The sequence below is a fragment of the Novosphingobium sp. genome (genome assembly GCF_965214355.1).
Lineage (GTDB): Bacteria > Pseudomonadota > Alphaproteobacteria > Sphingomonadales > Sphingomonadaceae > Novosphingobium.
On sequence record NZ_CBDCBI010000002.1, the window covers coordinates 1,071,197 to 1,301,882 of the forward strand.

The 230,686-nt window shown below is 62.3% G+C and carries 173 protein-coding genes, 1 tRNA gene and 2 pseudogenes (2 of these 176 cut by a window edge); 104 read left to right on the plus strand and 72 right to left on the minus strand.

The genetic code is table 11. The features are described from left to right. The 4 genes in view from ACOOE2_RS05695 to ACOOE2_RS05710 are tightly spaced (at most 40 nt apart) and all read left to right on the plus strand, a layout consistent with a single transcriptional unit that may run on beyond the window. Positions 1-200, plus strand: the 3' portion of a protein-coding gene (locus ACOOE2_RS05695; RefSeq protein ID WP_420382052.1) for an efflux transporter outer membrane subunit. 1,240 nt of this gene lie to the left of the window's left edge; 200 of the gene's 1,440 nt are visible here — the last part of the coding sequence; the start codon falls outside the window, past its left edge; the stop codon is at positions 198-200. Positions 201-240: 40 nt separating this feature from the next. Further along, positions 241-1,389, plus strand: coding sequence for an efflux RND transporter periplasmic adaptor subunit (locus ACOOE2_RS05700; protein ID WP_420382053.1), 1,149 nt, complete (start codon positions 241-243; stop codon positions 1,387-1,389). 15 nt (positions 1,390-1,404) lie between these two features. After that, complete coding sequence (locus ACOOE2_RS05705) at positions 1,405-2,913, plus strand: DHA2 family efflux MFS transporter permease subunit (RefSeq protein ID WP_420382054.1); 1,509 nt, start codon at positions 1,405-1,407, stop codon at positions 2,911-2,913. Continuing rightward, positions 2,914-3,405: a DNA-deoxyinosine glycosylase gene (locus ACOOE2_RS05710; RefSeq protein ID WP_420382055.1), complete on the plus strand. Its 492-nt coding sequence runs from the start codon at positions 2,914-2,916 to the stop codon at positions 3,403-3,405. It begins immediately after the preceding gene. Here the strand turns inward: ACOOE2_RS05710 and ACOOE2_RS05715 are convergent. Next, complete coding sequence (locus ACOOE2_RS05715; RefSeq protein WP_420382056.1) at positions 3,402-3,773, minus strand: hypothetical protein; 372 nt, start codon at positions 3,771-3,773, stop codon at positions 3,402-3,404. The genes ACOOE2_RS05710 and ACOOE2_RS05715 overlap by 4 nt on opposite strands. Before the next feature lie 182 nt (positions 3,774-3,955). On the opposite strand from ACOOE2_RS05715, the gene ACOOE2_RS05720 reads away from it, so the two are divergent. Further along, positions 3,956-4,348 carry a PRC-barrel domain-containing protein gene (locus ACOOE2_RS05720; RefSeq protein WP_420382057.1) on the plus strand — a complete coding sequence of 131 codons (393 nt, stop codon included), beginning with the start codon at positions 3,956-3,958 and terminating at the stop codon, positions 4,346-4,348. Positions 4,349-4,383: 35 nt separating this feature from the next. Here ACOOE2_RS05720 and ACOOE2_RS05725 read toward each other — a convergent pair whose 3' ends face one another. Together ACOOE2_RS05725 and ACOOE2_RS05730 are read right to left on the minus strand one after the other, a co-directional pair. After that, positions 4,384-4,803 carry a response regulator gene (locus ACOOE2_RS05725; RefSeq protein ID WP_420382058.1) on the minus strand — a complete coding sequence of 140 codons (420 nt, stop codon included), beginning with the start codon at positions 4,801-4,803 and terminating at the stop codon, positions 4,384-4,386. A gap of 297 nt (positions 4,804-5,100) precedes the next feature. After that, positions 5,101-5,565, minus strand: a complete 465-nt coding sequence (locus ACOOE2_RS05730) for a pyridoxamine 5'-phosphate oxidase family protein (protein WP_420382059.1) — start codon at positions 5,563-5,565, stop codon at positions 5,101-5,103. Between the two features lie 270 nt (positions 5,566-5,835). Between ACOOE2_RS05730 and ACOOE2_RS05735 the strand changes: the two genes are divergently transcribed. The 6 genes from ACOOE2_RS05735 to ACOOE2_RS05760 all read left to right on the plus strand — a co-directional run bounded on the left by ACOOE2_RS05735 (position 5,836) and on the right by ACOOE2_RS05760 (position 9,893). Further along, complete coding sequence (locus ACOOE2_RS05735; protein ID WP_420382060.1) at positions 5,836-6,384, plus strand: ferritin-like domain-containing protein; 549 nt, start codon at positions 5,836-5,838, stop codon at positions 6,382-6,384. A 110-nt stretch (positions 6,385-6,494) separates the two neighbouring features. Beyond that, positions 6,495-6,671, plus strand: a complete 177-nt coding sequence (locus ACOOE2_RS05740; RefSeq protein WP_420382061.1) for a CsbD family protein — start codon at positions 6,495-6,497, stop codon at positions 6,669-6,671. A gap of 93 nt (positions 6,672-6,764) precedes the next feature. Continuing rightward, positions 6,765-8,798, plus strand: coding sequence for an AsmA family protein (locus ACOOE2_RS05745; protein WP_420382062.1), 2,034 nt, complete (start codon positions 6,765-6,767; stop codon positions 8,796-8,798). 129 nt (positions 8,799-8,927) lie between these two features. Further along, on the plus strand, positions 8,928-9,221 hold the full coding sequence (locus ACOOE2_RS05750) for a hypothetical protein (protein ID WP_420382063.1): 294 nt from the start codon (positions 8,928-8,930) through the stop codon (positions 9,219-9,221). 29 nt (positions 9,222-9,250) lie between these two features. Next, positions 9,251-9,496 (plus strand): hypothetical protein, encoded by a 246-nt coding sequence (locus tag ACOOE2_RS05755; protein WP_420382064.1) that lies wholly within the window; start codon positions 9,251-9,253, stop codon positions 9,494-9,496. 16 nt (positions 9,497-9,512) lie between these two features. Continuing rightward, on the plus strand, positions 9,513-9,893 hold the full coding sequence (locus ACOOE2_RS05760) for a response regulator (protein WP_420382065.1): 381 nt from the start codon (positions 9,513-9,515) through the stop codon (positions 9,891-9,893). A 39-nt stretch (positions 9,894-9,932) separates the two neighbouring features. On the opposite strand, the gene ACOOE2_RS05765 is transcribed toward ACOOE2_RS05760, so the two are convergent. The 4 genes from ACOOE2_RS05765 to ACOOE2_RS05780 all read right to left on the minus strand — a co-directional run bounded on the left by ACOOE2_RS05765 (position 9,933) and on the right by ACOOE2_RS05780 (position 15,034). Further along, on the minus strand, positions 9,933-11,114 hold the full coding sequence (locus tag ACOOE2_RS05765) for a glycoside hydrolase family 130 protein (RefSeq protein WP_420382066.1): 1,182 nt from the start codon (positions 11,112-11,114) through the stop codon (positions 9,933-9,935). A 61-nt stretch (positions 11,115-11,175) separates the two neighbouring features. After that, entirely contained in the window at positions 11,176-13,587 is a 2,412-nt protein-coding gene (locus ACOOE2_RS05770; protein ID WP_420382067.1) for a glycosyltransferase family 4 protein, read from the minus strand. Between the two features lie 292 nt (positions 13,588-13,879). After that, complete coding sequence (locus ACOOE2_RS05775) at positions 13,880-14,059, minus strand: NepR family anti-sigma factor (protein WP_420382068.1); 180 nt, start codon at positions 14,057-14,059, stop codon at positions 13,880-13,882. Positions 14,060-14,215: 156 nt separating this feature from the next. Further along, entirely contained in the window at positions 14,216-15,034 is an 819-nt protein-coding gene (locus tag ACOOE2_RS05780) for a response regulator (RefSeq protein ID WP_420382069.1), read from the minus strand. 306 nt (positions 15,035-15,340) lie between these two features. Here ACOOE2_RS05780 and ACOOE2_RS05785 point away from each other — a divergent pair, with 306 nt between their 5' ends. Next, positions 15,341-15,991, plus strand: coding sequence for a sigma-70 family RNA polymerase sigma factor (locus ACOOE2_RS05785; RefSeq protein ID WP_420382070.1), 651 nt, complete (start codon positions 15,341-15,343; stop codon positions 15,989-15,991). 96 nt (positions 15,992-16,087) lie between these two features. Here ACOOE2_RS05785 and ACOOE2_RS05790 read toward each other — a convergent pair whose 3' ends face one another. From ACOOE2_RS05790 to ACOOE2_RS05815, 6 genes are all read right to left on the minus strand, one after another. Then, a complete protein-coding gene (locus ACOOE2_RS05790) occupies positions 16,088-17,587 on the minus strand; it encodes a sensor histidine kinase (protein WP_420382071.1) in 1,500 nt (499 codons plus the stop codon). 196 nt (positions 17,588-17,783) lie between these two features. Further along, positions 17,784-18,887, minus strand: coding sequence for an OmpA family protein (locus ACOOE2_RS05795; protein WP_420382072.1), 1,104 nt, complete (start codon positions 18,885-18,887; stop codon positions 17,784-17,786). A gap of 223 nt (positions 18,888-19,110) precedes the next feature. Then, positions 19,111-20,190 carry a sensor histidine kinase gene (locus ACOOE2_RS05800; RefSeq protein WP_420382073.1) on the minus strand — a complete coding sequence of 360 codons (1,080 nt, stop codon included), beginning with the start codon at positions 20,188-20,190 and terminating at the stop codon, positions 19,111-19,113. Further along, positions 20,190-20,627: a response regulator gene (locus ACOOE2_RS05805; protein ID WP_420382074.1), complete on the minus strand. Its 438-nt coding sequence runs from the start codon at positions 20,625-20,627 to the stop codon at positions 20,190-20,192. Before ACOOE2_RS05805 ends, ACOOE2_RS05800 begins: the two co-directional genes overlap by 1 nt. Continuing rightward, positions 20,624-22,129, minus strand: coding sequence for a sensor histidine kinase (locus tag ACOOE2_RS05810; RefSeq protein WP_420382075.1), 1,506 nt, complete (start codon positions 22,127-22,129; stop codon positions 20,624-20,626). Before ACOOE2_RS05810 ends, ACOOE2_RS05805 begins: the two co-directional genes overlap by 4 nt. 3 nt (positions 22,130-22,132) lie before the next feature. Next, positions 22,133-22,447, minus strand: coding sequence for a hypothetical protein (locus ACOOE2_RS05815; protein ID WP_420382076.1), 315 nt, complete (start codon positions 22,445-22,447; stop codon positions 22,133-22,135). A gap of 110 nt (positions 22,448-22,557) precedes the next feature. Here ACOOE2_RS05815 and ACOOE2_RS05820 point away from each other — a divergent pair, with 110 nt between their 5' ends. Beyond that, positions 22,558-22,809, plus strand: a complete 252-nt coding sequence (locus tag ACOOE2_RS05820; RefSeq protein WP_420382077.1) for a GlsB/YeaQ/YmgE family stress response membrane protein — start codon at positions 22,558-22,560, stop codon at positions 22,807-22,809. 179 nt (positions 22,810-22,988) lie between these two features. Here ACOOE2_RS05820 and ACOOE2_RS05825 read toward each other — a convergent pair whose 3' ends face one another. The 4 genes from ACOOE2_RS05825 to rpiA all read right to left on the minus strand — a co-directional run bounded on the left by ACOOE2_RS05825 (position 22,989) and on the right by rpiA (position 25,189). Next, entirely contained in the window at positions 22,989-23,894 is a 906-nt protein-coding gene (locus ACOOE2_RS05825) for an alpha/beta fold hydrolase (RefSeq protein WP_420382078.1), read from the minus strand. A 102-nt stretch (positions 23,895-23,996) separates the two neighbouring features. Then, the gene (locus tag ACOOE2_RS05830) at positions 23,997-24,188 is read right to left on the minus strand and encodes a Thivi_2564 family membrane protein (RefSeq protein ID WP_420382079.1); all 192 of its coding nucleotides are present in this window, start codon (positions 24,186-24,188) and stop codon (positions 23,997-23,999) included. Between the two features lie 28 nt (positions 24,189-24,216). Then, positions 24,217-24,381 carry a DUF3309 family protein gene (locus ACOOE2_RS05835; protein ID WP_420382080.1) on the minus strand — a complete coding sequence of 55 codons (165 nt, stop codon included), beginning with the start codon at positions 24,379-24,381 and terminating at the stop codon, positions 24,217-24,219. Positions 24,382-24,514: 133 nt separating this feature from the next. Continuing rightward, complete coding sequence (gene rpiA / locus ACOOE2_RS05840; protein WP_420382081.1) at positions 24,515-25,189, minus strand: ribose-5-phosphate isomerase RpiA; 675 nt, start codon at positions 25,187-25,189, stop codon at positions 24,515-24,517. Positions 25,190-25,529: 340 nt separating this feature from the next. Between rpiA and tkt the strand changes: the two genes are divergently transcribed. The 22 genes from tkt (at position 25,530) to ACOOE2_RS05950 (ending at position 51,586) form a co-directional block, all read left to right on the plus strand. Next, entirely contained in the window at positions 25,530-27,647 is a 2,118-nt protein-coding gene (tkt, locus tag ACOOE2_RS05845; RefSeq protein WP_420382082.1) for a transketolase, read from the plus strand. Next, on the plus strand, positions 27,644-30,493 hold the full coding sequence (locus ACOOE2_RS05850) for a bifunctional transaldolase/phosoglucose isomerase (protein WP_420382083.1): 2,850 nt from the start codon (positions 27,644-27,646) through the stop codon (positions 30,491-30,493). The genes tkt and ACOOE2_RS05850 overlap by 4 nt, the downstream gene beginning before the upstream one ends. A 29-nt stretch (positions 30,494-30,522) precedes the next feature. Further along, positions 30,523-31,521 (plus strand): phosphogluconate dehydrogenase (NAD(+)-dependent, decarboxylating), encoded by a 999-nt coding sequence (gene gnd, locus ACOOE2_RS05855; protein ID WP_420382084.1) that lies wholly within the window; start codon positions 30,523-30,525, stop codon positions 31,519-31,521. Between the two features lies 1 nt (position 31,522). Then, the gene (zwf, locus tag ACOOE2_RS05860) at positions 31,523-33,103 is read left to right on the plus strand and encodes a glucose-6-phosphate dehydrogenase (protein ID WP_420382085.1); all 1,581 of its coding nucleotides are present in this window, start codon (positions 31,523-31,525) and stop codon (positions 33,101-33,103) included. Then, the gene (locus ACOOE2_RS05865) at positions 33,100-33,960 is read left to right on the plus strand and encodes a Cof-type HAD-IIB family hydrolase (RefSeq protein ID WP_420382086.1); all 861 of its coding nucleotides are present in this window, start codon (positions 33,100-33,102) and stop codon (positions 33,958-33,960) included. Before zwf ends, ACOOE2_RS05865 begins: the two co-directional genes overlap by 4 nt. Next, entirely contained in the window at positions 33,957-34,940 is a 984-nt protein-coding gene (locus ACOOE2_RS05870; protein ID WP_420382087.1) for a type I phosphomannose isomerase catalytic subunit, read from the plus strand. The genes ACOOE2_RS05865 and ACOOE2_RS05870 overlap by 4 nt, the downstream gene beginning before the upstream one ends. Continuing rightward, the gene (locus ACOOE2_RS05875) at positions 34,937-35,695 is read left to right on the plus strand and encodes an HAD-IIB family hydrolase (RefSeq protein WP_420382088.1); all 759 of its coding nucleotides are present in this window, start codon (positions 34,937-34,939) and stop codon (positions 35,693-35,695) included. The genes ACOOE2_RS05870 and ACOOE2_RS05875 overlap by 4 nt, the downstream gene beginning before the upstream one ends. Then, entirely contained in the window at positions 35,692-36,849 is a 1,158-nt protein-coding gene (locus ACOOE2_RS05880) for a hypothetical protein (protein WP_420382089.1), read from the plus strand. The genes ACOOE2_RS05875 and ACOOE2_RS05880 overlap by 4 nt, the downstream gene beginning before the upstream one ends. A 175-nt stretch (positions 36,850-37,024) precedes the next feature. Beyond that, positions 37,025-38,839, plus strand: coding sequence for a methyl-accepting chemotaxis protein (locus ACOOE2_RS05885; protein WP_420382090.1), 1,815 nt, complete (start codon positions 37,025-37,027; stop codon positions 38,837-38,839). A 4-nt stretch (positions 38,840-38,843) separates the two neighbouring features. Continuing rightward, on the plus strand, positions 38,844-40,226 hold the full coding sequence (locus ACOOE2_RS05890) for a chemotaxis protein CheW (protein WP_420382091.1): 1,383 nt from the start codon (positions 38,844-38,846) through the stop codon (positions 40,224-40,226). Continuing rightward, entirely contained in the window at positions 40,223-41,284 is a 1,062-nt protein-coding gene (cheB, locus tag ACOOE2_RS05895) for a chemotaxis-specific protein-glutamate methyltransferase CheB (RefSeq protein WP_420382092.1), read from the plus strand. The genes ACOOE2_RS05890 and cheB overlap by 4 nt, the downstream gene beginning before the upstream one ends. After that, positions 41,281-42,132: a CheR family methyltransferase gene (locus ACOOE2_RS05900; protein ID WP_420382093.1), complete on the plus strand. Its 852-nt coding sequence runs from the start codon at positions 41,281-41,283 to the stop codon at positions 42,130-42,132. Before cheB ends, ACOOE2_RS05900 begins: the two co-directional genes overlap by 4 nt. After that, the gene (locus ACOOE2_RS05905) at positions 42,132-44,084 is read left to right on the plus strand and encodes a chemotaxis protein CheA (protein ID WP_420382094.1); all 1,953 of its coding nucleotides are present in this window, start codon (positions 42,132-42,134) and stop codon (positions 44,082-44,084) included. The genes ACOOE2_RS05900 and ACOOE2_RS05905 overlap by 1 nt, the downstream gene beginning before the upstream one ends. Beyond that, positions 44,081-44,320 (plus strand): hypothetical protein, encoded by a 240-nt coding sequence (locus ACOOE2_RS05910; protein WP_420382095.1) that lies wholly within the window; start codon positions 44,081-44,083, stop codon positions 44,318-44,320. Before ACOOE2_RS05905 ends, ACOOE2_RS05910 begins: the two co-directional genes overlap by 4 nt. Positions 44,321-44,413: 93 nt before the next feature. After that, positions 44,414-44,797 (plus strand): response regulator, encoded by a 384-nt coding sequence (locus tag ACOOE2_RS05915; RefSeq protein ID WP_420382096.1) that lies wholly within the window; start codon positions 44,414-44,416, stop codon positions 44,795-44,797. After that, positions 44,797-45,468 (plus strand): chemotaxis protein CheX, encoded by a 672-nt coding sequence (locus ACOOE2_RS05920; RefSeq protein ID WP_420382097.1) that lies wholly within the window; start codon positions 44,797-44,799, stop codon positions 45,466-45,468. Before ACOOE2_RS05915 ends, ACOOE2_RS05920 begins: the two co-directional genes overlap by 1 nt. Next, positions 45,461-47,401 carry an ATP-binding protein gene (locus ACOOE2_RS05925; protein ID WP_420382098.1) on the plus strand — a complete coding sequence of 647 codons (1,941 nt, stop codon included), beginning with the start codon at positions 45,461-45,463 and terminating at the stop codon, positions 47,399-47,401. Before ACOOE2_RS05920 ends, ACOOE2_RS05925 begins: the two co-directional genes overlap by 8 nt. 231 nt (positions 47,402-47,632) lie before the next feature. Continuing rightward, a complete protein-coding gene (locus ACOOE2_RS05930) occupies positions 47,633-48,217 on the plus strand; it encodes a hypothetical protein (protein ID WP_420382099.1) in 585 nt (194 codons plus the stop codon). Between the two features lie 237 nt (positions 48,218-48,454). Then, positions 48,455-48,778: a hypothetical protein gene (locus ACOOE2_RS05935; RefSeq protein ID WP_420382100.1), complete on the plus strand. Its 324-nt coding sequence runs from the start codon at positions 48,455-48,457 to the stop codon at positions 48,776-48,778. Between the two features lie 117 nt (positions 48,779-48,895). Then, positions 48,896-49,465: a hypothetical protein gene (locus tag ACOOE2_RS05940; protein WP_420382101.1), complete on the plus strand. Its 570-nt coding sequence runs from the start codon at positions 48,896-48,898 to the stop codon at positions 49,463-49,465. Between the two features lie 13 nt (positions 49,466-49,478). Then, the gene (locus ACOOE2_RS05945) at positions 49,479-50,171 is read left to right on the plus strand and encodes a hypothetical protein (RefSeq protein WP_420382102.1); all 693 of its coding nucleotides are present in this window, start codon (positions 49,479-49,481) and stop codon (positions 50,169-50,171) included. A gap of 119 nt (positions 50,172-50,290) precedes the next feature. After that, a complete protein-coding gene (locus tag ACOOE2_RS05950; RefSeq protein WP_420382103.1) occupies positions 50,291-51,586 on the plus strand; it encodes a carbohydrate porin in 1,296 nt (431 codons plus the stop codon). A 62-nt stretch (positions 51,587-51,648) separates the two neighbouring features. On the opposite strand, the gene ACOOE2_RS05955 is transcribed toward ACOOE2_RS05950, so the two are convergent. From ACOOE2_RS05955 to ACOOE2_RS05965, 3 genes are all read right to left on the minus strand, one after another. Next, positions 51,649-52,047 (minus strand): hypothetical protein, encoded by a 399-nt coding sequence (locus ACOOE2_RS05955; protein ID WP_420382104.1) that lies wholly within the window; start codon positions 52,045-52,047, stop codon positions 51,649-51,651. A 13-nt stretch (positions 52,048-52,060) separates the two neighbouring features. Then, positions 52,061-53,323 (minus strand): NRAMP family divalent metal transporter, encoded by a 1,263-nt coding sequence (locus ACOOE2_RS05960; RefSeq protein ID WP_420382105.1) that lies wholly within the window; start codon positions 53,321-53,323, stop codon positions 52,061-52,063. Between the two features lie 98 nt (positions 53,324-53,421). After that, a complete protein-coding gene (locus tag ACOOE2_RS05965) occupies positions 53,422-54,927 on the minus strand; it encodes a DUF4403 family protein (RefSeq protein ID WP_420382106.1) in 1,506 nt (501 codons plus the stop codon). Positions 54,928-55,089: 162 nt separating this feature from the next. Between ACOOE2_RS05965 and ACOOE2_RS05970 the strand changes: the two genes are divergently transcribed. The 4 genes from ACOOE2_RS05970 to ACOOE2_RS05985 all read left to right on the plus strand — a co-directional run bounded on the left by ACOOE2_RS05970 (position 55,090) and on the right by ACOOE2_RS05985 (position 60,799). Continuing rightward, on the plus strand, positions 55,090-57,723 hold the full coding sequence (locus ACOOE2_RS05970) for a M1 family metallopeptidase (protein WP_420382107.1): 2,634 nt from the start codon (positions 55,090-55,092) through the stop codon (positions 57,721-57,723). A 101-nt stretch (positions 57,724-57,824) separates the two neighbouring features. Next, positions 57,825-57,900 (plus strand) — tRNA-Val (locus tag ACOOE2_RS05975). Positions 57,901-58,055: 155 nt separating this feature from the next. Further along, the gene (locus ACOOE2_RS05980; RefSeq protein ID WP_420382108.1) at positions 58,056-60,383 is read left to right on the plus strand and encodes a PAS domain S-box protein; all 2,328 of its coding nucleotides are present in this window, start codon (positions 58,056-58,058) and stop codon (positions 60,381-60,383) included. A 38-nt stretch (positions 60,384-60,421) separates the two neighbouring features. Beyond that, a complete protein-coding gene (locus tag ACOOE2_RS05985) occupies positions 60,422-60,799 on the plus strand; it encodes a response regulator (RefSeq protein ID WP_420382109.1) in 378 nt (125 codons plus the stop codon). 45 nt (positions 60,800-60,844) lie between these two features. On the opposite strand, the gene ACOOE2_RS05990 is transcribed toward ACOOE2_RS05985, so the two are convergent. Further along, positions 60,845-61,813, minus strand: a complete 969-nt coding sequence (locus ACOOE2_RS05990; RefSeq protein WP_420382110.1) for an SDR family NAD(P)-dependent oxidoreductase — start codon at positions 61,811-61,813, stop codon at positions 60,845-60,847. 138 nt (positions 61,814-61,951) lie between these two features. Between ACOOE2_RS05990 and ACOOE2_RS05995 the strand changes: the two genes are divergently transcribed. After that, the gene (locus ACOOE2_RS05995; protein WP_420382111.1) at positions 61,952-62,536 is read left to right on the plus strand and encodes a TetR/AcrR family transcriptional regulator; all 585 of its coding nucleotides are present in this window, start codon (positions 61,952-61,954) and stop codon (positions 62,534-62,536) included. Positions 62,537-62,540: 4 nt separating this feature from the next. Here the strand turns inward: ACOOE2_RS05995 and ACOOE2_RS06000 are convergent, their stop codons facing one another. After that, positions 62,541-63,044 carry a DUF1993 domain-containing protein gene (locus ACOOE2_RS06000; RefSeq protein ID WP_420382112.1) on the minus strand — a complete coding sequence of 168 codons (504 nt, stop codon included), beginning with the start codon at positions 63,042-63,044 and terminating at the stop codon, positions 62,541-62,543. A gap of 282 nt (positions 63,045-63,326) precedes the next feature. Between ACOOE2_RS06000 and ACOOE2_RS06005 the strand changes: the two genes are divergently transcribed. After that, positions 63,327-64,199 carry an OmpA family protein gene (locus ACOOE2_RS06005; protein WP_420382113.1) on the plus strand — a complete coding sequence of 291 codons (873 nt, stop codon included), beginning with the start codon at positions 63,327-63,329 and terminating at the stop codon, positions 64,197-64,199. An 84-nt stretch (positions 64,200-64,283) separates the two neighbouring features. Here the strand turns inward: ACOOE2_RS06005 and ACOOE2_RS06010 are convergent, their stop codons facing one another. Beyond that, positions 64,284-64,886, minus strand: coding sequence for a hypothetical protein (locus ACOOE2_RS06010; RefSeq protein ID WP_420382114.1), 603 nt, complete (start codon positions 64,884-64,886; stop codon positions 64,284-64,286). A 4-nt stretch (positions 64,887-64,890) separates the two neighbouring features. After that, entirely contained in the window at positions 64,891-65,877 is a 987-nt protein-coding gene (locus ACOOE2_RS06015; protein WP_420382115.1) for a sterol desaturase family protein, read from the minus strand. Between the two features lie 206 nt (positions 65,878-66,083). On the opposite strand from ACOOE2_RS06015, the gene ACOOE2_RS06020 reads away from it, so the two are divergent. Then, positions 66,084-67,106 (plus strand): oxidoreductase, encoded by a 1,023-nt coding sequence (locus ACOOE2_RS06020; protein WP_420382116.1) that lies wholly within the window; start codon positions 66,084-66,086, stop codon positions 67,104-67,106. Positions 67,107-67,150: 44 nt separating this feature from the next. Then, a complete protein-coding gene (locus ACOOE2_RS06025; RefSeq protein ID WP_420382117.1) occupies positions 67,151-67,597 on the plus strand; it encodes a hypothetical protein in 447 nt (148 codons plus the stop codon). Between the two features lie 43 nt (positions 67,598-67,640). Here the strand turns inward: ACOOE2_RS06025 and ACOOE2_RS06030 are convergent, their stop codons facing one another. Continuing rightward, a complete protein-coding gene (locus ACOOE2_RS06030; RefSeq protein WP_420382118.1) occupies positions 67,641-67,808 on the minus strand; it encodes a hypothetical protein in 168 nt (55 codons plus the stop codon). A gap of 219 nt (positions 67,809-68,027) precedes the next feature. Here ACOOE2_RS06030 and ACOOE2_RS06035 point away from each other — a divergent pair, with 219 nt between their 5' ends. Beyond that, the gene (locus ACOOE2_RS06035; RefSeq protein WP_420382119.1) at positions 68,028-68,384 is read left to right on the plus strand and encodes a DUF6481 family protein; all 357 of its coding nucleotides are present in this window, start codon (positions 68,028-68,030) and stop codon (positions 68,382-68,384) included. Between the two features lies 1 nt (position 68,385). Then, positions 68,386-68,571 (plus strand): hypothetical protein, encoded by a 186-nt coding sequence (locus ACOOE2_RS06040; RefSeq protein ID WP_420382120.1) that lies wholly within the window; start codon positions 68,386-68,388, stop codon positions 68,569-68,571. Between the two features lie 61 nt (positions 68,572-68,632). Here ACOOE2_RS06040 and ACOOE2_RS06045 read toward each other — a convergent pair whose 3' ends face one another. The 4 genes from ACOOE2_RS06045 to ACOOE2_RS06060 form a co-directional block, all read right to left on the minus strand. Next, the gene (locus ACOOE2_RS06045) at positions 68,633-68,929 is read right to left on the minus strand and encodes a hypothetical protein (RefSeq protein WP_420382121.1); all 297 of its coding nucleotides are present in this window, start codon (positions 68,927-68,929) and stop codon (positions 68,633-68,635) included. Positions 68,930-69,002: 73 nt separating this feature from the next. After that, on the minus strand, positions 69,003-69,131 hold the full coding sequence (locus tag ACOOE2_RS06050; RefSeq protein WP_420382122.1) for a hypothetical protein: 129 nt from the start codon (positions 69,129-69,131) through the stop codon (positions 69,003-69,005). Positions 69,132-69,142: 11 nt separating this feature from the next. Then, positions 69,143-69,559: a cupin domain-containing protein gene (locus ACOOE2_RS06055; protein ID WP_420382123.1), complete on the minus strand. Its 417-nt coding sequence runs from the start codon at positions 69,557-69,559 to the stop codon at positions 69,143-69,145. Then, entirely contained in the window at positions 69,556-70,032 is a 477-nt protein-coding gene (locus ACOOE2_RS06060; protein ID WP_420382124.1) for an Lrp/AsnC family transcriptional regulator, read from the minus strand. Before ACOOE2_RS06060 ends, ACOOE2_RS06055 begins: the two co-directional genes overlap by 4 nt. 130 nt (positions 70,033-70,162) lie before the next feature. Here ACOOE2_RS06060 and hppD point away from each other — a divergent pair, with 130 nt between their 5' ends. Both hppD and ACOOE2_RS06070 read left to right on the plus strand, forming a co-directional pair. Next, on the plus strand, positions 70,163-71,272 hold the full coding sequence (hppD, locus tag ACOOE2_RS06065) for a 4-hydroxyphenylpyruvate dioxygenase (RefSeq protein WP_420382125.1): 1,110 nt from the start codon (positions 70,163-70,165) through the stop codon (positions 71,270-71,272). Between the two features lie 196 nt (positions 71,273-71,468). Next, positions 71,469-73,235, plus strand: coding sequence for a diguanylate cyclase domain-containing protein (locus ACOOE2_RS06070; protein WP_420382126.1), 1,767 nt, complete (start codon positions 71,469-71,471; stop codon positions 73,233-73,235). An 18-nt stretch (positions 73,236-73,253) separates the two neighbouring features. On the opposite strand, the gene ACOOE2_RS06075 is transcribed toward ACOOE2_RS06070, so the two are convergent. Both ACOOE2_RS06075 and ACOOE2_RS06080 read right to left on the minus strand, forming a co-directional pair. Next, on the minus strand, positions 73,254-73,505 hold the full coding sequence (locus ACOOE2_RS06075; protein WP_420382127.1) for a DUF2171 domain-containing protein: 252 nt from the start codon (positions 73,503-73,505) through the stop codon (positions 73,254-73,256). A 52-nt stretch (positions 73,506-73,557) separates the two neighbouring features. Continuing rightward, positions 73,558-74,280 (minus strand): autoinducer binding domain-containing protein, encoded by a 723-nt coding sequence (locus ACOOE2_RS06080; RefSeq protein ID WP_420382128.1) that lies wholly within the window; start codon positions 74,278-74,280, stop codon positions 73,558-73,560. A 666-nt stretch (positions 74,281-74,946) separates the two neighbouring features. Between ACOOE2_RS06080 and ACOOE2_RS06085 the strand changes: the two genes are divergently transcribed. From ACOOE2_RS06085 to ACOOE2_RS06115, 7 genes are all read left to right on the plus strand, one after another. Continuing rightward, positions 74,947-89,151, plus strand: a complete 14,205-nt coding sequence (locus tag ACOOE2_RS06085) for an RHS repeat-associated core domain-containing protein (RefSeq protein ID WP_420382129.1) — start codon at positions 74,947-74,949, stop codon at positions 89,149-89,151. Between the two features lie 205 nt (positions 89,152-89,356). Beyond that, positions 89,357-89,944 (plus strand): hypothetical protein, encoded by a 588-nt coding sequence (locus ACOOE2_RS06090; RefSeq protein WP_420382130.1) that lies wholly within the window; start codon positions 89,357-89,359, stop codon positions 89,942-89,944. Then, complete coding sequence (locus ACOOE2_RS06095; RefSeq protein ID WP_420382131.1) at positions 89,941-91,731, plus strand: TolC family outer membrane protein; 1,791 nt, start codon at positions 89,941-89,943, stop codon at positions 91,729-91,731. Before ACOOE2_RS06090 ends, ACOOE2_RS06095 begins: the two co-directional genes overlap by 4 nt. Next, positions 91,728-93,908, plus strand: a complete 2,181-nt coding sequence (locus ACOOE2_RS06100; protein WP_420382132.1) for a type I secretion system permease/ATPase — start codon at positions 91,728-91,730, stop codon at positions 93,906-93,908. The genes ACOOE2_RS06095 and ACOOE2_RS06100 overlap by 4 nt, the downstream gene beginning before the upstream one ends. Beyond that, positions 93,905-95,299 (plus strand): HlyD family type I secretion periplasmic adaptor subunit, encoded by a 1,395-nt coding sequence (locus ACOOE2_RS06105; RefSeq protein ID WP_420382133.1) that lies wholly within the window; start codon positions 93,905-93,907, stop codon positions 95,297-95,299. Before ACOOE2_RS06100 ends, ACOOE2_RS06105 begins: the two co-directional genes overlap by 4 nt. A 58-nt stretch (positions 95,300-95,357) precedes the next feature. Beyond that, a complete protein-coding gene (locus ACOOE2_RS06110; RefSeq protein WP_420382134.1) occupies positions 95,358-96,422 on the plus strand; it encodes a DNA topoisomerase IB in 1,065 nt (354 codons plus the stop codon). A 104-nt stretch (positions 96,423-96,526) separates the two neighbouring features. Next, positions 96,527-97,834, plus strand: a complete 1,308-nt coding sequence (locus tag ACOOE2_RS06115) for an MFS transporter (RefSeq protein WP_420382135.1) — start codon at positions 96,527-96,529, stop codon at positions 97,832-97,834. On the opposite strand, the gene ACOOE2_RS06120 is transcribed toward ACOOE2_RS06115, so the two are convergent. The 7 genes from ACOOE2_RS06120 to ACOOE2_RS06150 form a co-directional block, all read right to left on the minus strand. Beyond that, positions 97,800-103,094, minus strand: coding sequence for a beta strand repeat-containing protein (locus ACOOE2_RS06120; RefSeq protein WP_420382136.1), 5,295 nt, complete (start codon positions 103,092-103,094; stop codon positions 97,800-97,802). The genes ACOOE2_RS06115 and ACOOE2_RS06120 overlap by 35 nt on opposite strands. 40 nt (positions 103,095-103,134) lie before the next feature. Further along, positions 103,135-107,685 carry an NF038122 family metalloprotease gene (locus tag ACOOE2_RS06125; RefSeq protein ID WP_420382137.1) on the minus strand — a complete coding sequence of 1,517 codons (4,551 nt, stop codon included), beginning with the start codon at positions 107,683-107,685 and terminating at the stop codon, positions 103,135-103,137. A gap of 82 nt (positions 107,686-107,767) precedes the next feature. Then, complete coding sequence (locus ACOOE2_RS06130; RefSeq protein ID WP_420382138.1) at positions 107,768-109,609, minus strand: glycosyltransferase family 2 protein; 1,842 nt, start codon at positions 109,607-109,609, stop codon at positions 107,768-107,770. Beyond that, entirely contained in the window at positions 109,530-112,433 is a 2,904-nt protein-coding gene (locus ACOOE2_RS06135; RefSeq protein WP_420382139.1) for a glycosyltransferase, read from the minus strand. Before ACOOE2_RS06135 ends, ACOOE2_RS06130 begins: the two co-directional genes overlap by 80 nt. Before the next feature lie 36 nt (positions 112,434-112,469). After that, positions 112,470-113,243 (minus strand): sulfotransferase family 2 domain-containing protein, encoded by a 774-nt coding sequence (locus ACOOE2_RS06140; RefSeq protein WP_420382140.1) that lies wholly within the window; start codon positions 113,241-113,243, stop codon positions 112,470-112,472. Positions 113,244-113,258: 15 nt separating this feature from the next. Beyond that, positions 113,259-115,166, minus strand: a complete 1,908-nt coding sequence (locus ACOOE2_RS06145; RefSeq protein ID WP_420382141.1) for a glycosyltransferase — start codon at positions 115,164-115,166, stop codon at positions 113,259-113,261. A gap of 10 nt (positions 115,167-115,176) precedes the next feature. Further along, the gene (locus ACOOE2_RS06150; RefSeq protein ID WP_420382142.1) at positions 115,177-116,286 is read right to left on the minus strand and encodes a glycosyltransferase family 2 protein; all 1,110 of its coding nucleotides are present in this window, start codon (positions 116,284-116,286) and stop codon (positions 115,177-115,179) included. 160 nt (positions 116,287-116,446) lie between these two features. Here ACOOE2_RS06150 and ACOOE2_RS06155 point away from each other — a divergent pair, with 160 nt between their 5' ends. After that, the gene (locus ACOOE2_RS06155) at positions 116,447-117,706 is read left to right on the plus strand and encodes an MFS transporter (RefSeq protein ID WP_420382143.1); all 1,260 of its coding nucleotides are present in this window, start codon (positions 116,447-116,449) and stop codon (positions 117,704-117,706) included. 27 nt (positions 117,707-117,733) lie between these two features. Here the strand turns inward: ACOOE2_RS06155 and ACOOE2_RS06160 are convergent, their stop codons facing one another. The 5 genes from ACOOE2_RS06160 to ACOOE2_RS06180 all read right to left on the minus strand — a co-directional run bounded on the left by ACOOE2_RS06160 (position 117,734) and on the right by ACOOE2_RS06180 (position 127,074). Continuing rightward, on the minus strand, positions 117,734-118,435 hold the full coding sequence (locus tag ACOOE2_RS06160) for a glutathione S-transferase (RefSeq protein ID WP_420382144.1): 702 nt from the start codon (positions 118,433-118,435) through the stop codon (positions 117,734-117,736). A gap of 53 nt (positions 118,436-118,488) precedes the next feature. Further along, positions 118,489-118,659: a hypothetical protein gene (locus tag ACOOE2_RS06165; RefSeq protein ID WP_420382145.1), complete on the minus strand. Its 171-nt coding sequence runs from the start codon at positions 118,657-118,659 to the stop codon at positions 118,489-118,491. Positions 118,660-118,702: 43 nt separating this feature from the next. Next, complete coding sequence (locus ACOOE2_RS06170; RefSeq protein WP_420382146.1) at positions 118,703-122,935, minus strand: translocation/assembly module TamB domain-containing protein; 4,233 nt, start codon at positions 122,933-122,935, stop codon at positions 118,703-118,705. Then, complete coding sequence (locus ACOOE2_RS06175; protein ID WP_420382147.1) at positions 122,935-125,019, minus strand: autotransporter assembly complex protein TamA; 2,085 nt, start codon at positions 125,017-125,019, stop codon at positions 122,935-122,937. The genes ACOOE2_RS06170 and ACOOE2_RS06175 overlap by 1 nt, the downstream gene beginning before the upstream one ends. An 81-nt stretch (positions 125,020-125,100) precedes the next feature. Beyond that, the gene (locus ACOOE2_RS06180; protein WP_420382148.1) at positions 125,101-127,074 is read right to left on the minus strand and encodes a M1 family metallopeptidase; all 1,974 of its coding nucleotides are present in this window, start codon (positions 127,072-127,074) and stop codon (positions 125,101-125,103) included. A gap of 414 nt (positions 127,075-127,488) precedes the next feature. Here ACOOE2_RS06180 and ACOOE2_RS06185 point away from each other — a divergent pair, with 414 nt between their 5' ends. Next, on the plus strand, positions 127,489-128,343 hold the full coding sequence (locus ACOOE2_RS06185; protein WP_420382149.1) for an SDR family NAD(P)-dependent oxidoreductase: 855 nt from the start codon (positions 127,489-127,491) through the stop codon (positions 128,341-128,343). A gap of 299 nt (positions 128,344-128,642) precedes the next feature. On the opposite strand, the gene ACOOE2_RS06190 is transcribed toward ACOOE2_RS06185, so the two are convergent. The 6 genes from ACOOE2_RS06190 to ACOOE2_RS06215 are packed head-to-tail and all read right to left on the minus strand — an operon-like array spanning position 128,643 to position 134,904. Beyond that, on the minus strand, positions 128,643-129,395 hold the full coding sequence (locus ACOOE2_RS06190) for an SDR family NAD(P)-dependent oxidoreductase (protein WP_420382150.1): 753 nt from the start codon (positions 129,393-129,395) through the stop codon (positions 128,643-128,645). Beyond that, positions 129,392-130,510, minus strand: a complete 1,119-nt coding sequence (locus ACOOE2_RS06195; protein ID WP_420382151.1) for a Gfo/Idh/MocA family protein — start codon at positions 130,508-130,510, stop codon at positions 129,392-129,394. The genes ACOOE2_RS06190 and ACOOE2_RS06195 overlap by 4 nt, the downstream gene beginning before the upstream one ends. Next, on the minus strand, positions 130,507-131,361 hold the full coding sequence (locus tag ACOOE2_RS06200) for a sugar phosphate isomerase/epimerase family protein (RefSeq protein ID WP_420382152.1): 855 nt from the start codon (positions 131,359-131,361) through the stop codon (positions 130,507-130,509). The genes ACOOE2_RS06195 and ACOOE2_RS06200 overlap by 4 nt, the downstream gene beginning before the upstream one ends. Before the next feature lie 2 nt (positions 131,362-131,363). Next, positions 131,364-132,587 carry a DUF1214 domain-containing protein gene (locus tag ACOOE2_RS06205; RefSeq protein ID WP_420382153.1) on the minus strand — a complete coding sequence of 408 codons (1,224 nt, stop codon included), beginning with the start codon at positions 132,585-132,587 and terminating at the stop codon, positions 131,364-131,366. A gap of 2 nt (positions 132,588-132,589) precedes the next feature. After that, a complete protein-coding gene (locus ACOOE2_RS06210) occupies positions 132,590-133,858 on the minus strand; it encodes a sulfotransferase family protein (protein WP_420382154.1) in 1,269 nt (422 codons plus the stop codon). Further along, positions 133,855-134,904 (minus strand): zinc-dependent alcohol dehydrogenase, encoded by a 1,050-nt coding sequence (locus tag ACOOE2_RS06215; protein WP_420382155.1) that lies wholly within the window; start codon positions 134,902-134,904, stop codon positions 133,855-133,857. The genes ACOOE2_RS06210 and ACOOE2_RS06215 overlap by 4 nt, the downstream gene beginning before the upstream one ends. A gap of 93 nt (positions 134,905-134,997) precedes the next feature. Here ACOOE2_RS06215 and ACOOE2_RS06220 point away from each other — a divergent pair, with 93 nt between their 5' ends. After that, the gene (locus ACOOE2_RS06220; protein WP_420382156.1) at positions 134,998-135,621 is read left to right on the plus strand and encodes a TetR/AcrR family transcriptional regulator; all 624 of its coding nucleotides are present in this window, start codon (positions 134,998-135,000) and stop codon (positions 135,619-135,621) included. 46 nt (positions 135,622-135,667) lie between these two features. On the opposite strand, the gene ACOOE2_RS06225 is transcribed toward ACOOE2_RS06220, so the two are convergent. From ACOOE2_RS06225 to ACOOE2_RS06260, 8 genes are all read right to left on the minus strand, one after another. After that, positions 135,668-136,357, minus strand: a complete 690-nt coding sequence (locus tag ACOOE2_RS06225) for a hypothetical protein (protein ID WP_420382157.1) — start codon at positions 136,355-136,357, stop codon at positions 135,668-135,670. 58 nt (positions 136,358-136,415) lie between these two features. Next, on the minus strand, positions 136,416-137,378 hold the full coding sequence (locus ACOOE2_RS06230) for an aldo/keto reductase (protein WP_420382158.1): 963 nt from the start codon (positions 137,376-137,378) through the stop codon (positions 136,416-136,418). Positions 137,379-137,425: 47 nt separating this feature from the next. Next, a complete protein-coding gene (locus ACOOE2_RS06235) occupies positions 137,426-137,566 on the minus strand; it encodes a hypothetical protein (RefSeq protein WP_420382159.1) in 141 nt (46 codons plus the stop codon). A 156-nt stretch (positions 137,567-137,722) separates the two neighbouring features. Continuing rightward, positions 137,723-137,995 carry a UrcA family protein gene (locus ACOOE2_RS06240; RefSeq protein WP_420382160.1) on the minus strand — a complete coding sequence of 91 codons (273 nt, stop codon included), beginning with the start codon at positions 137,993-137,995 and terminating at the stop codon, positions 137,723-137,725. Positions 137,996-138,267: 272 nt separating this feature from the next. After that, entirely contained in the window at positions 138,268-138,894 is a 627-nt protein-coding gene (locus ACOOE2_RS06245; protein ID WP_420382161.1) for a TetR/AcrR family transcriptional regulator, read from the minus strand. Next, positions 138,891-140,669, minus strand: coding sequence for an amidohydrolase (locus ACOOE2_RS06250; RefSeq protein WP_420382162.1), 1,779 nt, complete (start codon positions 140,667-140,669; stop codon positions 138,891-138,893). Before ACOOE2_RS06250 ends, ACOOE2_RS06245 begins: the two co-directional genes overlap by 4 nt. 120 nt (positions 140,670-140,789) lie before the next feature. Beyond that, positions 140,790-142,034, minus strand: coding sequence for a glycoside hydrolase family 130 protein (locus ACOOE2_RS06255; protein WP_420382163.1), 1,245 nt, complete (start codon positions 142,032-142,034; stop codon positions 140,790-140,792). Then, positions 142,031-142,381: a GDSL-type esterase/lipase family protein gene (locus ACOOE2_RS06260; RefSeq protein WP_420382164.1), complete on the minus strand. Its 351-nt coding sequence runs from the start codon at positions 142,379-142,381 to the stop codon at positions 142,031-142,033. Before ACOOE2_RS06260 ends, ACOOE2_RS06255 begins: the two co-directional genes overlap by 4 nt. A gap of 92 nt (positions 142,382-142,473) precedes the next feature. Here ACOOE2_RS06260 and ACOOE2_RS06265 point away from each other — a divergent pair, with 92 nt between their 5' ends. Genes ACOOE2_RS06265 through ACOOE2_RS06285 form a run of 5 tightly spaced genes read left to right on the plus strand, consistent with a single transcriptional unit; the run spans position 142,474 to position 147,688 of the window. Further along, entirely contained in the window at positions 142,474-143,319 is an 846-nt protein-coding gene (locus tag ACOOE2_RS06265) for a cytochrome ubiquinol oxidase subunit II (protein WP_420382165.1), read from the plus strand. Next, the gene (locus ACOOE2_RS06270) at positions 143,316-145,400 is read left to right on the plus strand and encodes a cbb3-type cytochrome c oxidase subunit I (protein ID WP_420382166.1); all 2,085 of its coding nucleotides are present in this window, start codon (positions 143,316-143,318) and stop codon (positions 145,398-145,400) included. Before ACOOE2_RS06265 ends, ACOOE2_RS06270 begins: the two co-directional genes overlap by 4 nt. Then, complete coding sequence (locus ACOOE2_RS06275; RefSeq protein WP_420382167.1) at positions 145,397-146,023, plus strand: cytochrome c oxidase subunit 3; 627 nt, start codon at positions 145,397-145,399, stop codon at positions 146,021-146,023. Before ACOOE2_RS06270 ends, ACOOE2_RS06275 begins: the two co-directional genes overlap by 4 nt. After that, positions 146,020-146,334 carry a cytochrome o ubiquinol oxidase subunit IV gene (locus ACOOE2_RS06280; protein ID WP_420382168.1) on the plus strand — a complete coding sequence of 105 codons (315 nt, stop codon included), beginning with the start codon at positions 146,020-146,022 and terminating at the stop codon, positions 146,332-146,334. Before ACOOE2_RS06275 ends, ACOOE2_RS06280 begins: the two co-directional genes overlap by 4 nt. A 31-nt stretch (positions 146,335-146,365) precedes the next feature. Then, the gene (locus ACOOE2_RS06285) at positions 146,366-147,688 is read left to right on the plus strand and encodes a DUF2254 domain-containing protein (protein ID WP_420382169.1); all 1,323 of its coding nucleotides are present in this window, start codon (positions 146,366-146,368) and stop codon (positions 147,686-147,688) included. Between the two features lie 37 nt (positions 147,689-147,725). Here the strand turns inward: ACOOE2_RS06285 and ACOOE2_RS06290 are convergent, their stop codons facing one another. From ACOOE2_RS06290 to ACOOE2_RS06300, 3 genes are all read right to left on the minus strand, one after another. Continuing rightward, complete coding sequence (locus ACOOE2_RS06290; RefSeq protein ID WP_420384567.1) at positions 147,726-150,011, minus strand: FdhF/YdeP family oxidoreductase; 2,286 nt, start codon at positions 150,009-150,011, stop codon at positions 147,726-147,728. 278 nt (positions 150,012-150,289) lie between these two features. Next, the gene (locus ACOOE2_RS06295) at positions 150,290-150,841 is read right to left on the minus strand and encodes a carbonic anhydrase (protein WP_420382170.1); all 552 of its coding nucleotides are present in this window, start codon (positions 150,839-150,841) and stop codon (positions 150,290-150,292) included. A gap of 138 nt (positions 150,842-150,979) precedes the next feature. Further along, on the minus strand, positions 150,980-152,428 hold the full coding sequence (locus ACOOE2_RS06300; RefSeq protein ID WP_420382171.1) for an efflux transporter outer membrane subunit: 1,449 nt from the start codon (positions 152,426-152,428) through the stop codon (positions 150,980-150,982). Positions 152,429-152,515: 87 nt separating this feature from the next. Here ACOOE2_RS06300 and ACOOE2_RS06305 point away from each other — a divergent pair, with 87 nt between their 5' ends. From ACOOE2_RS06305 to ACOOE2_RS06330, 6 genes are all read left to right on the plus strand, one after another. Further along, entirely contained in the window at positions 152,516-153,139 is a 624-nt protein-coding gene (locus tag ACOOE2_RS06305; protein ID WP_420382172.1) for a TetR/AcrR family transcriptional regulator, read from the plus strand. 85 nt (positions 153,140-153,224) lie between these two features. After that, complete coding sequence (locus tag ACOOE2_RS06310; RefSeq protein ID WP_420382173.1) at positions 153,225-154,316, plus strand: efflux RND transporter periplasmic adaptor subunit; 1,092 nt, start codon at positions 153,225-153,227, stop codon at positions 154,314-154,316. Continuing rightward, positions 154,313-157,399 carry an efflux RND transporter permease subunit gene (locus ACOOE2_RS06315; protein ID WP_420382174.1) on the plus strand — a complete coding sequence of 1,029 codons (3,087 nt, stop codon included), beginning with the start codon at positions 154,313-154,315 and terminating at the stop codon, positions 157,397-157,399. Before ACOOE2_RS06310 ends, ACOOE2_RS06315 begins: the two co-directional genes overlap by 4 nt. A gap of 350 nt (positions 157,400-157,749) precedes the next feature. Next, on the plus strand, positions 157,750-158,310 hold the full coding sequence (locus ACOOE2_RS06320; RefSeq protein ID WP_420382175.1) for a TetR/AcrR family transcriptional regulator: 561 nt from the start codon (positions 157,750-157,752) through the stop codon (positions 158,308-158,310). A gap of 105 nt (positions 158,311-158,415) precedes the next feature. Beyond that, positions 158,416-159,075, plus strand: a complete 660-nt coding sequence (locus ACOOE2_RS06325; RefSeq protein WP_420382176.1) for a glutathione S-transferase — start codon at positions 158,416-158,418, stop codon at positions 159,073-159,075. 142 nt (positions 159,076-159,217) lie between these two features. Beyond that, positions 159,218-160,192: a quinone oxidoreductase family protein gene (locus tag ACOOE2_RS06330; RefSeq protein WP_420382177.1), complete on the plus strand. Its 975-nt coding sequence runs from the start codon at positions 159,218-159,220 to the stop codon at positions 160,190-160,192. A 461-nt stretch (positions 160,193-160,653) separates the two neighbouring features. On the opposite strand, the gene cls is transcribed toward ACOOE2_RS06330, so the two are convergent. Both cls and ACOOE2_RS06340 read right to left on the minus strand, forming a co-directional pair. Next, positions 160,654-162,087 carry a cardiolipin synthase gene (cls, locus tag ACOOE2_RS06335; RefSeq protein ID WP_420382178.1) on the minus strand — a complete coding sequence of 478 codons (1,434 nt, stop codon included), beginning with the start codon at positions 162,085-162,087 and terminating at the stop codon, positions 160,654-160,656. Between the two features lie 400 nt (positions 162,088-162,487). After that, on the minus strand, positions 162,488-174,400 hold the full coding sequence (locus ACOOE2_RS06340) for an Ig-like domain-containing protein (protein WP_420382179.1): 11,913 nt from the start codon (positions 174,398-174,400) through the stop codon (positions 162,488-162,490). Positions 174,401-174,527: 127 nt separating this feature from the next. On the opposite strand from ACOOE2_RS06340, the gene ACOOE2_RS06345 reads away from it, so the two are divergent. After that, positions 174,528-175,634 (plus strand): helix-turn-helix transcriptional regulator, encoded by a 1,107-nt coding sequence (locus tag ACOOE2_RS06345; RefSeq protein WP_420382180.1) that lies wholly within the window; start codon positions 174,528-174,530, stop codon positions 175,632-175,634. Between the two features lie 358 nt (positions 175,635-175,992). Here ACOOE2_RS06345 and ACOOE2_RS06350 read toward each other — a convergent pair whose 3' ends face one another. The 3 genes from ACOOE2_RS06350 to ACOOE2_RS06360 all read right to left on the minus strand — a co-directional run bounded on the left by ACOOE2_RS06350 (position 175,993) and on the right by ACOOE2_RS06360 (position 177,933). After that, positions 175,993-176,625: a methyltransferase gene (locus ACOOE2_RS06350; RefSeq protein ID WP_420382181.1), complete on the minus strand. Its 633-nt coding sequence runs from the start codon at positions 176,623-176,625 to the stop codon at positions 175,993-175,995. 77 nt (positions 176,626-176,702) lie between these two features. Continuing rightward, on the minus strand, positions 176,703-177,152 hold the full coding sequence (locus tag ACOOE2_RS06355) for a nuclear transport factor 2 family protein (protein WP_420382182.1): 450 nt from the start codon (positions 177,150-177,152) through the stop codon (positions 176,703-176,705). Between the two features lie 31 nt (positions 177,153-177,183). Beyond that, positions 177,184-177,933, minus strand: a complete 750-nt coding sequence (locus ACOOE2_RS06360; protein WP_420382183.1) for a glucose 1-dehydrogenase — start codon at positions 177,931-177,933, stop codon at positions 177,184-177,186. Between the two features lie 203 nt (positions 177,934-178,136). On the opposite strand from ACOOE2_RS06360, the gene ACOOE2_RS06365 reads away from it, so the two are divergent. Then, positions 178,137-179,018 carry a LysR family transcriptional regulator gene (locus tag ACOOE2_RS06365; RefSeq protein ID WP_420382184.1) on the plus strand — a complete coding sequence of 294 codons (882 nt, stop codon included), beginning with the start codon at positions 178,137-178,139 and terminating at the stop codon, positions 179,016-179,018. 272 nt (positions 179,019-179,290) lie between these two features. On the opposite strand, the gene istB (ACOOE2_RS06370) is transcribed toward ACOOE2_RS06365, so the two are convergent. Together istB (ACOOE2_RS06370) and istA (ACOOE2_RS06375) are read right to left on the minus strand one after the other, a co-directional pair. Next, on the minus strand, positions 179,291-180,019 hold the full coding sequence (istB, locus tag ACOOE2_RS06370; RefSeq protein WP_420382185.1) for an IS21-like element helper ATPase IstB: 729 nt from the start codon (positions 180,017-180,019) through the stop codon (positions 179,291-179,293). Beyond that, positions 180,006-181,533, minus strand: a pseudogene (gene istA / locus ACOOE2_RS06375) (IS21 family transposase). Before istA (ACOOE2_RS06375) ends, istB (ACOOE2_RS06370) begins: the two are co-directional and overlap by 14 nt. A 95-nt stretch (positions 181,534-181,628) precedes the next feature. Here istA (ACOOE2_RS06375) and ACOOE2_RS06380 point away from each other — a divergent pair. The 4 genes from ACOOE2_RS06380 (at position 181,629) to ACOOE2_RS06395 (ending at position 186,646) form a co-directional block, all read left to right on the plus strand. Continuing rightward, the gene (locus ACOOE2_RS06380) at positions 181,629-182,384 is read left to right on the plus strand and encodes a zinc-binding dehydrogenase (RefSeq protein ID WP_420382186.1); all 756 of its coding nucleotides are present in this window, start codon (positions 181,629-181,631) and stop codon (positions 182,382-182,384) included. A 51-nt stretch (positions 182,385-182,435) separates the two neighbouring features. After that, positions 182,436-183,818: an NAD-dependent succinate-semialdehyde dehydrogenase gene (locus ACOOE2_RS06385; RefSeq protein WP_420382187.1), complete on the plus strand. Its 1,383-nt coding sequence runs from the start codon at positions 182,436-182,438 to the stop codon at positions 183,816-183,818. Between the two features lie 68 nt (positions 183,819-183,886). Beyond that, the gene (locus ACOOE2_RS06390) at positions 183,887-185,509 is read left to right on the plus strand and encodes an NAD(P)(+) transhydrogenase (Re/Si-specific) subunit beta (RefSeq protein WP_420382188.1); all 1,623 of its coding nucleotides are present in this window, start codon (positions 183,887-183,889) and stop codon (positions 185,507-185,509) included. Between the two features lie 45 nt (positions 185,510-185,554). Then, positions 185,555-186,646, plus strand: coding sequence for a zinc-dependent alcohol dehydrogenase (locus ACOOE2_RS06395; RefSeq protein WP_420384568.1), 1,092 nt, complete (start codon positions 185,555-185,557; stop codon positions 186,644-186,646). A 351-nt stretch (positions 186,647-186,997) separates the two neighbouring features. Here ACOOE2_RS06395 and ACOOE2_RS06400 read toward each other — a convergent pair whose 3' ends face one another. Then, a complete protein-coding gene (locus ACOOE2_RS06400) occupies positions 186,998-187,720 on the minus strand; it encodes a hypothetical protein (RefSeq protein WP_420382189.1) in 723 nt (240 codons plus the stop codon). A 183-nt stretch (positions 187,721-187,903) separates the two neighbouring features. Then, positions 187,904-190,333, minus strand: a complete 2,430-nt coding sequence (locus ACOOE2_RS06405; RefSeq protein WP_420382190.1) for a phosphoketolase — start codon at positions 190,331-190,333, stop codon at positions 187,904-187,906. Positions 190,334-190,587: 254 nt separating this feature from the next. Here ACOOE2_RS06405 and ACOOE2_RS06410 point away from each other — a divergent pair, with 254 nt between their 5' ends. Next, positions 190,588-191,787, plus strand: a complete 1,200-nt coding sequence (locus ACOOE2_RS06410; RefSeq protein WP_420382191.1) for an acetate/propionate family kinase — start codon at positions 190,588-190,590, stop codon at positions 191,785-191,787. 221 nt (positions 191,788-192,008) lie between these two features. Beyond that, the gene (locus ACOOE2_RS06415; RefSeq protein ID WP_420382192.1) at positions 192,009-192,782 is read left to right on the plus strand and encodes a universal stress protein; all 774 of its coding nucleotides are present in this window, start codon (positions 192,009-192,011) and stop codon (positions 192,780-192,782) included. A 44-nt stretch (positions 192,783-192,826) separates the two neighbouring features. Here ACOOE2_RS06415 and ACOOE2_RS06420 read toward each other — a convergent pair whose 3' ends face one another. Further along, positions 192,827-197,545, minus strand: coding sequence for a CheR family methyltransferase (locus tag ACOOE2_RS06420; protein WP_420382193.1), 4,719 nt, complete (start codon positions 197,543-197,545; stop codon positions 192,827-192,829). Between ACOOE2_RS06420 and ACOOE2_RS06425 the strand changes: the two genes are divergently transcribed. From ACOOE2_RS06425 to terL, 28 genes and pseudogenes are all read left to right on the plus strand, one after another. Next, positions 197,539-197,943 (plus strand): response regulator, encoded by a 405-nt coding sequence (locus tag ACOOE2_RS06425; RefSeq protein WP_420382194.1) that lies wholly within the window; start codon positions 197,539-197,541, stop codon positions 197,941-197,943. The genes ACOOE2_RS06420 and ACOOE2_RS06425 overlap by 7 nt on opposite strands. 2 nt (positions 197,944-197,945) lie before the next feature. Beyond that, on the plus strand, positions 197,946-199,295 hold the full coding sequence (locus ACOOE2_RS06430; protein WP_420382195.1) for a glycoside hydrolase family 130 protein: 1,350 nt from the start codon (positions 197,946-197,948) through the stop codon (positions 199,293-199,295). A gap of 97 nt (positions 199,296-199,392) precedes the next feature. Further along, positions 199,393-199,947, plus strand: a pseudogene (locus tag ACOOE2_RS06435) (NAD(P)H-dependent oxidoreductase); the annotation flags it as partial. Positions 199,948-200,163: 216 nt separating this feature from the next. Continuing rightward, the gene (locus ACOOE2_RS06440) at positions 200,164-200,814 is read left to right on the plus strand and encodes a BON domain-containing protein (protein ID WP_420382196.1); all 651 of its coding nucleotides are present in this window, start codon (positions 200,164-200,166) and stop codon (positions 200,812-200,814) included. Positions 200,815-201,197: 383 nt separating this feature from the next. Next, positions 201,198-202,976, plus strand: coding sequence for a pyridoxal phosphate-dependent decarboxylase family protein (locus tag ACOOE2_RS06445; RefSeq protein WP_420382197.1), 1,779 nt, complete (start codon positions 201,198-201,200; stop codon positions 202,974-202,976). 67 nt (positions 202,977-203,043) lie between these two features. After that, positions 203,044-204,624, plus strand: coding sequence for a putative glutamine/gamma-aminobutyrate antiporter GadC (gene gadC, locus ACOOE2_RS06450; protein ID WP_420382198.1), 1,581 nt, complete (start codon positions 203,044-203,046; stop codon positions 204,622-204,624). Between the two features lie 71 nt (positions 204,625-204,695). Further along, positions 204,696-205,604, plus strand: a complete 909-nt coding sequence (locus tag ACOOE2_RS06455; RefSeq protein ID WP_420382199.1) for a hypothetical protein — start codon at positions 204,696-204,698, stop codon at positions 205,602-205,604. Then, positions 205,567-206,943 carry an APC family permease gene (locus ACOOE2_RS06460; protein ID WP_420382200.1) on the plus strand — a complete coding sequence of 459 codons (1,377 nt, stop codon included), beginning with the start codon at positions 205,567-205,569 and terminating at the stop codon, positions 206,941-206,943. Before ACOOE2_RS06455 ends, ACOOE2_RS06460 begins: the two co-directional genes overlap by 38 nt. A 77-nt stretch (positions 206,944-207,020) precedes the next feature. Then, positions 207,021-207,647, plus strand: coding sequence for a YoaK family protein (locus ACOOE2_RS06465; protein WP_420382201.1), 627 nt, complete (start codon positions 207,021-207,023; stop codon positions 207,645-207,647). A 181-nt stretch (positions 207,648-207,828) separates the two neighbouring features. Then, on the plus strand, positions 207,829-208,674 hold the full coding sequence (locus ACOOE2_RS06470) for a slipin family protein (protein ID WP_420382202.1): 846 nt from the start codon (positions 207,829-207,831) through the stop codon (positions 208,672-208,674). After that, positions 208,671-208,820, plus strand: coding sequence for a ubiquinol-cytochrome c reductase iron-sulfur subunit N-terminal domain-containing protein (locus ACOOE2_RS06475; RefSeq protein WP_420382203.1), 150 nt, complete (start codon positions 208,671-208,673; stop codon positions 208,818-208,820). Before ACOOE2_RS06470 ends, ACOOE2_RS06475 begins: the two co-directional genes overlap by 4 nt. Beyond that, positions 208,810-210,258 carry a F0F1 ATP synthase subunit beta gene (atpD, locus tag ACOOE2_RS06480; protein WP_420382204.1) on the plus strand — a complete coding sequence of 483 codons (1,449 nt, stop codon included), beginning with the start codon at positions 208,810-208,812 and terminating at the stop codon, positions 210,256-210,258. Before ACOOE2_RS06475 ends, atpD begins: the two co-directional genes overlap by 11 nt. Then, entirely contained in the window at positions 210,255-210,644 is a 390-nt protein-coding gene (locus ACOOE2_RS06485) for a F0F1 ATP synthase subunit epsilon (protein WP_420382205.1), read from the plus strand. The genes atpD and ACOOE2_RS06485 overlap by 4 nt, the downstream gene beginning before the upstream one ends. Further along, positions 210,637-210,972 carry an AtpZ/AtpI family protein gene (locus ACOOE2_RS06490; protein WP_420382206.1) on the plus strand — a complete coding sequence of 112 codons (336 nt, stop codon included), beginning with the start codon at positions 210,637-210,639 and terminating at the stop codon, positions 210,970-210,972. Before ACOOE2_RS06485 ends, ACOOE2_RS06490 begins: the two co-directional genes overlap by 8 nt. After that, a complete protein-coding gene (locus tag ACOOE2_RS06495) occupies positions 210,969-211,283 on the plus strand; it encodes an ATP synthase subunit I (RefSeq protein ID WP_420382207.1) in 315 nt (104 codons plus the stop codon). Before ACOOE2_RS06490 ends, ACOOE2_RS06495 begins: the two co-directional genes overlap by 4 nt. Then, a complete protein-coding gene (locus ACOOE2_RS06500; protein ID WP_420382208.1) occupies positions 211,273-211,953 on the plus strand; it encodes a F0F1 ATP synthase subunit A in 681 nt (226 codons plus the stop codon). Before ACOOE2_RS06495 ends, ACOOE2_RS06500 begins: the two co-directional genes overlap by 11 nt. 45 nt (positions 211,954-211,998) lie before the next feature. Continuing rightward, positions 211,999-212,280, plus strand: a complete 282-nt coding sequence (locus tag ACOOE2_RS06505; protein ID WP_420382209.1) for a F0F1 ATP synthase subunit C — start codon at positions 211,999-212,001, stop codon at positions 212,278-212,280. Between the two features lie 3 nt (positions 212,281-212,283). Next, a complete protein-coding gene (locus ACOOE2_RS06510) occupies positions 212,284-213,147 on the plus strand; it encodes a F0F1 ATP synthase subunit B (RefSeq protein ID WP_420382210.1) in 864 nt (287 codons plus the stop codon). Positions 213,148-213,164: 17 nt separating this feature from the next. Next, entirely contained in the window at positions 213,165-214,697 is a 1,533-nt protein-coding gene (locus tag ACOOE2_RS06515; RefSeq protein WP_420384569.1) for an alternate F1F0 ATPase, F1 subunit alpha, read from the plus strand. Beyond that, positions 214,694-215,581, plus strand: a complete 888-nt coding sequence (locus ACOOE2_RS06520; protein WP_420382211.1) for a F0F1 ATP synthase subunit gamma — start codon at positions 214,694-214,696, stop codon at positions 215,579-215,581. The genes ACOOE2_RS06515 and ACOOE2_RS06520 overlap by 4 nt, the downstream gene beginning before the upstream one ends. 186 nt (positions 215,582-215,767) lie before the next feature. Next, positions 215,768-216,340: an HdeD family acid-resistance protein gene (locus tag ACOOE2_RS06525; protein ID WP_420382212.1), complete on the plus strand. Its 573-nt coding sequence runs from the start codon at positions 215,768-215,770 to the stop codon at positions 216,338-216,340. Between the two features lie 184 nt (positions 216,341-216,524). Beyond that, positions 216,525-217,949, plus strand: coding sequence for a cytochrome ubiquinol oxidase subunit I (locus tag ACOOE2_RS06530; RefSeq protein ID WP_420382213.1), 1,425 nt, complete (start codon positions 216,525-216,527; stop codon positions 217,947-217,949). Next, positions 217,939-218,991 carry a cytochrome d ubiquinol oxidase subunit II gene (cydB, locus tag ACOOE2_RS06535; RefSeq protein ID WP_420382214.1) on the plus strand — a complete coding sequence of 351 codons (1,053 nt, stop codon included), beginning with the start codon at positions 217,939-217,941 and terminating at the stop codon, positions 218,989-218,991. The genes ACOOE2_RS06530 and cydB overlap by 11 nt, the downstream gene beginning before the upstream one ends. A gap of 34 nt (positions 218,992-219,025) precedes the next feature. Next, a complete protein-coding gene (istA, locus tag ACOOE2_RS06540; RefSeq protein ID WP_420382215.1) occupies positions 219,026-220,540 on the plus strand; it encodes an IS21 family transposase in 1,515 nt (504 codons plus the stop codon). After that, positions 220,527-221,255: an IS21-like element helper ATPase IstB gene (gene istB, locus ACOOE2_RS06545; RefSeq protein WP_420382216.1), complete on the plus strand. Its 729-nt coding sequence runs from the start codon at positions 220,527-220,529 to the stop codon at positions 221,253-221,255. Before istA (ACOOE2_RS06540) ends, istB (ACOOE2_RS06545) begins: the two co-directional genes overlap by 14 nt. A gap of 212 nt (positions 221,256-221,467) precedes the next feature. Then, positions 221,468-222,244: a DNA-methyltransferase gene (locus ACOOE2_RS06550; RefSeq protein WP_420384570.1), complete on the plus strand. Its 777-nt coding sequence runs from the start codon at positions 221,468-221,470 to the stop codon at positions 222,242-222,244. Between the two features lie 153 nt (positions 222,245-222,397). Further along, positions 222,398-222,826 (plus strand): DUF5681 domain-containing protein, encoded by a 429-nt coding sequence (locus ACOOE2_RS06555; protein WP_420382217.1) that lies wholly within the window; start codon positions 222,398-222,400, stop codon positions 222,824-222,826. Then, positions 222,823-224,307, plus strand: a complete 1,485-nt coding sequence (gene terL, locus ACOOE2_RS06560) for a phage terminase large subunit (protein WP_420382218.1) — start codon at positions 222,823-222,825, stop codon at positions 224,305-224,307. The genes ACOOE2_RS06555 and terL overlap by 4 nt, the downstream gene beginning before the upstream one ends. Before the next feature lie 344 nt (positions 224,308-224,651). Here terL and ACOOE2_RS06565 read toward each other — a convergent pair whose 3' ends face one another. Further along, positions 224,652-226,424, minus strand: a complete 1,773-nt coding sequence (locus tag ACOOE2_RS06565) for a ShlB/FhaC/HecB family hemolysin secretion/activation protein (protein ID WP_420382219.1) — start codon at positions 226,422-226,424, stop codon at positions 224,652-224,654. Between the two features lie 64 nt (positions 226,425-226,488). Continuing rightward, positions 226,489-230,686 carry the 3' portion of a YDG domain-containing protein gene (locus ACOOE2_RS06570; RefSeq protein WP_420382220.1) on the minus strand. The gene runs 3,839 nt beyond the window's last position, so 4,198 of the gene's 8,037 nt are visible here — the last part of the coding sequence; the start codon falls outside the window, past its right edge; it ends in the stop codon at positions 226,489-226,491.

Sequence of the window (230,686 nt, forward strand, 5' to 3'; positions counted from 1 at the left end):
GCGAGGCCGTCACCCGCAGCGAACAGGCCTGGAACCTGGCCAAACGCCGCTACGCCGGCGGCCTGTCTCCCTACCTGTCGGTGCTGTCCGCCGAACAGGCGCTCATCCGAAACCGTCAATTGCTGGCCGATTGCCAGGGCCGCGTGCTGGCCGTTCGGATCGACATGATCCGCGCGCTGGGTGGCGGTTTCCAGGCCTGATTCCCGACTTCTCCCCATTCTCCCAGCACACGAGACCCCCATGGCCGAAACCGCCGTCCTCAATCCGCCCGTCACCGCCGCATCAGACGCGCCGGCACCGACCAACACGCGAAAGCGCGCTTTCATCCTGTTCGGCATCGTGGTTGGCGTAATCGCGCTCCTGGTCCTTGCATATCAGCTGATCACCGGCGGCCGCTACGTCGATACCGATGATGCCTACGTCAACGCCGAAGTCGCCGCCGTCACCCCGCTCACCGGCGGCGCCGTCACACAAGTGCTGGTCACCAATACGCAAACCGTCAAACAGGGCGATGTCCTCGTCGTCATCGACCCGGTCGATGCGCGCATCGCGCTCGCCGGCGCCCAGGCCGACTACGCCAGCGCCGTGCGCAAGGTAAACCAGACTATCGCTACCGGCAGCGCGCTCGGCGCCCAGATCGGCCAGCGCGATGCCGACATCGGCAAGATGAAAGCGCAAATCTCGATCGCCCAGGCCGATCTCGCCCGTACCCATCTCGACCTGACCCGGCGCGAAGCACTCGCCGCCGACGGCGGCGTCTCGGGCGAAGAACTCTCAACCGCCCGCAATGCCTATGCCGCTGCCCAGGGCAATCTCGCCGCCGCCCGCGCGGGCCTCGCCGAAGCCCAGGCCGCGCGCGGCACTGCCAAAGGTCAGGACGCCGCCAACAACGCACTCACCAGCGGCACCACCGCCCAGACTAACCCCGACGTGCTCGCTGCCAAAGCCAAACTGGACCAGGCCCGCATCGACCTCGACCGCACCGTCGTGCGCGCGCCGGTCGCGGGCGTGGTTACGCAACGCGCCGTCCAGATCGGTCAACGCGTTACCGCCGGCACAACCCTGATGAATATCGTCCCGATTACCCAGGTCTACGTCGATGCCAACTACAAGGAAGGTCAGCTGCGCAATGTCCGCCCCGGCCAACCCGCCGAGCTGACCGCCGACATCTACGGCGGCAAGGTCGTCTACCATGGCAAAGTCGTCGGCTTCTCCGGCGGCACCGGCTCGGCGCTCGCAATAATCCCCGCGCAGAACGCCACCGGAAACTGGATCAAGGTCGTGCAACGCCTGCCAGTCCGCATCGCGCTCGATCCCCGCGAACTCGCGGATCACCCGCTGCGGCTGGGCCTGTCGGTCAACGCCACCATCGACACCCGCGCAAACTGATCAGGGACACCCAACGTGGCAGGACCCGCCCCCGAATTCGCCCCGACAAAGGAACAACCGCTAACCGGCGCGAGCATTTTCATCGCCGCCTTTGCGCTCGCCCTGTCCAATTTCGTCGTGGTGCTCGACATTACGATCGCCAACGTGTCGGTACCCCATATCGCGGGTGATCTCGCGGTCGCGCCATCACAAGGCACCTGGGTAATCACCTCGTATGCGGTGGCAGAGGCGATCTGCGTGCCCCTGACCGGCTGGCTGGCCTCCCGCTTCGGCGCCGTGCGCGTATTCCTCATCTCGCTGCTCGGTTTCGGCCTGTGCTCGATGCTGTGCGGTGTCTCGCAGACCTTGCCCATGCTGATCGCATTCCGCGTCCTGCAAGGCATGTTCGGCGGTCCGATCATGCCGATGTCGCAAACCCTGCTCCTGCGCATTTTCCCTCCGCAAAAAGCTTCGATGGCCCTCGGCATCTGGGCTATGACCACAGTCAGCGCGCCGATCGCCGGCCCGATCCTGGGCGGTTACATCTCCGACGACTGGAGCTGGCACTGGATTTTCTTCATCAACCTGCCGATCGTCATCATGTGCGCGATTGTCACCCGCGCGCTTACCACGCGCTACGAAACCCCTACTGAAAAGGCCCCGATCGATTACGTCGGTTTGGTCATGCTGATCATCTGGGTCGGCGCGCTGCAGATCATGCTCGACAAGGGTGAAGAAGACGACTGGTTCAACAGCACGTTCATCATCACGCTGGCGATCACCGCCGCCATCGGCTTCGTGGCTTTCCTGATCTGGGAACTCACCGACAAGCATCCGATCGTCAATCTCCGGGTCTTTCGCCATCGCGGCTTCACCGTCGCGCTGGTCACCCAATGCCTGTCCTACGGTGCATTCTTCGCCATGGTCGTGCTGATCCCGCTCTTCCTGCAAACCAACCTCGGCTACACCGCTACTGTCGCGGGCCAGGCGGCCGGCTTCATGGGCGTGCTCGCAGTCATCATGTCACCGATCGTGGCCCGCCTCACCACGAAGATCGATTTACGCATGCTGATCTGCTTCGGCGCAGCCTGGATGGGAGTCATGGCATTCCTGCGCACCAGCACGATCACCGGCATAGATTTCTATCACATCGCACTGCCCATATTCCTGCAGGGCTTCGGCATGCCGTTCTTTTTCGTCGGCACCACCGCGCTGGCCATGAGCTCGGTTCTCCCGCGCGAAACCGCTTCCGCCGCCGGCCTTCAGAATTTCGCGCGCACGTTGTCCGGTGCCTTCGCCACGTCGATCTCCAACACCGCCTGGGATCACGACACCAAATACGCGCATGCCGAACTGTCCGGCCTGATCCACCCGCCCGCGTCTCTGCTTCAGCAGGGCATGACCGGCCGCCTCATGATCGACCGGCTGGTCACCACAGAAGCAGTCACTCTGGCCACCAACGCGGTATTCATGGACTGCTTCATCTTTCTGGCTTTTGCAGCCGCCTTCATCTGGCTTGCGCCCAAGCCGAAGCCCCGTACCTGAATGTCGGACCAAGCCTTCGATCCTGTCGCCGACAGCAGTTGCCGGGTCCTGATTCTGGGCAGCTTCCCCGGGATCAAATCCCTGCAACACCGCCAATACTACGCCAACCCCCGCAACCAGTTCTGGCAGCTGGTGTCGGGTATAGTCGGCACGGACCTGCCATCCCTCGCATACCCCGACCGTCTGAAAACGCTCGTTGCCCACAGGATCGGTCTATGGGACGTCGTCGCCACCGCAAACCGCGCGGGCAGCCTCGACGCCGCCTTGCGCAACGTCGTCCCGCGCGATCTGCACACTCTTGCGGCAAGCCTGCCCAACCTGCGCGCCATGGCGTTCAATGGCGCGACAGCTTTCAAGATCGGCCAGCGCCAGATGGCAGGGAACCATACGATCGAACGCCTGCTGCTGCCGTCGAGCAGTCCCGCTCACACCATCGACCTCACGGTCAAGGCAGAACAGTGGCAAAAGCTGGCCGCTTGTCTCGAACCCTAGTCGTAATCGCCCGAGGGCCCGAGCGCACCATCCTCATCGTCATCATTGCGCTCATCACGAAACGCACCCATGTCGATCCGTCCGGAACGCACCATATCCTGCATGTGATCGACCAGATCCTGCACGTCATCATCCGGATCGCCCGAGGACACCTTGATGCTGTCCTCCAGTCCAAAATTATCCGAGCTGCGGCCATTCGCCGCCGTCGCAACCGTCTGCGCTTGCGCGGCTTCGTCTTCCTGCGGCATGTTCATGGTCTCGGGCGGCAACACCGCATCCGGCTCGATCGGCCGATCGGGCGAGGGCTCGTCACTTGGCACGGGCAGTGGGATTTCCGGGTGTTGCGGGGCATCAGGTTGGGTAGCCATGAATAGTCTCCGGTGCGGCACGCGGCGTGCGGCATGTCTTAGTAAAGCATTGACTTCCCCATCTGTTCCGCCCGTCCGCACAGCGCAAAGGTGCCACCGCGCAGCCAATTCCAATTATCCGCCATGGATCATTTCCACCCCGCCGTCATTTCCTTCCCATCACCACATGATGGAGACAAATCATGGCTTTGGATACCTATCCCGCGACGCCTGATGGCCTTGAAACCCGCGAAACCGGCGACACCATCTCCTCGCGCAAAGTCGAAGGGACCGCCGTCTACGACCGCGCCGAACAACACCTCGGCACAATCGAAAGCTTCATGGTCAACAAACTTTCGGGCCAGGTCGAATACGTCGTGCTGCAATTCGGCGGGCTGTTCGGCATCGGCAGCGACTATTTCCCGGTCCCGTGGAATCAATTGCGTTACTCGCGCAACCTGGGTGGCTACATCGTCGATCTCGACCGCACTGTGTTGGATAAAGCCCCGCGCTACGCCCAGACCGAGGAACCCGCCTTCGATGGCCCCTACGGCCGCGAAGTCAGCGACTACTACGGCACCTTCATGCCGATCTGACGGAATAACAGGGCGACCTTAGGGTTGCCCTGTTTTCATCGCCGATCGATAAACCCCAGCAATCGCGATCGCGGCTTGCGATGCAGCCGCCCACGAATGATCTCGACGAGTTCTGCGGCGTCATACGGTTTCACCGCCAGAATACCCATCTCGGCTATCTTGGCAGGAATGCGCTCGGGCGAACCGGTGGCAAACACCACCAGCGGCATGCGCGTAAAAATCTGTTGCGCCAGTTCTGCCATCTGCCAGCCATCGTCGCCATCGGCCAGCTGCACATCCAGGATGATCACCCCCGGTGAATAGCCGGTAAGTTCGGCCAGCGCATCGCTCGCAGTCGCGCAACACCGAACTTCGCTCGCGCCCCCGTCCATCAACGAGTTTGACAGCAAATCCGATTGAAACACATCATCCTCGACAATCAATACGTTGCCCAAGGCAAATGTGTCTCGCAACATGGGGTTCTCACAACTGCCAAAGGGGGGGCGGCCCCCAGCGGTACACGGGCCTGTAAATCTCTCGGATGGAATGGTCGGCACCCGTCCCTGTTCCGTCTCCTGCCTTAGCCTGTCTTGCGTCAGACGTCCCGCATAAACGCGCTGGCGGTGAGGAAACCTGACCTGCTCGTGCGCGATATAGTGCAAGTTGCCTATCGCGTTGCGCTGTGTCCCTCGCGTGTCGATTGTAATCCCATAAAGAACGCCCGGCGCATCCCATGATGCACCGGGCGCAAGAAACCCTTCACATCTGGCCGATCACACCGGCCCGGTTGCGTAATGGCCGGCCTGGTCGGGCTGGATCGGTGTCCCGGTAAACAAATGAAACAATCCGCCAACCGTCATATCGACCTGCCACACCTGCGAATCGGCAATGTCGAACCGCATCAGCAGGATATCGGGACTATCCTTGCCCTCCTTGAACCAGGCCGCAACTTGGTCCGACCACAGGTTTTCGAACACCGCACGATCGCTTTCGACCGACAGCGTGCCAGTAACCGCGGCAAACAGCTTGTGCCCTTTTGCCGAAACATCGAACTTCGCCGCGCCGCCAGGCGACAGGCTGTTGTCGCGATGCATGAAAAACCAGACCTTGTGATGCGCATCGGCATCGAGCATCGCCCGCATCGGCTGGCCATCGGCGCCGGATTTGTCCAGCCGCAGCATGACATAGGGGCTGTCCGCTAGGTCTTTCCAGAATGCGTCGCGAATATCGGGGTCCATCGTCGGTCCTTTCCTGTGCAGTCAAATGCTGCCTTGAAAACGCTCGCGGTTCATCCGCTCGTGCCCTGTCCAAATGGCCGGCCCCCGCCGCTTGTTCCCCGCGGCCGCAATCGGCAACGCGCCAGAGGCTCGAAGGGCAATCATGCGGGCAGGGCAGGGAACCGTCCCTCTATCCGCGCGTTTCTAGCACCATATCCCTTTCTCGCGCACAGACTTCAGCCAGGGCATGCGCACCACCACAAATTTTGGCTTACCCAAAAGGAGCGCCTGATGGCCACGCAAACCAAAGACCCGATCGCAACTTTCACATCGACCGAAACTCTGCGCGCGCAAGCGCGCAAGGAAATCGGCGAAGGCCCGGTCACGGTCAACTATCCGGCCGACCGCGAGCTCATCATCGAACAGCTCAACAAATCGCTCGCCACCGAATGGGTGTGCGTACTTCGCTACATGCGCCATTACTACACGATCACCGGTGTCGTGTCGGAACCGATCAAGGCGCATTTCCTCGAGCACGCCCGCGAAGAACAGATGCACGCCGGCAAGATCGCCGAACGCATTGTGCAGTTGGGCGGCGAACCTGATCTCGATCCACAAACCCTAACCCAGCGTTCGCACGCCGAATATCAGCCCGGCAAATCGATCAAGGACATGGTTCGCGAAAACCTCATTGCCGAACGCATCGCTGTCGAAGCCTATCGCGAGCTGATCCAGTTTCTCGGCGATCGCGATCCCACCACGCGTACGATGCTGGAAGGTATCCTGGCGCAGGAAGAAGAGCACGCCGACGAAATGCGTGATCTTCTCGAAGAAGCCTGAACAGTGCAGTAGTGTACTCAAATAGCTCTTGAGAACACGGAACAAAATCAGCCGTTCAACGTTTCACCATTCGAAGGAAAGCCTTCGAGTATTATAGCAGGAGAGATGAGATGGGTTCGATTTCTGATCGCGTCGCAGGCGCTGCAAATTCCGTGGTCGGCAAGACCAAGGAAGCTATCGGCAAGGAAACCGGTGATGCCGAGCTGGCCGCCAAGGGCGCAGCCCAGGACGCCAAGGGCAAGACCCAGACGACTGTCGGCAAAGCCAAGGATGCCCTCGGCGACTAATTCACCCTCAACGCTGACATGGCCTCGCCCGAAAGGGCGGGGCCATTTGCGTTTTGGCCCAATGCGAACGCGCGCACCCGAAAGGATCAACCGGTGAACTCCGTCACGACCGCAGCGCATCCCCGCCGCGCCCGCGCCCTGCGCTGGGCCGCCCGCCTTGCCGTCGGCGTGGTGCTGCTCGTGTTCGGTATCTGGCTGATCCTGTTCGTCACCAAAGGCCGCTTCCTCAAACCTTATTTCGAAAAGATCGCCACCTCCCGGCTTCACCGCCAGGTCAGGGTTGCCGGCGATTTCAATCTCTATTTCGCCCCGTTCAATGTCGCCTTTCTCGCCGACGGCCTCACTATCGCCAATGTAACCTGGGCCCCCAAATCCGATTTCCTTGATGCCCGGCACACCGCACTGACCGTGCGCACGCTGCCGTTGCTCTGGGGAAGGCATGAAATATCGGTCGCCGATATCGACGGCGCTCGCGTCACGCTGCAATGGGACGCGGCCCACCTCCACAACAACTGGACGTTCGACGATCCGAACGCGCCACCCGCGCCGTTCGAAATGCCCGTTATCGCACGCGGCACGATTACCGACACCCACGTCAGCTACACCGACCCCAAGCTGCAACTCGCGCTCAAAGTCGATATTCACCCGCTTACCGCGACCAATAGCCACATCGACCAGGCCGTCGGCTTTTCAGGCACCGGCACGCTGCGCGCCAAACCGGTCTCATTCTCGGGACACGTCGATAAAGCCGATCAGATGCTCCACGCCGGCTCATCCAAACTCGTACTTCATGCCGATGCTGCCGACACGGTCATCGATCTTTCGGGCACGATGCCGGGCATCAGCGACATCACCGCTGGTCATTACCATCTCGCCGTACGCGGCGAGAACATGGCAAACCTGTTCGATTTCATCGGCGTGGTCGTCGTCCCTACGCGCAAGTACCATCTGGTCGCCGAAGTCTCCCGCGACGACGGCACCTGGAATTTCACCCGGATCAAGGGCGTGTTCGGCGACAGCGATCTCACGGGCGTGATGGGCCTGGCTTTCCCCAAGGACCGCCTCCACCTTGGTGCCGATCTCCACACACAGTCGCTCGATCTTCTCGATGCCGCCCCATTCATCGGATACGACCCCAAACGGCTCGACGCGCTGGGCACAAAAGGCCTGGTCACTAACGAAAACGGCCACCCCCGCATCCTGCCCGACGCCTCGCTTCGCGCCGATGCGCTGCGCCAGTTCGATGCCGACGTCCGCTACCGCGTCGGCAACATCTCGACCAGGAACTTCCCTGCCAGCCAGATCGACGTCACTTTGAATCTCGATCACGGCAAGATGGTTCTGAAACCCGCGTCAGCGGTCGTCGCCACCGGTAAACTCGACGGCAGCTTCGCGCTCGATGCCCGCGGCGACACGGTCATGACAGATTACGACCTGCGCCTTCATCCCACCCCGATGGGCAAACTGCTCTACCGCTTCGGTGTCGAGGAAGCCGGCACCAGCGGCACATTGTCGGGCCGCCTTGCTCTCCACGGCGTGGGCAACAGCGTGCGCGAAAGTCTGGCCCATTCCAACGGCCGCATGGTCGCAATCATCCCCAGGGGCACGATGTGGGCCCGCAACGTTCAACTGGTCGAACTCGACATCGGCACATTCATCCAGCGGATGTTCCAGAAAAAGCTGAAGGACCCCGTCGAAATCAACTGCGGCCTCGTCGGCTTTACCGTGCGCGACGGCATCGCGAACGCCGATCCGATCCTGATCGACACCAGGAAGAATGTGATCACCGGCCGCGGCGATTTCAGCTTTCGCGACGAATCGGTTGATGTCGGGATACGCGCCAAGGGCAAGACGTTCAGCTTGTTCTCGCTGCAATCGCCGATCGGCATCGGCGGCTACATGGCCGCGCCGCATCTCAAACTTGTTTCGCCGCAACTGCTCGAACGCGGCGGTGCCGCAGTGGCGCTGGGTGTTGTGGCAACACCCGTTGCCGCGCTGCTCGCCTTTATCGACCCCGGCAACGGCCAGGCCGCTCAATGCGGCCCGGTTCTCGCCGGCGCAACAGCTGCCGCGCAGCGCACTGTCAAAGGCCAGCCGCGCAAGGATCTTGGACCTGCAAAACACTGACCCCGCGCTCGCAAAAAACCCGCCACGCGCGGAACCTTCGTTCCGGCAAGGCGTTCCAGAACAGGGGCAGGTTGTACTGCGCCTGTGCGGCAACAGGGCCGGCGTCTTCAGGAGCAAGTTGTGACTCAAATGACTGACGCCCAGCCCGATCGCCTCGACGCACAAGCACCAGACCCGCGCACCCAATACGACAGCCCCGAAAGCCTGGCCGAGGATATCACGATCGACCTCCAACAGCGCGAAATGCTGCTGCTTGAATGGAAATACGATCTGGAACAGCGCTTGGCCGCCATATCGGAAGGGATGGACGCTTCGACTCCGGACGGCATTCCCGATCAATCCGACCTCTCGGCGCAATTGCGCCGCGTGACCGACGCTTGGGACGGCGTCGCAGCACAAGTCAAACTATCCGCCCAATCCTGATCTACACAAGACATCCCGAGGGCATGACAATGAAGAAGATGATCCAGGCATTCGCGGCGGTTCCCATTTCTGAAGCGATCGGCCGCAGTTTCGGCGGCAAGACCCTCGTCGGCACCGGCGTTGCGCTGGTTACGGCCCGACTGGTCATGCGCTCGTTCCCCGGCATGCTCGTGCTCGGCGCGGTGGCTGGTGCGCTGAACTATCTTCAGGCAAAAAAGATCTCTGCCGTAGACGATGCCGTGACCGCGCTGGAAAAATCCCCGAGAGCCGCATGAGACATTCATTCCCCTTATGAAATCTCTCAGCATCATGATCGCCGATGGCGAAGCTGTCATCCGCGACGTATTGTCTGATTATTTGCGGCAATGCGGCTACCGGGTGATTACCGCCACCACCACCGACGAAGTGATTGAGCGCCTTTTTGACCATGCCGTGCCGATAAGCGTGATTCTAAGTGATTCCGACCTGGCCGGAACAATGAACGCATTCTCTCTTCGATTCTGGGTCCGCGAAAAACACCCGGACATCACTTTTATTCTTGCCGGTAATGTCGATGCCGCTGCGCGAGCGGCCGGCCAGCTATGCGATGAAGGTCCTTACCTGAAACGCCCATATGATCCGCAATTGGTGATGACCCACATCAAGCAGCGGCTGGACGCAGTTTCGCAATAACAGTCCGGCCAACTCACGCTAAATCTCGAACGCTGCCGCTCAAACCATCAGCGACAGCAGATCCGTAACCCGCGTAGTGGCAAACCCGACCGCTATATCAGAAATCCCGTAGGGTATCAGCAACGTCTCGCGCCCCAGCTTCATGGCCCCGCACGTGTAAACCACATTGGGCACATACCCCGCCCGATCCGCATTTTCCGCCGTCAGGATCGGCTGCGGCGTACGCGCAATCACGCGCGAGGGATCATCCCGGTCGAGCAAGGCCGCCCCAAGCGCATATTTGCGCATCGCACCCACGCCATGGGTAATGACCAGCCACCCGGCATCGGTCAATATCGGGCTGCCACAATTGCCGATCTGGATGAATTCCCAGGGATACTTGGGTCCCATCAGCAACGTGCCGTCATCGTCCCAGCTATCCAGACTGTCAGACCGCAGCAGATACAGGTTCTTTCCGTCCTGCCGCCCGATCATCATGTACTGCCCGTCAATCTTCTGCGGAAACAGCGCCATGCCCTTGTTTCGCCCGGCGCGCCCGCGGATCGGTTCGAGCGCGAATGTGCTGAAATCGCGCGTCCGCAACAATTCAGATCGGATCGACTTGCCCGAATACGCGGTATACGTGCCCAGCCATTCGAAGTCACCATCGCCATGGTCGAACTGCACCAGCCGTAAATCCTCCAGGCCATTGGCCTGCTGGTCGGTTATCGGAAAAATCACCGTGTTCGACAGGCTGCTTTCCGGATGTCGTTCGACCAGCACCGTGCCATCGTGATCCGCGGACGTGCCCGTATCGGCCCGCTGAACGCTGGTCGCAAACGCGGTCTCGGGCCACAGATCAAAGCTGCCATCGACATTGGCAATGCCCTCGCGAAACGCGATCGAGCTGATGTGCCCTTCGCCCACCGCACGCAACGACATGATGAACCGCACCGATCCCCCTTCCATGCCCGACTGGTCGGGATGGGGTACAATCGATGGGTTCATCAACGCCGCAGCGGCATACGTATATTCATGGCAGAAATACGCGCCAATCAGCTTGCGCCGCTGCGCCGAAAAATTGTTGCTGACCAGGCCCAGGCTGGTCTCGACTTCAAGATAGCGGGTCTCGAAAATCAACTCGGTTTGCCAGTGCCGATTTTGAAAGTCATGCAGGACAATGCCGTATTCATGCGCCACTTGCGCATCACTCATGGCGGCAATGTCGTTGACCAGAACCATGGCGCGGCTTTGCGGAGCTGCAGAGGCCTGCCAGCCCAGATGAAACGGACGAATTACAACTCTAGAAGGATCTGCGCGCAATCTCTGGGGAAGAATGCGTATCGGGTTTGGGGTTGTGCCCTTCAACTTTGTCGCCAAGGTCCGTCCTCTTGGAAATTTCAAACGCGGAAGTCTCGCAACGCGTGGTGCGCAATAGCGTCGATAGACTATAATGGCCAAGCTGAAATGCGAGAATGGACTCCGCTCCGGTATTTTCATTGCGTCCGCGCGGCGTCACCCCATCGCGGCACCGCCCGGTCGTCAGGTCGGCAAGCACAACACCGCGGTCGTTCGCACCGAAAAACCATTGATATGTCTGTTCCGCGTGTTCGACCCAGCGTGCATCGCGAGTCGCAATCCACGCGCTATGTGAGGCCTCGATCGCCGCTTGCGCTTCCAGCGGTTGCTGGTCGAATGGCTTCCATTCGGTGCTTAGGTCAAAGCTCTCCGACCCGATCGGCCGGAAGGTACCCAACGCGCTTGTCTGACAATGGCTGATCCATGACAATGTCTCGACACCGTCGGCGACCCAATCCGTGCGATCCAGTTGCATGCCGCCTTCGATGAGCGCCTGGCACAACCGCGGGTTGTCATACCCCAGCACAGCCTCGAACCATGCCCAATCCGGGCGCCGCTGATTCTTGACAAGGTTTGCCAGCATTTCGCAGCTTTTCACGACAATATCGCGCGACGCAGCGATCAGCTTGGAACTGCTCGGATGGTCAGATCGCATGACAGCCAGCGCGCCAAGCGCAGCAAAGGCCATCGAGCGCGGATTGGCGAGCTCCCCCATCGCCCCGGCCACTTCACCGTAAAGCTGTAAGGCCCAGTCGCGAAGCTCGGGCAGGGGACTGCGCTCGACTGTATGCCCCAATGCCCACAACGCCCGGCCATTGGAATCCTCCGACCCCACGTCCTCGCACCAGGTTCGGTCAAACCGCATGAAATTGCGAAACCGCCGCTCATCAGGGTTCCACGCATACTGCACGAACGAGGCGTATGTCGTCGACCAGCGCAGCACTTCGGCTTCGCTCAGCCCATTGGCCACGTTCATCAACATCAGTGCGCGGGCATTGTCATCCAGGCAATAGCCATGGCGCCTGTCGGGAATGACGCCGATCGAATGCTGCAACATGCCGGTGGCATCGCTCATTGCCCAAACCGCATTCAGCCCGGGCAGGGCGGTTGCCGGAACCGGGCTCGGCACTGGCGTATAGGTGTTGCGCACCAAGGCCGCACTGGCTTGCGCAAAATGCGGCCAGATCGTGCGACGCCCACGGGCATACGCGCTCTTTTGCGTGGCCAGCAACACATCCGGACTGGCGAGCAGGCCATTGACCGCATCGGCAATTGCTGCCGGCGAATTTGCCTCGATCAGGCAACCCACACCATCCGCAAGCAGCTCGCGTGCATGCACATAAGGCGTTGAGACCACCGCTTTGCCCAGCGCAACGGCATAGCTCAGCGTGCCCGACGTCGACTGCTCCATGTTCAGGTACGGCGTCACGTAAATGTCGCAGGCTTCAAGCTGCTGCAACAACTCGTCGATCCCCAGAAACCGGTTTTCCCAGACGATATGCTCGCCCACGCCCAGCGCTTCGGCTTGCGCAACCAGCTGCTCGCGATAGCGCTCACCTTCGCGCGCCAGCAACACGGGATGGGTCGCACCCAGAATGCGATAAATCGCCTCGGGATGCTCGGCAATGATCGCCGGCATAGCCGCAATCGCCTGCTCGATACCCTTGCCAGGCCCCAGCAAACCGAATGTCGTCAAAACCTTGCGTCCGGCCAGGCCCATCCGCGCCTTGGCGACTTCTGCCGTCCCGAACGGGCGCTCGGGCGCACCATGCTCGATAATCTCGACAATGTCGCGATTGGCGCGATACGTCTCGACGATCAGATCGAGGCCATGCTGCGACATAACCATCACCCGTGCGCAACGCGTAAGCAAATGGTCAACCACCGCCCGCTGCCCCGCCGAAGGCGACGACAAAACAGTGTGAAACGTGGTCACAACCGGCGCCGCAACCCGGTCGATCAACTCGCTGATGAACGCACCATCAGGTCCACCATAAATGCCGAACTCGTGCTGTACCCAAACCACATCGGCGGCGCTTTCGTTGATCGCGCGCGCCGCCCGGCAGTAATCCTCGGCATGATCGGCGCGGATGACGTTGATGTCACGGTCATAGACAAGTGTCGATCCTTCAGCATCCATCGCGTAGACGTCGATCTGAATCTCGGGAAAATACGTTGCCAGCTTCTCGCGGATATCGGCAGTAAATGTCGCAATTCCGCAGCTGCGCGGGGCATAGCTGCCGATCAGCGCAACCCGCAGCGCGCTCGCCTCGCGCCCTCCTTCACCAAAAAGCCGTACGACGACATTTGCCGATGGGTTGGCCGTGCTGTTCGAAAAGTCTGTCTTGCCATTCATGGAATCGTGCCCCTGTTCTGGGTTCGCAATTTCAAATGGTTAAACCCATCCGATGTTCCTTCGCGGTCGCGAAACACGGATACGCCGAACTGCGTACGTTGCCCCAAAAAAACTACGGTGCATTAGTACCCCGCTCCAGGCGACACTTTTATAAGATTGTTATAACAAGGGTTTTTTTCGAGTGCCTCGTTGCGCTCGCTCATGAGTTTCAAATATACTGCGAATGGTGCATCGCACCCTATGTAAACATACGCAGTCTTGCGCCGCCCCCGCATGTCGGCGGCCCCAGGCGCTACTTGCGCACAGCCTTGGCCAATGTCGCCATCAGTTTCTGGATCTCGTCAGGTACAGGCTCGGCCGCAATCGAATCATAATAGGCCTTGATGTCCTTGTTCCATTCAGGCCTGTCCGCATTGCTGCCATCTTTATCATTCGGCCGCTTTGTCGGGGGCGGTTGCTGGGGATCAGACACTCTTGAATCCAATCGCTAGAGCATGTTGCATCGTGAATACCTGTCGGATCCGGGATGCTGTTCGATGTTGCAAACGGAATGGCCGCCAGATGTGATTGTTCCTGCACCAAACCTTGGCCTGGCCCGATTGGCGCAACAAGGGAACAGTTCCCAAAGTCACTCCACCAGGTTCGCTCCGAAGAACAACGCCTGGCTGATCGTCGTCTTCACGGTGTCCTCGCGGAACGGCTTTGTAATCAGGAATGCCGGTTCATGACCGCCGCCCGTCAGAAACTTCTGCGGAAAGCCGGTGATGAAAATTACCGGCACCGTTTCGATCCGCAAAATTGCATCCACGGCATCGATGCCTGAACTGCCATCGGCGAGCTGCACATCGCTCAATACCAGCGTCGGTCGATGCTGGTCATACAAAACCCGCGCTTCTCCCGCGGTTGTAGCGTTGCCCACGATCTCGTGCCCGCTCTGCCGCACGATATCTTCCAGATGGCTCGCGATCAGCGGCTCATCCTCGATGATCAACACGCGCGCCGGCGCCTCTCGCGAAATGTCATCGAGCGCCTCGTTCACCAAATCGCCCGCCTCGTCCTCGCTAACGCCAAGAATTTCGGCAGTCTCGCCCAGCGTGAAATCTTCAAGCTGGTTCAGCAGCAGCGCTTGTCGTGCAAAGCTCGGGACCCGCGCCAATTGCGACACGGTCAACTGCGCCAGCGCCTCTGATGATGTATCCGCCTGCGGATCAACCGAACTCCACATCGCCGTGAACGCACGGAACAGGCCAACCGGGCTCGCCGATATCTGTTCATGAGTCACCGGGTCTTCGAGCGCGGCCTCCAGCGTCGCGCGCACCAACGCATCACCGCTCGTCTGCGATCCGGTGGCCGCGCGGGCATAACGACGGAGAAACGGCAGGGTCTCGGCCAGGCGATTGGGAGCAGACGTCGTATCCGTAGGCGATTCACTGGAAATCGTGGGCATCAACACATCCTATGGGTCAGACTATGGGTCATGCGGAAAACTGCTACAAAAAATCATTCGCTCTGGCGACCGTGCAGGCGTACAACCCACTCATACGATCCCATGCAAGGCACACTCGAAAGTCTCTTACGTTTGATACCGTTGCCTGTTCCAGCGCCGGTAAAAACAATTTACAGGGCATTTTTGCAACGGTTTCAAGGATGAAAAATTATTTTGATTTTTTTCGTCCCCGCATGGGAACCTATGATGTGTTGAGACATTTGAGACTCAGTAGCGTATAGTTTGCAGCGCACCGGAGAAAAAACAATGGCGTCGTTTAGCAATCGCAGGGAAGACAGCGTACGGCCGCAGGGCGCGCCCCTGTCAGACAAGGATTTTCATGCGAAGTTGACCGCATCGGTTCCGCATCTCCGCGCTTTCGCCCGTTCGTTGTGCGGCTGCCGCGACATGGCGGACGATCTGTCGCAGGAAACCTTGCTCAAGGCATGGGCCGCCCGTGAACATTTCGTGGCCGGCACCAGCTTCCACGCTTGGACCTTCACGATCCTGCGCAACGTCTATTTCGGCCAGATCCGTCGTCAGCGCTTTGTCGGCGATTATGACGAAGTCGAAGCAGAGCGCCTGCTCAACACGCCCGCTACGCAACAGGGCGGTTTGCAGGCAACAGACGTGTTGCGCGCACTGGCCACTTTGCCCGCTGCCCAGCGTGAAGTTTTGATCCTGGCCGCAGTCGGCCATGTCAGCTACGAAGAGATGGCCGAAATCTGCAACGTTGCCATCGGCACGATCAAGAGCCGCATCGCCCGCGCCCGTGCGGCGCTGTCGGCAACGCTGGAAAGCGGGATCATGCCTGACTTCCGTCATAACTTTGTGCTGAAGGGTGAAGTGCTCGACGCGTTCCTCGACGAACTGCGGCTGATCGCGCCCGAACATATCATCGCACGCCTGGCTGCATAACGCCCCGGTTCAACGCTGAAATTCATTTCGGCGCGAAGCACGGTCCGCATGGATCGTTCTTCGCGCCGAATTGCGTTACAGCTTGCAAAAGTGTCGCTACTCCGCGTGCAATTGCTGCAACGGCATCCGCGCGGTGGCCGCCAATCCCTGAGGCTGCCAATCCAGTGTCAGGCTACCTCCCAACTGGCGCTCGACCGTCAGCCTGGTCAGGCCGATCCCGAACGCCGGCACTGGCGGCTCGGCAATCACCGGCCCCTCGCTTTCGCGCCATTCGACAATGACATCGTCGGTGACCGACAACGCGATGGATAGCTGCCCTTGCGGTACGCTCAATGCGCCAAACACCGCCGAATTGATTGCCATCTCGTGAAAAAACAGCGCCAGCGGTGTGGCGGCATGTTCGCTCACGACCGTATCCCCACCCGTAATCTGCAACCGGCCCGGATCATCCACGACATAAGGCTGTGTCAGGATACGGATCAATTCGCGCAACGTCGTCTGCGATCGCATGATTGCGCCCTCGGCAAAGCGCGGCCGCACCAGATCGTGCGCGCGGCCAAGCGCAACCATGCGCAATTGCAACGCCTGGCTGACTTGCGCCATCCCCTCGTGCTTGCGCAAAGCCATAGAAATCAGTCCTTGCACCACGGCAAACATGTTCTTGATGCGATGGCTCAATTCGCGCGACATGAACTCAAGCAGATCGCCGGTGCGTACGCGATCGTCGATATCGGTGCATGTTCCGATCCACCGTGAGACTGCACCGCTCTCGTCGGTTACAGGTAGTCCGCGCGTCAGCATCCACCGATACGCGCCATCGGCATTCATCAGCCGGTACTCGATCATGTACGGCTCGCCCGTTGCGATCGCCGTCGCCCAGGCCGCCTTTGCTGCGGGAACATCGTCGGGATGCAGGAAATTCAACCAGCCGGTGCCATGGCTCTCGCTGGCGGGCGCGCCGGTAAACTCACACCATTGGCGATTGAAATAATCGCTCAGCCCGTCATTGGGCGCCGACCAGACCAACTGGGGCAGGGCATCGGCCAGTATTTCGAACCGCCGGTTGACTTGCGCAGCCTCCTGTTCGACGGCGGTACCCCCGCCCATGGCCATCAGCACATCTTCGCAATGCGCGATCTCGGCCAGCTCGATCGTGGTCGCCGCCGTTTTCGCCATTGCGCGCAAATCGTCGATCAGCTCGGTCGCAGGCTCAATACGCGGCGCCTCATCGGCCACGTACAAACACCCGGCCACCACGCCGGCATCGTTCGTCATGGGCAGCCCGGCAAAAAAGCGCACCAAAGGATAGGCATCAAATCGCGCGTCGCCTTGCGCGTCGGCAACGATCAGCCCACCCGGGCTGGCCATGACGGCGTGAAAAATCGTCATATCGCCGGCAATGTCGATGAGGCCGTCGCCAAAAACGGTTCGTCCGTCCAACGCGCCAGACACCGGAACCTGCAATCGGATCAGCGCGGACTGCGCGCCGGACAATTTGCCCGCAATGCGTGCAATCGCGTCAAGTTGTGCGCAAACAGACGACGCTTCACCACGATCGCTCGCCTCCTGGGCGTGGTCGGACGAGGTTTTTGGCATAGGCAGAAAAAATTCCTGGGCAAAATATGCGGGCGATCTTCGTAACCTTGCAGCTATGCAAAAGATCAAATTATGTCCCTACGTATTTCGGCTTGCGCCTGCGCCCGGTCAATCCTGTTTCTGTGTAATCTTTCATGGCAAAAGAGCACAAAAAAAGGGCTGGATTTCTCCAGCCCTTTTTCTCATTTCAATTGGATCAGTTGCCCGAGCCAGGACCGTACGTGATTTCCACGCGGCGGTTCTGCAGTTCGCGCACACCGTCGGCGGTGGGCACGCGCTGGTTGGCTTCACCGTATGCATGCGACGAGATCGCAGCAGCGGAAACACCATGCGCGGTAAGGTACGACTGAACCGAGTCATCGCGACGTGCGGCCAGACCCAGGTTGTACTTCGGCGTGCCCGAGCTATCGGTGTAACCACCGAGCATGATCGGAACGCTGGCGCAGTTGCCATACGCCTGGATCGCGCTGTCGAGGATGTTCGCAGCTTCAGGCGAGATGTCCGACTTGTTCCAGTCGAAGAACACGATGTACGGGCCCTTGTTGCAAACCGGTGCCGGAGGCGGCGGAGGCGGGGGGGGCGGCGGGGGCGGTGGTGGCGGCGGGGGCGGCGGCGGAGCCGCTGCTTCCATAGGTGCCGCAGCCACGCCGAAGTTGTACGTCAGCGTTGCCAGCAACGAATGCGTGCGCTGCTTGTACGTTTCGGTTTCGCCATCAATGCCGACCACATGCATCGAGTCAGGACGGAAATAGCGATACTTCACACCCAGATCGAGGTTGTGGCTGACCGGCACGGTCAGACCAGCGATCGCCTGCCAGGCAAAGCCACCGTGACGGGCAATGACGCGGTCGGGAAAGCCGACATATTCCACCAGAGTTGTGCGGGCATAACCAGCACCACCACCGGCATAGGCTTTGATCCCGCCCCAATGGCCAAGACCGATCAGCGCGTTACCCATGGCGGCATACGTCGAGGTATGGCCACCCTGGCCACCGTCATATTGCGTTGCGACGACGCCGCCCGCGATATTCTGATCTTGTTGCTTCAGCGTCTTGCGCTGATAGAACCCTTCGCCTTCCAGACGGAAATGACCAAGGTCATAACCAATCGCGCCGCCGGCTTCCCAGCCCACGCGGAACCGGTCGGTCCGTCCGATGCCCGAAGCATCGTCATAAATCTGGGTGCGTTCCTGTTTGACCGCGCCACCTTCGATGGTGACGTATGGGCCTGTCTCGTCAGCGAATGCCGTACCCGCCAGGGCGGTGGAGGCAAGAGCTGAGGCTAGTAGCAGCTTCTTCATGTGGTTTCCCTCGTTTTAACCCAGTGTGACGGGACTAGACCGTCTCGCTGGCGTCCAAACAACAAATTGGCGACCGGAAGTTTTGTTGCATCGCAACCGGCGTCAAAAATCTTTTTAGTCGGGAACCCAAAATCTGTTGCCGATATGCCACAGATAACAAGGGTTGCCCGATGCGGCGTGGACATGGCCCCTTATGCGCGCCTATCTTGCGGGGCAAGTGCAATTATCCCGCGGCCTGCCGTCCGTCCGCCCCCCGCTCGATGACCGTGCGCAATCCGGGGTCGGTGTTCGTCTGCGTCACCGTCGCGCCGAGCGTATCGGCCATCGCGCGAATGATCTGGGTGCCGATACCGGTCCCTGCCGGAACCGCGTGCTCGTCCACGCCGCATCCGTCGTCTTCGACCGCAAGCAAAAACCCGCAGCTTGCGTCAGGCTCGCCATCATTGGTCCGCGCCGTAAAGATCACGCGCACTTCGCCGTCGCTATGATCAGGATACGCATATTTGCAGGCATTGCTCACAAGCTCGTTGATCAGGATGCCGATCGATATAGCATCTGCCGCAGGCCACTCTACGGCATCGGCTGTCACCGTGATCGGCCGCGCCGCGCTCGCGCTGGCAAATGTCAGCGCCAGATTGTCCGCCATGCCCGTTATATAGTCGACCATATCGATCCGTGCGCCCCCGCCGCTGGCATACAATTGCCGGTGAACGCGCGATACTGCCTCGATCCGCTGGCGGATATCGCGCATCATCGATTTGGTTTCGTCGCTCCGCGTCCTGCGCTCCTGCAATTCGACCAGCGCGGTCACGATCTGCAGGCTGTTGGCCACCCGGTGGTTCATTTCGCTCAGCATCATCGCGAGCTGCGCATTGGAATCGCGCAAACGCTGCTCCGCCCGCGCTTTTTCCGCCAGGATGCGCCGCGTATCCAGCGCCTGGTTGATTGTCCGGCCCAGCAGATCGAAAAAATCGTCGCTTGCCGTCTTGACCATGTAATCGGTCGCGCCAGCTTTCAACGCGTTGACCGCAACATCGGTCTCGTCCGATCCGGTAACATAAACCACCGCCGGCACATGCGGCAGCTTCATCAGCGCATCCAGCGTCTCCAGCCCGTTCTGCCCGGGCATGTAGTGGTCGAGTGCCACCAGATCGAATTCACCTTCGCGCGCCCGCGCCAGTCCGTCCGGCCCGCTGTGCGCCACGGTGACGTCAAATCCAAGCCGCGACAATCTGCGCTGCGCCAGCCGGCACAAGCCGACCTCGTCATCGACATACAAAATGCGTGAACCAGAGTTTTGCATCAATTGACGTCGGGCATCTGGATTACCGAGAGGAACAGCCCAAGCCGCCGGATCGCATCCGAAAAACTCTCGTAATTCATCGGCTTGGTAATATAGACGTTGCATCCCAGGTCATAACAATGCTGGATTTCCTGCTTGTCGTCGGTCGTGGTCAGGATCACCACCGGCGTGCGGCGCAGCCGCGGCTCGTCCTTGATCCGCTTCAGGATGTCGGTCCCGCTCATGTCGGGCAGGTTCAGATCGAGCAGGATAAGCGCAGGACCGTTGCGGGCCGGGCCTTCTTCCGCATCGAAAATATACGCCAGCGCCGTTGTGCCATCGGTAAAATGATGGATGGTGTTCGAAATGCCGGCGCGCCGGATATTCTTCTCGATCAGCCGGGCATGACCGGCGTCGTCCTCGACCATGATGATATTCAACGGATAATGCTCGGTCATCGCGCGTCGCCTGGCTCAATGTCGGACTGGGTCACGGTATCTTCCGGAGCATCTTCATCGAAATGAACCGGCAGGTTCAGCGTGAATGTCGAACCTGTTCCCAACGTGCTTTCCAGCCCGATCGTTCCGCCGAGGCGATAAGCCAAAGCCCGGACATGGGCAAGACCTATGCCTTCACCCGGCTGGTCCTGCATGCCCGAGCGCCGGAACAGATCGAACACCCGGTCGCTGTCGCGCGGATCAATCCCCCGGCCATTGTCCGCCACCGCAATCGCGATACGATCGCCAACCCGCTGCGCGCTGACATCGATGTGCAGAACGCGGGCAGGGCTGCGATACTTGATCGCGTTTTCGATCAGGTTTGCCAGGATCTGTTCCAGCGCCACGCTGTCGACAAACACATCGGGCATCGGATCGGCCAGAACGACCGTGCCGCCGGCCTGGTTCAACAAAGTCTGCAACGTATCGGTCACGCTCTGCACCAGCGGCCGCAACGGCTGCCACCGCGGGCTCAGCTTGCGCGCGCCCAGCCGTGACAATTGCAGGATGGCATTGATCAGCCGGTCCATCTTCATCGCCGAGGTGCGGATAAAATCGATCGCCTCAGGCATCTCTTCGGTCATGATTGTCGTCACCACCGGGGTCAGCGCCAGCGCACGGCCATCCGGCGTGTTGTCCAGTTCATCGCGCAACGCCTGCGTCGCGGTTTCGATTTCGGCGGTAAACCCCATGATGTTGACCAGCGGCGAGCGCAAGTCATGGCTGACGATATAGGCAAATCGCTGGATCTCGGCATTGGCCCGCACCAGATCGGCAGTGCGCTCCTGCACCGCACCTTCTAGCCCCTCGTTTGCCGCGCGCAACGCCTGGTGCGACAGGTCGATCTCGCGCGTATAACTGCGCAGCGTGGTATAGGCGAGCAAGGCGACGATGATCAGCAACACCGCCGTCAGCCCCAGGATGACATACAGCGCGTTGGCGATATCGCCTCGGCGCTTGTAACGGTGCTCCATCAACAGCGTCTCTTCGGCCAGCATCGTTGCGCACAAGGCAGTAACCCGCTCGGCCGGATCATCGCTGAACCGTCCGATGCGTGCGTCGACCGGCACATCGAGCCCGGCCTGCCCTTCCACTTGCGCGGCGCTGGCCATCAACAGCGGGATACGGGCCTGCTGTCGCGGATTGTCCTTGGTCATCCGCGCCAGCGTGGCGATGTTGCGGTCCAGCGTGGCCTTGATCGTATCGGTATGCCGGTCGGCCTGGTGCATCAGATGCAGCCGGTTACCCAGCTTGACTCCGATCAGTTGCGTCACCGCCAGCCGGATCGACGTAATCTCGCTTTGCACCTCGTAGGTGTGCACGATCCAGCGCGATTGACGCTGGCCCATGACCAGCAGCACGCCCGCCGACAGGATCACGCCAAGCAGCGCGGCAAAGCCCACCGTCATGAACCGCGCGATCGCCGTGCGATAGCTCCGATCTTTTCCCAGGGTTGCAAACATCGCCTATCGCACGACCTGGGCGCAATCGGTCACGATGCCGTCCTTCTGCACGGTGCACCCACGGGCACAGGCAAAACCGGTCCAGGTTGCCGATTTCCGCGTATAGGCCTGCATCGCCGTCAGACACTGCCCGGCCGATGCAAACGGCTTGGACATCGCCGGCGCTGTACTCACCATCACATTCTCGTAATAATAGCCGTACCAGGTATTCGATTGCCAAAACCCGGTCACTGGCGAACATCCCGCCATGCCGCCGGTGCCCAGCACCAGCAGCCCGGCACACATCAGCCAACGGTGCGGTGCATCCCTGCCGCTCACGGTTTCACGCCACAATTGTACATTAAAATGACCGTCCGCCAATCGGATAAGGAACCTTCAGGATTGTGCACGCTTCCTTTTGCTGTGGCAACAATCGGAAACGCACCGTGATGAATCTTCTCGTCTGGCTGGTCATCGGCGCTTTTACCGGTTCGCTGGCAGCCATGATCATGCGGGAGCGCTTTGGTCTCGCCGGAAATGTCGTGCTTGGTATCGCTGGCGCGCTATGTGGCGGCCTGGCTTGCGCCAGGGGCGATCTCGCCAACACCCCGCTGACGATGACCACGTTCTGCGTGCCGTTGATCGCCGCAATTGCCCTACCCGGTATCGCCAATCTCAGGAGCGCAAGCGCCTTGCGCTAAATCCTGAAGCTGGTGTCGAAACAGGTGCGCGGCCGGTTTCCCCTCCTCCGCCCGGTCTGCGGACGCCTGTGGGGGCGCTGTTCTTGACGGGACAGCGCCCCCGAACATACCAAACTCGGCCGATTCACGTATGTCCCGCGCACAGCGGGCAGGGCACACGTCTTCGCCCGCCAGACAGATCAAACCAACGAAGAACTGATACTCTGCGCCGTGACCGCATCCACGACAGCCTGACGCAACCCGGCCTGAACGCTATCCAGCCCGCCGGTCAGAAACGTGATCAGGTCCGTCGACAGCGCCGCAGTCTGCGTGGCAATGACCCCATGCGGCTCATCGGTATATTCGATCAGCAACGCATCATGCAGCCGCCGTGCAGTCTCGCGCCCGGTCGCATCGATCGGCACCGTCTTGTCGGCGGTCCCGTGGACAATCAGCGTCGGCACCGTGATCGATGCCAGGTCACCACGAAAATCGGTAAACCCGAACGCCTTGGCTGCGGCGATAGTGGGATGGAGGCCGGCCTGCATCGCCATGGACCACGCCCAGTCGAGCAATTCGGAACTGACCGGCTTGGACACGAACCCGACGCCGAACACGAGTTTGAAAAACTGCACGAAAAAATGCGCACGATCCTCGCGCATGCCCTGGACCATTTCCATGAGCGTGGCCTCCGGCACACCTTCCGGGTTGCTGTCATCGCGCACCAGCATCGGCACGACCGCACTGATCAGCGCCGCCTGCGTCACGCCTTTGCCGTTATGACGCGACATGTAGCGCGCAATCTCGCCGCCACCCATCGAAAATCCCACAAGCGCGACGTCGGTGTCGATCCCGCAAAACGCCATGACGTCGGCCAGATCGTCCGAAAACGTGTCATAGTCATACCCGTGCCACGGCTGATCCGACCGGCCAAATCCGCGCCGGTCATAGGCAATCGCACGAAACCCCGCCTCGGCCAGCGCCAACGCAATCGGGTCCCAGCTGTCGCTGCTCAGCGGCCAACCGTGGATCAGGACGACGGGACGACCGTGGCCCAGTTCCTTGCAATACAGGCGCGTCCCATCGCGCGTCGTCACCATAGTCATAGGTCATTCTCCGTTGCGCGGCGCCGAACGCAAATGGCATCAGTCCAGCCACGCAATCGACTGTCGCGTGATCGCCCGATGCCATCGTGCGACGGGCGCTATTTATTTGTGAACGACAACCGAACTCAGCGTATCCAGAAGGCCGAATATCCGAAGCAGCCACAACACGACGGCGATCACCACAACCGCGTTGAGGATGGATTTGATCGTACCCTGCATCGGCAGATACGTGTTGACCAGCCAGAGCAACACCCCAACCACCATCAGGACGATGATCACATTTATCAGGTCCATGCGTAGGCTTCCTCTTTGTAAAAGGGGGTCAAATGCGTCCGGTAAGCAGCAGAACCACCAGAATGATCAGCACGATGCCGATGACACTGACGCCGCCATGGCCATATCCATAACCATATCCGCCAAACCGCCCGCTAAACCCGCCAAGCAGGAAAATAACGAGAAGGATGACGAGTATAAGACCAAGCGACATATGCGCATCCTTTTGTAAAAATGGCCGGATTCAAAAATCCGCCGGAAAGCCGGGCGACCATCACGGCCGACCCAAGGCTTCGTAATCGATTTAACCCGTTGCAGAGCGGATTGTTCCATGCCTGTTGTCGTGATCAGGGCCGCTCGATCCGCTCTACCCGGCCCTTGCGCGCAAGATACAGCGCGTCGATCTCGCCCAGAAACAGCCCATGGCCCATGACCCCTGGAATATCCGACAGGCGCCGGGCCAACCCCGCCGGATCGTGCAAGTGGGCAAAGGCGCAATCGACCAGCAAATTGCCCTGGTCCGATCGCGCCGGCTGCTCCCCCGCCATCCGCAATTCGGGCACCGCACCGATCGCACCAAGCGCTTGCATGACAAATTCGCGCGCAAACGGCAAAACTTCGACCGGCACCCGCCGACTTCCAAGCGCCGCGCTGAATTTTGAACTGTCCGCAATCGCCACCATCCGCACCGATGCCGTCGCCACGATCTTCTCGCGCAACAAGGCTCCGCCGGCACCCTTGATCGCCCGCAACGAAGGTTCGATCTCATCCACGCCGTCAATCGTCAGATCAATCCGCGACAGATCCGCAAACGACGCAATCCTGATCCCCGCCGCCCGCGCCGCCGCTTCGGTCGCCACCGAAGTTGCCACCGCAACCACCTCCAGCCCGTCACGCACCCGCGCCGCCAGAACGGGTATCAATTCCGCCACCGTCGACCCGGTACCCAACCCGATCACCATTCCGCCCAGGATCTCCCCCGCAGCAGCCAGCGCCGCAGCCCGCTTTTCGTCCTCGAACATCACCAGACTTTCAAAAAAACCGTTGCGAAACGGGCGAGGGGGATCACGCGAAGGTGTGGTGAAGGAGCGTCTGCCTTATGAACCAGATCAACCCAGGCGCACTTCGACGCAAGCGCAATCCATGCCTCAAATCGTCGTTACAGCCCAAAGGTCCACCACGCGCGACATTCTGACACAACTCTTTGCCGGGCCCGAGGGAACGAAACTGCTGACCAATGGTTTCGCAAAGCACACCATCGATCGATCGAGCGCGAATTGACATAAAGGTTTCATCCCGCAGCAATACAGGGTGAACCCGTGATGGCGCGCGCCATAGACACAGCATCTGGAGAATAGTGCGATGAGCGACCAAGCCGCCGCCACCCTGACCGGTCACGCTCCTGCGGCGACCACCACGTCGGACATCGACATGCTGGCCATCAACACCATTCGCACCCTGGCGATGGATGCCGTCCAACAGGCGGAATCGGGCCATCCCGGCACCCCCATGGCGCTGGCACCTGTCGCCTACACCTTGTGGCAGTCGTTCCTACGCTACGACCCGAAAACCCCGCTCTGGCCAAACCGCGACCGCTTCGTCCTGTCCAACGGCCACGCCTCGATGCTGCAATACGCCCTGATCCATCTCGCCGGGGTCCGTGACAGCAAGGACGCGGACCGCGCCGCGATCACGCTCGATGATATCAAGGCCTTTCGGCAACTCGACAGCCGCTGCCCCGGTCACCCCGAGCATGGCATCACCACCGGCGTCGAAGTGACCACCGGGCCACTGGGCCAGGGCTGCGCCAACAGCGTCGGCATGGCGATGGCCGGCAAATGGCTGGCCAACCACTTCAACAAACCTGATGCCACGCTGTTCGACTACGACGTGTACACGTTCTGCGGCGACGGCGACATGATGGAAGGCGTTGCCAGCGAAGCCGCCTCGATCGCCGGCCATCTGCAACTCGGCAACTTGTGCTGGATCTATGACAACAACTCGATCACGATCGAAGGGCATACATCGCTCGCGTTCAACGAGGATGTCGCGGCACGCTTTCGCGCCTACGGCTGGCGCACGGAACACGTCACCGACGCAAACGACACCGAAGCGCTGAAAGCCGCTTACGCCAAATTCAAAAGCGAACGCGGCGCGCCTCTCCTGATCGTCGTCGACAGCCATATCGGCTTCGGCTCTCCCCACAAGCAGGACAGTGAAAAGGCGCACGGCGAAGCGCTCGGCGAAGACGAAGTGCGCCTGACCAAGGCGGTCTACGGCTGGCCCGAAGACGCAAAGTTTCTCGTCCCCGACGGCGTGATGGCGCATTTCAACCAGGGCATCGGCGCCCGCGGTGCACAACTTTGCGGCGACTGGGAAAAAACCCTTGAAACCTACCGCAGTGCGCACCCCGACGAAGCCGCGCAATTCGATGCATTCCTGAACGGCGACGCCCCCGCAGACTGGGACAAGGCTCTTGAGGCATACCCTGCCGATGCCAAGGGCGAGGCGACACGGGCCGTCGGCGGCAAAGTGATCAACGCACTGGCGCAGGCGTACCCCTGGCTGATCGGCGGTGCGGCCGACCTCTCGCCCTCGACCAAGACCAACATGACGTTCGACGGCGCCGGCTCGTTCGAAGCGGAAACCACCGGCCGCAACCTGCATTTCGGCATCCGCGAACATGCGATGGGTGCAATCGTCAACGGCATGACGCTGACCGGCCTGCGCGCCTATGGCTCAACGTTCCTGATCTTCTCCGATTACATGAAGCCGCCGATCCGTCTTGCTGCGCTGATGGAACAGCCATCGATCTTTATCTATACTCACGATTCCATTGGCCTTGGCGAAGACGGCCCGACCCACCAGCCGGTCGAACAGCTGCTGTCGCTGCGCAGCGTGCCCGGCCTGATCACCTTGCGCCCGGGCGATGCCAATGAAGTGGTCGAAGCCTACAAGGTTGTCGCACAGCTGCGCCATAACCCGGCGGCCATCGCGCTCACCCGTCAGGCGATCCGGACATACGATCGCGAAGTCTACGCGCCGGCCGCGTGGCTTGCCAAAGGCGCCTACGTGATGGCCGATGCGAAAGACGGCACGCCCGATCTGATCCTGATCGGCACAGGCAGTGAACTGGCGCTGGCCGTCGGCGCCTACGAAACGCTCAAGGACGAAGGCGTCGCCGTGCGCGTCGTCTCGATGCCCTCGTGGGAACTGTTCGAACAGCAAAGCGACGCCTACCGCGAATCCGTCCTGCCCCGGGCCGTCACCGCACGCGTAACTGTCGAAGCCGGTACAGTCATCGGCTGGGATCGCTACGCCGGCCCCACCGGCACGATCATCGGCATGCACACTTTCGGCGCCTCGGCCCCGATCAAGGACCTGATGGCCAAATTCGGCTTCACGCCGGAGGCCGTTCTGGCCGCCGCGCGAAAGCAATTGGCCCAAGCCAATTCCAGCGCGACGGAGATCACAGCGTGACCACCCCTGAATCACACAGTGCCGCAAATCCGCTCCAGGGTTTGGGCGAAGCCGGGCAGTCCGTCTGGCTCGATTTCCTCAAGCGCAGCTTCATCGAAAACGATCTCGCGCGAATGATCGAAACCGATGGCGTCAAGGGCGTTACATCGAACCCGTCGATCTTCGAACAGGCCATTGGCGAAAGCGAAGAATACCAGGATGCGGTCAAGGCGTTTTCCGCTCACGGCGCGCCCACGATATCCCAGACGTACGAGCATCTGGCCATTGCCGACATCAAGGCCGCCGCAGATGTCCTGCATTCCGTGTATGAAGCGACAGCAGGCCGCGACGGCTATGTCAGCCTGGAATGCTCGCCTTATCTTGCCAACGATACCGAAGCGACCATCGCCGAAGCCGTGCACTTGTGGCACACGGTCGATCGCCCCAACCTGATGGTCAAGATCCCCGCGACCGAGGCCGGCCTGCCCGCCATCCGCGCAGTCATCGGCAAAGGCATCAACGTCAACGTCACGTTGCTGTTCTCGGTCGACATGTACCGCAAGGTTGCGCAAGCCTACATCGGCGGCCTGGAAGATTTCAGGGCAGCCGGCGGCGATGTTGGCAAACTGGCCAGCGTTGCGAGCTTCTTTGTCAGCCGCATCGATGCCGCGATCGACAAGAAAATCGATGCTCTCGAAAACCCCGCCCAGGGCGACGTCGTTCGCGGCAAAGTTGCCATTGCCAACGCAAAGATGGCCTACGTCGCGTATGGCGATCTGTTCGCCGGGCCACGCTGGGATGCGCTCGCTGCCGCCGGTGCACACACGCAGCGCCTGCTCTGGGCCTCGACCAGCACCAAATCGAAATCGTTGAAAGACACCGTCTACGTCGAAGCACTGGTCGGCAAGGATACTGTCAACACGATCCCGCCCAAAACACTCGACGCCTTTCGCGACCACGGCGAAGTGCAGGCAGACGCGATCACAACCGATCTCGATGATGCGCGCAACACGCTCAAAATGCTTGCCGATCTCGGCATCGATCTCGACGAAGTCTGCCGCGGGATAGTGGTGGACGGCGTAAAGCTGTTCAGCGACGCCTTTGACAAATTGCTCGGCGCCACCGCGCGCCAGACTGTCGAAGCTGCGCCCGATGTGGTCGGCGCGACCACCGTCAATCCCGGATCGGACGAGGCCAAAACCGCTTTCGACGATGAAATGGGATCCTGGCGGGAGGGTGGCAAGATCCGCCGCCTGTGGAATATGGACGCGACGTTGTGGACCGGCGCGGACGAAGCCAAATGGGGCGGCTGGCTGCGTGTTGTCGACGACCAGATCGATGACAATTCAGTTGCCGAATTCGCCGAAAGCCTGAAAGACAAAGGCTTCACCGATCTCGTCCTGCTTGGCATGGGCGGCTCCAGCCTCGGGCCGCAAGTGCTCGCCCAGGTGCTGGGCGCACAACTCGGCTGGCCCAAATTCCATATGCTCGACAGCACCGATCCGCAACAGATCGCCGATCTTGAGGCCGCGATCACGCTCAAGACGACCGTGTTCATCACCTCGTCCAAATCAGGCAGCACGCTTGAGCCGAATATCTTTACCGATTTCTTCTGGGACCGCATGACCGGCGAAGTCGGCAAGGATAAGGTCGCTCAACACTTCATCGCCGTCACCGACCCGGGTTCGGCCATGGAAAAGCGCGCCAAAGACGATAACTGGTCCGCGATATTCCCCGGCATCCCCGGCATCGGTGGCCGCTATTCGGTCCTGTCCAATTTCGGCAGGGTGCCCGCCGCTGCTATCGGCCTCGATATCGCCGAGCTCGAACGCCGCACCTTGCTGATGGAACGGGCCTGCGGTCACGACGTGCCACCCGATCACAACCCGGGTGTCCAACTCGGCGTCGCGCTGGGTGTCGCCGCCCACACGCTTGGCCGTGACAAAGTGACGATCGTCACCTCACCCAAAATCGCCGCACTCGGCGCCTGGCTCGAACAGCTCCTTGCCGAAAGCACCGGCAAACAAGGGCACGGCCTGATCCCTATGGCCGACGAACCGCTGGGAGATCCCTCGGCCTATGGCACTGATCGCATCTTCACATATGTCGAACTGGCCAGCGACTTCGACCCGGCGCAGCGCGCGGCGATGGCCGCGCTCGCGCAGGCCGGGCACCCGGTCGTCACGTTGACCATCAACCAGCCTGCCGACATCGGCCAGGAATTCTTTCGCTGGGAAATCGCGGTTGCCGTCGCCGGCGCGATCATCGGCATCGACCCGTTCGACCAGCCTGATGTCGAGGCCAGCAAGATCAAGACCCGCGCGCTGACCGACGCCTATGAAAACGGCGAAACCCCCGAGGATGATCGGCCGATTTACACCGGCGAAGGCATGAAGCTCTACGCCGATCCGGGCAATGCGGCCGCGCTCGGCCACCAGGCCACCATCACCGACTATCTGAAGCGCCATTTCGGCCGCATCGGGGGCGGGGACTACGCGGCCTTGCTCGCCTATATCGACCGCACAATCGAGGCGACTGCGCAACTCACCACTGCCCGCACCGCGATCCGCGATCACACGAAAGCGGCAACGTGCGTCGGCTTTGGCCCGCGCTTTCTGCATTCGACCGGCCAGGCATACAAGGGTGGCCCCAACACCGGCGTCTTTCTGCAGATCACTTGCGACAACGCGCATGACATCCCGGTGCCCGGCCACAAATACACCTTTGCGCAAGTCAAGGCCGCACAGGCCAAGGGCGATCTGTCGGTCTTGGTCGAACGCGGCCGCCGCGTTATCCGTATCCACCTCGATGACGCGACCACCGGCCTGCCGCACCTTGTCAAAGCCATCGAAGACGCGCTTGTCTGAAATCCCATCGCACATATCCGGAGTATCACATGCAGTTAGGAATTATCGGCCTTGGCCGGATGGGCAGCAACATCGCCGCGCGCCTGATGAAAGACGGCCACACATGCGTGGTCTTCGACGCGAACCCGGCGCCGGGCGAGGCGCTGGCCAAACAGGGCGCAACCTCGGTTGGATCGCTTGAAGAACTGGTCGAAAAGCTGGAGCACCCTGCTGCCGTCTGGTCGATGCTGCCCGCCGGCAAGATCACCGAAGACACCGTGATCAAGCTGAGCGAACTGCTGTCCAAAGGCGACTGCATCATCGACGGCGGCAACGCCTACTACAAGGACGACATCCGCCGCGCCAAGATGGTCGCCGAAAAAGGCATCGACTATATCGATTGCGGCACATCGGGTGGTGTATGGGGGCTTGAGCGCGGGTATTGCATGATGATCGGTGGCGACACCGCCGTCGTCGACCGCCTCGATCCGATCTTCAAGACACTGGCCCCCGGAGTCGGCACCATCGGCCGCACCCCCGGCCGCGAAGGGGATTTCAGCCGCGCCGAACAGGGTTATATCCATGCCGGCCCGGTCGGCTCGGGCCATTTTGTCAAAATGGTCCACAACGGCATCGAATACGGCCTGATGCAGGCCTACGCCGAAGGCTTCGACATCCTGCAGAACAAAGTGTCGGATGCCCTGCCTGAAGACGAACGCTTCACGCTCAACATGCCCGACATCGCCGAAGTATGGCGTCGTGGCAGCGTCGTTTCGTCATGGCTGCTCGATCTTGGCGCAAGCGCACTGGTCAAAAATCCCGACCTCTCGACGTTCTCCGGCTTCGTCGAGGATTCGGGCGAGGGCCGCTGGACTGTCGAAGCCGCCATCGAGGAATCGGTTTCGGCCGATGTGTTGACCAGTGCGCTGTTCACCCGCTTTCGTTCGCGCAAGGAGCATTCGTTTGCCGAACGCATGCTCTCGGCGATGCGCTTCGGGTTTGGTGGCCACACGGAGCCTGGTACCGCCGTGGACAAAAAGGCCCACTGACATGGCCAGAAAATCGGTGGGAAAGCGCGGACGGCTTGCGCCAGCGGGCCCCTGCGCCATGGTGTTGTTCGGCGCGACGGGGGATCTGGCCGCACGGCTGGTGATCCCGGCCCTGTATGATCTGGAACACACCGGCGCGCTTGCCGACGGCTTCGCGCTGATCGGCGTGGCGCGCGGCGAAGACGAGGTCAATTCGTGGCGCGATGGCTTGCGCAAAAACCTCGACGCAATGGTCAAATCGGGCAGCGGCACGTTCAACGCCGATACAATCGATGAAAAGACCTGGTCCCGCCTGTCCGCGCGCATGGATTTCGTCCAGGGCGACCTCACCGAACCCGCGCTTTATGCCGAACTGTCCACCGTGCTCGAAAAGACTGCAAAGGCGCGCGGTACCAAAGGCAACGTGCTGTTTTACCTGGCGGTCGCCGATCGCATGTTCGGCCCGATCGTCGATCATCTCGCCACTGCCAAACTCACCGAAGAAACCGAAACAACCTGGCGCCGTGTCGTCATCGAAAAGCCGTTCGGCCACGATCTGGCTTCGGCCAAGGCGCTCAACGCGCAGATCGCCACCTCGCTTGCCGAGACCCAGGTGTTCCGCATCGACCACTTCCTCGGCAAGGAAACCGTCCAGAACATCCTCGCGCTGCGCTTCGCCAACGGCCTGTTCGAGCCGTTGTGGAACCGCGAGCGCATCGACCACGTCCAGATCACCGCTGCCGAAACGGTCGGCGTTGAAAAGCGCGGCAATTTCTACGAACAGACCGGCGCGCTGCGCGACATGATGCCCAACCATATGTTCAGCCTGCTGACGCTGATCGCGATGGAACCCCCGGTCAGCCTGTCGGCCGACGACGTCCGCACCCAAAAGGCGCAAGTCCTCGCCGCAATTCCCGCCGTGTCACCGCGCCGCGCCGTACGCGGCCAATACGGCGCCAGCGACGACGGCAAAGGTTCGCATGTGGCCTACCGCCAAGAACCCGATGTCGCACGCGATTCCACGACAGAAACCTACGCCGCGCTCGAGCTGGAGATCGACAACTGGCGCTGGGCCGGCGTTCCGTTTTACCTGCGCACCGGCAAACACCTGGCCGCACGCGTCACGGAAATCGCGATCTGCTTCAAAACCGCGCCGCAGCGCCTGTTCAACGATTTCACGGACGGCCTGCGCCCCAACTGGCTGGTCATGCGCATCGCTCCCGACGAATCCATCTCGCTCCAGTTCGAGGCCAAGAAACTGGGCTCGACGATGGAACTCGCGCCGGTCCGCATGGATTTCCATTATGCGGACTGGTTCGAAAAAGTGCCGAGTGTCGGCTACGAAATCCTGCTGCACGACGCGATGGTGGGGGATCAGACGCTGTTCATGCGCGCCGACATGGTCGAGCACGGCTGGCGTATCCTGCAACCGCTGATCGACAATTGGGCCAAAACGACGCCCGATTTCCCCAATTACCCCTCGGGCAGCGAAGGTCCGGCGCAGGCCGACACACTGATCGCCCGACATTCGGCCAAAGGCACTGAACGCCAGTGGCGGCCGGTCACGCTGAGCGACAAACTGCCGCAGCAGCCCAAGTCGTGAGCGCCGCCCACGACATCGGCCTGCTGCTTTCAGACGTCGACGGAACGCTCGTCAGCAACAACAAGGTGCTGACAGCCCAAGCCATCGCGGCGGCAAAAAGCCTGGGCGCTGCGGGGATCGGCTTTGCCCTGACCAGCGCACGCCCGCCCTTTGGCATGCGCCACGTTGTCGCTGCGCTTGGCGTGACGTTGCCGATCGCCGGCTTCAACGGCGGCCTGATCGTCGATAGCGACGGCACTGTGCTCGAACGCTACCCCATCGACCCGCAAATCGCGCGCGAAGCCGTCAAAGTGGTGCAGGACTGCGGTCTCGACTTGTGGGTCTATACCGAAACCGACTGGATCGTTTCCGACGTCCACGGCCCGATCACTGCGCGCGAAGCCTGGATCATCGATATGGACGCGCACGCCCGCCCGCTGACCGATGCCGACCTCGACGCCGCATACAAGATCGTCGGCGTCAGCAACGATCACGACAAGCTGACAACAGTCCAGGAACGCCTGACAGAACGCTTCGGCGACAAAGTCAGCGCCACCAGCTCGTCCACCCATTTCGTCGATATCACGCACCCCCGGGCCAACAAGGGCGCCGTCGTCCATTTCCTGGCCGACCGCCTGAACATCCCCGCCACCCGCATCGCCACGATCGGCGATATGGCCAACGACGTCCTGATGTTCGAACAGAGCGGTTTTGCCATTGCCATGGGCAACGCCACACCCGAAGTCCAGGCCAGGGCCGATGTCGTGACCGACACCAACGAAGCCAACGGCTGGGCCACCGCTGTGCGCCGCTACCTGCTGCCGTCGGCCCCCGACAGCGCCCCGGGCGCTGCGCATCAAGTGGAAACGTCGCAATGACCAACAGGCCGCTTTATCCGCTCCGCTTTACCCCGCAGTTCCAGTACCGCCTGTGGGGCGGCCGCGCGCTCGGCACGTTCATGGACACCGACTTGCCCGGTGACGAGCCGATCGGGGAAGCCTGGATCCTGAGCGACCGAGACGATTTTTCCAGCCAGATCGCCAACGGCTCGCTCGCCGGCCAGACACTTGGCGACCTGATGAAAGCGCGCAAGGCCGACGTCCTGGGCGAACACGCGAAGCGTTTCGAACGCTTCCCGCTGTTGCTCAAATTCCTCGATGTCGAAAAGATGCTTTCTGTCCAGGTCCACCCCCGTGACGATCAGACCGCGCTGATCCCTGCCGGCGACACCGGCAAGACCGAAGCCTGGATCGTGCTGAGCGCCGAAAAGGACGCGCGCATCTACGCCGGCCTCAATCCCGGCACGACCGCAAAGGAACTGAGGCAACTCGACGCCAAAAACGCCGACACGTATCTCCCCCACTTCACTCCCGAAGTCGGACAGGCGGTGATGATCGAGGCCGGCACCGTCCACTCGCTCGGCGACGGCGTAATGGTGTTCGAGGTCCAGGAAAACAGCGACACCACCTTTCGCCTGTTCGACTGGGACCACGTCGACGCCAAAACCGGCAAACCGCGCGAATTGCAGGTCGACAAGGCCCTGGCCGCCATCGACTTCGACCAGGGCGCGATCAAACCGCTTCCCGCCGGCGCCAAAGCCGCGCGCGAAGACCTGCTTGCCAACACCCATTTCCATCTCGTCCGCTGGCAGCAGGCCGATGACTTCACCGTCGGCGCCCCTGCCGACCCGCGTGTGCTGGTCTGCGCGCACGGCTCGGGCAAAGTCATCGCCGGCGACGTCAAGGTCTCGATGAAACAGGGCGATGTCGTCCTGCTCCCTGCCAGCCTTGGCGCTGCCCGATTCAGCCCGGCAGCACCTGTGACACTGTTCGAAATAGCGATCCCGGAGGCCGCATGAAACGCCTGCTCGTCTTCGACCTCGACGGCACGCTGGCCGCCAGCAAGCAACCGCTCGATCCGGCCGTCGGCGAATGGCTCGGCAAATTGCTGTCCCATTGCCGCGTCGCGGTCATGTCGGGCGGCGCCTGGCCCCAGTTCGAAAAGCAGCTGCTGACCAATCTGCCCAAGGACGCGCCGCTCCATCGCCTGTCGCTGCTCCCCACCAGCGGCACCCGCTTCATGCAATACGAGGACGGCACCTGGACCCAGCTCTACGCCGAAAACTTCACCGATGATGAAAAGCACACCATCATCGCCGCGCTGACCGAAGTCTTCGACAAATCCAAATACAAGCCAAGGAAACACTGGGGCGAAATCATCGAGGATCGCGGCAGCCAGATCACGCTGTCGGCGCTCGGCCAGGAAGCGCCCTTGGCGGCCAAGGCGAAGTGGGATCCCGATTTCGCCAAGCGCAAGAAAATGCAGGCCAAACTGGCAAAAAAACTCCCCGATTTCGCCATCGGCATGGGCGGTGCGACATCGCTCGATGTCACGCGCCCGGGCGTCGACAAAGCCTACGGCATCGAAAAACTTCACGAAGTGCTCCAGATCGACATCGCCGACATGCTCTTCGTCGGCGACGCACTGTTCGCAGGCGGCAACGATTTTCCCGCCCGCCGCTCAGGCGTTGATTGCATCCAGATCGCCGGCCCGGCGGAAACGGTCAAAGTGATCGAAACCGTCATCGTGTGCACAGGACCCGACGCGACATGACCGAAACCAAGACGTCGCAGATCACTGTCGAACGGCTGCGCACGTTGATGACACCCGACCCCGCGCATCCCGAGGAAGTCGAAGGCGTCCTCAACCCCGCCGCCGCACGCGGACCCGATGGCCAGCTCTATCTGTTTCCCCGGCTCGTCGGCAAAGGCAACTATTCGCGCATCGGCATCGCCCGCGTGATCTTCGACGAAGCTGGCAGCCCCACAGGCGTCGAACGCCTCGGCATCGCGCTCGAACCGGAAACCGATTACGAAACCTGGCCCGACGGTCGCGGAGGATGCGAAGACCCGCGCGTCAGCTACGTCAAACCACTTGGCCATTATGTGATGAGCTATACCGCCTGGTCGGACACCGGCCCGCGCATCGCCATTGCGCGCTCCAAAGACCTGTTGTCATGGGAACGGATCGGCCTGGCGAAGTTCAACCCGAACAAGACGATCGCCCTGGACGGCGTCGACAACAAGGACGCCTGCATCTTCCCCGAACTGATCGACGATCCCGATGGTCGTCCTTCGGTCGCGATGCTGCACCGCCCGCTGTTCGTCGGCACCAGGCCTGAAGAAATCGTCGATCCCGCTATCGAAACGCCCCAGCAGGACGAATTGCAGACGATCTGGATTTCGTACTGGCACTGGCACGCCGACAGCGAGCACCAGAAACCGTCGGGCCGTCAATTCGTGTCGCACCGCCCGCTCGCGCTTCCCGAATGCGGTTGGGAAAAGCTGAAGATCGGCGGCGGCACGCCCCCGATCGCGTGTCGCTTCGGCTGGCTGATCGTCTACCACGGCGTCCAGGAAGCGCCCCATTCAACGCCCGAGAAACGCAAATATCTCTATTCGGCCGGCATCATGATCCTCGATCGCGATCGGCCGCACCACGTGCTCTATCGCAGCCACGAGCCGGTGCTGGTACCCTCGCTGCCCGACGAATTGCTGGGCACTGTCGATGGCGTCGTCTTTCCTACCGGCATCGACCGGCGCGACGATCTGGGCCAGCCCGAACGGTTCGACGTGTATTACGGCATGGCCGATGACAAGATCGGCGTCGCCATTTTCACGCTGCCCGACAATCTCGACGTCAAATCGCGCGGCGCGCACGGTCTGACATTGCAATTCAAGGAACTACACAGCCGCAGCCACAGCTGATCGCACACGCGCCACTGGTCATCGCCCGGCACTTGGCCTATGATCCGGTCTCCTGACGCGGATCGAGAAATTACCCATGGCGCTCGCGAAAAAATCTGCCCTCGGCCTGCGCCAATCCGCCCCGCAGACCGGTCAGGAGGCCCCGCCGCCCACACCGCCCCGCGCCCGGACCATGATGGGCAACCGGACCGGCAACGCCATCGAACGCGTCGAACAGGCCGCACTCGAACTCGCCGCTGGTCTTGGCGAAGCCGCCGCTGCCGCCGCTGAACTCAACGCGGCGATGGACCAGATCTCGAGCGGCGCCGAAGAAGCCGCCGGCGCGGCCCAGGAATCGCTGGGCCTGATCGCCTCGCTCGGTATCAATTTCCGCGAATCGCGTGAACGGACCGAGGCGGCACAGCGCCAGTCGGACGTCGTCCAGAACGCCTTCGTCGATATCAGCGCGCAGATCGATATATCGGTCGCGGCCATCGAACTTACCGCCGCGCGTCAGCTGTCCACGGTCGACGTTGTCAAGCTCCTGGAAGTGACCGCCGGCCACGTCCGCGAAGTCGGCGCCAGCGTCGTCGATATTTCGGACCAGACCAGCCTGCTTGCGCTCAACGCCACGATCGAGGCGGCGCGCGCCGGACAGGACGGCGCCGGCTTTGCCGTCGTCGCCGACGCCGTTCGCGCAATCGCCGAAACGTCTGAAACCAGCGCCCGCAACATGCAGGCCCTGGCAGCCGGTATCGCCGGTGATGTCGCCACGATCGCCGAACACGTCCGTACCTCGTCGCAAACCGCAAGTGCAGAGGCGCAATCGGGCCGCGCGGTGATCGACGATCTCACCGCGGCCAGAACCGGCCTGGCTGCATTGAAAAGTCAGGCGCGCAAGATCGACGAAGCCTCCAGCGAAGCCGAAATTGCCGTGAGAGAGGCCGAAAGCAGCGCCGAACAAGTCGCCATCGCTGCCGAACAACAATCCGCCGCCGCCGCGCAAGTGCGCCAGGCGATCGACCAGCAGACAATTTCGCTCGAACAAAGCCAGCAGACCGCAGAAGCGCTGGGCGTCCTGATCGTGATGCTGAAACAGGGCGCGGACGCGGACGGCGCCTCCGAAGAAATCGCCGCCGCCGCCGAGCAACTGTCTGCCACCGTCCAACAACTGTCGGGCAGTTCTGCCCAAATCCTTGTCGCGCTCGATCAGATCGCCAAGGGCGCCCAGGCCCAGGCATCGGCAACGATGGAGGCGGCATCGGCCATGACCCAGGTCGAAAAAACCGCATCGATCTTTCAGGCCCATGCCACCACCGCCCAAGACACTGTCACCGACATCGTCGTCTCGGGCACGCATAGCCGCGCCACCATCGAACGCCTGATCGCCGGGATCGCCACGTGCGTCACCGCAATGGGCACGGTCCAGGATCTGATTGCGACGCTGAACACCACCAGCCGCCGGATAGAAAAACTGTCTAACGGGCTGGCCATGGGCTCGGTCCAGACCACCATGCTCGCCGTCAGCGGTGCGGTCGAGGCCACGCGTTCGGGCGCAACCGGTCGCGGTTTTGCCATGGTCGCAGGCGACATCCGCAAACTGTCGCAAGAAGCCGCGGGCAATGCCGAACGCGCCAGCGACGCGGTCCAGACCCTGCAGGACCACATGAACACGATCCGCCGCGATCTCGACCAGATCGTGGGCGCTGCCCTATCCGAACTCGCCCGCAATCGCGTCATGGTCGACCGCTTCGGCGCCGTCATCGCCGATCTGACCACGGTGGAGGCGATCAACAGCGCGAACGCGCAGAGCACACTCGACATCCTGAATTCCGTGGGCGAAATTCGCGGCGGCACCGAACAGATCGCCAGCGCTGCAGACATTGCTTCCAATGCCGCGCGCGAAGCCGCATTCTCGGCACGCCAGCAGGCCCAGGCCGCCGAGGAACTGGCTGCCGCGATCGAGGAAATCGCGTCGATCGCCTCGGTCCTGGCCGCACAGGACGGCTGATCGCTTGGACCACGACCAGCCTGCGCAACACCTGACCTTTCGCGTAAGCGACACGCATCTGGCGCTCGCCGTCGACAGTGTCCGCGAAGTCACGCGCATGCCGCGCCTCTCGCGCGTTCCACACGCGCCGCACGCGTTACTCGGGCTGGCAAACTTTCGCGGCACCGTCATCCCGGTGCTCTCGGCGGCCGCGCTGCGGGGCCAAGCGCCAGGCGACCCATCGCGTCTGATTGTCATCGACACCGGCGAACTACTGGGGCTGGCTGTCGACGACGCCAGCCACATCCAACAGGCCGATGCAGCACAACCCGCCGAACTGATCGACGCCGTCGCACTGGTCGCACGCGGCCTGCCGGATCGCACTATCACCCGCCGCGCGCACGAAATCACCACGGCCCTGCTGGCCGACAATGCCAAAGACCACGCCACCACCGCCCTCGTCATATTCGGAATCGGCGACCAGGAATTCGCGCTGCCTGCCACCGCCGTCGACAGCATCGCGCCGTTGCCTGCCACCATCGCGCTGGTGCCGGACAGCGACGATGTCGTCATCGGCAACGCCGCTTTCGGCGATGCGACAATCCCGCTGTTGTCGCTGCGCGCCTTGCTTGCACTTCCCCGGTCTGACACTCCGACACGCCCCCGCATCGTCATTGCCCGCATCGGCAGCGACCGCGTCGGCCTGGCCGTCGATGCCGTGCGCGGCATCCTGCACGTACCCGACGCGGTAATCGACCCGATCCCCCAGGCCCTGCGGCGTGGCCATGCCGAAGCGCGTATCCAGGCAATCTGCCGGCTCGATCAGGGCAACCGCCTGGTTTCCATCCTGACCGCCGAGCACTTGCTGCGCGACGACATCACCACCACCATGCTCGAACACACGTACACCGAGCCGCAGGCGCCGGCGATCACCACCCAGGCCGAACAATTCGTGATCGTCCGCATCGGCGCAGACGAATTCGGCATTCCGGTCGAAGCCGTCGAGGAAGTCGCGCCGTTGCCCGAAAAACTGGCCCGACTGCCCAATACCCCCGCCTTCGTCCTGGGCGTGATGACGATACGCGGGGCGCTCATCCCGGTGATCGATCAGGGCCTGCGCTTCGGCGCCGGACCGGATACAGGCAGAGCCCGCCGCGTGATCGTCGTGCGGATCGGCGAATTGCAGGCCGCTTTCGTCGTCGATGCCATCACCCAACTTGCCCGGATCGACGCAGCAGAGGTGCGCCCTGCGCCCGATCTTGGCAACAGCGAAACCCGCGTGTTCGACCGCGTGGCGCAGCTTGGACACCGCATCATCCTGATCGTCAGCGCACGCATGCTGCTCGATCGCGCCGAACACGACCTGCTGCTCGGCCTTGCCCGGACAGGCGCCGGAGCATCACCGTGATAAAGCTTCTGGTCGTGGACGATTCCGCGCTGATGCGCCGCCTGTTGACCGAGATCTTTACCTCGGCCGGCGATTTCGCAGTGGTTACAGCGCGCGACGGCGCCGAAGCACTGGCGATGCTGGCCGACGCGGCGCCCGATGTAATCACGCTCGATATCGCAATGCCCCGCATGAATGGGCTTGCATGTCTCGACCAGATCATGGTCCGGCGCCCGTGCCCGGTCGTCATGGTTTCCACCATGACATCGGCCGGGGCCGACGAGACGCTGGAGGCGATGGCGCTTGGTGCGGTCGATTTCATTCCCAAGCCCCGCGGCGCCGTCTCGCTCGAAATCGATGCCGTGGCGCCCGAACTGGTCCGCAAAGTCCGCGCGGCCGCAGCCACGCGCATTTCGAAAACGCTGCGTCTGCGCGAACGCGTCCGCGCGCGATCAGGTGCGATCGAACCTGTCCGAAATCCTCTGCCACCCCGCAACCCCGGCGAAACCGGCGTGGTGCTGGTCGGCTGTTCCACCGGCGGCCCGCCTGCGCTCGACCTGCTGCTGGGCGAATTGCCCGCCGATTTCCCCTGGCCGATCGTCATCGCGCAGCATATGCCCGCCAGCTTTACCAGTGCGCTCGCCCGGCGGCTGGACCGCCTGTGCGCGCTGACGGTAACCGAGGTCCAGGGCACCACACCGCTGTTGCCGGGCCATGCCTATATCGGCCGGGGCAATGCCGATCTCATTCTCTCGCGCAGGGCCGGCGCGATTGTCGCCATGAACGCGCCGGCGAACCCGGCACATTTGTGGCACCCGAGCGTTGACCGCCTGGTGGAAAGCGCAATGGGCGTGTTGCCCGCGTCATCGCTGACAGGAGTGTTGATGACCGGAATGGGGGCCGATGGCGCGGCTGCAATGCGCGACCTTCACGCGCGAGGCGGCTATACCATTGCAGAATCGGCCGACACGGCCGCGATCTGGGGCATGCCCGGCGCGCTGGTCGCGCTGGGCGGCGCCACCTGCGTGCGCCCGGTCGATGAAATCGCCGCGACGCTTGTGGCCTGCGTAGCCCAATGACTGGCGGGGCAATCCTCAATCCGGTGGAACACACATTCACCGCTGCGGAAATCGTGCGGATCGGCGATTGCCTCTACGCCTGGACTGGCATGGTATTCCGTGAAAACAAACGGTATTTCATCGAACGACGCATCAGCGAACGCATGAAGCGCAGCGGCAAGCCTGGCGTCGATGCCTACCTCGACCATGCCGCTACCCATTCCGAAGAGCGCGAGGCGCTGATCAGCGCCTTCACGATCAACGAAAGCTATTTCTACCGCGAAGATCACCAGTTCGGGGCCTTGAGCGCGCATATCCTGCCCGCAATCGTCGCCTCCAAACAGCCGGGCGACAAATTGCGCATCCTGTCGCTGCCGTGCTCGACCGGCGACGAACCCTATTCGATTGCAATCTGGCTGCTCGAAAACTGGGCGATGGTCGATGCCTACAATGTCGAAATCGTGGGCTCGGATATCGACTACGCCGCACTGGCCGCGGCGCGGCTGGGCTGGTTCGGCGCCAAGGCGCTTGCCCGCCTGTCGCCAGACCTCATTGCCGCCTATTTCGGCGAGGAACAACGCCATCGCCGCCAGATCATCGATCCCTTGCGCGAATCCGTGCAATACATTCACGCCAATATCATCGACCGGACGACGCTGGCACCGCTTGGCACCTTTGATGTGATCTTTTGCCGCAACCTGCTGATTTATTTCGATGATAAGGCGCGGCACAGCGCGGTGGAAAACGTGTTCGATTGCCTCAATCCCGGCGGATTTATCTGCCTGGGCCATAGCGAATCCCTCGCGCGTATTTCCAATCGTTTCGCGATGGTCCGCTACGACAACGCGATCGTCTATCGCCGGCCGTGATGGACGAGCTGCTCGAACACTTCCTGCTCGAAAGCCGCGACCTGATTGCCGAGGCGGCTGACCATTTTAGCGCACTGGCCCGCAACCCCCAGGCCACCGCATCGATCGACGGTGCCTTCCGCGCGGTCCACACGCTCAAGGGTTCGGTCGCGCTATTTGCGATGAAGCCGGCCGAACGCGTGCTCCACGCCGCCGAAGACCTGCTCGAGCGCGCGCGCAAGGGCGTCAGCCCGCTGGACAGCACCAATATCGCGGCGCTTGTCGTCGGCCTCGACCAAGTCGATCGCTGGATCGACGAGTTCGAAACGACCGGCGCGCTGGCGGACACGGCCTTTGCGCTATCCGACACCGTCCTCGCACCACTGTCCGGAACCGCATCCGATGCGCAGGGGCACGACACAACCGACAGCGACACGGTGGCCGAATGGGTCGAGGCGCTAATGGTGCGCGAAGCCATCGCTCTTGCCAGCACCGATCGTCCGCTGACCGCGTTTCGCTATCAGCCCGACCCCGATTGTTTTTTTCGCGGTGACGATCCACTGGCCACGGTTCAGGCGGTGCCCGATCTGGTCAGCGTCACCATCCTGCCGCTGGGCGGTGCCTGGCCGGCGGCCGACGCCATCGAGCCTTTCGTTTGTTTTGCAGCTGTCGAAGGCCTGAGCGCCGCCCCTCTCGAAACGGTGCGTGCGGTGTTCCGCCTGATGCCCGATCAGGTCAAATTCGCAGCGGTCCATCCGGTGCGACACCAGGACACCAAAAGCGCAGCACCCGGCGCCACCGGCGAGATCGCGGTCAACCGCTCGTTCCGGGTCGATCCTGCGCGGGTCGATGCGCTGGGCGATGCGGTCGGCGATCTGCTGATCGCCATGCACGGCTTCCACGCGCTCGCGGCCGAGGCCGAACACCTCGACGCCGCGCTTGCCGCCAAGGCCCGCGCTTATCACGCCAATCTCGAACGGGTCGCCGGCAATCTGCAACTCGGGCTTGGCGCAGTGCGCTCGGTCCCGCTGGAACAGAGCCTGCGTCGCCTGCCGCGCCTGGTCCGCGAAATTGCCCAAAGCCTCGGAAAAGAGGTCGATTTCGCCATCGATGGGCAGGATATTGAAGTCGATCGCCAGGTCGCTGACGGCATTTTCGAACCGTTGCTGCATCTCGTCCGCAATGCGATCGACCACGGCATCGAAAGCCAGGATCAGCGCCGTCTGTCGGGCAAATCGACCATCGGCACGGTCACGCTGCATTTTTCACGCGAACGCGACCTGATCATCGGCGAACTGGCCGATGACGGAGCAGGGATCGATGCCACGGTGATGCGCCAGGTCGCGGTCAGGCGCGGACTGCTGACGGCAGATGCCGCTCGGCTGCTCTCCGATCCGGCTGCACTGCGGCTGATTTTCCTTCCCGGGTTTTCGACCGCCACCACCGTGACCGAGGTCTCGGGCCGCGGCGTCGGCATGGACGCGGTGCAAGCCGCCGTCACCCGCCTGCGCGGATCGATCACGATCGACAGCGAACCTGGCATCGGTACGCGCTTTCGCATGGCCCTGCCGGCCACGACCCTCACGACACGCCTGCTGGTGATAGAAACAGGCGGCGATCGCTATGGCATCGCGCTTGATCAGATCGTCGAAACGGTCGCGCTTTCAACTGTAAAACTGTCCCCGATCGGCGACGGCACCGTATGCATCCTGCGCGGGCGGACCGTGCCTGTGCTCGACCTGTCGGTGTTGCTCGGCGGCGCCGCCGCAACGCGCCGCGACGGCAAACTTGTGGTGATCAGCGCCGGCGGCGAACCGGTGGCCTTGCGTGTCGACGCCTTTGCCGAACGCATCGACCGGCTGGTGCGCCCGGCCAGCGGCATGCTCGCGCAGATTCGGGGCGTTATCGGATCGACACTGATGCATGGCGGCGATGTCCTGCTCGTGCTCGATCTTCAGGATCTGGCGTCATGACCGTTATCGTGACGGATAACGCCATCCGGCTCGAAGGCCGCTGCCTGGTCGAGGATGCCGAACACCTGCTCGTCGCCATTCAGGACAATCCCGATCTTGCAGTCGATGTCGAAAGCGCAGAGCGCCTGCATATGGCCGTTGCGCAAATCCTGTGGGCGCTGAAACCCCGTTTGCAGGGCTTGGTCGGCGACCCGTTTCTGGCTCGCTATATTCTGGGCAGATCGTATGAGAGCTAAGGGGCTCGGTGGGCGAGTCATGCTCGCATACAGGTCCCCGCTATTGTTGGTGCGGCGAATTGCTGGTGGACGCACCGCCACCTGGAGAAACCCATGCCTGTTACTGTACTTATCGTGGATGACAGCAGACTGGCGCGCTTCGTCGTGACAAAGGCGCTCGCCACCCTGCAACCCGACTGGCACAAGATCGAAGCCAGCGGCAGCGCCGAAGCGCTGGAATTGCTCAAGACCGCGACAGCCGACGTCGCACTGATCGATTTCAACATGCCGGACAAGGACGGCCTGGAACTTGCCAGTGAACTGCGCGTTTCCCGACCGAACATGCCGATCGCGATCCTGACTGCAAACATCCAGGATGAAATCGTTTCTCGCGCCCGGCAGATCGGCGCGGCATTTGTCGCAAAGCCGATCACGGTCGAGAGTCTCGAAGGCTTTATCGCCGGCGCCGCACTTCGCTTGAGAGCAAAGCCCGCCTGATGTCCAAAGATGTCGAAATTCTTGGTGAACTCGAACACGATGCTCTGACCGAGATCATCAATATCGGGGTGAACCGCGCGGCATCGAATTTGCGCAAGATGATCGGCGATCAGGTTCATCTGTCGGTCCCTTCGATCGACATCGTCACGCAACGCCGCGCCGCGCGCTTGATCAGCGAACGCGAAATCAGCGAACTTATCGCAGTGCGCCAGGATTTCAGCGGACCGTTTTCGGGTCGCGCCATGCTGATTTTTCCCGAGGAAAAGAGCCTGGAACTCGTCCGTGCAGTCACCGGTGGCACGCTCAGCCTCGAAGAGATGATCGACATAGAGCATGAAGCGCTGGCCGAAACCGGCAATGTGATCCTTAACTCGTGCCTTGCGACAATGGCCAACATGCTGCAGCGTTCGATGACCATGACGATCCCGCAAATCCTGCGTGGTACCGGCAATGTCCTGTTCGAAGTGCATGACGATACGGCGATCGATGGCCTGGTGCTGTTTCTCTACATCGATTTCGCCGTCAGGACCCGCGACATTCGCGGTTATATCGCAATGATGATGGATATGCCCTCGCTCGTCATGGTGCGCGATCTGCTCGCCGAATTCATCGCCAGGATCATCGGTGACGACAGTGCGCCAGCCAGGGAGCAGGGCCTGGCCGGTGCCTGAATCACACCCCATCCAGGCCCTGCGCGCCCCAACCGGCGCCAGTGGCCTGTGGGAATGGGACATTGCGTCAGGCAGGCTTTATACCGATGACGGCTTTGCCGACTTGTACGGCATCGATCGTGTAGCGGGACAAACCGGCGTGCCGGCTGAAACGTTCTTTCGCGCGATCCACCCTGAAGACCGCTCGCGCATCCGCATCGCAGTCGCCGGAATCCTGTCTGGAGCCGAACTGTTTTCCAAGGAGTTTCGGCTCGTTACGCCGCAAAACGTAACGATCTGGGTCCACGCACGCGGCCGCGCCCATATCAACGACGATGACGTACCGCAGAAATTCACCGGCGTGCTGGTCGATGTTACCGATCGCAAGAAAACCGAGGAGCGTCTGCGCATCGCGCAGACCGCCGGCGGCATCGGCACATTCGAATATGTCGACGGTTTCGCCACGGCGACCATCTCGCACGAATTCTGCCGCCTGCTCGGGCTCCATCCCGCGCTCAGCTTGCCGGTCCAGACGATCAACAGCACCCTGCAACCGGGCCAGCCGCTGCTGCTGCCGGATTCGCGCCATGGCGTGGTCCCCGAAACAATCGACGCGATTTTCCGCATCACGCGCAACGACGATGGTGCATCGCGCTGGATCGCCCGGCGCGGCGAAATCCTGCGTGAAGGCTCGGGCTTCCGCCTGATCGGGGTCATCTATGACGTCACCGATGCGCAGGAAACCGAAGCCGCGCTGCGCGAACTGAACGAAACGCTCGAAAGCCGCGTGCAGTCCGAACTGGTTATCCGCCACCGTGCGGTCGATGCCTTGCGCCAGGCGCAAAAAATGGAATCGATCGGCCAGTTGACCGGCGGAATTGCCCATGATTTCAACAATCTGCTAATGGCCATTTCCAGCAGCCTGGAGCTTTTGAAAAAACGCCTGCCCAACGATCCGCAATACAACCGCCTGATCGACAACGCGCAGCAGGCGACCGAACGCGGTGCGGGACTGACTCAACGCATGCTCGCGTTTGCGCGCAAGCAGGACCTGAAATCCGAACCCGTCGATGTCGCCGGCCTGATCGGCGGCATGACGCATCTGCTGCGCCATACGCTTGGCCCGGCCTGGACTCTGGCGTTCGATCTGCCCGGCGGTTTTCCCTCGGTCGTCGCCGATGCAAACCAGGTCGAAATGGCGATCATCAACCTGACGGTCAACGCGCGCGATGCAATGGCCGACGGCGGCACCATCCGCGTCACGACCGACCGCTGCCAGGTCATGGCCGGCGACATCGTCGATCTTGCCGGCGGCGAATATATCCGCATCTCGGTCCATGACGAGGGCGAGGGGATGGATGCCGAAACGCTGCAACGTGCAACCGAACCGTTTTTCACGACAAAGGGCGTGGGCAAGGGCACGGGCCTCGGCTTGTCGATGGTCGATGGCCTGGCCAAGCAGATGAACGGCACCTTCACGCTGCGCAGCACGCCGGGGCAGGGCACGTCGGCCACGTTATGGTTGCCCGTCGCCGATGATCAGGCATCGGTGCCGGTTGCGGCCACGCGTGTCAGCCAGCCTGACACGACGATCGGCCCGCTGAAAATCCTGGCCGTCGACGACGACGCCCTTATCCTGATGAACACCACCGAATTCCTGCAGGATCTCGGCCACCAGGTCGTGGAGGCCCTGTCAGGAAAGGAAGCACTGGCGCTGCTCGACAAGCACCCCGATATCGACCTGATCATTACCGACCAGGCCATGCCCAACATGACCGGCCTGCAACTCGTGGCCAAAGCGCGCGAACGTCGCCCCGGCCTCCCCGTGCTCATTGTCTCCGGCTACGGCGAAATTCCTCAAAACTCGCAAACAGGCCTGGTCAAACTCGACAAACCCTTCAACCAGGCCCAACTCTCCCGGTCGCTCCACGACGCCTTAGCCATCCGCGCATGACACGCTGCCTTTCCGGTGCGGTCGGCCTTTCTTGCGATACACCCCTGTAACGAACCGCAACGGTTCGCGGAACAAACGCCGCGGTAACCGGTTTGTTGTCTTACAGGCCACGGTAATCTGACTGCGGCGCACAACCGAACGGGAATGGATCATGGGCAAGGGTATACTTTTGTGGTTGCTGGGGATTCCTCTCCCGATCATCATCCTGCTTGCATTGTTCTGGAGGTAATCATGTTGCCCTCCACACATCACACGCTCGATCCGGATCTCTATCCGGCGGGCACGCAGATCGAATCCACAGGATCAGCGGTATCGTGGGCCGCCATCCTGGCCGGTGGAACCACTGCCATCGCGGTCTGGCTCGTGCTGTTCACACTCGGGGCAGGTCTCGGTCTGTCTGCCAGCGCGTCGATGGCGGATACGCAATCGAATGTGACAACGTTTCGCATTGCGGCCGGCATCTGGCTGATCATCACGCAATGGATTTCGTTCGCGTTGGGCGGCTATATCGCCGGCCGATTGCGCGTGCGCTGGGCCAGCCTGCACACCGATGAGGTGTTTTTCCGCGATACCGCTCACGGCCTGCTCACCTGGGCGATCGCGACAGTGATCGTCGGCGGCCTTGCGGCCGTGGCGACGGTATTTTCCTCACCCGGCGCAATGCCGGTGGCCGAGATGAACGACGCAACGGTCGAGGCAATGCGCAAGGCTGCGGCTGCCACCGCGATATTCACGTCAGTGGCAATGGTGACCGGCGCGTTCATCGCGTCTGTTTCCGCTGTCATCGGGGGTCGCTTGCGGGATCGCCACCCCTGAATTATCAATAATGCAAGATAAAACGCGCGCAAAGACACAGGTCTTTGCGCGCGTTTTTCATTCTGGTGCAGTAAACGAAAACTCATACCAAACGCTTATTTTGCACAATCTAATTTTGGTTAAAATACAACAATCACGGCGTAATTTCGAACATAAATAATTATGCCGGTGCATAATCCGGAACTTGTCTGTGGTGTATGTGTTATTCCCGTAACAAGTTTGGATGGGAGAAAGGCAGTGCGCGCCATCATGGCCTTTGGCTTGGCCTGGAGTGTCCTCGTCAGTGCAACGCCGAGCCTTGCCGATCGCTACATCGCGAATTCGCATCTAATACCGCAACAGGGTCCAATCATGCCATCTGTCGCTGTCCAGAATTTGATCGCCAATGATCCGGTATCGGCGGCACGTCTTGCTCCCGCATCCGATCTGCGCGTCGCCTGTCGCCCAGACATGGCCGAAGCAGACCTTGACGATGCGCACGCTCCAAAATCCCGGTCGGTCCTTTTCGCGCGCCATGACGGATCGCCATCTGAAACGATTACCACCGGGCTCTGCCGTTAATTCAAGGCATGGCATTGTTCGCGCCAGCAGGTGCCTGTTTAAACCCGCTAGGCGGTTCCCCGCGAGATGCGCGACTGTGAAAGCCGGCGGGTCCTACCCACTTTCAGGAGTAAACCGATGAAACGACAGATTTTCGCTTCCGCCGTGCTCGCGTCAATGCTGGCGCTCGCTTGCGGTGCGCCGGCCATGGCGGCCGGCAAAGCCGATCGCGCACGGGAAGCCATAGCCGCTGCCAGCGGCAAGATCGACGCTGCAGCGTCCGCCGGTGCTGGCACAGCGGCCACCGACCGCCTTGCACATGCGCGCGAAGCGCTGGCGACAGCGCGCGAAGATCTTGCGGCGGGCAAGAAGGAAGAATCGATTGAAGCCGCCAATCACGCGTCGGCTTTGGCGGATGAAGCGATCGGCATGACCCAGCACGCCAAGGCGGCGCAGACCGCGCAGCAGATCGAGGCCGCTCGCGCCCAGACAAACATGGCGCAAGGTCAGGCTGCCGATGCGCAGGCGCAGGCCGCTGCCGCCAACGAGCGTGCTGCGAGCGCCGCCCAGTCTGCCCAGGCGTCCGCTGCCCAAGCCGCCGATGCCCGCGCCGCCGCGTCGGCCGCCGCCGCCACGCCTTCCGCGCCGCAGGCAGCCCCCCAGGCAGCCGTCATCAGCACGACGGTGACCACGCACGAAACCCATTGAAAGGATCACCACCATGAAAAATCGTACGCTCATCTCCATCGCCTTGTCGTCGGCTCTTGCCCTTTCACTCAGCACGACCGCCATGGCCGAAGGAAAGGCCGATCGCGCACGTGAAGCGATCGCCGCGGCCAGCGGCAAGATCGACGCCGCGGCTTCCGCCGGCGCCGGCACCGCCGCTACCGATCGCCTGGCTCATGCTCGCGAAGCGCTTGCCGCTGCAAAGGAAGACCTGGCCGCAGGCAAGAAAGAAGACTCGATCGCAGCGGCTATCCACGCCTCGGCGCTCGCCGATGAAGCGATCGGCATCACGCAGCACCGCCAATCGGCGCAGGCCACGCAGCGGATCGAGGCCGCGCACGCACAGGCCAACATGGCGCAGAACCAGGCCGCCGACGCGCAGCAACAGGCGGCCGCTGCCAACGAGCGCGCCGCCAGCGCCGAACAGGCCGCCCAGGCATCGGCTGCGCAGGCTGCCGAAGCGCGTGCCGCCGCCGCTGCGGCCGCTGCTACGCCTCCACCGGCGCCTACGCCTGCCGTCGTCAGCACGACCGTCACCACGCGTGACAGTGATACCGTGCGCACGACCAAGCCTGTGGCAAAGCATGTGGTCCATCGCACGCACCATGTCGTGAAGCACACGGCGGTCGCGCATCATACCACCAAAGTAACGACAACCACGACAGTCGCTCCTGCGGGCGCTCAATAACCAAACTCCAGTATCAGCAAAGCCGCCGGGTATCACCCGGCGGCTTTGCTGTGCCGGTATGCTTTCACGAAAATAAAGTGCACACGTTTCACACGATGCACCGAAGAATAACCAAACCGATGATCCCGCCCCGGGTGTGGCTACTGGCCGCCGCCGGTCCCGCGTTCGCGCTATGCTCGGCCATTGCGCAAGCCCAAACGGCGCCCGCCGCATCCCCGGCCGACGCACCGGCCGCCCCGCCGGCCGCATCCAACCCGCCGCCTGCCGCAACAGTCGGCCCGGTCTCGATCACCGGTGTCGCTGTTCTCGATTCGATGAGCCTGGTCGCCGGCGGCGTCCACCCTGGCAGCAAGATCCTGACCAAAGCCGCGGTCAGCGCCAGCTACGACGGGTCCAGCGATGGCCACGAAGGCCTGTCTGCGCTTGCCAGCATGCAATTTGCCGGTGGGGGGCACATCAGCGCAAACAATATCGGCGACATCCAGGTTATCGATAATATCGAGGCGTCTAATGCGCTGCGCATCTACGAGGTGTGGATCGCGCATCAGTACGGCGGCGGCAAATTCGGCTGGAAGGCAGGCCTGACCGATCTCAACGCCGATTTCGATACGCAACAGGTCGCCTCGCTGTTCATCAACAGCTCCGATGGCACGGGCGCGGAGCTTGGTCACAGCGGCCTCAATGGTCCATCGATCTTTCCCACCACGGCGCTGGCGATCAGCGGGTTCGCCCGGATCGGCCAAAGCACGATCGTGCGGGCGGGCCTGTTCGACGGCACTTCGGGCACGCCGTATCATCCCGGCGTCTTTGCCATACGTGTGTCGGGCCTCGATGGCGCGCTATTCATCGCCCAGGTCGAAAAGACCCTGCCCGGCGGCGTTCGCCTGGTGGGCGGCGCATGGACCTACACCAGTCTGTTCGGCGCGCAGCACAGCGCCGACGCGGCAGGCAATCCGATCCCGTTCCGCCCCCAACGTGGCGCCTTCGGCCTGGTCGAGGGCACGATCACGCATCTGGGTGATGACGGCGAACGCGGGCTGAGCGCATGGGCGCGCCTGGGCACCGGCGATCCCGTTATCCAGCGTATTTCGGGCTACATCGGCGCGGGCCTTGTCTTCACTGGCCCCATCGCAAAGCGCGCCGGTGACCAGATCGGCCTCAGCATCAATCGCGCTCTGGTCGAACAACCCATCCCGCTGCCGATCCCCGCTCCGGACCAGCAACTGGCCGAAACCGCGTTCGAACTGACTTACAAATACAACGCAAAGGACTGGCTGGCGATCCAGCCCGACGCCCAAATGGTCATTCACCCCAATGGTGATCCGGCAATACCCACCGCCTTTGTCATAGGCATCCGTTTCAGCTTGACCCTGACCAAAAGCCTGTTCGGCAAACTGGGCGTAAAAGCCCCCTGAGTTATATCCGCGTGGGCGTGCCGACGCGAGCATTGACGCGCCCGCACCAGCGCCAGAATCTCTCAATCGATCTTGCAATGCGAATGCGGCCGCGGCACGCACAGCAAAATCCGGTCACCGGTCGCAATCGGCCCTTTGAACTGCGTCTGCCACTGCCCGCAGGACTGATCGATCCGCAGGCTCAGCCGCGGCAGATACGCATCGGCATGCTCGGCCCGGCTGCCATCGGCCGCAACCCGGTCGATATCGAGCTCTGTCGGCTGCATCCCGAACCAGTATGCGCGCCGACAGATCCGCCCGCTCAATTTCAGCGTGCCACCCTCATACCGCAAATGCGCATCGCTGACTTTCAGAGCGGCCGAATCGCGGATGACCAGCATCGGAATCGTCTGGGCATACCCCGCACCCGGCACCAGTTGTGTCACCACCAGCGCGCTCGCGATCAGCAATCTTGCCCGCATCATCCGCTCCCGTTCAGAAAATAAACATCGCCAACGCCGCAATCGCCATGATCGCGGTTGCGGCCCAGCCCAGCACGGTCATTATACGCGGCGCAGTGAATTTGCCCATGCGGCTGTGCCGGCTCACCACGATCATCATCGCCAGCATCATCGGCACCGCAACCACGCCATTGATGACCGCGCTCCAGAACAGCGCCTTGATCGGATCGAGCCGCGACCAGTCCATCACGATGCCCAGCAGCGTGGCTGCCGCAATCACGCTGTAAAACGCCGGCGCATCGCGCACCTTGTATTCCAGCCCGGATTCCCACCCGCGCGAATCGCCGATGCCATACGCCGCCGACCCCGCCAGCACCGGTATCGCCAGCATCCCGGTGCCGATCACCCCGAATGAAAACAGCAGAAAGGCAAACCTGCCCGCCACCGGCTCCAGCGCTTGCGCGGCCTGCTGGGCGGACTGCACATCGGTAATGCCGCGCGCATGCAATGTCGCTGCCGCGGCAATGATGATCGCGATCGCCACCACCGTCGAAAACCCCATGCCCGACAGCGTATCGAACCAGATCCGGCGGAATTCGCGCCGTGCCTGCCACGGCTGATCGACCAGCGGCTCGGCCAGCGGATTGTTGTTGACCTCTTCGACTTCCTGCGCGGTCTGCCAGAAAAACAGGTACGGGCTGATCGTCGTGCCGAACACCGCGACGATCGTCGTGATCATCGCCTTGCTCCCGATATGCGGCACCACCAGTCCGGTCAGCACTGCTCGCCCATCGATATGCACAAACAGCAGCACCGCAAAATACGCGAGCAGCACCAGCGTCAGCCATTTCAGAAAAGTCGCATACCGCCGATAGGGAATAAACAGCTGCAACAGCAACGACACCAGCGCGAACCCGATCGTCAGCACATGCGCATTGATCGGGATCACGCTGCCCGCAACCGCGCCCATCACTGCCAGATCGGCGCCGATATTGATGGTGTTGGCCACAAACAACAACACGACCAGGATGGTGACGACAAAGCGCGGAAAAATCTTTGCCATGTTGGCCGCCAGGCCAACGCCCGTCACCCGGCCGATATATGCACTGACCAGCTGGATCGCGCACATCAGCGGATAGGTGAGCACCATCGTCCACAGCAGGCCATAGCCGGCCTGGGCGCCCGCCTGCGAATACGTCGCGATCCCGCTGGGGTCGTCATCGGCCGCACCGGTGATCAATCCGGGGCCAAGCTGCCGGGTCAGTGCAATGGCGCGCGTGCGAACGCCCTGTTTCATGCTGACCGCCCCATTCGACCTGCTCCCGCCGTTATCAGATCTGTCTACACTGTATTTGGGCGGGTGCATCGGCCATTTTCACCCTGCACCCGCTGCGCCTATGGCGCAGACGGCGTGGACTCATAACTCACACTTGCACGCCCCGTCAGCGTAACCGGCATATACAGGCCGTTCGCATAGGCCGACAGCTGATCGTTGCGCACGCTGTCCAGCCTGGCATCGACGTGCAGATGTCCCAGCTGGCGATTGGCGATCGCCCGCGCGATCTTGGTCTGCAGACTGTCGAAATCATGCGTGAAATTCTGGGTCAGCACATCGGCGATCGCGTCCGAAAATCCGGGATTGCTGGCAACAGCGACAAGCAGGCTGGTGCGCCTGCTGCGCCCTGCGCTCGATACGCTCAGATCACCGAAATGAATGACCTGGCTGCCCGGCGTATTGTGCGGCTTTCCCGCAAACCAGATCCGTCCGCTGATCGCCGGCACCAGGCTGTAACGCGTCTTGGCGCTGATATCCGCGCCCACCGCAATTCGCCCTTCCGACGCGCCAAACACCTCGATGTTGGAAAACCGGGCATCGACAGCGCCGATCCCGGGCAAATTGAACGGCCGCGCCGATCGCCGGCCCAGTGCGCGCGCGATCACCGGCACCAGTTCGGCATAGTCAGCCACCACCGGCACAAACATCGTTACCCTGCCATCCGCCGCCGGCGCCGTGGTCATGTCGGGTACGGGCGTCGGCACTGGCCTTGCAGGGCTGGGGCCAACTTCCGCCTGGGTCAGGGCATCCAACCCCAGCCGGATCTGCATGCGGTTCCCCACGATCGAATATCCGCCATACGACAGGCTTTGCGGCACGATCCGCATCCACACTTGCGGATCGCGATCGTTCAATTTTACCACGGCAAAGCCCTGCCGCCACAGCGTGTCGATCTGCCCGCGCAGATCGAGCCCGGCCAGTGCCTGCGGCAATTTGCGCTCCAGCCCGGCAATGATCGGTTTCAACCGCTCGTCGGCCTTGCTGGTAAATTCGATGCGCTGTCCCAGCAGCATGATCGCGGGCGGCGTGGTCCAGTCGTAACTCAGCGCGACAGTGCCGCTCGGTTTCCAGTCCGGCGCGATCGCGATTGTGATGCGCGCATGCGCCATCGCCTTGCCATCGGCATGCGCGCTGACCATTCCGGCAATGTTGTTCGCCTCGACATGCGCCAGGATCGGCACATCGGCATTGATAAAGCGTCCCTGGCCATGCAGCACGATCGGTCCGCGCATGGCCGAACCGACGATATGGCATTTCACTTTGGGCGTAATCGCCAGGTCCTTGCCGAAAACGCTGACATGCCTGGGCCCGGCACATGTCGCGCCGGGCATGTCGATCTTCCACAATTCGGTCGGTATCTCATGATCGAGCAACGCTTCCAGCTGCGCCAGATTGGCAAACACCGGAATATCGATCCGCGAACTCGACGTCTCGGGCGTCACATTCTGGGTTGCTCGCGGCGGCGGGCCGGATTTGGCATAATGCACCAGCCCGTTGATCAGCAGCGCAATTGTGAGCGCAATGAAAATGCCCAGTCCGCCGACCAACGTTGCCCATTTCGGCAATGTGAAAGATCGCGTGCCCACCTGCCAGAAACCAACGAAGCACTATTCGGTTCCAATCCGCAGAATTACGCAGGCTGCAAACGTCTGCCGAGGCGGCGTCTTTTCCGCGCGCGCGATTGCCCAGCCAATGAAAATGCGCATGATAGCCGCAGGAGGCCGAACATGTCGCACACCGTCGAACGCCGCGATATCATTCGCGCCAGCCTGCTGCTGCCCGCGCTGACCCTGCCGCAGGCCGCACCCGCCTCCGCGCCGGAAGCCGCGGGCATCGCACGCACCCTGGCACGCCGCCGCGCCACCCAAATTGCCAATCTGCACTATGCGTTGATGCTCGACGTCACGGCCTCCGACCATGCCGCGGGCGCCGTCACGATCACGTTCGATCGCACCTCCGACAGCGGCGACCTCGTGCTCGACTTTCGCGGCCCCACGCTTGCCGATCTCTCTGTCAACGGCCAACCCGTAACCGGCAACCGCGACGGCCACCTCATCTTGCCCCAACGCCACCTTAAAAGCGGCGCAAACACGATCAGCGCGCGCTTCACCACGCCGATCGCTGCCGCCGATGCCGCGATCATCCGCTTTCACGATGACAAGGATCAGCAAACCTATCTCTACACACTGCTTGTCCCGTCCGACGCCAATCTGCTGTTCCCCTGTTTCGACCAGCCCGACCTGAAGGCGCGCATCCGCTGGCAGATCACCGCGCCCAAAGACTGGACCGTGCTGACCAATGGCGCGCTCGAAGCTTGCGAACCCGCCGGCGCCGCAACGCATTGGCACTTCGCCGAAACCGCCCCGATATCCACGTATCTCGCCGCCTTCGCCGCCGGCCCCTGGGCGACCTGGCCATCTGCCCCCACAGGCGGGCATCCGATCACGCTCTACGCCCGCGCGTCGCGCAAAGCCGAAGTCGACGCTGAAACGCAAATCGCCACCAACCGCGCCGCACTCGACTGGCTCGCAACCTGGTTTGGCGTGCCGTTTCCGTTTGCCAAGCTCGACATCCTGCTTGCTCCCGCATTCCCGTTCGGCGGCATGGAACACGTCGGGGCGGTGTTCTACAATGAGGATCGCTTCGTTTTTCGGGAACCGCCCACGCTGCCGCAACGCCTCGGCCGGGATCAGACGATCTACCACGAAATCAGCCACCAATGGTTCGGTGATCTGGTCACGATGCGCTGGTTCGACGATCTGTGGCTGAAGGAGGGCTTTGCCACCTATATGGCCGCGCGCGTCCAGGCCGACCTTCAACCCGCCAGCAACGCCTGGACGACTTTCGCACTGTCGATCAAGACCCGCGCCTACCGCGCCGATGCCAGCAGCGGCACGCAAGCGCTGTGGCAACCGCTCGACAATCTCGATGCCGCCAAAAGCAATTATGGCCCGATCGTCTACAACAAGGCGCCGGCCGTCATCAAACAGCTGGCGTTCTACGTCGGCGAGGACGGCTTCCGGAACGGCCTCCACCTGTTCCTGACGCGCCACGCCTATGCCAACGCCACCTGGCAGGACCTCCTGGGCGCCGTCGCCGAAGCCGCACATGTCGATCTGGGCGCATTCGGCGCGCAATACATGCTGCGCGCGGGCCTGCCGCGCATCGACACGCACCTGACGCTGAAAGAAGGTCGCATCGAAAGCCTGCGGCTGACCCAGCGACCGGCACGCGCATTGCCGAATGATGCGGGCGGCACCTGGCCGATGAAAGTCCGGGTCCGCCTCCACTTCGACAACGGCCGCGACGTTATCGAAACCGTGTCGTTCGGCGGGGCAGAGGCGGTGGTGCCCGGCGTCGCCGGCCTGCCGGCACCCGCTTTCGTCTGGGCCAACGATGACGACCAGGGCTATGGCCTGTTCATGCCCGATGACGCCACGACCGAATGGATCGCGGCGCATCTTGGCAGCGTCACAGACCCGCTGCTCCGTGCGATGCTGTGGGGCGCGCTGTGGGACAAAGTGCGCGACCTGGCTTTTGCCCCCGCGCGCTACCTGTCGGTCCTGCTGGACACGCTCGCGCGCGAAACCGACGAACAGATCTCGCGCACCATACTGGCGCGGGGCGCAACCGCGCTGCAACTCTATCTGCCCGGCGCGGCGTCCGCGGCCATCCAGCCCCGCTGGGAAGCCGCGCTGATCGCGCGCATGGACGATACGCACCTCGGCTATGGCCTGCGCAAAGCCGCACTTGACCAGCTGATCGTCACCGCGCGCCAGCCCGCCGCGTTGAACCGGCTGCGCATGATCCTGACCGGCGCACCATTCGTCGATGCCCCGGTCCGCCAGCCAACACGCTGGGCCATCATCCGCCGCCTGATCGCCATCGCGGCCCCCGACGCCGCCGTGCTTTTCGTTGCCGAACGCACCCGCGACCCGTCGAGCGAAGCCACCAGAGACGCCTTTGTCGCTCGCGCCGCAACCCCCGACGCCGCCGTGAAAGCCGCCTATTTCGCGCGCTATTTTGATGACGCCACACTCAATGAAGCCTGGGCCAGCGACAGCCTGGAGCCGTTCAATTCCCCCGAACAAGCCGCCTTGACCGAACCGTTCCTCCGCCCCGCGCTCGATCGGCTGACGTGGATCAGAACCAACCGTCGCATCTTCTTCCTGCCCACCTGGATCGAGGCGTTTATCGGTGGCCAGACCAGCGCCAGCGCACTGGCCACCGTCGACACCTTCCTCACCGAGCGCCAGACCCTGCCGATCGACATCCGCCGCAAGGTCCTGACTGCCCGCGACGAACTCGAGCTGACCGTCCGGATCAGAGCCGCCGCGCACCAGGACCCGACAAACCGATAGGCCAGCGTTTCGCCTGAGCTATACGCCATCGATCCGGGGCTCCAAAACCACCCGGTTGACGCCCTCCAAAAACCCTGTAAACGCCCAGGTTCCGGTATCCCGGGCGATTAGCTCAGTTGGTAGAGCATCTCGTTTACACCGAGAGGGTCGGCGGTTCGAGCCCGTCATCGCCCACCACCACAAATCCCGGGCGTCACGATTTGTGGCCTTGCTTTGCTCCGGGACCATGCGACAACGCTGCAACAGTTGGCCTGACCGAATTACCACAGGCGGGGGCCTGCCAGACATCGTCGGACAGCGGGAACAAGGACAATGCGTCGCTTATGACCGGCATGGCACAGAGTGATCGCGAAAGCCGGCGCCTGGCGGCGCTGGCCAGCTATCAAATTCTCGACACGCCACCCGAACAGGTCTTTGACGACGTCGTCCAACTCGCATCCGAGATTTGCCAGACCCCGATTGCCGTCGTCAATCTGATCGGCGCGGGACGTCAGTTTTTCAAGGCGGAAGTCGGGCTGGGCGTGCGCGAGACGCCGCTCGAAACTTCGTTTTGCGCAACCGCCATCCTTGAAGACGATTTTCTCGTCGTTCCCGACGCGACGCAAGACCCCCGTTTCGATTGCAATCCGCTGGTGACCAGCGACCCGGGCCTGCGGTTCTATGCCGGTGCGCTGCTCAAGACCGGAGCCGGATTGCCGATCGGCACCTTGTGCGTTCTCGATACCCGGCCGCGCGAACTCAGCCCGCTCCAGCGCAAGACGCTGAAGGTTCTGGCAACCCAGGTCATGGCACAGCTCGATCTGCGCCTGATGCTGAAAATGCGCGATGAAACCGAGGCACTGCACAGTGCCATCGTCGAAAGCGCCACCGACTATGCCATCATCGCCACCGATTTGCGCGGCAGCATCACCGCGTGGAATATCGGGGCGGAACGGATACTGGGCTGGAGCGAGGGCGAAATGCTTGGCCAATCGGCCGACCGCTTCTTCATCCCCGAAGACCGGTTGTCAGGCGCCATCCAGCGCGAAATGATCGATGCCGTCAAGCGGGGCCGCGGCGCGGACGAACGCTGGCACTTGCGCAAGAGCGGAGAGCGGTTCTGGGCAAGTGGCGAAATGATGCCGCTGAAGAAAGATGGTGATCAGCTGCTTGGCTACGTCAAGATCCTGCGCGATCGCACGCAGGAAAAACACAATGCCGACATGCTCGAGGCCAGCGAGGCGCGTCTGCGCGCCAGCCAGAAGGCCGGGCAGATCGGCACGTTCGAAGTGGATCTGCTGACCGGCGCGATGACTGTCACCCCGGAAATGTGCACGGTGTTCGGCGTCGAACCGGACGATTGCCGTGACACGACAGTACTCGAAACCCTGGTCCTGCCCGAAGACCGCCATCTGCAATCGAACACCGCCTCGCGATCGGATGCCAGCGCCCCAAAGGATGTCGAATACCGCATCCTTCGCCACAATGACGGCACGATGCGCTGGATCGGCCGCCATGCCGAATTCGTCCTGGACGAGACCGGCAAACCGGTCAGGATGATCGGCACGGTGCAGGACATCACGCAACGCAAACGCGCCGAGCGAAAGGTTTCGGCGCTGCTCGAACTGGGTGACCGCCTGCGCGAGGCAAGCGGCATCAGCGATGTGATCACGATCGCATCGGTGGTTCTGGGGCAGACATTGTACGGCGCAAGGGCAGGGTATGCGCTGATCGATCGCGCAAGAGGCGTGTTCGTGGTCGAACATGCCTGGGCGGCCGACGGTATCGCCACGCTTGTCGGCACGCATGACCTTAAACGGCTGGATGCGACAGTACAGGCGCTGGCCGGCGGCAGCATCCTGACTATTGATGATATCGAACTGGTGCCGGCATTGGCCGACGATCTGCCCGCCTATCGCGCGATGGGAACCCGCGCGCAGATCATGGTTCCGCTGTTGCGGCGCGGTGAACTGACCGGGGTGCTCTTCGTTCATGTGTGCGAACCGCGCGAATGGACGGCGCCGGAAACGGATTTTGCGCGAAACGTCGCCGATCGCACGTATGCCGCCATTGCCAAGGCGCAGGCCGAAGCGGAGCAGTCGTTCCTCAACCAGGAACTCAGTCACCGGCTCAAGAACACGCTCGCCATGGTTCAGGCGATCGCCTCGCAAACGCTGAAAAATGTGACCGAGCGCGATGCGGTCGAAGCGCTGACCTCGCGCATCCTGGCCCTGAGCACAGCGCATGATATTCTGCTTCAGGCGAACTGGCTGTCCGCGCGCCTCGATCAGGTTGCACACGGAGTGCTGGCGCTGCATGCGCATGAGGACCAGATCAGGATCGACGGCCCCCCGATCGAACTGTCGCCGCGCGCCGGCCTGTCGGTCTCGGTGCTGCTGAACGAGCTTGCCACCAATGCCGCCAAATATGGCGCCCTGTCGCAGTCCGGCGGGGCGGTCACGGTGTGCTGGCGCGTCGAAACATCGCCCGGGGATACGGTGCTGCGCCTCGACTGGATCGAAACTGGAGGGCCGGTGGTGCACGAGCCGGAACGCAAGGGTTTCGGTTCGCGACTTATCCGCATGGGCCTGGTTGGTACCGGCAAGGCCGCCATCGCGTATGCACAGACCGGCCTGATCGCCGAATTTAGCGCTCCACTCTCATCATTGCAGCAGGACTGAGTGCCCATGCTGCGCCTGATCGCATCGGAACACCAATAATGGTCGTGTCCCCGTCCCTGCCACGCCCTGTCGTGCTCGTTGTCGACGATGAACCGCTGCTGCGGATGATGGCGATCGATGTGGTCGAAGAGGCCGGTTTCGAAGCGATCGAGGCAGCAGATGCCGACGCCGCGATCGCCATTTTCGAGCTGCGCGCGGATATCCGGATCCTGTTTACCGACATCCAGATGCCCGGATCGATGGACGGGCTCAAACTCGCGCGCGCCGTGCGTGATCGGTGGCCTCCGGTGCGGATCATCCTGACATCGGGCCATTGCAAGGCACAGGACCTCGATCTCGGCCCCGGACATGTCTTTTTTGCCAAACCCTATGACTTGCACGCAGTCGAGGCGGCGCTGCATCGCCTTGCCCACTGATCCGGCTCGCCTGGCGACGTACGCCACCAGGCGAGCCGCAAAGCGTCAGAACTGTTCGCCGACCATGTCCTCGCTTTTGGCCCATAGCGCCTTCGCGTTCTCGGGATCGAGCGCATACGAGCGCACGCCTTCGCTGATCGGCCCGATCATCCCGTCGGACACGTGCGAGACATGGCCATTTTCGCAATAACGCGCGCCGATGTCCTCGCCCGGGGCCACGAATGCAGCCCAGACCGATGTCGCTGCGCCTTGCGCAACGGTCTTCCATTCGAACGCAGGTTTGCCTTCGGCCGCCAGATCGGCGTTGATGCTGGCGAGCGTATTGTCGAGCCCGTCCGCGCCAAGATGCCGCCCAAGCTCAGTCTGAATGCCGCCCGGATGGACCGCGGTCGCCCGGACGCCGCGCGATTTGTGCCTGCGGTCGAATTCAACGGCGAAAAGGATATTGGCCGTTTTCGAGCGGCCATAGGCAACGAACGGATCATATTCGGTTTGATCAAAACCGGGATCGATCAGGTCTACGTCCGAATAGCGATGGCCCGACGATGACAGGTTGACCAGCCGGCCACCAGCTTTCAGCAACGACGCCATGCGATTGACGAACACGAAATGACCCAGGTGGTTCGTCCCGAACTGCGTCTCGAAGCCATCTGCGGTATGTCCCATAGGCGTTGCCATGACCCCGGCATTGGCAATGATCACGTCGAATTGCCGGCCGTCCGCGACCAGCGCGTCGGCGCATTTGCGCACGCTGACAAGCGAGGCAAGATCGAGCTCTACGAGTTCCAGCGATCCACCGTCGCGTGCCTGGTCGCGGACCGCGTGTGTTGCGCCCTGCGCCTTGGCCAGATCGCGCGCAGTTCCCACGACTTGCGCGCCGTGCGCTGCCAACACGCGCGCGGTTTCCACGCCCAGTCCTGCCGAAACGCCGGTGACCAGCACACGCTGGCCGGCAAGCGAAACCCCGGCAAGAACCTCGTCAGTCGTGGAATATTGATCGAACACTTGAGTCATGTCAGGGCTCCTGCACAAGAAGGCACGACTCTCCCGCGCCGATCGGCAGGCTTGCCAGATCGATCGATGATGGTGTAACAGGGGAGCGTCTCCGTTTATATACGGGGATACTCTCCACTTATCAAGAGGGTTCGCCGGGTGGCCGCCGTAAATACCCCCGATCAAGCGCCGTTGCGCAAACCGCGCGCCGATGCGTTGCGCAACCAAGTGCGGCTGCTCGATACAGCCAAGGCGGTTTTTGCGGAAAAAGGCATCGATGCCAGCATGGACGAGATCGCGCGCGCTGCCGGCGTGGGCTCGGGCACGCTATACCGCCATTTCCCCAATCGCGATGCGCTGATCGAGGCGGTGTATCGCAACGAGATGGACCAGTTGGCAGCCGCGGCCGCTCATCTGGCCGAAACGCTGCCGCCGATTGCGGCGCTGCGCGCTTGGATGTTGCTGTTTGTCGATACCATGGGCACCAAACACGTGATGGCGACTGCGCTGACCGCGCTTCCTGGCGGTCCTGCTGCGCTCTATGCGGCGTCGGGCGCACAAGTGCAGACCTCGATCGCCATGCTCACCGGCAACGCAGTCAGCCACGGCGACATCAATCTGGATATCGAGCCGATGGAAATCCTGCGGGCGATCGCTGCTGTCGCTTCGTCGGGGCGGAACTGGCAGCCGAACGCACGCAAGCTGGTCGATATTCTCATCGCCGGCCTGCGCGCTTCGACCTGACCGGCTAAGTTGGCGCGGCGTTGCCTGCCAGGAAATCCATCTTGCCAAGCGCCACGCCCTTCATGCGCAACAGCGCATAGGCGATGCTCACATGAAAGAAGAAATTGGGCAGCGCAAAATCGGTCACGAAGCTCAGGCCCGTGAATTTCATTTCGGTGTTGGGCAGTTTCAGAATCACTTCGGCATCGTCGCGGTTTTCAAAACCGGCGGGCGCAACCCCTTCCAGATAGGCAATCGTTTTGGCAACGCGCGCGCGCAATTCGGCGATCGTCGTTTCGTCGTCCGCCATGGAAACGGCCTCGGCCTGGCCGACGCGCACCGCCATGCCGCGTGCGGTGTCCGATGCGATCTGCACCTGCTTGGATAGCGGCAGCATGTCCCCGATCAGGCGCGCACCGACAAGCTCGGCTTCATCGATGCCGCTTTGCGCTGCTTTGGCAAGCAAGTGGTCGAGATTGTTCAACGCCCGAACCATCACGGGCACGGTCACGGCATACAGGCTGGTCATATGATTTTTCCTCATGGGTCTCCATCAGCCCATTTGGGGGCGGCGAGGGGGAATACCAGCCGCACGGACAACTAAATCGTCCGATCGTATGGTCTCGCCTCGCTACCGGTGCATTAACCAGATTGGTGTGCGATTCGCTTGGCATGACGATCATCCAACGCCACGGCTCATCGCATCCCGCGTCCCGTCTGTCCGCGATTGAGGCTCACCTTTCACCTCCTTAATCTCCCAGCAAGAATTGGACTGACACTTTCGCATCGCTACCTTGAAAGGGAGTTGATTATGCGTGTCATTTCCAAAAGGTCAGGGATGCTGGCCTTCGTTGCCCTGGGCACTTTGCCGTTCGCCGGCAGCCTGTCTGCGCAAACCCCCGGAACGCCGCCAAGCGACATTACCGTCACCGGTCAACCGCTTCCCGATGTGTCGCAGATGACCCCCGGGCCCGAAGTCAAAGGCTTCATCTCCGCCCACACCGGCGACAAAATTCTGATCACCACCGCCGATGGCACGAAGATGCCGATCGCAATCAGCGACGCTACGCATATCAAGGCCAGCAAGGGCTTTCTCGGCGGCAGCGCCAGGCTCGAGCCGGCTTCGTTGCTGAACGGCCTGCCCGTCACGATCAAGACGCTGCAATATCCCGGCGGTCTGCTGGCAAGCCAGATCAATCTGCACAACAGCGACATGAAAATGGCCAACATGATCCGTCACGGCACCGATCAGCGCTTTGCCGAACAGTCGGCCGCGACCGAAGCGCTGCGTGGCCGCGTTGGCGATATCGACAAGTACAATATCAAGAGCACGACGAACGTCCACTTCGGCACGGGTCTGGCGACGCTATCGCCCGATGACAAGGCCGGCCTGTGCACCGCTGCGGCGCAGGCTGAAACCAATGAAAACGCACTGATCCTGGTGGTTGGCTACACCGATTCAACCGGGTCCGAAGACACCAACCAGACGCTGAGCGAAAAACGCGCCAGCAAGGTGATCAACTACCTGCAACAGGCCTGCCACTGGAAACCGTACCGCATGCTGACCCCAACCGGCATGGCCCAGGCCGATCCGCTGGCTCCCAACGACACGCCCGAAGGCAAGGCGCAAAACCGCCGTGTCTCGGTCAATGTCCTGGTCAGCAAAGCCGTCGACGGCGTATGATGTCGTTCCCCCCCTCCCTTTTTGGGGAGGGGGCGGGGGCGGGGGCGGGGGCGGGCGCCATCCCCACCACAGGAAGGGGAAGCCTTAGGCGTTCAGCGACTGCCAGAACAGCCTTTTGACCAGGCGATCCTCGAGAACGCGCCCGATCAGATACAGCGCCACAAAGATCCCTGCAAACACGTAGGCCGCTGTGGGCGAGGCCTTTTTCTTGTGCCCCGGCCCATCCTTGTCGTCCTTTTTCGGCTTTTCCGGCGCTGGCGCACCCAGGAACTTGTCGACCGGGTTCAGTGGAACCACCGTGTCGTCCTTGTCGGGCTTGCCTTTCGCTGTCTCGACTGGCGGTTTTTCGAACCTGGCCAGTCCGATCTCCAGCTGCCCGAAAGCCAGAAACAGCAACGGCGCCAGAAAGCAGAACAACAACGCGCGGCTGACGAGCGTGTAGCGCAGAACCGGCCCGGCCATGCCACTTTCAATCCACAGTACACCGCGATCGAACACCGACATCCGGTCCTGCGCGGCCTGGGCTGTCTTGGTAAAGGTCAGCGCATCACCAGTGCGCGCATGGCTCGTGCCGGCCTGGCCGAACAGGGGTTCCAGCCGGTCGAACGCCTGCGCGTTCGATTGCCCCGGCGCCAGCATCAGCTGACCACGCACATGCCAGATCCAATCAATATACCGCAAGTTCACGTGATCATTCGGCTGGTACTGCGGTGACTTGCGAGCCGCCAAGGCGCTGCCGCAGTGCTTTCCAGCCTTCGCTGAACGGATACGTCATCTGTTCGCGGATCGACATGCGCCGCCCGTTTTCCAGCCCAAGCATTTCGGCCTCGCCATCGATGCATGTGCCGAACATGCGGTCGATAAAGATATACGATCCCGCATAATTGCTGCGTGTCGCCTCGTAATCCTGCGAATGGTGGAGGCTGTGATGCTCGGTGGTGTTGAACAGAAACCGCCACCAGCGCGGCGAATCAAACCGCACATTGATATGCTGGTAGATACCGATCGTCAGCCCGATCGTGCCCGCCAGCAGGAATGCGCGCGGCACGAAATCGAAAAATCCGCCGACGCCGAGCCCGATCAGGAACAACTCGACCGGATTGCCGACCGCGCCCTTGTTGACGTTCAGCTGCGTGATATAGTGATGCACTGAATGCGGCAGCCACAGCGGGTACCAGTTGTGCATCCCGCGGTGCATCCAGTATTGCCCGAAATCGAACACGAACGAGATGAGGAACGCCTGCACAAGCAAAGGCATGCCGGTGAACCAGGCAAATTTGTCCCAGTGAAAATGCGCCTGCGCCGCCTTGATCGCGATATCGCTGCCGATAAATTCATCGACGATGCGCAACAGCGTATACCCGAGCCCGACATAGAACATGTCGGTCGCCAGCTCTTTCCATGTCAGCCGCCAGCTATCGTAGCGCGGATTGACCCATTCGAGCGCCATCAACAGCGCCTTGAACCCGATGCCGATGCCGATGGCGGTCGACGTCTTTGCGATGGAATTGGGCGCGTAGTACCAGAACAGCAGCAGCGCAAACAACGCAAACGGCTGAAACCACGTGAAAACGAACCGTTTCACGGGACCACCCTGGACTTTGGGAATGTTTTCCCAGCCCACTGTCACCGGACCTTGCGTGCCGATGACACGGTTCCCGACGCGAATCCCGTCCATAACGTCCCCAAAAAATCTCTCTGAAAATACCCGAAACATTCGGCAAAGGCATACGCCATCAAACGTATATGAATTTTTTGGAATCGATGAGTGACCATGCCAGCGGCTTTTTTTACCGGTTGCGCATCAGCCGCCCGTATTTCAACAAACAGCTAAAGCGAATGCTGCCCCGGCACATCGAGCGGGGTTACGCAAAGGGAGTTGGAATGGATCGGATCGGCGTCGGCATCGTAGGCAACGGCATGGCGACCCGGGTGTTTCATGTACCCTATATCCGCGCGACCCCGGCGCTCGACCTGCGCGCGGTGGTGTCGCGCAGCAATGATGCCCCGCCGCCGGCGCCGGGCGTTGCGCTTGTCGGTGATATCGCGGACCTGCTGGCCGATCCCGCGATCGGCCTCGTTGTCATCGCCACGCCCAGCGGCACCCATGTCGATCTGGCACGGCGCGCGCTGGAAAGCGGGCGACACGTTGTCGTCGAAAAACCGTTCGCGCTGAAACCGCAGGACGCACGCGATCTGGTCGCTTTGGCCGAAACGCGCGGCCGTGTGATCACCGCGTTCCACAACCGGCGGTGGGACAGCGATTTCCTGGCCATGCGCGCGGCGATCGAGGCGGGCGTAATCGGCCCGGTGGTGCATTTCGAATCGCGGTTCGACCGGTTCCGTCCGGTCCCGCGCGATCGCTGGCGCGAAGACGGCGGCCCGGGCTCGGGCATATGGTTTGATCTGGGGCCGCATCTGGTCGACCAGGCGCTGGTGCTGTTCGGCGCTCCCTTGCGCGTCGGCGCGGATCTGGCGGCGCTGCGCCCCGGCAGCCGCGCGCCTGACTGGGCGCATGTCACGCTGCATTACGCGGATCTGCGCGTGATCCTGCACGCAAGCATGTGCGTTGCGGGCGGATCGCCGCGTTTCGTCGCGCATGGCCTGAACGGAACACTGATCAAATCCGGCGCCGATGGGCAGGAGGCGCAATCGGTCGCGGGCCTTTCACCCGATGCGCCGCAATGGGGCTTCGATCCCGACCCGCTGCGCCACTGGGATGAACACGGCCGCGAGCATCTGACCCGCGCGCCGCGCGGCTGTCAGCAGACCTTCTACGCCGAACTGGCGCAGGCCTGCCTTGCTCGCGGCGCCCCGCCGAACACGCCCGAGCAGATCGTCATGGTGCAGACGATCCTCGATCTGGCCATTGTATCGGCGCGGACCGGCCAGGTGCTGACCTTGTAATTCCGCGATTATTACAACAATTTCATCATTTCGTCGCAGCCAGGATGGATTTTGCCGCAACGACATGGAACTTAGGCGAGGGTGACCTACTTTCCATTATCCGGGGGGACAAACCGGAGATCAAAGTCATGAAAAACCCAAAACTTTTCGCCGCCGCGCTGACTGTTTCTGCGGCATTCACGGCTATCCCATGCGTTGCATTCGCGCAGGAAACGCAGCCCGCAAGCACTGCGGCACAGGCAGCCCAGATGGCGCCTGCACAACAGGCTATCGCACCCAAGGCCGGTGACACGATTTTCGACAACACCGGCGCCAGCATCGGCCCTGTTGACAGTGTCAGCGATCAGCAGTTCGTGGTATCGAGTGCAGCAGGCAAGGCGACGCTCAAGGTCGATTCGCTGGCCATGGGTACCAACGGCCTGATGATCAACATGACCAAGGCGCAGTTCGAAGCAGCGGTGGCTGCGGCACACGGCGCCAAGGCCAACTGATACCGCACAGTTAATTGTGCATATGCATGACAGCAGGAGATGCTCAATGACCAGAGTCTGGGACCGGCAGATACGCAATCGTGACAGCCTGGTGCGGCGGATAGACCGTTGTTACCTGGTGGCTGCGGGCAGGGTTGCAGACCAGCGTCAGATGTATCTTGAACGTGCGCGCCATTACCGGGAAATGCTTGTCCGGTTCGTGGAATTGCATGCGGAATTGCCCGCTTAAATCTGCGAAAAAATCGATCCTCTCGCGCGTCGTCCCTCAGTCGGGCGGCGCGCGAGATCGTTGAATCTGCCAGCCTCGTCAGGCGGTATTCGCATCGCCCGGACTTTGTGCTAGGCGGCGCCATCGCGACCATGCAATCAGCCTGGTCGCATCAGAACGGCCACTCAGGTGGTGGCTGCAAAGGGACATTAGACCACGTCAATGGCAGGATACAAGGAACCGGGTTTTCAGGATCGTGTGGCGTCTGCCGCAAAGGCCCGTGAGAGCGCACTTGCACGTTTGAAGGCAAAACCGCCGGTAGACCCGGCGGTGGTGGCAGATCGCATCGAAAAGGCGCGCCAGAAGGAATTGGCACAGGCCCAGCGCGCCGCGCAGCGCATGGCGGAACGTGCTGCTGCAGAAGCCGCCAGGGCAGAGGCCGAAGAGGCACGACTGGCCGAAGAGGCTGCGATTGCCCAGGCGATCGAAGACGCCAAGGTGCCCGAACTCACCGACGCCGAGCGCAAGCAGATCCGCGACGCAAAATACGCTGCGCGCAAAGCGCGCAAGAAGGGCTGACTTGGGCCAGGCCAAACCCTTCGAACGTCACCGGCAAGCCTGGACCCCGGACGAGATCCAGAAACTGCACCAGTTCGCAAAAAAGGGCATGGCGCTCAAGGCGATCGCCAAAGCGCTGACGCGTAGCGAGGAATCAGTAAAGGATCGAGCAAAGCTCGATCAGCTGGGCATCGCAAAACTGCGCTAGAATATAGGGTAAAAATCCCCATCATGCCGGATTTCCTCCGGCATGATGGGGATGGCTGCGATCAGCAGCGCTTGCGCCGGTTGTGCGCCAGTTCGTGCCCAGCCAGGCCACCAGCGGCGGCACCGACGAGCAGGCCACCTGTTCCGCCCAGCAGTGCATGGCCGAGCAGGCCACCGCCCACGGCACCGGCGACGCTGCCGGTCGTCTTGTTGAAGCGCAGGCAATTGCCATGGCCCGAGCGATGACGATGATGATACCGGTAATGTTCGGTAACGGTCTGGGCCGATGCGGCCATGTCGGGCAGCGTCATGCCCAATGTCGAAATCGCCAAAACGCCTGCAATCAAAGACTTTTTCACAACATGTTCCTTGCAATTGGAGCGCAACCGGGACGAGTCCTGGCGCGCCGCTATCCGTTAGACCAATTCACCATCAGTGGTTTTGATAATGGTCGTGCGGATGGTGGTCGCCGCGATCCGGATGGCCATCGTGGCAAGCGGCCAGGCCGAAACCGGCTGCCAGCAAGGTCAGGGCAAATACCCGGCGGATGGTGGTCTTCATGAAAGATCCTTTCAACGCGAACTGGCGACCTTGCTGTCAATAACGTCGCCGGGCCGCACAGGTTCCCTCAGCACCACAGTCAGATGCACTTTCAGCGGCAGGGCGGGCGAGGCATTGGCCAGCCCGCGCGGCATATCGAGCGGCGCATGCACATAATCGCCCGGGCCAACGGCAAATGTGTCGGGACCCAGCGTCATCAGGCCGTTTCCGGCGATGATGTAATAGAATTCGTCAAAGGCGCCGATGCCGTTGGCATCGTCGGTGCGGTGGACATGCACGCCTTCGGCGGCGCCGGGGGGAATCTCCAGGATCAGAAACCGTGCCGGCGCGCCTGCGCCGTCAAAGCCGAAATGGCGAACGCACACCATGCCCGGCCCCCCGCGCATGACCACGTTTTCGCGGTCGGTGCGGTCGTTCTGCACAATCATGACGGCACCTGTTCGAGCGGCACCTGTTCGAGTGGCAGGGCCGTGGTGCGCTTGATCACGTCGAGCGCAATGCTCGATCGCACATTGGCGACATCGCCATGACCAAGCAGGGCGGTATTGATCAGGTGCGACAGGCTTTTGAGATTGTGCGTCACGATGCGCAAAAGATAGTCGGCATCGCCGGTCGTGGCACAGCAATCGAGCACCTGCGGCAGCGCGCTCACGCGCTCGTGAAACCCGCTGACGACCTCGCGCGAATACGATGTCAGCGTGACGGACACATACGCCTCGACCGTCAGGCCCAGGTGCTGCTCGTCGAGAAGGGCCACCTGTTTGCGGATCGGGCCATCGGCTTGCATCCGCGCGATGCGGCGCGAAACCTGGCTGGCGGACAGATGGACCAGATCACCAAGCTGCGCGTGCGACAGCGAGGAATCAGCCTGGATCTGTGCCAGTATTTTCCGGTCGGTCATATCCATGCAGATATCATGCGCCGAACCAGGTCCAAACGCAAATCACACGCATGATCGCCGTCGACAATGCAGCACATCGCGCGGACTATGCGTTGTTTTGCATGTATTCTCTCTCCGCAAGGAGCACGCCATGTCCGACCACGCATCATCGACCGACCTGTTCGACAATCCGCTCGGCCTCGACGGGTTTGAATTCATCGAATTTTCCGCCCCCGATCGGGGCACGCTCGAACCGGTGTTTGCGCAGATGGGCTTTACCCACATCGCCAACCACCGTTCGAAAGCGGTGCAGTTATGGCGCCAGGGCGGCATCAACCTGATCGCCAATTACGAACCGCGCAGCCCGGCTGCATATTTTGCGAGCGAACACGGCGCATCGGCCTGCGGCATGGGCTGGCGTGTGCGCGATGCGGCAAAGGCCTATGCCGCCGCGATCGCGCGCGGCGCCGAGCCGGTCGAAGTCACCACCGGCCCGATGGAACTGCGCCTGCCTGCGATCCGCGGCATCGGCGGGTCGATCATCTATCTGATCGACCGCTATGCCGGCGCGCCTTCGGGCTCCGACCTGTCGATCTACGATATCGATTTCGTCTATCTGCCCGGCGTCGATCGCGCGCCGGCGGGCGCCGGATTTCATACGATCGATCATCTGACGCATAACGTCTATGGCGGCCGCATGGCGCATTGGGCCGGTTTCTACGAGCGCGTGTTCGGTTTTCGCGAGATCCGCTATTTCGACATCAAGGGCGAATACACCGGCCTGACCAGCAAGGCGATGACTGCGCCCGACGGCAAGATCCGCATCCCCTTGAATGAAGAGGGCGGGGCAGGTGGTGGCCAGATCGACGAATTCCTGCGCGCCTACAATGGCGAAGGCATACAGCACATTGCGTTTGCATGCGAAGACCTGATCGGCGGCTGGGACCATCTGAAAGGCATCGGCACGCCATTCATGACTGCGCCGCCCGCCACGTACTACGAAATGCTCGATGAACGCCTGCCCGGGCATGGCGAGCCGGTAGCCGATCTGCAGTCGCGCGGAATCCTGCTCGACGGCTCGACGACGGCGGGCGATCCGCGCTTGCTGCTGCAGATTTTCTCCGAAGCTCAGATCGGCCCGGTGTTTTTCGAATTCATCCAGCGCAAGCGCGATGAAGGTTTTGGCGAAGGCAATTTTACTGCGCTGTTCGAAAGTATGGAGCGCGACCAGGTGCGACGCGGTGTGCTTGCGGCAATCTGAAACCCGGCCGAATGTGCCTGTTCCACGGGTAATGCGAATTGCCCCGATCAGACGGCCCCGATCAAACGGCAATCTCTGCTAGTCAATAAAAACCAGGTCGAGTTCACCGTATCTCCACAGGTCGCCGCCAATGTGGGTCTTAACAGGTCGCTTACCATGCGGCGTAATACCTGCCCGACTGGATACCGTGTACCTGATGACGCTGCTTCGCCCTGGACATCTGATTGCCTTTGGCCGGTTTCTGGTGGCCTATTTTCTGGCAATGGCGCTGGGGCTGGTGCTGTCGCGGTTCGACAACGGTGTTGCGGTCGTATGGTTTGCGGGCGCGGTGCTGTTTGTCCAGCTGGTCACGACGCCGCGCCGAACCTGGCCGGCCCAGATGATTGGTGCGGTGGCCACAGGTGCCCTGGCGATCGTGTGGTTCGGTTTCGGCACTATGGCGGCGCTGCCGCTTGCGCTGCTGGGCGTGCTCGAGACTGCCGCTGCGGCCGCGCTCGTCAAGACTTGCTACCGGCGGTTCGGCCGGCTGCAATCGATCAGGGAGATCGTGTGGTTTATCGGCATCGCCGGGCTGCTGATCCCCGCAATCTTTGCGTTGCCTGCGGCCGCGGTCATCCACTGGGTCAACGGCATGGCGTTCGCTCTGGCGTGGCGCGACTGGTTTGCCGCCCACGGGCTCGGTTTCCTCGCCTTTGCGCCGCCACTGCTGCTGGTCATGCGCGGCGAGGGGGCGAAGTGGCTGCGTACGGCAACGCCGGCCGACATGCGCGAGGCAGCAATGCTGCTGACCGCGGTGCTGTTTACGCTGGCGATTACCTTTGGCCAGAATGTCGCACCGCTGGTGCTACTGCCGCTGATTGCCATGGTCGCGGCGGTGTTGCGGCTGGGTCGGTTCGGCGCGATGTGCGCGGTGATCATCACGATCACTGTAGGACTGACGGCGTCGTTTGCCGGCATGGGTCCGACCACGCTGCTGCGCGTCACCATGGCGCTCAAATTCGAAGTGCTGCAGCTGTTTTTTGCATGCACGGTCGCAGTGCTGCTGTTGCTGGCAGAAGAGCGCACCGCGCGCCACCGTCTGCTGGAACGAGTCTACGCCGCAGAAACGCTGCAACGGCTGATCGTCGAGCGCGCGAGCGACGTAATCATCCGGCTGCGTGGCGATGGCACAGTGCGGTTCGCATCACCTTCGGTGGCACGGTTGTGGGGCTATCTCCCCGATGAACTGCTCGGACGGCAGTTTTTCGATCTGATCCATCCGCGTGATGCGCCAGCGGTGCGCGCCAGCCGCCAGACCATCCTTGAAAGCCCTGACGGCGCCGCAACGTCCGAATACCGGATGCAGTGCAAGGATGGACGCATGGTCTGGGTGGAGGGCAGCACACGCGCGATCCTTGGCCACCAGGGGCGTGTCGCGGGCATGCTGATCGTCATTCGCGACGTAACCGACCGGCGTGCCCTGATCGACGACCTGTCGCGGCAACCGGTCATCGACTCGCTCACTGGCCTCGCCAACCGCCGCGTGTTTGATCAGGATCTGGCGCGCGGTCTGGCAGCCGGCAAGCAAGGCTGCCTTGCGCTGTTCGACCTGGACCATTTTGCGCAGATCAACGCTGTCCACGGCGCAGATGCCGGCAATCGCGTGCTCCAGGCCTTTGCCGGTGTCATGCGCGATTCCGTGCGTACAGGAGATACCGCGATTCGGCTGTCCGGTGAGGAATTCGCCGTCTTGCTGTTCGGCGCCTCGACATCCGACGCTTACGACATCTGTCAACGCATCCTGACGCGGTTCGCCGCGATCGAGAATCGTCCGTTATCCGGCAAGTTGTGGCGCGCAACGGTCAGCGCCGGGCTCGCAAAATTCGAACCCGGCACCAGCCCCGAAGCGGTCCTTACCGCAGCGGAAACCGCACTTTACAGCGCCAAGAACGACGGCAGAAACCGCATCAGCCTGTCGGCCTGACGCTGCCTGTCGCCGCCGTCAGAGCGCCTGACCGTCTTCTTCTTCTTCAAACAGGATCGCGTTGGCCGCGGTCGCCGACAGGCGCACCTTGTTGCCTTCGATGCCGGCAACCAGGCCGCCGGACACGAAATGGTGATGCGCCGCATGCGCGCCGCTGTCGGCCTTGGTCAGCTTGAACCGGTCCCCTTCGACTTTGTCGACCGTGCCCACATGCACGCCGTCGGCGCCGATGATTTCCATATGTTCTTTGATCTGTTCAAGATTGCTCATGGCCGTTTCTCCTGTGATGGAGGAATAACGGGCGGCAGGCGCTAAAGGTCCGCTATAGATCGACAATGCCAAGCGAAACGGCGACGCCGACCAGTTCGGCGCGCGATTTCACCGACAACCGCCGTTTGGCCTTCTCGACGAATTCATGCGCCGTCGTCTTGCTGATCCCCAGGTTCTCGCCGATTTCCGCATCGGACCTGCCCTTGGCGACCAGGCGAAGGCAGGCAATCTCGCGCTCGGTCAGGCCCATCGGCGGCACGGCAAACCCCTGCGAGCCGACCAGTACGCGGACATGCGTCTGCAGGCAGATTGCGATCATGCACAGATAGGCCCGCGCCTCGACAGTCAGGTTGCAATCACGCCCGGCCATGCTGACGAGCCCGACGCGATTCCCGACCTGGCCAAGCGGCACGACCAGTCCTTCGTTCCAGCCTTCCGCCGCGCACAGGTCCAGTGCTTTCAGGCCGATTTTGGGCAGCGTGCGATCGGCACGCAGATCGCTCCAGGTAAAGGGCTCAAGCCGGGTCGCCAGCGCCTCCACCACCGGATCGCGCTCGACCAGTCCCGACGCTGCATAAAACCGGGCCCATTTGTCCGACCAGTCGATCAGGAAAAAGACCGCGCGCCCGCGATCGCGCAAATCGAGTTCGCCACACGCGAACGTATCGAAGCCATATGGCGCGATCTGCTGCCTGAACAACAACCGGCACGGCTCGACCGCAGTCTGACGGCGCAGTTCGAGATTGAACTCGAAGGCTTTTACGATGTCATTCATGACGCAATCCGTGCCGGACATCTGCGTGATGCCACTGTTCTAGCCATTGGACAAAGCGGCAACCGGCAAAGTCGCACATCGGCACCGCCTGAATGGAGGCTCTGCCCGAGCTTAACCCTAATTTTCGTTAACCTACTGAATAATAATAAAAAATGGTGAGTATCCAAGTGATCGACCGAAAATATATGCACGCCATAGGCTCTATCGCCGACCACCTTGTTCCGTTGTCGCCATGAGTCATGAATCGGTCAATTCGTGTTAGACTTCAATGCTTGCCAGACCCGATCTGCTGTCGTCCAGCGACCCCGGGTACTGTCACGGCCACGTAGTTTCTCTTAATGGCACATATATTCGGTACTTAACGTCTTGCGACCCTCTGTTTGGAGGGTTTTGATGGCTCCCATTCGGTGCCAATCTGCGGATCTGGTCTGGGGTCGCAAACGGCAGGGTATTCGCAAAATGATGGTGGGGGAAACCCCGGCTGGCTCTCAATACGTATTGAGGGTCGGTTCTTGACACCACGGCTCGTTTGAAGCCGGGTTGCATGATGCATCCCGGCGTCAGGCGCGCCTTTGGCGAATACCCTGCCCAATCGGGCGATCCACGGCCACGTGAATGCGCGTGCCCTGCATCAACACTTACTGCGTTTTGGCTGGAGATCGACCGATGGCTACCTCTCCCTATCCGTTCAGCACGACATGGACCGGCGCTGGCAATGGTACATCGTGGTCGGATGCCGCCAACTGGTCCAACGGGGTGCCCTTGCCGGCCGCGTATGCGCCGACCGGCGATCAGGACCTTGCGACGATCAACAACAGTGTCGCCACGACGCCGTTTGCCTTGGTCATCGCGGGGAACGAAAGCGCAGGCGAAATCGATATAGACCTGACCGATCCGGCTGGGGCTGCGGCTGTCACGCTGACCGGTACGCTGGCCATGTCGACCAATGTCAGCGACGCCGGTTCCGGATTCGGCCTGATCAATCTGGCTGCGGGAACGTTTGCCATCGACGGCGGGACCCTGACCGGTGCGGAGGTGAAGATCAACGGCGGTGCGCTGGTTTTCCGCCCGGGTACGATCACGCTGGGCGGCGATATCATCGATGGCAATCTGGTCATCGACAACGGTACTACGGTCGTCATGTCTGCGTTCAACGGCGCCGTGTTCGACGGATTGGGGGGCTACGGCACAGCAACAGACGTGGTCATATCCAATGGCTCGACGGTGTCGACACTGGGATCGATCTATCTCAGCGGCCTGATCGATGTGAAGTCCGGCGGCACGTTCTCGTTCGACGGCGGTTCGCTGAATGGCTGGGGCAGCACCGGCACGATCTTTGCCGACGGCGGCACCTTGAATGTCACGCACAGCTTTTCCGTCACTGCGAATTACGTGTTCGAAGGCGCGGTGAATTTTATCGGTGCCGACACGATTTCAATCAACTCGGGCGACGACCTGGCCCTCGTTGCGCCCGCCTCGGCCACATCGCCTGATGTGATCGATCTCAATGGCGGCACGATCGATGTGACCGGCGGGCTCACGCTGGTAAACACCGTGCTGGAAAACGGCACGGTCATCCTCGAATCGGGAGCGACCTATACCGCCGATGCCACGTCGTCGATTTCGGGCGTTACCCTGACCGATCATCGCCCGGCCGGGCAGACCAACTGGACCGGCGGCGCAGGCGATGACGACTGGTCGAACGCTGCGAACTGGACCAATGGCGTTCCGCAGTCGGGCCTGGGCTTTACCACCGACGGCCAGTCGGTGGCGGTGATCAACAACATCATCAACACCGTGACGTCAACGATCGTCATCGCCAATGATGTCAATGCGCAGGACATCTACGTCGGAACAACCGACCCCTCGAACGGCCCGTCGGTCAGCCTGACCGGCACGCTCGATACCTCCTATGCAGGCGAAGGGGGTGCCTACGGCTATCTCGACCTGACCTCGGGCACGTTCGAAATCGACGGCGGCACGCTGGCCTATACCGGAGTCGGCCTCAATGGTGGCACGTTGGCTTTCGGTAGCACTTCGGCGGGTGCGGAGTTCTTGCACCAGGATATCGTCAACGGCGATTTCACGATCTCCAACAGCGAAGTCCTGCTGGAAGGCTACAATGTTTTCCATGGCCAGGGCGGCGGCGGGCCGTCGACGGTCACACAGAACGGCGGGTCGCAGCTGATCGTGGCCAACGGCACGCTGGCGCTCGATGGCACGCTCGACATCCAGGACGGCGGTGACAGCACGCTGTTTGCGCTCGATGGCGGCAATCTGTCCGGCTATGGGGACGACAACGGGGCCAATATCTTCATCGACGGCGGTACGTTTGCGATCGACGCGTCGACGACGTTTTCCAACACGGTCAACATCTACGGCGGCTACATGGTCGTCGGTAACACCGACGCCGTTGTAACGATCACAATCGATGCCAGCAGCGTCACCTCGATCGGACAGGCGGGCGGGGCGCAGACCGTCGTCAATCTCAACGGCGCAAACATCGACGTTTTCGGCACGCTCGATCTGACCAATACATTGATCGAAAACGGCACCATAACGGTCGAAAGCGGCGCGGTGTTCAACCAGGATCAAACCGATGCGCTGCTAAACGTAAACGTCGTCGGCGGGTTGCAGACCGCGACCAACTGGACCGGACAAGGCGACGGCACGACCTGGGACGATGCGGCCAACTGGGACAACGGTGTTCCGGTTGCTGGCGGGCCTTATCCCACGCTCGGCAGCAATGTCACCACGATCGACAACAACCACGGTGACAGCGCGCCGTTCACCGTTACGCTCGCCGGCACCGAAGTCGGCGCACTGGTCATTGTCGACGCCACCGATCCGGCGGGCGGGGTCGCGGCGCGCCTGACGGGCACGCTGGACCTGTCGTTCGCCTCCACCGGAAATGGCTCGACGCTGGGTGTGCTCGATGTCAACGGCGGCACGTTCGAAGTCGATGGCGGCACGCTCGATGTGTTGAACGTCAACCAGCTGGGCGGGCATCTCACGTTCGGATCGGCGGCGACTTATGGCGCGTCCACACTCAATGCGTCGGGCATCGCGGGCAACCTGGCGATCGGCAATGGCTCCGACGTGGTCATTGGGCAATATTCGTTTGGCGCATTCAACGCCGACAACGCGGGGGTCATCAACGACGTCACGATCCAGGACAACAGCGAGCTCGATATCAAGGGCTCGCTCGGCTCTTCCAACAACATTCATATCGTCTCGGGTTCGGTCGTGCTCGACGGGGGTTCGCTGTCGCTGAGCAACAATGCAAAGCTGACGTCGGAGGGCGGTTCGCTGTCCGTAATCGGCACCGGCACGCTTATTGGCGGCGAATACGACGGCGCGATCGACATTGGCGCGAACAACACGCTGATCATCGGTGGCGGCAATACGGTTCTCCTCAGCAATCCGGCCGGCCAGGACGCGGTCAACCTCGATAGCGGCACGCTCGACGTGCAGGGTACGCTCGATGTCGCCGGCATCATCACCGGCGCTGGCTCGCTGAATCTCGAAACCGGATCGAAGCTCGAAAATGCCACGGTCAATGCGCCGTTTGCGTTCGACGAACCGACGGTCAACATCGCGGGGACGACCGCGACGCTCGACAATGTCACGATCGATGCGACGATCAACAATACGGGCGGGGCAGTCATCACGATTGCCGACACCGTGAATTTCGGCAATGCGAGCGACAGCGCGCCGATGCAGGTCAACCTGGATGGCGGCACGCTCGACGTCACCGGCACGCTCAACCTGATTAACACCCAGATCAGCAACGGCACGATCAAACTGGAATCGGGCGCCACGCTGACCACTGCGGCGGCCTCGTCACTCAGCGCGGTCACCGTCGAGCGCACATTGGCCAATGGCGATACGCAGATCCTTGGCCCCAATGTCCAGATCCAGTCGCTGCAGACGTTGGCTGCCGGCCAGAATGTCGGTCTGGAAACCGGCGTCAACGGCGACGGCACGCACTTGGCCCAGGGCGGCCAGGTTACTTTTGTCGACACGACGGGAAACAACGTTCCCGTCGGGTTCATCGGTGCTGGCACCGTTACGGTCACCGATGGCGAAGGCCTGTCGTCGACCGATTTCAGCGGGGCTGCGCTGACCGCGAATGTGGCGGGCAACACGCTGGCCTTTGTCACCGACACCTATCTTGCCAATGGCGGTTCATTCTCGGCCGAAAACGGCGGATCGCTGGTCATCGGCGATGCGGCGAATGCAGGCGACAACCTGACCGACGGCGTCGTGAATGCCGGTTTTCTGGCGACTGGCGGATCGAGCATCCTGCTGTACGGCGCGAAAGGGATTTCGGTCCTCAACGGCGAAACCACGATCGACAACACCTCGACGATCGGTGTTTCCACCCCAGGCGGCACTGTTGCACTGGCCCAGTCGCTGACCTCGATCGGGTCGCAGGATCCGGCGACGGGGTTCGACAAGCTTGGCATTCTCAATCTGAACAACGGCGCCAGCCTCATCGATCCCAATGCAGTCAAACTGTACGGGACGATCAACCTGGCCGGCGGCACCGTGTCGACTGCAGGGTTGAGCGGCGATCAGGTGGTGTTCAATTCGGGTTTCGGATCCGAATATCCCAGTGGTGTGCTCGGCTATGGCACACTTGACGGCCCGTTCGGGTCGACCGGGGGCAATATCTACATGGAGGCATCGGGCGGGACGCTGACATACACCGGCACAGTCACCGGGTTCGTCAACTTGATTGGCGATGCCAACTCCAAATTGATCGTGAACAGCGCACTCGATTCCAACGGGTACAACAACGGGTACGATGTGGCGCTGAAAGCCGGATCAACCGTCGATCTGACAGGCGCGATCGGCGATACGACGAATATCTACGTCAATTTTACAGGCAGCAATGCGACTCTGGAACTTGCCGACACGACCGGTATAAATTTCAGGAATATCCAGATCCAGGGCGCACAGACCAACGATGTCATCGACCTCGACGGGCTGGTCGCGGCAACCAATCCCGATGGCTCGCCAAACGTGACGATCACCCGGTATGTGACGGGGTCCGTTGGCGTCACGATCGTGCCGGTGGGCGGCGGCGCGGCCGATACCTTCACGATCACCAATGCTGCCAACACCAAGGTGACGTTCAATCCCGATAACGGGAACGGCGGCTCGCAGATCCTGCTGACGGCCGATCCGGTGATCACCGCGCCTGGCTCGGTTGCGGCCACGCAAGGGTATGCTGCTGCGATTTCCGGTGTTTCACTGGCCGACATCAGCCTTGCCAACAGCGGCACGGTCACGGTCACCGTGGTCGATGTCAACGGTGTGCTGGCGGCTACGGGTACCGGCGTCAGCGGTTCGGGCACGAAATCGCTCACCGTCACGGGCAGCCTGGCAGACGTCAACGCCGAACTGGCGACGCTGACCGTCCTGGAAAGCGGACTGGGCAACGATGCGCTCGCCGTGTCGGCGGTGGACAGCGCCGGCAACAGCGCCACCACGCAAAGCCTACCGATCTATGTCGAACCGCCGATCGTCATCGGTGCGCAGTCGACGCTGTTGGCCGCCCAGAACGTCGCCACGCCGTTCGGCGGCGCCTATGTCTACGAACAGGGTGCGCTGAACGGCGCCGACCTGACGGTCACGGTTTCGGATGCAACGGGTATCCTGACGGCGACCGGCAGCGGCGTTTCGGGGTCCGGCACCCATGCGATCACGCTGACCGGATCGCAATCGGCCGTCTCGGCCGAATTGAGCGCGTTGACGATCACCGAACAAGGCGCCGGGACCGATACGGTCACTTTCAATGCGACCGATGCCGCCGGCGACAAGGCACCGACGGTGGGCGTTGCAGTGACAACGCTACCCACGCCATCGATCGTGGCCCCGTTCGGCGCAACGGTTACGCAAAATTCGATCACGCCCCTGACGGGTTTCAGCATCGACGAAGCGGGTGCACCATCCTACGAGCAATTCACCGTCACGCTGTCGGATGCGAGCGGGCTGCTGTCCGCGACGGGCAGCACGGCGACCGGGTATGGTGCGACATCGATCACGCTGACCGGATCGCTGTCGCAGGTCAACTCCGACCTCGCCACGTTGACCGTCGACGATCCGAACCAAGGCTCCGACACGCTGAACCTGACCGTTACCGACAGCCTCGGCGGCACGGCATTGCAGCACGTCCAGGTCACGTCGAACCATGTCGATGCGCCCGATCTGACGGTCGGCACGATTACAGCGCCGCAGGCCGCGGTGGCGGGTCAGACAGTTCAGCTGACCTGGACCATCACCAACAGCGGAGATGCGACCGCAACCGGACCCTGGACCGACAACGTCTATGTCGCGTCCGACGCTGCGGGCAGCAACAAGGTCCTTGCCGGCACTTTCACTTACACAGGCTCGCTGGCGCCGGGCCAGAGCGAAACCGAAACGCATACGGTCACAGTGCCGGGCGGTCTGTCCGTCAACAGCCAGACCGGCACGGCCACGACGTATTTCGTGGTCCAGGCGGATGCCAACAACCAGACGGGATCGCTATCCGGCATTCAGAACCACATTACAGTGGCATCGACGCCGACTGCGGCCACCCAGACGATCAACTGGAATGCGATTCTCGGCCCGATCAAGCCGGCCGGCCTCGACGCAACCGACTTTGCGCTGTTCGAACAGCGCTTCATTGCCGAGGTCGGCACGACCGATGCCAGCTTTGCAACGGCGATTTCTAACGCGATCGCAACGCTCGACAAGACGGGCACGACGAATGCCGGCTACACCGATGCGGTAAACCTGCTCGTCGCACAGGCGTTCGGCGCCGTGGGCGGCCAGCAATTGGCAAAAGTTGTCGATCCGTCGCAGAATACGTCGGGGCTGAATTCGCTGCTGACGCCAAGTTACGGGTCCAGCCTGACAAGCCGCAATAGCGGCGGCGCCTTCGGTGACGGCTGGAATTCGGAATTCAACGATGTCGGCCCACTGGGGCCGATGAACGGCATCGGAGCGGGTAATGTCAATCCGGAGAGCCCAAGCTATGTCATTGAATATATCACGACGTATGTCGATCAGGACGGCAATTACCTCGGCCGATCGATAAGCTATCAAGTCGTCGCACCGGTCTCGGAAGGCATCGCTTTCCTGGACTCGTCCAATCCGTATTCCAATTATACGAAAACCAACCCGAACGGCACGATCGAAACATTCGATGGCATGTCCGGTCTGGTTATCGCGATCAGCGACGGGCACGGCGATGCGATCGCGATCCACCGCAACGAATCGGGCGTCATTACGAGTATTACCACTACGGCGGGCCACCCGCCTGTGTTCACGGTCAATGCGCAGGGCAACATCACCAGCGCGACCGATACCGCGGGCAATGTCATCACGTATACGTACGATGAGACCGGCGCACATCTGTTGAGCACGACAAGCCCCGCGGGCACCACGGGCTATCAGTATTCGACCAGCACCAATGCCTTTATCCAGAATGCGCTGACCCAGGTCACCGCGTCCGATGGCAGCACGCAAACTTATACTTACGATGCGCAGGGCAACCTTGCGTCGCAGTTGGCGAATGGCGCTGCGCCCACGATTTACGGATACCCCGGCGCAAACACTGTGACCCGGACCAACGCGGCCGGCCAGACGACGACGTACACATACGATGAATTGGGCCAACCGGTCGCAATAACCGACGCCAATGGCGGCGTGATTACCCTTCAGCACAATGCCAACGGCCAAGTTACGTCGATCACCAGTGCGACCGGGCAGACCTACGGCTATGCCTACGACGCCACCGGCGACCTGACGCGCTACACCGATCCGCTCGGCAATACGGTGCAGGACGCCTATGGAGCGTCGACGACCTCGTCGCCGACATCGGTTACCGATCAGAACGGCAACCAAACCCAGTATACCTTCAACGCCGCCGGACAGACGACCGGCGTCGCACAGGCCAATGGTGCGCAAGCGCAGTACCAGTACAACACTGCGGGACAACTGACCGAAGAGATCGAGGCCTCGGGCGCGACCATCCAGTACACCTACAACGCGGCCGGCGCGATTACCAAAGAGGCGTTCAGCGACGGCACGTCGCAAAGCTATTCCTACGACGCGAGCGGCAATCTGGCGTCGGCAACCGCAGTCGACGGCAGCGTGACGACCTACACCTACACCGCGCAGGGCCTGCTATCGAGCGTAACCAACGCGGCCGGCCAGGTCGAAAGCTACAGCTACAACGCGGCGGGCCAGGAAACGCAGCGGATCGAACCCGATGGCTCGATCACCAACTACACGTTTACCAGCGCCGGCAAACTCGCGCAGATCACCGATGGCAGCGGCGCCGTCATCGCCACGTACACCTATCGCGCGGATGGCGCGCTGACCGGAAAAATCACCGGCAACGGCGCAAGCACGGCCTATACCTACGATGCCGCCGGCAACATGACCGAGATCAAGATTCTCGCGTCCGACGGCACCACCACCAGCAAGATCGACTATACCTACGATGCCGACGGCCGGATCGCGACCGCGACCTCGGGCGACGGCGCATGGACGTATACATATGACGCCGCCAACCAATTGACCCATGCGATCTTTGCATCGACCAATGCCTCGATCGCCAACCAGGACCTGACTTACAAATACGACGCGGCGGGCAATCGCATCCAGACCATATTCAACGGCGCGACCACCAATTACACCGCCAACAATCTCAACCAATACACCGCGGCCGACGGCACGACATACGGCTATGACGCGAATGGCAACCTAGTGACCAAGACCAGCGGCGGCGCAACGACTACCTATAACTACAACATCCAGAACCAGCTGACATCGTCGACCGATACCAGGGGTACGACGACATATGCCTACGATGCCTTCGGCAACATCGCCTCTGAAATGGTCAATGGCATCAAGACGACGTATGTATCCGATCCGCTGGCGATAAATGCCACCGCCACCGGCGCGCTGTCGGCCGTGGCGCAGGCGTATAATGCCAGCGGCCAAGCGACCGCCACATATGTCTATGGCAATGGCCTGACAGCGGTGACCAGCGGCGGCACGACCAGCTATTACAATGCCGATGCATCGGGTAATATTACCAGCCTGAGCGGCGCCAACGGCACGCTGACGCAGACCTATGTCTACTCTCCGACCGGCACCGTGCTCGGTTCGACAGGAAGCGTGGTCAATCCGTTCCAGTTCAATGGCCTTGCCGGCGCGATCACGCAGACCAACGGACTGGTGAATACGCGCGCGCGGTATTATGATCCGACCACGGGTCGATTTATTTCGCAGGATCCGACAGGACAATCCGGAGGTATCAACCTTTATACATATTCAGGGAATAACAGCCTCAACTATGTCGATCCTAACGGCGCCGGATTTTCACCATCAGGTTTTCTGTTCGGCGTCGCCAGTCTTGCGATAACAGCCGCTGTCGCAACTGCGGGATTTGTAACTGCGCCCGTTACTGCAACGGTTTTTGGTTTGGTCGGACTGGGAACCGGGCTCTATTCAATTGGAAAGTCATTAACGAAAGACGGGAACGGCATCTATGTCGACAGCCCCGCCGAGGTAAACCTCAATTTGCTGAACACCGAGTTGAGTGCGATCCCGGGCGGGCCGGTTTTATCGACGTTCCAGGCGCTGTTGAGTGGTATCGGCTCGAGCGATATATTCGACGTGAACTATGCGTTAAAATATTATTTCGGCGACCGAACGATCTCCACCACCCAAACCGTCAACCGCCCACGCGCCGGCGGCTGGGGCGATGTCCATCTGACGACTTTCGACGGGGTGCATTTCAATTTCCAGGCAGTGGGCGAATTCCTGCTGGCCAAATCGACCGCGGCTGGCGACAATTTCCAGGTCCAGATCCGGCTTTCGGCCTTGGGCGGAGGGGAAAGCGCGCCGACGCTGACCACCGAAATCGGCATCCAGGTCGGCAACCAGACAATCGTCTTTGCCGCTGATCGCTCGGCGACGGTCTATCTCGATGGCGTGCCCGCCGATCTGAACCTGTCGAATCCGACGCTGTCGCTGGCGGGCGGCACGATCACGGCGCTGTCGCAGAACAGCTATCAGGTCACCGAAAAAACCGGCGAAGTTGTCAACATCACCAACAACGGTTCGTATCTCGATTATACCGTCGATCTGGCGCCCGGCGCAAAACCGGGATCGGTCGAAGGCCTGCTGGGATCCTACAGCGGCGCGGCGAATGCGTTCCAGTTGCCTGACGGAACGGCGCTGGGCGCAACGTTGTCGTCGGACCAGCTTTACCAGACATTCGGCAACGCCTGGCGGATTACCGATGGCACCTCGCTGCTCAATTACCTGAACGGGGAAACCACTGCCACTTACACCGATCTTGCTCATCCGCAGTATGACCTGCCGGTCAGCAGCCTGCCGACCGCTGTCGTGCAGGCGGCAACCGCCGCGGTCGCGGCGGCCGGGCTTACCGGGACGGCAGCGGCCGACGCGCTGTACGACTACCTGGTTACCGGCAATCCGAGCCTGATCGCCAATGCGGCAAGCGACGGGTCGCAAGCCCCGGTAACCTCCAGCGCGGTAATCACCGCTGGTGCAGCACCGCCGCCGAGCATCGGAATCAGCCCCGCCGCGCCGACGGTAACCGAAGTCAGCAACCAGACGCCGGTCACGTTCACCATCAGCCTGACGGGTACCGCGACAGCCAACACCGTCGTCAACTATGCCGTGGTGCCGACCGCGATCGACAGCGGCAAGACCTATTTCAACGCGGCCGATTTCGGCGGCACCCTACCAAGCGGTACGGTGACGATCCTGGCCGGTCAGACCACCGCGCTAGTTACGGTCGAAGTGCCCAACGCCGCATTGGGCGCTGGCACCGACAAATGGCTGGCGGTTGCGATTTCGGGCACCGGGGCGAACCCGGTCTATGCGTCGACCGCGCAAGTCGACGTGATCAACAATGTACCGGTGGCCGGCACCGCGCCCCAGCCGTTGCTCGAATATGTTTTGGGCAATGCGATCGGCGCGACCGAAAACGCACCGAGCCTAGCTCAGTCGGGCAACAGTTACGTCCTCGACCTTGGCAATGTCGTGCAGGGCACAGCCGTGGCCGCGCTGCAATTCGCGCTCGCCAACCTCGCGGACGCGCCCGCCGACAGCATCAGCGCTCAGACGGTTGCCCTGTCCGGAACGGGTTTCAACGTTGCCAGTATCGGTTCGGCAACGCTGGTTAGTGCGGGCAAGGCGATTACGGCCGCGACGGTGCAGCCTCTGTCCAGCACGCTGGGCGCGCAGACCACGCTCGTCACGATCGGTACGCACGATGTCAACGTCACCGGATACAATGGCGCTTTGCCGAATATCACGCTGACGATAAAAGAAAACGTCGTTGCGGCGGCGCAGGCCGTGCTGGGCACCACCGCGATCAAACTGGCCGATGTGCGGGTCGGTGCGAACGATACGCAGACGATCAAGGTCACCAATAGCGCAGGACCCGGCGCTGCGGCGCTCGATGTCACGCTCAGCGCGGGATCGGCTGCAGTGGGCACCGGGTCGATCAGCCAGCTGGCCGCAGGCGCCAGCGATTCGACCAGCATTGCGCTCGGCGTATCGACCGTGACGGCAGGCCTGCAGAGCAGTGCGGTCACGCTCAATCTGGCGTCCGATCTGGGCAATGGCGCGTCTTCGCCGCTGGTACTGAACCAGTCGGTCTCGGTCACCGGCGCGGTCTATCGCGCCGCCGCGGCAACCGTCATGCAAGGCACCACGACCGTGCACGTCGGCGATGCGGGCAGCCAGACCCTTTCGATTGCGAACAGCGATCCGGCAGACGGCTATTCCGAAGGCTTGCGCGCGACCGTCGCCGGGGTGACGGGCGGCGTGACCGCCAGCGGCACCACCGGCCTGATCGCGGCGGGTACGACCGATGCCTCGTCGGTGACGGTCGGCTATTCCACCGCGACCTCGGGTGTAGTTTCGGGCCAGGTCAATCTCGCGCTGACCAGCGATGGCACCGGTATCGACACGCTGGCGCCGATTGCAATCGGCACCGATGCGGTCGCGTTCAGTGTCCAGGTCGACAACTACGCGACGGCCGATCTGCGCGAGACGTCGGGTGGGGGCACGCTGACCGGCTCGGCCGCTGCGGGCTATACGCTCGATCTGGGCACGATCGCGCAGGGCTCCGGCCCTGCCACGGTCGATCTGGCCGCGCTGAACGCGGCCAGCGGTCTTGCCGATCTATTGTCAGGCACCTTCGGCGTCACTGCCAACAGCGCCTTTACCAACAGCGGCCTGGATTCGTTCAGCGGGCTTGGTGCAGGGCAGTCGGACGGTGCCCTGTCGGCCAGCTTGTCGACCGCCAACGACGGCACGTTCTCGGAGACGATCACGCTCACCGGCACAGGTTCGAACGCGAGCGGCTATTCGGGCAGCGTGGCTCCGGTATCGCTGACGATCAAGGGCACGGTTTCGTCCGAAACACCGGTCCTGGTCGCAGGCACTGTCGTCACCGGCGCGATCACCGAAGCGGCGAACACCACCGGCTCGGCCACGCCCGACACGGTGGCCGGCTCGATTGCATACACCGACACCAATCTGTCCTCGACCCACGCGGCCTCGATCACCGGGGTTTCGGCAACGGGCGTCACGACCGGCCTGCCCGTGAACAGCGCGCTGCTGGCGCTGCTGTCGCTCGGCACCCTGAGCGAAGACACCGCGTCGAACCCCGGCAGCGTATCGTGGAATTTTGCCGCTGCGGACAGCACGTTCGACTACCTGGCGGCGGGCGAAAAGCTGACGCTGACATACGCGGTGCAGATCGTGGAAGTCGGCGGAAAATCGGTATCACAGGACGTTACCGTTACGGTAACGGGCACCAACGATGCGCCCGTCATTGCCGCCGGGACAACGGCAACCGCCTCGCTCACGGCCAACGTAACCACGCCGGCCAATGACACCGCCACCGGCACGATCGCATTCACCGATGCCGATAGCGACGATACGCACACGGCGTCTGTCGTATCCGTATCGAGCGGCGGCACAGTTGGCGGCCTGCCGAACAACGCCACGCTGCTGTCGCTGCTGACGACCTCTGCGGTTACCGAACAGGCCGGATCAACCCCGGGCTCGGTCACGTGGAATTTCAATTCGCCCGACTCTACGTTCGCCTACCTCGGCGCGGGGCAGACGGTTAGCCTGACGTATGTTGTCGACGTCACCGACAACCACGGCGCGACTGTTAAAAAGGACGTGACTGTGAACGTTACGGGCCCTGCAGGCACTGTCCAGCACCATGCCACGGCCGGGTCTATCCTGGGCACGGCATATGCCAGCTATGACAACGCCTATACGGCAGGCGGCATGCTCACGCTCCAAACGTTCTACAATCAGGCGGGCGCCACCGTGGCGACCAAGAGTTATGGCGCTTACAACAGCTTCACCGTCCAGACCTTCACCGCCGGGACGTTCGCTGGAACGGCCTACGCCAGCCATACCAACACCTACACGGCAGCCGATTTCGTCGCTCTTCAGACGTTCTACGATGCCTCGGGCGATGTCGTTGCCACCCAGATCCTGACGCCCGACGGCGGCCACACCATCAAGGTGAACGGGGTCGTGGTCGAGGTCAAAACCATCCACACCGACGGCACCGGCAATTATGACGTGCTCTATAACGGCAGTGGGTCGATTCAAGGCGTGGTGTATACGAGCCAAGACACCGTCTTTACTGCAGCCAAGGTTCCGATCTCGCGAACATTCGCTGCATCGGGCAAGCCGGTGCTGGTGCAAACCTATGGCGCTGGCGGCGCGTTCACCGTGCAGACGTTCACGGCCGGGACGTTCGCTGGAACGGCCTATGCGAGCCATACCAATTCATACACCGCAGCCGATTTCGTCGCTCTTCAGACGTTCTACGATGCCTCGGGCAATGTCGTTGCCACCCAGATCCTGACGCCCGACGGCGGCCACACCATCAAGGTGAACGGGGTCGTGGTCGAGGTCAAAACCATCCACACCGACGGCACCGGCAATTATGACGTGCTCTATAACGGCAGCGGGTCGATTCAAGGCTTGGTGTATACGAGCCAAGACACCGTCTTTACTGCAGCCAAGGTTCCGATCTCGCGAACATTCGCTGCATCGGGCAAGCCGGTGCTGGTGCAAACCTATGGCGCTGGCGGCGCGTTCACCGTGCAGACGTTCACGGCCGGGACGTTCGCTGGAACGGCCTATGCGAGCCATACCAATTCATACACCGCAGCCGATTTCGTCGAACTTCAGACTTTTTACGACGCCTCGGGCAATGTTGTCGGGACCCAGAGCCGAACACCAGACGGCGGTTATACCAATACGGTCAACGACAAGACGGTCCAGGACAAGGCTTTCAACCCCGATGGCAGCTATGTGAATGCGTATGAAAACCAGACGGGCCGCGCCTACACGCAAATCGAGTTTGCGGTAGCGAGCGACGGCACTGCGATCGCGACAAGCGAGATCCTGACCAGCGGCACAAATGCCACCACGGTCTATGCGCCAAGTGCGACATTGAGCATTGTGGACGGTATCGAAACGGCGACCAGCGCTGCAGACACGTTCATGTTCGGCGCAAACACCGGCGGCACGATCAATGTCACAGGCGCGGCCAATGCCGCGCTCACCTTCGGCTTTGGCGATGGCGCGCAGATGATATCGGGCTATGCGACGAGCACCGACTCCCTGTCATTCAAATCGGTGTTCGATACATATGCCAGCCTGATGAACGCGTCTCAGCAACAGGGCAGTGGCGTGCTGATCACACTGGATGCAACCGGCGATACTGTGCTGGTGGCAAACACGACCAAGGCTGGCCTGTTCAACTCGGGAAATATCCATCTTATCTGATCGCCGCGCAGCAGGACAAACCGGCATCATCGTGTGGTTAAAACCAATTCTTAAAAAATTTGGGCTAGACCGCAGCGATGATGCCGTGCAGCAGGATGGCAGGGCGGATGTCGCGCGGGGGTGCGGCCTGAAGCATGCCGGGTTCCCCGGGATCGTGGTCCTTTCCGCACGGTCGGTTGCCTTGATCTGCGCAGGGGGTTTCGAGATGATGGGTCGGTTCAGGCAGGTTTCTGGCGCACAACTTTGGCAGTGGCACGCGCGCGCTGCGCTGTCTGCTGCGCTGTGCGCTCTTGCCGGCACGATCGGTGCAACTTCGGCCACCGCGCGTATCATGTTTTTCCCGCCCGACACCGTTGCGCGCCAGTCCACGAGCCAGGGCGAATGGCATCTGACCATCGCGCGCGACAAATTTTCGGGTGAACTGGCGTGCCAGCTCAAATCGCGCGACGGCCGGGGTCTCTATCGCTCGGGCGGCGTCGGCTTCAAATTCCACTTCGTCAGGACCGTGACCGATGCGGTCTACCGCATCGACCGGGGCGATGCGCATGCCTCACGCGACGACCTGCCCCGCCTGATCGCGCTGAACACGCCGATCGATCATGGATCGATGGCCGATCCCTCCGACGGCGTGGTCTGGGTGCCCTATGACCGGATCGCCCAGGCGCAAGCGATCGCGATCGAGCCGCAACGCGGCGATCCGGTCCGCGTATTTCATCTGCGCGGACTGGCCACGCTGCACGACCTGGCTATAGCCCGGGGATGCGCGCCCGAAAGCCGTTTTGTCGAAAAATGACCGGCCGCCTGCCATCCTATCCGGCGCTCGCGCTGAGCTGCCTGTGCGCGCTGATGCCGGTTGTGGCAGGCGCGCAGGCGATCCAGCCACCGGGCGTGCTCGAAGACGACACAGTCACCTATCCGTCGAACGCCCCATGCCCGCCACCGGCGAAAACCGGCCAAACGCATCCGGCGTCGCCGCATCCCGCAAAGCCGTGTCCGCCAGGCAGCGTCGCCGCAAAAGGCTGGGCACCGCCCGCGTTCGCGCTCGATGCGGAACCGCCGGCCACCGAAACGCTGGGGCAAGCGCTGCGCTCCGCCTATGAAACCGCGCCCACCCTGCAGGCGCAGCGCTATCTGCTGCGTGCCAGCGGCGAGGACTATGCGTTGGCCGAAGCCGAATTGCGCCCGACCAGCGAACTGCAGGTGACCGGCACCTACCAGAAAACCGTGCCCGGCCGCGTTACCCAGGCCACGCGCTTTCTGGCGCCGTCACCGATCATCACCAGCAACACGCTGGCCGCCTCGGCAATGGTGACCCAGCCGCTCTACACCGGCGGCAGGGCGGCCGCCGACATGGACGCCGCCAATGCCGAAATCCGCGCCGGCCGCGAACAGCTGCGCGGTACCGAAGGCGACGTGCTGCTGCAGGTCGTCACAGCGTATTCCGACATCCGCCGCGACAGCGAAATCCTGCGGCTGTATTCGGGCAATGTCCGGCAATTGCAGGCGATCCAGGGCGAAGTCGGCGCGCGGCGCGTGGCCGGCGAACTGACCCGCACCGACATCGCCCAGGCCGAAACACAGGTCCAGGTGGCCGAGGCCGCTTACAATTCGGCGCAGCAACAGATGGAACAGGACCGCGCGACGTATACCGCGCTCGTCGGCCACGATCCGCGTGTCCTTGCGCCCGCGCCGCCACTCCCCAATATGCCCGCGTCGGTCGGCGAAGCGTTCGATTTTGCGCAACAGTCCAATCCCGACCTTGGGCAGGCGATCGAGATCGAACGCGAATCGCGCGCCAAGATCGCGTCTGCCAAAGCCGCGGGACGCCCTACGGTCGCGCTGACCGGCACCGCGACGCTGACGGGCGGGGCCGCGCCCTTCTACCTGTATAACCAGGATCAGGTGTTTTCCGGCCAGGCCGTGCTGACCATCCCGCTGACCAACGGCGGCAGGGTCGGCGCATCTGTCGCGCAGGCCGAAGACCGCAACGCCGCCGACCGCATCGGCATCGAAACCGCGCGGCGCCAGATGGTCGACCGCATCATCAACGCCTGGAACGCGATCGCCACGACCCAGCGCAATATCGCCGTAGCGATCCGCGAACGCGCCTCTGCCCGGGTGTTCGACGAAGGCACGTTTGCCGAATACCGGCTCGGCCTGCGCGCGACATTCGATGTGCTCTACGCCCATTCCACCTTGTTGAACGCCGAAGTCTCGCTGGTCTCGGCACGCCACGATCTCTACGTCGCCGAAGCGACGCTGCTGCGCTACATCGGCGTGCTCGAGGAACGCTCGCTGCAAACCGGCGCCGGGCTGTATGACCCCTCGACCGATCTGCCGCATGCCGAACGGCGCGGGGCCACCCCGCTCGACGGGCTCGTGCTCGCGCTCGACAAGGTCGCGCGACCCGTGCCTACTCAACCGCCGCTGCAACAGCCCCCGCTCGGCGGTGGTGCGGCGGTGATGGTCGTGCCGCCAGTTACCTTTCCAATGGTCGATCAGGTGCATTATTCGCCGATCTTACCCATCCAGGGTACCATCGGCACGCCGATCGAAGACCGGAGCCTGTCGCGCCCATGACCACCGAACCTGCTGCGGAACTCGGCCACGCCAGCGACGAAAGCGGGCTGATCGCGTTTGCCGCGTTGCTGTCGATGCATCGGCTCGCGGTCGATCCGACACAATTGCGCCATTCGCTCGGTCATCACCTGGCGATCACCAGCAACGATCTGCTGCGGCTGGCCAAGGCGCAACACGATGTAAAAGCGCGCAAGGTCAGCGGGACCTTCGACCGGCTGGCGCGCCTGCCGCTGCCGGCGCTCGCCAATGGCCCGCAAGGCTGGTTCATCATCGGCCGGGTCGAGGGCGAAGAGGCGCTGATCCAGCTGACCGTGCCCGAACCCGGGGCGCCGGGTCTGCCGATCCGCAAAGTCACGCGCGCAATGCTCGATGCGATGTGGGACGGCGAACTGGTGCTGCTGACCACGCGCGAAAGCCTGGCGGCCGACACCAGGAAATTCGATTTCACTTGGTTCATTCCGCAGATCGTCAAGTACCGCCGGCTGATCGGCGAAGTGCTGGTCATCACGCTGTGCATCAATCTGCTGGGCCTGGCCGCGCCGCTGTTTTTCCAGAATGTTGTCGACAAGGTGCTGGTCCACGACACGCTCGATACCCTGACCGTGCTGGCGATCGGCTATGTCGGGGTGTCTTGCTGGGAAACGCTGTTCGGCTGGCTCCGCACGCGGCTCTATTCCGAAACCAGCCAGAAAATCGACGTCGAACTGGGGGCGCGGCTGTTCCGCCACCTGCTCGGGTTGCCGATCGGCTATTTCGAAAACCGCCGCGTTGGCGATATCGCGATGCGCGTGCGCCAATTGGAAACGATCCGCGAATTCCTGACCAATGCGTCGCTGACGGTGCTGGTCGATCCCTTGTTCACCGTCGTATTCCTCGCGGTAATGTGGATCTATTCGATCAAGCTGTTCGTGATCAGCGTGCTGACGATCCCGTGCTATATCGCGGTCGCGGTGCTGGTCACGCGCCCGTTACAGGCGCGGATCGAGGAGAAATTCGAACGCGGTTCGGCCAACAACGCGCTGCTGGTCGAAAGCATTTCGGGCATCAGCACCCTGAAATCGGGCGCAGTCGAGCCGCAGTGGCAGGAACGCTGGGAGCGGCAACTGGCCGGTTACAGCTTTGCCAGCCAGCGCGTGATCAACCTGGGCAACACCGGCAGCCAGCTGATCCAGCTCGTATCTAAGCTCAATCTCGCCGCGATCCTGTACTTCGGCGCCGAAGCGGTGATCGAGCACAAGCTGACTGTCGGCGGGCTTGTCGCGTTCAACATGTTTGCGCAGCGCGTATCGGGCCCGGTCATCCGCATGGCGCAGCTGTGGCAGGATTTCCAGCAGGTGCGCATCGCAATCGCGCGGCTGGGCGACGTGCTCAACCAGCCGACCGAGCCCGGCGCGGGCAGCCGCACCGGATTGCCCGCGATCAAGGGCCATGTCGCGTTCGAAAACGTGCGCTTCCGCTATGGGCTGGAGGGGCCGTGGACGCTCGACGACATCAATCTGGACATCGCGGCGGGCACCTCGCTCGGCATCGTCGGCTCGTCGGGTTCGGGCAAGAGCACGCTGACCAAACTGCTGCAGCGGTTGTACGTGCCGCAAGCCGGGCGCGTGACGATCGACGGGGTCGATATCGCGCAGATCGATCCCGCGTGGCTGCGCCGCCAAATCGGCGTGGTCTTGCAGGAAAATCTGCTGTTCAACCGCTCGATCCGCGAAAACATCGCTTTGGCCAGCCCCGCAATGCCGCTCGACCAGGTGATCGCAGCGGCAAAGCTGGCGGGCGCGCACGATTTCATTCTCGGCCTGCCGCATGGCTATGACACCCCGATCGAGGAACGCGGCACCAACTTGTCGGGCGGCCAGCGTCAGCGTCTGGCTATCGCGCGCGCGCTGGTCACGAGCCCTCGCATCCTCATCCTCGATGAAGCGACCTCGGCGCTCGATGCCGAAAGCGAAGAGATCATCCAAGGCAATCTCAAGGCGATCACCCAGGGCCGCACGGTGCTGATCATCGCGCACCGCCTGTCCGCCGTGCGCCAGTGCGACAAGCTGATCGCGCTGGAAGCAGGGCGTATCGTCGAATACGGCACGCATGATGAACTGTTGCGCGCCGGCGGACGCTATGCCGATCTGCATAGGCGGCAGACCGGCCAGCAAACCGGTCTGGAGACGGTGCGATGAGCTCGATCGGGCATTACTGGCGCGTGATCCGCGAAGCCTTGCGCGCCGACGCGGAGCGCAGCCGGGGCCATCTCGCCAGCCATGAAAGCGATTTCCTGCCCGCCGCGCTCGAAGTGGTCGAGCGTCCGGTCTCGCCCACCGGCCGCGTCACCTCGTGGGTGCTGATCATCGGCCTGGTTGCGACGCTGGCGTGGCTGATCCTGGGCAAAGTCGATGTCGTCGCCTCCGCACCTGGCAAGATCCTGCAAAGCGGCGAAAGCAAGATCGTCCAGGCGGCCGCTACCGGCGTCGTCGCCGCGATCCACGTGCGCGATGGCGATCATGTCAAACGCGGGCAGGTGCTGATCGATCTCGATACGACACTCGCCAGCGCCGATCTCGAACAGGCACAGACTGCCTTGCGCGCCGATCAGCTGGAAGTCGAACGCAACCGCGCCTTTGTCGCCGCGCTCGATGGCAAGGGCCTGCATTTCAGCCCGCCGCCGGGCACCCCCGCCGATGTCGCCGCTGCGCAGCAAAAACTGGTCAGCGCGCAACTGGCCGAAGTCACGTCCACTGTCGGCGGATATAGCGCGTCGCGCACATCGTCGATGGCCGATGCGCGCGCTGCCGCGGCCACCCGTGCCAAGATCAACGGCACGATGCCGCTGCTCGACCGCGAAGTCGACGCGCTGCGCAAGCTCGACGTCAACGGATACGCGCCGGGCAACCGCCTGCTGGAACTGGAACGCCAACGCCGCGTCGACCAGGGCGAACGCGATGTCGCCGCCGCGCAAGAGGCACGCGGCGCTTCCGAAGCCAACAAATACAGCGCGGCCATGCTCGAAACGCGCGACACCGCGCGACGCCAGGCCATGGTCGAACTGGCCAAGGCGCAAGCCGACGCGATCCAGAAGCAGGAAGACGTGACCAAGGCCATGCGCCGCTCGCGCCTCGAACACCTGACCGCCTCGACCGATGGCACCGTGCAGCAACTGGCGATCCACACCGTGGGCGGTGTGGCCGAAGCCGCACGCACGCTGATGGTGATCGTGCCCGAACGCGATGACATGGAAGTCGAAGCCAAAGTGCTGAACCGCGATGTCGGCTTCGTCCATGAGGGCCAGCCGGTCCAGGTCAAGGTCGACGCATTTCCGTTCACCCGCTATGGCAGCATTCCCGGCACCGTCATCTCGCTCAGCCGCGATTCCGTGCCCGACCAGCATCTGGGTGCGACCTTCGTTGCGCGCATCCACCTGACGCGCGGCAGCATCATCGTCGATGGCAAACCTGTGCCGCTGGGCGCAGGGCTTGGCGTGACCGCCGATATCCGCACGGGCAACCGCCGGATCATCTCATGGCTGCTCAGCCCGATCACCACGACGGTCAGCCAGGCGGGCAAGGAACAGTAACCCCGGAACTTTCATCACCCGCGCCCGTTTTTTAATCTGGCGGTGCGACCTGGTGGAGATGCTGAAATTGACGCAAGGGTGTGCGGCGCCGCAGAGCGCCACGCTGAGCTTCTCACACGATCACGACCCGGGCATCACCCGTGTCCGCCGCGGCAAGGGCTGGAGCTTTCACCTGCCGTGCGGCACGCGTATCGCAGACAAGGCCGAACTTGCGCGGCTGGCCGCCATCGCCATGCCCCCTGCCTATCAACGATGCTGGTTCTGCGTCGATCCGCAGGGGCATATCCAGGCGACCGGCTACGATGCGCGCGGGCGCAAGCAATACCGCTATCATCCCCAATTTCGCGCCGGGCAGGATGCAACCAAATATGCTTTATGCGCGGCCTTCGGCGAAGCCTTGCCGACCATGCGCGCGCAAATCGAAGCGGTCCTGACCGACCATACGCCCACCAACCGCGCGCCAACCCGTGAACGCTGCCTTGCCGCCATCGTCCGCCTGCTCGACATTGGCCATTTTCGTATCGGCAACGAACAATACGCCCGATCCAACCGCAGCTTTGGCATTTCCACTTTGCGCAAACGGCATGTGAACCTGCATGGTAACAGCATCGAACTGAGTTACCGGGGAAAATCGGGCAAAATGCAGAACCGCATCCTGCACGACCGCGCGCTGCTGCAGATCGTCAAAGGCCTGGCCGACCTTTCGGGCCAGCGCCTGTTCCAGTATGTCGATGAACTCGGCGCCAGGCACGACATCGGATCGAGCGATGTCAATCGCTACATTTCCGAGATCATGGGCGCGCAATTTTCCGCCAAGCACTTCCGCACCTGGGGCGGTACGCTCGTCGCGTTCGAGGCATGGACCGATGCGGGCGGCGCGATCACGCTCGATGCAGTTATGCGCCAGGTTGCCGACGAACTTGGCAACACCCCGACAATCAGCCGCAAAAGCTACGTCCACCCCGCAGTCATCGCCGCAATCAAGTCGGGCAAACCACCTTCGACGATTTTGCAAAAAGCCCCGCGACCGACCAAATGGCTGCAATCGGGGGAACGCGCGCTTGTCGCATTCCTGCGCGCGCAGGACGGCGTGCCGGACACGCGTGCCGCCGCGCTTGCATGACCGCCCGCATTCCCCCCATACCCACACGCTGAATTGCGCAATTTGCCTCTATTGAATTGGTTGAGCTATGGCGCGGGACCAATAACGAAAGCTGCACGGCGGGTATGACTGATCAGATTGTGGTTCGAAAGCGGCACGTGGCCGCGGCCGTCGCCGGCAATGCGCTCGAATTCTATGATTTCACGACATACGCGTTTTACGCGGCGCAGATCGGTCGCGCGTTCTTCCCGTCGACCTCGCCGCTGGTCAGCCTGATGCTGTCGCTGGCGACCTTCGGCGCGGGCTTCGTCACCCGGCCGCTGGGCGCGATCATCATCGGCCGTTATGCCGACAGGGCAGGGCGGCGCCCGGCGATGATGCTCAGCTTCATCCTGATGGGTGCGGCGCTGCTGATCCTCGGGCTTTGCCCCAGCTACGCGTCGATCGGCGCCTGGGCTTCGGCGATCGTCGTCGCCGCGCGGCTTATCCAGGGCTTTGCGCTCGGCGGCGAAGTCGGGCCCACCACGTCGTTCCTGCTGGAGGCCGCGCCCCCGCATCGCCGGGGGCTGTATACCGCGTTTCAATCGATCAGCCAGAATTTCGCCGCGCTCGTCGCGGGCATCGTCGGTCTCGTCATGGCCAGCGTGCTGACCGGCACTCAGATGGATGCCTACGGCTGGCGGATCGCGCTGCTGCTGGGCGCGATCGTGCTGCCGTTCGGCCTGATCGTGCGCCGCACGCTGCCCGAAACGCTGCACGTGCACGACCCGATCGCACACGATGCGCAAGCCCACACCGCGCTGACCGGCGGCCAGCTGCGCGTCATTCTATGCAGCATCGCGATCCTGTGCGGCGGCACCGTCGCGACCTACACGCAAAGCTACCTGACAACCTACACCTCGGTCATCCTGAACATGAAAGTCAACATCGCGTTCGGCGCGACCGTGACGTACGGCATCACCGGCATCATCAGCAACGTGTTCGGCGCGCAACTGTCCGAACGCTTCGGCCGGCGCGTCGTGATGATCGCCCCGCGCATCGTCCTGGCGCTGGCGATCGTCCCGGCGTTCGCCCTGCTTGCCCGAAACCGCGATGCAACCACACTCGTCGGCATGACCGCGTTCATGACGCTGTGCGCTTCGACCAGCGGCGGCGCGATGATGGCGGCCATCGCCGAATCGCTGAAGAAAACCAACCGCGCGTCCACGTTCTCGATTATCTATGCCGGCCCGATCGTCGTGTTCGGCGGCTCGACACAACTGTTCGTCACCTGGCTGATCCACCAGACCGGCAGCGTGCTGGCGCCTGCGTATTTCTACCTGACCGCCACGCTCGTTTCGTTGGTCGGCATGTTTGCCTTGCGCGAATCCGCCCCGGCGCAGATCCGCACGCCCGCGCTCACGCAAAATGGAACTGTGCCGAGGTCAGGGTAGAAGCGTTCACGCCGACCAGCCGGATCGAATCCGCGGCGTCGAGCGTGATCACGGTGTCAGCGCCGACTTGCGCGATATCGCCCGAATTCAACAGCCACGCCCAGTTGTTGAAATTCGCCGCACTGACCTGCAGCGCGTCGGTGGATGAAAAGCCGGTGATCACGTCATGCCCGCCGATCCCGGTTGAAAAGGCCAGCGTTTCATTGCCGCCATTGAGGCCCAGCATGCTGCTGCCGCCGAAATTCACGGTATCGCCGCTGCCCGTCACATTGGCCTGCGCGTCGGACAGGTCGATCGTGCCGCCGGGCGCCCACACGGTATCGGCCACGCCATTGGTGTCCTGCAACGTGGCGACATTGCCCGTGCCACCGGCAAAGCTGATGGCATCGCCGCCGCCGGTGACCGTTGCCTGCGCGCTGGTAAAATAGATCGTTGCGCCGCCCGGTGCCCAAACGGTGTCGGCAGTGCCGCCGGTGTTGTACAGGCCCACGACATTGCCCGTGCCGCCGGCAAAACTGATCGCGTCGCCACCGCCGGTGATCGCGGCCTGCGCGCTGGTCAGGTAGATCGTCTCGCCACCTGGCGCCCAGACGCTGTCCCAGGTGCCGCCAGTGTCGTACAGCCCGACCACATTGCCGCTGCCGCCCGCAAAACTGATCGTATCGCCGCCGCCGGAAATCGCGGCCTGCGCGCTGGTGAGATAGATCGTCTCGGCCCCCGGCGCCCAGACGCTGTCCCAGGCACCGGCAGTGTCGTACAGGCCGACCATGTTGCCGGTGCCACCGGCAAAGCTGATTGTGTCACCGCCGCCGGCCACCGCCGCTCGCGCACTGGTCAGGTAGATCGTTTCGCCACCCGGCGCCCAGACGCTGTCCCACGAGCCGCCGGTATCGTACAGCCCCACGACATTGCCCGTGCCGCCGGCAAAGCTGACGGCATCGCCGCCGCCGGCGATCTCGGCCTGCGCACCGGTCAGGTAGACTGTGCCGTTGCTGCCCGTAACGCTGTCCCAATTGCCGCCGGAGCCGTAAAGTCCGACGACATTGCCCGATGTGGGGGCCGAAAAAGCGATGTCGTCGCCACCCCCGATGAGTGTCGCCTGGGCACCGCTCAACGTAAGGGTTGTGCCGGAGCCGGTTACCGTGTCCCACGCCCCGGCCGAATTGGACAATGTCACGATGTCACCGCTGCCGGTGACCCCGATCGCCGTGTTTCCGCCGTCGACCAGGAGCGTGTCCCAGCTGCCGATGGCAATGGTCGCACCGCTGCCGTGCACGTCCACCGCCGCATTATCTGTCTGCGTCACCGTGCCGCCCTGGCCGAGCGTGACCTCGTCATGCACCGCTGCAGATTGCCCGTTGCCGCCGATCGTCACCGTGTCGCCTGCACCCTGCGCATCGACGACCTGCCCGACGCCGCTGATCACCAGCGCATCGGCACGTCCGGCCTCGATGACGGCACCCACCCCGCTGATCGCGACCGATGCGTCATCGGCCACATCGACTGTACCACCGCGCAAGACGGCGACCTGGTCGGCAACAGGCGCACCCTGGCCATTGCCGCCCACCGACAGGACCGAGCCGGATCCGGTCATCGTCACGGTTTCCTGGGCACCGTCGAGCGTGATCGTATCCTCGTTGCCGATCGCCAGGGCGATGCCATCGCCGCTGATCGCGACCGACGAATCATCGGTTATGGTCGTCGTGCCGCCCTGGGCAAAGCTGACATCGTCGGCACCTGCGCCCGCAGACTGCCCGTTGCCGCCAATGGTCAGCGTGTTGCCGCCGTTGCTGAACGATACGGTGTCGGATGCGCCGCTGATCTGAAGCGCATTGCCCGTTCCGGCGACCGCGACCGTGTCGTTCGAACCCGTGACGATCGTGATATTCGCCACGGACGACGTATTGGCCGTCGTTGAATTGGTGATATTGATCGTACCGCCCGACCCGGTGATCGTGTCGTCGATACGGGTCGCGTTATAAAGAGTGTTGGTGCCCGTCAGGTCGAGTGTTTGCCCGGCCTGCAACAGCAAGGTGTCACCGCCGCCGTTCAGCGCCACGACCGATGCATTGAGCGACACCGTTTCATCGGCGAACTGCAGGGTCTGAATGTTGATAAGTTCGTAGCTAGGGGTCAGCAGGCCATTGTTGTTCGTCGATGTGACAAACTCCGTGCCGTCGGCATTTTCGTGCAGATAATATCCCGACTTTGCATTTGCAAACACCGCCGTATTGACGCCGCCGCCGCCGTTGAGCAGGTCGAAGCCGTTGCCAGCGCCTGCAGGCCCGGCGATCAAGGTGTCATTGCCGGCACCGCCCAGCAGAACGTCGTTTCCCGAATCTGCCGTAAGCGTGCTGCCTTCGGCGGCTGCCTGCAGGAAATCGTTGCCCGATGACGCGGTCTGCGCCGTGCCCGGGCTGGTCAGGATGATATCCGCCTGCACAATCGTGCCGGCGACTTTCACGCTGAACGGACTGCCGGTCCCGGTAATCGTCGAGATGCCGTTGGCGCTGCTGATTTTGACCGATCCGAGGCCGAGGCCGGACAAGTCCAGCTTGTCGACGCCGGTTTTGAAACCCCTGATCGTTGCGCTCGTCATGGCGGTGGAATCGGTGGCGGCCAGGAAGACGAAACGGTCGGCCCCCGTGCCGGCAACCATCGTATCGGCACCGCCGCTGACCAGGATATCCTGCCCCGATCCGGCAGTCAGCGTTTCGCCAGCTGATGACCCCACGATGACGTCGTTGCCCGTGCCGGCGGTGACCGACCCGGCCAGCGTACCCCCACGTCCGAAATAGACATCGTTGCCAAATCCCAGGCTTATGGCGCCGGTGATCCGGCCGGTGTTCACGATGACGTCGTCAAGCGATACGACGTTGGACGACGACGGCATGCTGTCGAGCGCAATCGCACCGGTGATCTTGCCGGTGTTGATCACCAGGTAGGGGTCGATCGCCCCAGCCACTTCGCCGATCGCGGTGGTCGCTGTAATCGTGCCGCTGTTGATCACCTGAACCGCGTTGGCCACGGCGATCGCCGTCCCGCCCGATTGCACGGTCGCGGTGATAGATCCGCTGTTGACCACCTGGCTGCCGATGATACCGATTGCATCGACCGCGCCTGTCGCTGAAATGCTGCCGCTGTTGGTTACGGTGCTGAGGGTGTTGTAAATACCGTTGTCGATGGCGGCCGCGATGTAATCAGCCGACGATGCGGCAATCGTGCCGGAGTTGACGACCGACATGGTATAGACGGCCATCGCGCCGCCGGACGGACTGGTGGCGGTGACCTTGCCGGCATTGGTGAAGTCGGAATCGCTCGCAATGCCTTCAACTGCAACATCGGCGACATGCGTCAATTCGATCAACAGCCCGTATGTGGCCATCGCGGATTTTTCGGCGGCAAGCTGCGCGGCGGTATCGGTGAACTGGCTGGCGATCGTGCCGTCGCTCAAATAAGTGCCGCCATCGGCAAGGTCGCTTACGGCGACCGCCGCCGTCGCGCCTGTGGCGCCGGTGGCAACCGAACTGACCGTGCCGTGAACGGTCAGTGTCGGCAGGCTTCCGTCACCGCCACCCTCGATCGTGATGCCGCCAGCCGTGTTGGACCACGTCTCGCCGGCATAAATGGTCAGATTGAGGAAGTCGAAATACTGGACGACGGTCTGTTCGCCGGGCGCGGATGCTCCGCGATAGTCGGGTGTGTCCCCGGCCGCGACCGGCGGCAGCGACGTGGCGGCGGCATCGACGGCGTTCACCACGTCACTGGCCAATCCGTCTGCGATATAAACGAGGTCGGTGCCCGACGCGAAGACGGCATACGTGATGCCATCGTCGGTCACCGTAGCCTCGGACGTCCAGCTGCCGACCAGATCGACGCGCCCCGTTCCCTGCGACGTGATGTGCAGCGGCAAGCCCGCGCCGGCCATGTGCGTCGCATCGCCCACGCTGATCGCGATCCGCTGACCCGCCGCGAGCTCGATCGTCTGAAAAGTCCCGATACGGCCGGTGGCCAGCGCGGCATCCAGATTCAGGAACAGTGACCCTTGCGGCAGGACCAGAGTGTCGTCGCCGCCGCCGCCCGTGACATAGGCAAATGTCAGGTCGCCGAGCACCACACGGTCGTCCCCGGTGCCACCGTTGACGTAATCGCCGCCGCTGGTCAGGATCAGTTCGGTACCGTTGCCGCCGTAAATGCCCGACGCGCCCGCGCCCGAGACAAGCACGTCGTTGCCATAGCCACCCACCAGCAGGTCATTGCCACCCCCGCCATAGACCGTGATACTGCCCCGATCGCCCAGGACATAGTCGTCCCCAGTGGCCGACCCGTAATATGTGCCACCACCGTCACCAAACACCGTGGTGCCATTGATCGCGCCGGTGCTGGTATCGATGGTGGCGCTGCCGTCGCCGACAAACACATCGCCGTTGATCGTGCCCTGGTTGTTGAGCGTATCGTTGCCCAATTCCAGATCGATGTCGCCATTGATCACCCCGCCGGCAAAGTTGTCGACAATCTGGGTGCCGTTCTGGACCGGCGTGATGCCATCATCGGTGATATCGATCGCGACGTCGGCCGTGATCGTACCGTAATTTTCAAGCGTCTGGGTAAATCCGTGGAATACTTGGGACGACATCGACACGCCGACCGAAGCCTCAGGACCGGTGGCAATCGCGGTGATCGTTCCGTAGTTGACGAAAGCCGCCGGCAATGCCCGGGCAAATGTAAATGCCCCGAGCGCAATACCTACCGCGCTGTGGCCCTCGGCCAAGATCTGCCCGGTCGCGGTGTTCAGCGTCTCGCCGCCGTTCTGGCGGTCCCAGCCCACCGCGTATCCGGTTTGAGAATAGGCTGCGATCGTTCCACTGTTGGTGCCCTCGATCGACGAATAATCGGTAATCGCGTAAGCCGCACCGGCGGTAGACCACGCGTAGATAGCGCCCGAATTGGCAAATGCGTTCAGCGAACTCAGGAACTGCAGGGTCTGGATCTGGTCGACCGTACTCGCCGCAACGATCGTGCCGGCATTGTTGAACGCATCCAGATTCCACGCGGTAAAAGCCCCGGTATCCTGCGCCCAGAGGAAGCCGTCGTTCGTGAAATCGATTGTGGTATCGACATCGGCCCGGAACATCGGGTCGCCCGCGGCATCGGCGGTGTAGTTAAGCACTTGCGCCGCACCGATCGTCGTCGATGTCGACACCGGGGTGGGGGCCGTGGTTGGCGTGCTGCCGGGGCGGGTTGGAAGTACGAACAGCATCAACGTGGTCCTCGGTGGCCCGCCTTCTGACGGAGATCATTCATACGAAATGAAACTGTGATGCGGTCAGGCTGGATGCTGTGACCCCGACCAGCCGGACGGTATTTGACGCATTCAGTGTGATCAGCGTGTCGCTGCCCGACTGCGTTGTGGCGCCCAGCAGCGCTGCCCAGGAATTGAAATCCGACGCGCTGAACTGCACGCTGTCGGACGAAGCGAAACCGGTGATCACGTCGTTGCCGCCGATCCTGGGGGCAAATGCCAGTGTCTGATTGGCGCCGGCAAACGTGGCGGCGCTGCTGCCGCTAAAATTCACGATGTCGCCGGTACCGGTGAACGCCGCCTGCGCGTTGTTCAGCGATATCGTGCCGCCGGTGGCATAGACCGTATCGGCCGTCGCGCCGGTGTTCTGCAAGGTGGCCGCGTTGCCGATGCCGCCCGCAAAGCTTATGGCATCGCCGCCGCCGGTGACCGTTGCCTGCGCGCTGGTAAAATAGATCGTTGCGCCGCCCGGCGCCCAGATCGTGTCGGCAGTGCCGCCGGTGTCGTACAGCCCGACGACATTGCCCGTGCCGCCGGCAAAGCTGATCGCGTTGCCGCCTCCGGTGATCGCGGCCTGCGCGCTGGTCAGGTAGATTGTTTCGCCCCCTGGCGCCCACACGCTGTCCCAGGCACCGCCGGTGTCGTACAGCCCGACGACATTGCCGCTGCCGCCCGCAAAACTGATCGTGTCCCCGCCGCCGGCAACTGCCGCCTGCGCGCTGGTCAGGTAAATCGTTTCCCCACCCGGCGCCCAGACGCTGTCCCAGGTACCACCGGTATCGTAAAGGCCAACGACATTGCCTGTGCCGCCTGCAAAACTGACGACGTCCCCGCCACCCGCGATCGCGGCTTGCGCGCTGGTCAGGTAAACTGTTCCGGCGACTGGTCCCGAAATCGTATCCCAGTGTCCGCCCGTCCCGTAGAGCCCAACCACATTACCGGTGCCGCTTGTGAAACCGATGATTTCGCCGCCCCCGGTTATGGCGGCTTGCGCGCCAGCCAGGTCGATGCTGTTGCCGCTACCTGCAACCGTGTCCCAATTGCCACCGGTATCGGTACTTAGATCGATCGAGCCATGCAGAATCCCGTCGGCGCCGTAATACCTCAACAGCCCACTGCCAGACGTAATATCACCGTTGATTGTTCCGGTGTTGTCGATCTGTTCGATTTCGCCGCCAAGTGCGATCGTGCCGTTGATCGTACCGCTGTTTACGACGTCGAGGTGCGGACCCGAATCCTGGATGGCACATTGTGCGGTGATCGTGCCGCTGTTGATGACGGCAAGCAATGCGGTGCCATCGGCCGGCGTGGGCGCGTAAAGGCCGGTAAAATCGATTGCTACCGATTTTGCGCCGGAGCCGGTGGCAACGGCAGCGATGGCGCCCACGTTGGTAAATGATGTGTAGGGGCTGACATTATTCAAATTTATTGCGGTGGCAGACGTGACTCCGGTGACCGCGATCGTACCCTGATTGTCAAAAGCAGAATTGACCAGCGTGCCGGCGACATTGAGATGCGTGTCGGTGTTGAAGGTATAGACACCCGTAGCGTCACCGGCGCGTGACGTGACCGAGATCGTGCCAGTGGCGGCATTGTTGAAGGTAAACCCCGCGCCGCCGGCATAAAAACCTTCGGCGTCGTTCAGGGCCGTGACACCGAACTTGCCGGCATTGGTGGCCAGCAGCGGGTCGATGACAGCATCATAACCCGTCGCCGTATCATCGCTGCTGGTTACGTCGAACACTGATCCTGCCGAACTGGCAAAGGGGGATACCGAGGCGCTGCTTGAAATAGCGATCCCTTCGACCGCGGCGTCGTTTGATATGTCCACCTCGCCCTGGTTGGAAAATGTGATCGGTTTTGATGCTGCGTCGACATCCTCGATGATGCCGATCGGCAATTCCGACAGCTTGAGGATATTGCCGCTGGATACGGTATAGTCGGCAGACAGGTCCAGCACCGTCGACGGGCGCGCAAAGGGTACGAACGGCAAGTCGAAGCTGCCGGAACTGTAGACCAATGTCTTGCCATTCAGACTGGACGCCTGCACCCCTTTGAGCAGGATTGAATCCGTGTTCGACAAGGTTATCAGCGTGTCGGCACCCTGCTGCGTCACCGACTGCGCACTGGTATAGCCATAGATCGACAGCAGGTTGTGGCTGCCTGCCGCAGAGAAATCGGTAATCACCAGTTGATTGTCACCGGCCGAATAGACGAAATCGTTGTTTCCGCCGCCGCCGGTTATCGTGTCGCCGCCGGTTCCCGCAACCAGCGTGTCATTGCCTGCCCCGCCGATCAGTATCGCTGCGCCGGACCCGGCAATCAGCTCGGCCGCGCCTGATCCCGCTTTCAGCGTGTCATTGAATTGGCTGCCGATAACGGTCTGGATATTGGTGATTGTGTCGCTGCCATTGACAGTCGCAGTGCCGGCGCCAAGATCAAGGTTCACGGCACTGGCCGCGCCTGCAAACGACACTATGTTGTCGCCTCCGCCGCCATCGACCACGTTGTTGCCGGCGCTGATCGCAATGACGTCATCGCCCGCGCCGCCGATGATCGTGTCAGCCAGCCCGCCACCGAATACTGTTTCGCCGTCGTTGCCCAACGCGACCTTGTTGACGCCGGAGCCCAGATAGATGTTGCCGAGCAATTTGCCGCCGGCGCCATTGAACGTATCGGTTCCACTGTTGAAAATGATATCGCCGACGATAGTCCCGGTATTGTCGATCGTGACGTTCCGCCCGGTTATGCTGTAATCAAAGTACAGGTCCCCGAAAATATCGCCCGAATTGGTTATGACCTTGTCCGTTATCGTAAGGTCATAGATCGCGATGTCTGCCGAAATCGTTCCAGAATTTGTATACGAATATGTTTCCGGGTAATTGTCGCTACGAAGGATCTCAATGCCGATGCTTCCGCTTCCCGGTACGAGATCCCGGGCGATGATCGTCCCGCTGTTGTTCACGATATCGCCACCGCAAATCCCGGTCGCCTGGCTCCCGGTGACGGAAATCACACCGGCGTTGGTAAAGTTGACGGGGGACTGGTGGTAATAGTTGCCATCGCTGGCGACGCCGGCGGCCGTGGCGGCCGACACGACATTGATCACGCCGGTCGCGGTGTTGGTAAAAACGAGCGGGCTGAAAACCCCGGTGGCGCCCTCTCCTTGTAGGCCCAGCGATGTTGCGTTGATCGTCCCGGCATTGATGGCCGTCTGGATCAACCAGTAAACCGCAATGGCATTTCCCTTGGCCCAGACGGAAATGACGCCACCGGCCGCATTGTTGAAAATCGCGCTTGTCGCGTAATTGCCGAAATTCCCGAAAACACCGTCGGCGCTGCCCCCGAGCGATTCGGACGTGATCACACCGCTGTTGTTGAACGCGGAATTCGATTCGATATTGACGGCATTGGCAGATGCCCCGCCGCTGGCCTCCGCCTCGATCACACCCGTTGTGCCATTGGTAAAGGTATCGCCGTCGTTGCGAGCGTCGATACCGACCACAGAGCCAAAGGCGCCGATGGTCACGACAGTGCCCTCGTTGGTCAGCGTCATGGCGGATGTCTGCGTGGTTGCCTGCAGTGGCCCCAGGGTGACGCTATAGAACGTGGTGTCTGCCAGCGACCCTGGCGGCGGAGGCTGCATCACGAAATAGAGCGTCTGCCCCGCAGCGATCGTCGTCGTCGCGGTGTATACTGTCGTGGAGGCCCCGGCCGCTACGGTCGGCACCGCTACGCCGGGCGCCGCCGGCAAGGCCCCCGTTCCGAGCGTATACCCCAATACATCCATCAGTTCGAGGTCAGCGTTCGAGATCGTCGTGACGAAACCTGGTGTGGCGAATGCGCTGAAGGCGTCGCTGTCCGCATTGGTCAGGTCGCCGGCATCGCCGCCATTGCCGGGGTTGTTGAACTGCAGCAGCAGGCTTTTGCCATCGACCGAAAAATAACCCGAAGCCGGCGTCAGATCGCGCACACCGGCTGATGAATACCGGAATAGGTCCATCGCGGTATACAGCGGCGCGCCGCCGTCGGTGGTCTGTCCCAGGCCGGAAATCCGCCCGAGCACTTCGGAGATTTCGTGTTCCAGCGCGCCGACCGGGTCATAGTCGCCGGCCACGGCCTGGCTATTGGGGGTGTAGTTGAACGCAGCGGTGTCGCTCAGCCCGACATAGCCATCGGTCCCGCTTTCCGTTGCCGGATACAGGCCCAGCGCCTTGGCCTGTGCGGTTGTGGCGAAGAATGTGCTGCCGTCGGTGGGATCGCCTGTCAGCAGCGCCGACAGCGACGCAAAATCCGCCGGCGATGTCGCCTGGGTCGCCAGTCCCTTGAGCACCGAGGCATAGGGAACAAAGATACCGGACTCGATATTTTCGCCAAGTGCGCCCGCGTCGAGCGGTTGGCCATCAACCGAGCCGTAACCAAAGGTCAGATTGACCGTGATCGGCGTGGATATCTGGCTTTCCCAGAATTGCACTGCGGCCTGGACGGCCTGATCGAACCCCGCCGGCGCGTTGGCGGCACTGGCATCGTACGTGACGTTGATGATCATGCGAACTCGCAGGCTTGGCGGCGGAACTGTTACGCGATGCAATCTGCCACTTTTACGGTCGCGGCGAAAGGCATGCTGGCACTTATCGATGCCGGCCCAGATAGTGTTCCCAGGCTTCGGACGTGGTCAAAGCGTTCAGCAGCGCAGGCCGCAGGCGGCGTACCAGCAGCAGCACCGCAACATGCCACAGCATGATCACTGTCAGCCGCCACCCGCGCAGCCATTTGTAGCGCCGCATCTCCAGTTTGCGCATGTTCGGCCGGCGGATCAGGATGATCCGCGGCCTGGGCAGTGCAAACGGGCTCAGGTGCTCGGCGCGGATAAAGCCGAAGCGGTGCCGAAACTTGATCATCGGCGCAAACAGATCGACCAGCACCTGGCGCAGCATCGCCCCGCGCGGTCGCACAGCGGGGGCAGGGCGCATCTGCGTGCACCGGCGCGGCAGCGGGCGGCCGGCTTCGCGGTATTCCTGCGGCACTGGCCGGGTAAGCGCGACATGATCGTCCGCGCTCCACGCCAGCAGGCCCGCCGGGCCCCGGTTGAACGCGGCCAGACCCCGGGCCAGCATTTCAGCGCGCGCATAATCATACCGCAGCAAGTGGCTGAAAAAACTGCCGATGATCATGCCCGCGAGGTGCCACCGAGTGAACCGGCCGTGCATTTCGCACAGGAACAGGCTGTTGCGCCGGTCGTAGAAATAATGCCACGCATGCGACTTGAGCGAAAACGGGCGGTGCCATACCGCGACGCCGGGCCAGCACAGCGTCGGCACGCCGGCCTGCGTCAGCCGATAGCCATATTCCACATCGTCGCCGCGGATGAACAAGGGCAGGGGCAGGCCCTGCGCCTCCACCACCTCGCGCGGTATCGCCAGGCACCACCATGCGTTGAAATCGGGCGTGCGGTGGCGCGCGATATAGTCGCGCGTGGCGGGATCGCGCGCGTCGTCGGCCCATGGGTCGCGCAAGGTGATGATTTCGGGGCGCGACGCGTGGATCATGTCGCCCGCCGACGTAAGCCGCGTGCGCGCAAACAGATCGAACATCGCGCCGCCGATGCACAGCGGCGTCGTGGCATAGCGATAGATTGCGCGCAGTCGCTGCAGCACCATCGGTTCGATCGCGATGTCGTCATCCATCAGCACGATATGCGTCGCCGCGCCGTCGAGCGCCGCCATCATCCCGCGCGTAAATCCGCCCGCCCCGCCCAGGTTGGCCTGCTCGACCACATCCAGCGCCACCCCGGCCAGGGCGACGCCCGCCGTATCCAGACGTTGCGCCAGCCCGGGCGCGCCCTGGTTGACCACCACGATCCGGTCGAACGGGCGCGCCACGCAGCGTTGCAGCGCGGCGAAATTGGCGATCAGGTCAGCATCGCGGTTAAAGGTGCAGATGACCGCGCACAGCGACGGTTCGCGCAGTGGCGCGGCCTCGGCCTGCCAGCGCGCGTCGGCAATCGTCGATGCATCCCTGAAACTCAGCTCGGCCCACAACAGCGTTTCGCCCTGATCGGAAAGCGTGATCGGCACCGTGACATCGTGCGGCTCGGCAAAACGATACCACGCCTCGAACACGCAGACGTCTGCGCCCACGGCAACATCACGGCGAAAAATGCGCAACGCCGCTTCACCGGTCAGCGAAAGCGCAAACTGCACCTGGCGCACATGCGTGTGGCGCTGCCAGTAGGTTTCGGCAAAACTGGCAAACACACCGTTCAGCCGCACCTGGCACCCGGCATCCGCGCCCAGCCACGTGCCATCGTGCGCGACCTGCACATCGCCCCATGCCTCGAACACGAGCGCATGCGGATCGAGCGCGAGCGGCACTGCCTGGAGAATGGCAGGATCACCCACGCGCGGCAGCAAACCTGGCCACAAACCGGCGATATTCGCCTGCCAGCACATCACGGTCGAACGTGCTGGCAAACCGCGCGCGCGCCCTTGTTCCCAGGTCGCGCACCAGATCGTCATCGGTGTCGATCCGGACGATCGCCTCGGCCAGCGCGCCTGTGTCGTGCGGGGGAAAAAACAGCGCGCAGTCACCCGCCACTTCGCGCGACGGCGCCAGGCCCGAGGCGATGATCGGCAGGCCGAACTGCATCGCCTCCACCAGCGGGCGGCCAAACCCTTCCGCCAGGCTGGGGAATATCAGCGCCCGCGCGCGCGCCAGCAATGCTTCCAGATCGCGATCGCTCAGCACGCCGGTCCAGCTTGCGCCGGGGGTCTGCTCGATCTCGCGCATGATCTGCGCGCTGTGCCAGCCAGCTGCGCCGCACAGCATCAGCGGCCGTGCCGTGCCAGATGCGCGATAGGCCGCCAGCAGCCGCGCGATGTTCTTGCGCGGCTCGACCGACCCGACGCACACCAGCGGTGCGGCCGGATCGTTGCGCCCGGCGGCATCGATCGTCTCGGGCGTGGTCAGCGCGCTCGATTGATAAAGCACCGACACAAATCCGGGATCCCAGCCGAGCCGCGCCAGCAGATCATCACGGCTGGCATGCGACACCGTGACGACGTGGTTGGCGCTGGCCTCGATCAGGCGCAGCAAGCGCAGCAGGCGGGGCGCGGACACAGGCGAGTTGCCAGGATCGGCCAGCGGGATCAGATCGTGCACGGTATAGATATTGGGCACACCTGCCAGACGCAGCGGTAGCGGATACGTCCACCACGCCAGATCAGGCGGCGATCCGGCATGGACGGCGGTCATCCGGCCCAGTCGGTGAAACCGGCTTTGCGCCAGGCGGAACAGGCCCGCCGCCGTCAGATCGGCCGCGGCGCCCGAACTCGCCACAAGCCGCCGTGTCGGCTGAAGCATCAGGGCAATGCGCCCGGCTGGTACATGGCCGGCATCGCGCACGGTTGCGATTTCGCAACCCGCCTGGCCAAGGATTTCGGTAAGCGCCATGCCATAGCTGCGCACACCCGAGGGTTGGCTGCGTTCCAGCTTCGCGTCGACCGCCACCACCGGCGCGGGCGCCGCGACTGTCAGTTGCGCAAACCGGCGCGCCCAGGCCGCCGGCGACGCCAGCGCATCCTGCGCCTCGCGGTATTCGGTAGCCAGCGTGTCGAGCCGCGCCAGCAGGGCGCGAGAAACCCGCGCAAAGCCACGCCGGTTGGCAAAATAGCGCGCCCGGTCCATCCGGCAGATGGTGCCCATGCCGGTTTGCACATCGCGCGTGACCAGCGCACGGTGCCCGAACGCTGCATGACGATCGCCCCGCCGGTCGAGCGAGGTGCAGGCATCGCTGCGGCGCAAACTCCAGCGGGGCAGGATATGCCCGTCATACGTCAGGCGCCGTGCCAGCCAGGTCAGCCCGAACGGCAGCCTGATCGGCGCGGTTTCGTCGGCAGCCGGGCAATCCGGCGCCGGATACTCGCACGCCGCGCGATGCCGCAATTCGCGCCGCCGCCGCTCGAGGCCCAGATTCGCGTCCCAGAACGACGGCCCTTGTGCCACATCGGCAAGCGCCTGGATGATCGCACCCGCGGTGCCATAGTGATAGGCCGCGTTGTACCGCCGGAAATTGGCCCGGATTGACTGCGCAATCGTGTGATGCGCTGCGTCGCCTTGAAAAAACATCAGCATTTGCAACACTTGCTGCCGGGTATCGAGATAGACGCTGAGCGGCGTCTGGCGGTGATCGAAACTGTCCTGCACTGCCGCAATACCGACCGGATTGGCAATGCGAAAGCGGTTCGCCAGCGAAAAATGGATATCGTCGCCGCGCACGAAAAACGGGAACGGCCAGATCCGCGCCTGCGCCAGCGGAAAACAGAAGAACCACCATGCACCATAGCGGTGATCGCCCGGCGTCGAAGCGCCGTGCGACAGCGCGGCAACGCTCTGGCGGCTGGACAGGTCCATGCCGGCATCACGGCGCACCGGCACATCGCGAAAACAGGCGCCATTTTCAAACATCACTGCCGGGTCCTGCGCCACGATCAGGGCGCCGCTGATCGCCAGATCGGGATCGATGCCATAGGCCAGGATCGCCCAGGTGCGGCGGATCGCGTCGGGAAAAAAGCGCGCATCGTCATCCATGAACAGCGCATGCGTCACGCCAGGATCGCCCGAAAGCGCGTGCAGTGCGCGCGCAAACCCGCCCGATCCGCCCCAGTTCGGATTGTGGACCAGTGTTGCCCAGGCCAAGGGCAGCGGCGCCAGCGTGGAGCCGTTATCGATCACCAGAAGACGAAAACGATCGCGCAGATCTGGGTTTACCGCGATATAACGATCGAGCCGGCCAAGTGTGTCTGCCAGTGCCGCCTCACGCGCGAACGTCGTGATGCACCCGGCAATGAAGGCGACACGCGGCGCGCGCCCGGCGATGACAAAGGCAAGATCGCACGCCTGTACCGGCCCCAGCGCCGTCAGCACCGCAAACATCAGCCCGTCGGGCGTTTCCTCCACCGGCAGCAAGGCGGGCAATTTGGGATCGAGAACAAGCTCTGCCGTGGCAACAGGACGTGAGGAACCATCAACCGCCAACCGCCGGATTTCGGCCCGCACGCGCCCCACCCCGCGTAGCGTGAACGCCAGGCTGCGCCCGTCCCAATCGTAAAGCTGCCCCGGCAGTACATTGTAATAGCCATCGAGCGTGAACGTAGTGCCGTCATCCAGCCGCACACAGCCGGTCTGATCGCATTCCATTGCGCCCGTCGCGTGATAAAACAGCGACCGTTCTGCGTTGATGGCCGCGTCGGGAAAGACAGCACGCTGGATCAGCGTCACCACATGCTGTCCGCGCACTGGCCGAATTGCAGGTCGAACAAACCAGACCCCGCCTTATGCGGCAAGCGCGTAAGCGTTGAGCGTGGCATCGAACGCATAACGGGCAAGGATCGTTTGTTCGCATCCGTCGAACAGGAATTCGCCGTCGGGCAAGTCTGCCCCGTTAAAGCGCAGATACCGCAACCGCTTGACCGGCAGATCGGCGAGCCGCCCGCGCACCGCTGGTCGTTCGCCGTGCTCGACCGGCCCCAGCTTTGCCTCCACCGCCCGCGCCTCGAATTCGCGAAACGTCGCGGACGATCCGGGATGGATACCATTCAGCAGGCCGGCGAACGCATTGCCGCCTTCGCTATCCACCGACATCAGCTCGTAGTCCTTTTGCGGCAGGCAGAAAAAATGCTCCTGCGAGCAGAAATGCGGATCGAGCTGCACATCCGGCATCGCCGCAACAGTCTGCACAAACAGCCGGAACGTCATGTCATCGGGCGGAATCTCCGCGAGCGCGCAGATCCCGCGCAACACGTCATCATCGGGCCAGACGACGAATTTCGATAGGAACGCGCTCAGCGTGCGACGCACCGGGTTGCGCACCATGAACAGCCGCCGCCCGGCCTCGACAATCTGCGACTTGCGCTTGACCAGCGCGAGGTGCGCAAACCCGTGTACCCGCGACGGCTCATTGCGGAACAGCGCGCCCAGATGCGGATGTTCCGCCATGATCAACGCATATTTGATTGCCGATGAACCGCATTTGGGCGGCACGCAGATCACTGTGCGCGTCGCCTCATGCCAGTAATGATGCGCGATCCCGAATTCGCCGCCAAACATCGGTGCCTCCCGCCGTCAGCCGCTCACTTCCAGCGGAAAGTGATAGTCGTACACGTGATCGGCGTAATGGGCCACGCGATCATGCACCAATTGCAAAGCATGGCGATCGGGGATCTCGGCGCAGAAATCGCGCGCAAAATTGCTGGTGGCAGAACCGATCTGCCGCGTGATCTCCCAATGCACATTGGCCGCGCGTTCGAAGCTTTTGCCGCCGAGCAGAAACGTGCGCGCCGCATCGAGGAACGGCACGTGCAGCCGTGGGTTGATCAACGAATAGGACCACGCCAGGCAATCCAGCGCAAAGAGATCGAACATCACGAAATGATCGCGGTGCGCGCGCCGGTTGCGCAGGAAATTCTCGATCGTCACCAGCATCTGGAACGTGCCGAAATGACGCGTGTCCGATGCTGCGACATCCTGTCCCGGGCGATCCTTGCGATAAAGATAGCCGCGCGTGTTGGCATAGGCCACACCGCCGTTGAGATACAGCGACAGGAACTGGAACTCCATGTCGTCATAGGCTTTCAGCGATTCGGGAAATGTCAGCCCGTTCTGGCGCAGCCAGTCGGTACGATACAGCCGCCGCCAGATTGCCGGCTGGCGCCGCAGCAGCGACCACAGATTGCTGTCATAGCCCAGGATCCCGCGCGAGGCCGCCGTCTCGGCATAGGGCTCGGGAATATCCTTGATCCGGCCGCTATCCATCATGTAATCGGCAAAACCGATCTCGGCGATATTGGTCCCCTGGATATGGATCGCTTCGGACAGCAGGGGCAGGAACGCCGGCTCGACCAGATCGTCGCCATCGATCAGCGTCACGAATTTTCCGGCAGCCACCTGCATCCCGAAATTGCGCGCCGAGGCGCAGCCGCCGTTGGGTTTGTCGATGACGCGGGTATGCGCCATGCCCGCGACCTTTTTCAGCGAGGCCAGCGTTTCCTTTTGCGTCGCGCCATCGTTGATGACCAGGATTTCGGTGGGGCGGTCGATCGACGCGATCAGCGATTCCACGCAAGGCTCGATCAGATCGCCGATATTGTACGTCGGCACGATCACCGAAATCAGCGGACCCGCCCTGCCGGGAATGATCGCCGTGCTCCAGCCTGATTTCACCCGTCCTGTGCGATCGGCAGCGGTGGTCTTGTACAGCACCGCCGATTCCGCGTCGCGCACGCAAGCCATCGGCATCCGGTCGATCAGCGCGGCCAGCACCGGGTGATCGGGCGCAGCGTAATCGACCTGCCACACTTCGGCCAGCAGTGCGTGGGTGCGGCCGGCCAACTCGTGCGCCAGCGGCAATGTCATGCCCGGCGCGGTGATCTTCAACAGGGCGATCGGCGCATCGGCGTTGAGCGGCATGTCGGTCACGGTCATGACTTTGACCTGCTGCGCCCCGGTCGTGCCCACCGAGCGAAACACCGTATCCTCAAAGATATCGAGCCGGTTGGCCTTGTCCGGCGTGCCAGCAGGAACCACCGCTGCACAGACCAGCTCTACCGTCACAAGACCAAGTTCCGACAAGGCCGCACGGACGAGGGCGCACAGGTCCTCGTCGGGTTCGAATGCCCGGATCGTCTTGGCCGGATGCAGCAGCGCCGCCAGCACCGCAAACAACCCGCAACCGGCGCCGATGTCGAGGATCACCCCGTCCTGCGGCATCGGCAACAGGATGCCGGCGCGGTAGACCGCCAGGAAACGCTCGACAGCGTCGGAGATCAGCGGGCGCAAGGCCTCGTCGCGCGTGGCCAGCGTCTTGTACCACTGCACCGCATCGCTGCCGCCGCGACAGCCGGCCATGGTGGTCTCGAGCGTCGCAAAGCGGCGCCAGATTTCGCCATTGTCATCGACCGGCGCACGCGACCGGGACATCTTGCGCAGATTGCGGCCGACTTCGCGTGCCATGCGGGTGACGGTAACGGTCATGATGCGATCCTCACGCGTAAACCTGGCACAGATAAGTGGTGTCCGCATTCGTGAACAGTTCCGCTACCTTGTCGTACCATTCCAGTGTGCGCGGATTGGCCAGGTCGTTCAGCATCTGCGCCACCGAAGGCTGCGGCGGCAGCGCGCGGAACACTTGCCCGACCCGGCCGACAAAGCGTTCCATATCGCCGATCGCGATGGTGTTGACAGACCAGTCGAGCATGCGGATGAAGGCGAACTTGAGCGCGGCATAAGCGAACTGGCGCTCGATCTGGAGGATCTTCAGCTCGCGCCCGGCCGCCTCGCTCGCGCGTGCGCCGGCATCTTTCGCCTTTGCCTCGATCGCTTCGTGCACGGTGTCGAAATGGTAGGCGAAAATGGCATAGATACCCGCGACATTGCCGATGATATCCGCCTTCAGCCTCGGCGTCATGGTGACCCGGCCGGCGCGTTCGGTGGTGTTGTACAAATGCGTCACGACATTGGCGCCAACCACGCGGTCGAGGTTCAGCGTCATGCGCGCGACCAGGTACAGATCCTCGAACTTGCGCCCGATCGGAAACAGATAGGCGTTGATCGTGGCCAGTTTGAAGTACTTGTTGCCGATCTGGGGCTCCAGCATCAGCGGCAGGAACCGCCGATGGCCGGTGAATTCGCGGATCGTTTCGCCCTGAAACAGCTTATCCGCTGTCTCATGGTCGTAAAACGGTGCAAAAGTATAGCGGTCGTCGATCAGCGCCGAGCAGGTGAACAGGTATTCCGGCTCTTGCGCGGTCAGGATATCCTGCACGATCGCGCCCCAGCCCGCAGGTTTCAGGTCATCGGCATCCAGAAAGCTGACATATTCCGACGTGCACAGCCGGATGCCGCGATTGCGCGAATGCGACAGGCCGCAATTGGCGCTGTTGCGCAACACCACGATGTCCTGGTGCAGCGGTTTCATCTCGTCGACCACAGCGGTGACTTGCGCCGCAGCATCGGCGCGCGACGCATCGTCGACCACCACGATCCGGCGCAAGAGACCGGCCCCTTGCGCGCCATAGATGATCGACAGCAATGCCTCTCGCAGGAATTCGGAATCGTTGCAGGTCGTGACAACGATATCCATCGATTTTGGCATGCTTTTAAGCCCCGAGATTCTGCACTTGCGCATGGCTGCCGTACAGGACCTCGTCCAGGCTTTTCAAGCGCGATAGACACACTTTCCTTTGCTTAGGACATCTGCGCATGATCGCATCGCTGCTTTGCCATCGCCGTCGCTGGCATCCGAAAGGCCGAAATTGATCGTCACGACTGTTGCCAAACCGCGCTTCACGCCACCCATGGTTCTGGTCGGACTGATTGGCCTGTCCCTGTTCATCAATTACATCGATCGCGGAAATCTGGCGACCGGCGCAAAGCAGATCAGTGCAGATCTCAACCTGTCCGCAACACGCTATGGCTCGCTGCTGGCGGCGTTCTATTTCAGTTATACTCTGCTGCAATTGCCGGTGGGGGCACTCGTCGATCGCTGGGGGGCAAAGCGCGTGCTTGCGCTGGGTGCCACGCTGTGGTCGCTGTCGACCTTGCTGACCGGATTTGCCACCAGTTTTCCACAATTGATCGTGTTGCGGTTCTGTCTCGGGCTGGGCGAATGCGTCGGCTTTACCACCGCGTCAAAGCTTATTGCTGCGCATGTCCCGCGCAAAAAAGTCGGGCTGGCCAACGGTATCATCGGCTTTGGCTATATGGTCGGGCCGGCGGTGGGCACATTGCTCGGCGGCGTGCTGATGGCGCAATGGGGCTGGCGGCCGGTGTTCATCGGTTTCGGCCTGGCGTCGCTGCTGTGGCTGCTGCCGTGGAGCCGGATCCAGTTGCGACCCGAACATCACCGCGATCAAACACCGATCGAGGCTGTCCCGTTGCGCCGCATTCTGGCGCAGCGATCGCTGTGGGGCGCATCGCTCGGGCACTTCGCGGGGAACTGGAACTGGTATTTCATCCTTGGCTACCTGCCGCTGTACCTGGAAAAGGCGCGCGGCTTCGACAAAGTCCAGATGGCCGAAGTCGCGTCGGCGGCGTATCTGGTCAATGCGCTGGCGGCGCTGCTGGGCGGTTGGGCGATGGGCCGCGCGATGGAAAAAGGCTGGTCGGCGACGCTGGTGTGCAAATTGCCACTGGCTTCGGCGCAGGTCGTCGGCCTGGTCACGATGCTGGCTATGCCGGTTCTGCCGATCAGGGGCTGCCTGGCGTGCCTGTTTGCCTACGAAATATTCCTGGGCCTGTCATCGCCGCCGTATTTCATGATTCCGCAGCTGATGGCCGGTCCGCGCGGCGTGGCCCGCTGGGTGGGTATCCAGAACATGATCGGCAATTTTCCGGGGATTATCGGCATGGTGTTTGCCGGCGTGCTGATCGACGCCAGTTCGGGCTCGTATGTCACCGCGTTCCTGGTGGCCGGCCTGATCGATGTGCTGGGTCTGGTCGGCTGGGTGCTCATCCTGGGCAAGGTCGAGCCGGTCGATTGGGGCAATACGGGCCCGCGCGCTGCATCTTCTTGAGCCCCTCTCCTCACGGGGAGTGCTTTTTCAGGCGTCCAGAACCTTGCGCAGCGAGGCTTCGATCTCGCCCCCGCAATAGGCCTCGCCGTAGTCCTGCCGCGCTTTTGCGGCGAGGTCTGCCAGCGGGGGCAAAGCCGCAATGCGTGCCGTCAGCGCAGCGGTCATCGGCGCCGCCTGCTTCAGCAAGTCGCCAATCGCGCCAAACCGGTCGGCCATCGTCGCCCACAACGTCGCGGTTACCACGTCGGCAATTCCCGGCGCATCCCCACCAAGCAAAAACTCCGTATCCGCCTGCAACCCATGACGGCGCCCGGTTTCATCCCAGAACGACATCCACTTGCGCAACCGCGGCTGAAACTCGTCCCAGGTCTGCGCCGACCACATTTCGCGCCCGCCATGCTGGGTGATATCGTCGATGACATCGTTGGCGTCGTTGACGATCTTGATCGTGAGCGCGCGCAACGCCGGCGTGCCCGGCATCAGGCGCAGCGCCTCGCCAAGATACAGCACGATCGCCGGCATCTGGGCGATCGCGAAGTCCGCACTTTTATCGATCAGCACTGGCGGGCCCATGAACGGCACCGGCATACCCTTGACCGGGCCACCCATCAGCGCGGCAATGGTCTCGGCCCCGCCCTCGGTCCAGGTCTTGCCGGCGAACGCCAGCACCGCGCGCACGAATTGCCCGCGAAACGGCACCGGCCAGTAATACAGTTCGTAATCGGACATCGCGGTGCTCCTGTGATCCTTCGTGAAACCGGCGAACAGCGCCATTGTTGCAATTACTTCGGCGTACGCCGCGTCTTTCGCCCGACACGCAAAAGCGCAACGATCCCCGCCGCGCCCACGACCAGCACGCCCAGCGCAATGGCCGCCACGCCCGCAACCGATTTGACGATATCCATCAGCAGGAATTCGAAGAACCGGGCAATGGCGACGGTCAAATGAAACAAGGCGTGGGGCGCTCCTTCAGGGCAAAATCCCGATCGGTTCCGCTCAGTGATCCCTGCGGTAGCGCAGACTGGCGTTCGACCCACCAAAACTGCCGGTCGAGCTTAGCACGCTCAGCGCCTTGGACAGCGCGATTTCGAGCTGCGTCGCCGTAAAGCCGCGCCCGTCTGTGACGACCTCGACGTAGACATTGCGCGCGATGTATTTGCCCGCAGCCAGACTGGTGCCCTGGCCGGTCGCCGGATTGGCGCCCAGGATACGCAACCGGTCGAAGCCTGCGACCGAGCGGATCTTGCCCAGCGGATTGAACCCGCCGCCCGATCCGCGCAGCGAATTGAGCGCGGCGGCCAGTTGCACCGCCTCGGTCGGCGATAGCGACGTGACCGATGTGCCGAACAGCAGCCGCGACAGCACTTCGTCCTGCGGCAGCGCGGGGGTCGATGTAAAGGCGATCTGGGGCTGCTGCGCGCGGCCGGTGATCGCGATCATGGCCGTCACCGAACTGACCGTGGTGTTGGCGGTGATCGCCAGCACCGGATTGGTCAGCGAACCACCATCGAACGTCACTTTGCTGGTGTTGTCCAGGTCGAGGTTTTTCCCCGAGAAACTGAACGTTCCGCGCACGACATCGAGTTCGCCCACGACAGCCGGCGCACCCGCCGTGCCCGTAATCCGCATGTCAGTCGACCATTCTGCCTCCAGCCCCATGCCCGACACGAAAATCCGTCCCGGCGCATGGATGCGCAAGTTCAGTTTCCAGCGCGATGGGGCAGGGCCCGCATCGGCGGCTGCGGCGGTCTGCAACGGTACGCCCTTGCGGTGCACGCCGGTCAATTCGGGCACTTCGGCTGCGCCCTGGCGGATAATTTGGTACCGCGCTTCACCCAGCTGAATATCGCCCTGGATTGCGCCGCCCGCGGCCTTGCTGTTGGTCACTGCGATCTGCCCGGTCACGGTCGCGCCCAGTGCATCGCTCTTGGCCAAGCGCGCGTTGGCGAGCTTGACATTCAGGTTGATCGGATAGCCGGCGGTGGCGTCGATGCTTGCCGACCCCGATGCCGATACCGTGCCATCGCCCGCTTTGCCGGTAAACTGGTTGAGCACCAAGGCCGACTGCGTGAACCGGCCATCGATGACGATGTTCGAAATGACCGTGCCATACGTATCGTTTTCATAACGCAGGTGGTCCGCGCGCACGACACCGGTCAGCGTCGGCTGCTCGACCCGGCCGCCGAAATCGGCGGCCAGTGCGACCGGTCCGGACACTTCCTGCCCGGCAATCCCGCTCAGAGTCCACAACAGTTCTGCTGGCCCGGCATAGCGGATGCCGCCCGCCAGCGATCCATGCATCAGCCGCTCGGTCCATGCCGCCCCGCCGCCAGGCGCAATGCGCGCCTGCGCCCGGCCCACGATCGCGGTGCCACGCCGGATCAGCGCCGAGACGTTCGCGCCATCGGCCCCGGTTTTGGCCAGCACCGCCAGATTGAGCGGATCGGATACGGTCAGCGCGCCGGTGCGCGTAAACCCGGCGATATCGAGCCGCGTCTGCGACACCGGAATGGCATTGCTGCCATCCATCGCGAAGTCGACAGTTCCGGTCGCCTTGCCGCCGACGGTCAGCCCGGGGGCGACCGCCTGGATGATCGAAAGGTCGAGATTGACGATCGACGCATGCACTTGCGAGTGCGCGCCATAGCTGCCCGACAGCACGACCTGCCCATTGGGCAGCATGATCGTCGTATTGCCCAGCCGCCAGTCATTGCCCGATTTTATAATCGTCGCGGGGCCTGCGAGACTGAACGCGATGTTGCTGGCGCTGCCGCGCGCGTTGACGACGATCCGGCTGGGATCGATCGCGGCTTGCGCGGCCAGGTTGAACGGCACGCTGGCATGGCCCGCCGCGACGACGGCCACGGTGCCGCGTCCCTGCTGATAGCGTACGCGTGCCTGCACGTTGCTGATGATCGTCGGCCCCTGACGCACATCGGTCAGGTGCGCATCGGCGGTGATCGATGGCGCGCCGGGATACAGCAACACGCTTGCCTTGATGATCCCGGCGCCGATCGTTGTTGCTGTCGGCCCCGGCACATGCGCCGCGCTGGCGGTCACGGACACATCCGCGCGCTGGATCTTGTCCGCAGCGGCCAGTTGCACCCGGCCGTTAAAACCCGATCCGTTCAGCGTAAGTGCACCGGCAAACGGCCCGGTCGGCGTCTGCACCAGCGCGCCGGCAAATTTGATACCTGCAAATTGCGCGCTCTTGATGTTCAGCCGCAACGGGCCCTTGGCGGTCATGATCACGACATCGCCGGCAAACGGCCCGTACGGCGATCCGCCCGTGGCGACCACTTCATACCCGCCTGCGCCATTGCCCGACAGCCGCGCATCGACATTGGACAGCTGCACGCCCACGTTTGGCCGATCCGCATGCAGATGCACCACCGGCTTTGCCACGGTGCCGTTCGCATCGAGCGAAAACGGTCCGTACTGCTTGCTGGTGCCATTGGCGCGAAACAGAATGCGCCCGTCGGACATGTAGCGGCCTTCACCGCCCGCGACATGCAGTGCAGGGGCGTTGACCTGCAGATTGGACAGGCTGGCCACGCTGTCGGCGGAATAGCCGACATTGGCGGTCAACAGCGCATTGCCGCCAAGGAACTGGCGCACGGATGCGTTGTCGATCCGCGTGGTCTGCGCATGGACCCAGCCAACGATGCCAAAGCCACCGTTCTTCGCGGGCACCAGATGCGCATCGGTTTCCAGATTGACCCGGCCCAGACCATCGATCTGGTAATCGTTGACCCGGCCCTTGAGCGCGCCGGTGTAAGTCCCGCGCGTCAGGTCGGCGATCGCGATCACGGTCGCATTGATGCGGTCGGACTTCAGCGCCAGGTTGTCGGTCAGCAGCTTGCCATTGGCATAAGCGACTGTGCCGTTGGCCGACAAATGCGTCAGCAACCCGCCCGCCGCGGCATTCAATCCGGAAACACGCTGCGCGGTCGCGGCAATCGGCACAAGAATATGCATCGCATCGACCGTGGCATGACCACTCGCCCGCAAGCCCTCGATCGCCATCGCGTTGAAACCGAGCGCTCCTGCGCTGAGCTTGTAATCGATCGTCGGCGTGGCAATCGCACCATCGATCACGGCATCGAGCCGCACGTCGCGCCCGTTGACGCCCGGCGCAATCGATCCCGGTGTCAGCAATTGCACGCCAAGGCGGAAATTGCCGAGGCTGTTGTTGGCAAGGTTCACCAGCCCTTGCGCATCGACCGCCAGCGCCGACGAATGCGCGGCAAAAACCACGTCGGCATTGCGCTGACCCAGCACGACACTGCCGGTTACGTCGACTTCGGGCGCGGTCAGGCGTGTGACCGGTCCCGCCGCCAGAATGGCATTGGGCACGGCGCGGCCCCTGAACTGAAAATGCCCGCTCTGACCGGTCAGGCTGAGGTCGACCAAAGGCGTGGTTCCGGCTTGTGCACGCAACGCACCGTGCCAGTTGGCCCAGTCGCCATGGCCGTCGAGGCTGAGCGCGAGCGACTTGCCCAGATGCGCGTAACTATCGACCAGCCCGCCGGCGGGCGCGGCCAGTTTCAAATCGACCAGCAGCCGGTTTTCCTTGGGCACCGCGTCCAGCTTCAGCCGGAAATTGTCGCCCCCCGCCAACCCGGGCGCATCGACTGCGCGTACGCCGACATCGATCTGCGCACGCCCCTGCGCCAACGCGGCCTTGCCATTGATGCTCAGTAGATGGCGCTTGCCATCGACCGCGGGCTCGATCGTGAAGCGATCGACGCGCAACTGGCCAAGGGCCAGATCGATATCGGGCAGCAGCGGTTCATCTGGCTTTGGCGGCGGCGTGGGTTTCAGCGCGGGCGAGCGCAGCAGCGTCGCTTCCCCGGCAACAGCGGAACGCACGTCGATCAGCTTGTGCGCATAGGCAAACGGCCGCCAGTCAATCTCGAGCTTGGGCACGGTCAGAAATGCGCCCTTCTGGTCGTTTACCGCCAGGTCGAAAATGGTCATGTCGCCGAAGATCGATCCTTCGATCCGGCCGGGATGAATGCTGATTCCCGATTCGGTGGTGTAATCCCCGATCCGGTTCGCCAGAAAACGATGGCCGGGCTGCGTGTTCAGCGCGAACACAATCGCCAGGAGCAGGACCATGAGCACGCCGAGCGCGCCTGCGATCCACAACGCGATGCGCGCCGGCAGCGGCTTGCGCCTGGTAACGGTTGCAGGGGTTTCAGGCGTGGCGGTGGTGTCGTCGGCCATCAGAATGCCTGCCCGATGCCGATATACAGCGCGATCACCGATTCACCCGGCTTGCGGGCGATCGGTGTGGCCACATCGACGCGCAACGGCCCGAAATTGGTATAAAACCGCCCGCCGATCCCCGCGCCATAGCGCATTCCCGACAGACCGGGCGTCGAACTTTCGCCCACGCGCCCGCCATCGATAAACGGCACGATCCCGTAGTTGCCGAAGCGATAGCGCGCCTCGATCGCGAATTCTGTCTGGTCGCGTCCGCCGATCGGGTTGTTGTTCGCGTCCTTTGGCCCCAGCTGTTGGTAGCCATAGCCGCGCACCGATCCGCCGCCGCCCGAATACAACCGCCGCGACGGTGCCAGATCATCGACCGACGTGCCGAAGATCGACCCCACTTGCCCGCGCGCGGCCAGCACCAGGGATGGCGATATCGGATAATAGCCGGTGGCCAGCAGCAAAGTGCGGGCATACGGGCTGACCTTGCCACCTTTCAGCGAGGTTTCCGGGCTCAGCTTGGCCGTGATGCGAAAGCCTTTGGTCGGATTGAGCAGGCTGTCCGACCGGTCATAACCCAGCAGCAGCGGGATCGCGCCGACCAGGTACGTGATGCGCGGCTGCGCCCCGCCCAGGGTCAGCGCCGCGCCTGCCTCGTTGGTGCCGACGATTTCGGCGCCAAGCGACCAGGTCCAGCGCTTCTGCCAGATCGGCGTGCTGGTGCGCGACAGCGACACCGACAGATCGGCCGTATCCGCCTTGTATGCAGCATACCGGTTGTTATCGATCGCCAGCACGGTCTGGAACGTGCGATCGCGCTGGCCGGCGTCCGATCGGCGGAACGTCACACTGCCGCCCTGTTCCTGCGTACCGGCAACCGCGGTCAGGATCAGCGCGCCTTCGGGCGAAAACAGATTGCGCCAGGTGTAGCTGCCGGTTGCGGTCGCGCCCTGGCCGGTGGAATAGCCTGCGGTCGCGGCCAGGCTGTGCCACGGGCCCTTGGTCTGGCGCACCAGCAGATCGACCGCTTCGGTGCCATCGGGGTTGATCACGCCGGTCTTGACCGGCTCGACCGACACGGTCGAAAACAGACTGGTCGCGACCAGGGCCTGGCGGATATCCTCGACCAGGCGGCTGTCGTAAACGTCGCCCGGCTTGTAGCGGGGAAACACGTTCAGATGCGAAACGGTGAACACCGGGTCGCCGGTCGTCTGGATATTGCGGAACCGCGACTTCGCGCCGGCATCGATCGGCAGCACATAGTCGGCGTTGTGCACAGTGTCATCGAGCGCAATATCGCGATCGCCCAGCTTGGCAAACGGATAGCCGAACTGCGGCAATTGCAGCGAGACATTGGCCTCCGATCCCTCGATCAGCGCGGCATCGACCGGCTGCCCGGCCTTGAGCCCCAGCGAATCACGTGCGATTTTCGTGGGCTCGGGCGGCGCGCCGGTCACGGTGATGGTGTTCAGCACATAGCGCGGGCCCGGTGTCGCGCTCAGTGTGACGCGCACAACGCCCGGCTGCCCCGGCACCAGGTCGATCGTGGAACTGGCGATGCCGTCGTAATAGCCCGCCGCTTTCATGATGCGCTGCGCCAGTTGCACGTCCTCATCGGCGCGCGCCTTCACCTGTGCGGCGTTGGCAGCCTTGTTGCCATCCTTGATCAGCGCGGACAGCGCGCGGAACTGGCGCCCAAGATCGCCCTCGATCGCATCGGTCTTGAACCCGGCCAGGCCCGTGACCGTTGTTTCGTAACGGATCCGCAGCGTCGCATCGCCGGTGCCGGCCTGTTCGGCAGTCGGCGCAGGCGGCGTGGTGTCGGCGCTGCCGATCGGCTCTAGCGGCTGGATGAGTTCGGGGTCCGGGGCCGGAGCACGGGGGGCCACTGGCACGGGTGGCGCGGCAGGCTGGGGCGCGGCGCTATCAAGCGGCGGCAGCGCGGCATCGAACGACGGATCATTGAGCGTAGGCGGACTGGCCGCCTGGCGCGCCAGCGCGCCGGCGGGCATTGCAATCACGATCGTCGACGAAACAGCGCCAAGACAACACAGAAGATGGGTGCTACCCGAAAACCGGGCGCTCGAACCTGACATGCGCTATTCAACCCCCACCGACCTGTGCCAATGCGTGAAACGCATAAGGTCGTGCCGGGTTCCGTTGCGGGGATCCACGCTCTAAAGCACGAGCGCATTGTTGCTCCGGTCGCGATCCGGCAGAACATGATCGGGGTCCAGCGTGACCGACGCGATGCGCCCGGCGGGCACCGCGATCACCGGTTTGACCCGCATCCACGTTTCCACCGGCAGCCTGATCCGCGTGGCATGGCCATCGGTGTATTTCACCTCCAGCACCACCGGCATCACCAGTTTGTCGCGGCTTTCGATCGTGACGCCCGCACCCTTGGCCGGTTCGCCATCGGTGTACGATACATTGGTCACTGCCAGATCGAGCTGCCAGTTGTTGAAGAACCAGCCGCGCCAGAACCAGTCGAGATCCTCGCCCGCCTCGCTCGAAATTTCCCGAAAGAAATCGCTGGGCGCGGGATGCTTGAACGCCCAGTCGGCGGTGTATTTGCGAAACGCCGGGTCGAACCGCTCGGGCCCCAGGATCACATCGCGCAGCAGGCGCAGGCCCAGCGCGGTCTTGAAATAGCTGACCGAGTGGCGATATTTTTCGCCCATGACATCGGGATAGCTCATGATCGGCGGCGCATCCTTGTCCGCCAGCAGCGGCAGAATTTCATCCACCGGATTGCCGCCGTGCTCGGCATATTCGCTGTCGCGCTTGGGGCCATAGACCCCGCCCTTGAACTCGTCGCTTTCGAATGTGTCGATGAACGTGTTGAACCCTTCGTCCATCCACGCATCGCGCCGCTCGTTCGATCCGACGATCATCGGATACCAGGTATGGCCGATCTCATGCGCGGTGATCCAGAACAGCTCCTTGCCCTTGTCCGCAATGCCGTCGAACGCCATGCCCGGATATTCCATGCCCGATGAACCACCGGCGATGCTCCACGCGGTCGGATAGGGATAGGCGTACCAATGCTGCGAAAACCGCTCGACCGCGTCCTTCATATCCTCGGTCGATCGGCCCCAGGCCGCGTCACCCAGGCTTTCGGTCGGATAGACACTTTGCGCCAGTGCAGTCTTGCCGCCTGGCAGGTTCATCCGCGCGGCATCCCACACGAAGGCGCGCGAGGCTGAAAACGCCGCATCGCGGGTGTTGGCAAAATGATAGCGCCAGGTTTTCTCGGGCCGCGCCGCCGGTGCCGCGCTGTCGCGCTTTACCTCGTCGGGCGTCCGGATCATGACGGTGGCATCGCTCGCGGCCGCCTGCGCCAGCCGCTGTCGTTGCAGCGGGGTCAGCACCTCTGCCGCATTGGTCAGAACACCGCCGCCCGCCACGATCATGTCGGCCGGCACTGTCACCGCGTAATCGATATCGCCATATTCGAGATAGAATTCGGAGCCCAGATAGGGAAGCGTGTCCCAGCCGCGCAGATCGTCATAGACCGCCATACGTGGAAACCATTGCGCGATATCGAAAATCGGCCCGTTTGCGGTATCGACCCACGACGTTCGTCCGCCCCATTCGCCCGGAATGGTATAATGGTAACGGACACGAAATTTCAGCTTCGTCCCGGCATCGCGCAGCGGCCGGTCCAGGCGGATGTTCATCCGCGTATCGGACACCACGAACGGGACCTTGACCCAGGCCTTGTCGCGCTCGACTTCGACCGCCTCGATCGCCGTGCCTTCGCCGAATTTTTCGCCGCCCTTGCGCCGGCCGCCAAGCGCCGCTGCGCGCGAATCCGGGCGATAGATATTCTGATCAAGCTGCAGCCACAGACTGGGCAACGTGTCGGGACTGTTGTTGGTGTAATCAACCGTTTCGGCCGCGGTCAGCGTCTTGGTGGCGGTGTCGATCCGCGCGTCGATCGTGTAATCGACGCGGTTCTGCCAATACGCCGGTCCCGGCGCGCCATTGGCGGACCGATAGGAATTGACGCTGCCGGGTAGCGGCAATGCAGCAAAAGCGACTTTCGGGTCAAAGTCCGATGCCTGCGCCGCGACCGGGCCAAGTCCCGCTGTCGCCGCGACAACGCAGACCGACCGCAACATGGCATTCGAGATCATGTATTTCATCCGGCATCCAAAATTGACATCATGGGCGTTCACCCGCTCCTGGCTATGTCGTCGCAACGCCTGCAGCAAGCGATGCAGATAGCGATGGTCCCGGGGCGTGCCTGTGCCAGACTAAGTAACGATCTGCATGCTGGCAAGCGGCCACGGCGAATGCAGCGGTCGGTCTGACGCGCAACGTCCCGCCGGCGTGACATGGTACCTGCCCGATGCCGTATCCAGGATTGACTGAAAGGCGCCGGCACTTCTAAAGTGAGTAAACACGAATAAAATCTGTTCCGGAGATCAAACGGCAATGCCAGTCGATCCCCAAATCGCCGCCTCATGGGTCGAGTTCCTGCCCGGCGCGCGCGCGGTGATGATATATGCCGGCGAATTTCTCAAAGCCGTGTTTGCAGATTGATGGAGAGCAGTCAGATGGCACCCGATGCCCAAGTTTTCAGCGGCGGTGTTGCCGTGATCACCGGGGCCGGTTCCGGCATTGGGGCAGGGCTGGCGCGGCGCGCCGGTGTGCTGGGGATGACCGTGGTTGTTGCTGACGTGAACCACGCCACCGCCAAGGCAACCGCCGACGCGATCATCGCCGGGGGCGGCAAGGCCGAGGCGCAGAGCGTCGATGTGTCACGCCCGGAAGAGCTCGACCGTCTGGCCGAACTGGTGTTTGATCGCCATGGCGAAGTGCGGCTGCTGATCAACAACGCCGGGATCGAGACGGTCGGCTATTCCTGGGAGGTGCCCGCCGCCCGCTGGGAAGCCACGCTCAACATCAACCTTCATGGCGTAATCCACGGCGTACGCGCGTTTGTCCCGCGGGTCATCGCCAGTGGCAAGGAAGCGTGGATCGGCAACCTGTCGTCGGTCGGCGCATTCGGGCAGATGCCGGGCCAGACCGCCTATATCGTGACCAAGCACGCCGTGCAGGCGTTCAGCGAATGCCTTTACCTGGAAATGGAGCTGAAAAACCTGCCGATCCATGTTTCGGCGATCGTACCCGGTATGATGCGCACCAACATTTTCAACCCGGAACACGGCACCGACGAACCGGGCCAGTCGCAGGGCCATCGCCGCGCGATGTTCGAAATGATGCGCGACTACGGAATGGATCTGGATGAAGGCTGCCGCCTGTTTCTGGAGCAGATGGCGCAAAACCGGTTCTGGGCACACAGCCAGCCCGAAATGAGCACGCAGATCATGGGCGCACGCGCGCAATTCCTGACCGGCCAGACCTTGCCGGTCATGCCCGATCTCGCGCGCCAGATCGCGGCCGACTAGGGATTTGGTTCACGCGGTACGCGGCGTCTCGGGCACGGCGCGCGGCGGCCATCGCCTCGCGCACTTGGGCTTCGCCGATCTTGGTGTAGGTGCCGACCGTTTCGCCAAGGTCCGACGGCTGATCTTTGCAAAAGGCGTTGCACCGTCGGCGCGCGCCGGGGCAGCAAGGTTTTTCCGTCAAGACTAAGGACGGCGATCTGATGACGCCTGGGGAAGTGCATCGAGCTGTCGATTAGCTCGCTACACGCTGCAGGTGACACGGAGACGGCAAGGGATACCGTCGGTGATCTGGCGCGAAGTCACCCGCAGACAGTGTAGCCGCCGTCGACGGCCAGCGTCTGCCCGGTGATCCAGCTCGCCGCCGGGCTGGCCAGGAACAGCACGGCGGCAGCGATGTCGTCGGCTTCGCCCAGGCGGCCAAGCGGCGTGCGGGCCAAGGTCGGTGCGGTCCATGCCTCTTGTTCGAATGTGCCGGCCGTCATGCGGCTGCGGGTCAGGCCGGCGGCGACCGCGTTGGCGCGTACACCGCGCGGCCCCCAGTGCACGGCCATGGTCCGCGTCAGGCCGACGAGCCCGGTCTTGGCCGCGCCATAGCCCGGCACCACCGGAATCCCGAAATAGCTGCTCATCGAGGCAATGCCGATTACCGATCCGCCGCCCGGCACAGGGCTTTGCGCCAGCAAGTCGACCGAGCGCCGCGCCATGCGGAATGCAGCGTTGAGCAGCATCGCCACGGCGCGATCGAAAACGTCGGGTTCCCACTCGTCGAGCCCGATCGAGGGCAGGGCGAACCCGGCGTTGTTGACGAGCACGTCGAGCCGGGGCAGCGCCGCGGCCAAAGCATCGATCTGTTCGGGCTTCTCGATATCGAGCTGGTGGTAGACATACCCGGACAGATCGGTGTCGTATTCCGCCGGCGAAGCGCGGGTGCCGGTAATCGTGACATGGGCGCCGGCATCGCGAAAGCCACTGGCACAGGCCGCCCCGATGCCGCTGGTGCCCCCGGTGACCAGGACATGCGCGCCGGAAAGATTGAAATCGAGGCCCATCATATCTGCTCCACCGTGATCCATTGCGCGGCCCCGGCCGAGGTGCGCGCAGCGTCGAGCACCGCTTGTCCCGCCGCGGCATCGACGAAATCGGCCGCAGGGTCGGGCAGCGGCGTTGGTTGGTTGAGGATCAGCGCGCGCGCCTGCCCGAACAATTTGGCGTAAGGCGCAACATCGAACCCCTGCGTGTGCCAGCGGTCCATTTCGGTCTGGATCAGTTCGCTGACCGGAAAGGGTTCCGGGGCAGGATTGACCAATTCGTGCGGCATCGGCAGGGCACGCGCACCTTGCGCGTCCTGCACCCACACTTGCTCGGGTTCGCCAAAGGCGGCGCCCGACTGGATCCATGCCGCGCCGGCGGTCCCTGCCACACGCGTGCCCATCGCAAACGGGCCGGGCAGGCACATCGCCGCCTCGATCACCGCGACGCAGCCATTGGCGCAGCGCAGTTGCACATTGTAATAGTCATCAGAGGTCATCGTCGGACGACCCGGCGACAGCTTGCGCAAAATTGCGCTCACCGCTGCGATCTCGCCGACCGTGGCGCGCACCTGGTCGATCATGTGGGTGCCGAACGCGCCCAGGAATCCGCCGCCTTGCGCTGCATCGGTCCACCAGTCGGCCAGGGGTTCGTCCTGCTCTCCCGGTTGCTGATAGAGGCGATGAAACAGCAGCGGGTCGCCGATCGCCCCCGATTTCACCACGCGCGACAGCAGGGCCTGGGCACTGTCATAGCGGAATTCGGCCCCCAGCAGCGCGATGACACCGGCCTTGCGCGCCGCCGAAAGCATCGTGCGGGCTTCGGCCAGATCGCGCGCGAACGGTTTTTCGCAGATGACGTGGCGTCCGGCCGCCAGCGTCTGCAGCACCGGGACGGCATGGGCATGCGGCGGGGTTGCGACGGTCACCAGCCTGATAGCCGGATCGCCCGCCAGCAACGCAGGCAGGTCGTTGGTCGCGTGCGGGATACCGAGCGGTGCGGCGCGGGCCTGTGTTTTTGCCAGGTCGCGGCCGACGATGGCGCGCACGTCAAACCCTGCCATGCGCAGCGCACGGACATGCGTGAACAGGCCAAAGCCCGTGCCGACGACGGCGGCGCCGATGGGGGTTTCGTTCATGGAATTGTCCTTGCCGTGGCCAGTACCGCGCGCGTGGCGGTGGCCCAGTCGCGCGCGGTTTCGGCCAGTGTCTGATCGTTTTGCCGGATGTTGAACACTTCGACCCCGATCGGAGCGGTGCAACCGATCGCATCGAGTGTTCGGATCAGCCCGGCAAGGTCGATTGCGCCTTCGCCAGGCAGCAACCGATGCGTCATCAATTCTGCCCACATGTCGGGCAGGGCGACCGGCAGGGCATCGCATAGCTGCACGGCATGGATGTGCGCGCCTGGAATCGTGGCCAACAGATCCCGCGTTGATCCGCTGCGATGAAAATGCCACGCGTCGAGCGTGATGCCGCCATTGGTGCGCCCCGCTTCCGAAACGATCGCCCACGCATCACCGAGCGAACGGATACCGCCCACCGGAATGAATTCGATGTGCGCGTGCAGGCCATGCTGCGCCGCCATGTCACACAGCCGCGCGAAAGCCTGCGCCGCGATATCGATCGGAGCGGGCGCTGGTGACAGGTCGATGACTGCGACAGAGCGCGCGCCGATCCGCGCAGCGGTTTCGATCACGCGCTGCGGCGTCAGGTTTAGCAGCGCACGCGACAGGTCATCGTCCGCAACCGCGTGCGGGTGATCCATCCAGCACGCGATGCAGTCCAGTTCGGCAATGGCCAAGCCGGCATCGGTGATCCGCGCGGCTATTTCCTGCGCTGGCATCCCTGTGTCTTCCAGCGCCCAGACATCGAAAGGGCTGATGGCAATCGCGGCAAAGCCCGCGGCGCGCACCGGTGCCAACCGGTCGAGCAACGGGACATGCAGGAACGGCGCGCTGCTGAATGAAAGATCGTTCGACCCCGGCACCATCAGTCCACAAACTGCCCGGTCGGCACAGCCTTTGCCGGATCGAACTGTGCGGTGGCAAGATCCGCCGCCGGCAGGCGCCACACATTGACCGGAGCAATCTGGTGTGTCTGGACCAGCCGCAGGCCCCAGATGCCGCGTTCATGCCCATAGGAACTGATCCAGTTTCCGCCGATGCCGGGGTCGCGTTCAGCGATGATCACGCGCACCCGGCCGTCCGGTTCGGCATGATGACGGCTGGTGTTGATCCAGCCATTGCCGTCCTCGAACGTATCGAGATTTTCCTGCCAGATATTGCACAGCTGAAAGTTCCAGTATTCGCAGGGCGGCGGTATGAATTCGAGCACCAGCGCCTCGTCCAGCCGCTTTTCCCAGCCGCCGAACGCAACATGGCGATCGGGCACGCCGCCGTTCGACAGATATTGGGCGCGGCTGTAATCCAGCCGGTTGAGCCTGGCCGCAAAATTGCCCTGGTTGCCCTGCCACCAGTTGCGCACCAGTTCGGCGTAGCCAAGCACGGCTTGCGCGGTCCAGGCCAGGCCATCGGCCATCAGCACGGGTGTAACCGGCACCGGCAAGGCATGATCCATCCGCGCAATCGTCATCGCCGGTGCCACATCCGTCGCGCGGTCCCGCCAGGTCAGGCGGATGAGGATGCAATTGGTCTGCGGCGTCAGCTTCAACCAGTTCCTGCCTGGTCCCGGATCATTCTGCGACAGGATGACTTCGAAAGTGCCATCGTCGGCCACATGGATCTGCTGGCTTGCCAGAAAACCGGTGGTCTTCAGATTGCTGGGATCGAACTGCGCAAGACCGCCCAGGCCGGCTTTTGCCCAGTTTTCCGCACCGGGCGTGGCCGGTGCCGGGCAGGTCAGGACCGCCATCACGAAATAGGGCATCGTGCCGCGCGTTCCGGTGATGCGATAATCGCGTGCCTCGTCGAACTGGCACATCAGGTGGTCCTGATCGACTGTCTGGACATTGATTGACTGGCGCCAGACCATATCGCGCAACCGTGGCCGCGTCGGTTCCGCGTTTTCGATCAGGCGTTCCATGCTCGATCGCGCCAGCCGGGTCATGAACCGGTACCATTCCGCACGATCGAGATCGGACAGCGGGCCGTCGAATGACCGGATATGCGCCCCCGCGATCTTCAGCGTGTCGCAGAAATCGTCCCAGGCTTCACCCGAGATCAGCCGGTTCCGCGCGGTCTCCTGGTGATTCATGGTCAATGGTCCTGCCTGACGGGAAAACGGTCGTAATAGAACCCGAAACGGCGCCGCAGCGCGGCCTCGTCCACCCCGAATGTCCCTTCCAGATCATAGATCACGCGGCCCTGCGCGTGACGCGGATTTTCGGCGAGATAGCCGTCCAGCCGGGTTTCGATGTCCCCGGTCAAGGGCAGTGCGGCTTTGGCGTAGATGGCGCGTGCCATCCCTTTCTGGTCGGCCATGTACCGGTCGAACAGCACGTCGATCGACTGGTCGGGCGACCAGACGTCACGCGTGTCGACACATGTCCGCAACAATCGTTCGATCCGGTCGATCCACAGCTGCGCCAGGCCTTTCGGGTCCGTCGGCTGGCGGCGGATGCGGTCGGAATAGCCCAGCATCGTGGTCAGCGAGCGCAGCACATCGACCGGATCGCGGTGCGAAATGACCATCGTGGCATCGGGAAACACCGCCTTGATCGCGGGCAGATTTTCCATGTGCTGCGGCGATTTCAACAGCCAGCGCCGCCGCCCGGCGTCGCCTCGCTGCCACGACAACAGCTGCAGAACCCTCTTTTCGTAGGCGTAGGAGCCGGTGCGATCATGCGCGAAATAGTGGTCGATCCAGCGTGGCAGCCGGGCCTGGAATTCCCAGCTGTAGCAATTAAGATCCATGAACAGCAGCTCGTTGTCTTCATGGATGCCGGTCGCCGACATGTCGTGCATGGCGGCCATATGCGGCAGCAATGCGCCAAATGTTGCCCAGATTTCGGCGGAACGCGCCATGCGCGGATCGGGTTCGCCAGGCGCGACTGTGGTTGCGGGCACCGGCTCCTCCGATTCCCATAACGTCAGCGAATTGAGCCGGTCATCGCGTGCCAGCCAGTTGACCAGGTGAGTGGTGCCCGATCGCGGCAGGCCGGCGATGAAGATCGGGCGCTCGATCGGGATATCGAGGATTTCGGGATGACGCCTGATCATATCCTCGACGCGCAGACGGTTCGAAAGCGCGCGAACAGCATTCATGACGATCGTCGTGCGACCGCCGCGAGTCAGCCCGCTGTCTTCATACAGCGATTGCAGCGTCACGCGAAGGCGCTCGAACAGCCCGGCGGATCCGCCTTCGCCGTCGGTGCCGAAATCGTGCAGGCCCGTCGCGGCCATGGCGCGGTCGATCACGTCTTGGGCGCTCAGCCTGTCGGGAAAATCCGCCGGTCCTTCGCGCGCGCCGATCAGGCCGGGGGTCAGCACCGGATCGGCCATGTCATCGATAACGATATCGTTCATGCCGTTTGCCCGGCAAATGTCAGCATGACTTTCGCCGCCTTGTCCGCGTCCGCCGCCACGGTCAGTGCTTCGGCAAACCGGTCAAACGGATAACTGTGGCTGATCAGCGGGGCGAGGGCGGCGGCATCGGCCGCGATCATCGCCAGGGCTTCGCCGAATTCTTCGGGCCGATCATCGGCAATGGCGCCGACCAGCGTGATTTCGTTGGCCATCATCCGGAACAGATCGAATGGCACCGGTGCCTTGTGCAACGCGATCACTGCAATCCGCGCGCCTTTTTTGGCGTGGGTGAAAACCTCCGTCAGCGCAGCACCCGATCCTGCCGCATCGACAAACACATCGGTGCCCACATAAGGCGAGCCAAAGCGGTCGCCGCTGCCGTGGAACCGCGCCAATGCCACCGGCAACGTTTCGCTGGTGACATTGACGGCCAGATGCGCGCCCAGCGCGCGGGCGCGCTCCAGCCGGCTGTCCACCCGGTCGAAAATGGCGATATTTTGTGCGCCCATGTGCCGCAGCATGGCAACAGCGCAAAGGCCGATCGGACCGGCGCCAAGAATGGCCACCTGGTCGGCGGAATTCACCCGCGCCATGCGAAGCCCGTGCAATGCCACAGACAAGGGCTCGGCCAGCGCCGCGTGGGCAAAACTGACATGGTCGGGCAGGAGAAACAGGGTGTCGTTCAGCTTTGCCGGACCAACGCGGATGTGGGATGCCATGGCACCCTCGTTGCCGCCGCAGCCGATATAGCCGCGATCGGGATTGACCGCGACCCGGGATCCGACTGCGATGGTTTCGACGCCCGCACCGATTGCAACCACGGTGCCGGCAAATTCATGCCCGATGGGCAAAGGCGTGGCGAGCGGATGGACCCCGTCCAGGCTGCCCTTGGCAATATAACCCAGATCGCTGCCACAAATGCCGCAAGCGGCCACGCGCACCACGACTTCGCCGGGTCCGGGGGTGGGAATGGCGATGGGGTCGAGCCGGACATCGCCGGGGCCATGCACGTGCGCCGCCAGCATCGTTGCGCTTTGTCCGGTCATCGCTCTCTCCAGTTATTGCACGCGATAATATACCCGATAGTATATTTGGCAAGCAGGATTGCGCGGTCGTACAGCTGCGGTCATGAAGGCGCGATGACAGACCAAAAGATGATCAATGCGCGGCGCGGGCGACCTCCGGCCGAACAGACCCGGCAGCGCATGACGCATCTGATTGCGGTTGCGCGCACGATTTTCGTCGCGCGGGGCTATCGCCTGACCACGATGGACGAAGTCGCTGCCGCCGCCGGCATTACCAAGCGGACCCTTTACGCATGGCACCAGGACAAGGCTGCACTGTTTCGTGCCTGTGTCATTGCCGGTGCCGAGCGGTTTCCGGCATTGACCCCGGGCAATGACAGCACCGTGCGCGAAGCGCTCCAGCATTATGTCGTGGCGCTGCACAATGAACTGACACGCGAAGACAGTTTTGGCATGGGCGTGCTGACGCTGCGGGAATCCGCTGAATTTCCCGACGTGGTCGAGGCGGTTCAGCGCGGGCATCTCGATTACATGATCGAGCCGCTGGCCTGCTGGCTACGCGGGCACGGGCTTGAAGCCCAGGGCGAGACCGAGCGGACCACGCTGTTTGTCGCCATGGCACTTTCGCCGATGCACAACACGATGATGGTCGGTTTGCCGCCGCTTGCACCCGTCGATGTGGCCCGCCATTCGGTGCGTTGTGTGGCGCTGTTCCTCGACGGAGCATTGCATACCTAGACCGCCGAACCAGATCCCGGACGCCCAAATGGGCCCTGTTGCAGCGTCAGAGCTCGACCACGGAAAGGATATGGCTGGTTCGATCCGGGAACACAAAATCGAATTCAAAATACATGTTCTCGCCAAGCTGCCCGGCGCGCACAAGATCGGTTTCGACAAACACCTGAACGCCCGCGGTGCCATAGGCGTATCGGGTGACATCACCAAATACGACAGAGGCATCGAGCCGCGCGTCGACTTGCGCATCACCACGCCGGGCGCGGTTCATCCCGAGCGTGATGCGGCCGTTGAACGCGGGGTCGCCGGCTTCCAGCTCGCGTAGCGCCAGCACCAGCGCCTCGACCTCTTCCAGCGACGGGACCAGGAAGCCGAAGTGAAAGCTTGCCTCGAAATCCTGGGCCATCATTGCGCGATAGTCTTTGACAGCCTCGTTCTCGTGGTCCGTGCCGATGTGCAGCGCTTCGTGGATGGCCGCAATCAGGCGCGCCTGCGGTTCGGGCAGGCATGACAGGAAAACGATGCCGTCGCCGCGTGCAAAGTGATGTGTGTTGGCCACAAACCGATAGAAGTTGCCATTGGGCAGCGGCAGCACCTGCGTTTCAACCAGACCCATCACCTGCAGCAGTTGGGACGCCAGCGGCCCATCTTCCGGTTTTGCATAATGCAGCGCCAGATGCCCCATCGACAGGCTGGTGTCGGAAACCGGCCTTGCCGGAGTGTTTGCCAGGGTCGCCATCGTCATCCAATCTTGTGTTTGCTTGGGGCCCGGCCGATCGGCACGGCTCAGCCCGGGTTCAGGCGTTGCGCAGCTGCGCGAGTTCGTCGGAAGACAGGGTCAGCGCGGCGCTGGTTACACTCTCGCGGACCTGATCCGGGGTCGAGCCTCCGAATATCGCGATGGTCTGCAACGGCTGGCTGGTGAGGTAGGCCAGCACGATCGCATTGATCGAGACGTTGTGATGATCCGCGAGGGCTTGAGCGGCAATCAGCCGGCGGTCATTCACGGGGTTGCCATAGCGAACGCCCAGCGGTCCAAGGTCGGTCCCGTTTGCCCGCTTCGTGAAATATCCGCCGGATTGCGCTGCGTAGGCGATGATCGGCAGGCCGGTCGCGTGCAGCGCTTCATAGGCACCTTCGTAATAATGCTGATACCCTTGCGCCGCAGCGGCCGCGACGTCGGGCACGGCCAGGCCCCAGAATGTCTCCGAAGCGACAAAGCCGGGTTTGCCGAGCGTGGCAGCGTAGGCGTTCGCGGCCACGATGCGTGCCGGTGCCCAGTTCGATGCGGCAAAGTGCCGAATGCGCCTGGCTTCGCGATGCGCAATCAGCGCGTCGATGATCGGTTCGACGGGCGCTTCGGGATTGTCCGCGTGCAGAAAATACAGGTCGATCGTATCGATGCCCAGGTGGTCGAGGCTTTGCGACAGATCCGTGTTCACGTCTTCGGGCGTAACCCGGTTGCGCCAGTCGCCGACGCGCATGTCGAAAAACCCGCCTTTGGTCGCAATGACCAGACCATCGCGTTGCCGTGTCCTGAGCCACGCGCCGACGGCACGCTCGCTTGCGCCGACCGGCGCTTCGGGCGACCAGTCACCATAAGAGCGGGCGGTATCGATGAAGTTGCCGCCAAGATCGGCGAATGTATCGAGTATGGCGTTCGATTTTCCCTGATCGAGCAGCCACCCGAGCATGTTGGTACCGTAACACAGATTGCTGACCGACAGGTCGGTCTGGCCAAGCGTGGCTTTGGAAAGCATCGTAAAATTCCTTGTTTATCAAATGATTCGGACAAACGGACCGGAGGCTAGCGGCGCAAAGAAAAGCTGCCGTGTTCAGGGCGGCGCGTGGCGTTGAAAAAATCGACCAGTCGCCGCGGCCACGACAGGAATACGCGGCTGCAGGAATTGTTGTAATAGGAATTGGCCCTGGGGTGGGTCCAGATCATGTCGGGCATCCGGTCATCGACGTTGCGGTTCCATGCATTGCATCTTATTATAAGTGGGCACTTACATGACTTGATCGAAGCTGAGAAGCCCGTTTGCGATCGCGTCAGGATTGTGTCGTCGGGCAACCTGACGCACGATCGAACGGTATCGGCCAATTACGGAGCTCGCAATGTGTGGTGGCTTGCCGCGACGCTTTCTCGTTTGCATTGCGTAATGCCGTTCACGGCGTGCAGGTCCAGCCTTGTTTCAGGCTGACAGACTGTCTCGGCCGCTCTTGCGATCCTCAGGTCGAGGCGGCGAACATCGCGAGGACGGCTGAGGTTCAAATCAGCGACCTTTACCGCGATGCTGGTGTATTCGTCCTGGGCTGCGGCGGGCGCAACGAAACAGATTGCGGCGAGCGCCGCAACGGTCAATTTCCGGATCATGATGATGCTCCAGCCGGTGCGAAGTGCGCTTCGGCTTTCAGGGGGAACGCGTCTTGTGTTCGGCAGGGACGGAAGATTTGCTGCGCGATCAGGGCGGGGCTGTCCCGTCCGCCAGCCCCGCCCTGGTCAGTACCGCTTCCCAGCCTCGGCAAATTTGCGCGTCGTCAAAAGGGCCAAACCGCTGTTGGCGCCGGTGATCAGATTGTTAGACACAGGTCAGTCCTCCTCGATGATGGGAGAAACTGACACATAATACTTAAAGTGTCAAATCGTCAGGTGATGAGCCATGCGACAAGCCGTTTCATCCGCGCTTCGAATTGCGGCTGCGAGACGTGCGTCTCGCCCGACCACATCAGGCCCTTTGCTGCGGCGACGAGCGTGTCCACCACTGCGCGCGCATCGTCCGGACGCCCGTGGCGCACCAGGGCGTCGATGACGACACCCAGAAACGCCTCGTCCGCCGCGCGCGTCGCAGGGCCGGTAAGTCGGTTGCCGGCGTCGAGCAGCTCTTCGCCATGCGGACTGGCCGTGACCACAGCGAGCGCAGGACCGAACTTGGCCTGCAGCACGCTCAGCAAAGCCTCCTCCAGCGTTTCGCTCCTTTCCAGAGCGGCAGCGGCCGTGGTCAGGCTTTTGGCATGAAGTTCGTCGACGACCGCCCGCAGGACATCCTCCTTGCCCGGAAAATAATGATAGACCGCTGTCCGGCTGACCCCGGCGCCGCTGGCAATGTCGGCTATGCTGGCGCGCTCGTAACCAAACCGCATGAACGCGGCGCGCGCGCCATCCAGAATGCGATTGCGGCGATTGCGGCTGTCGTCGCCATCATCGCGCTTTGCGTCAGGCGCGAGAGCCGCCGCCTTCGGTGGCGCCTGTACGGAATCGCTTGGCTTCGTCATTGCTTGCCGGCTGCAGCATACACCACTTTCCCGCCGACCATGGTCATTTTCACTTTGGTTGCCGCGATCGTTGTCGGATCGCCGTGAAAAATGTCGCGGTCGATCAGGATCAGGTCGGCGAATTTGCCGGGTTCGAGTGAACCGGCAACGGCTTCCTCGCGCAATTCATAGGCGGCACCTGTGGTAATCGCATGAACCGCCTGGGCGATCGTCAGTCCCGGACCCGGCAGCGGTTCAACATAGTCCGGACCGGCAGCGGGATCATTGCGGCGCGTGACCCCGACTTTCAGCGCGAACCATTCGTCGAGCGGGTCGACCGGCCAGTCGCTGCCATAAGCGATCGGCGCGGCGGCGTTGACCAACAGTCCCGAGGGTTCGAGGCGGGCAAAGCGATCAGGCCCCATCTGATCCCGTGCGCCAGCGATCGTATCGGCGGCGCGCTTTTCCCACTGGAACGACAAGACGGGAATCACGCCAAGGGATTTGTAGCGCGGATAATCGGCAGGATCGACGATTTCGTCATGCGCGAGGGCTGGCCGGGTGTCGTATTCGGGATGGGCCGCGCGCAAAGCCGCGACCGCGTCCAGCCCGAGACGCACCGCGCCATCGCCATCGGCGTGCATATGCGGGTCAAAGCCGAGCGCAGCGATTTTCTGGACGAGTGGCACAAGCACCGCGGGCGGAAAATAGGGCACGGGGCCCCTGGTCGGGCCAGGCCGCCAGTCCGGGTGATTTGCGGTGCCGGTGTTGATGAAATACGGCTGGACCATCACCCCGGTCTGGGCCGGGGCGGTGATCACGCCATCCAGGAACAATTTGACATTGTGCACGGTAATCGATGGCTGGGGGCGCAATGCGCCCTGGTCATACCGGGCGCGTAACGCAACGATTTCGGCAATGGCAGCATCGGGCGCCGGGCCATCTTTGGGCACGATCAAGGGCGCAAAATGGGCACGCGCAGTCAGTCCCCCCTCGCTCGCCACGGCCGAAAAGGCGGCAATGGATTCCGGCGATGCCTTTGCATCCAGAAAGCCGGTCACGCCCTGGCGGGCCATATTGGACAGCGCGGCACGGGCTGCGGCCCGGTTTTCAGCGTCGCTTGGCTGGGGAACCTTGTCGGTCACCAGTCCTTGCGCCACGTCCTCGAGCAGGCCGGTGGCCGCACCGGCAGCATCACGGTGGATCTGCCCGCCGACAGGATCGGGGGTGGTCGCGGTAATCCCGGCCAATTCCAGCGCGCGGCTGTTGGTAAGCGTCGAATGCCCGAACGACGAAAACAGATAGATCGGGCGTTTGGTGGGCAACGCATCCAGCAACGCCCGCGTGGTGACCACGCCAAGCGGCTGGGTTTCCTGCTGGAACCAGTTGATTACGGGCAGCCATTTGTCGTCGCCCGCGCCGGAATCCTTGGCCAGGCAGCCCTGGACGATCGCCTGGATTTCCGGCACCGTCAGCCGCCGATAATCCAGACTGCACGACAACAGACCAAGCCCGCCCTCCAGCGGGTGCATATGCCCGTCGATCAACCCGGGCATGACCACCCCGCCGTCCAGATCGATGATCTTGGATTGCGATCCGGCCAGCGCCTTTGCGCCGGCGTCGTCACCTGCAAAAATCACCCGCCCATCGCGTATGGCAAGCGCGGCCACAACCCGGTCGGCCGCATCGAGCAGATGGATCTGCCCACCCACCAGCACGGTATCTGCGGCGGGCGCAGCGATTGCCGCCACCGGCAGCATCACAGCGGCTGCGGTTGCGAGAAGACGAACAATCATTGTGGGCGCTCCAGAAAACATCTTGCTTTGGCTATGAACCATCCACGACGTTGACTGAAGCGATATTGTCGTGACTGCGCGCAAGCAGTCCGAGCGGTTGCCGGATTATAGCTTCAGTGTTCATGACGCTGTGTTTGGGTCATGATGGAACTCTTCGGCCTGAATAGGGGCGCGCACCGGCACAGTGCTTGCGGCTGTGCCCGGCATCGGCGCGGTTGCGACGCCGATCCGGGAATCTGCCAGCCCCAGGTAAAGCCACCAGGTATCCTTGAAAGCAACCAGGCCTTGCGCGAAACAGACATTGCCGACCTGCCCGGTTGCTTCGGCGTTGTCGATGCGCAGAAACGGATCCTGCAGCTGACCGATCACACTGGTGGGATCGGCGCTGTCCAGCAACAACTGGCCCGGCTGATAGGCAAAAGGGGGTACGTCGGGCGCGCCCTCGACCGGATGATTGGCGCCATTATAGACAAGAACGATGCCGTCTTGCGTAATCAGCGCAGGTGGTCCCGGTTCGGTCAGCAGCGAATCGAACCGCCGCTTCCTGGGCCAAGCCAGCCCGCGCAGCGCCAGCGGCCCCGCGACGCGATCGATCTGCCAGCTTCCGGGATGGTCCGCATTGTCCGGCGACCATGTCAGGTACCGATCGGGGGAAGCCTCGGCTTCCACCGGCGTCCACCGAACGAGATCGTCCGATGTGGCGGCAAAAGCCTCGGCTTCCACCGGCGTCCACCGAACGAGATCGTCCGATGTGGCGGCAAAGATCGTGCCTTCGCCCCAGTACCTCCAGAATTTGCCATCGACCCGCGCTGCGACAAGGCGTCCGCCTGCAAGGGCAGTCACAATCGAACCCGATTTTGTCTGGCGCCGGACATAAGCAGTGCCGGCAAATGCGGGGCCGTGTTTGGTCCACACGCGCAAATCGGTGGAGGTCGCCACGAACAGGCAGCCGACTTTGCCGTCGAACGCCGTATACATGCAGACATAGCCGCCGTCGGGCGATGCGACAACGCGCGGATCCTCGGTTCCACCTGGCCATTCCCATGCCTGCCAGCGGTCGTTGCCCGGTGCCAGCACCGGTTCGTTCTCAAGCTCGAAATTCAGCCCGTCGCTGCTGGTCGCCAGACCTATGCGCGAGGTCCCGGCATAGCGGCCTTCGTGATCCTCGGCGCGCACCAGCAGGCAGACGCGGCCGTCGTGGACCACCGCGCCGGGATTGAACAGATCCTTGGCGGCCCACGCGATCGTGCTGCCCGAAACTGCGCAGGCGGAGCGGACTGCGGGCCGGTCGACCAGCACGCGCACCGGGCGCGAAAACGGCCCGATTGCCCAGGACGGTGGTTGCGCGTGCGATCGATCGGTCATGGTTTCACGGTTCCCTGTGCAAGCGCGCGGTCGATGGCGGCCATCGCGACAGGCCGCATCCGGGCATAACCCGGCCTGGTCAGATGGACGCCATCCCTCGTGAACTGCGCCGGCAGCCGCCCCTGATCGTCGGCAAGCGCGGCATGGTAATCGGCAAAGGCCAGGCACCGTTCCTGTGCGGTCTGTTCAAGCCAGGCCCCCAGCTTTGACAGCCAGCGTGCCGGGTCCACTTCGGGGCGCCACGGAATGCCGTTGGCAGGCGTCAGGCCGCCGAGCACGACCGCAATCCCGTTTGCGCCGGCGATATCGAGCATGGCCAGCATGTTGGACTGATAATCATCGGGCAAAAGGGAACAGTTGCCACGACCGTCAGTTCACATGGTTGAAGGTGTAAAAGGATACGGTTTGCAATGGACGATCTGAACTTGCAGCCGCCGCGATGATCGCGCTGGCCCGGCGTCCGGCCATGCTCGGGCTGGTGTCCGTGCTGGGTGGGTGCGCGGCGCTGAGGCTGGGCGTGGTCGATCACGCCGGACCGGTCGCTGCCAGCCAATGGCACCTCTACCTGATCGTCGGGGCCGTGCTCGTCTTTGTCGCCGGGCCGGTGCTGTTGCTGACCCCGATCATGGCCTGGCACTATCGGCTGTCGAACAAGACCAGCGCCTACAAGCCTGACTGGCAATTTTCGTGGGTGCTGGAAGCGCTGATCTGGCTGCCACCGACCGGCATCGTCATCGGTCTGGGGGTCCTGCTGTGGCAATATACCATTGCCCTCGACCCGTACCGGCGGCTCGCCTCCAACCAGCCTGCACTGGAGGTGCAGGCGGTCGCGCTCGACTGGAAATGGTTGTTCATCTATCCCCGCGAGAACATCGCCACAGTCAACGAGCTGGACATTCCGGTCGGGCGGCCGGTCCATATCAGCCTGACCAGCGGCACCGTGATGCAGTCATTGATGGTGCCGCAACTCGCCGGCCAGATCTATGCGATGCCCGGCATGACGACTCAGCTCAACCTGGCCGCCAGTCGCGCCGGGATATTTCACGGTGAAAACACCCAGTTCAACGGCAAGGGATTCCAGGCGGAAAAGTTCAACGTGATCGCGCGGGCGCCGGCGGACTACGCGAACTGGCTGGCACGGGTCCGTGCCGGCAAATCATTCGGCCAAGACGACCGGGCCATGATCTTCGCGCGATCGGTCGTTGCCCAGCCGGTTTTCCTGGCCGGGGTTCCCTCCGGACTGTTTCAGCGGGTCCTTGATACATCGACGGGCCCGTCACGGTGACAAGCGGCATCTGGCCAGCGGTCCTGGGGCGTTTCGACTGGCAGGAACTGCCATTCGTGCGGGCATGGGCCAATCCCGACAGCAGCGAAATCATCGGTGCGGCAGCTGCGGCCATCGTGGTCATCGGCGCGATGGCGCTGGTCGCCGTGCTGACCTATCACCGGGCGTGGCGCTATCTGTGGCGTGAATGGCTGACCAGCCTCGATCACAAGAAGATCGGCATCATGTATATCGTGCTCGCCTTCGTGATGCTCAGCCGCGCGCTGATCGAAGCGGTGCTGATGCGGATGCAGCAGGCCGCCGCAATCAACGCCCCGGGTTTCCTCGAGCCCGACCATTTCGCGCAACTGTTCAGCACCCATGGCAGCATCATGATCTTCTTCATGGCGATGCCATTCCTGACCGGCATGATCAATTACGTCACCCCGTTGCAGATTGGCGCACGCGACGTTGCCTTTCCCCTGCTCAACTCGATCAGTCTGTGGCTGACCGGCGGCGCAGCGGGATTGATGATGGCATCGCTGGTGATCGGCCGGTTCTCGACCGGTGGCTGGAGCGGCTATCCGCCCTATACCGAGCTGGGCTTCAGCCCCGACGTCGGCCCCGATTACTGGATCTGGGCGGTGACGCTGGGGTCGTTGGCTTCGACCATGACCGGGCTCAATTTCGCCGTGACGATCTACAAGCTGCGCTGCCCCGGGATGACGCTGATGCGCATGCCGCTGTTCGTGTGGACGTCGTTGTGCACCAGCATCCTGATGATCTTTGCCATGCCGCCGCTGACCGTCGCCACCGCCCTGCTGGCGCTGGACCGGTACCTGGGCTTTCACTTCTTCACCAATGACCTTGGCGGCAACATGATGAACTACGCCAACCTGTTCTGGCTGTTCGGCCATCCCGAGGTCTATATCCTGATCCTGCCGGCGTTCGGGGTCTATTCCGAGGTGGTCTCGACCTTCTCGTCCAAGGAGCTGTACGGATACACCTCGCTGGTGCTGGCGACGATGGCGATCGCGGTGCTTTCCTTTACCGTCTGGGTGCATCACTTCTTCACCATGGGGCAGAGCGCTAACCTGAACGCAGTGTTCGGAATCGCGACGATGACGATCGGCGTGCCCACCGGAGTCAAGATCTACGACTGGATCTGGACGATGTTTCGCGGTGAGATCCGCTTTACCGTGCCGATGCTCTATTCACTGGCGTTCATGATGACCTTCGTGCTGGGCGGCTTCACCGGCATCCTGCTTGCCTTTCCGCCGCTCGATTACCTGGTTCACAACACGCTGTTCCTGGTTGCGCATTTTCACAACATGCTGATCCCCGGCCTGCTTTACGGGATGCTGGCGGGCTATCACTATTGGTTCCCGAAAGCCTTCGGCTTCCGGTTGAGCGAAAAATGGGGCCGGGTGTCGTTTTATAGCTGGGTGGTCGGGTTCTATCTCGCGTTCATGCCGCTGTATGTGCTGGGCGCGGCGGGCGCGGCACGGCGCACGCAGGCGTTTTTTGAGCCTGCCTTCCGGCCCTGGCTTTATATCGCCGGGGTCGGGGCGCTGATCCTGCTGGCAGCGCTGGGATCGCTGTTCGTGCAGCTGTGGGTCAGCATTCGCGATCGTGCGGCCAACCGGGTGCCGGCCGGCGATCCCTGGGACGGACGTGGGCTGGAATGGTCGGTGTCGGCGCCGCCGCCCGAATATAATTACGCCGTCCTGCCCCGCGTTTACGGTCGCGATCCGTTCTACGACGGCAAACGCAAAGGTAATGCGTATGCGGCGCCAGAGCGCTATGAGGACATCAGCGTCCCGTGCAACAGCGCCACCGGACCCGTGATCGGCATAACCGGCGCGGCCCTGGCCTTCGGGCTGGTCTGGCATATGTGGTGGTTGGCGATTTTGGGCGTGGTGGTGGTCGTCGGTGCGGTCATCGCCCGCAGCTTTGCCCGCGACACCCACCGGGTCATTGCCGCCGCCACAGTGGCGCGGATCGATCGCGAATGGCGCCAGGGGCTCGCCGAGGCCCGACCGATTGCGCGCGGCATCGAAATGACCTCGGCCAATGAAGGCCTGGCCGAGGTGCAGCGATGAGCGCGGACAAAGTCAAGCACGTCGGCCTGAACCTGGGTTCGACCGACGGGGAAACCCACGGAGAGGCCGAAAGCGCGATCTTCGGCTTCTGGGTGTTCCTGATGAGCGATGCGGTCATCTTCGCGCTGCTGTTTGCGACCTATGGCGTGATGCTGGGCGCAACCGCGGGAGGGCCCACGCCTGCGGCGGAGTACAAGATCGGGCCGGCGTTCATCGAGACCCTGATCCTGCTGACCAGCAGCTTCACCTACGGGATGGCTTCGGTGGCGATGAAGCATGGCGCCTCGCGCGGCGTCCTGGTCGGGTGGCTCGCTGTGACCCTGGTTCTCGGCCTGGCCTTTCTGGGCCTGGAGATCAACGACTTCGCGACAATGTTTGCCGATGGCGCCTATCCCGCGCGCAGTGGCTTTCTGTCGTCCTTTTTCGCCTTGGTGCCGCTACACGGACTGCATGTCGCGGCGGGCTGCCTGTGGCTGGTGGTGATGATAGCGCAGGTTCTTACGTTCGGGCTCGATCCAGGCGTGAAGATCAATGTGCTGCGGCTGGGCCTGTTCTGGCATTTTCTCGACATCATCTGGATCGCCATTTTTTCCGTGGTGTACCTGCCGGACATGATCCGGTGAGCAAAGCGCAGGACAGCAAGCGCTCTGCAATACGCAGCTATGCCGTCGGGTACGGCTTGGCGCTGGTCCTGACCGGCCTGGCCTTTGCGACGGTTCACTGGCGGCTGTTCGACAGGGGCGCGATCTGGCCGGTCGTGCTGGCGCTCGGGCTGGTGCAGGGGCTGGTTCACTTCCGCTGCTTCCTGCACATCTCGCTGCGGCGATCGGCGCGCGACGACCTGCTGCTGATCCTGTTCACCACCCTGATCATCATCCTGATGGCGTCGGGCACGCTCGTGATCCTGCGGAATTTGCACATGAGGATGATGTGATGGTGATCGCAGGCCAGAAGATGGGTAGCGCGTGTTGACCAGCCAAGGGCGCCAGAGGCTCAGCGATCTGGCCGAATCATTCTGGCTGTTGCCCGGCATGATGGTTGCGGCGGGGATCCTGCTGGCGCTGATGCTGGTGCAGGTCGATCGCAGCGGGATCGTGCCGCAAGCGCTGATCGACAGCCCGTGGCTCTACAATGGCGGCGGCACTGGCGCACGCACGCTGCTGGGTGCGGTCGCATCGTCTACGATCGGCGTGGCGGGGACGGTATTCTCGATCACGATAGCCTCGCTGTCGCTGGCAGCCGGCCAAATGGGCCCCAGGTTGCTGCGCAATTTCGTGCGCGATCGCGGCAATCAGTTCACACTCGGCGCTTTCCTCGGCACTTTCTCCTATGCGTTGATGGTGCTGCGCAGCGTCCGTACCCGCGCCGAGGGTGAGTTCATTCCGCATGTGTCGATGAGCGCCGGCATCGTGCTGGCCTTCGTTTGCGTCGGCACGCTGGTGTTCTTCGTCGGGCATATGGTGGCACGCATCAACGTCGATACCGTGATCGAGCTGGTCAGCCAGGACGTCTGCCGGGCGATCCGGCGGCTGACCCTTGCCCAGGCGCCCGCGCCGGGCACCGCGGGTGCAATCGATCCATCGTTCGTGGCGATCAGGGATGGCCGCCGCGGCTATTTGCAGCAGCTCGATGCCGATCGCCTGGCCGATTGGGCCGCGCACCGCGGCGTGACCATCCACCTGCTGGTGCGTCCCGGCGACCTGGTGTTTCCGGGCGCTGTCATCGCGCTTGCCAGTCCGCAAGGCAGCGGCGTTGCTGAAGCCATCCGCCGCACAACCGCGCTGGGGCCACAACGCGTCAGCACCGACGATCTCGAATTTTCCATTCGCCAGTTGGTCGAGGTTGCGGTGCGCGCGCTGTCGCCGGGGATCAATGATCCGCATACCGCGATGGCGGTGATCGACCGGCTGGGCGTCGCCCTGTGCGACCTTGCCCCGCGATATCTGCCTGACGGACGGGTGATGCGGGGCGATCGTCCGGTGCTTGTCATGCCGGTGGTGCACTATGATGGCCTGGTCGATGCGATGCTGCACATGATCCGGCAGAATGCCACAGGCAATACGGCGGTGCTGATCCGCATACTCGACGTGCTCAACGCGGTGATCGGCTGCGAGCGCGCTCCTGCCAGGATGGCGGTTTTGCAACGCCACGCCGACCTGGTACTTGGCGATGGCGAACGCGATATTGCCACGCCGGCGGACCTGGCCGACCTGCGCAGCCGGCATGCGCGATTTGCCGAATTGCGCCATTGCGATCCGCACGCGGTGCCTGCTTTGGCGACGTGCTGATGCTCATGCCGGGGCTTCGCGTGCGAAGCCCTGGCGCTCAGCCCGCTTCGATCCGCACCGGCACCGATTTCGAAGCCGGGGTCTGTGACAGCTCGTCATGGTGCCCGATCGGAACCAGGACATTGCACTCCGGGTAATAGCCCGCAATGGTCCCGCGCGGCAGCTTGTAGGCCGTCAGCTTGAGCCCGCCCAGCCGCCGGTCCTGGCCATCGTCGACATCGGTGACCAGCGTCAGCATCTGGCCATCTCTGAGCCCGGCCTCGTCGATATCCTCGGGGCACATCAGCAGTATGTCGCGCGATCCTTCCAGCCCGCGCAGCCGGTCGGAATAGCCATAGATGGTGGTGTTGAACTGGTCGTTCGAGCGCATCGTGATCAGGCGGTAGCGGCCTGGCGCATCCTTGAACCCCAGTGAATTGAGCTGGCCGGGGGTGGTGAACACCGCCTTGCCCTCGGGTGTCTTCCAGATGCGTTCATGCGCGCCATTGCCCCGATAAAAGCCGCCGGCATCATACATCCGCGCATTGTAATCGCGGAAATCGTCGGGATAGGTGAATTCGATCAGGTCACGGACCAGGCCGTAGTCGGCGGTCCATTCGTCCCATTTGAGCTCGGCCCGGGCAGGTACCGTCGCCTTGGCAATACCGGTGACGATCGCGAGCTCGCTCTTGAGGGCATCGGAGGGCGGCGGACGGTCGCCGATCGAGGCGCTGATCATCGAGAAGCTGTCTTCGGTGGTGATCGTCTGGTTGCCGGTCGCCTGCTCGTCGGCTTCGAAGCGGCCCAGGCAAGGCAGGATGAATGCATTCTTGCCGGGAAACAGGTGGCTGCGGTTCAGCTTGGTCGAAATCATCACCGTCAGCTCCTGCGCCGACCAGGCCGTTTCCATCCGCTTCTGGTCGGGCACTGCGCGCAGCAAATTGCCGCCAAGCGAAACAAAGGCCTTCACCTTGCCCTCGAACAGGCCCTGTACCGCGGCGACGATGTTCATCCCGTCTTCGGTGGGCGGGTCGAAGCCGAACAACGCCTTGAGCTTGTCGAGCGGCACCAGCTTGGTTTTCTCGGCGATCCCGACGGTGCGCTGACCCTGCACGTTGCTGTGCCCGCGCACCGGGCAGCACCCCGCGCCCGGCTTGCCGATATTGCCGCGCAGCAACAGCAGATTGACCAGCATCGCTATGTTGAGCGCGCCGTGGGTATGCTGGGTCAAGCCCATGCCATAAACCCCGATCACCTTTTCGGCGGCAATGTAGACAGCGGCGGCTTCGCGCAACGCTGCCTCGGTCAGCCCCGATTCGCGCTCGATCTCGGCCCAGTCGGCGTCCCGACAGGACTGGATGAATTCCTCGCAGCCGGTGGTGTGCTGCTTGATGAAGGCGTGGTCGATCACCTCCGCCTTGCCCTCGGCCTTGGCCTTGTCGTCGGCCTCCACCACGTATTTGCACATCCCCAGAATCGCCGCGACGTCTCCGCCGGCCTTGAGCTGGTGATACTGGTCGGAGATGATCGTCTCCTTGCCGGTCAGCATCGCCAACGGGTTCTGAGGATCGACGAAGGAAACCAGCCCCTGTTCGATCACCGGATTGAAGGTGACGATCTTGCCGCCGCGATCCTTCAGATCTTTCAGCGGATGCAGGAAACGCGGGCTGTTTGTGCCGGGGTTCTGGCCGAAAAAGAAAAACGCATCGGTCTTTTCCAGGTCCTCCCAAACGATCGTGCCGACTGGCGAACCGATCACCTTGGTCAGCCCGACCGAGGTCGTTTCGTGGCACATGTTCGAGCTTTGCGGCAGGTTGTTGTTGCCATAGGCGCGCGCGAGCAGCGCGTAGAGGTAAGATGCCTCGAGCCCGGCATGGCCCGACGCATAGAACACCGCGCTTTCCTTGGGCAGCGCCTGCAACGACGCGCCGATCGCTGCAAAGGCCTCGTCCCAGCTCACCGCCTGGTAGCGGTCGGTCGCCGCATCGTAGCGCAGCGGATGGGTCAACCGGCCGGTCAGTTCGAGATCATGATCGTTCCATTCACGCAGCCGGGTCACGGTATGCGCATCGTCAGCCCAGAACTCGGGCGTGCAGCGGGCGCTGGTAAGTTCCCACATCGTCGCCTTGGCGCCGTTTTCGCAAAATTCGAACGCCGAATAATTGGCGGGCTTGGGCCACGCACACGAGCCGCACATCACCCCCTTGGGCTTGTTCTGCCGGCGCAGGCTGCGCAGCACCATGGGTGACGCATGGGATTCCCCGAGAATCCGCGCCATGCCCTGCATCGATCCCCAACCGCCGGCCGGCCCAGAATCATGCGGGAGATCTGTTTCCTCGGCTATGACACAGTTGCCTTTGTTCGAGAGGGCGACCGGCGCGTTGACATGCCGGCCGGACTTGTAACGCAATGGATCAGGGTAAGTTCCATGAAATCGGTGGGCGCCGGCAAGGTAATAACGTTTGTCCAATCGGTCGCGCATCGGGCGTGCTACAGCGCGCACGAGCAGACGTCCAGACGCCTCTGGCCCCCAGTTGATGGTTCTGATGTCATCACGCTCTCAATGGTTGACGGGGCACGCCGCTTCGCTTGGTCCCCAGTTACAGGATACATCGGGACTTTCTATTTCCTGGTGCCTGGGGGCAAACGCAGCGGTCCCGGGGCGGCCACCGTTTCCACCAAGCCGGTCGCTACAGCATAGACCAATCCCGTCACGACGATCGTGTCCGCGAGTTGTGCAGTCGCCTTAAGGATGGCGATGTCCTTGACCACGGCCTTGTAGGGGTCGGTGACCGCCAAATTGTCGAGGGCGCCGGGCTCAACGCCCATATGCCGCGCGAGCAACTCAGGCTCATGATGGTAGCAGCCGATGATCCCGCAGTCGGTATGGTGGAGAAGGACAAGATTGCGCACGCCGCCTTCGCGACCCGCCGCTTGCGCCACCACGCGCAGGATGCCGAGCGTCTCGATCAGGTTTCGGGTCACTCGGCCGCCGACGTTGCGGATCACGGCCGCTTCGCCCTGCTCGAGGCCGAGAACCGCGGCCGGATCAACGCGGGGATCAACGCAGCCGACGACGATCGTGCCGGTCGATGGCATCATCTTGAGGCCGGGGACAAACGCTGTTTCGGCGAAGTGGGCGTTACGCCCCGTCAGTTGCTCAAGGAATTCCATGGTCTTGCTCCTCCAGGATTTTGGGATGTTCAGTTCGCGGTGCGGGGGACGCGCCCCCTGCCGGTCATCCATCTGTCGGCCTTAAGCCCCAAAGATATCCGAGCATGATCTGCCGCCCCAAACCGGCAGTAATCGCAGCTAGCGTCCGGTTGCCAAGCGTTGGCTGGCATCCCAGCCACCGCCCAATGACCGGAACGAGGCCACCGCCGCACGCGCATTCTCTGCGCGGGCCTGGGCCAGAGCATCGCGCGTCGCCAGCAGGCGGCTGTCGGCATCCAGCACTTCGATCAGGCTGACCAGTCCGCCCTTGTACGCCGCCATCGATGCCTGTTGTGCCCGCGCCAGCGAGGTTTCGCCTCCGGCCAGAACCTGCGTTTGCGTCTCTGTGTTTACCAGCGCCGAAAACGCATCCTCCACGTCCTGCGATGCGCGCAGCACCGACAGGCGATAGGACGCCAGCGCCTCCTGATTGCGGCCACGTGCAACCTTGATTTCGGCGTCGACACGGCCGAAATCGAACAGGCGCCAGCGCAGGCCCGCCACACCTTGCGCCTGGCTAGCGCCGCCGCCGAACAGCGCCGAAGGACCGGTCGCAGCGCTGCCGAGCAAGCCGCTCAACGAAATTTTGGGGTAAAATTCCGAAATCGCCGATCCGATTTGCGCATTCGACGCCGCCAGCTGGCGTTCGGAGATCAACAGGTCGGGCCGGCGTCGCAGCAGATCGGCAGGGCTGCCGATATTGGTGATCGCGGGCGCCGCTGGTATCGCGCCAGGTGTCGCCAGTTCTGCGCGATACGTCCCGGGCTGCGCGCCCAGCAACACGTCGAAGGCATTCAGCGCAGAATCGAGCGCCACCTGCAGCACCGGCACGCTCGCGCGCACTTGTGCCAGCGCACCCTCGGCCTGGCGCAATTGCAGTTCGGCGGCGAGACCCTTGCGATATTGGAGGCCGATCGTATCGACCAGCCGCTGCTGCGTGTCGACTTGCTCGTTGGCGACGGCGAGCCGTGCCTGTAATCCACGTATCGTGATATAGGTATCGGCCACTTGCGCCGCGACCGTCAGGCGCGCGGCGGCGACACCGGCCTGCGAGGCCTGGTATTGCGCGAAGGCCGCCTCGCGATCGCGACGCAACCCGCCAAACAGATCGATTTCCCAACTCGCGCCCAGATCGACCTCATAATCCTGCGTGTTGCGGCCGGTGCCAAATGCGGCAAGCTCGTGACCTTGCAACGTATCGCGCGACAGGCGCACCGCCGCCGCCGAACCGGAAACAGAGCCCGATGGCAACAACGCCGCGTCGGCTGCGTGCAAGCCGCCGCGCGCCTGGGTGACCCGCGCCACGGCTTGCGCCGCGTCGAGGTTCTGATCGAGCGCTTTGGCGATCAGCGATGTCATCAGCGGATCGTCGAAACGCGCCCACCACACCGCATCGGTTGCGGCCAGGTCGGGCGCAGTCCGCGCGGCGACTGCGTTGGCCCCCATGAACGCAGCAGGCGCGGTCAATGCAGGCCGGTGATAGTCGGGCCCCACCGCGCAACCGCCGAGTGCGGTGACAAGCAGGAGCGAAAATGGGAAAGCGCGCATGGGGGCCTCGGGGTCAAAGCGGATTGTGACTAATATTCCTATCGGTCACTCGTTGTCAATCGTCTAACTCTGCGCTATCTCAGCGTCATGACCATTCTCAAGGACACTGCCGCCACCACCGGGTTGCGCGGCCCGGTCGATCACGGCATCCGCGATCAGATCATCGACGCCGCCGACGAGCATTTCAGCCACTATGGCTATGCCAAGACAACTGTGGCCGACCTGGCCAAGGCCATCGGATTTTCCAAAGCCTACATCTACAAGTTCTTCGATTCGAAGCAGGCGATCGGCGAGGCGATCTGTGCGCAATGCCTGGGATCGGTCCTGGCCAGCGCGCAGGAATCGGTTGCCGATGGCAAATCGGCGACCGACAAATTTCGGCGTTTATTCAACAAGATATCGACACTCAGCGCCGAACTGTTCTTCAACGATCGCAAGCTGTACGACATCGCCGCCGTATCCTGTGCCGAACAATGGCCGTCGTCCGAAGCGTACCAGGTGCAGATCGCCGAAATGGTGGCGCAGATCATCCTGGAGGGGCGCGAAAGTGGTGAATTCGAGCGCAAGACCCCGATCGACGAAGCGGTTCGCGCGATCATGCTGGTATTCATGCCCTTCATGAATCCGGTGATGCTGCAATACAATCTGGACGCCATACCCGACGGGCGCACCGAAGTGGTCAGCCTCGTCCTGCGCAGCCTGGCGCCATAAAAAATGCATCCGTCGATTTGTGACCTATTGACATGTTGGTCACAAGTATAGACTTGAGGCGCATCCCTGAAAACGGAATGCTGCCATGTCACGCCTGCCCACGATCAGCCTGATCCTGCTCACCACCGCTTCGCTCGCGCTCGCCGGGTGCAATACGGCAACCGCCGACCCGCGGGCGGGGCCACCGCTGGTCCGCGTCGCGACGCTGGGAACGGGCGGCCAAGCCGAACGCGCGTTCACGGGCACGGTGTCCGCCCGGGTCCAGAGCGACCTGGGCTTTCGCGTCCCGGGCAAGATCATCGAACGCCTGGTCGATACCGGCCAGGCGGTCCATCGCGGCCAGCCGCTGATGCGGATCGACCGTACAGAACTGGCGCTGACCACGATCGCGCAAGCCGGCAATGTTGCCGCCACCCGCGCCAAAGCGATCCAGACCGCCGCCGACGCCGCGCGTTTCCGCGATCTGGTTTCCGCCGGCGCAGTTTCCGCCTCTGCCTATGACCAGGCCAAAGCCGCCGCCGACGCCGCCAAGGCGCAATTGCGTGCCGCCGAGGCGACCGCCCATGTCGCACGCAACGAGGCGAGCTATTCGCTGCTGCTCGCCGATGCCGATGGCGTGGTCGTGGAAACGCTGGCCGAGCCCGGCCAGGTCGTGGCCGCAGGCCAGACCGTATTGCGGCTAGCCCGATCGGGCCCGCGCGAGGCGCGGATTGCGCTGCCCGAAACGATCCGCCCGGCGATCGGTTCGACCGCATCGGCGGCGGTGTTCAACGCCGCCGTGACGGGCACCGCCCGCCTGCGCCAACTTTCGAATTCCGCCGACCCGCAAACCCGCACCTTCGAGGCGCGGTATGTTCTGGAAGGCGCTGCCGCCGCCGCGCCTTTGGGTGCGACCGTCACGATCGAATTGCCCGACGCCAAAACCGGCACAACGATGGAAGTGCCCATCGCCGCGCTGTATGACAATGGCCATGGGCCAGGCGTTTGGGTGGTCACCGGCACCGGTCTCCTGCCGAAAGTGACCTGGCGTGCGGTGCAGGTCGCCGGCCTGGGCGAAGAAACCGCGCGGATTTCCGGCGGCCTCAACCCCGGCGAACGCTTTGTCGCGCTGGGCGCGCATCTGCTCCACCAGGGCGAACAGGTCCATGTCGCCGCCGACCAGATTGCCGCACGATGAGCGGGTTCAACTTGTCGGCCCTTGCAGTCCGCGAGCGCTCGGTCACGCTGTTCCTGATCATCGCGATCACGCTGGCGGGGCTCTATGCCTTTCTCAGTCTGGGCCGCGCCGAAGATCCGACGTTCACGATCAAATCGATGACATTCGTCACCGCGTGGCCCGGCGCGACCGCGCAGGAAATGCAGGATCAGGTCACAGAACCGCTGGAAAAGCGGATGCAGGAACTGAAATGGTACGACCGCACCGAAACGTTCACCCGCCCCGGGCTGTCGTTCACCACGGTCACGCTGAAAGACCCGACCCCGCCCGCCGAAGTGGCCGAGGAGTTCTATCAAGCACGCAAGAAACTGGGGGATGAGGCGCAGAAACTACCGCAAGGCGTCGTCGGCCCGCTGATCAACGACGAATATGGCGATGTCACGTTCGCGCTTTATGCGCTGAAAGCTAAGGGCGAGCCGCATCGCACGCTCGTGCGCCAGGCCGAGGATTTGCGCCAGCGCCTGCTCCATGTCCCTGGCGTCAAGAAGGTCAACCTGATCGGCGAACGGCCAGAGCGGATCTATGTCGATTTCTCCTATGCCCGGCTGGCCACCCTTGGCGTGTCGCCGCGCGATGTGTTTGCCGCGCTCAACGATCAGAACCTGCTGACGCCGGCCGGGTCCATCGATACCAAGGGCCCGCAGGTGCAAGTGCGTCTCGATGGCGCGCTCGACGACCTGGCCAAGATCGGCCAGACGCCGATTGTCGCCAATGGCCGCACGCTCAAGCTGTCCGACATTGCCGATGTCAAACGCGGGTATGAAGACCCCGCCACATACCTGATCCGTAACCAGGGCGAACCCGCGCTGGAACTGGGCGTGGTGATGAAGGAGCGGTACAACGGCCTGCAACTGGGCCGCGACCTGGACAAGGAAGCCAGGGCGATCACTTCCGAAATGCCGCTGGGCCTGTCGTTCACCAAAGTCAGCGACCAGGCGGTCAACATCCACGAAGCCTACGGCGAATTCATGCTGAAATTCTTCGTCGCGCTGGCCGTGGTCATCGCGGTCAGCCTGATCAGCCTGGGCTGGCGCGTCGGGGTCGTGGTGGCGCTCGCGGTGCCGCTGACTTTGGCGGGGGTGTTTGTCATCATGCTGGCGACCGGGCGCGATTTCGACCGTATCACTTTGGGCGCGCTGATCCTGTCGCTGGGCCTGCTGGTGGACGATGCGATCATCATCATCGAAACCATCGTCGTCAAGATGGAGGAAGGCTACGACCGGATCACTGCGGCGACGTATGCCTGGGGCCATACCGCCGCGCCGATGCTGGCGGGCACGCTGGTCACGACGATCGGGCTGATGCCGGTCGGTTTCGCCAAGTCGAGCGCGGGCGAATATGCCGGCAACATTTTCTGGGTGGTGGGTTTTGCGCTGCTGACGTCATGGGTCGTGGCGGTGGTGTTCACGCCCTACCTGGGCGTCAAATTGCTGCCCGATATTCAACCGGTAGCGGGCGGGCATGGCGCGATCTACGGCACGCCGCGCTATGAATGGCTGCGCTCGGGGCTCGGCCGCGTGGTCGATCACAAAAAGACCGTGGCGTTTTCGGTCGCCGCGCTGTTCGTGGTCGCGATCCTAGGCATGGGCCTGGTGAAACAGCAGTTCTTCCCGATCTCGGACCGCCCCGAAGTGCTGGTCGAAGTGCAGATGCCCGAAGGCACCAGCATCGAGGCGACCGATGCGGCGACTGCCAAAGTCGAGGCCTGGCTGAAACAACAGCCCGAAAGCAGGATCGTTTCGGCCTATATCGGCCAAGGCGCACCGCGTTTCTACCTCGCGATGTCGCCCGAATTGCCCGATCCCTCGTTTGCGAAGATTGTCGTGCTGACCGCCAGCGAACATGACCGTGAGGCTTTGAAACTGCGCGTGCGCGACATTGCCGCAAAGGGCCTCGTCCCCGGCGCCCGGATTCGCGCAACGCAGCTGGTGTTTGGCCCCTATTCGCCGTTCCCCGTCGCATTCCGCGTGATGGGCCCGGACCAGACCAAAGTGCGCGCTGTCGCCGAAAAAGTGCGCGACGTGATGCAGGCCAACCCGTCGATGCGCCAGGTCAACACCGATTGGGGCGAACGCGTACCGACCGTGCATTTCGTGCTCGATCAGGACCGTCTGCGTGCGATCGGCCTGACCTCGCACGATGCCTCGCAACAGTTGCAATTCCTGCTGACCGGCGTGCCCGTCACCCAAATCCGCGAAGACATCCGCTCGGTCGAAGTGATCGCGCGCAGCGCCGGAACCGACCGGCTGGACCCTGCAAAACTGGATGGTTTCACCCTGACCGGCAGCGCGGGCCAGCGCGTTCCGCTGGGCCAGATCGGCAGGGCGGAAATCCGCATGGAGGATCCGATCCTGCGCCGCCGCGACCGTACGGTGACGATCACCGTGCGCGGCGATATTGCCGAGGACAAGCAACCGCCCGACATATCGAAACAGGTGATCAAGGCGATCCAGCCGATCGTCGATACACTGCCGCCCGGCTATCGCATCGAAGCCGCCGGCGCACTGGAAGAAGCGGGCAAGGCCAATGTCGCGCTGGTCGGCATATTCCCGCTGATGATCGTGCTGATGATGATCGTGATCATTTTCCAGCTCCGCTCGCTGTCAGGCATGGCCATGGTGTTGCTGACCGCGCCGCTCGCACTGGTTGGCGTCGTCCCGACGCTGCTGATCTTTCACCAGCCGTTCGGGTTCAACGCAATCCTGGCGATGATCGCGCTGGCCGGGATCATCATGCGCAACACGCTGATCCTGATCGGGCAAATTCATCAGAACCAGGCCGATGGCCTGACCCCGCGCGACGCGGTGATCGAAGCGACGGTGCAACGATCGCGCCCGGTCATCCTTACCGCGCTGGCCGCGGTGCTGGCGTTCATCCCGCTGACGTTCTCGATATTCTGGGGATCGCTGGCATTCACGCTGATCGGCGGCACGATCGGCGGTACCGCGCTGACGCTGGTATTCCTGCCCGCGCTTTATGCAATCTGGTACCGGATCGGGCCGAAGGAGCCTATGCCCGCCGCGCCTACGGCCGCCGGCGTGTAATACGCGCCAATACGGACGGCCGCCAGCCGCCAGGCAAAATCCGGCCAGATCTCGGTACAATTGCTGACGTACGGACTTATAGCGCCAACCTGGTACCGACCCGGCTCGCCCCGCTTTCGGCCGGTGATCGCAACCGTCCCAAGCGAGCAGACGTTCTGCCGCTCAGCTGGCGCCACCCAAACTTGTCGCTGGTTCAGGATCATGCCGGGGGTAGATGCCGCGCCATGCGGGCCCGCAGCAGATCGACCACCCTAAAGCAGCCCTTCGAATAAACAGCCATAAAAGTACTAGCCACAATCCTTGTCAATCCCTATCTGGCAGTTGATAGGCATGTAGACAGTGGTAAGGTGATGAGTACGAACGCGAAAGAAGCAATTCTCGCCGCAGCGCGACAGACCGCACAGGCCCATGGTTACGGTGGATTGAACTACCGGGATCTCGCAACAGAGGTCGGCATCAAGGCGGCGAGCATTCACTATCATTTTCCAGCCAAAGCCGATCTGGGTGCGGCAGTCGCGAGACGGTATTGGGAAGATATCGTAGATGATCTGGCCAGCCTAGAGGAGGCTGGCATTAAGCCCGCTGGCGCCCTCGAGCGCTATTCGCACCTGTTCCGCCGGTCGTTGGAGAACGGCAATCGTATGTGTCTCTGTAGCTTCATGGCGGCGGAATATGACGATCTTCCCGACATTGTGAAAGTCGAGGTTCAGACCTTCGCGGACGTCAACATTGCCTGGCTGAGCGATTTGTTCGCGCAAGAAGGTTTGGTACGCGACGACGCTGTGTCAAAAGCAAGAGCCATCTTTGCCGCCGTATCGGGGGCTCAACTGCTGGCCCGAAGTCGGAACGACATCGCGCTCTTCGATCAAATGATTGACACCTACCGCAAGTCGGGTTTGCTCGACCTTTAAAATTCACAACCATTTGCCTACCATGTGGCAGATAGAGGTTGACTGCATTCCAAAGTGGCCGTATCTGCCTGTCTACCAACTGACAGGTAGATAGGCAGATATACGATGATGAAAGTTTTTGATTGGTTCGATGGCCCGTACCCTGCGCGCGTCCGGATCGCGATTGCAGAAAAGCATTTGCGTTCGGAGGTGGAGTTCGTCTCGGTCGATCTCTGGGGCGGCGAGCACAAATCCCCCGCCTTTCTCGCCAAGAACTATTCCGGCACGCTGCCAGTCCTCGAACTCGCGGACGGCACGCTTATCGCCGAGTGCACCGCCATCACCGAGTATCTCGACAACCTTGATGGCGCCCCGATCCTCACGGGCACCACGGCGCGTGAAAAGGGCCTCATCCACATGATGAGCAAGCGCGCGGAACTTGAAGTGCTCGACGCCATCAGCGTTTACTTCCATCACGCGACTGCAGGCCTCGGCCCTCATGTTGAGCTTTACCAGAACGCCGAGTGGGGTTTGCGCCAACGCGACAAGGCACTGCGGGGCATGCGCTATTTCGACGGTATCCTGCGTCAACAGCCCTTCGTGACGGGCGACTATTTCTCGATGGCCGACATCACCCTGATCGGCGGCCTCATTTTCGCAGATCTGGTTAAAGTCGCGATCCCGGATGATTGCGATGCGCTCAGCGCCTGGTGGGTTCAAATGCAGCAACGCCCAAGCGTCCGCAACCGGCTCACCATGTCGGAGCACGCCGCCGAACTCGCCTGATCGACGGCCCGGCGGTAGCCGGCTGGCATAGGGCGTCGCCAATTTTTGCAGCACGGGATTCGTGCACAACGAAAAACCGTGCCGCGCAACGTCGGCCCCATCGGCGACACAGCAGCACGCGAGCTATTCCAAAGGACATATCATGGTTGCAGCAATCAGACTGACGCAGACGGGTGGTCCCGATGTGTTGAAGCTCGAGCCTATCGAACAGGCAAACCCCGGACCAGGGGAAGTGTGGCTCGATCAGGATGCGATCGGCGTGAACTATCTCGACATCACGCAGCGCAATGGGTCCGTGCCGATCCCGCTACCGAGCGGGCTTGGTCTCGAGGGCGCCGGACGGGTTACCGTTATCGGTGCCGATGTGACGAACGTCGCGCCAGGCGATCGCGTTGCCTATATTTTGGGACCGTTGGGAAGCTACGCCAGCGGCCGCCTCTACCCTGCGGATCGTCTAGTCAAATTGCCCGACGACATCTCCAGTGACGACGCGGCAACGATCCTTTTCAAGGGTATAACCGCGCATTACCTCTTGCACAGCACCTATCCCGTTGGCCCTGGCACAGTCGTTCTTCTCTATGGCGTGGCGGGTGCGCTCGGCCAGATCATGGCCCCGTGGGCCAAGGCGCTAGGGGCTTTCGTTATTGGCGTCGTCTCCAGGGAGGCAAGCGTCGCACGCGCAAAGGCTGCCGGTTGCGACGAGGTGCTCGTGTTTGATGCCAATTCTCTTCCGGCGGAAGTCGCCAGACTAACCGACGGGAAGAAGGCCCATGTCGTATATGACGGGATCGGCAAGCCAACTTTCACCGCATCCCTCGATTCGTTGCGCACGCGCGGCACACTCGTTTCATTTGGGGCGTCTGGCGGCGCGCCCGATCCCGTTGCCGTCGGCACGCTTAACGCCAAGGGGTCCTTGTTTTTGACCCGCCCCGGGCTCGGCGCCCATGCAAGCGATTTGGAAGAGTATCACGAGCGTGCGCAAGCAGTCCTGAGCGCGGTTGCAACCGGCATCATCAAGCCATCGGCGTGGAAGAGCTTTTCGCTTGCCGACGCAGCGGCTGCGCATGCCGCGATCGAAGGGGGTCAGTCCGCTGGAGCGGTTTTGCTTAAACCATAGTGAGATTTCGGGTAGTCCATGTCGCGCGTTGAACGCAAGAATCTGGGCAACCAGCAGATCCTTGTGTCACCCCTCGGGAGCTGCAAATGGGAGTGACAATAATCGCGGACGCGACCCGAGCTTGAACCAAAAACACGCATATGTTCTGCGAGACCGACGCTCGCTTGGTGCACCTGCCATAACGACGGAGGCCTTGCGGCAAACCTTCCGGACCGCAGGCCGCCAATCTTTCGTATACACTAAGGAGTGCTGGGATTCGGCAAGGATGACCGCGTCTTGAGCTGCTGCCAGTCGGCCATCGCGAGCATGTTGCTCGAATTCTGCAACGAGGAATCGGTCGCGAAGCCATGCTTGGTTTGCGTGACCGTTCGGCACCGGATCATGTTCGGTGCGAATAGCCTCACATTCGGCTGCGCGCGCTGCATAAATTCTCGGTAAGGTTCTGAACCAATCTCTGCGCGTTAGAAAAGCGGTGCGACCATGGTTAGAAGGTTGTCGCCAAACTCCCGGATGACCGATCGACGCGTGATCGGTTCGCGTTTGATTTCGATCGATGACTCAAGCCAGCGTTGCTGGTGAGCGCTGACATCGCGGCAGAGGTCCGCAGAACTGAACAGCACGTTGTTCTCAAAATTGAGGTCGAGACTGCGTCGATCCATGTTCGCCGAGCCCACCAGGCCGACCTCATCGTCCGCGACGAGCGTTTTGGCATGGAGCAAGCCGCCCTGATATTCGAAGATCTGTACGCCGGCTTCGGCCAATTCCGGATAGTAGGCCCGGCTGATCGAGCCCACGGCTCGGCTGTCATTGCGGTGAGGAAAGATCATGCGAACCGCGACCCCTCGCCGTCCGGCGCCGACGAGCGCAGTCAGAAGAGTCGTATCAGGCGCGAAATACGGCGTTGATATAACGATGCTGTGTCGGGCAGCGGAAATCGCGGAAACAAAGATTTCGGACATCGCACCCTTCGACGACAGCGGGCCGGTTCCCGTCGTGATCGCATCGAAACCGCCGCCAATCGGCTTCGGATCGGTCTGCCTGATCAAATCGCGCAGGTCTTCGCCCGTCTCCACACTCCAGTCCGATGCGAAGATCACCTCGGCCTGCCAGACGATCGGCCCTTGATAGCGGATCATGATATCTACCCACGGGGCGTATTTCTTTTTGACCAGGAAGGCGGGGTCGGCACAGTTCTGGCTGCCGCAGTAAGTGATCTGCCCGTCGATCACGACGATCTTGCGATGATTGCGCAAGTCGACCCGATGACCCGTAAGAAACGCCAGGCCAAACGGCACTTTCAGGGATGCACACAGACTTGCGCCGGCGTCCCTCATCGCGGCCCAGTGCTTCGAGCGGATGAAATTGCGCGATCCGATAGCATCGGTAACGACCCGGCAGTGCACCCCCCGGCGCGCCGCCGCACAGACCGCGTCGACAACCCTCAAGCCGTTATTGTCTGTGAGCCAGATATAGAAAGAAAGATGAACTGTACGCTGCGCTTGATTGATATCATCGACGATCATCGTGATCGCGGTGTCGCTGTCTTGTGCGACACGGGCAACGTTTCCCGGCGCTGTCTGCCATTGGCTGATGCCCTCGCAGGTCTTAAATGCGTTGCGGAAAGGTCCATCGAGCGCGTCGACACAATCTGACCGGGCGACGCTGGAGGCACACTTCAGCAGATCCTTGTAGATGCCATCGGATTGACGCCGAAAGCGCCGGGACACCCAGGGCTCGCCGAAAAACAGGTACATTACGGCGCCGATTCCGGGCAGAACGATGATCAGCAAGACCCACGCAGCTCTTGCGACAGGCTCCCGATCCTTGAGCAGGATCGCGCGAACGACGACGACGAGGTCAATGAGAACGCTTACCATTCCGAAAGCGAAATGCATGTCATGGATCCCTGATCAGCTGCAGCAGTATTACAATGCTGCCTCACTTAGGCTGATTTTCGGTCGGGGGGTATAACGGTTCGCTTGTCACGACATTCTAGTAAGGTATCCGCCAATTCAGCCGTTCTACGAAGCAGTCTGCGGGAAAAGGCCACTGCAAAATAGTGTCAACCACGGGAAATAGCCTCAGCGCAAGTGCCAAAAGAATCGGCTATTTGAGTGGGATCATTTGTCTCTGTGGTTGACGCGGGTCACGGGAAAGCCGCGGAGGTCCTGGGGCAAATATGTCCATCCAAAACAGCGGTCGGGCGGGTTGCTTGGCAGTGTGTCTGTAACGGATGTAATGGCTGGAAAGATTGTCCATGATCGCGGCGTCGTCAGGTGAAAGCGTGGCGGTAGCTTAATGAAAGATTTTGTTGGTACCGCCGAGCGGGGAGGGCTCAGAAAGGCCGGTAGGCCATTGGTCAGCGAATGCGGCGAGCGCAAGCGCACCACTGCCTGAATCGCGGGTCGAGATCGCGTCAAACGCATGCTGTAGCGCGCTTCCTGCTTCTGCAGGGTTGCTATCGAGCAGCGATCTTCCTGCGCCGACCCGCCATGCGTCGGCAAATTGGTCCAGCAACGTGGTCGCGCTGAGGGGTTGGTGAAGGACAGTGCCGTCTGGCAGCTGGAAATCGTTGCTTTGGCCGGTCCCGCTGCCGAGCAGCCCCTGAAGCGATCCCGGGGTGTCTTGCGCGCCTGGTGTGACGACGAAATCGAGGCAATAGCCCTCGCTCGTAACCGTCAAACTCTCGCCGGTCTGCCAGTCGACTTCCCAGCCCTGGCCGACACGGCGTACTGTACCATCGGCAAGCTGGACGGGGTTGGTACCTGTCAGGGCAACCCCGTCGATTGTCGCGTCGCGGCTGGTCGTGCTGAACTGAATTACATCGGTGCCGACGCGCGCCGCCAGTTCGGTAGCGACGCTCGTGCCGGGGTTTTTCTGATACTCGTCGGCGTGCATCTGCACTTCAAACCCATCGTCGGCGCCAGCGGTGCGGGCCTGGGCGATCACGAAATCGCCGGTCGCCTGGAAATTATAGTTCAGCCCGTCGAATGTCGTCATGTGGACGTCGCCGTGGCCTCCGCTGCATGGGGTGCTGACGATCAGCGTGGCGCTGGCGGACGTCTTGTTTCCGGCCGGATCGGTCACACTGTACGCCAGCGTCGAGCTGGCGGTCGACAGGCCTGCGGTCGGGGTGAACATCAATCCTGTCAGTTGCGCTATCGTCAGGGCCTGGCCAGACGTGATGGCGATGCCGCCCAGCGTCACCGTGCCGTCGTCTGGCAGCGCATCGATGATCACTGCCAGTTGCGATGCGGTACTCAGTGCGTCGGAGACCTTGATCCCGATTGCCGTGGCGCCGGCATTCTTCGCCACCGTGATCGACGGTGCCGATACGACCGGCGATGTGGTGTCGAGTGTGAACGACAGCGTCGCCGAGCCGGTACCTGCAACATTTGTATCCGATGCGCTGAGCGCATACGTGCCGTCTGCAAGTATCGGCAGGAACCGGAAGGCGCCTGCGGCATCGGCGGTGACGCTGCCGAGCAGTGTTGCACCGGCGGTGATCGTGATGATGTCGCCCGGATCGGCGGTGCCGAACAGCGCAGCGCTGCTGGTGATCCCGTCAGTGGCCGAGCGGCCGGTATCGCCGGCCAGCGCCAGCGTGACCGTGGGCACGACCGGCGGGGCGGTGATCGGCTGCCCTCCGCCAGCCGGGGTAACCGTGACGACAGTGCCGGCATTCGATGCCGAAGCGACTTCGTTTGCGACCTGCAATGTGAATGTGGTGGCACTGGCAATCGTAGTCGGTGTGAAGACAAGCGCCCGCAGCAGGGCCTGTTCCGCATCTGCAGATCCGGCCGATAGCAGGTATGTGCCAGTACTGGTCCGGGTCAATCCGGCCCCCGCCAGCATCCCATCGGCATCGCTGGCGATCCCGGCGGCAGTCAGCGTGATCGTCGCGGTTTCAGTCACGGCGGGATCCGGATCGGCGATGGTCACCTGCGAAAAAGGATTGACTGTCTGCTGCGCGGGTATCGACTGGGCGGTCGTGCCCGCGATCACCGGCACATCGGCGACTGCGGTCGCGACCACGCTCGTGGTTGTCTCGGCGGCACCCGACAGCCCGTCGGCGACGACAACGTCGAAACTGGTGGTGACGGTCTGGCCGGGGCTCACCTGGTGCGCGGTCGGCGTGAACACCAGCGCCTGCAGCGCCGCCTGCGTTGCGGCGGGCGTGGCTGCAGCGAGCTGGTAAAGGCCGGTGCCCGCTTTGGTCAGCCCGGTGCCGGTCAGCATGCCATTGGCATCGGTCGGGACGCCGCCTGCGGAAAGGGTGATGGTGGTCATTTCCATCGCATCGAAGTCTGGGTCGCTGACGGCGACGGACGTGAACGGACGCAGCGGTTGCAAGTCCGTCGTCGCCTGCGCGGGCTCGGTAATGGCAGGGCCGCTGTCGATCGCGGTGGCGACGACCGTTGTCGTCGCATCGCTGCGCGATCCGATGCCATCCGACACCGCCAGCGTCATTCCGGTGGTCACCGCCTGGCCCGGCGCAACCTGGTGCGCGGTCGGCGTGAACAGCAGCTTTTGCAGCGCGCTTTGTGCGGCCGCGACGGTGGCGGCGGCAAGAGCATAGAGGCCGGTGCCCAGCCGGGTCAGTCCATTGCCCGACAGCACGCCATCGGCATCGGTCGGCGCGCCGCCCGCCGCCGTGAGCGTGATCGTCACCGTCGCCATCGCGCCGAAGTCAGGATCCATCAGCGTTGCATCGGCAAAGGGATGCAGCGGTTGCAGGTCGCCGGTTGCCTGGCCAGCTTGCGTGCCGCCGATCAGCGGTACATCGTCGGCTGCGGTGGCCACCACGGTCGTGACGGCATCGCGTGTTTGTTGCCCGGCGCTGTCCGCCACCGCAATCGTGAAGCCGGTCATTACGCTGGTTCCAGCGGCGACCTGATGTGCGGTCGGGGTGAAGATGAGATCTTGCAGCGCGGCAGTGACTTGCGCGGCGCTGCCCGTGACCGAATAGACACCGTTGCCGGCGATCGTTCCGCCATCGGTCGCAGCGTTCGGATCGCTCAGTATGCCATTGGCCGTAGTGGCTGGTGTCACCGTGACTGTCTCGGTCTGGCCTGCGCCCGGATCGGCAACCGTGACGCTTGCAAACGGGTCGATACTCGCCGCATCGCTCGTGGCCTGGCCGCCGAGCGTGCCGGTAATCGCCGGCGGCAGCGCCGCGCCTATGGCGAGCGTGGCATTGCCCGTCGCCGCATTCTGCGCCGGGTCTGTAACCGTATAAGTCAGTGTGGAACTCTGGCTGGACAGGCCCGCTGCCGCCGAGAAGGTCAGCCCGGCAAGTTGCGCGGTGGTCAGGGTTTCGCCGACATGGGCCACGGTGCCGTCGGCCAGCGCCACGACGCCGTCGCCGGGAAGGCCAGTGAGCGTCGTCGTCAGGCGATCGGCGGAATAAGCGGGATCGACCGGGATTGCGATCCCGATCGGTGCCGGGCCGGAATTCTCGTTGACCGCGAGGCGTACAGGCGTCGTTACCGGAGCGGCGGTTGCGACGACCAGGATGCCTGGCGGATTGGTCACCGCGCCGCTCAGGTCGGCGTTGCTGCCATTGGCGTCTTGCACCGTAGCGCCGTTCAGGGCGATGCCGGTGATCGCCAGGTCGAGGCTGGCCTGCCCGGCTGCGATCGTGGTGGAAAACGTGAGCGCGGACGTGCCCGAGCCGCCGGTGTAGACGGCGGTGCCGCCGTCATCGAGCGCCAGGTCCAGTATGCCGCCGGCAACGGTGACCGGCGCTGTCGTATCGATCGTGAAGGTCACGACGTGGCCGGCACCAAGATCGCCCGCGCCGTTGGTCACGCCCGTGCCCGAAGTCGCGACTGAAAAGACGGTGGGCGCGGCAGGCGGTGGCGCCGCCCCGGCCATGACGTCCTCGGTCACCACCAGCGTGATCGCCGGCAGTTGCGCTGCGACATCGGCGCCGTCGACCGAGGTGGTGGTAGCCACGCTTGCATCAGTGCCGGCGATGGCGCTGTACGTTGTGGTGGTGGCGCTCTGGTCGCGCGGCGCAAAGGTCAGCGTCTCGGCGTGTACGCCCGGCGTCGAGGTGTCGGGCGTAAAGCTCAGCCCTGCATAGCTTTCGCCCGCATCGAGCACAGCAGGCAGCGCCGCTCCCGACACCACAAACCCGTCTCCGCTCGCTGCTCCGAAAGTCCCGTCCAGCGCATCCGACGGCGCACTCGCAGCATTGGCGATCGCAAATTGCAACGCAGAAAGCGATGCGCCCTGCGCTACCGTCCCCAGGTCAAGCGTGTAAGTGCTGCCGGTCTTCAACAGCGTTCCCGTTCCCGACGCCAAAGACAATACCGGCTGCGCCACTGGCGAACGATCGATGGTGACACTCCCGGAAGGAGCCGCCTGAACCGTCTGGGGGGTCGCCGTATCGACCAGTAGGCCCCGCCTGCCGTCTGCGAATCCGGTCGCGTAGTCTTCACGGCCGTCGCCGTTGAAATCGGCGATCGCGAAAGGATGTGAGCCCATGACGTCGGGCGTGACAGCAATCGCGGAACTATCGACGTTGCTATTGTCGACGCTGCGGCCGCCATAGGCAAAGCCGCCATTGCCATCGCCGATCAGGATCAAGTCGTTACCTACGGCCCCGCCGTCGCTCAGGCCGACCAGCAGGTCCGGCTTCCCGTCGCCGTTGAGGTCGCCGAGTGCGAGCGACCGTACTCCGGGCGAACGTCCGGACACGATCTCATCCTGCAAGCCGGTCGCGAGCACGAATGGCGTTCCCGCCCGGAACGTACCGTCGCCATTACCCAGCAGCACGTCGATCGCTCCCGGGCTTTCGTCGGCGACCATGATGTCAGGGATGCCATCGCCGTTGATGTCGCCCAGCACGACGTTCTGCGGGTCACCGCCTGCCGCGGTTGCAATCGACACTGGGGCGGCAAAGGTGCCATCGCCCTTGCCGAGGAACACGGACAACGTGCTGTCACCGCTGTTGGCGGTGACGATATCGAGATGGCCGTCGCCGTTCAGGTCGGCGAGTGCCACCGAAATGGGTCCGTTGCCGCAGGTGAGCGTCGGCGCAACCGTGAATGTCCCGTCGCCACGACCCAGCAGGACCGATACGGTGTTGGTGTAGTTGTTGGCCGTGACCACATCGAGTTTGCCGTCGCCGTCGATGTCACCAACCGCCAGAGCATAAGCCGGGTTGCCGGTTGCCGAATAAATCGGCTGTGCAAATGTGCCATCACCGTTGCCCGGAAGCACGGCGACGTCTCCATTGCCTATGCCCGCCGTGACAACGTCGAGCTTGCCGTCGCCATTGAAGTCGCCGACCCCCAGATCCAGGGTGCCGGTATCGCCCTCGGCCACGATTGGCTGGGCAGCAAAGGTACCGTCGCCTTTGTTCAGAAACAGCGTGAAGCCGGACAGGCCTACGGTGTTGTTATCGCCGAGAACCACGTCGGGCTTGCCGTCGCCGTTGAAATCGCCCGTCGCGAGCGAACCGTTATACGTGGCGGACGCTGTCGATACTTCATAGCCCCTGGTAGGCTGGAACAAGCCGCTCTGCAAAGGTGAGCCGTCGGGGTTGGTCAGTCCGGTGCCATCGAACGTGAGGCCAAGCGTGCCCTTGCCGACGCCGGTTGACACCGCGACGTCGTAGGCGGCGCCGCCGCTACCGGCGACCGGCGTAACACCGATGATGGCGGTGTCCAAAAGGCCCGATCCTGCGATTACCTTGAAGGCGCTGGCGGGCAAACCGCTGACGGCGCCCGTGAAGCGGAGTGTGTAGTGCACGACCGGTGCGGTGGTGGTGGCATCGCCACTCGGCTCGAAGCTTGCGACCGCAATCACCTTGTCGAGCCTGGCCGCCACCAGGGCATCCAGATTGCTGCCGGTGTAGGCCTGCTGGATCGCGGTCAAGTCGGCAGCGGTATCGTCTGTACCGCCAGGGCTGTTGATGATGGCTGCCAGTGCCGGCGCCTCCTTGGTCTGCAGAACTTCTGAAATCGCCAATATGTCCGAGATTGTTTCGCTGGCGTCCGCATCCTTTGCGACGCGTACGTCAAGCGCCGCATTTTCCGCTGCGACCAGTGTGCCCAGGTTCTGAAGGTAAAGCGGGGTCGCTACCGCGGCCGAGGCAAAGGTCGCGGACACCACCGCCTGCATGTCGGCTGCGTTGTCGAGATCGAGCGAGCCATGCTGGTTGAGATACTGCGCTGCGGCGCTGAAGATATCGGGCACATGACCAGCATAGATGCCGACTCCTCCCGCGAAGACAAGTTCCTGCAACTGCAGCAACTTGGCGACGGTGATAAACGCAGCCGTATCGCCATTTTGGGCCGCCTCGAGCGGGTTCAGCGACAACAGGTCGAGCGTCGACGGAAGACCAAGCGCAGCCAGCACATTTGCCTCTGCTCGCTGCAATGCCTCGCCCGGCCCGTCACTGCCCGTGGGATGCGTGTCGTCCTGAACCAACGTCGTAAGAGCGGTGATGACGGACGAACCAAGTGGCGCCGAAAGCGGCAGCGTGTAGAACGAAGCGGCCCGCACGCTCGACGATTCATCAAACGAAATGGGGGCGCCGAATGCAAGGCCGCTGGCCGTGTCATATCCTCCCTGGACAGTTTCATCGCCGCCCCCGAAAACGGTCGAACCATTTGTCGGGAATGTATAATGCCCGCTGGCATCGGTTGTCTGTGCCGCTTCGTAAGAATTGCCGGGCACCGCGATGACCTCGCTGACCGTCGCCCCGGACAGGGGGCCGAGCGCGTAAGCCACGCCCGGAGTCATGGCCTCGGGAACGACAGTCGTGACATCGGGCGCGGTGTCTTGCGACACGACAGTCCCGCCCGGTGCCGTCTCGACGAGAGTAAAGCTATGGTGGCCGGGCGCGACGGCGCTGGTCTCGATGGCGACATCGTAAGTCTGATAGAGGCTCGGGTACACGAACGCCGTACCAATCGGCGTACTACCGCCGTCCATGTAGACGTCGATCTTCCCCTGGGATGTTGCCTGGACAAGTACGTCGAGACGGACATGGTCTGCGTCGCTGCCGGGCCCGGGCGCGTCGGACACGTTTTCGATCACCGGTGCCGGATCAATCACAGTCAACGGCGTCTCGACATACACGTTCAGTGTCTTGTCGGACAACGGCACTTCTGTGTTGTTCACCGGCGGCAGACTGCCGTTGATGCCGCTGACCACGGCTTCGAGCTGGTCGTCCTTATCGCCGCCGCTGGCGGCGGTGGGCAGAGCCGGGCTGACGAAGGAGAAGTGCCCCGCAGCATCCGCCGTGGTCGTTGCCAGCACCGTCACCTGGGCGGTCGTCTGCCCGATGTCAGGCCCGTTCAGGACCAGAGATACGGTCCCACCGGGGATGGTGGTCCCTATGATGACGGGCGTATCGTCATTCGTGATCTGGTCGCGACCAGAGAAACCACCGTCCGATCCGGGCGCGAGAGCGATTTGGGCGATCACTACCACAGCCGCCTTTGCCACCGCCGCTTCAAGTGCTGGACCGGTAAAATCCTGGGTCGTGGACGCGGCCAGCGCTGGGTCTTGCACGACCGTTGCCAGAGCCGTAGCGGCGGCTCCCTGTTCGACGCTTTCGATGCTGTCGACGACCCTGACTATGGTCTGTGGATCGTCGGCAGGTACGGTGGAGTTTGGCGCGTTGCCGGTTTCGCTTGCGATTGCAGCGTTGCCGGCTGCAACAACCTGGATGACAGTGCTGATGACAGAGGGATCAATCGTCACGTTCGGTAGAGCTGCTGCGGCGACCTGGCCGAAGAGTGAGGACAGCATAGAGGTATCGGTGAGCGAAATATAAGGCGTGTTCTGCATAGCCAGAATTTTGGCTAAAGTGTTGAATGTATATCCGAAGGCCGCCGGCGCCGATCCTTTGGCCGAAGCAATCGTATCCGCGAAAAGCGTTGCCGTGTCCGTGAGCTGTGCACTAAGCGCTTCCTGCGAAATTGCGTTGGGAGGACCATCGGCGCTGTAGCCTTGCATTGCCCGAACGGTGGCCGCCGGATCGAGCGACGTAACGCCGACGAACGAAACACCCAACTTTTCCCGCAAGGGTCCGTACAGTTGCTCGGCATCGGCCACACTCTCACCCGACACCTGCATGTATGCGGCGAGCAAAGTGGTGAGCGGGGTGATGGCGGTGGATCCCGCAGGCGCAACCAGGCTGCCGGGGAGCGTCAGGCCGCTCGCGCTGTCCTTGCCGCCGCTGGCGTACAAGGTGCCGCTTTCGCCTGCGAAAGTGAACTGGCCATCGCTGTTCGTCCTGGCGGTCGCTTCGCCGGGATCGAGCACGCCATTGCCGTTGGCGTCGGCAAACACGTTGGCATTGGCGATCTCGTCGTCTGACACGACGCCGATCAGCGATGGCGCGCCCGGCACGTCCACAGTGACCAGCGTAACCGGCGAAGGCTGGCTTGCATTGCCGGCGGCGTCGGTGGCGATCACGGTCAGCTTGTGGACGCCCGCCGCCACCAGGGCGTCGATCTCGTAGTCGCCTTCCGCATCCGCAATGGCAGTGCCGGACACGAGATTGTTCATGTCGACGTGCAGTTGCACGGTGCTGTTCGGCTCTGCAGTGCCGATCACGTCGACTTGCGAGGTGTGCTCGGCATCCACGGTCAGCGGGCCACCGAGCGAGGTGATGACAGGCGACAGCGGTGGCAGCGTATCCACCGTGAGGTCGAGCTTCGCCGAGACCGGGCTGACGTCGCCGGCCGCCTTGGTTTGCGTCACGGTGAGAACGTGCAGCCCGTCGGTCAGCGTGGAACTGGTAATCGTCCACGCGCCCTTGCCATCGGCAACCGCCGTACCGAGCACGGCGATGCCGTCGCTGTCATAAAGCGTGACGGTGGCGCCGGGCAGCGCGACGCCCGACAGGATCGGCGTGGTCGACTGCGTTATGATGCCGTCGCCCGATGGATCGGCGACCGAGCCGTTAGTCACCTTGGGCGCGCCTCCGGCCGGGTCCGGCGTGGTCTGCGCGACCATCGCCGGCGCCTGCGGCGCGTCGGGCACGATCGTATCGACCGTAAGCGCCAGCGCGGCGGATGCGGCGCTGACATTGCCGGCGTCGTCGGTCGCGGTCACGGCCAGCGCATGGCTGCCCTGCGTCAGGCCTATGCCGGCAACGGTTATGGCGTAGACGCCGTTGCCATCGGCAATGCCGGTGCCGAGCACGAGCCCGGGGGTCAGGCCGCCTTGGTCGACCAGCGTCACGGTCGATCCGGCTTCGGCTTTTCCGGTCACGGTCGGGGTATCTGTGTCGGTCAGCGTGCCGTCATGCGCGGGGCCGGTGTCCGACCCGGCATCGAGCACGGGCGCATCCGGCGTGTCGGGAGCGATGGTATCCAGATCGAACGAGCGAACGACGCGGGTGCTGTCACCGCCCGGCGCAGCAATGACGACAGCCACGCGATATTCGCCGTTTTCGTCCAGATCGGACGCCGGTGCTGCGACCGTCCAGACGCCGCCGGCGCCGACAGTGCCGGTTACGATCGTGCCGGGCGAACCGCCTGCAGCGCCGAGTTGCAGCGTGACCATCGAGCCGGGTGCGGCATTGGTGTGCCCCGTGAACGCAAGCGTGCCGGCCTTGGTAATGGCGGCCATTGCTGCCGCGTTGATCTCGTCCTCATCGCCGACTGCAGCGATGCTCACGCTGACACCGAGTTGGGCCTCGAACACATCGCTAATGCTGCCCGCGTCAGGAGCGAACACCACCGCATTGCCGTTCGCGGCAAGCACGGGAAAGTCGCTGAAATCGCCGCTCAAAACCGTCGTGGTGTTCGATGCCTTGTTGTAAAGCGCAATTTCGCCATCTGCATCGCTATAGAGAGCCAGGCCGCCGTCGCCGCTGATCGAGACGCCGGGCAAGTTGGTCATGACCGGAGAAATTTCCGTGGTGACATGCGTTGATAGATCGGTTTCCAGGACAACGAAGCTGTTGGGGGCGATGCCGTTTACAGGCGCCGTCGCAAAGCCATTGCCGGCAACATAGATCACCTTCGTGCCATCACCCGACAGGACCGGCCCCGACGTGCTGAGATAATTGCCGTATGCCGAGCTTTGCGTGGTCGCCGTCGCAGGCGCGACGTCGCCGACGATACCGTCGATCTGCAACGCATTCGCATCGAGGCAAGTCGTCACGCCGGTGGTGACGTCGTAAACATAGGACCGCGTGTAGAAAGTGCCGGTTTTCTCGTTGGCGACCGTTGGAGCGCCAAGATTGGTGGCAAAGGCGTCATAGGCGATGACCAGCCCATTGCTGGAAACGCTGGGATCACCGCTTTCATCGTCGGTGCCCGAACCGATTGTGACGGTGCCCTGGAATGTGGGGTCATCGATTAGGCGTGTTCCTGCCGTACCCGCGGACACGAGCAGAAGGTCGCCTGTAGCAAGGTCTTCGCGATACACGTTGGGCAAGCCCGCCTCCGCCCCCGCCGTCAGGGACTGCGGGCTTACAAAGACGACGGTCGAGCCATCTCCGGAAACAACCGGCGCGACTCCGGTTCCGCCGCCATAGGACGTGGTTTCTTCGCTGCCGTAGGATCCGTTGCCGGCGGAGACAAGCTGGACTGGTCCAACAATGACGCTATCCCCGGACGCCGGGTCGGCCGGGCTCAGCGTCGCGGCATAGATATTCGTCCCGCTCAGGCCAGGCAGGTTGCCGATCAGATTGGTCGCATCGCTGGCAAAGGTGATGGCCTGGCCATTGGCCGAAATGCTCGGCAGGAAAGAATTTCCATTGGCAACGCCATCGATGCCGGTGGAGATCTCGGTCAGCCCGCCTGTCTTGACATCCTTGACCCACACGTTGGTCGTGCCGGTTGTGCTGTCGAACGTCGTATCGAAGGCAACGTAGCGGCCGCCGGCCGACGGGCTTGGGTCCTCCCCGGTGCCGACCGCGCCGCCTGGTCCGGCCGAGACCGGCTCGACACTGGCGGCCGTCGTGTTGTCCACGGCATGCAACTGCGAGGTGGTGATGTCGAACGTCTTGCCGGCCTGGTCGGTGATCTGGGTGTCATCGGCCAAAGCCAGGCCGATCGTGCCGCTGCCGCCCAGGCCACCAACCGTGATATAGCCGGTCCGACCAGAACCGCTGACGGAGACGATGTCGCCATACGCGGTACCCGTGGTAATTAGCTTGAAATCATCGGGCGTGATGCCGCGGCGATCGACGATAGCCTGGTCGAATGTAATGGTGAAGGTGAAGGTGCCAACGCTCGCCAGGCTCGCAGGTGCCGTTATGGCAGCGGTGGCCTCTGCGGTATCGATCAGGACGTTCAGCGCCTGTGACGGGGCGCTGACATTGCCGGCGGCGTCGGTCGCGGTGACGGTCAGTTCATGGGCGCCGGGCAGCAGGGTTCCGGACTGGATGGCGTAGCTGCCGTCGGCCGCGGCAACCGCATGGCCGAGCACGGTGCCGTCGGTATCTGTCAGCAGAACGGTTGCGCCGGCCTCTGCGGTGCCGGTCACGATTGGCGTCGTGTCTGCGGTGAGCCCATCGGTGCGCAGCGCGCCGGTGTCAGACCCTGGAGCGAGGGTTGGCGCCGCAGGCGCAGGCGGCGCGGTGGTGTCGATCGTGATGGCCGTCGCGCCTGACGCCATGCCGACATTGCCGGCAAGGTCGGTGGCGATGACGGTGAAGCTGTGATCGCCAGCGGCCAAGCTGGCGGCCGTGATGCTGTAGCTGCCATCGGCAGCAACCATGGCCATGCCTGCAATCGTGGTCCCGTCGAGCAGGCGGACAGTGGCGCCGGGTTCCGATTGACCGGTGAAGGTCAGGACGCTGGCAGAGGTGATGCCGTCGATCGCTGACGCACCGGTATCATCGGCTGCGGCCAGCGTTGGTGCCGTGGGCGCATCGGGCGCCTGCGTGTCGATGGTGAGTACGAGCGGAGTCGATGGATTGCTGGCGTCGGACCCTGGGGCGGCCGCGGTCACGGTCAGAAGATGCACGCCGTCGTCCAGGTTGTTGGAGATGGTGGCCAGCGTGGTGCCGGTGATGGAGATCACATACCCGCCCGATGCGGCATCGGCCGTGGCCGTGCCAAGCACCGTCATACCGTCGGTGTCATACAGCGTGACCAGCGCGCCCGGCACGGCCGTGCCGGTTATCTGGGGGGCATTGGTATTGGTAACGTTGTCCGCCGCGGAAACGCCGGTGTCGAAACCTGTTACCAGAAGAGGGGCATTTGGCGTCTGCGTCTTGGTCATCGATTGCGGCCCCGCTGAATTACGCTATACGCAATCGCAAGATTCAGCTTGTCTGGCGTCATCCGTTCGGTTGACATTGCAAATAATTAGTGGGGCCCCAATCCTTACTGACGCGGGAGCGCAAGCGATGTCGGCTGAAATACTCGATACAATCGATATGATTTATTCGGCGGCGGTCGATCCGGCGGGGTGGGGCCGCGTCCTGAAGCGGCTGGCGGACATGACCGGCAGCGTGGCGGGCGGTTTGACACTGGAGGATCCGGTGCGGGGCCTGGGCAAGCCGATAACCTTTTTCGGCTTCGATCCGGACCATGTGCAACGCTGCTTCGATCACTATCTGCCCATGAACCCGCTGTTCGGGATAGAAGCGAAAATGCAGCCGGGGTTCATTGTCGCCAACGAGATGGTGGTGGCGACCGACGCCTTTCGGCGATCCGAGTTCTATAACGGATGGGCTCGGCCACAAGGGTTGTGCAGCCCGCTCTCGATCGTCCTCCACCGCTCAGCCGGTCGCTATATACCGCTTACGTTGGTCCGCCCGGACGGCGCGGACGAGGTTAATGGTGAACAGCTCGGCCTACTTGAAACTCTATCGCCGCACCTGATCAGGGCAATGGAAGTGAGCCTGAAAATGGAGCGGCTCGACCTTTATCAAGATGCGCTTCAGAATTGTTTCGACCGACTGCCAGTTGGCATAGTCTTGCTGGACGACGCAAATCGCGTACTTCGTATCAACAGTCTTGCCGGGCGTTATGTAAGCTCGGGCATCATTGATATTCGTCATGCCGAAATCCGTATCAAGGACACAGCGGCGAACGTGGCCCTGCAAAAATCACTTGCCGCGCGTATCCATGATCCCTGCGCTGTCCTTCCGGATATAAGTATACACTTTGACGTTGCCGCGCCGGTCGTGATCAACGTTGTTCCGATCGTTAATGGCGAACCGGACTTCGACGATGGCCGCATAGCTACCATGCTCGTCATTCGGTCAACGAGCATTGCGAACGCCCAACGGGTGATCGAAGACTTCGCGGTTGCGCACGACCTCACCGGACGTGAGTTGGCTCTATTGACGGCGCTCGCCACGGATGGGGCAAGCGTGGCAGAATGTGCAAGTCAGCTCAAGATCGGTTTGCCAACCGCGAAGACCCATCTTCAAAGAATATTCGCCAAGACAGGCACCAGGCGGCAAGGAGAATTACTATCAAAAATATTTCGTAGCGTACATCCTTAGCGGTGGGTCTAGGAGGAGCTACCAAATTTGAGCGAATGTCGGGCAGTGATCGCCGGCTAATTCTGACTTTTGTCATGCGCAATCAACGATTCGCAAATGGGGTGGAGGCGGAATGGCAGATCTCGGCCTAACTAGTTGCATCTTTTACAAATGGAGCCGCACTGGTCAGCCCCCAAAGGATTACTCGGTCATTGACTGGCTTTCCGTGGATGACCAGGATAGCGGCCATTGGGCGCATAGGGATGATGGCAGCCGTCAAAAATCCTGGTCGCGTTCGCAATACGCTTGAAAGAGTGTTCCCAATGACTTGCCGCCCACGATGGGCCGGCCCGCGCCAGTCCGCAAGCAGGTCCGTGTGTCAGGGCTTGATGAACCTGTACGCGAAGCGATCCGTGTTCCCCTTGATGGCCGGATCAAACACCTTGGTCGCGTGCGTGTCATCCGCGTTGGCAAGCATGGCGCTTTGCCCGTCAAGCACGAAACCGGCTGCCTGTACCTCCTTGACCACCGACGCGCGGTCGATGCGATGGAGCGACGTGGTATCGCTCGTTCCTGACCCACTCGCCGCGGCGTGATCGACGATGATGTAGCGCCCGCCGGGCTTCAAACTTGCGAAGACGGCCCGGTTGAAGGCGTCCGCGGTAGCGCCTTTGGCCTGGATCAGCGGGGTGTGGAGATCATGATAAAACAAGTGCATCCACACGACATCTGCGGCCGTGGTGACTTCCGCTACAGCGACGACGTCTGCCGACACCGCAGCGACATTCTCCCGACCCGGCTCCTGCGCAAGCGTTCGCATAAGGCTTACCGGATCGTTCTTGAAATGGGCGACTTCGGCTGGAACGAAGCTGTAGACCCGCCCTTCGGGTCCTACGACGCCAGAAAAGATGCGGGTCCAGTCGCCACTGCCAGGGTAGACGTCGATGACGGTGTCGCCCGCCGTGATAGTCGCGAACTGGATTAGATCGGATTGATTGGCTTGGTCGTACATCTGAAGGTTCCTTGCGGTTGAGGGCCGGTAGGCGCGCGACGTCAGGAGGAAATCCTGGTCCGGCGTATCGGCGTGCCTTATGAGGCGCGTTGCGCCGCGCCGATATCTCCGGGCGCGTATGCAACGCCGGTGTCGGCGTTGGCTGCCCACGCCAATGCCTGCGTATCGACATATTCCCGGATGCTGGTCAGCTTGCCGTCGCGGATCGTGATGGCGAAGACCCAGTCATCTTTGAAAGCCTTGGTCGTGGCTTTGACTTTCCCGGTGGCGACGCCGAGCACAAGGACACGATCCCCCTGCGCGACGTACTCGCGGGGTTCGGTCGATGTCTCCAGCGTTCGGGACGCGGTTGCCAGCAAGTTTACAAGGCCCATGCGGCCAAGGTGCGTTCCGGCCAGCGGCCAGTCCCGGCCTGGAATGATCCATTCGATGTCCTCGGCGACCAGCGCCAGAAGAGCCTCACTGTCACCGCGGCCGATCGCGGCGAAGAAGTCCTTCACAGTCTGAATGTTGTGCTCGGTACTCATGTGAGGCTCTCCGATTGGCAGTTGGGTGTGGTCAGACTTGGGCCATGCCGCCATCGACGGCGAGATCGATGCCGGTGACGTAGGAGCTTTCGTCGGAGGCAAGAAATAACACAGCCGCCGCAACTTCCTCGGCCTTACCCCGCCGACCGAGCGGAACTTGCGAAGCGAACTGAGCTGCTGCCTGTTCGACCTGGTCGGCGGTCAGCCCCACTTTCTCCAGAGCCGGCGTTTCGATCGGGCCCGGGCTCATCGAATTGACGCGAATCTTTCGATCCTTGAGCTCCACCGTCCAGCCGCGCGCGAAAGTGCGGACCGCAGCCTTGGCAGCGGCATAGGCGCTGAACGCCGGATCTCCCCTGACGTTGGCCACCGAAGCGGTCAGGATGATCGAGCCGCCGTCCTTGAAGAGCGGAAGGGACTTCTGAACCGTGAAGAATGTGCCCTTTGCGTTCAGGTCAAACGTCTTGTCGAAATGCTCCTCGGTTGCCGTTTCGAGCGGCGCAAGCTCGCCCCAGCCGGCATTCGCGAAGAGCACATCGATGTGACCGTGCTTTTCCTTCACGACGGCGTAGAGCCGGTCCAAATCATCGAGGCGCGTGACGTCGCCAGCTACCGTCGTGACATTGCTCCCGATGGCGGCGGCAGCCTCCTGGAGTTCCTTCTCTCGTCGTCCGGTGATGACGACGTGCGCGCCTTCAGCGACGAACCGTTTGGCAGTGGCTAAGCCGATGCCGCTGTTTCCGCCGGTGATGACAGCGACCTTGCCTTCGAGCATGTTCATTTCGTCCATCCTTCAATGTGCCGGGAAATTCCCTGAGCGCTTCAGATGGGTCGGTGGCGGTCGCTTTATCAGTCTGAAATAACGCATATCACTGGTGCGTGAACGCACCGCTCGCGCCTCCGATATTGGGGGAAAGATCGATTACGACTGCTTTATGACTGAAAATGACGTTGCAAGTGTGATGATTGGCGCGACAATGCACCATGATCGACTGGGATGACGTTCGCTATTTCCTCGCCGCCGCCCGGGGCGGCTCGGTCCGCGCTGCTGCCAAAGCATTGGCAGTAAACCACGCAACGGTGCTGCGACGCATATCCCATCTCGAGGAACGTCTCGGCGCTCAGCTCTTCGAGAAGCTGCCCACGGGTTATCGCCTGACGGAAGCAGGAGAGGAGATCGTCGAACTCGCGATCCAGATGGAAGCGATATCGCACCAGTTGGAAACGCGCGCGCTCGCGCGCGACCAGAGCGCGCGCGGCCTGTTGCGCGTGACCTTGACGCCGATCCTCGCAACGCACCTGCTGATGCCGGATTTTGCCGATTTTGCGTGGCTGTATCCCGATATCGAAATGGAGATCCTGTCGTCGGGTGATTTGGCAAACCTTACCAATCGCGACGCGGACGTCGCGATCCGCGTTGTCTACGACCGCAAGACGCTGCCGCTCAATCTGCACGGCCTGAAGGGGCCGGAGGTATTCGGCGGTGTCTACATCTCACGCGATCGACTCGCCGAGTGGCAATCCGGCGCGGGCGAAGCCCTGCGGTGGATCGTGATCGCCACCCACGGCGTGCCGGATTGGGCGAGCGAGGGCGCAGTGCAGGCCACTGGAGTGCCGTTCAAGGTCACGGATGCCGCGGCGGAGATCGCTGCCGTCCGGCAAGGGCTCGGAATCGCAACGTTGCCATGCTTCGTCGGCGATGCCGATTCACGGCTGCAAAGGGTCCCGGATACCGATCTGCACAAGTATGGGACGCTCTGGGTCCTCACCCAAGGTGAAACGCGCAAAACCAGGCGCGTTCGTCTTTTCACGGAGTTCATATTCGAAAGGATCGCCACATACGGGCAGCGTCTTGCCGGTCAGTGATGAACGGGTGATCGCTCACACGATCCCTTTCAATCTGATGTCGGAACTGTAGCGCATGTCATAGTTTGCCAGTTACGGGTCGCTGCAAACGTGAGGTGTCAATCGGCGTCCAAACGGGACCCGCTATCGGCGTGCAAAAGGGGACCACTTGGCGGCGTTGCACTTGGGTTGATGCCGGGCGCTGATTTCGCGCTGGGGCTGGCGTAGGGAGGGCGTAGCCCGACCGGAGGCAGCCCCAGCGCGAAGTAAATTTTTATCGAGGTTTGGCCGGGTCAGTTGCGGTGTTTGAAGCGCCAGCTGTCGTTGCCCGTTTCGATGATGTCGCAATGGTGGGTGGTGCGGTCGAGCAGCGCGGTCGTCATTTTGGGATCGCCGAACACGGTCGGCCATTCGCCAAACGCCAGATTTGTGGTGATGATTACCGAGGTCTTTTCGTAGAGTTTGCTCATCAGGTGGAACAGCAATTGGCCGCCGGAACGGGCGAACGGCAGATAGCCCAGTTCATCGAGCACGACGAGTTCGATGCGGCTGAGCTGGGCGGCGAGCGCGCCGGCCTTGCCGATGCGCGCCTCGTCCTCAAGCCGGGTGACCAGATCGACGGTGTTGAAGTAGCGCCCTCGGGTCCCGGCGCGCACAACGCTGGCGGCGATGGCGATGGCCAGGTGGGTCTTGCCGGTTCCGGTGCCGCCGACCAGCACGATATTGCGCCTGCCGGGCAGGAACGATCCGGCGTGCAACGAGCGGACCAGTTCCTCGTTGATCGGCGTGCCGTCGAACACGAACGCGTCGAGATCCTTGATCACTGGCAGTTTTGTGGCGCTCATGCGGTAGCGGATCGAGGCCGCATGGCGATGGGCGGCTTCGGCGCGCAACAGGTCGGACAGGATCTCGGGCGTGGTGCGCTGGCGTTGCACGCCGGTGGTTACCGCCTCGTCGAACGCGCCGGCCATCCCCTTGAGGCCAAGCGCGCGCATGGCGTCGATCATCTCATGCCGCTGCATTGTGGCCTCGCACCGTGTCATAGATCGCGCAATCAGCGCGGGGCGGATGCTTGAGTTTGAGATCGACTACGACGCTGAGTGGCTGATCTGTTGGTGGTTCGCGCCGCCGCGCCAGAATATTGAGGATCACCTCGTCGCTGGCAGCGCCGGTATCGAACGCTTCGCTGATGGCGGCCTCGACCGCCTCCAGTCCGTCGGTGGATATGGCGGCAAGCACGCGGACAAAGCGGCGATCGGCTTCGTCCCCGCTGCCCAGCTTGCGCCGCAGCCGGGCCAGCGCCGGCGGCAGGGCCCAGTCCTGGAATGGCGCGCCGTTGCGCAGCGCACCGGGTTTGTGCACCAGCACCGGCAGATAGTGCCACGGATTATAGAGCGTGCGGTCGCGCCCAAAGCAGCGCGGGTGCTCGGCGACAACCTCATCCCCCAGGCGCACCACGATTCGGTCGGCATAGGCGCGGACCTGAACCGCACGGCACACCGCGCGTGCCGCCACGGAATAGCGGTTGCGGTCAAAGCTGATCAGGCATGTGCCGGTGACCGCGTGGCTGGTCTCGTGAAAGCCCCAAAACGACTTTGGCTCACGACGCCAGCATTGGTTGCAGTGCGGGCCGCTCGGCCTCCAGCGCCTGGGACACGGTCATGTCCTTTTGCTCGGGGTGCGCGTGCATCGCCGCCCAGCGCAGGCACTCGGCCTCAAGCCAGCCATTCAGTTCCTCGATGCTGGCAAACTTCAGCCTAGGCTGGAAAAAGCGACCACGGATCGTCTGGACCTGGTTCTCGACCTGGCCCTTCTCCCAGCCTGCCGCTGGCGAACAGGCGGTTGGTTCGACCATATAATGATCGGCCATGACCAGAAAGCGGCGGTTGAACACGCGCTCCTTGCCGACAAACACCGTCGTCACCGCGGTCTTCATGTTGTCGTAGATGCCGCGCAACGGCACCCCGCCAAAGAACGCAAAGCCGCGGGCATGGGCGTCGAACACCATCTCCTGCGTCTCACGCGGATAGGCCCGAACATAGACCGCCCGCGACGCGCACAGCCGCATGTGCGCCACCTTCACGCGCATCGGCTTGCCCGCGATCTCAACGTCCTCGTGGCTCCAGTCGAACTGGTAGGCCTCGCCCGGCTTGAACAGCAACGGGATGAATGCAGGCACGTCGCCGCCGGGATCCTTGCGGCGGCCATCCGCCCAGCGCCGGGCGTAGCGCCGCACCGCGTCATACGAACCCTCGAACCCTTCACGCAGCAGCAGATCGTGGATCCGCGTCATCCGCAGCCGGTCACGCCGATGCCGCGCCTCGTTCTCGCTCAACAGCGTATCGAGCCGTTCCTGAAACGGCCCGAGCCGAGGCCGAGGCTGGACCGTGCGATGATAGTCAAACGCCCCTTCCGGGGCATTGATCGCCTTGCGCACCACCTTGCGCGACAGCCGCAAATCCCGCGCGATCTCCCTGATCGCCTTGCCGCCCGCGTGCTCGCGCCTGATGCGTACAACTGTCTCCACCACCAACATCCCGATCTCGCCACCTGAAAATCCAGGCCGCTGTCTAAACCATCGGAATGGTGGTTCCCTTTTGGACGCCGATCACCCCGCTAGCCGGGTCCTTTTTGCACGCCGATCCACAGTTTTCGCATTGCACCACCGGCGGCTGGATCCTGGGCAACACCATCGATGGCACACAGGCGGAATTCGTCCGCATTCCGCATGCAGATACCAGCCTCTACCCCATACCCGAAGGCGCCGATGAAGAGGCGCTGGTCATTCTGAGCGACATCCTGCCCACAGGTTTTGAATGCGGGGTATTGAACGGCAAGGTCCAACCGGGAAGCACGGTCGCGATCGTTGGCTCAGGACCGATTGGTCTTGCCGCACTGCTGACTGCGCAATTCTATTCGCCCGGCGCAATCATCATGATCGATCTCGATGACAACCGTCTCGAAGTCGCGAAACGGTTTGGTGCGACACACACGATCAACAGTGCGGATGGCCATGCGGTCGAGGCGCTGATGAAGCTGACTGGCGGGCGCGGGGCCGACACCGCCATCGAAGCGGTCGGTATCCCCGCGACGTTCGAACTGTGTGAACAAATCGTCGCAGCTGGTGGTGTCATCGCAAATATCGGCGTCCACGGTGTGCCGGTGGCGCTGCATCTTGAGCGGCTGTGGGACCGCAACATCGCCATCACCACCCGCCTCGTTGATACGGTCAGCACGCCGATGCTGCTCAAGGTGCTGGGCGCGGGCAAAATCGATCCAAAGCTATTGATTACGCACCGCTTCAAGCTCTCGGCCATTGTCGAGGCCTATGAGACATTTGCCAATGCCGCCAAGACCAGGGCGCTCAAGGTTATCCTCGAAGCCTGATCGCTGATTTCCGCCGACTACACCCTAAATCTCCCCACAATTGGAATACCCATGACCTATCAAAGTCTCAGCCCTTTCGATGGCAAGCTCATCAAGGGATTTAGCGACATCACCGAGGGTGAGTACGAAAGCAAAGTCGCCAAGGCGCAGGCTTGCTATGAAACTTGGCGCAAGACCTCCTATGCGCACCGGGCAACAATCATCGCGAAGGCAGCAGAGCTGCTGCACCAACAGGCATACGCATTTGCCCGCACGATGACTCTGGAAATGGGCAAGCGCATTTCCGAAGCGCGCGGCGAAGTCGAATTCAGTTCGCGCATCCTCGCCTATTACGCCAAAAATGCGGAGCGTTTTCTGGCGCCGGTCAGGCTCGACCCGGACAAGGGCAAAGCGCATATGGAAAGCAGCCCGATCGGGGTGATCTTTGCGGTCGAACCCTGGAATTTCCCGTATTACCAGTTGGCGCGCGTCGCCGGACCGCATCTGATGGCGGGCAATACGCTAGTGGTAAAGCACGCCGGGATAGTGCCGCAGTGCGCTCTTGCATTCGAACAGTTGCTGATCGATGCCGGTGCGCCCGAAGGGCTCTATACCAACTTGTTCATCTCGCATGAACAATCGAACCATCTGGTCGATGACCCGCGCATCAAGGGCGTGTGCCTGACCGGCAGTGTTGCGGCCGGACGCAGCATTGCGGCGCGCGCTGGCAATGCGCTCAAGCCCTCGTCAATGGAACTGGGGGGCAGCGACGCGTTTATCGTGCTGGAAGACGCCGATCTCGATCTGACGATCCCGTGGGCCGTGTGGGGCCGGATGTACAACACCGGCCAGACCTGCTGTGCCGCCAAACGCTTCATCGTGGTCGAGGCCGTGGCCGACGAATTCATCAAGCGGTTCACGACGGCGTTGTCCGCGCTCGAAGCCGGCGATCCGCTGGACGAGGCCACCACGCTGGGGCCTTTGTCGAGCGAAGCCGCCTTGGTCCAACTGCTCGGCCAGGTCAAAGACGCGGTCGCCAAGGGCGCCACATTGCTGTTGGGCGGCAAGCGCATCGATCGCCCCGGTTCTTACATGGAACCGTCTATCCTGACCGACATCACGCCCGACAACCCTGCGTTTCGCGATGAATTCTTCGGACCCGTCGCGATGTTCTTCCGGGTCAGGGATGAAGCGGCCGCGATCGCGCTGGCCAACGATTCCGATTTCGGCCTCGGCGGATCGGTGTGGACCAAAGACCATGATCGTGGCCACCGGGTCGCGAGCGCGGTCGAAACCGGAATGATGTTTATCAACAACATCGACTGGTCCGACCCGGAACTGCCATTCGGCGGCATCAAGGATTCAGGATACGGCCGCGAACTGGGCGACATGGGCATCCAGCAGTTCGTCAACAAAAAGCTGGTGCGCAGTGTGCACGAAAAAGCGCCGGCCTGACTTGCCCGGCCTGACGTGATCGGGGGGGGGCGCAATCGGTGCCCCCCAATTCAAAAACTGGAAAACTCATGTACGTCAACGTCGCTGTTCTCAAAGAGACTGAGCCGCACGAGCGGCGCGTCGCGCTTGTCCCGTCGGTCGTGCCCCGGCTGATGAAGCTGGGTGGCCGGTTGCACATGCAGGCCGGCGCCGGCGTGGCGATCAGGCTGGCCGACGAGGCGTACCACGATGTTGCAATCATCTCCGACAGATTGGCGATGGTGCGCGATGCCGATGTCGTGCTGGCGGTGCAGCCGCCTGCGCTCGATGTGATCGATGCGATGCAGCCCGGAGCGATCCTAGTCTGTTTCGTCTACGCCGCAAACGAACCCCAACTGGTCAAGCGCCTGCTGGCGCGGCGCATAACGTGCTTTGCCATGGAGCGCATCCCGCGCATTTCGCGCGCGCAGTCGATGGACGCCCTGTCGAGCCAATCGGCGCTGGCCGGGTATTACGCCGTCGCGCTGGGCATGACGCATATGGCCGGCGTTCTGCCGAAAATCACGTCTGCTGCCGGTGTTATCGGCCCGGCCAAAGTCCTGGTGATGGGTCTGGGTGTTGCAGGCCTCGAAGCCATCGCCACCGCGCAGCGGCTTGGCGCCGTCGTCGAAGGGTATGACGTCCGCCCGGTCACGCGCGAACAGGCTCTGTCGCTTGGCGCCACATTTGTCGACACCGGCGTCGATGCCACCGGCAAGGGCGGTTACGCCCGTGCGTTGACCGCACAGGAACAGACCACCGTCGATGCTGCGCTGACCCAACATATCCAGGCGGCGGACCTGATCATCACCACGGCCGCCATCCCCGGCAAGGCCTCGCCCAAGCTGATCAGCCATGCGCAGGTTGCCGCCATGAAATCGGGCGCGGTGATTGTCGATCTGTCGGCCGAAGGCGGCGGCAATTGCGTCGATACCGTGCCCGGCAAAACCATCGAGGTGCGCGCGGTGACACTCGTCGCGCCGCTCAATGTGCCGTCGCTGCTCGGCCGCGAAGCCGGTCTGTTGCTGACGGTCATCATGGCCAAAGCGATGAACCGCTCGATCGCCAACGTGCTGTTCACCAACTTCGGTACCCTGGCCAAGGCCGAGCCCGGCGCCATCAAGGGCAGCGAACGGCCGACCGATGCCGCGGACGCTGCGATCAAGATGCGGTATGCGAGCAAAGTCATCATCATACCCGGGTACGGCCTCGCCGCCGCGCATGCCCAGCAGAAACTGTTCGAATTCGTCAAGCTGCTGCTGGCTGCAAAAGTCTCGGTCCAGTTCGCCATCCACCCGGTTGCGGGCCGCATGCCCGGTCAGATGGATGTGTTGCTGGCCGAGGCGGGCGTACCCTACGACATGATCTACCAGTTGGACGACATCAACGACGATTTTGCCACGACCGACGTGGCGCTGGTGATCGGCGCAAACGATGTGGTCAACCCTGCGGCGCGCAGCGACAAATCCTCGCCGATATTCGGCATGCCGATCCTAAACGCCGACAAGGCCGCCCAAGCTTACGTGATCAAGCGCGGCCAGGGCAAAGGCTATTCCGGCATCGTCAACGCGCTGTTCTACGCGCCCAATTGCAACATGGTCTACGGCGATGCCCAGGCCGTGCTGATCAAGATGATCGAGGCCGTGCGCGGCCTGGGCGCTGCTGCCGCCTAAACTTTCCTCCTTTTCAACGCGACCAACCTCAAGGTATCGAGCATGATTGGCAGAACAATGCAGGCCGCCGTCGTCACGGCGTTCAAACAACCGCTGCAATTGCAGGAATGGGCGGTGCCCACCCCCGGCCCCGGCCAGATTCTGGTCAAGACCGAAGCCTGCGGGGTGTGTCACACCGATCTGCACGCGGCCAACGGCGACTGGCCGCTGAAGCCCACCCCGCCGTTTATTCCGGGGCACGAGGCGATCGGCATAGTCGTCGCGCTGGGCGCCGGGGTAACGATTGTGAAGGAAGGTGATCGGGTAGGCGTCCCCTGGCTCTATTCCGCCTGCGGCCACTGCGAATATTGCCTATCGGCGTGGGAGACCGTCTGCGATGAAGCGCAGTTCGGTGGCTATACCAGAAACGGTGGCTTTGCCGAATATGTGCTGGCTGATCCAAACTACGTTGCGCACATTCCCAAGGGCCTCGGGCCAATGGAAGCTGCCCCGCTGATCTGTGCCGGCATCACCACGTACAAAGGCATCAAGGAAACCGAGGCCAGGCCCGGCGAGTGGATTGCCATTTCGGGTTGTGGTGGTCTTGGCCATTTGGCCATCCAATATGCCAAGGCGATGGGACTGTTGGTGTGCGGTGTCGATATCGACGACGGCAAGCTCGACCATGCCACCCGCCTCGGCGCCGATCTTGTGATCAACGCCAAGACCCACGATCCGGCAGAAGTTATGAAAAAGGAAACCGGCGGCGGCGCCCATGGCGTGCTGATCACCGCGCCTTCGCTGCCGGCATTCAAGCGGGGTGTGGCGATGACGCGCAAGCGCGGCATCTGCACGCTGGTCGGATTGCCGCCGGGCAGCTTTCCGCTCGATATCTTCAATCTGGTGGCAGGCGCAGTGACCGTGCGCGGGTCGTTTGTCGGAACGCGCAAGGACATGGCTGAATGCCTCGACTTTGCTGCCCGGGGCAAAGTCCATGCGGATATCGAGCTGCAGCCGCTTTCTGCCATCAATGCCATATTCGAACGGCTGGAGCACGGTGATGTGCCCTCGCGCGTGGTGCTCGATTTCAGCGAGAGCAAGCATGCGGTGGTCGCCGGCGCTCACGCAGATGCATTGATGGCCACGGTCGGCGCCTGAGCAAGAGACCGCCCGACAGCACTGTCGGGCGGTCCACTCAAGCCGGAATATTCCAGAGCGTGATGACATTAGATTGACCCACCGTGATTGCCCTGAAAAGTCTCGTGACGAGAAGCAGCACGCAGCGCGGGCTGGTTGCCCCGTGCAAGTGCTGCGATGCTGTCACGGGGCTTGTCAGGGCAACCCCTTCGGGGCGGGCCGCTTTTCGCCCATCGCAGCGTCGATCGTCGGTCAAAATGGGCCAGCATTGCTCCCTCCTCAATCCTACAGGAACGCTTTGCGTTCCGCAAAGCTGGGGCGCTGGGCCAAAATCGGCTCCGTCACGGTGGGTCAATCTAATGTCATCACGTTCTAAACAGATTGCCCGCTTTCCAGCAGGGCAATGCCCTTCGCGACGACTTCACCATCCGACAGATGCGAAATATCGACACGGTCAGTCACGACGATCCGGGCAGCGACGGCGGGGTAGTGTCGCTGTAAGTAGCCGACAAGATAATCGCCCGCGTTGCTTCTGCCTTTGCCGTCGCTCAACACGACAATCTGCTGCGCGGTTTGCAGATCGACCGCGATGCGTTCGTAGTAGCTATCTTCTTCCGCCGCGTGACCGCCGTCGTGATCGTCGTTCCCCTGGCGATGTTCGAGCCGGCGGGCGGAGCCATCGTCATCCTCGGGTTTCAGCACGCGCGGCGGGGCGGTGTCACCATCTTCACCGTCTGGCCGGAACAGCACAGCCTGTTGATGATCGATCAGCACGATGCATCGCTGTGCGGTGTGATCGTCGTCGGTGTGGGCAGGGGCCTGGTCCGGAAGATCGGCGGGCATGTGCCCCGCCGTCATCAGAAAACCGGACAAGTGCCGCAGTTCGTCGCCCGTCAGATCCTTGCCACGGGGCCGACCAAGATCGGCACGATCGGCGCCGATCCTAACTTCGTATCCCCCGCCGTGGCGCTCGCCAACGCTGCCCAGACAATTGAGCAGCGACAGGACATCATGCCATTCAACATTGTGAGAGGCGGGGTGCCGGAAGATACTGGCGAGGGTCTTGCGATGATGTCCGTTCAGATGAATGGTCATGGTCTGCGATCTTCCGTCTTGGGGTGGTCGTCAGCCTGGTGTGCGTCTCACGGTCGATCCGGGGCGCGCAAGCTGACGTGACGTATGGCCATAGAATGCGCAGCGTGACCCTACGAGCATCGGGAATTACTCATGGTCGCCGGGCGGTGGTTCGCTATGCAACCACATCGTGCATGCGCGGGCTCATTTCGAATGGCCCCAGACCCAGTCAACGATTTCTGGCATGTCTTTGCCATGCTTGTCGATATAATGCTTATGCTCGATCAATTTGTCGCGCATGTGCTGCTGCAGGTAGGCGCCCCTGGTCCCCAGGTTTGGCACACGGTCGATCACGTCCTGGACCAGATGAAAGCGATCAAGATCATTCTGGACGCGCATGTCGAACGCCGTGGTGATCGTGCCCTCTTCCTTGTATCCATGGACGTGCAGATTGTGGTTGGTCCGCCGATATGTGAGCTTGTGGACCAGGCTGGGATACCCGTGGAATGCGAAGATGATCGGCTTGTCGGTGGTGAACAGCGCGTTATAGGCGCTGTCGCTCAGGCCGTGGGGATGTTCGGAGCAAGGCTGAAGCCGCATCAGATCGACGATGTTGATGACGCGAAGGCGAAGGTCTGGAAGATGCTCGCGCAGGATCGAGACCGCGGCGAGAACTTCCAGCGTCGGCGTATCGCCGCAGCATGCCATGACCACATCGGGCTCGGCATCGTGGTCATTGCTGGCCCATTGCCAGATGCCCAGGCCTTCGGTGCAATGTATCACCGCCTCCTCCATCGACAGCCATTGTGGCAATGCGTGTTTGCCGGCGATGACCACGTTCACATAGTGGCGGCTGCGCAGGCAATGATCGAACACCGAGAGCAGGCAGTTGGCATCGGGCGGCAGATAGGCACGTACGACATCGGCCTTCTTGTTGATGACATGATCGAGAAAGCCAGGGTCCTGGTGCGTAAAGCCGTTGTGATCCTGCTGCCAGACATGCGAGGCGAGCAGGTAGTTAAGCGAGGCGATGTCGCGCCGCCAAGGCAGTTCTGCGGTGACTTTCAGCCATTTGGCATGCTGACTGACCATGGAATCGACGATGCGAATGAACGCCTCATAACTGTTGAAGAGGCCATGACGCCCAGTCAGCAGATAGCCCTCCAGCCAGCCCTGGCACTGATGTTCGCTCAGCATCGCATCGAGCACTTGCCCGGCAGGGGCGAGGAATTCGTCATCATCGGTCTGGCGCGCATCCCACTGGCGCGGTGTCACCTCGAACACTGCGCCGAGCATGTTGGACAGCGTCTCGTCGGGTCCAAAAATACGAAAATTGCGCTTGTCCCGGTTTGCCAGCGCGACATCGCGCAGGAATTTGCCAAGCACCGGCGTATCCGCTGCAGACACGGCACCGGGCGCTGGCACGTGGACCGCATGGTCGCGAAAATTGGGCATTTTCAAGTCGTGCAGCAGCATTCCGCCATTGGTGTGCGGATTAGCGCCCATCCGGCGGTTTCCTGCGGGCGCTAGCGCGGCGAGCTCGGCGATCAGCTGTCCGTTTCCGTCGAACAACTCCTCTGGCCGATAGCTGCGCATCCAGTTTTCCAGGATGGCAACATGGTCGGGATGCCGCGCATCGACCAGCACCGGCACCTGATGCGAGCGAAAACTGCCTTCGATCTTCAGGCCATCGACCACTTTCGGACCGGTCCAGCCTTTCGGTGAACGCAGCACGATCATCGGCCAGCGCGGGCGAGCCGGATTTTGGGATGAACGCGCTGTGTTTTGCATTCGTTGAATATCCGCGATCGCGCGTTCCACGGTTTGCGCCATGAGCGCATGCATGGTCGCGGGATCGTCGCCTTCGACGAAATAGGGCGTCCAGCCGCAGCCGCGCAGGAATTGTTCGAGTTCGTTCGGTTCGATCCGGGCCAGCAGGGTGGGATTGCTGATCTTGAAACCATTGAGATGCAGGATCGGCAGCACTGCGCCGTCGCTGATCGGATTGAGGAATTTGTTCGATTGCCACGCCGTCGCCAGTGGCCCGGTCTCCGCTTCTCCGTCACCGATCACACAGGCAACGATCAGGTCCGGATTGTCAAAGGCGGCGCCAAAGGCGTGGCTGAGCGAATAGCCCAGTTCGCCGCCTTCGTGGATCGAGCCGGGTGTTGTCGGCGCGACGTGGCTGGAAATACCGCCGGGGAAGGAAAACTGCGTGAACAGCCGCTTCATCCCGGCCTCGTCCTGGCTGATGTTCGGATAGATCTCGCTGTACGTGCCTTCGAGATAGGTGTTTGCCACCAGGGCCGGGCCGCCGTGCCCTGGACCCGCGATATAAAACATGTCGAGATCGTGCCGTTTGATGACGCGGTTGAGGTGGGCGTAGATGAAGTTCTGGCCGGGTGTCGTGCCCCAGTGGCTTACCACCAGCGGCTTGACGTGGTCGAGCGTGAGCGGTTCGCGCAGCAGCGGGTTGTCGTAGAGGTACATCTGACCGACCGAGAGATAATTGGCTGCGCGCCAATAGGCGTCGATCAGGCGAAGTTCGTCGGTGCCGAGTTTCCAACCTGTCAGGTTTTGCGCGGCGTCCGTATCCAGAAGATCATAATTTAGAGGCTGAACAATGGCGTCCATGTCAATTGATCCTTGCTGAGGATGGCGACGACCTCTGCGGACGGCACCTGCCATCTAGATCACATCGAATGCTATGGAGCAGGGTCGGAAACTACTCATCCGGGAACTCGCATATGCGGCCGTGGGTAGTTTCCGATAATGTTATGGATGGGAGTGATCGCCTATTTGGAGCGCGTTCGGATACATGCCCGATCTTCTCGCCTTATTGCCGGAGACAGCGTGATGCATTTCTTCCTGATGTCCCGGATTTCCGGGTGAGCGATCTGCCCACCCGGCAGCCGGTGCTGGCCTTTAACAGCGGCTCTTCATCGCTCAAATTCGGCCTGTACCGGATTGTCACCGATGGTCCGGTCGCGCTGATCTCGGGCGAGATCGAGACACTGGGGGATGGGCGATGCAGGCTGCACGCAAGCGATGGGGCAGGAGCCGGCCAAATCGACGAGGCGCTGGACGTGGCGGATCCCGCAGAGGGTATTGGCCGGCTTCAAGCTTTGTTCGCGGGAGCAAGCACGCCTGGCGCCATCGGCCATCGCATCGTGCACGGAGGCCCCACGCTGCGTCGCCATTGCCTGATCGATGACCGGGTCCAGAATGCGCTGGACGCGGCGGTCGCATTCGCGCCACTGCACGCGCCGGCGGCGCTCGCGGTCATCCGCTACGCGCGGCAGCATTTTCCCTGCGTGCCGCAGGCCGCCTGCTTTGACACGGCCTTTCATGCGGACCTGCCCGAAACCGCGCGGACGTTGCCGCTGCCTGCCGACCTGCGCGCGCAGGGTATCCAGCGCTATGGTTTCCACGGCCTGTCGTGCCAGTCGATCGTGCGACAACTCGGTCCTGATATCGCAGAGCGGGTGGTCATCGCACACCTCGGCAGCGGCGCGAGCATTACAGCGGTAAAGGGTGGCCGCTCGGTGGACACCAGCATGGGTCTGACGCCTTCGGGCGGGGTGATCATGGGCAGCCGGACCGGCGACATCGATCCGGGAATCCTGCTCTATCTGATGCGCGAAAAGGGTCTTGGCGCAGCAGAACTGGAAGATCTGATCGATCACCGTTCGGGGCTGGCGGGCCTTTCGGGAACAAGCAGCGATGTTCGTCGGCTCAATCAGGTGGTGGACAGCGAGCCCAAGGCCCGTCTGGCCCTGGACATGTTCGAGATTTCCATTGCGAAGCAGATTGCCGGGATGATCGTTGTGCTGGGCGGCATCGACACGCTGGTCTTCACCGGCGGGATTGGCGAGAACGATGCGCGCGCGCGCAGCGGCATTGTCGGGCGATTGGCGTGCTTTGGTCTCGAACTCGACCCGGTACGTAACCGCCGTGCGTGCAATCCGCTGAGCGCCGTGAAGAGCCGGGCAAGGGTTCTTGCCTTGCCGTCGCGCGAAGATGACGAGATCGCGTGGCACACCGCATTGCTGGCATACCCGGGGCGACAACCCCATGCGCCTGAGTAGTTTCCGACGCTGACGCAGGCATCTTCCAGAGCTTAAACCCCGGGAAGCTGCCTCGTAAGGTAAGCCTTGAGGCATTTCTGGAAGGTACTGTAAGTGTTGACATTTTGGGAGGCAATTGTTCCGTTCCTGTCGCTGCCGAAAAAGCCGGCGCAAGGCAACACCGGCGCAAGCAAACGTCCTTTTCCGGTCGTCGCTCGCGCGCCTATCGCGGCGGTGGTTTGATGTCCGCTTATCAAACGATTCTCGTGGCCTTTGATGGCAGCGCCGCCAGCGGTGTCGCGCTGCGGCAAGGGGCTGAGCTTGCGCACGCCTGCAAGGCCCAACTGCACGTTCTGGCGGTTGTGGTGACGAGCGCCGAGCTCATGCTCGAACCGGCGGCCATGCCCGGCGATGTCTTGATGACCGAGCGGAGATACCTGGCGGGCGCCATGGCCAATGCGGTCGGGGCTCTTGGCGAAATGGGCAGTACCGCGTTGACTTGCGTGTGCGATGGCGAGGCTTCGGCCGAGATCATCGCCTATGCCCACGAAATCAAAGCGGACCTTGTGGTTGTGGGACATACCGAAAAGGGTCTTTTTGCGTCCCTGTTTTCGGGCAAGGCGGGTAAACATCTGCTGGACCATCTTCCCTGCAGCACGCTCATCGCTGTCGATGGTGCGAAGAAACCCGATGATAGTGCGCGCAGCAAAACCGCGGTTGTGGCGGATGCGCTTCCCTGCGCCTGTTCGACCGTCGTTCTGCAGCTTCCAAGGGGCCAAGAGCCAAGAAATATCGGACATTTCGACGCAGCGGAGCAACTTCATCCGCCCGAACGGATGCAGCCCGCGCCCGATCGACCATCATGGCTTAGCCTCGAGCAGGTGATCAGCCATGTTCATGCCATCAAGATGGACCATGGCAAACAACGGTGGATCAAGGCCGGCAATATCGTCCTTTCACCGACCGATATCCAGGAATTGCACAATTTTTACAGGCATCATGGCACGCGCAAATAACTGATCGGGTGAAGGTAACTTCTGACCAGTACAAGCCGGACCGATCAGCCATCCGCCGCCGGGGCGGCTTCGGCAAGCGGTCCAACGAGTTCTGCCTGCACGACCCGCCGGGCGAGCTCTGGCAATGATTTGACACCCATGCGGTGCATGACGGCAGCCCGGTGGTTTTCGACTGTCCGCTGGCTGATGCCAAGATCGGCGGCGATATTCTTGCTTGGATGTCCGGCCAGAACCATGTGCATGACTTCACGCTGCCGTGAGGTCAATTCGGAAACGAGCGCCACAGCCGTTTCATGTGCATCGTCGATCACGCTGGAATCGCGTGACTGTGCAATCGCGCGGGCAATGCTCGCCAACAGTTCGGCGCGGCCCACCGGCTTTTCGATGAATTCACAGGCGCCGGCGCGCATGGCCTCGACCGCCAGGCCGATGTCGCCACTTCCAGTTATGAAGATCACCGGCAAATGATCGCCGCGCGCGCGCAGTTCGCTCAACAGACCAAGGCCGCTTAGTCCGGGCAAATGCGCGTCAACCAGCAGGCATCCCTCGCCGCCGCGACGATAGGCGGCGAGAAAGCTTTCCGCGCTGTCGAAATCAAGTCCCCTGCGGCCATCGCCTGCCAGCACTTCGCAGATGGTGGCGCGGATTTCGGGGTCGTCATCCACGATATAGGTAATCGGGACCGACGCGTTTGCAGTATCTGCGCCCGGCGGCCGCGCAAATGGAATTCCGCTGGGGCACAACTGCTCGATCGCTTCCACCAGGGCGTGTGGATCGACGGGCTTGCTTAGCTGAATGCAATCTTCCAGACCGATCGTGGCCAGCGTTTCGGTGGCGATGTCGCCCGTCAGGATAATGCCCGGCAAATTCGAATGGAACTCGTCGCGCAACTGTCGCAACAATTCCAGGCCGTTCATGCCGCCCGGCAGATTGTAGTCGGTCAACAGAATTTCCGGCCGGATGGCACCGCCTGCCACCAGCTTCAACGCGCCCGCGGCATCGCTCGCAGCACGGACGATGTAACCGTCGGATTTGAGCAATTGTTCGAGCAGTCCCAGAATATCGGGATCGTCATCGACCACGACCACCTTGCACCGGTGCCTTTTTGCGTATTTTGCTTTCTCGATGGTGATCGGCAATGCCGTCCGCGATATCGATATGTTGGACCGCATCGGGACCGTCACCGAAAATAGCGATCCCTTGCCGAGCACCGAACGCACGTCGATGTCATGCCCCAGCAACCGCCCGAGCCGTTGCACGATCGACAGGCCGAGGCCAAGGCCGCGGCTGCGCTCGCGTGCGTCGTTGCCGACCTGATGAAACTCTTCGAAGATCGCCGTCAGTTCTTCTTTGGCAATACCGATCCCGGTGTCGCCAACTTCGATCCGCAGGAGCGGGCCACAGTGCCGGACGCCAAGCAGAATTTTGCCCGTTTCGGTGTACTTGATCGCATTGCCCAGCAAATTGCGAAGGATCTGTTCGAGCAGGCGCGGATCGGTTTCGATTTGAGCCGTCGTTGACACCACGCGAAGTGACAGATTGCGTGCTTGCGCGACATAGCCGAATTCGTCGCGCATGCGGTTGAACATATCCCCCAGCGAAAACACCCTTGGCATCGACCGAACCATGCCGGCCTCGATCTGGTTGATATCGAGTAGCGCGTTGAGCATTTCCGATATGGTGAGCAGGGTGCGTTCGAAACGCGCCAGCAACCGCTGGGGCTTTTCGCCCTCTACCACCTGAACCAGCAGTTCCTTCAGCAGCGTCAACGACTGCAACGGTTGGCGCAGATCGTGGCTCGCCGCGGCGAGAAAGCGCGACTTGGCAAGGTTGGCGCGCTCGGCCTCCAGTTTGGTCGCCTTCAGCGCATCCTCGATACGTTTGCGTTCGGTGATATCCGCAAAGGTTATAACCACGCCCTCGATGCGGCCGTCGTGTGTCAGATAAGGAAATATACGGCGCATGTAAAAGACGGCGCCAGGGGCCAACACTTCGCGCTCGATCGCGCCAGATCCCGACACCACTTTGCGCGCATCGTCGAGCAGGGCATCATCTTCCGTAATCGAACGCAGATCGGCCAGCGGGCGTCCGACATCGCCTGCAATGATGCTGAATACGGCGCCGACCGCGGGGGTGAAAAAGCGGATGTGCAAAGCGCGATCGAGAAACAGCGTACCGATTTTCGTGCTGTAAAGGACGTTCTGGAGATCGTCCGAGGTGAGACGCTGGCGGTCGAGGGTTTCCTGAAGCTGGCCGTTGAGCGCAGTCAGTTCCTCGTTCAACGACTGCAATTCTTCCTTCGAAGTCAGCAGTTCTTCATTGGTCGACTGGAACTCCTCGTTGACCGACAGTGCCTCTTCGTTGATCGCCTTTTGTTCTTGCGAAGATGTTTCTTCGCTCTGGATCGAGACCTGGAGCTCGGCCTGGGCCGCTTCGAGCTCGCGTTCGAGTTCGACGATGCGCGACGCGTCCTGCCGTCCGTGACTTAAATTGGCCGGGGCACCGCTCTGCAGCTCCGGGGGCGCCTCCTCCAGGAAACAGACCAGCAGCAGGTCTTCATTCTCGCCGGCCAAGCGCTCGACTGCAATCCTGAACCAGATCGATCCTCCGGCCACGATCAACCGGGTGCGGCCACCGTCTACGTTCGCCGGCAATGCGACGATGGAGCCGGCAGCGTCGTGAACCGGTTGGAGAGTTCGACCGACGGCTTTGTCAATCGCAAGCTTCAGTTTTCGGCGCAGCGCCAACGGGGCCAGCGCCAGCAGATCCTGGCTGGCATAGCCCGAGGGCAGCTGGAGATAGCGGTTGGTAGGCCCCATGGTAAACAGGACCTGGCGCTGGCGGTTGATCAGCACCGCTGCAGGGGTGTGGGCGGCAAGGACCGCGCGCGCGCAGATCTCCGCCAGGCTGCTTTGGCGTGGCTCCGAGCCATCGCGGCCTGGCGCCGTCAAGCGCGGCATGGCCTCGCCAAAGCTGACCGGGAAACCTGGCTCGCCCGGCCGGCTACGCCCGATATGCCGGTAAAAGCGCTCGTTTTTGGCAATGACATCAAACCGGCCCGCTGCCTTGCCCACTGTCTCGGACGAACCCAGGATCAGGATACCCCCTTCGCGCAGCGCGAAATGAAACAGTGAAATGACTTTTGCCTGAGCCTCGGGATTGAGATAAATCAGCAAGTTGCGACAGGACACGAGGTCCATGCGCGAAAAGGGCGGGTGGATGAGCAAGTCCTGGACCGTAAACACGACATCGCCGCGAAGGGCCGGGGCAACGCGGTAGCCGCCGTCTTCGTGGATGAAATAGCGGGCGAGCCGATCCTTGGATACGGCCGCTGCTATGTCGGGGGAATACAGACCCTCGCGCGCGAAAGCGATCGCATCGGCATCGATATCGGAGGCGAAAATCTGCAACTTTATATTGCGGTCTACAGCGACGATCGCGTCGCGGCAAACCATGGCGATCGAATAGGCTTCCTCGCCGGTGCTGCACCCTGCGACCCAGATGCGCAGAGTTTGCTGCGCAGCAATGGTCTGGATCAATTCGGGGATGATCGTTTTGCCGAGCGCGTCGAAGACTTTCGGATCGCGGAAAAAACTGGTGACGTGGATCAGCAGATCCTTGGCCAGCATGGCGCATTCCGCCGGCTGCTTGCGCAGCACATCGAGATAGGCGGCCAGATCGCCTTGGCTGATACCGAGAAGAGCCAGGCGCCGATCGATCCGCCGGAAAATAGTGCCGGTTTTGTATTGCCGGAAGTCCTGTGCAGTCGTTTCGTTCAGGACAGTCAGGATTGCGTCAAGGGCGATCGATTCTTCGCTCGCAGCCCGTTCGCTTGCCGTCGCTGCCATGCGCCCCCCATCGGGTGCCCGCGATCCAGAATCACCCGCGCGATCGTTGACGGCAACCAGCCTGGCATGCGCGGCGAACATGGCGGGCATGTCTGCCAGAGGAAGTATGCGGTCGACATATCCGGTGGCGATTGCGCTGCCTGGCATGCCGTCGTATTCCGCCTCTTCGGGATCTTGCGCCACGACACAGCCGCCGGCCTGGCCAAGTGCGGAAAGACCCAGACTGCCATCCGAGCCCGTACCCGTCAGGACCACGCCCAGCGTTTGTGGCCCGCAGCCATCCGCCAGCGACCGCAAGAGAAAGTCGAACGGTAGCCTGGCGCCGCGTGGTGCCATCGGGGCAGTAAGTTGCAAGGCCCCGGCACGAACCGAGAGGTAGCGTCCTGGCGGAATGATGTGCACATGGCCGCCTGCGAGCGAGCAACCGTCCTGCGCCTCGACCACGGTCATCGTCGTATGCTTGGCGAGAAGTTCGGCGAGCAGGCTGTGATGCGTGGGATCGAGATGCTGGACAAAAATGAAGGCGGTCGCGTTCAGGCGCGCATGGGCGGTATAATCGGTGCTGATCGCGGTCGAAATGGCGTCGAACAGCCGGGATACAGCCTCCAGGCCACCGGCTGAGGCACCGATGGCGACAATCGGCAACTGATCGGGTGGTCCGCGCGCCAACGCCGCCTCGGGCACGATCGCCGGGCGGGCCGGACCTTCCGCGATTGTGGGGGCCTGAATTGCCAATGCCAAAACTGGTTGTTCTACGCTCATCCCCGACACTACCATCCCCGCTCGGCAAGCCCCCATTAATAATGGCTCATTGAGTAGTTTCCGAGGCTCTTGGCAGGGAACCTTTTTCGACATGATCATATCTCTTTGCTCTTCAGTACTTTTCCCCCAAGGCCCGGAACCCAGATATGCCATTGCCGTCAGGCTCTGCCACAATTGAGCAGCAGCGGATTATCATTGTCGAGGACGATGCAGTACTCGCTGAATATTTTGCCGAACTCTTGATCGGTATGGGCCACGATGTCTGCGCGATCGCCGGCACCGAAGCAGAGGCTGTCGCCGAAGCAGAGGCGTTTCATCCCGACCTGATGATCGTGGACGGGCAACTGCGCGAGGGCAGCGGGGTTTCGGCCATGGCGCGCATCTTGCGAAAGGGCGATGTCGCCCATTTCTATGTCACCGGAAATCCGTGGTCGCTGCGCGAGCAGGTGCCCGACGCAGTGATCGTTACCAAACCTTTCACGCTCCGCGAGCTTAACCACGCAATTGCCGTCGCCGTGGAATCCGAACGACAGCGTCAGAGCGCCGTTTGACCATGGCGCCCGACGTTGCCGTCACGCATCTGCCCATCATTTTGCGTGCCGATCCCGCGCGGGTGGTGCTGCGGCCCTTCATTCCCGCCGATGATCCGCCAAGCACCGATAAACCGAACCGCGCGCAGCGCCTGACCGAGCGTGTGATGGCGCTCTGCGATCAGGCAGTCGCGGCCGAACTGGATCGGGTCGTGGCCAGTTTGTCCGATCGCCATCGTGACATTGCGGCGGTACTTTTGCGCCGTTTCCAGGAAGTCAGCGGGGCCATCGGCAGAGCACAACCCGTCCCCGGCGCGGAGCCGATGATCGATCCTCAGCCGGAAAGCGGGCAACAGGTCCTAAGCGACGCTCGTCGGCGCCTGATCGGCGCCTATTTCTGCGAGGAATATTCGTTCGAGGCCGCTGCGCTGTTCAATCCAAGCATCGTCGCCCATCCCGACCAGACGCGTCTGCCGCCCGGTTGCTTGCGCTTTGTGCTGTCGTTGCGCGGTGTGGGCGAGGGCCATATTTCATCGATCACCTTCCGCTCCGGCATCATCGGGGCGGATGGATCGGTCGTGATGGATCCGGCAAGTATCCAGGCCATTTCGCCGCATATCGCCTTCATCCCCGGCGACATTCCTGACGATTCCGCGTTGCGACTTTCCTGCGCGGAGAGCCGCGACATTTCCGAGATCGTGATTTTTCCTGTCACTTTGCACCAGCAGCACGGTATTGAAGATTTGCGGCTGGTGCGGTTCGTCGAGGACGATTCAAGCGTTACCTGGCTCGGTACGTATACCGCCTATGGCGAGGGCCAAATTCGCGCCGAATTGCTCAGCACCACGGACTTCTCGACGTTTGAACTGATACCGTTGCGCGGCCCGGCGTCGGTCAACAAGGGGCTGGCGCTGTTTCCGCGCCGCATCGCCGGCCAATATGCGATGATCGGCCGGATCGATCATGAAAATATCTGGCTGCTCCGTTCAAATGATCTCATCCATTGGGACAGCGGTAAGAAAATCCTGTGTCCAAGGCAGGTTTGGGAATTTGTCCAGCTCGGCAATTGTGGCAGCCCGATCGAAATCGCCGAGGGCTGGCTGGTGCTGATCCACGGCGTCGGCCCGGTGCGCAACTACTGCATCGGTGCCTGCCTGCTCGACAAGACCGATCCTGGCAAGGTCCTGAAGCGGCTGGCGGCGCCGCTGTTGCGCCCTAGCGAACAGGAACGTGATGGCTATGTGCCCAACGTCATCTATAGCTGTGGCGGGATGGTGAACGGACGCACGTTGATTTTGCCGTATGCCGTGGCCGACAGCTTCACCACATTTGCGACGTTGGCGCTCGACGACTTGCTCGCGGCCATGGATTGAGAAAGCCCCCGGCATGAACACCTCAACTGAAGTAGAGCCTGGTACCAAAGCGCAACACATCGTCATCCTGTGCCACCCATAGGTCGACAGTTTCTGCGATGCCGTGGCAAAGGAATACTGCCGCGTGGTCGAGGAATGTGGCCAGAAAGCGCATCTACGCGACCTTTACCGGATGCGTTTCGACCCCGTCCTACGGGCCGAGGAGCAGCCCGGCAAGCACGGCTTTTTCCAGGACCCGCATGTCGCCTACGAACTGGACTTGATCGCGGATGCCAGCATTATCGTGCTGGTCTACCCGATCTGGTTCGGCACGCCGCCGGCCATGATCAAGGGCTATGTAGACAGGGTGCTGGGCTCGGATGTGTCCTATCGCGCAGTCCATGATCATGATGCCAGATCGCCGCTGGCAGGCAAGCAGTTGCTCAGCTTCACGTCTTCGGGCAATTCGCAGATCTGGCTGGAAGAGCAGGGCCAGTGGCAATCGCTGGTGCAGGTGTTCGATCGCTACCTCGAACGCGCCTTCGCGATGGCGCCCAGCGAACATGTTCATTTTTCGCCGATTGGCGAGGGATTGAGCGAACGTTCCTTTCTGCAAAAAATGTACGACGTGCAGCAAAGCGCGGAAAAGGCCTGTTCGCAGATCAAGACCTGAGTTGAATTCGGCATGGTGGTGTCCGCCCGTCCTGAAACGAGCCGAGACTTGCCAGTACCAACTTGCGCTGTTCCTGACCCGTGAGGACGGCTTCTGGCGGTCCACAACGAGAAGCAGGCGAAGGGGCGATGAACGTGACTGAGTATTTTCCGAGGCTGTAAGGCCGGAGTGCATCGAGGCACCATTCCTGAACCACCTCACCTCCGGAGATATAAAATGTTGCAAGATACTCAGCTGCAAAAAGCAGTCCTGGCCGAATTGAATTGGGAACCAAGCATCGCCGCTGCCCATATCGGCGTGACCGCCGACAACGGCACGGTCACATTGACCGGACACGTCCAAAGCTATGCCCAGAAACATGCCGCGGAAATGGCGACCGGGCGCGTCAAGGGCGTGAAAGCCATTGCCGAGGAGATCGAGGTGCGGCTTCCCGGCGAAATCAAACGCGACGACGCCGAGATTGCGGCCGCAGCCGTTGATCGGCTTGCCTGGGATCCGGGCATTCCGCGTGACGCGATCAAGGTTTTGGTACGGCAGGGGTGGGTTTCATTGAGTGGACAAGTCGATTGGAATTTCCAGAAAACTGCAGCCGAACGCGAAGTCGGCAATCTGATGGGCGTGCGCGGTGTTACGAACCAGATCACAATCAAGCCTCGCGTCGACACCGCCAACTTGAGTGACGACATCCAGCACGCTCTTCACCGCTCATGGTTCTTCGATTCCGAAAAAGTCCATGTCACGGCGCAGGATGGCCGAGTCAAATTGACCGGAACAGTCGCTTCATGGCGGGAAAAGCGCGTTGCATCCTCCACGGCGTGGGCGGCTCCGGGAGCCACATCGGTTGTAAATGACCTGATCGTCGCCTGACTTCCGGGCCCGGCTATCAGTCTTCAACACGACTGGTCGCCGGGCGCCGAATGGCAAATGTCGTCCCTATTGCTTAGCGAACGCTTCGAAATATGCTGCGCTATCGACCCAGACCGGTCGGCTTGAGGTGGCCTGGTTGACGCGCTACGATTGGTTTGCATGCCGGGCCGCACGGACCCAGGCAAACCGGTTCGCCAACACGCCGTGTGCAAATTGAGTATTTTCCGAGGCTGCATGGCGACGGCGCCCTTCAATAGTCTTCAGCACAGGCAGGCTGAAGCTGACTCGCGGAAAAGTTCGCAGGCCGGCTGCCCCCCAAGCCAAGTCCCCCAATCGTTCGCGTTCGGCATCACTGTCGGCGGGCGAGCTCTGAAAGGTCGATCATGACTGACACTGCACTGACGCTCGCCCCCGTTGCCGAAGCCCCCCAGGTTTATGAAGATCACTGGCACGACGATGGTAGCGCACACGAAAAGTCCCCAACCTGGGCCAAATATCATTCGGCAATGGCGAGCGAATTTCCTTCGCCCTTCCGCGGGACCGACGATCCGCTGGCGCAGCAGATCGGCAAGTTCGTCGCGCGGCTCGATGCGCTACGCCCCGAAAAGGACGGTCCTGCCTATCTCGGCAAGAATGCTGCACTGGCCTATACCTATCCCGAAGTAAAAAACGTCAGCATTCCCCAGAAGATGGGCGATCTTGACGGAGTGCTCGACGAGGTTGTCGAATTGTTCGAGGGTGCGCCCAACTGGGGCAATCCGCTAACAATGTGCAATGTCATTCCGCAGTCCAACACCGCAGCAATTATCGCATCGATGCTTAGTCAGGTGTTCTCGGCCAATATTCTGGAGGGCGAATACGCCCAGAATGTTCACAAGGCCGAACTTGAAACCGCCGGCATGCTGGGCAATCTGTTCGGCTGGGATCCGATCAAGGCCGGCGCGATCTATACCTGGGGCGGCGGCGGCTGCTGGACCTATGGCTTGAAATACGGGCTGACCCGCGTGCTGCCCAATTCGCGGACCGCCGGCGTGCGCACCGATGCAAAAGTGATCTGTTCGCAGCAGGCGCATTTCGTCCAAAAGAATGCCTCGGACTGGATGGGCCTGGGTTCGGACAACATCGTGCATGTCCGCACCGACATCGATACCAACCAGATGGATGTCCGCCACCTCGAAGAGATCCTCAAGGATTTTACGGCGAAGAAGATCCCCGTCGCCACGATCGTGTGCACAATGGGCACGACCGATGCCAGCGCGATCGATCCAATCCGCGCGGTGCGCGACCTGATCGAGCGCTATCCCAATCCCGAAGGGTATGGCAAGACGATCCTTTATGCCGACGCCGTCGTCGGCTGGTCATGGATCTATTTCGCCAGTTACGACTTTGCCGCAAACCCGCTTGGTTTTTCCGACCGCATCCTGCCGATCCTCAAAGCCAACGGCGAGGCGCTGAAGGACATGACGGTTGCCGACGCCGTCGGCATCGACTTCCACAAGGTGGGCTGGGCGCCTTATGTCAGCAGTTGCTTTCTCTACAAGAACGCCGACGAGTTCGAGACGCTGCATCGCTGGGGCGGCGATGCGTATCTGCAAGTCCGGACACCATACAATCCGATGTATTATACGCTCGAAGTGTCTCGCACCGCTTCGGGTTCGCTGGCCGGCTGGGCAACGCTCAAGTACTTCGGGATGGAGGGCATGCAGGCCATTCTCGGCGGCATCCTCGAAACGAAATACTACCTTTACGACCTGGTCAAAACGCACCCCGAACTGGTCTGCGTCAACCCGGATGATTCCGGTCTGATCACGCTGTTCCGTGCCTATCCAAAGGGGCTTGATGCCAAGGCGCAGTACCATCGCGAGCTTACGGACGCGGGCGCGCGCGCCGAATTGATCAAGCACAACAAACTGACCGAGGCGATCGGCAACAAACTTTACGAATGGTACCGCGCGGGCAAGCAGATCGATGGCAAATTCACGCCCTACATGAGCTTCAGCACCGGTTTCCGGAACACCGAATACAATATCGACGGCAGTGATCCCGAAGCGGTGATCTACGCCATCAAAGCGTTCCCGATGAACGTGTTCGTTACGCCTGCGATCATGAAATGGGCTCTGTACTGTGTAAACGCGGCCCGCGACGAAGTCTTGAAGGCCTGATCCTTCCAAACGCCCATGGACAGTCGGGCCCGACCCGACTGTCCACCTTCATCAAGGATCAATTCCGATGGCCACCAACAAACCGCGCGTTGCGGTTGCAACACCTGCGCGTCCGACACGCGATAATGCGCCTGCAACGCTGGCAGCCGTGCTGCGCGGCGGCAAAAAGGTCGCCGTTATCAGCATGATCGCATTTGCTGTCATGAACATCACGACAATCGTCAGCCTGCGCGGCCTGCCCGCGATGGCCGAATATGGCATGACCTCGATTTTCTATTATATCTTCGCGGCGCTGATGTTTCTGGTGCCGGTTTCTCTCGTGGCGGCCGAACTAGCGGCTGCCTTTCCCAACCAGGGCGGCGTATTCCGCTGGGTTGGCGAAGCGTTCGGTCCGCGCTGGGGCTTTGCGGCGATCTATTACCAATGGCAGGCGATCGTCATCTGGTTTCCGACCGTGCTGATTTTTGCCGCAGCAGCGCTGGCCTATATCTGGTGGCCGCTGAGTTTCGACCAGGCGGTCGCCAACAACAAGCTGTATACGATCGTGGTCCTGCTGGCGGTTTATTGGGCGGTCACCCTGTTCACTTTCCGCGGGATCAAAGCCTCGGCGCAGCTCAGCTATCTTGGCGGGCTGTTCGGCACGATCATTCCGGGCGCAATCCTGATCGTGATCGGCATTGCGTATGCGGTTGCCGGGCATCATGTCCAGATCAACCTTCACGGCAGCGTGATCCCCGATTTCAGCCACGTCCAGAACATGGTCCTGGCCGCCAGTGTCTTTCTCTATTTCGCCGGCATGGAAATGCAGGCGGTGCATGTGAAGGAATTGAAGAACCCGTCACGCGATTATCCGCTATCCGTGCTGATCGCCACAGTCGTCGTGGTGATCCTCTTCATTGCGGGCACGGTTGCGGTGGGCACTGTGGTCAAGCCTGACGCCATCGATCTCAATCAAAGCCTGCTGGTTGCCTATCGCCAGTTGTGGGCGGCATTCGGTTTACCGTGGCTCGGCAATGTCATGGCGGCGATGCTGGCCTTTGGCGTGCTGGGTCAGGTCAGTGTGATCGTCGCAGGACCATCGGCGGGCATTCTGGCGGTCGGCAAGGCGGGATACCTGCCTCATCTGCTGCAAAAAACCAACAGGAACGGGATTCCGACGACGATCCTGATCATCCAGGGCCTGTTCGTCACGGCGCTGTGTGCCGCGTTCACCGTGCTGCCATCTGTGCAATCCGCCTACCAGATCCTCAGCCAGATGGCGACGATCATCTATCTCCTGATGTATCTCATCATGTATGTCGCCGCGATCCGGCTGCGCTACATTCAGCCCGACAAACCGCGCCCGTTCAAGATCCCCGGCGGCATGGCCGGCATGTGGATCGTGGGGCTCATCGGCCTGGCCGGCGCGCTGATCGCGACATTCGTCAGCTTTGTTCCGCCGTCCCAGATCAGCACCGGCAGCCCGGTCACCTATATCGCGATCCTGCTCGTCGGCACCGCCGCGTTTGCAGCCGTCCCGTTCGTGGTGTTCCAGTTCCACAAGCCGGCTTGGAAAGCCGTCGATTCCGACTTCGAGCCGTTCGAATGGGAGCTTGATGCCCGCAAAAAAGCCTACCCCATCGCGACCACGCACATCGGTGTGGTCTGATGCGGTCCGCGCTGGTCTGCGCCGGCATAGGCCTTTGCTGCTGGGTGCAAGCAGCAAAGGCGCAGACCGTTTTGCCTCAGGACATCCCGAATGCTGCGCCCAACCAGTGGTTCACCGGATCATTGGAAGCGCCATCACCCGCCTTGCCCAAGGCAGGCATGCTCGCGATCGAGCCTTATGCCGTATTCCAGTTCGACACCGGCGCCTATGCCGATAATGGGCACCACCTTTCGACCAGTGACAATGCCAGCACCGCCGAAACGCTGCTGGTGATCAAATACGGCATCACCAGTCGCCTGACGGTCGAGGCTTTGCCCTCGCTGTCGCGAAGCTGGAACAGTCAATCCCATTCGAGCGGGGCGGGCGTTGGCGATCTGCCGATCGAGCTTGAATACCGGCTGACCGACGGCAATTATCACAATGGCGCGCCATCGCTGACGCTCGATCTTGGCGTGACTCTGCCCACCGGGGAATACGATCGGCTGTCGAAGAGCCTGAACGGGGTCGGGCAGGGGGCGTACCTGTTAAAGCAGGGCGTGGTGTTGCAGTCGTTGTTCGACACGCCTGGCAATCATCCGGTGCGCATCCGTGTCTATGCCTCGCTGTTCGAGCCGCTGTCGCATCCTGGGGTCAACGACCTTAGCGTTTATGGCACCAGCCAGGGGTTTGCCGGGCGGGTTCGGCCGGGAATTTCGGGCCAATGGGGAATCGGCGGGGGCTGGGCGCTTGACCGGCATTGGGTGTTCGCGGTGGATCTTGTGCAGAACCTGGCGCGCGGCTATCGCCTGACGGGCGTGGATGGCGGCGGAAGCGCGGTTGCAACCACTGGTCCCAACACATCGAGCACTGCATTGGCGCCCGCCATCGAGTACAACTGGTCAGCCAATGGCGGGCTCATCGCCGGCGTGGAATATACTGCTGCCGGGCGCAACACGGCGTCGTATGTCGCGCCGCAGATTGCTGTGGCGATCTCGTTTTGATGATCCTCGCGCAAAAACAGGCGAGGTGGCCCGGGTGAGCACTCCGGTCGTTTCAGCATTACCCGCCAGTCCGATGAGCCTGTGGTCCGTTACGGCGATGGGTATCGGCGCAATGGTCGGGGCAGGTATCTTTGCCCTGCTTGGCGAGGCGGCATTGCAGGCAGGCGCCGAGACCTGGCTGGCCTTTTTGATTGGCGGATTTGTGGCCGCGCTGTCGGGTTATTCCTATGCGCGGCTGGCGATCCGTTACCCGGAGCTGGGCGGAGTTTCGGCCTATTTCGACCATGCCTTTGGCATTGGCCGGTTCTCCGGCACACTGTCACTGATTTACCTCATCACCATGGCCGCCTCGATTGCGCTCGTGGCCAAGGCTTTTGGCGCTTATGCCGCGCCGCTGGTCCTGGGGCATCCTGACGCGCTTTGGGCCAACATCTTTGCGTCGGGCATTGTGGTGCTGCTGGCTGTCCCCAACATGATGGGGTCCGGTCTGGTTGGAAAAGCGGAAGTCGTGCTGGTCGGTATCAAGCTTGCCATATTGGCGACGCTGATGATCGCCGGCATCGTCGGCATCGCCGGCAGGCCAACCGTCGCGCATTTTAAGGCGACCCCGTTTGGCATCGCCGGCTGTGCCGGGCTCACCTTTCTGGCCTACGCCGGGTACAGCGTGATCGCGGATGCGGTGGGCAATGTCCCTGATCCAAAGCGAACCATTCCGCGCGCGCTGTTTCTTGCGATCGGGGCCGTGATTGTCCTGTATGTGGGACTGGCTATCATCGTGATCGCAAGCATCTCGCCGGCGGATCTGGCGCGGCACAGCGAGACGGCCGTTGCCGAGGCGGCCCGGCCGGTGCTCGGTCAGGCTGGATATGTGATCGTTTCGATCGGCGCGCTGCTGGCAACGGCATCCGGCGTCAATGCCTGGCTGTTCAGCGTGATCAAGATGTCGATCGCGCTTGCGAAGGCGGGCCAATTGCCACGCATGTTTACCCGCCTGGTTTGGCGCGAGGGTACGCAAGGTGTGGCGATCGGGATCGGCGGCATTCTGTTGGTTATCAACGTCTTCGATTTGAGCGATCTTGCCAGCATAGCCAGCGCAACGTTCCTGATCACATATCTTGCTGTTCACATCGCCCATTGGCGGCTGATCCACAAAACTGGGGCGAGCCGCTGGTTGGTCGGCATCGGTATTGCGTCCATGGTCGGAGTACTGGGCTGCTTCGTGTTGACGTTGTTCAGCGCGCATCCCTGGTCCGTTGCCGCGATTGGAATGTTTTTGGCCGGCAGTTGGGTAATCGAAAGCCTGCTGTTGAAAAATTCAAACAGGAATGCGGGACATTAGCAGTGTAGAGATCTTCGGGAAATGCGCGGTCCTGATGGGGGAAGTGGATTTGAACTACAATTGGCAGCGGACCCACCATGACGCGATACGATAAGCGCGTCCAGGCGCTGGCCGTGGGACTTGCGGCGCTGGCTGGCTACGTCGACGCGCTCGCTTTTGTGCATCTTGGCGGATTTTTCGTGTCGTTCATGAGCGGAAATTCCACGCGTATGGGCGTCGGCCTGGCTCAGACATCGCGAAATGCCCAGATCGCTGGCGGGCTGATCGGTCTGTTCGTTGCCGGTGTGATTTCGGGATCGCTCGTCGGGCGGGTTACCGGTCGCCATCGCCGCGCGGCGGTGCTTGCCTGGGTCGCGTTCGCTCTGGTCGTCGGTGCAACAGCGAGCGCACTAGGCTTTTCCCGGGTGGCCATTGCGGTGATGGCAATCGCGATGGGGGCCGAAAATGCAGTCTTCGAGCAGGATGGCGAGTCGAGAATTGGGCTGACCTACATGACGGGCAACTTGGTAAAGACCGGCTTTCGGTTGACCGATGCATTGCTCGGCGGTCCGCGATTTGCGTGGGGTCCGTACATGCTGTTGTGGGTCGGTCTCGTCGCCGGCGCCGCAGCCGGCGCCGTGCTCTACCCGGCATACGGCCTGGGCGCCTTGTGGCTGGCAGCAGGCGCCGCGGCGATTGGTGCCGTGGCCGCGTTGAAACTATAGCTGGCACGAGTTCCAGACCTGTCGCGCGAAATTCCAGAGCGGCCCTGAGTATATTCCGAACCTGCAGCGTTCGGTCTTAGTGTCCTAACACGGTCGCAAGATGGCACTGCATGGACGATCTGCCCCCGAAAATCGTCCGGTCAAGCGCGACCCCGCACCATCGTACCGACAGGAATCGCACATGATGAACCCTTGGCTCGCGGTCACGCCCATCAGCATTCTCCTGGTGCTGTTCCTGTTGCTGGCCAGCGTGAAAATTCTGCGCGAGTACGAGCGGGCCGTGGTGTTCACGCTGGGCCGCTTTGATCGGGTCAAGGGGCCGGGTCTCGTGCTGCTGATCCCGTTGATACAGCAGATGGTGCGGGTTGATTTGCGCATCCAGGTGGTCGAAATCCCCAGCCAGGATGTCATCAGCCGCGACAACGTGTCGATGAAAGTCGACGCGGTGCTCTACTATAATGTGGTCAATCCAGAGCACGCGATCATCCAGGTGGAATCCTATCGGCCGGCGACCAACATGCTTGCCCAGACGACATTGCGCGCAGTTCTGGGGCAGCATGACCTCGACGAGATGCTGTCGGAGCGCAAGAAGCTGAGTGAAGATGTGCAAAGCATCCTCGACGCCCAGACCGAGCTCTGGGGCATCAAGGTCACCAATGTCGAAATCCGCACCGTCGAACTGACCGACAACATGGTGCGGGCGATTGCCAAGCAGGCCGAAGCCGAACGCGATCGGCGCGCCAAAGTGATCCACGCCCAAGCCGAATTCCAGGCGTCACAGACTTTGGTCGATGCCGCGACCATTCTTTCCAGCATTCCGGCTGCCATGCAATTGCGCTACCTTCAAACGCTGACCGATATTGGCGCCGAGCAGAACTCTACGGTTGTGTTCCCGATGCCGATCGACATCATGAAACCATTCCTGACTCTATTGGAAGCGGCCGCGGACCAGGGTAGTGGCGGTCATGCTGCCGGCGCAAACGGGCGCGCGCCGGCGGTGGCCGCCGATCATGAAGCCGGGGCATGAATATCGGTGGTCCGATAATCGGCATCAGGTCGGAAGCAGGCAATGTCAGGCGCCGGGATTTCATAAATATCGCCGCCGTCAGTTTCGTCGGTGTCGGCGCAGCGTCTGCCACAATACTGATCGGCACACTGCACCATGGCATCTGATCTTCCGCACCCGAATCTCGGCACGGTCGTGTCTGTCCGGGGCAGCGTCGTATCGGTGCGTTTCGAAGGGCCGCTACCCCCGGTCTACACGATGCTGGTCACCGGGCCGGACAAGGCAATCCGGATCGAAGTGCTGGCGCAACAGGATGAACGGCACGTTCGCGGGATCGCGCTGAGCCCGACGCAGGGCCTGGCGCGCGGCATGACGGTCGAGGACACCGGTGGACCATTGAAAGCCCCTGTCGGCAAAGCGGTGCTTTCACGGATGTTCGGCGTTTTCGGCAACGCGATCGATCGGGGGCCTGCTGTGGCCGATGTCGAGTGGCGTTCGGTGCATCGCGCGCCACCGTCACTTGCGCAAAGGTCGACAAAATCCGAAGTTTTCGAAACGGGGATCAAAGTGATCGATGTGCTGCTGCCGCTGGAGCGTGGCGGCAAAGCCGGGCTGTTCGGCGGCGCGGGCGTCGGCAAGACCGTGCTTTTGACCGAGATGATCCACAACATGATCGGTCATCACCAGGGCGTCAGCATATTCTGCGGAATTGGTGAGCGCTGCCGCGAGGGGCAGGAGCTCTACGACGCGATGAAGGACGCCGGCGTGTTGCCGAACATGGTGATGCTGTTCGGTCAGATGAATGAACCGCCCGGCGCGCGTTTCCGCATCGGGCATGCCGCGCTGACGATGGCCGAATATTTCCGCGACGATCAGCACCGCGACGTACTGTTGCTCGTAGACAACATTTTTCGCTTTATCCAGGCCGGCATGGAGGTGTCAGGCCTGATGGGCCAGATGCCTTCGCGGCTAGGCTATCAGCCGACCATGGGCACTGAACTGTCCGGGCTGGAAGAACGCATCGCCAATACCGATACCGGTGCGATCACGTCGATCCAGGCGGTTTATGTGCCCGCAGATGATTTTACCGATCCCGCGGCGGTTCACACCTTTTCGCACCTTTCCGCATCGATCGTGCTGTCGCGCAAACGCGCGAGCGAAGGGCTGTTCCCCGCAATCGATCCGCTGCAATCGAATTCAAAAATGGCGACACCCGGGATTGTCGGTAAGCGTCATTATGCGCTTGCGCAGGAGATCCGGCGCACGCTGGCCAAATATGACGAGCTGAAGGACATCATCGCGATGCTCGGGCTCGAACAGCTTTCGCCCGAGGATCGCAAGGTTGTCGAACGCGCACGCCGGCTCGAACGGTTTTTGACCCAGCCGTTTTTCACGACCGAGCAGTTCTCGGGAATAAGCGGAAAAATGGTCAGCCTCAAGGACTCGCTCGACGGTTGCGAACGCATTTTGAACGACGAGTTTAAGGACTATCCCGAATCCGCGCTCTACATGATCGGGACGATCGACGAGGCCAAGGCAAAGTCGAAATCGGCGTCGCCCGGGGCCAAGGCGGCGCCCGCGCCGACACCGGCGCACGCCGCATGAACCTGAAGATCCTCCTGCCGTTCCGCATATTCGCCCAGCAGAAGGGCGTTGCGCGGATTGTCGTCGAGACCCGGCAGGGCTCGCTCGGGCTGCTGCCCCACCGGCTCGATTGCGTGGCGGCCCTGATGCCGGGAATTCTGACTTACGCCTCTGCGTCCGCCGGGGAGGTATTCCTGGCGGTTGATGAGGGGGTGATGATTAAATCGGGGCCGGACGTGCTTGTCTCGGTACGACGGGCCAGCGGCGGTACGGACCTTGGCCGGCTACGCGAAACGGTGGAGCACGATTTCCTGGCGCTGGACAATCAGGAACGAACGATGCGTTCGCTGCTGGCACAACTCGATGCCGATCTGATCGAGCACATGGCCGGAATTCACCGTGAGTGATGACCCGCGTCGGACGATCGAGCAGGCGAACGCCGCACTCGGCGAAAGATTGGGGCTGAAGGCGGCGCGCAAGATCCGGGCGCGGCGTGATGACGGCCATGGAATCTGGTCCGGTTTTGGCATGATGGGTCTGATCGGCTGGTCGGTCGTGGTCCCGACGCTTCTCGGCGCTGCGCTCGGGATCTGGCTCGACGGCCATTATCCGGGACGGCATCCCTGGACACTGGCGCTGTTGATGGCCGGGCTGACGCTTGGCTGTTTCAATGCGTGGGCCTGGGTGGCGCGGCAGGGCCGTGCGATGGCCGAAGAAACCGAGGATCCGGAATGACCGAATTCGTGACGCTTGCCCTGTCCCTGGCGGCAGGTCTGTTACTGGGGGCATTTTTCTTCGGCGGATTGTGGTGGACGGTTGTCAAGGGCCTGGCATCGCCGAACCCGGCGCTGTTGTTCCTGGGCAGCATGGTGCTGCGCATGGCGGTCCTGCTGGCGGGGTTGGCGCTGATCGGTCGCGATGACTGGCGGAACTGGAGCTTGTGCCTGCTCGGGATCGTTCTCGCGCGCATGGCGGTAAAGCAATGGACCCGGCCGTCGGCCGCACCGACCGACATGGCCGAAAGGCAGGCCCGCCATGCGCCTTAGTGCCGATCAGATCATCCTGTGGCAGCATGGCTTCGTCAAACTCAACGGGACGATTGCGTTCACCTGGGCCCTGATGTTCGTGCTTGTCGCAGGGTCGTGGCTGATTACCCGCAACCTGTCGACAGGGCTGCAACGGTCGCGCTGGCAAAACCTGCTCGAAATCGTGGTCACCGGTATCGTGCAACAAATCGACGAGGTCGGCCTGCGCAATCCGCGGCAATACCTTGGATTTCTGGGCACGCTGTTCCTGTTCGTCGCCTCGGCCTGCGTGTGCACGATCATTCCGGGGTACGAGCCGCCGACCGGTTCGCTTTCGACAACGGCGGCGCTGGCCCTTTGCGTGTTTGTGGTGGTGCCGTTCTTCGGCATCAGGGAGCAAGGGGTGGATGGCTATCTTAAGTCGTTTGTCGAACCCACGGTCATCATGCTGCCGTTCAACATCATCAGCGAGCTTTCGCGGACACTGGCGCTCGCCGTACGGTTGTTCGGCAACATGATGAGCGGGACGATGATCCTGGCGATTTTGCTGACGATCACCCCGCTGATATTCCCGATTTTGATGAGCGCGCTCGGTCTGCTGACCGGTATGGTGCAAGCGTATATCTTCACCATTCTGGCCGCGGTCTACATCGCTGCCGCCACACGCGGCAGCAAAGCGAAGGCCGCGTGATCATGACCCCCCAACACGAATGCACGCCACCGGCAGGAGAGTACCATGGATAGCATGACGCTGATCGCGATCGCTTCGATCGTCACCGCCGGCCTGACGATCGCGCTGGGCAGCATCGGCCCGGCGCTGGGCGAGGGCCGGGCCGTCGCCACCGCGCTGAGTTCGCTGGCGCAACAGCCCGATGCCGGTTCGACGATCACCCGCACGCTGTTTGTCGGCCTGGCGATGATCGAATCGATCGCGATCTATTGTTTTGTGGTGTCGATGATCCTCATTTTCGCCAATCCGTTCTGGAATTACGCGATCGCCCATGCGGCGGGGAAGTAGCCCATGCTGATCGACTGGTTTACTGTCGGGGCGCAGGCGCTCAACTTCATCATCCTGGTGTGGTTGCTCAAACGCTTTCTCTACAAACCGATCATCGACGCCGTGGACGCGCGTGAAAAGCGCATTGCCGCGGAGCTGGCCGATGCTGATACGAAACGGGCCGACGCGCAAAAGGAGCGCGAGACCTTTGAACACAAGAACCACGATTTCGACCAACATCGCGCCGCTCTGTTGAAAAAAGCGACCGCAGAGGCGGCCACCGAACGCAAAAGACTGCTCGATGAGGCGGGCCAGGCCGCGGACGCCCTGGCAGCCAAGCGCCGCGATGCTTTGCAAAACGAAGTCGTTGCTCTCGACCAGGCAATTCGGCGCCTGACCCAGCAAGAAGTGTTTGCGATCGCGCGTAAGACCCTGACCGACCTTGCTTCTGCAACCCTCGAACATGCGATGATCGATCTCTTCATCCACAGGTTGCAGGAACTGGCACCCAAGGCCAGGGCCGAGATGGCGAAGGCGACCGGTGAGGCAAGCGATCCGGCGATCGTGCGCAGCACTTTCGACTTGCCTGAAGCGCAGCGCGACGCTGTGCAGAAGGCAGTGCGCGACGTGTTTGCCACAGATGGCAAACTGCGTTTCGAAACCGCACCAGAAATTGTCAGCGGGATCGAGTTAAGCGCCGGTGGACAGAAAATCTGCTGGAGCATAGCGGACTACCTTGCCGCAATGGAACAGGGCGTCGGCGCGCTGGTTCAGCCAAAAACCGCCCCGGATAAAGCAGCAAAGGACCATCCAAAGCCCGTGCAAAAGCGTGCTGTCAAACATGTTGCGAAGCCCAAAGCGTCAAGACGCAAAGCGGCACCAGCGTGAGCGCCGAGCCGGAAAAGCTGGCCGATATATTCGGGCAGGCGTTTGATCTGCTGGGCGCGGCGCGCAAGGTATTTGTCCCGGAATTGCGCCCGCGCGAAGTGGGCACGATCACCAGCGTCGCCACCGGTATTGCCAAAATCTCCGGCTTGCCCGGCGTCGCCTACGAAGAACTGATCCAGTTCCCCGGCGGGTTGCTCGGCATGGCATTCAACGTCGACGAAACGGAAGTGGGCGTCGTGCTGATGGGTGAATACTGGCATCTGCAGGCCGGTGATGAAGTTACCCGCACCGGCCGCGTCATGGATGTCGTCGTCGGCGAAGCTCTGCTGGGGCGCGTCATCGATCCACTGGGCCGACCGCTCGATGGCAAAGGGCCAGTGCCCGCGCACGAGCGGCGCCCGATCGAACGCGTGGCGCCGCACATCATGGACCGTGCCGCCGTGACCGTGCCGCTGCAGACCGGGCTCAAAGTCATCGATGCGCTCATTCCGGTAGGGCGCGGCCAGCGTGAGCTGATCCTCGGCGACCGCCAAACCGGCAAGACCTCGATTGCGATTGACACCATTCTCAACCAGCGCGATCAGAATGTGCTGTGCGTCTATTGCTCGATCGGTCAGCGCGCCTCGGCTGTCGCCAAAGCGGTCGCCACATTGCGCGAAACGGGCGCGATGGCCTATACCGTACTGGTCGTGACCGAGGGCAACGATCCCCCGGGGCTGACGTACAGCGCGCCTTATGCGGCAACCAGCGTCGCGGAATATTTTATGGAACAGGGCCGCGACGTGCTGATCGTTTATGACGATCTGACCAGCCACGCGCGCGCCTATCGCGAATTGTCCCTGCTGTTGCGGCGTCCCCCCGGCCGAGAGGCATTTCCGGGCGATATCTTTTACATTCATTCGCGCCTGCTCGAGCGTGCGACGCATTTGCGGCAGGACCTGGGCGGCGGTTCGCTGACCGCGCTGCCGATCATCGAAACCGAGGCGCAGAATATCTCGGCCTATATCCCGACCAACCTGATTTCGATCACCGACGGTCAGATCTATCTGTCGCCGTCGCTGTTCGAACTGGGGGTCTTGCCCGCGGTCGATGTCGGGAAATCGGTTTCGCGTGTTGGCGGCAAGGCGCAACATGGCGCTTATCGCGCGGTCGCTGGCGACCTGAAGCTGGCTTATGCGCAATTTGTCGAGCTGGAAACCTTCGCCCGTTTCGGTGCCAGGCTGGATGACGATACGCGCAAGATCATCGATCACGGCGAACGCATCCGCGCCTGCCTGAAACAGCAGGAGCGCGCGCCGGTCGCCGTCGCCGCCCAGATCGCCATTCTGCTTGCGCTAACCGCAGACTTGTTTGCACCCGTGCCGCTGGAACAGATGACAGCCGCGCAATCGGGAGTTGAAACGGCCGCAGCAACGATCCCGGCAGAGGTGCAGGCCCGTTTTGCCAGCGCCGATACATTGAGCGATGCAGATCGTTCGCTGATTGTCGACCTGGCCCGCCAGGCTCTGGTGCCGTTTCAGCCCAAACCCCCACCAGACCCCGGCGCATGAGCGACACGGCTGAGGGCTTGCGCCGAAAAATTAGCAGTGCCGGTGATCTTCAATCGGTTGTTCGCTCGATGAAGGCCCTGGCCGCGTCGAGCATCGGGCAATACGAGAAGTCGGTGCGTTCGCTCACTGACTATTACCGCACAGTCGAACTCGGGCTGAGCACGTGCCTGCGCGAACACCCTTCCGCAACACAAATTGTGGTTCCGGCCAAAGCCCAAGCCGTCAGCGCGATCGTCTTCGGGTCGGATCAGGGGCTGGTCGGGCAATTCAATGACATCATTGTCGATTATGCTGTCAAAGAACTCAGCGCTTTGCCAGGCGGAGCAAAAGTGTGGGCAGTAGGCGAACGTGTGCATGCGCGGCTGGCCGATGCGGGCCTCGCCCCGATCGGGTTGTTTGCGCTGCCCAATTCGGTTGAAGCGATCGCACCGCTGGTGGGGCAGTTGCAAATCGAAAGTGAAACCCAGCGCCAGCGCAGCGGCACCACCTCGCTCTGGGTATTCCACAACCGTCCACTGCCCGGTGCGCTTTACGAACCTGCGGGCCAGCGGTTGTTGCCGCTCGATCGGCAATGGCAACGCAATCTTGCCAGCATTCCCTGGCCGTCGGCCGATCTGCCCGAAGTTCTGGGAACCGGCGCCACGACGCTGCGCGCGCTGATACGGGAATATCTGTTCATTTCGCTGTTCCGCGCCTGCGCCGAATCTCTTGCGAGCGAGAATGCGAGCCGTCTTGCGGCGATGCAGCGGGCCGACAAGACAATAAACGACCTGCTGGAAACGCTTCATGCGCAATCCAACCAGTTGCGCCAGAGTAGCATCGATGAAGAATTGTTCGAAGTGATCGCCGGTTTTGAAGCGTTGGCCGATAGGAATCGGAAATGACCGATTACCCTGCGTACAACAACCAACAGAATGGTAAAGACTGTCCGTTTTTGCAAGGCGGATCATCAGCGTTCAGCTTATTTCTCTCCCAGCCCGTTGATCGCATTCTTGCCGGAACTGTTTCCATTTACAACGTTTTTCGCTGCACGGGCAGCGGATTGCCATCCACTCACAGGGAGCAAGACCATGGCTTTTCAGGAATCGCTAACCCAGGATCGCATGCGCGCCCGCATCAGCGCGACGATCGCGCAGCATTGGAAACAGACGCTTGGCGTCGGGCTGCTGCTGGAACTGTTGGGCATTCTGGCATTCGCTATGCCTGTCCTGAGTACATTGGCCGTCGACATATTGGTCGGGTGGCTGCTGTTCCTCGGTGGCATCGCCCGAGTGGTGACGTTGCTGCGCGCGCGCCATTGGCCAGGGTACTGGTGGTCCCTGGCGGCTGGCGTCTTGACGGTGATTGTCGGTACCATGCTGGTGTTGCGGCCGCTGGGCGGCGTGCTGACGCTGACGATGGTGTTGGCGGTAGTGTTTTCGGTCGAAGGCATGTCGGCGATCTTCGCCGGGCTCGATTTTCGCCATCATGCGCGCAACTGGGGCTGGTTGTTGTTCAGCGGGTTTGTCGATCTGGTGCTGGTTTTCCTGATCTGGTCTGGCTGGCCGGGCACAGCCGTATGGGCGATCGGCATGCTTGTCGGTATCAATCTGATCGTCACAGGATTTTCGCTGATCATGCTGTCGTTTGCAGCGCGCGGCTAGCATAGCCTGCAGGGCTGCCCGGTCGCGGCCGAAGTTTCCGGCCCCATGATCGCGGTATGAGTAGATTCCGAAGCTCAACAGCGAATCCCGGTTCCTGTAGCTCTCGCGGATAGATACTCAGAAGGGGTCAAGACTTGATCGAGCGATTTACCCATATCCGGCTCTTGCGCCTGTGGGCCACCGGTTGGCCAGTGCCGAAGATCAAACCGCGGTGACGCTCGATCCGCTCCTTTTATCACGGCTGCAATGGGTCTGGGTAATCTCCTGGCATATATTGCTACCCGCTTTCACCGTCGGCCTCGCGTCTTATATCGCGGTGCTCGAAGGTCTCGCCTTTTTTACCGGGCGCGAAGTGTGGAGCCGCATCTCGGCGTTCTGGACCAAGATCTTTGCCATATCGTTTGGCATGGGCGTTGTTTCCGGCATCGTCATGCCCTTCCAGATCGGCACCAACTGGAGCCGTTTCTCGGATACGACCGCCAATGTCTTGGCGCCGTTGCTTGCCTATGAGGGGCTGACCGCCTTCTTCCTCGAAGCATCGTTTCTTGGGGTACTGCTTTTCGGCCGCAAGCTCGTGCCGCCCTGGGTCCATTTCTTCGCAGGGTTGATGGTCGCGGCCGGAACGCTGTTCTCGACCTTTTGGATCCTGTCGGTGAACAGCTGGATGCAGACCCCGCAGGGTTTTCACATCGAAAATGGCCGGTTCTTTCCCGACGACTGGTGGGCGATCATCTTCAACCCATCGTTCCCCTACCGCTATCTCCACAACGTCAACGCATTCTATATTACGACCGGTTTTGTCGTACTGGGTGTCGGCGCCTGGTTGCTTCGGCGTGGCCGTTCGACTGAAGAGGCCGGCATCATGATCCGCATGGCGCTCAACCTGTTGATCGTGCTGGTTCCGTTGCAATTTGTGATCGGTGATCTGCATGGCACCAACACGCGGGAATACCAGCCGGTCAAATTTGCGGCGATCGAGGGCCGGTATGATACCGTCAGTCCGCTGCCGCTGACGCTGTTCGGCATTCCCGACGATGCGTCCGGGCGGATGCGGTACGCGGTCGAAGTGCCCGCCCTGGGCAGTGTGCTGCTGATGCATTCGCGGACTGCGACCATCAGGGGGCTCGACAGCTACCCGATGGATCAGCGCCCCCCAGTCGGACCGCCATTCTTTTCCTTTCGCATCATGGTCGGAATTGCGGTGCTGATGCTCTTTGTCGCAGCGACAGGCCAGTTGCTGCGGCCAGGTGGCAGGTTGTACCGGTCCGTCTGGTTTCTGCGTCTTTGCCAATGGACCGCGCCGCTCGGCTTTGTGGCCGTTATCGCCGGCTGGACGACCACAGAGGTCGGTCGCCAGCCATGGACAGTCTATGGCTTGCTGCGCACGGCAAAGTCCGTCACGCCGTCGTTGACCGGAACCGATGTTGCCATCTCGCTCGCGCTTTACGTGATTGTCTATCTGATCATGTTTCCGACGGGTTTTGCCATCATGGCCGGGATCGTGCGGCGCGGCATGCATGCTGCGACCGACGCGCCGGACCAAATCGAAGCAGGCCGGCCGATGCCGCCTTTTGTTGCCCCGAACGCGGATGATCATCATGTGGCATAGTCTGGTCCCGATCTGGACCGTGATCCTGGGTCTTGGAATCTTCATCTACGTCGCGCTCGACGGCTTCGACCTTGGCGTCGGGATGCTGCATGGCCTCGTCGCGCCGATGCACCAGGACGTCGTCATGAATTCGATCGGGCCGTTCTGGGATGGCAACGAAACATGGCTGATCCTGGGGCTGGTGGGCCTTATGGCTGCGTTTCCGTTGGCATTCGTGATCATCATCCCTGCTGTCTATTTTCCGATCGTGATCATGTTACTGGCCCTGGTATTTCGGGGCGTCGCCTTCGAATTCCGCTTCAAGCATACCGGCCTCAAACGCTTCTGGGATCGCGCATTCTGCCTGGGGTCGCTGGTTGCGACTTTCGCGCAAGGTGTCGTGCTCGGCAGCTTTATTCAGGGTTTCAAGGTCGAGGGTAGGGTGTTCACCGGATCGTCTTTCGATTTTGCGACACCGTTTTCCCTGCTGACCGGTGTCGCGCTTGTCTTTGGCTACACGCTGCTTGGGGCAGGCTGGCTGGTAATGAAGACACAGGGCGATCTGCAGGCGTGGTGTCGCCGTGCGGGCCGGATAAGCCTGATCGGCGTGTCGTTCTGTATCGCTGCCGTCAGCATCTGGACGCCCCTTGCCAGCAATGCGATTTTTGAGCGATGGTTTGCCTGGCCGAACACCGCATTCCTGTTGCCCCTACCGATCGCGACCTGCGCTGTGGGGCTCTACGCCTGGCACGCGTTGGGGCGCGATAGCTCGTGGGAGGCGTTTGCCGCCGCGGTTGGCCTGTTCGCGCTGTCATTCCTGGGTGTCGCAATCAGCCTGTGGCCGATGATCGTTCCCGGCCATTACACCCTTTGGGAAGCCGCATCGCCAGAGAGCACGCAAGCGTTCCTGCTCGTGGGTACGCTCGTGTTGCTGCCCGTCATCCTGTTCTACACCGGGTGGTCATACTGGGTCTTTCGCGGGAAGTGTGGATCGGCGTGCAAAAAGGACCCGGCTAGCGGGGTGATCGGCGTCCAAAAGGGAACCACCATTCCGATGGTTTAGACAGCGGCCTGGATTTTCAGGTGGCGAGATCGGGATGTTGGTGGTGGAGACAGTTGTACGCATCAGGCGCGAGCACGCGGGCGGCAAGGCGATCAGGGAGATCGCGCGGGATCTACGGCTGTCGCGCAAGGTGGTGCGCAAGGCGATCAATGCGACGGAAGGCGCGTTTGACTATCATCGCACGGTTCAGCCGCGGCCTCGGCTCGGGCCGTTTCAGGAACGGCTCGATACGCTGCTGAGCGAGAACGAGGCGCGGCATCGGCGTGACCGGCTGCGGATGACGCGGATCCACGATCTGCTGCTGCGTGAAGGGTTCGAGGGTTCGTATGATGCGGTGCGGCGCTACGCCCGGCGCTGGGCGGATGGCCGCCGCAGGGATCCCGGCGGCGACGTGCCTGCATTCATTCCGTTGCTGTTCAAACCCGGCGAGGCGTACCAGTTCGACTGGAGCCACGAGGACGTAGAGATTGCGGGCAAGCCGATGCGGGTGAAGGTCGCCCACATGCGGTTGTGTGCGTCGCGAGCGGTGTATGTGCGGGCCTATCCGCGCGAGACGCAAGAGATGGTGTTCGACGCCCATGCCCGCGGCTTTGCGTTCTTTGGCGGGGTGCCGTTGCGCGGCATCTACGACAACATGAAGACCGCAGTGACGACGGTATTTGTCGGCAAGGAGCGCGTGTTCAACCGCCGGTTTCTGGTCATGGCCGATCATTACATGGTCGAGCCGACCGCCTGTTCTCCAGCGGCAGGCTGGGAGAAGGGCCAGGTCGAGAACCAAGTCCAGACGATCCGTGGTCGCTTTTTCCAGCCCCGGCTGAAGTTTGCCAGCATCGAGGAACTGAATGGCTGGCTTGAGGCCGAGTGCCTGCGCTGGGCGGCGATGCACTCGCACCCCGAGCAAAAGGACATGACCGTTGCGCAATGCCTGGAGGCCGAGCGGCCCGCACTGCAACCAATGCTGTCGCCGTTCGACGGCTTTCACGAGACGAGCCACGCAGTGACCGGCACCTGTCTGATCAGCTTTGACCGCAACCGCTATTCCGTGGCGGCGCGGGCGGTGCGCCGCGCGGTTCAGGTGCGCGCTTATGCTGACCGGATCGTGGTGCGCCTGGGGGATGAGGTTGTCGCCGAGCACCCGCGCTGCTTTGGGCGCGACCGCACGCTCTATAATCCGTGGCACTATCTGCCGGTGCTGGTGCACAAACCCGGTGCGCTGCGCAACGGCGCGCCATTCCAGGACTGGGCCCTGCCGCCGGCGCTGGCCCGGCTGCGGCGCAAGCTGGGCAGCGGAGACGAAGCCGATCGCCGCTTTGTGCGGGTTCTGGCCGCCATATCCACCGACGGACTGGAGGCGGTCGAGGCCGCCATCGGCGAAGCGTTCGATACCGGCGCTGCCAGCGACGAGGTGATCCTCAATATTCTGGCGCGGCGGCGCGAACCACCAACAGATCAGCCACTCAGCGTCGTAGTCGATCTCAAGCTCAAGCATCCGCCCCGCGCTGATTGCGCGATCTATGACACGGTGCGAGGCCACAATGCAGCGGCATGAGATGATCGACGCCATGCGCGCGCTGGGCCTCAAGGGGATGGCCAGCGCGTTCGACGAGGCGGTAACCACCGGCGTGCAACGCCAGCGCACCACGCCCGAGATCCTGACCGATCTGCTGCGCGCCGAAGCCGCGCACCGCCACGCGGCCTCGATCCGCTACCGCATGAGCGCCACCAAACTGCCGGTGATCAAGGATCTCGACGCGTTCGTGTTCGATGGCACGCCGATCAACGAGGAACTGGTCCGCTCGTTACAGGCCGGATCATTCCTGCCGGGCAGGCGCAATATCGTGCTGGTCGGCGGCACCGGAACCGGCAAGACCCACCTGGCCATCGCCATCGCCGCCAGCGTTGTGCGCGCCGGCGCCCGTGGCCGCTACTTCAACACCGTCGATCTGGTCACGCGGCTTGAGGATGAGGCGCGCATCGGCAAGGCCGGCGCGCTCGCCGCCCAGCTCAGCCGCATCGAACTCGTCGTGCTCGATGAACTGGGCTATCTGCCGTTCGCCCGTTCCGGCGGCCAATTGCTGTTCCACCTGATGAGCAAACTCTACGAAAAGACCTCGGTAATCATCACCACAAATCTGGCGTTTGGCGAATGGCCGACCGTGTTCGGCGATCCCAAAATGACGACCGCGCTGCTCGACCGCACCACCCACCATTGCGACATCATCGAAACGGGCAACGACAGCTGGCGCTTCAAACACCGCAACTGACCCGGCCAAACCTCGATAAAAATTTACTTCGCGCTGGGGCTGCCTCCGGTCGGGCTACGCCCTCCCTACGCCAGCCCCAGCGCGAAATCAGCGCCCGGCATCAACCCAAGTGCAACGCCGCCAAGTGGTCCCCTTTTGCACGCCGATAGCGGGTCCCGTTTGGACGCCGATTGACAACTTACGTGCGGCTGATGAACGGGAACCTGGCGCAAATGTCGATCCAGGATCCCCCATATAATGTCTCGGTAACGAAGCACGTAGGGGGTCTGGGTGCGACCAAGCATCGCGAGTTTCCCATGGCGACCGGCGAAATGTCCGACGTACAATTCAGTACATTTCTCATCGATGAGCTGAGGCTGACATCGGCGTTCTGCGAGCCAGGTGCCATCATCATGTCCTTTATGGACTGGCGCAGCATCGACAAACTCATCGCCGCCGGAAAGCAAGTTGGCCTCGAGCTGATTAACCTGTGCGTCTGGAACAAGACCAATGCATCAATGGGATCGTTGTATCGGTCGAAACACGAACTGGTTGGGATCTTCAAAAAGCCCGGCGCGCCCCATCGCAACAATGTCCAGCTCGGCAGATTTGGTCGTTACCGGACCAATGTCTGGGACGCTGCCGGTTGCAATAGCTTTGGCAAGAATCGGATGGAGGAACTCGGATCGCATCCGACAGTGAAGCCAGCCCAGCTTATAGGCGAAGCCATCCGGGATGTATCGCACCGCGGCGAGATCGTGCTCGATAGCTTCCTAGGCTCGGGAACCACGCTGATCGCCGCCGAGCGCACTGGTCGGATCGCCTACGGCATCGAGCTGGACCCGATCTACGTCGATACCGCCATCCGCCGTTGGCAGGCCCACACCGGGGTTCATGCCGTGCTGGAAGCCACAGGAGAAACCTTCGCCGCCACAGCTGCGGCCAGGTCCGAAACGGCTCCCCCGCCCATCGTGCCTCCTGCACGCCGGCGGATTGTCCCCATCACCTGATCAAGCATCTCACCCCAATTCAAGGATTACCCGATGACTCCATCCTCGATCCCTTCGCCACCTCGGCGTATTCGCCCTGTTGCCCCCAAGGCTGCCGACACTGACCACGTGCAACATGACCGGGACGACGACCAAGATCGTTCGGAGGCGAGTATGCCACCGCGCAAACCAAAGCGTGAGGCCAATGGTGGTAGCTTTGCCCCTGGCGTTTCCGGAAATCCCAATGGCCGCCCCACCGATGTAGAGCGCGCCAAGAAGGCAAAAAACGCGAAAGGCGCCAAGGCCGCGGCGCGCAAAGTCTTGAACTCGAAAATTGTCGTGCAGACCGGGCGTGGGCCCAAGAAAGTGTCGTACTTCGAAGCATTGGTCTCGAAGGAAGCGTCCATGGCTGCAGAGGGAGATTGGCGTGCGCGCAGGACAATGTACGACCTCGCCAAATGGGCGGCGGACGAGGGCGCTGAACTGCCTGCACACGCCGATGGCGGATCGCCAGAGGAGCTGACTGCCGCGGGTCAGGCGATCATCAACTGGTTCGAAGATGACGTTCTTGCCCGCGAGCGGGATGAAGGAGAGGACGCATGAGACCGCCCTCTCAACCGCAACTCGTCGACGCTCTGGCACGGGAACGTCTATTACCGTTCGTGATGCTGGTGTTTGCGCACCTCAAGCCCGGAGAGCCTCCACTCAGAGCATCATGGTATTTGAAGGCCATGTGTTATTGGCTCGAAAAGGTCGCAAGGGGCGAATTGTTGCGCTCGATGATTTGGCTGCAACCCCGAGCGCTCAAATCGATCACGGTTGCAGTTGCGTTTCCATGCTGGTTGCTGGGGCGCAATCCTGCCGAGGAAATCATGGTCGCTACCTATGGTAGCGACCTGTCTCGTCAGCATGCAGATCATCGCCGATCCGTCCTAGAGTCGGGTTGGTACCAGAAGCTCTTTCCCGCAACACGCATCGCTCCGCGTGGTAATCGGCAAGAGGAAATTATCACAACCCGCAATGGTCGTTGCCTGGCCATCTCTGTGGGTGGCCGGGCGACCGGCAGCGGCGCCAACTTCCTGATCCTGGACGACGTTATGAAGGGGGACGAAGCAGTCAGCGAGGCGGCGCGCGCTGCGGTGAAAAACTGGTTCGATGCCACTGCCCAGCAGCGGCTCAACCCATTGGGGATTGGCGCGATCGTTTCGATCCAGCAGCGGGTTCACGAGGACGATTTGCCCGCTTATCTGCGTGACAAAGGGTACGCGTGCCTGTGCTTGCCCGCGATCGCGCCCCGAGACATGCTGATAGAGACCGGGCCCAGGCAGACCCATCTTTATCGCCGCAACGAAGTGCTGTGTCCGGAACTGATGTCGCGCGAGCAGCTCGAGCAGAAACGGCTGGAGTCGGGCCCGCATGTGTTTTCCTCACAGTTCCTGCAGGACCCCGTTGCGCTGGAAGGCAATCTTTTGCGGCTCGACCATTTCCGGCGTTTCGAGAACCCCATTGATCGTAATCGCTTCGAGAAGGTGTTCCAGAGTTGGGACACAGCGACGAGCTCTCTGGCAACGGCGGATTGGTCGGTATGCACGACCTGGGGCTACTTGGCGGGGCGGTATTTCCTGATCGATATCTACCGGCAGCGGGTCGAATATTTTGACCTCAAGCCCGCGGTCATTGCCCTGCAAAGGAAATGGCGCGCCGACCGTGTTCTGATGGAAGACGCCAACGCTGGGACTGGCCTTATCCAGGAATTTCGAAAATCTGGGCCATTCCAGTTGGTCAGATGCAAGCCAAGCAACAGCAAGGTAGAACGGCTGCTGGCGCAAACCGGCCAGATAGAGGAAGGTCGGGTTTGGCTTCCAGCGGAGCTTGATGGGCTTGACTTCATGCTCGGTGAACTGAGGGCATTTCCTCATGGGAAACATGACGATATGGTCGACAGCCTTAGCCAGATGCTGGAATATGCCCTCGATCACTGGCGGTACGCGGAGACCCAATATATGCCCGATGGACGGCGTCGGAGCAATCTCGGGCAGTCGAAACGTCCGCCATTGCCGCGTTTGCCGCGGTGGGTGACCTGATCTTGATGGGTAGAAAGTTGGCTGCTTCATCTCCGATTTCCCAAGCCGCCGGTAGCGATGGCAGCTTGCTTGGGTTCCCCGGCTTGCACTGCAACCCGTCAGCGCAGCGCAAAATGGAAGGGCATCGGTCCGCCATCGCAGGTGCCGCCGCACCAGTCGCCCAAGGTTCGCGCGCTTCCCGACGTCACGATCAACGGCGCAATCGGACAGCCCATACGGCAGTGTCAGTGGGCTGACCGATCGGCGGCTTTATCCGGCGATGTGATCATCATCGACGATTACATGAAAATCGGCGAGGCTAGAAGCTACCCTGTGGCTCATCGAGGGGGCCTGCGACAAGGGGACTACAGTCCGAAAGTCACTGTCACCATGCCGAGTTGGCCGAGCGCCGCCTGATTGGGTAGGCGCTTCAATTGCACACCGAAGTCGAATCGCAACTGGACATGGTTCTGCCAATCCAACTTCGCACTGACGCCTGTGCTGGCAGCTCGGGATTTCGGGATTTCACCCGGACCTGGATTTTTATTGGAAAGATCAGCCCATTCGGCGAATATTGCGAGATAGGAGCGAGCGCTCGTGGCCAGAGGCAGGTTGGGGGTGCGCAATTCGGCGCTGACGTAATAGCCTTCGTCGCCGTTAATCGAATTGGGCTCATAGCCACGCATTGTCGCAGCGCCACCAAGGCTGAGTTGTTCGGATTCGAGCAAGGGGCCATCGGCCAATTGGCCCGTCGCTTTCAGGGCCAAAACGCCCCCGCCCGGAAAGGCGGTCAGGCGATCGAGATCTGCGCGGGCATAGACGTAGTGTGATTTGGCATCAAACCGACCGGAATGGGTCAGCGCGGGCTGGAATGCCGCATTGTTGTTGTTGCCGGTCAAACCGCCCGGGCTGCCGAAAACCGACGCGTCCAGGCTCCAGATCCCGAGGCGATCGGAAAGGCTGGCGCTGTATTCGAAGAGGAATTGATCGACGTCGGTACGGTTGGCGGAAACGTTTGTGCCGCCGAAATCGAGATTGTTGTTGGTTGTCTTGAAATCAAAACCGGCCTGCATCGTCTGTTTGATGCCGCCCCAATCGGGAAGGCGGTGCTGATAGCGCATGCTGGCCTGCCCGCTCTTGCCGACCAGATCGAGGCCCACGCCAATGTCGGGACGCGTGCGTTCATAAGCACCGAATACGATCAGCCGGTCTTCCCAGGGTAGCGCAGCCGACCAATAGGCCGAATGGCTCATGAAACTTACCCGCTGTGTCCCGTCCGAACGTCGGTGCCCATCGAACAGGTCGCTGCTGGTCGAAAATTGATACGACAGGATTTCATCGGCGCCGAATGCACGACCCCAGTTGAAGCCGACGCTGTAGCGGTCGCGGCCGAGCACACGGGCGTTGCTGTTGTCGAAGCTGACATAGGGCCGGAACGGAAAGCGATCACGCGTCATCAGCACGATATCGGTGTGACCGGGATCTTGGCTGGGCCGATAAACCAGTTCGACATGTCGGAACGGATTGGCATTGTCTTCGTCGAGTGCACGCGTCATTCGTTCGGGAAAAATCGGGTCGCCGTAACTGATGTGGAAAGGCGCCAGAACCTGATCGTCCGAAAACCAGCGGTTGCCTTGTGCTGATACCTTGCCGGCATGAAATTCGGTTACGACTACCTGTATCGTACCGCGATCGATGTTTTGTTGCGGCACGACAGCGCGGACCAGTGGCGCACCTTGCGCTTTGTACGCCGCGAGAACCGCTTCAGTAATGTCGCGCAACTGTGCGAATGTCAGCGGCTTGCCGATGAGATCATTCATTTTCCTCGTAAAATCAGCTTGGGCAAGCGGCGCGAGACCGCTCGTCTGCACGCCATCTGCGGCCACGCCGTTGCTTTGGAACGCAGATACACCTGCCACGAACACCAGGCCTTTGAGCGACGCGACCACCTGTCCATTTTGCGCCGAAGCAGGCACTACGGGTGCGGCGGGGGGCTGGGGCTGCGCGATCGGCGCTGGAGAGGGTGTGCCAAGATCGCGAGGGGCGACGTGCTGGTAATCCTGCGCGGATGCATTGCCCGCAGACAATGCACACAGACCGGTGCCGGCCAGACTGGCCACCAGATGGAATTTTTTCATGGCCGGATGATCTCCTGGGCAAGGCAATTTCGAATTGGCGTGGGCAACTTGCGGGAGCAATCGATCATGGTCCGCTCGACGCCCAGCTATCCTGCGGACCGCTGCTGCCGTCAGTTGATCGGGATTGAGCGCCTTGTGCCGTATCTTTCGGCTGCTGGCCGGCACCGATCATCGGCGCGCTCTGGTCATCGGGGCTCGGCAGCGAGAGTATGTCGACAAGTGGGGTATGAATGACGCCAATCACGAAGCTCGTGGGTGTCTGCCCGTCGCCCTGGACATTGGTGGCCTGCGCTATGACCGACAACTGACCATCGACATATTTAAGGTTATAATTGTTCGACGACAGACCTGAAGCGCTTACCGCATAGATCCCCGGCGGGCTGGCGGTTGCCGCCGCTGTGGTGAATTGCAGGCTGCCCGACAGCGCGCTCGATGTTTCGCCACCGACAAAGCCTGAATACGTTACCGTAAATGGCGGGTTCGGTACGTTCACGAACCGTTGTGTATTATCGACCGTGATCGTCGCGCTGGCCTTGTTGATCGTGCCGATTGCGGCCGAGGCGCTGGTCGCAGTGAGTGCGTAGTTGCCCGCATCGGCGCCGCTCAGGGTCAGGCCGGTGACGCTGACGATCTTGCCGGTGCCGGCGTTTTTGGTGTCGTAGCTGCCGCTGGCCGGATCGTTGAGTGCAACCGCGTCGCCGCCGATTGCGCCGCCCAGGGTATAGTTCCCCGCTACCAGCGTTGCGCCGGTGGTGGCGTCGTAGGTCTTGCTGACCGTGCCTGTCAGCCCGGCAGTCAGGCTTGCCTGGGTGATCGTACCGATCGCAGCTGAGGCGCTGGTCGCAGTGAGCGCGTAGTTGCCCGCATCGGCACCGCCCAGGGTCAGGCCTGTGACGCTGACCAACTTGCCGGTTCCGGCGTTCTTGGTGTCGTAGCTGCCGCTAACCGGGGTGCCGAGACTGACGCTGTCGCTGCCGAGCACACCGCCGAGCGAATAGTTGGCGCTGGCCAGCGTCGCGCTGGTGGTGGCGTCGTAAGTCTTGCTGACCGTTCCGGTCAGCCCGGCGGTCAGGCTTGCCTGGGTGATCGTACCGATCGCAGATGAGGCGCTGGTCGCGGCGAGCGTGTAGTTGCCCGCATCGGCGCCGCTCAGGGTCAGGCCGGTGACGCTGACGGTCTTGCCGGTGCCAGCGTTTTTGGTGTCATAGCTGCCGCTGGTCTGGGCGATCGCGACGCTGTCGCTGCCCAACACTCCGCCAAGCGCGTAGTTGCTCGCGCTCAGCGTTGCCGTGGTGGTGGTGTCATAGGTCTTGCTGACCGTTCCGGTCAGCCCGGCAGTCAGGCTGGCCTGCGTGATCGTGCCGATCGCCGCCGAGGCGCTCGTTGCAGTGAGCGTGTAGTTGCCCGCATCGGCACCGCCCAGGGTCAGGCCTGTGACGCTGACCAACTTGCCGGTTCCGGCATTCTTGGTGTCGTAGCTGCCGCTGACCGGGGTGCCAAGGCTGACGCTGTCGCTGCCGAGCACACCGCCGAGCGAATAGTTGGCGCTGGCCAGCGCCGCACTGGTGGTGGCGTCATAGGTCTTGCTGACCGTTCCGGTCAGCCCGGCGGTCAGGCTGGCTTGGGTGATCTTACCGATCGCAGCCGAGGCGCTCGTTACAGTGAGCGTGTAGTTGCCCGCATCGGCGCCGCTCAGGGTCAGCCCGCTGACGCTGACGATCTTGCCGGTTCCGGCGTTCCTGGTGTCATAGCTGCCGCTGACCGGATCGTTGAGCGCGACCGCATCGCCGCTGATCGTGCCGCCGAGCGTATAGTTGCTCGCCGCCAAAGTCGCGCTGGTCGAGGTGTCATAGGTCTTGCTGACCGTGCCGGTCAGTCCGGCCGTCAAGCTGGCCTTGTTGATCGTGCCGATTGCGGCCGAGGCGCTGGTCGCAGTGAGTGCGTAGTTGCCCGCATCGGCGCCGCTCAGGGTCAGGCCGGTGACGCTGACGATCTTGCCGGTGCCGGCGTTTTTGGTGTCGTAGCTGCCGCTGGCCGGATCGTTGAGTGCAACCGCGTCGCCGCCGATTGCGCCGCCCAGGGTATAGTTCCCCGCTACCAGCGTTGCGCCGGTGGTGGCGTCGTAGGTCTTGCTGACCGTGCCTGTCAGCCCGGCAGTCAGGCTTGCCTGGGTGATCGTACCGATCGCAGCTGAGGCGCTGGTCGCAGTGAGCGCGTAGTTGCCCGCATCGGCACCGCCCAGGGTCAGGCCTGTGACGCTGACCAACTTGCCGGTTCCGGCGTTCTTGGTGTCGTAGCTGCCGCTAACCGGGGTGCCGAGACTGACGCTGTCGCTGCCGAGCACACCGCCGAGCGAATAGTTGGCGCTGGCCAGCGTCGCGCTGGTGGTGGCGTCGTAAGTCTTGCTGACCGTTCCGGTCAGCCCGGCGGTCAGGCTTGCCTGGGTGATCGTACCGATCGCAGATGAGGCGCTGGTCGCGGCGAGCGTGTAGTTGCCCGCATCGGCGCCGCTCAGGGTCAGGCCGGTGACGCTGACGGTCTTGCCGGTGCCAGCGTTTTTGGTGTCATAGCTGCCGCTGGTCTGGGCGATCGCGACGCTGTCGCTGCCCAACACTCCGCCAAGCGCGTAGTTGCTCGCGCTCAGCGTTGCCGTGGTGGTGGTGTCATAGGTCTTGCTGACCGTTCCGGTCAGCCCGGCAGTCAGGCTGGCCTGCGTGATCGTGCCGATCGCCGCCGAGGCGCTCGTTGCAGTGAGCGTGTAGTTGCCCGCATCGGCACCGCCCAGGGTCAGGCCTGTGACGCTGACCAACTTGCCGGTTCCGGCATTCTTGGTGTCGTAGCTGCCGCTGACCGGGGTGCCAAGGCTGACGCTGTCGCTGCCGAGCACACCGCCGAGCGAATAGTTGGCGCTGGCCAGCGCCGCACTGGTGGTGGCGTCATAGGTCTTGCTGACCGTTCCGGTCAGCCCGGCGGTCAGGCTGGCTTGGGTGATCGTACCGATCGCAGCCGAGGCGCTCGTTACAGTGAGCGTGTAGTTGCCCGCATCGGCGCCGCTCAGGGTCAGCCCGCTGACGCTGACGATCTTGCCGGTTCCGGCGTTCCTGGTGTCATAGCTGCCGCTGACCGGATCGTTGAGCGCGACCGCATCGCCGCTGATCGTGCCGCCGAGCGTATAGTTGCTCGCCGCCAAAGTCGCGCTGGTCGAGGTGTCATAGGTCTTGCTGACCGTGCCGGTCAGTCCGGCCGTCAAGCTGGCCTTGTTGATCGTGCCGATTGCGGCCGAGGCGCTGGTCGCAGTGAGTGCGTAGTTGCCCGCATCGGCGCCGCTCAGGGTCAGGCCGGTGACGCTGACGATCTTGCCGGTGCCGGCGTTTTTGGTGTCGTAGCTGCCGCTGGCCGGATCGTTGAGTGCAACCGCGTCGCCGCCGATTGCGCCGCCCAGGGTATAGTTCCCCGCTACCAGCGTTGCGCCGGTGGTGGCGTCGTAGGTCTTGCTGACCGTGCCTGTCAGCCCGGCAGTCAGGCTTGCCTGGGTGATCGTACCGATCGCAGCTGAGGCGCTGGTCGCAGTGAGCGCGTAGTTGCCCGCATCGGCGCCGCCCAGGGTCAGGCCTGTGACGCTGACCAACTTGCCGGTTCCGGCGTTCTTGGTGTCGTAGCTGCCGCTAACCGGGGTGCCGAGACTGACGCTGTCGCTGCCGAGCACACCGCCGAGCGAATAGTTGGCGCTGGCCAGCGTCGCGCTGGTGGTGGCGTCGTAAGTCTTGCTGACCGTTCCGGTCAGCCCGGCGGTCAGGCTTGCCTGGGTGATCGTACCGATCGCAGATGAGGCGCTGGTCGCGGCGAGCGTGTAGTTGCCCGCATCGGCGCCGCTCAGGGTCAGGCCGGTGACGCTGACGGTCTTGCCGGTGCCAGCGTTTTTGGTGTCATAGCTGCCGCTGGTCTGGGCGATCGCGACGCTGTCGCTGCCCAACACTCCGCCAAGCGCGTAGTTGCTCGCGCTCAGCGTTGCCGTGGTGGTGGTGTCATAGGTCTTGCTGACCGTTCCGGTCAGCCCGGCAGTCAGGCTGGCCTGCGTGATCGTGCCGATCGCCGCCGAGGCGCTCGTTGCAGTGAGCGTGTACCCATAGACTGGAATCAACCCATTTGTCGCAGAGACCGTCAAGCCGGAGACTGAAACCAGCTTGCCCGAGCCGGCGTTCTTGTCGGCAAATGCCCCAATGCCGGGCATGGTCAAGGCAACCGTGTCCCAGCCCGGATCG

Excerpts from the sequence above, each read along its gene's own strand:
- ACOOE2_RS05870 (WP_420382087.1), top strand. The coding sequence starts at position 33,957 with ATGACCAACAGGCCGCTTTATCCGCTCCGCTTTACCCCGCAGTTCCAG.
- ACOOE2_RS06055 (WP_420382123.1), bottom strand. The coding sequence starts at position 69,559 with ATGATTGTGCAGAACGACCGCACCGACCGCGAAAACGTGGTCATGCGC.
- ACOOE2_RS05710 (WP_420382055.1), top strand. The coding sequence starts at position 2,914 with ATGTCGGACCAAGCCTTCGATCCTGTCGCCGACAGCAGTTGCCGGGTC.
- ACOOE2_RS05960 (WP_420382105.1), bottom strand. The coding sequence starts at position 53,323 with ATGAAACAGGGCGTTCGCACGCGCGCCATTGCACTGACCCGGCAGCTT.
- ACOOE2_RS05875 (WP_420382088.1), top strand. The coding sequence starts at position 34,937 with ATGAAACGCCTGCTCGTCTTCGACCTCGACGGCACGCTGGCCGCCAGC.
- ACOOE2_RS05765 (WP_420382066.1), bottom strand. The coding sequence starts at position 11,114 with ATGGTTCTGGTCAACGACATTGCCGCCATGAGTGATGCGCAAGTGGCG.
- ACOOE2_RS06550 (WP_420384570.1), top strand. The coding sequence starts at position 221,468 with ATGTCGATCCAGGATCCCCCATATAATGTCTCGGTAACGAAGCACGTA.
- ACOOE2_RS05820 (WP_420382077.1), top strand. The coding sequence starts at position 22,558 with ATGAATCTTCTCGTCTGGCTGGTCATCGGCGCTTTTACCGGTTCGCTG.
- ACOOE2_RS05760 (WP_420382065.1), top strand. The coding sequence starts at position 9,513 with ATGAAATCTCTCAGCATCATGATCGCCGATGGCGAAGCTGTCATCCGC.
- cydB (WP_420382214.1), top strand. The coding sequence starts at position 217,939 with ATGTGGCATAGTCTGGTCCCGATCTGGACCGTGATCCTGGGTCTTGGA.
- ACOOE2_RS06075 (WP_420382127.1), bottom strand. The coding sequence starts at position 73,505 with ATGAGCAATCTTGAACAGATCAAAGAACATATGGAAATCATCGGCGCC.
- ACOOE2_RS06415 (WP_420382192.1), top strand. The coding sequence starts at position 192,009 with ATGTCCGCTTATCAAACGATTCTCGTGGCCTTTGATGGCAGCGCCGCC.
- ACOOE2_RS06120 (WP_420382136.1), bottom strand. The coding sequence starts at position 103,094 with ATGCTGTTCGTACTTCCAACCCGCCCCGGCAGCACGCCAACCACGGCC.
- ACOOE2_RS06035 (WP_420382119.1), top strand. The coding sequence starts at position 68,028 with ATGGCAGGATACAAGGAACCGGGTTTTCAGGATCGTGTGGCGTCTGCC.
- ACOOE2_RS06170 (WP_420382146.1), bottom strand. The coding sequence starts at position 122,935 with ATGGCCGACGACACCACCGCCACGCCTGAAACCCCTGCAACCGTTACC.
- ACOOE2_RS06150 (WP_420382142.1), bottom strand. The coding sequence starts at position 116,286 with ATGCCAAAATCGATGGATATCGTTGTCACGACCTGCAACGATTCCGAA.
- ACOOE2_RS05720 (WP_420382057.1), top strand. The coding sequence starts at position 3,956 with ATGGCTTTGGATACCTATCCCGCGACGCCTGATGGCCTTGAAACCCGC.
- ACOOE2_RS06495 (WP_420382207.1), top strand. The coding sequence starts at position 210,969 with ATGACCGAATTCGTGACGCTTGCCCTGTCCCTGGCGGCAGGTCTGTTA.
- ACOOE2_RS06215 (WP_420382155.1), bottom strand. The coding sequence starts at position 134,904 with ATGACCGGACAAAGCGCAACGATGCTGGCGGCGCACGTGCATGGCCCC.
- ACOOE2_RS05955 (WP_420382104.1), bottom strand. The coding sequence starts at position 52,047 with ATGCGGGCAAGATTGCTGATCGCGAGCGCGCTGGTGGTGACACAACTG.
- ACOOE2_RS06240 (WP_420382160.1), bottom strand. The coding sequence starts at position 137,995 with ATGATCCGGAAATTGACCGTTGCGGCGCTCGCCGCAATCTGTTTCGTT.
- ACOOE2_RS06105 (WP_420382133.1), top strand. The coding sequence starts at position 93,905 with ATGAGCTCGATCGGGCATTACTGGCGCGTGATCCGCGAAGCCTTGCGC.
- ACOOE2_RS06110 (WP_420382134.1), top strand. The coding sequence starts at position 95,358 with ATGCTGAAATTGACGCAAGGGTGTGCGGCGCCGCAGAGCGCCACGCTG.
- ACOOE2_RS06305 (WP_420382172.1), top strand. The coding sequence starts at position 152,516 with ATGACCATTCTCAAGGACACTGCCGCCACCACCGGGTTGCGCGGCCCG.
- ACOOE2_RS06320 (WP_420382175.1), top strand. The coding sequence starts at position 157,750 with ATGAGTACGAACGCGAAAGAAGCAATTCTCGCCGCAGCGCGACAGACC.
- ACOOE2_RS05885 (WP_420382090.1), top strand. The coding sequence starts at position 37,025 with ATGGGCAACCGGACCGGCAACGCCATCGAACGCGTCGAACAGGCCGCA.
- ACOOE2_RS06475 (WP_420382203.1), top strand. The coding sequence starts at position 208,671 with ATGAATATCGGTGGTCCGATAATCGGCATCAGGTCGGAAGCAGGCAAT.
- ACOOE2_RS06090 (WP_420382130.1), top strand. The coding sequence starts at position 89,357 with ATGATGGGTCGGTTCAGGCAGGTTTCTGGCGCACAACTTTGGCAGTGG.
- ACOOE2_RS06400 (WP_420382189.1), bottom strand. The coding sequence starts at position 187,720 with ATGACCATTCATCTGAACGGACATCATCGCAAGACCCTCGCCAGTATC.
- ACOOE2_RS05945 (WP_420382102.1), top strand. The coding sequence starts at position 49,479 with ATGAAAAATCGTACGCTCATCTCCATCGCCTTGTCGTCGGCTCTTGCC.
- ACOOE2_RS06095 (WP_420382131.1), top strand. The coding sequence starts at position 89,941 with ATGACCGGCCGCCTGCCATCCTATCCGGCGCTCGCGCTGAGCTGCCTG.
- ACOOE2_RS06255 (WP_420382163.1), bottom strand. The coding sequence starts at position 142,034 with ATGACCGATCGATCGCACGCGCAACCACCGTCCTGGGCAATCGGGCCG.
- ACOOE2_RS05770 (WP_420382067.1), bottom strand. The coding sequence starts at position 13,587 with ATGAATGGCAAGACAGACTTTTCGAACAGCACGGCCAACCCATCGGCA.
- ACOOE2_RS06500 (WP_420382208.1), top strand. The coding sequence starts at position 211,273 with ATGCGCCTTAGTGCCGATCAGATCATCCTGTGGCAGCATGGCTTCGTC.
- ACOOE2_RS06355 (WP_420382182.1), bottom strand. The coding sequence starts at position 177,152 with ATGAGTACCGAGCACAACATTCAGACTGTGAAGGACTTCTTCGCCGCG.
- ACOOE2_RS06520 (WP_420382211.1), top strand. The coding sequence starts at position 214,694 with ATGAGCGACACGGCTGAGGGCTTGCGCCGAAAAATTAGCAGTGCCGGT.
- ACOOE2_RS06125 (WP_420382137.1), bottom strand. The coding sequence starts at position 107,685 with ATGATCATCAACGTCACGTACGATGCCAGTGCCGCCAACGCGCCGGCG.
- ACOOE2_RS05990 (WP_420382110.1), bottom strand. The coding sequence starts at position 61,813 with ATGACTCAAGTGTTCGATCAATATTCCACGACTGACGAGGTTCTTGCC.
- ACOOE2_RS05905 (WP_420382094.1), top strand. The coding sequence starts at position 42,132 with ATGGACGAGCTGCTCGAACACTTCCTGCTCGAAAGCCGCGACCTGATT.
- ACOOE2_RS06080 (WP_420382128.1), bottom strand. The coding sequence starts at position 74,280 with ATGAATGACATCGTAAAAGCCTTCGAGTTCAATCTCGAACTGCGCCGT.
- ACOOE2_RS06315 (WP_420382174.1), top strand. The coding sequence starts at position 154,313 with ATGAGCGGGTTCAACTTGTCGGCCCTTGCAGTCCGCGAGCGCTCGGTC.
- gnd (WP_420382084.1), top strand. The coding sequence starts at position 30,523 with ATGCAGTTAGGAATTATCGGCCTTGGCCGGATGGGCAGCAACATCGCC.
- ACOOE2_RS06405 (WP_420382190.1), bottom strand. The coding sequence starts at position 190,333 with ATGGACGCCATTGTTCAGCCTCTAAATTATGATCTTCTGGATACGGAC.
- ACOOE2_RS06250 (WP_420382162.1), bottom strand. The coding sequence starts at position 140,669 with ATGATTGTTCGTCTTCTCGCAACCGCAGCCGCTGTGATGCTGCCGGTG.
- ACOOE2_RS05825 (WP_420382078.1), bottom strand. The coding sequence starts at position 23,894 with ATGACTATGGTGACGACGCGCGATGGGACGCGCCTGTATTGCAAGGAA.
- atpD (WP_420382204.1), top strand. The coding sequence starts at position 208,810 with ATGGCATCTGATCTTCCGCACCCGAATCTCGGCACGGTCGTGTCTGTC.
- ACOOE2_RS05970 (WP_420382107.1), top strand. The coding sequence starts at position 55,090 with ATGTCGCACACCGTCGAACGCCGCGATATCATTCGCGCCAGCCTGCTG.
- ACOOE2_RS06000 (WP_420382112.1), bottom strand. The coding sequence starts at position 63,044 with ATGACCAGCCTGTATGCCGTGACCGTGCCCGTGATGGTTCGGGCGTTG.
- istB (WP_420382185.1), bottom strand. The coding sequence starts at position 180,019 with ATGCAGCGGCATGAGATGATCGACGCCATGCGCGCGCTTGGCCTCAAG.
- ACOOE2_RS05915 (WP_420382096.1), top strand. The coding sequence starts at position 44,414 with ATGCCTGTTACTGTACTTATCGTGGATGACAGCAGACTGGCGCGCTTC.
- ACOOE2_RS05755 (WP_420382064.1), top strand. The coding sequence starts at position 9,251 with ATGAAGAAGATGATCCAGGCATTCGCGGCGGTTCCCATTTCTGAAGCG.
- ACOOE2_RS06185 (WP_420382149.1), top strand. The coding sequence starts at position 127,489 with ATGGCACCCGATGCCCAAGTTTTCAGCGGCGGTGTTGCCGTGATCACC.
- ACOOE2_RS06190 (WP_420382150.1), bottom strand. The coding sequence starts at position 129,395 with ATGATGGGCCTCGATTTCAATCTTTCCGGCGCGCATGTCCTGGTCACC.
- ACOOE2_RS06565 (WP_420382219.1), bottom strand. The coding sequence starts at position 226,424 with ATGAAAAAATTCCATCTGGTGGCCAGTCTGGCCGGCACCGGTCTGTGT.
- ACOOE2_RS05920 (WP_420382097.1), top strand. The coding sequence starts at position 44,797 with ATGTCCAAAGATGTCGAAATTCTTGGTGAACTCGAACACGATGCTCTG.
- ACOOE2_RS06485 (WP_420382205.1), top strand. The coding sequence starts at position 210,255 with ATGAACCTGAAGATCCTCCTGCCGTTCCGCATATTCGCCCAGCAGAAG.
- ACOOE2_RS05910 (WP_420382095.1), top strand. The coding sequence starts at position 44,081 with ATGACCGTTATCGTGACGGATAACGCCATCCGGCTCGAAGGCCGCTGC.
- ACOOE2_RS05830 (WP_420382079.1), bottom strand. The coding sequence starts at position 24,188 with ATGGACCTGATAAATGTGATCATCGTCCTGATGGTGGTTGGGGTGTTG.
- ACOOE2_RS06235 (WP_420382159.1), bottom strand. The coding sequence starts at position 137,566 with ATGATCTGGACCCACCCCAGGGCCAATTCCTATTACAACAATTCCTGC.
- ACOOE2_RS05725 (WP_420382058.1), bottom strand. The coding sequence starts at position 4,803 with ATGTTGCGAGACACATTTGCCTTGGGCAACGTATTGATTGTCGAGGAT.
- ACOOE2_RS05795 (WP_420382072.1), bottom strand. The coding sequence starts at position 18,887 with ATGAAGAAGCTGCTACTAGCCTCAGCTCTTGCCTCCACCGCCCTGGCG.
- istA (WP_420382215.1), top strand. The coding sequence starts at position 219,026 with ATGTTGGTGGTGGAGACAGTTGTACGCATCAGGCGCGAGCACGCGGGC.
- ACOOE2_RS05880 (WP_420382089.1), top strand. The coding sequence starts at position 35,692 with ATGACCGAAACCAAGACGTCGCAGATCACTGTCGAACGGCTGCGCACG.
- ACOOE2_RS06505 (WP_420382209.1), top strand. The coding sequence starts at position 211,999 with ATGGATAGCATGACGCTGATCGCGATCGCTTCGATCGTCACCGCCGGC.
- ACOOE2_RS06245 (WP_420382161.1), bottom strand. The coding sequence starts at position 138,894 with ATGACGAAGCCAAGCGATTCCGTACAGGCGCCACCGAAGGCGGCGGCT.
- ACOOE2_RS05900 (WP_420382093.1), top strand. The coding sequence starts at position 41,281 with ATGACTGGCGGGGCAATCCTCAATCCGGTGGAACACACATTCACCGCT.
- ACOOE2_RS06230 (WP_420382158.1), bottom strand. The coding sequence starts at position 137,378 with ATGCTTTCCAAAGCCACGCTTGGCCAGACCGACCTGTCGGTCAGCAAT.
- ACOOE2_RS05835 (WP_420382080.1), bottom strand. The coding sequence starts at position 24,381 with ATGTCGCTTGGTCTTATACTCGTCATCCTTCTCGTTATTTTCCTGCTT.
- ACOOE2_RS05740 (WP_420382061.1), top strand. The coding sequence starts at position 6,495 with ATGGGTTCGATTTCTGATCGCGTCGCAGGCGCTGCAAATTCCGTGGTC.
- ACOOE2_RS06460 (WP_420382200.1), top strand. The coding sequence starts at position 205,567 with ATGTCGCGCCGCAGATTGCTGTGGCGATCTCGTTTTGATGATCCTCGC.
- ACOOE2_RS06140 (WP_420382140.1), bottom strand. The coding sequence starts at position 113,243 with ATGTTTGGCGGCGAATTCGGGATCGCGCATCATTACTGGCATGAGGCG.
- ACOOE2_RS06440 (WP_420382196.1), top strand. The coding sequence starts at position 200,164 with ATGTTGCAAGATACTCAGCTGCAAAAAGCAGTCCTGGCCGAATTGAAT.
- hppD (WP_420382125.1), top strand. The coding sequence starts at position 70,163 with ATGTCCGACCACGCATCATCGACCGACCTGTTCGACAATCCGCTCGGC.
- ACOOE2_RS06465 (WP_420382201.1), top strand. The coding sequence starts at position 207,021 with ATGACGCGATACGATAAGCGCGTCCAGGCGCTGGCCGTGGGACTTGCG.
- ACOOE2_RS06015 (WP_420382115.1), bottom strand. The coding sequence starts at position 65,877 with ATGGACGGGATTCGCGTCGGGAACCGTGTCATCGGCACGCAAGGTCCG.
- ACOOE2_RS05785 (WP_420382070.1), top strand. The coding sequence starts at position 15,341 with ATGGCGTCGTTTAGCAATCGCAGGGAAGACAGCGTACGGCCGCAGGGC.
- ACOOE2_RS05950 (WP_420382103.1), top strand. The coding sequence starts at position 50,291 with ATGATCCCGCCCCGGGTGTGGCTACTGGCCGCCGCCGGTCCCGCGTTC.
- ACOOE2_RS05750 (WP_420382063.1), top strand. The coding sequence starts at position 8,928 with ATGACTGACGCCCAGCCCGATCGCCTCGACGCACAAGCACCAGACCCG.
- ACOOE2_RS06330 (WP_420382177.1), top strand. The coding sequence starts at position 159,218 with ATGGTTGCAGCAATCAGACTGACGCAGACGGGTGGTCCCGATGTGTTG.
- ACOOE2_RS06510 (WP_420382210.1), top strand. The coding sequence starts at position 212,284 with ATGCTGATCGACTGGTTTACTGTCGGGGCGCAGGCGCTCAACTTCATC.
- ACOOE2_RS05730 (WP_420382059.1), bottom strand. The coding sequence starts at position 5,565 with ATGGACCCCGATATTCGCGACGCATTCTGGAAAGACCTAGCGGACAGC.
- ACOOE2_RS06060 (WP_420382124.1), bottom strand. The coding sequence starts at position 70,032 with ATGACCGACCGGAAAATACTGGCACAGATCCAGGCTGATTCCTCGCTG.
- ACOOE2_RS06350 (WP_420382181.1), bottom strand. The coding sequence starts at position 176,625 with ATGTACGACCAAGCCAATCAATCCGATCTAATCCAGTTCGCGACTATC.
- ACOOE2_RS06085 (WP_420382129.1), top strand. The coding sequence starts at position 74,947 with ATGGCTACCTCTCCCTATCCGTTCAGCACGACATGGACCGGCGCTGGC.
- ACOOE2_RS06005 (WP_420382113.1), top strand. The coding sequence starts at position 63,327 with ATGCGTGTCATTTCCAAAAGGTCAGGGATGCTGGCCTTCGTTGCCCTG.
- ACOOE2_RS06225 (WP_420382157.1), bottom strand. The coding sequence starts at position 136,357 with ATGGCGACCCTGGCAAACACTCCGGCAAGGCCGGTTTCCGACACCAGC.
- ACOOE2_RS05790 (WP_420382071.1), bottom strand. The coding sequence starts at position 17,587 with ATGCCAAAAACCTCGTCCGACCACGCCCAGGAGGCGAGCGATCGTGGT.
- ACOOE2_RS06430 (WP_420382195.1), top strand. The coding sequence starts at position 197,946 with ATGGCGCCCGACGTTGCCGTCACGCATCTGCCCATCATTTTGCGTGCC.
- ACOOE2_RS06050 (WP_420382122.1), bottom strand. The coding sequence starts at position 69,131 with ATGAAGACCACCATCCGCCGGGTATTTGCCCTGACCTTGCTGGCAGCC.
- ACOOE2_RS06020 (WP_420382116.1), top strand. The coding sequence starts at position 66,084 with ATGGATCGGATCGGCGTCGGCATCGTAGGCAACGGCATGGCGACCCGG.
- ACOOE2_RS06210 (WP_420382154.1), bottom strand. The coding sequence starts at position 133,858 with ATGAACGATATCGTTATCGATGACATGGCCGATCCGGTGCTGACCCCC.
- ACOOE2_RS06345 (WP_420382180.1), top strand. The coding sequence starts at position 174,528 with ATGTCGGCTGAAATACTCGATACAATCGATATGATTTATTCGGCGGCG.
- ACOOE2_RS06175 (WP_420382147.1), bottom strand. The coding sequence starts at position 125,019 with ATGTCAGGTTCGAGCGCCCGGTTTTCGGGTAGCACCCATCTTCTGTGT.
- ACOOE2_RS06365 (WP_420382184.1), top strand. The coding sequence starts at position 178,137 with ATGATCGACTGGGATGACGTTCGCTATTTCCTCGCCGCCGCCCGGGGC.
- ACOOE2_RS06300 (WP_420382171.1), bottom strand. The coding sequence starts at position 152,428 with ATGCGCGCTTTCCCATTTTCGCTCCTGCTTGTCACCGCACTCGGCGGT.
- ACOOE2_RS06525 (WP_420382212.1), top strand. The coding sequence starts at position 215,768 with ATGGCTTTTCAGGAATCGCTAACCCAGGATCGCATGCGCGCCCGCATC.
- ACOOE2_RS05735 (WP_420382060.1), top strand. The coding sequence starts at position 5,836 with ATGGCCACGCAAACCAAAGACCCGATCGCAACTTTCACATCGACCGAA.
- ACOOE2_RS06385 (WP_420382187.1), top strand. The coding sequence starts at position 182,436 with ATGACCTATCAAAGTCTCAGCCCTTTCGATGGCAAGCTCATCAAGGGA.
- ACOOE2_RS06100 (WP_420382132.1), top strand. The coding sequence starts at position 91,728 with ATGACCACCGAACCTGCTGCGGAACTCGGCCACGCCAGCGACGAAAGC.
- ACOOE2_RS06265 (WP_420382165.1), top strand. The coding sequence starts at position 142,474 with ATGATCGCGCTGGCCCGGCGTCCGGCCATGCTCGGGCTGGTGTCCGTG.
- ACOOE2_RS06555 (WP_420382217.1), top strand. The coding sequence starts at position 222,398 with ATGCCACCGCGCAAACCAAAGCGTGAGGCCAATGGTGGTAGCTTTGCC.
- ACOOE2_RS05985 (WP_420382109.1), top strand. The coding sequence starts at position 60,422 with ATGGTCGTGTCCCCGTCCCTGCCACGCCCTGTCGTGCTCGTTGTCGAC.
- ACOOE2_RS06325 (WP_420382176.1), top strand. The coding sequence starts at position 158,416 with ATGATGAAAGTTTTTGATTGGTTCGATGGCCCGTACCCTGCGCGCGTC.
- ACOOE2_RS06360 (WP_420382183.1), bottom strand. The coding sequence starts at position 177,933 with ATGAACATGCTCGAAGGCAAGGTCGCTGTCATCACCGGCGGAAACAGC.
- ACOOE2_RS05780 (WP_420382069.1), bottom strand. The coding sequence starts at position 15,034 with ATGCCCACGATTTCCAGTGAATCGCCTACGGATACGACGTCTGCTCCC.
- ACOOE2_RS06070 (WP_420382126.1), top strand. The coding sequence starts at position 71,469 with ATGACGCTGCTTCGCCCTGGACATCTGATTGCCTTTGGCCGGTTTCTG.
- ACOOE2_RS06470 (WP_420382202.1), top strand. The coding sequence starts at position 207,829 with ATGATGAACCCTTGGCTCGCGGTCACGCCCATCAGCATTCTCCTGGTG.
- ACOOE2_RS06425 (WP_420382194.1), top strand. The coding sequence starts at position 197,539 with ATGCCATTGCCGTCAGGCTCTGCCACAATTGAGCAGCAGCGGATTATC.
- ACOOE2_RS05940 (WP_420382101.1), top strand. The coding sequence starts at position 48,896 with ATGAAACGACAGATTTTCGCTTCCGCCGTGCTCGCGTCAATGCTGGCG.
- gadC (WP_420382198.1), top strand. The coding sequence starts at position 203,044 with ATGGCCACCAACAAACCGCGCGTTGCGGTTGCAACACCTGCGCGTCCG.
- rpiA (WP_420382081.1), bottom strand. The coding sequence starts at position 25,189 with ATGTTCGAGGACGAAAAGCGGGCTGCGGCGCTGGCTGCTGCGGGGGAG.
- ACOOE2_RS05810 (WP_420382075.1), bottom strand. The coding sequence starts at position 22,129 with ATGTTTGCAACCCTGGGAAAAGATCGGAGCTATCGCACGGCGATCGCG.
- ACOOE2_RS05700 (WP_420382053.1), top strand. The coding sequence starts at position 241 with ATGGCCGAAACCGCCGTCCTCAATCCGCCCGTCACCGCCGCATCAGAC.
- ACOOE2_RS06025 (WP_420382117.1), top strand. The coding sequence starts at position 67,151 with ATGGATTTTGCCGCAACGACATGGAACTTAGGCGAGGGTGACCTACTT.
- ACOOE2_RS06160 (WP_420382144.1), bottom strand. The coding sequence starts at position 118,435 with ATGTCCGATTACGAACTGTATTACTGGCCGGTGCCGTTTCGCGGGCAA.
- tkt (WP_420382082.1), top strand. The coding sequence starts at position 25,530 with ATGAGCGACCAAGCCGCCGCCACCCTGACCGGTCACGCTCCTGCGGCG.
- ACOOE2_RS06030 (WP_420382118.1), bottom strand. The coding sequence starts at position 67,808 with ATGCAATTCCACGAACCGGACAAGCATTTCCCGGTAATGGCGCGCACG.
- ACOOE2_RS06390 (WP_420382188.1), top strand. The coding sequence starts at position 183,887 with ATGTACGTCAACGTCGCTGTTCTCAAAGAGACTGAGCCGCACGAGCGG.
- ACOOE2_RS05800 (WP_420382073.1), bottom strand. The coding sequence starts at position 20,190 with ATGCAAAACTCTGGTTCACGCATTTTGTATGTCGATGACGAGGTCGGC.
- ACOOE2_RS06180 (WP_420382148.1), bottom strand. The coding sequence starts at position 127,074 with ATGAAATACATGATCTCGAATGCCATGTTGCGGTCGGTCTGCGTTGTC.
- ACOOE2_RS05805 (WP_420382074.1), bottom strand. The coding sequence starts at position 20,627 with ATGACCGAGCATTATCCGTTGAATATCATCATGGTCGAGGACGACGCC.
- ACOOE2_RS06445 (WP_420382197.1), top strand. The coding sequence starts at position 201,198 with ATGACTGACACTGCACTGACGCTCGCCCCCGTTGCCGAAGCCCCCCAG.
- ACOOE2_RS06295 (WP_420382170.1), bottom strand. The coding sequence starts at position 150,841 with ATGGAATTCCTTGAGCAACTGACGGGGCGTAACGCCCACTTCGCCGAA.
- ACOOE2_RS06420 (WP_420382193.1), bottom strand. The coding sequence starts at position 197,545 with ATGGCATATCTGGGTTCCGGGCCTTGGGGGAAAAGTACTGAAGAGCAA.
- zwf (WP_420382085.1), top strand. The coding sequence starts at position 31,523 with ATGGCCAGAAAATCGGTGGGAAAGCGCGGACGGCTTGCGCCAGCGGGC.
- ACOOE2_RS05980 (WP_420382108.1), top strand. The coding sequence starts at position 58,056 with ATGGCACAGAGTGATCGCGAAAGCCGGCGCCTGGCGGCGCTGGCCAGC.
- cls (WP_420382178.1), bottom strand. The coding sequence starts at position 162,087 with ATGCATTTCGCTTTCGGAATGGTAAGCGTTCTCATTGACCTCGTCGTC.
- ACOOE2_RS06220 (WP_420382156.1), top strand. The coding sequence starts at position 134,998 with ATGACAGACCAAAAGATGATCAATGCGCGGCGCGGGCGACCTCCGGCC.
- ACOOE2_RS05715 (WP_420382056.1), bottom strand. The coding sequence starts at position 3,773 with ATGGCTACCCAACCTGATGCCCCGCAACACCCGGAAATCCCACTGCCC.
- ACOOE2_RS05930 (WP_420382099.1), top strand. The coding sequence starts at position 47,633 with ATGTTGCCCTCCACACATCACACGCTCGATCCGGATCTCTATCCGGCG.
- terL (WP_420382218.1), top strand. The coding sequence starts at position 222,823 with ATGAGACCGCCCTCTCAACCGCAACTCGTCGACGCTCTGGCACGGGAA.
- ACOOE2_RS06205 (WP_420382153.1), bottom strand. The coding sequence starts at position 132,587 with ATGAATCACCAGGAGACCGCGCGGAACCGGCTGATCTCGGGTGAAGCC.
- ACOOE2_RS06310 (WP_420382173.1), top strand. The coding sequence starts at position 153,225 with ATGTCACGCCTGCCCACGATCAGCCTGATCCTGCTCACCACCGCTTCG.
- istB (WP_420382216.1), top strand. The coding sequence starts at position 220,527 with ATGCAGCGGCATGAGATGATCGACGCCATGCGCGCGCTGGGCCTCAAG.
- ACOOE2_RS06195 (WP_420382151.1), bottom strand. The coding sequence starts at position 130,510 with ATGAACGAAACCCCCATCGGCGCCGCCGTCGTCGGCACGGGCTTTGGC.
- ACOOE2_RS06145 (WP_420382141.1), bottom strand. The coding sequence starts at position 115,166 with ATGACCGTTACCGTCACCCGCATGGCACGCGAAGTCGGCCGCAATCTG.
- ACOOE2_RS06340 (WP_420382179.1), bottom strand. The coding sequence starts at position 174,400 with ATGACCAAGACGCAGACGCCAAATGCCCCTCTTCTGGTAACAGGTTTC.
- ACOOE2_RS06115 (WP_420382135.1), top strand. The coding sequence starts at position 96,527 with ATGACTGATCAGATTGTGGTTCGAAAGCGGCACGTGGCCGCGGCCGTC.
- ACOOE2_RS06275 (WP_420382167.1), top strand. The coding sequence starts at position 145,397 with ATGAGCGCGGACAAAGTCAAGCACGTCGGCCTGAACCTGGGTTCGACC.